222 protein-coding genes and 3 pseudogenes (2 of these 225 running past the window's edge) are annotated in these 230686 nt (G+C 37.1%); 44 read left to right on the top strand and 181 right to left on the bottom strand.

Going from position 1 to position 230686, the window contains the following annotated elements; translation table 11 throughout:
- The 3 genes in view from lpdA to ptb are tightly spaced (at most 18 nt apart) and all read right to left on the bottom strand, a layout consistent with a single transcriptional unit that may run on beyond the window.
- On the bottom strand, positions 1-1336 hold the 5' portion of the coding sequence (gene lpdA, locus IGL80_RS07110; protein WP_010708171.1) for a dihydrolipoyl dehydrogenase. Its footprint begins 74 nt before the window's first position; only the first 1336 of its 1410 coding nucleotides appear in the window; its start codon is at positions 1334-1336; its stop codon lies off the left edge, out of view.
- A gap of 5 nt (positions 1337-1341) precedes the next feature.
- Positions 1342-2424, bottom strand: coding sequence for a butyrate kinase (gene buk / locus IGL80_RS07105; RefSeq protein ID WP_002360224.1), 1083 nt, complete (start codon positions 2422-2424; stop codon positions 1342-1344).
- Between the two features lie 18 nt (positions 2425-2442).
- A complete protein-coding gene (ptb, locus tag IGL80_RS07100) occupies positions 2443-3264 on the bottom strand; it encodes a branched-chain phosphotransacylase (RefSeq protein WP_430598196.1) in 822 nt (273 codons plus the stop codon).
- A 281-nt stretch (positions 3265-3545) separates the two neighbouring features.
- On the opposite strand from ptb, the gene IGL80_RS07095 reads away from it, so the two are divergent.
- A complete protein-coding gene (locus tag IGL80_RS07095) occupies positions 3546-4580 on the top strand; it encodes a YdcF family protein (RefSeq protein ID WP_002404300.1) in 1035 nt (344 codons plus the stop codon).
- Positions 4581-4639: 59 nt separating this feature from the next.
- On the opposite strand, the gene IGL80_RS07090 is transcribed toward IGL80_RS07095, so the two are convergent.
- The gene (locus IGL80_RS07090) at positions 4640-5362 is read right to left on the bottom strand and encodes a TraX family protein (protein WP_002360220.1); all 723 of its coding nucleotides are present in this window, start codon (positions 5360-5362) and stop codon (positions 4640-4642) included.
- 104 nt (positions 5363-5466) lie between these two features.
- Entirely contained in the window at positions 5467-6219 is a 753-nt protein-coding gene (locus IGL80_RS07085; RefSeq protein ID WP_002398752.1) for a DUF7006 family protein, read from the bottom strand.
- A 196-nt stretch (positions 6220-6415) separates the two neighbouring features.
- On the opposite strand from IGL80_RS07085, the gene IGL80_RS07080 reads away from it, so the two are divergent.
- The 4 genes from IGL80_RS07080 to IGL80_RS07065 all read left to right on the top strand — a co-directional run bounded on the left by IGL80_RS07080 (position 6416) and on the right by IGL80_RS07065 (position 9358).
- Positions 6416-7210 carry an SDR family NAD(P)-dependent oxidoreductase gene (locus tag IGL80_RS07080; RefSeq protein ID WP_002360217.1) on the top strand — a complete coding sequence of 265 codons (795 nt, stop codon included), beginning with the start codon at positions 6416-6418 and terminating at the stop codon, positions 7208-7210.
- A 129-nt stretch (positions 7211-7339) separates the two neighbouring features.
- On the top strand, positions 7340-7768 hold the full coding sequence (locus IGL80_RS07075) for a MarR family winged helix-turn-helix transcriptional regulator (RefSeq protein WP_002360215.1): 429 nt from the start codon (positions 7340-7342) through the stop codon (positions 7766-7768).
- Between the two features lie 10 nt (positions 7769-7778).
- Positions 7779-8741 carry a ring-cleaving dioxygenase gene (locus tag IGL80_RS07070; RefSeq protein ID WP_033591911.1) on the top strand — a complete coding sequence of 321 codons (963 nt, stop codon included), beginning with the start codon at positions 7779-7781 and terminating at the stop codon, positions 8739-8741.
- A 14-nt stretch (positions 8742-8755) separates the two neighbouring features.
- Entirely contained in the window at positions 8756-9358 is a 603-nt protein-coding gene (locus IGL80_RS07065; protein ID WP_002360211.1) for an alpha/beta hydrolase, read from the top strand.
- Between the two features lie 79 nt (positions 9359-9437).
- Here the strand turns inward: IGL80_RS07065 and IGL80_RS07060 are convergent, their stop codons facing one another.
- The 14 genes from IGL80_RS07060 to IGL80_RS06995 form a co-directional block, all read right to left on the bottom strand.
- Positions 9438-10406, bottom strand: coding sequence for an NADP-dependent oxidoreductase (locus tag IGL80_RS07060; protein WP_002404298.1), 969 nt, complete (start codon positions 10404-10406; stop codon positions 9438-9440).
- A 90-nt stretch (positions 10407-10496) separates the two neighbouring features.
- Positions 10497-11780: an ABC transporter permease gene (locus IGL80_RS07055; protein ID WP_002357458.1), complete on the bottom strand. Its 1284-nt coding sequence runs from the start codon at positions 11778-11780 to the stop codon at positions 10497-10499.
- The gene (locus IGL80_RS07050; protein WP_002357457.1) at positions 11781-12461 is read right to left on the bottom strand and encodes an ABC transporter ATP-binding protein; all 681 of its coding nucleotides are present in this window, start codon (positions 12459-12461) and stop codon (positions 11781-11783) included.
- Between the two features lie 192 nt (positions 12462-12653).
- On the bottom strand, positions 12654-13385 hold the full coding sequence (locus IGL80_RS07045; protein ID WP_002360209.1) for a hypothetical protein: 732 nt from the start codon (positions 13383-13385) through the stop codon (positions 12654-12656).
- Position 13386: 1 nt separating this feature from the next.
- Positions 13387-14241, bottom strand: coding sequence for an ATP-binding cassette domain-containing protein (locus tag IGL80_RS07040; RefSeq protein WP_002360208.1), 855 nt, complete (start codon positions 14239-14241; stop codon positions 13387-13389).
- A complete protein-coding gene (locus IGL80_RS07035) occupies positions 14238-14606 on the bottom strand; it encodes a GntR family transcriptional regulator (protein WP_002357453.1) in 369 nt (122 codons plus the stop codon). Before IGL80_RS07035 ends, IGL80_RS07040 begins: the two co-directional genes overlap by 4 nt.
- A gap of 148 nt (positions 14607-14754) precedes the next feature.
- Positions 14755-15204, bottom strand: coding sequence for a hypothetical protein (locus tag IGL80_RS07030; protein ID WP_002360207.1), 450 nt, complete (start codon positions 15202-15204; stop codon positions 14755-14757).
- Positions 15205-15318: 114 nt separating this feature from the next.
- On the bottom strand, positions 15319-15873 hold the full coding sequence (lepB, locus tag IGL80_RS07025) for a signal peptidase I (RefSeq protein WP_002382369.1): 555 nt from the start codon (positions 15871-15873) through the stop codon (positions 15319-15321).
- An 18-nt stretch (positions 15874-15891) separates the two neighbouring features.
- Positions 15892-17334: a S41 family peptidase gene (locus IGL80_RS07020; RefSeq protein ID WP_002360205.1), complete on the bottom strand. Its 1443-nt coding sequence runs from the start codon at positions 17332-17334 to the stop codon at positions 15892-15894.
- Positions 17335-17421: 87 nt separating this feature from the next.
- Positions 17422-17640 carry a YozE family protein gene (locus tag IGL80_RS07015; RefSeq protein ID WP_002357449.1) on the bottom strand — a complete coding sequence of 73 codons (219 nt, stop codon included), beginning with the start codon at positions 17638-17640 and terminating at the stop codon, positions 17422-17424.
- Positions 17641-17645: 5 nt separating this feature from the next.
- A complete protein-coding gene (msrA, locus tag IGL80_RS07010) occupies positions 17646-18161 on the bottom strand; it encodes a peptide-methionine (S)-S-oxide reductase MsrA (RefSeq protein WP_002357448.1) in 516 nt (171 codons plus the stop codon).
- Positions 18162-18177: 16 nt separating this feature from the next.
- A complete protein-coding gene (locus tag IGL80_RS07005; RefSeq protein WP_002357446.1) occupies positions 18178-18831 on the bottom strand; it encodes a YpmS family protein in 654 nt (217 codons plus the stop codon).
- A complete protein-coding gene (locus IGL80_RS07000) occupies positions 18824-19723 on the bottom strand; it encodes an SGNH/GDSL hydrolase family protein (protein ID WP_002365717.1) in 900 nt (299 codons plus the stop codon). The genes IGL80_RS07005 and IGL80_RS07000 overlap by 8 nt, the downstream gene beginning before the upstream one ends.
- A 103-nt stretch (positions 19724-19826) precedes the next feature.
- Entirely contained in the window at positions 19827-20669 is an 843-nt protein-coding gene (locus IGL80_RS06995) for a DegV family protein (RefSeq protein WP_002357444.1), read from the bottom strand.
- 131 nt (positions 20670-20800) lie between these two features.
- Between IGL80_RS06995 and trhA the strand changes: the two genes are divergently transcribed.
- Both trhA and IGL80_RS06985 read left to right on the top strand, forming a co-directional pair.
- The gene (trhA, locus tag IGL80_RS06990) at positions 20801-21454 is read left to right on the top strand and encodes a PAQR family membrane homeostasis protein TrhA (RefSeq protein ID WP_002357443.1); all 654 of its coding nucleotides are present in this window, start codon (positions 20801-20803) and stop codon (positions 21452-21454) included.
- 193 nt (positions 21455-21647) lie between these two features.
- Positions 21648-21845 carry a hypothetical protein gene (locus tag IGL80_RS06985; protein WP_002360203.1) on the top strand — a complete coding sequence of 66 codons (198 nt, stop codon included), beginning with the start codon at positions 21648-21650 and terminating at the stop codon, positions 21843-21845.
- A 105-nt stretch (positions 21846-21950) separates the two neighbouring features.
- Here the strand turns inward: IGL80_RS06985 and IGL80_RS06980 are convergent, their stop codons facing one another.
- From IGL80_RS06980 to IGL80_RS06940, 9 genes are all read right to left on the bottom strand, one after another.
- On the bottom strand, positions 21951-22463 hold the full coding sequence (locus IGL80_RS06980) for an adenine phosphoribosyltransferase (RefSeq protein ID WP_002357441.1): 513 nt from the start codon (positions 22461-22463) through the stop codon (positions 21951-21953).
- A gap of 2 nt (positions 22464-22465) precedes the next feature.
- Positions 22466-24778, bottom strand: a complete 2313-nt coding sequence (recJ, locus tag IGL80_RS06975) for a single-stranded-DNA-specific exonuclease RecJ (protein ID WP_002404295.1) — start codon at positions 24776-24778, stop codon at positions 22466-22468.
- A gap of 154 nt (positions 24779-24932) precedes the next feature.
- Positions 24933-25400, bottom strand: a complete 468-nt coding sequence (locus IGL80_RS06970; RefSeq protein WP_002357439.1) for a LapA family protein — start codon at positions 25398-25400, stop codon at positions 24933-24935.
- A 16-nt stretch (positions 25401-25416) separates the two neighbouring features.
- Positions 25417-26205 carry an SDR family NAD(P)-dependent oxidoreductase gene (locus IGL80_RS06965; protein ID WP_002357438.1) on the bottom strand — a complete coding sequence of 263 codons (789 nt, stop codon included), beginning with the start codon at positions 26203-26205 and terminating at the stop codon, positions 25417-25419.
- Positions 26206-27147, bottom strand: a complete 942-nt coding sequence (gene rnz / locus IGL80_RS06960) for a ribonuclease Z (protein WP_002360200.1) — start codon at positions 27145-27147, stop codon at positions 26206-26208.
- Between the two features lie 214 nt (positions 27148-27361).
- Positions 27362-27928: a hypothetical protein gene (locus IGL80_RS06955; protein ID WP_002360199.1), complete on the bottom strand. Its 567-nt coding sequence runs from the start codon at positions 27926-27928 to the stop codon at positions 27362-27364.
- A 120-nt stretch (positions 27929-28048) separates the two neighbouring features.
- A complete protein-coding gene (locus IGL80_RS06950) occupies positions 28049-28294 on the bottom strand; it encodes a KH domain-containing protein (protein ID WP_002357435.1) in 246 nt (81 codons plus the stop codon).
- Positions 28295-28305: 11 nt separating this feature from the next.
- The gene (rpsP, locus tag IGL80_RS06945) at positions 28306-28581 is read right to left on the bottom strand and encodes a 30S ribosomal protein S16 (RefSeq protein ID WP_002357434.1); all 276 of its coding nucleotides are present in this window, start codon (positions 28579-28581) and stop codon (positions 28306-28308) included.
- Between the two features lie 146 nt (positions 28582-28727).
- A complete protein-coding gene (locus tag IGL80_RS06940) occupies positions 28728-29531 on the bottom strand; it encodes a GNAT family N-acetyltransferase (RefSeq protein ID WP_002360197.1) in 804 nt (267 codons plus the stop codon).
- 141 nt (positions 29532-29672) lie between these two features.
- Here IGL80_RS06940 and IGL80_RS06935 point away from each other — a divergent pair, with 141 nt between their 5' ends.
- Positions 29673-30227, top strand: coding sequence for an NADPH-dependent FMN reductase (locus IGL80_RS06935; protein ID WP_002357432.1), 555 nt, complete (start codon positions 29673-29675; stop codon positions 30225-30227).
- A 117-nt stretch (positions 30228-30344) separates the two neighbouring features.
- Positions 30345-31100, top strand: a complete 756-nt coding sequence (locus tag IGL80_RS06930; protein ID WP_173965593.1) for a MerR family transcriptional regulator — start codon at positions 30345-30347, stop codon at positions 31098-31100.
- Positions 31101-31174: 74 nt separating this feature from the next.
- Here the strand turns inward: IGL80_RS06930 and ffh are convergent, their stop codons facing one another.
- The 3 genes from ffh to IGL80_RS06915 all read right to left on the bottom strand — a co-directional run bounded on the left by ffh (position 31175) and on the right by IGL80_RS06915 (position 33484).
- A complete protein-coding gene (gene ffh, locus IGL80_RS06925; protein WP_002360194.1) occupies positions 31175-32593 on the bottom strand; it encodes a signal recognition particle protein in 1419 nt (472 codons plus the stop codon).
- A gap of 4 nt (positions 32594-32597) precedes the next feature.
- Positions 32598-32936 (bottom strand): putative DNA-binding protein, encoded by a 339-nt coding sequence (locus IGL80_RS06920; protein ID WP_002357429.1) that lies wholly within the window; start codon positions 32934-32936, stop codon positions 32598-32600.
- An 83-nt stretch (positions 32937-33019) separates the two neighbouring features.
- Complete coding sequence (locus tag IGL80_RS06915; protein ID WP_002357428.1) at positions 33020-33484, bottom strand: DUF523 domain-containing protein; 465 nt, start codon at positions 33482-33484, stop codon at positions 33020-33022.
- Positions 33485-33646: 162 nt separating this feature from the next.
- Between IGL80_RS06915 and IGL80_RS06910 the strand changes: the two genes are divergently transcribed.
- Entirely contained in the window at positions 33647-34357 is a 711-nt protein-coding gene (locus tag IGL80_RS06910) for a response regulator transcription factor (protein WP_002360193.1), read from the top strand.
- Positions 34354-36129 (top strand): two-component system histidine kinase PnpS, encoded by a 1776-nt coding sequence (gene pnpS / locus IGL80_RS06905; RefSeq protein ID WP_002404293.1) that lies wholly within the window; start codon positions 34354-34356, stop codon positions 36127-36129. Before IGL80_RS06910 ends, pnpS begins: the two co-directional genes overlap by 4 nt.
- Before the next feature lie 42 nt (positions 36130-36171).
- On the opposite strand, the gene IGL80_RS06900 is transcribed toward pnpS, so the two are convergent.
- From IGL80_RS06900 to IGL80_RS06885, 4 genes are all read right to left on the bottom strand, one after another.
- Positions 36172-37062, bottom strand: a complete 891-nt coding sequence (locus IGL80_RS06900; RefSeq protein ID WP_002404292.1) for a phosphate ABC transporter substrate-binding protein PstS family protein — start codon at positions 37060-37062, stop codon at positions 36172-36174.
- A gap of 110 nt (positions 37063-37172) precedes the next feature.
- Positions 37173-38351 carry a pyridoxal phosphate-dependent aminotransferase gene (locus IGL80_RS06895; protein ID WP_002360187.1) on the bottom strand — a complete coding sequence of 393 codons (1179 nt, stop codon included), beginning with the start codon at positions 38349-38351 and terminating at the stop codon, positions 37173-37175.
- A gap of 161 nt (positions 38352-38512) precedes the next feature.
- Positions 38513-41203: an alpha-mannosidase gene (locus tag IGL80_RS06890; RefSeq protein WP_002394489.1), complete on the bottom strand. Its 2691-nt coding sequence runs from the start codon at positions 41201-41203 to the stop codon at positions 38513-38515.
- A gap of 11 nt (positions 41204-41214) precedes the next feature.
- Entirely contained in the window at positions 41215-42504 is a 1290-nt protein-coding gene (locus IGL80_RS06885; RefSeq protein ID WP_002360183.1) for a glycoside hydrolase family 125 protein, read from the bottom strand.
- Positions 42505-42660: 156 nt separating this feature from the next.
- Here IGL80_RS06885 and IGL80_RS06880 point away from each other — a divergent pair, with 156 nt between their 5' ends.
- Positions 42661-43707, top strand: a complete 1047-nt coding sequence (locus tag IGL80_RS06880) for a GntR family transcriptional regulator (RefSeq protein ID WP_002360181.1) — start codon at positions 42661-42663, stop codon at positions 43705-43707.
- 48 nt (positions 43708-43755) lie between these two features.
- Here the strand turns inward: IGL80_RS06880 and IGL80_RS06875 are convergent, their stop codons facing one another.
- The 16 genes from IGL80_RS06875 to IGL80_RS06800 form a co-directional block, all read right to left on the bottom strand.
- Complete coding sequence (locus IGL80_RS06875; protein WP_002360180.1) at positions 43756-44685, bottom strand: LysR family transcriptional regulator; 930 nt, start codon at positions 44683-44685, stop codon at positions 43756-43758.
- Positions 44686-44703: 18 nt separating this feature from the next.
- The gene (locus tag IGL80_RS06870) at positions 44704-45417 is read right to left on the bottom strand and encodes a carbonic anhydrase (protein ID WP_002382382.1); all 714 of its coding nucleotides are present in this window, start codon (positions 45415-45417) and stop codon (positions 44704-44706) included.
- Between the two features lie 182 nt (positions 45418-45599).
- On the bottom strand, positions 45600-46232 hold the full coding sequence (gene pyrE, locus IGL80_RS06865) for an orotate phosphoribosyltransferase (protein ID WP_002360179.1): 633 nt from the start codon (positions 46230-46232) through the stop codon (positions 45600-45602).
- Between the two features lies 1 nt (position 46233).
- Complete coding sequence (gene pyrF / locus IGL80_RS06860; RefSeq protein WP_002357417.1) at positions 46234-46947, bottom strand: orotidine-5'-phosphate decarboxylase; 714 nt, start codon at positions 46945-46947, stop codon at positions 46234-46236.
- Positions 46937-47875: a dihydroorotate dehydrogenase gene (locus IGL80_RS06855; RefSeq protein ID WP_002369312.1), complete on the bottom strand. Its 939-nt coding sequence runs from the start codon at positions 47873-47875 to the stop codon at positions 46937-46939. Before IGL80_RS06855 ends, pyrF begins: the two co-directional genes overlap by 11 nt.
- The gene (locus tag IGL80_RS06850) at positions 47872-48663 is read right to left on the bottom strand and encodes a dihydroorotate dehydrogenase electron transfer subunit (protein ID WP_002365731.1); all 792 of its coding nucleotides are present in this window, start codon (positions 48661-48663) and stop codon (positions 47872-47874) included. The genes IGL80_RS06855 and IGL80_RS06850 overlap by 4 nt, the downstream gene beginning before the upstream one ends.
- A 107-nt stretch (positions 48664-48770) precedes the next feature.
- Positions 48771-51953 carry a carbamoyl-phosphate synthase large subunit gene (gene carB / locus IGL80_RS06845; protein WP_002360176.1) on the bottom strand — a complete coding sequence of 1061 codons (3183 nt, stop codon included), beginning with the start codon at positions 51951-51953 and terminating at the stop codon, positions 48771-48773.
- Positions 51953-53032, bottom strand: coding sequence for a carbamoyl phosphate synthase small subunit (locus IGL80_RS06840; RefSeq protein WP_002360175.1), 1080 nt, complete (start codon positions 53030-53032; stop codon positions 51953-51955). Before IGL80_RS06840 ends, carB begins: the two co-directional genes overlap by 1 nt.
- 2 nt (positions 53033-53034) lie before the next feature.
- A complete protein-coding gene (locus IGL80_RS06835; RefSeq protein ID WP_002357412.1) occupies positions 53035-54318 on the bottom strand; it encodes a dihydroorotase in 1284 nt (427 codons plus the stop codon).
- Positions 54319-54326: 8 nt separating this feature from the next.
- Positions 54327-55253, bottom strand: coding sequence for an aspartate carbamoyltransferase catalytic subunit (locus IGL80_RS06830; RefSeq protein WP_002357411.1), 927 nt, complete (start codon positions 55251-55253; stop codon positions 54327-54329).
- Positions 55254-55266: 13 nt separating this feature from the next.
- Positions 55267-56547: a solute carrier family 23 protein gene (locus tag IGL80_RS06825; protein WP_002357410.1), complete on the bottom strand. Its 1281-nt coding sequence runs from the start codon at positions 56545-56547 to the stop codon at positions 55267-55269.
- Positions 56548-56563: 16 nt separating this feature from the next.
- Positions 56564-57103: a bifunctional pyr operon transcriptional regulator/uracil phosphoribosyltransferase PyrR gene (pyrR, locus tag IGL80_RS06820; protein ID WP_430598547.1), complete on the bottom strand. Its 540-nt coding sequence runs from the start codon at positions 57101-57103 to the stop codon at positions 56564-56566.
- 338 nt (positions 57104-57441) lie between these two features.
- Positions 57442-58347 (bottom strand): RluA family pseudouridine synthase, encoded by a 906-nt coding sequence (locus IGL80_RS06815; protein ID WP_002357408.1) that lies wholly within the window; start codon positions 58345-58347, stop codon positions 57442-57444.
- Positions 58334-58810 (bottom strand): signal peptidase II, encoded by a 477-nt coding sequence (gene lspA / locus IGL80_RS06810; RefSeq protein ID WP_002360174.1) that lies wholly within the window; start codon positions 58808-58810, stop codon positions 58334-58336. Before lspA ends, IGL80_RS06815 begins: the two co-directional genes overlap by 14 nt.
- Before the next feature lie 5 nt (positions 58811-58815).
- Positions 58816-59520 (bottom strand): CBS domain-containing protein, encoded by a 705-nt coding sequence (locus IGL80_RS06805; RefSeq protein ID WP_002360173.1) that lies wholly within the window; start codon positions 59518-59520, stop codon positions 58816-58818.
- A 104-nt stretch (positions 59521-59624) separates the two neighbouring features.
- Positions 59625-61295: a formate--tetrahydrofolate ligase gene (locus IGL80_RS06800; RefSeq protein WP_002360172.1), complete on the bottom strand. Its 1671-nt coding sequence runs from the start codon at positions 61293-61295 to the stop codon at positions 59625-59627.
- 178 nt (positions 61296-61473) lie between these two features.
- Between IGL80_RS06800 and IGL80_RS06795 the strand changes: the two genes are divergently transcribed.
- A complete protein-coding gene (locus IGL80_RS06795) occupies positions 61474-61680 on the top strand; it encodes a cold shock domain-containing protein (RefSeq protein ID WP_002360171.1) in 207 nt (68 codons plus the stop codon).
- A gap of 104 nt (positions 61681-61784) precedes the next feature.
- On the opposite strand, the gene IGL80_RS06790 is transcribed toward IGL80_RS06795, so the two are convergent.
- On the bottom strand, positions 61785-62246 hold the full coding sequence (locus tag IGL80_RS06790) for an EbsA family protein (protein ID WP_002360170.1): 462 nt from the start codon (positions 62244-62246) through the stop codon (positions 61785-61787).
- A 100-nt stretch (positions 62247-62346) separates the two neighbouring features.
- Between IGL80_RS06790 and IGL80_RS06785 the strand changes: the two genes are divergently transcribed.
- Entirely contained in the window at positions 62347-62754 is a 408-nt protein-coding gene (locus tag IGL80_RS06785) for a ribonuclease HI family protein (RefSeq protein WP_002357402.1), read from the top strand.
- A gap of 129 nt (positions 62755-62883) precedes the next feature.
- On the opposite strand, the gene ybaK is transcribed toward IGL80_RS06785, so the two are convergent.
- The 10 genes from ybaK to tyrS form a co-directional block, all read right to left on the bottom strand.
- Positions 62884-63399 carry a Cys-tRNA(Pro) deacylase gene (gene ybaK / locus IGL80_RS06780; protein WP_002404288.1) on the bottom strand — a complete coding sequence of 172 codons (516 nt, stop codon included), beginning with the start codon at positions 63397-63399 and terminating at the stop codon, positions 62884-62886.
- Positions 63396-64157: a type I 3-dehydroquinate dehydratase gene (gene aroD / locus IGL80_RS06775; protein WP_002357400.1), complete on the bottom strand. Its 762-nt coding sequence runs from the start codon at positions 64155-64157 to the stop codon at positions 63396-63398. Before aroD ends, ybaK begins: the two co-directional genes overlap by 4 nt.
- A 155-nt stretch (positions 64158-64312) precedes the next feature.
- Positions 64313-66097: an ABC transporter ATP-binding protein gene (locus tag IGL80_RS06770; protein WP_002360167.1), complete on the bottom strand. Its 1785-nt coding sequence runs from the start codon at positions 66095-66097 to the stop codon at positions 64313-64315.
- Positions 66097-67848 carry an ABC transporter ATP-binding protein gene (locus IGL80_RS06765; RefSeq protein WP_002360165.1) on the bottom strand — a complete coding sequence of 584 codons (1752 nt, stop codon included), beginning with the start codon at positions 67846-67848 and terminating at the stop codon, positions 66097-66099. Before IGL80_RS06765 ends, IGL80_RS06770 begins: the two co-directional genes overlap by 1 nt.
- Positions 67849-68045: 197 nt before the next feature.
- Positions 68046-68264, bottom strand: a complete 219-nt coding sequence (locus IGL80_RS06760) for a YneF family protein (RefSeq protein WP_002357397.1) — start codon at positions 68262-68264, stop codon at positions 68046-68048.
- A 194-nt stretch (positions 68265-68458) separates the two neighbouring features.
- A complete protein-coding gene (locus tag IGL80_RS06755; RefSeq protein ID WP_002357396.1) occupies positions 68459-69352 on the bottom strand; it encodes a deoxyribonuclease IV in 894 nt (297 codons plus the stop codon).
- Positions 69353-69362: 10 nt separating this feature from the next.
- Positions 69363-69830, bottom strand: a complete 468-nt coding sequence (locus IGL80_RS06750) for a DUF1801 domain-containing protein (RefSeq protein WP_002360163.1) — start codon at positions 69828-69830, stop codon at positions 69363-69365.
- Entirely contained in the window at positions 69830-70492 is a 663-nt protein-coding gene (locus IGL80_RS06745; protein WP_002360162.1) for a YdeI/OmpD-associated family protein, read from the bottom strand. Before IGL80_RS06745 ends, IGL80_RS06750 begins: the two co-directional genes overlap by 1 nt.
- Positions 70489-70668, bottom strand: a complete 180-nt coding sequence (locus IGL80_RS06740) for a hypothetical protein (RefSeq protein ID WP_002365741.1) — start codon at positions 70666-70668, stop codon at positions 70489-70491. The genes IGL80_RS06745 and IGL80_RS06740 overlap by 4 nt, the downstream gene beginning before the upstream one ends.
- 4 nt (positions 70669-70672) lie before the next feature.
- Entirely contained in the window at positions 70673-71935 is a 1263-nt protein-coding gene (gene tyrS, locus IGL80_RS06735) for a tyrosine--tRNA ligase (RefSeq protein ID WP_002357324.1), read from the bottom strand.
- A gap of 184 nt (positions 71936-72119) precedes the next feature.
- Between tyrS and IGL80_RS06730 the strand changes: the two genes are divergently transcribed.
- Entirely contained in the window at positions 72120-74534 is a 2415-nt protein-coding gene (locus tag IGL80_RS06730) for a transglycosylase domain-containing protein (protein ID WP_002404287.1), read from the top strand.
- Positions 74535-74638: 104 nt separating this feature from the next.
- Here the strand turns inward: IGL80_RS06730 and ccpA are convergent, their stop codons facing one another.
- The gene (gene ccpA, locus IGL80_RS06725; RefSeq protein WP_002357319.1) at positions 74639-75640 is read right to left on the bottom strand and encodes a catabolite control protein A; all 1002 of its coding nucleotides are present in this window, start codon (positions 75638-75640) and stop codon (positions 74639-74641) included.
- Positions 75641-75854: 214 nt separating this feature from the next.
- On the opposite strand from ccpA, the gene IGL80_RS06720 reads away from it, so the two are divergent.
- Positions 75855-76958: an aminopeptidase P family protein gene (locus IGL80_RS06720; RefSeq protein WP_033599615.1), complete on the top strand. Its 1104-nt coding sequence runs from the start codon at positions 75855-75857 to the stop codon at positions 76956-76958.
- A gap of 120 nt (positions 76959-77078) precedes the next feature.
- On the opposite strand, the gene IGL80_RS06715 is transcribed toward IGL80_RS06720, so the two are convergent.
- From IGL80_RS06715 to hprK, 6 genes are all read right to left on the bottom strand, one after another.
- Entirely contained in the window at positions 77079-77666 is a 588-nt protein-coding gene (locus IGL80_RS06715; protein WP_002381831.1) for a YtxH domain-containing protein, read from the bottom strand.
- A 15-nt stretch (positions 77667-77681) separates the two neighbouring features.
- Positions 77682-78113 carry a DUF948 domain-containing protein gene (locus IGL80_RS06710; protein ID WP_002357316.1) on the bottom strand — a complete coding sequence of 144 codons (432 nt, stop codon included), beginning with the start codon at positions 78111-78113 and terminating at the stop codon, positions 77682-77684.
- Positions 78114-78290: 177 nt separating this feature from the next.
- On the bottom strand, positions 78291-79187 hold the full coding sequence (galU, locus tag IGL80_RS06705; protein ID WP_002360159.1) for a UTP--glucose-1-phosphate uridylyltransferase GalU: 897 nt from the start codon (positions 79185-79187) through the stop codon (positions 78291-78293).
- 11 nt (positions 79188-79198) lie between these two features.
- A complete protein-coding gene (locus IGL80_RS06700; protein ID WP_002360158.1) occupies positions 79199-80221 on the bottom strand; it encodes an NAD(P)H-dependent glycerol-3-phosphate dehydrogenase in 1023 nt (340 codons plus the stop codon).
- A gap of 68 nt (positions 80222-80289) precedes the next feature.
- Complete coding sequence (lgt, locus tag IGL80_RS06695) at positions 80290-81123, bottom strand: prolipoprotein diacylglyceryl transferase (RefSeq protein WP_002381830.1); 834 nt, start codon at positions 81121-81123, stop codon at positions 80290-80292.
- Between the two features lie 17 nt (positions 81124-81140).
- Positions 81141-82076, bottom strand: coding sequence for an HPr(Ser) kinase/phosphatase (hprK, locus tag IGL80_RS06690; protein ID WP_002357309.1), 936 nt, complete (start codon positions 82074-82076; stop codon positions 81141-81143).
- Between the two features lie 209 nt (positions 82077-82285).
- On the opposite strand from hprK, the gene IGL80_RS06685 reads away from it, so the two are divergent.
- On the top strand, positions 82286-83248 hold the full coding sequence (locus IGL80_RS06685) for a GIY-YIG nuclease family protein (protein ID WP_002360156.1): 963 nt from the start codon (positions 82286-82288) through the stop codon (positions 83246-83248).
- 35 nt (positions 83249-83283) lie between these two features.
- Here the strand turns inward: IGL80_RS06685 and IGL80_RS06680 are convergent, their stop codons facing one another.
- The 18 genes from IGL80_RS06680 to IGL80_RS06595 form a co-directional block, all read right to left on the bottom strand.
- Positions 83284-83640, bottom strand: a complete 357-nt coding sequence (locus IGL80_RS06680) for a phage holin family protein (RefSeq protein WP_002357307.1) — start codon at positions 83638-83640, stop codon at positions 83284-83286.
- Complete coding sequence (locus tag IGL80_RS06675) at positions 83640-83963, bottom strand: PspC domain-containing protein (RefSeq protein WP_002357306.1); 324 nt, start codon at positions 83961-83963, stop codon at positions 83640-83642. The genes IGL80_RS06680 and IGL80_RS06675 overlap by 1 nt, the downstream gene beginning before the upstream one ends.
- 74 nt (positions 83964-84037) lie before the next feature.
- Positions 84038-85639 carry a daptomycin-sensing surface protein LiaX gene (gene liaX / locus IGL80_RS06670; protein ID WP_002360155.1) on the bottom strand — a complete coding sequence of 534 codons (1602 nt, stop codon included), beginning with the start codon at positions 85637-85639 and terminating at the stop codon, positions 84038-84040.
- A 208-nt stretch (positions 85640-85847) separates the two neighbouring features.
- On the bottom strand, positions 85848-86525 hold the full coding sequence (gene phoU / locus IGL80_RS06665; RefSeq protein ID WP_002357304.1) for a phosphate signaling complex protein PhoU: 678 nt from the start codon (positions 86523-86525) through the stop codon (positions 85848-85850).
- Between the two features lie 14 nt (positions 86526-86539).
- Entirely contained in the window at positions 86540-87298 is a 759-nt protein-coding gene (gene pstB, locus IGL80_RS06660) for a phosphate ABC transporter ATP-binding protein PstB (RefSeq protein WP_002357303.1), read from the bottom strand.
- A gap of 10 nt (positions 87299-87308) precedes the next feature.
- Positions 87309-88118, bottom strand: coding sequence for a phosphate ABC transporter ATP-binding protein PstB (gene pstB, locus IGL80_RS06655; RefSeq protein WP_002357302.1), 810 nt, complete (start codon positions 88116-88118; stop codon positions 87309-87311).
- 16 nt (positions 88119-88134) lie between these two features.
- Complete coding sequence (gene pstA / locus IGL80_RS06650; protein ID WP_002357300.1) at positions 88135-89019, bottom strand: phosphate ABC transporter permease PstA; 885 nt, start codon at positions 89017-89019, stop codon at positions 88135-88137.
- A complete protein-coding gene (gene pstC, locus IGL80_RS06645; protein WP_002357299.1) occupies positions 89019-89939 on the bottom strand; it encodes a phosphate ABC transporter permease subunit PstC in 921 nt (306 codons plus the stop codon). Before pstC ends, pstA begins: the two co-directional genes overlap by 1 nt.
- Positions 89940-90061: 122 nt before the next feature.
- A complete protein-coding gene (locus tag IGL80_RS06640; RefSeq protein ID WP_002357298.1) occupies positions 90062-90916 on the bottom strand; it encodes a phosphate ABC transporter substrate-binding protein PstS in 855 nt (284 codons plus the stop codon).
- Positions 90917-91091: 175 nt separating this feature from the next.
- Entirely contained in the window at positions 91092-91976 is an 885-nt protein-coding gene (gene ftsX, locus IGL80_RS06635) for a permease-like cell division protein FtsX (protein ID WP_002360154.1), read from the bottom strand.
- Positions 91969-92655: a cell division ATP-binding protein FtsE gene (ftsE, locus tag IGL80_RS06630; protein ID WP_002361935.1), complete on the bottom strand. Its 687-nt coding sequence runs from the start codon at positions 92653-92655 to the stop codon at positions 91969-91971. The genes ftsX and ftsE overlap by 8 nt, the downstream gene beginning before the upstream one ends.
- Before the next feature lie 105 nt (positions 92656-92760).
- A protein-coding gene (prfB, locus tag IGL80_RS06625) for a peptide chain release factor 2 (RefSeq protein WP_111997025.1) occupies positions 92761-93862 on the bottom strand; the annotation gives its coding sequence in 2 pieces (ribosomal slippage) (positions 92761-93789 and positions 93791-93862; 1101 coding nt in all).
- A gap of 76 nt (positions 93863-93938) precedes the next feature.
- On the bottom strand, positions 93939-96476 hold the full coding sequence (secA, locus tag IGL80_RS06620) for a preprotein translocase subunit SecA (RefSeq protein ID WP_002404285.1): 2538 nt from the start codon (positions 96474-96476) through the stop codon (positions 93939-93941).
- Positions 96477-96731: 255 nt separating this feature from the next.
- Complete coding sequence (gene hpf / locus IGL80_RS06615; RefSeq protein ID WP_002357293.1) at positions 96732-97283, bottom strand: ribosome hibernation-promoting factor, HPF/YfiA family; 552 nt, start codon at positions 97281-97283, stop codon at positions 96732-96734.
- 138 nt (positions 97284-97421) lie between these two features.
- Positions 97422-98108 carry a ComF family protein gene (locus IGL80_RS06610; RefSeq protein ID WP_002360152.1) on the bottom strand — a complete coding sequence of 229 codons (687 nt, stop codon included), beginning with the start codon at positions 98106-98108 and terminating at the stop codon, positions 97422-97424.
- Positions 98098-99414, bottom strand: a complete 1317-nt coding sequence (locus IGL80_RS06605; RefSeq protein WP_002404284.1) for a DEAD/DEAH box helicase — start codon at positions 99412-99414, stop codon at positions 98098-98100. Before IGL80_RS06605 ends, IGL80_RS06610 begins: the two co-directional genes overlap by 11 nt.
- A 101-nt stretch (positions 99415-99515) precedes the next feature.
- Positions 99516-99851: a PTS sugar transporter subunit IIB gene (locus IGL80_RS06600; RefSeq protein WP_002360150.1), complete on the bottom strand. Its 336-nt coding sequence runs from the start codon at positions 99849-99851 to the stop codon at positions 99516-99518.
- Between the two features lie 120 nt (positions 99852-99971).
- Positions 99972-100259 (bottom strand): DUF7662 domain-containing protein, encoded by a 288-nt coding sequence (locus IGL80_RS06595; RefSeq protein WP_002357286.1) that lies wholly within the window; start codon positions 100257-100259, stop codon positions 99972-99974.
- Positions 100260-100400: 141 nt separating this feature from the next.
- Between IGL80_RS06595 and IGL80_RS06590 the strand changes: the two genes are divergently transcribed.
- From IGL80_RS06590 to IGL80_RS06575, 4 genes and pseudogenes are all read left to right on the top strand, one after another.
- A complete protein-coding gene (locus IGL80_RS06590) occupies positions 100401-101063 on the top strand; it encodes a YigZ family protein (protein ID WP_002357285.1) in 663 nt (220 codons plus the stop codon).
- Positions 101053-101286 carry a DUF2829 domain-containing protein gene (locus IGL80_RS06585; protein WP_002360149.1) on the top strand — a complete coding sequence of 78 codons (234 nt, stop codon included), beginning with the start codon at positions 101053-101055 and terminating at the stop codon, positions 101284-101286. Before IGL80_RS06590 ends, IGL80_RS06585 begins: the two co-directional genes overlap by 11 nt.
- Before the next feature lie 62 nt (positions 101287-101348).
- Positions 101349-102134, top strand: a complete 786-nt coding sequence (locus tag IGL80_RS06580) for a 3-oxoacyl-ACP reductase (protein ID WP_002404283.1) — start codon at positions 101349-101351, stop codon at positions 102132-102134.
- Between the two features lie 145 nt (positions 102135-102279).
- Positions 102280-102798 (top strand): annotated as a pseudogene (locus IGL80_RS06575) (QueT transporter family protein); the annotation flags it as partial.
- Positions 102799-102840: 42 nt separating this feature from the next.
- Here the strand turns inward: IGL80_RS06575 and IGL80_RS06570 are convergent.
- From IGL80_RS06570 to IGL80_RS06505, 14 genes are all read right to left on the bottom strand, one after another.
- Positions 102841-103575, bottom strand: coding sequence for a TIM44-like domain-containing protein (locus IGL80_RS06570; protein ID WP_002360146.1), 735 nt, complete (start codon positions 103573-103575; stop codon positions 102841-102843).
- 20 nt (positions 103576-103595) lie between these two features.
- Positions 103596-103925 carry a DUF1648 domain-containing protein gene (locus IGL80_RS06565; RefSeq protein WP_002360145.1) on the bottom strand — a complete coding sequence of 110 codons (330 nt, stop codon included), beginning with the start codon at positions 103923-103925 and terminating at the stop codon, positions 103596-103598.
- A gap of 128 nt (positions 103926-104053) precedes the next feature.
- Positions 104054-105301, bottom strand: a complete 1248-nt coding sequence (gene purD / locus IGL80_RS06560) for a phosphoribosylamine--glycine ligase (RefSeq protein ID WP_002360144.1) — start codon at positions 105299-105301, stop codon at positions 104054-104056.
- 18 nt (positions 105302-105319) lie between these two features.
- Positions 105320-106906, bottom strand: a complete 1587-nt coding sequence (gene purH, locus IGL80_RS06555) for a bifunctional phosphoribosylaminoimidazolecarboxamide formyltransferase/IMP cyclohydrolase (protein ID WP_002404280.1) — start codon at positions 106904-106906, stop codon at positions 105320-105322.
- Positions 106858-107430, bottom strand: coding sequence for a phosphoribosylglycinamide formyltransferase (gene purN, locus IGL80_RS06550; protein ID WP_002360141.1), 573 nt, complete (start codon positions 107428-107430; stop codon positions 106858-106860). Before purN ends, purH begins: the two co-directional genes overlap by 49 nt.
- Entirely contained in the window at positions 107427-108458 is a 1032-nt protein-coding gene (gene purM, locus IGL80_RS06545) for a phosphoribosylformylglycinamidine cyclo-ligase (protein WP_002360140.1), read from the bottom strand. Before purM ends, purN begins: the two co-directional genes overlap by 4 nt.
- A gap of 1 nt (position 108459) precedes the next feature.
- Positions 108460-109899, bottom strand: coding sequence for an amidophosphoribosyltransferase (gene purF, locus IGL80_RS06540; RefSeq protein WP_002404279.1), 1440 nt, complete (start codon positions 109897-109899; stop codon positions 108460-108462).
- Positions 109875-112094: a phosphoribosylformylglycinamidine synthase subunit PurL gene (gene purL / locus IGL80_RS06535; RefSeq protein WP_002360137.1), complete on the bottom strand. Its 2220-nt coding sequence runs from the start codon at positions 112092-112094 to the stop codon at positions 109875-109877. Before purL ends, purF begins: the two co-directional genes overlap by 25 nt.
- Positions 112091-112765: a phosphoribosylformylglycinamidine synthase subunit PurQ gene (gene purQ / locus IGL80_RS06530; protein ID WP_002360136.1), complete on the bottom strand. Its 675-nt coding sequence runs from the start codon at positions 112763-112765 to the stop codon at positions 112091-112093. Before purQ ends, purL begins: the two co-directional genes overlap by 4 nt.
- Positions 112766-113017 carry a phosphoribosylformylglycinamidine synthase subunit PurS gene (gene purS, locus IGL80_RS06525; RefSeq protein WP_002357271.1) on the bottom strand — a complete coding sequence of 84 codons (252 nt, stop codon included), beginning with the start codon at positions 113015-113017 and terminating at the stop codon, positions 112766-112768.
- 13 nt (positions 113018-113030) lie between these two features.
- The gene (purC, locus tag IGL80_RS06520; protein WP_002360135.1) at positions 113031-113744 is read right to left on the bottom strand and encodes a phosphoribosylaminoimidazolesuccinocarboxamide synthase; all 714 of its coding nucleotides are present in this window, start codon (positions 113742-113744) and stop codon (positions 113031-113033) included.
- 151 nt (positions 113745-113895) lie between these two features.
- Positions 113896-115020 (bottom strand): 5-(carboxyamino)imidazole ribonucleotide synthase, encoded by a 1125-nt coding sequence (gene purK / locus IGL80_RS06515; RefSeq protein ID WP_002404278.1) that lies wholly within the window; start codon positions 115018-115020, stop codon positions 113896-113898.
- Positions 115013-115501: a 5-(carboxyamino)imidazole ribonucleotide mutase gene (gene purE / locus IGL80_RS06510; RefSeq protein WP_002360132.1), complete on the bottom strand. Its 489-nt coding sequence runs from the start codon at positions 115499-115501 to the stop codon at positions 115013-115015. Before purE ends, purK begins: the two co-directional genes overlap by 8 nt.
- Positions 115502-115673: 172 nt before the next feature.
- Positions 115674-116540 carry an SPFH domain-containing protein gene (locus IGL80_RS06505; RefSeq protein ID WP_002360131.1) on the bottom strand — a complete coding sequence of 289 codons (867 nt, stop codon included), beginning with the start codon at positions 116538-116540 and terminating at the stop codon, positions 115674-115676.
- A gap of 149 nt (positions 116541-116689) precedes the next feature.
- Between IGL80_RS06505 and IGL80_RS06500 the strand changes: the two genes are divergently transcribed.
- Complete coding sequence (locus IGL80_RS06500) at positions 116690-117565, top strand: NAD(P)H-hydrate dehydratase (protein WP_002360130.1); 876 nt, start codon at positions 116690-116692, stop codon at positions 117563-117565.
- A 97-nt stretch (positions 117566-117662) separates the two neighbouring features.
- On the opposite strand, the gene IGL80_RS06495 is transcribed toward IGL80_RS06500, so the two are convergent.
- The 4 genes from IGL80_RS06495 to IGL80_RS06480 form a co-directional block, all read right to left on the bottom strand.
- The gene (locus tag IGL80_RS06495) at positions 117663-119303 is read right to left on the bottom strand and encodes a peptide ABC transporter substrate-binding protein (protein ID WP_002360129.1); all 1641 of its coding nucleotides are present in this window, start codon (positions 119301-119303) and stop codon (positions 117663-117665) included.
- Positions 119304-119365: 62 nt separating this feature from the next.
- Entirely contained in the window at positions 119366-119686 is a 321-nt protein-coding gene (locus IGL80_RS06490; protein WP_002360128.1) for a cupin domain-containing protein, read from the bottom strand.
- 132 nt (positions 119687-119818) lie between these two features.
- Positions 119819-120838, bottom strand: a complete 1020-nt coding sequence (locus tag IGL80_RS06485) for a branched-chain amino acid aminotransferase (protein ID WP_129187245.1) — start codon at positions 120836-120838, stop codon at positions 119819-119821.
- A gap of 190 nt (positions 120839-121028) precedes the next feature.
- Positions 121029-121481 carry a DUF2188 domain-containing protein gene (locus tag IGL80_RS06480; RefSeq protein ID WP_002360125.1) on the bottom strand — a complete coding sequence of 151 codons (453 nt, stop codon included), beginning with the start codon at positions 121479-121481 and terminating at the stop codon, positions 121029-121031.
- 178 nt (positions 121482-121659) lie between these two features.
- On the opposite strand from IGL80_RS06480, the gene IGL80_RS06475 reads away from it, so the two are divergent.
- Positions 121660-122271, top strand: a complete 612-nt coding sequence (locus IGL80_RS06475; RefSeq protein ID WP_002381806.1) for a hypothetical protein — start codon at positions 121660-121662, stop codon at positions 122269-122271.
- Between the two features lie 46 nt (positions 122272-122317).
- Here IGL80_RS06475 and IGL80_RS06470 read toward each other — a convergent pair whose 3' ends face one another.
- The 17 genes from IGL80_RS06470 to IGL80_RS06390 all read right to left on the bottom strand — a co-directional run bounded on the left by IGL80_RS06470 (position 122318) and on the right by IGL80_RS06390 (position 144300).
- The gene (locus tag IGL80_RS06470; protein ID WP_085366395.1) at positions 122318-122962 is read right to left on the bottom strand and encodes a DUF998 domain-containing protein; all 645 of its coding nucleotides are present in this window, start codon (positions 122960-122962) and stop codon (positions 122318-122320) included.
- Positions 122963-123082: 120 nt separating this feature from the next.
- Positions 123083-124237: an AI-2E family transporter gene (locus IGL80_RS06465; RefSeq protein WP_002386882.1), complete on the bottom strand. Its 1155-nt coding sequence runs from the start codon at positions 124235-124237 to the stop codon at positions 123083-123085.
- Positions 124238-124477: 240 nt separating this feature from the next.
- A complete protein-coding gene (locus IGL80_RS06460) occupies positions 124478-128452 on the bottom strand; it encodes an endo-alpha-N-acetylgalactosaminidase family protein (protein ID WP_129187247.1) in 3975 nt (1324 codons plus the stop codon).
- A gap of 149 nt (positions 128453-128601) precedes the next feature.
- Positions 128602-129009 carry a PTS sugar transporter subunit IIA gene (locus IGL80_RS06455; protein WP_002365775.1) on the bottom strand — a complete coding sequence of 136 codons (408 nt, stop codon included), beginning with the start codon at positions 129007-129009 and terminating at the stop codon, positions 128602-128604.
- A 19-nt stretch (positions 129010-129028) separates the two neighbouring features.
- The gene (locus IGL80_RS06450) at positions 129029-129838 is read right to left on the bottom strand and encodes a PTS system mannose/fructose/sorbose family transporter subunit IID (protein WP_002357254.1); all 810 of its coding nucleotides are present in this window, start codon (positions 129836-129838) and stop codon (positions 129029-129031) included.
- Entirely contained in the window at positions 129825-130724 is a 900-nt protein-coding gene (locus tag IGL80_RS06445) for a PTS mannose/fructose/sorbose/N-acetylgalactosamine transporter subunit IIC (RefSeq protein ID WP_002357253.1), read from the bottom strand. Before IGL80_RS06445 ends, IGL80_RS06450 begins: the two co-directional genes overlap by 14 nt.
- Positions 130725-130737: 13 nt before the next feature.
- Positions 130738-131217 (bottom strand): PTS system mannose/fructose/N-acetylgalactosamine-transporter subunit IIB, encoded by a 480-nt coding sequence (locus IGL80_RS06440; RefSeq protein WP_002361968.1) that lies wholly within the window; start codon positions 131215-131217, stop codon positions 130738-130740.
- On the bottom strand, positions 131214-133028 hold the full coding sequence (locus IGL80_RS06435; protein WP_430598173.1) for a glycoside hydrolase family 35 protein: 1815 nt from the start codon (positions 133026-133028) through the stop codon (positions 131214-131216). Before IGL80_RS06435 ends, IGL80_RS06440 begins: the two co-directional genes overlap by 4 nt.
- A gap of 32 nt (positions 133029-133060) precedes the next feature.
- Complete coding sequence (locus IGL80_RS06430) at positions 133061-134002, bottom strand: hexose kinase (RefSeq protein ID WP_085366403.1); 942 nt, start codon at positions 134000-134002, stop codon at positions 133061-133063.
- Positions 134003-134017: 15 nt separating this feature from the next.
- A complete protein-coding gene (lacD, locus tag IGL80_RS06425; RefSeq protein WP_002357245.1) occupies positions 134018-135013 on the bottom strand; it encodes a tagatose-bisphosphate aldolase in 996 nt (331 codons plus the stop codon).
- Between the two features lie 22 nt (positions 135014-135035).
- The gene (agaS, locus tag IGL80_RS06420) at positions 135036-136208 is read right to left on the bottom strand and encodes an SIS domain-containing protein (RefSeq protein ID WP_002357242.1); all 1173 of its coding nucleotides are present in this window, start codon (positions 136206-136208) and stop codon (positions 135036-135038) included.
- 11 nt (positions 136209-136219) lie between these two features.
- Positions 136220-136951, bottom strand: coding sequence for a GntR family transcriptional regulator (locus IGL80_RS06415; RefSeq protein WP_002360115.1), 732 nt, complete (start codon positions 136949-136951; stop codon positions 136220-136222).
- Between the two features lie 384 nt (positions 136952-137335).
- Entirely contained in the window at positions 137336-138238 is a 903-nt protein-coding gene (locus IGL80_RS06410; protein ID WP_002382420.1) for a glycosyltransferase family 8 protein, read from the bottom strand.
- On the bottom strand, positions 138228-139073 hold the full coding sequence (locus IGL80_RS06405) for a glycosyltransferase family 8 protein (protein ID WP_085366405.1): 846 nt from the start codon (positions 139071-139073) through the stop codon (positions 138228-138230). The genes IGL80_RS06410 and IGL80_RS06405 overlap by 11 nt, the downstream gene beginning before the upstream one ends.
- A 500-nt stretch (positions 139074-139573) precedes the next feature.
- Positions 139574-141634, bottom strand: coding sequence for an LTA synthase family protein (locus tag IGL80_RS06400; RefSeq protein WP_085366407.1), 2061 nt, complete (start codon positions 141632-141634; stop codon positions 139574-139576).
- Between the two features lie 41 nt (positions 141635-141675).
- Positions 141676-143064 carry an MFS transporter gene (locus IGL80_RS06395; RefSeq protein ID WP_010707478.1) on the bottom strand — a complete coding sequence of 463 codons (1389 nt, stop codon included), beginning with the start codon at positions 143062-143064 and terminating at the stop codon, positions 141676-141678.
- 381 nt (positions 143065-143445) lie between these two features.
- On the bottom strand, positions 143446-144300 hold the full coding sequence (locus IGL80_RS06390) for a LysR family transcriptional regulator (RefSeq protein ID WP_002357233.1): 855 nt from the start codon (positions 144298-144300) through the stop codon (positions 143446-143448).
- A gap of 391 nt (positions 144301-144691) precedes the next feature.
- Between IGL80_RS06390 and IGL80_RS06385 the strand changes: the two genes are divergently transcribed.
- Positions 144692-145522 carry an MBL fold metallo-hydrolase gene (locus IGL80_RS06385; protein WP_002371935.1) on the top strand — a complete coding sequence of 277 codons (831 nt, stop codon included), beginning with the start codon at positions 144692-144694 and terminating at the stop codon, positions 145520-145522.
- 146 nt (positions 145523-145668) lie between these two features.
- On the opposite strand, the gene sprE is transcribed toward IGL80_RS06385, so the two are convergent.
- The 13 genes from sprE to IGL80_RS06320 form a co-directional block, all read right to left on the bottom strand.
- Positions 145669-146523 (bottom strand): serine proteinase SprE, encoded by an 855-nt coding sequence (gene sprE, locus IGL80_RS06380; RefSeq protein WP_085366409.1) that lies wholly within the window; start codon positions 146521-146523, stop codon positions 145669-145671.
- A gap of 48 nt (positions 146524-146571) precedes the next feature.
- Positions 146572-148104, bottom strand: coding sequence for a M4 family metallopeptidase coccolysin (gelE, locus tag IGL80_RS06375; protein ID WP_085366411.1), 1533 nt, complete (start codon positions 148102-148104; stop codon positions 146572-146574).
- 234 nt (positions 148105-148338) lie between these two features.
- Positions 148339-149682 carry a sensor histidine kinase FsrC gene (fsrC, locus tag IGL80_RS06370; RefSeq protein WP_085366413.1) on the bottom strand — a complete coding sequence of 448 codons (1344 nt, stop codon included), beginning with the start codon at positions 149680-149682 and terminating at the stop codon, positions 148339-148341.
- Complete coding sequence (locus IGL80_RS06365) at positions 149679-150407, bottom strand: accessory gene regulator AgrB (RefSeq protein WP_085366415.1); 729 nt, start codon at positions 150405-150407, stop codon at positions 149679-149681. Before IGL80_RS06365 ends, fsrC begins: the two co-directional genes overlap by 4 nt.
- Positions 150408-150495: 88 nt before the next feature.
- Positions 150496-151227 carry a response regulator FsrA gene (gene fsrA / locus IGL80_RS06360; RefSeq protein WP_078126945.1) on the bottom strand — a complete coding sequence of 244 codons (732 nt, stop codon included), beginning with the start codon at positions 151225-151227 and terminating at the stop codon, positions 150496-150498.
- A gap of 418 nt (positions 151228-151645) precedes the next feature.
- Positions 151646-153613 (bottom strand): amidase domain-containing protein, encoded by a 1968-nt coding sequence (locus IGL80_RS06355; protein WP_085366417.1) that lies wholly within the window; start codon positions 153611-153613, stop codon positions 151646-151648.
- A gap of 81 nt (positions 153614-153694) precedes the next feature.
- Positions 153695-159322, bottom strand: coding sequence for a TIM-barrel domain-containing protein (locus tag IGL80_RS06350; RefSeq protein ID WP_164979391.1), 5628 nt, complete (start codon positions 159320-159322; stop codon positions 153695-153697).
- A 514-nt stretch (positions 159323-159836) separates the two neighbouring features.
- The gene (locus IGL80_RS06345; protein ID WP_002361986.1) at positions 159837-160232 is read right to left on the bottom strand and encodes a hypothetical protein; all 396 of its coding nucleotides are present in this window, start codon (positions 160230-160232) and stop codon (positions 159837-159839) included.
- Between the two features lie 47 nt (positions 160233-160279).
- Positions 160280-161296, bottom strand: a complete 1017-nt coding sequence (gene adhP, locus IGL80_RS06340; RefSeq protein ID WP_002374623.1) for an alcohol dehydrogenase AdhP — start codon at positions 161294-161296, stop codon at positions 160280-160282.
- A gap of 208 nt (positions 161297-161504) precedes the next feature.
- Complete coding sequence (locus tag IGL80_RS06335; protein WP_085366453.1) at positions 161505-162485, bottom strand: DUF916 and DUF3324 domain-containing protein; 981 nt, start codon at positions 162483-162485, stop codon at positions 161505-161507.
- A gap of 98 nt (positions 162486-162583) precedes the next feature.
- Positions 162584-163135, bottom strand: coding sequence for a hypothetical protein (locus IGL80_RS06330; RefSeq protein ID WP_010820888.1), 552 nt, complete (start codon positions 163133-163135; stop codon positions 162584-162586).
- The gene (locus tag IGL80_RS06325; RefSeq protein ID WP_025189861.1) at positions 163128-163487 is read right to left on the bottom strand and encodes a hypothetical protein; all 360 of its coding nucleotides are present in this window, start codon (positions 163485-163487) and stop codon (positions 163128-163130) included. Before IGL80_RS06325 ends, IGL80_RS06330 begins: the two co-directional genes overlap by 8 nt.
- On the bottom strand, positions 163463-166123 hold the full coding sequence (locus IGL80_RS06320) for a bacterial Ig-like domain-containing protein (protein WP_085366421.1): 2661 nt from the start codon (positions 166121-166123) through the stop codon (positions 163463-163465). The genes IGL80_RS06325 and IGL80_RS06320 overlap by 25 nt, the downstream gene beginning before the upstream one ends.
- A 227-nt stretch (positions 166124-166350) precedes the next feature.
- Between IGL80_RS06320 and IGL80_RS06315 the strand changes: the two genes are divergently transcribed.
- Together IGL80_RS06315 and IGL80_RS06310 are read left to right on the top strand one after the other, a co-directional pair.
- Positions 166351-167808 (top strand): helix-turn-helix domain-containing protein, encoded by a 1458-nt coding sequence (locus IGL80_RS06315; protein WP_010710266.1) that lies wholly within the window; start codon positions 166351-166353, stop codon positions 167806-167808.
- A 108-nt stretch (positions 167809-167916) separates the two neighbouring features.
- Positions 167917-169839 (top strand): FUSC family protein, encoded by a 1923-nt coding sequence (locus tag IGL80_RS06310; protein ID WP_085366423.1) that lies wholly within the window; start codon positions 167917-167919, stop codon positions 169837-169839.
- A 184-nt stretch (positions 169840-170023) separates the two neighbouring features.
- Here the strand turns inward: IGL80_RS06310 and larE are convergent, their stop codons facing one another.
- From larE to IGL80_RS06285, 5 genes are all read right to left on the bottom strand, one after another.
- Complete coding sequence (gene larE, locus IGL80_RS06305) at positions 170024-170860, bottom strand: ATP-dependent sacrificial sulfur transferase LarE (protein WP_002374609.1); 837 nt, start codon at positions 170858-170860, stop codon at positions 170024-170026.
- 105 nt (positions 170861-170965) lie between these two features.
- Entirely contained in the window at positions 170966-171679 is a 714-nt protein-coding gene (locus IGL80_RS06300; RefSeq protein WP_002394538.1) for an ABC transporter ATP-binding protein, read from the bottom strand.
- A 1-nt stretch (position 171680) separates the two neighbouring features.
- Positions 171681-172466 (bottom strand): energy-coupling factor transporter transmembrane component T family protein, encoded by a 786-nt coding sequence (locus IGL80_RS06295; protein ID WP_085366425.1) that lies wholly within the window; start codon positions 172464-172466, stop codon positions 171681-171683.
- Positions 172466-173452, bottom strand: coding sequence for a cobalt transporter CbiM (gene cbiM, locus IGL80_RS06290; protein ID WP_085366427.1), 987 nt, complete (start codon positions 173450-173452; stop codon positions 172466-172468). Before cbiM ends, IGL80_RS06295 begins: the two co-directional genes overlap by 1 nt.
- An 18-nt stretch (positions 173453-173470) precedes the next feature.
- Positions 173471-174127 carry a Crp/Fnr family transcriptional regulator gene (locus IGL80_RS06285; RefSeq protein ID WP_002361998.1) on the bottom strand — a complete coding sequence of 219 codons (657 nt, stop codon included), beginning with the start codon at positions 174125-174127 and terminating at the stop codon, positions 173471-173473.
- A 159-nt stretch (positions 174128-174286) separates the two neighbouring features.
- Here IGL80_RS06285 and larA point away from each other — a divergent pair, with 159 nt between their 5' ends.
- Genes larA through larD form a run of 4 tightly spaced genes read left to right on the top strand, consistent with a single transcriptional unit; the run spans position 174287 to position 178338 of the window.
- Entirely contained in the window at positions 174287-175561 is a 1275-nt protein-coding gene (gene larA / locus IGL80_RS06280; protein WP_085366429.1) for a nickel-dependent lactate racemase, read from the top strand.
- Between the two features lie 37 nt (positions 175562-175598).
- A complete protein-coding gene (gene larB, locus IGL80_RS06275; RefSeq protein WP_002362000.1) occupies positions 175599-176342 on the top strand; it encodes a nickel pincer cofactor biosynthesis protein LarB in 744 nt (247 codons plus the stop codon).
- Entirely contained in the window at positions 176339-177613 is a 1275-nt protein-coding gene (gene larC, locus IGL80_RS06270) for a nickel pincer cofactor biosynthesis protein LarC (RefSeq protein WP_085366431.1), read from the top strand. Before larB ends, larC begins: the two co-directional genes overlap by 4 nt.
- Positions 177614-177627: 14 nt before the next feature.
- Positions 177628-178338, top strand: a complete 711-nt coding sequence (gene larD, locus IGL80_RS06265) for a D/L-lactic acid transporter LarD (RefSeq protein WP_085366433.1) — start codon at positions 177628-177630, stop codon at positions 178336-178338.
- Between the two features lie 203 nt (positions 178339-178541).
- On the opposite strand, the pseudogene IGL80_RS06260 reads toward larD, so the two are convergent.
- From IGL80_RS06260 to IGL80_RS06245, 4 genes and pseudogenes are all read right to left on the bottom strand, one after another.
- Positions 178542-179410, bottom strand: a pseudogene (locus tag IGL80_RS06260) (PTS system mannose/fructose/sorbose family transporter subunit IID).
- A complete protein-coding gene (locus tag IGL80_RS06255) occupies positions 179385-180236 on the bottom strand; it encodes a PTS mannose/fructose/sorbose/N-acetylgalactosamine transporter subunit IIC (protein WP_085366435.1) in 852 nt (283 codons plus the stop codon). Before IGL80_RS06255 ends, IGL80_RS06260 begins: the two are co-directional and overlap by 26 nt.
- 33 nt (positions 180237-180269) lie before the next feature.
- Positions 180270-180767: a PTS system mannose/fructose/N-acetylgalactosamine-transporter subunit IIB gene (locus tag IGL80_RS06250; protein ID WP_002357192.1), complete on the bottom strand. Its 498-nt coding sequence runs from the start codon at positions 180765-180767 to the stop codon at positions 180270-180272.
- 14 nt (positions 180768-180781) lie between these two features.
- Positions 180782-181228, bottom strand: coding sequence for a PTS sugar transporter subunit IIA (locus IGL80_RS06245; RefSeq protein ID WP_085366437.1), 447 nt, complete (start codon positions 181226-181228; stop codon positions 180782-180784).
- Positions 181229-181807: 579 nt separating this feature from the next.
- Here IGL80_RS06245 and IGL80_RS06240 point away from each other — a divergent pair.
- Positions 181808-182095: a hypothetical protein gene (locus IGL80_RS06240; protein WP_002397415.1), complete on the top strand. Its 288-nt coding sequence runs from the start codon at positions 181808-181810 to the stop codon at positions 182093-182095.
- 245 nt (positions 182096-182340) lie between these two features.
- On the opposite strand, the gene lacB is transcribed toward IGL80_RS06240, so the two are convergent.
- Positions 182341-182856: a galactose-6-phosphate isomerase subunit LacB gene (gene lacB / locus IGL80_RS06235; RefSeq protein WP_002374591.1), complete on the bottom strand. Its 516-nt coding sequence runs from the start codon at positions 182854-182856 to the stop codon at positions 182341-182343.
- A gap of 25 nt (positions 182857-182881) precedes the next feature.
- On the bottom strand, positions 182882-183310 hold the full coding sequence (gene lacA, locus IGL80_RS06230) for a galactose-6-phosphate isomerase subunit LacA (protein ID WP_002357188.1): 429 nt from the start codon (positions 183308-183310) through the stop codon (positions 182882-182884).
- Positions 183311-183533: 223 nt separating this feature from the next.
- Between lacA and IGL80_RS06225 the strand changes: the two genes are divergently transcribed.
- The 3 genes from IGL80_RS06225 (at position 183534) to IGL80_RS06215 (ending at position 185830) form a co-directional block, all read left to right on the top strand.
- A complete protein-coding gene (locus IGL80_RS06225; protein WP_010820056.1) occupies positions 183534-184028 on the top strand; it encodes a PTS sugar transporter subunit IIA in 495 nt (164 codons plus the stop codon).
- 1 nt (position 184029) lies between these two features.
- Positions 184030-184332 carry a PTS fructose transporter subunit IIB gene (locus tag IGL80_RS06220; RefSeq protein WP_002357185.1) on the top strand — a complete coding sequence of 101 codons (303 nt, stop codon included), beginning with the start codon at positions 184030-184032 and terminating at the stop codon, positions 184330-184332.
- A 94-nt stretch (positions 184333-184426) separates the two neighbouring features.
- On the top strand, positions 184427-185830 hold the full coding sequence (locus IGL80_RS06215) for a PTS galactitol transporter subunit IIC (RefSeq protein WP_002357183.1): 1404 nt from the start codon (positions 184427-184429) through the stop codon (positions 185828-185830).
- Positions 185831-185870: 40 nt separating this feature from the next.
- On the opposite strand, the gene IGL80_RS06210 is transcribed toward IGL80_RS06215, so the two are convergent.
- From IGL80_RS06210 to yqeK, 3 genes and pseudogenes are all read right to left on the bottom strand, one after another.
- Positions 185871-186623 (bottom strand): DeoR/GlpR family DNA-binding transcription regulator, encoded by a 753-nt coding sequence (locus IGL80_RS06210; protein ID WP_002369238.1) that lies wholly within the window; start codon positions 186621-186623, stop codon positions 185871-185873.
- 335 nt (positions 186624-186958) lie between these two features.
- Positions 186959-187951, bottom strand: a pseudogene (locus tag IGL80_RS06205) (DUF4767 domain-containing protein).
- A gap of 111 nt (positions 187952-188062) precedes the next feature.
- Positions 188063-188620, bottom strand: coding sequence for a bis(5'-nucleosyl)-tetraphosphatase (symmetrical) YqeK (gene yqeK / locus IGL80_RS06200; RefSeq protein WP_156194008.1), 558 nt, complete (start codon positions 188618-188620; stop codon positions 188063-188065).
- A gap of 223 nt (positions 188621-188843) precedes the next feature.
- Between yqeK and IGL80_RS06195 the strand changes: the two genes are divergently transcribed.
- The gene (locus tag IGL80_RS06195) at positions 188844-189749 is read left to right on the top strand and encodes a polysaccharide deacetylase family protein (protein WP_002369233.1); all 906 of its coding nucleotides are present in this window, start codon (positions 188844-188846) and stop codon (positions 189747-189749) included.
- A gap of 402 nt (positions 189750-190151) precedes the next feature.
- Here IGL80_RS06195 and IGL80_RS06190 read toward each other — a convergent pair whose 3' ends face one another.
- Genes IGL80_RS06190 through rpmF form a run of 3 tightly spaced genes read right to left on the bottom strand, consistent with a single transcriptional unit; the run spans position 190152 to position 191186 of the window.
- Entirely contained in the window at positions 190152-190556 is a 405-nt protein-coding gene (locus IGL80_RS06190) for a NusG domain II-containing protein (protein WP_002371952.1), read from the bottom strand.
- A 57-nt stretch (positions 190557-190613) separates the two neighbouring features.
- Complete coding sequence (locus IGL80_RS06185) at positions 190614-190991, bottom strand: hypothetical protein (protein WP_002394546.1); 378 nt, start codon at positions 190989-190991, stop codon at positions 190614-190616.
- A 21-nt stretch (positions 190992-191012) separates the two neighbouring features.
- Positions 191013-191186 carry a 50S ribosomal protein L32 gene (gene rpmF, locus IGL80_RS06180; RefSeq protein WP_002371955.1) on the bottom strand — a complete coding sequence of 58 codons (174 nt, stop codon included), beginning with the start codon at positions 191184-191186 and terminating at the stop codon, positions 191013-191015.
- A gap of 617 nt (positions 191187-191803) precedes the next feature.
- On the opposite strand from rpmF, the gene IGL80_RS06175 reads away from it, so the two are divergent.
- Positions 191804-192610 (top strand): MBL fold hydrolase, encoded by an 807-nt coding sequence (locus IGL80_RS06175; protein WP_085366441.1) that lies wholly within the window; start codon positions 191804-191806, stop codon positions 192608-192610.
- Positions 192611-193760: 1150 nt separating this feature from the next.
- Here the strand turns inward: IGL80_RS06175 and IGL80_RS06170 are convergent.
- From IGL80_RS06170 to IGL80_RS06115, 12 genes are all read right to left on the bottom strand, one after another.
- Positions 193761-194291, bottom strand: coding sequence for a C39 family peptidase (locus IGL80_RS06170; protein ID WP_002371960.1), 531 nt, complete (start codon positions 194289-194291; stop codon positions 193761-193763).
- Between the two features lie 171 nt (positions 194292-194462).
- Complete coding sequence (locus IGL80_RS06165; protein ID WP_002391269.1) at positions 194463-195494, bottom strand: M23 family metallopeptidase; 1032 nt, start codon at positions 195492-195494, stop codon at positions 194463-194465.
- A gap of 432 nt (positions 195495-195926) precedes the next feature.
- Positions 195927-196235 (bottom strand): hypothetical protein, encoded by a 309-nt coding sequence (locus IGL80_RS06160; RefSeq protein WP_085366445.1) that lies wholly within the window; start codon positions 196233-196235, stop codon positions 195927-195929.
- A gap of 64 nt (positions 196236-196299) precedes the next feature.
- A complete protein-coding gene (locus tag IGL80_RS06155) occupies positions 196300-196482 on the bottom strand; it encodes a hypothetical protein (protein WP_002371963.1) in 183 nt (60 codons plus the stop codon).
- A gap of 287 nt (positions 196483-196769) precedes the next feature.
- Positions 196770-198266 (bottom strand): C47 family peptidase, encoded by a 1497-nt coding sequence (locus IGL80_RS06150; protein WP_002371964.1) that lies wholly within the window; start codon positions 198264-198266, stop codon positions 196770-196772.
- A 17-nt stretch (positions 198267-198283) separates the two neighbouring features.
- Positions 198284-198922 (bottom strand): C47 family peptidase, encoded by a 639-nt coding sequence (locus IGL80_RS06145; RefSeq protein WP_002371966.1) that lies wholly within the window; start codon positions 198920-198922, stop codon positions 198284-198286.
- Between the two features lie 651 nt (positions 198923-199573).
- A complete protein-coding gene (locus IGL80_RS06140) occupies positions 199574-200266 on the bottom strand; it encodes a hypothetical protein (protein ID WP_002391270.1) in 693 nt (230 codons plus the stop codon).
- Positions 200267-200372: 106 nt separating this feature from the next.
- The gene (locus IGL80_RS06135; protein ID WP_016622362.1) at positions 200373-200540 is read right to left on the bottom strand and encodes a hypothetical protein; all 168 of its coding nucleotides are present in this window, start codon (positions 200538-200540) and stop codon (positions 200373-200375) included.
- Positions 200541-201376: 836 nt separating this feature from the next.
- The gene (gene rplS, locus IGL80_RS06130) at positions 201377-201724 is read right to left on the bottom strand and encodes a 50S ribosomal protein L19 (protein ID WP_002357176.1); all 348 of its coding nucleotides are present in this window, start codon (positions 201722-201724) and stop codon (positions 201377-201379) included.
- 143 nt (positions 201725-201867) lie between these two features.
- Positions 201868-202608, bottom strand: coding sequence for a tRNA (guanosine(37)-N1)-methyltransferase TrmD (gene trmD / locus IGL80_RS06125; protein WP_002381776.1), 741 nt, complete (start codon positions 202606-202608; stop codon positions 201868-201870).
- Complete coding sequence (gene rimM / locus IGL80_RS06120) at positions 202598-203122, bottom strand: ribosome maturation factor RimM (RefSeq protein ID WP_002360070.1); 525 nt, start codon at positions 203120-203122, stop codon at positions 202598-202600. The genes trmD and rimM overlap by 11 nt, the downstream gene beginning before the upstream one ends.
- A gap of 107 nt (positions 203123-203229) precedes the next feature.
- Positions 203230-204591 (bottom strand): Nramp family divalent metal transporter, encoded by a 1362-nt coding sequence (locus tag IGL80_RS06115; RefSeq protein ID WP_002360069.1) that lies wholly within the window; start codon positions 204589-204591, stop codon positions 203230-203232.
- A 196-nt stretch (positions 204592-204787) separates the two neighbouring features.
- Here IGL80_RS06115 and IGL80_RS06110 point away from each other — a divergent pair, with 196 nt between their 5' ends.
- The 3 genes from IGL80_RS06110 to IGL80_RS06100 all read left to right on the top strand — a co-directional run bounded on the left by IGL80_RS06110 (position 204788) and on the right by IGL80_RS06100 (position 207895).
- Positions 204788-205162 carry a VOC family protein gene (locus IGL80_RS06110; protein ID WP_002381774.1) on the top strand — a complete coding sequence of 125 codons (375 nt, stop codon included), beginning with the start codon at positions 204788-204790 and terminating at the stop codon, positions 205160-205162.
- Between the two features lie 230 nt (positions 205163-205392).
- On the top strand, positions 205393-205992 hold the full coding sequence (locus tag IGL80_RS06105; RefSeq protein WP_002357169.1) for a TVP38/TMEM64 family protein: 600 nt from the start codon (positions 205393-205395) through the stop codon (positions 205990-205992).
- A gap of 100 nt (positions 205993-206092) precedes the next feature.
- Positions 206093-207895 carry a glycerophosphoryl diester phosphodiesterase membrane domain-containing protein gene (locus IGL80_RS06100; RefSeq protein WP_002364138.1) on the top strand — a complete coding sequence of 601 codons (1803 nt, stop codon included), beginning with the start codon at positions 206093-206095 and terminating at the stop codon, positions 207893-207895.
- 45 nt (positions 207896-207940) lie between these two features.
- Here the strand turns inward: IGL80_RS06100 and IGL80_RS06095 are convergent, their stop codons facing one another.
- From IGL80_RS06095 to IGL80_RS06075, 5 genes are all read right to left on the bottom strand, one after another.
- Complete coding sequence (locus IGL80_RS06095) at positions 207941-208627, bottom strand: Bax inhibitor-1/YccA family protein (protein WP_002360066.1); 687 nt, start codon at positions 208625-208627, stop codon at positions 207941-207943.
- The gene (locus tag IGL80_RS06090; RefSeq protein WP_002357164.1) at positions 208620-209105 is read right to left on the bottom strand and encodes a MaoC/PaaZ C-terminal domain-containing protein; all 486 of its coding nucleotides are present in this window, start codon (positions 209103-209105) and stop codon (positions 208620-208622) included. Before IGL80_RS06090 ends, IGL80_RS06095 begins: the two co-directional genes overlap by 8 nt.
- A 197-nt stretch (positions 209106-209302) precedes the next feature.
- Positions 209303-210640, bottom strand: a complete 1338-nt coding sequence (gene murC / locus IGL80_RS06085) for a UDP-N-acetylmuramate--L-alanine ligase (protein WP_002360065.1) — start codon at positions 210638-210640, stop codon at positions 209303-209305.
- A gap of 154 nt (positions 210641-210794) precedes the next feature.
- Positions 210795-211748, bottom strand: coding sequence for a hypothetical protein (locus tag IGL80_RS06080; protein WP_002360064.1), 954 nt, complete (start codon positions 211746-211748; stop codon positions 210795-210797).
- A 117-nt stretch (positions 211749-211865) separates the two neighbouring features.
- On the bottom strand, positions 211866-212825 hold the full coding sequence (locus tag IGL80_RS06075; protein WP_002360063.1) for an aromatic acid exporter family protein: 960 nt from the start codon (positions 212823-212825) through the stop codon (positions 211866-211868).
- Positions 212826-212927: 102 nt separating this feature from the next.
- Here IGL80_RS06075 and IGL80_RS06070 point away from each other — a divergent pair, with 102 nt between their 5' ends.
- Positions 212928-213539 (top strand): FUSC family protein, encoded by a 612-nt coding sequence (locus IGL80_RS06070; RefSeq protein ID WP_002365791.1) that lies wholly within the window; start codon positions 212928-212930, stop codon positions 213537-213539.
- 40 nt (positions 213540-213579) lie between these two features.
- Here the strand turns inward: IGL80_RS06070 and IGL80_RS06065 are convergent, their stop codons facing one another.
- Together IGL80_RS06065 and yidD are read right to left on the bottom strand one after the other, a co-directional pair.
- A complete protein-coding gene (locus IGL80_RS06065) occupies positions 213580-214461 on the bottom strand; it encodes an ROK family protein (RefSeq protein WP_002360061.1) in 882 nt (293 codons plus the stop codon).
- Positions 214462-214463: 2 nt separating this feature from the next.
- Positions 214464-214766, bottom strand: coding sequence for a membrane protein insertion efficiency factor YidD (yidD, locus tag IGL80_RS06060; protein ID WP_002357157.1), 303 nt, complete (start codon positions 214764-214766; stop codon positions 214464-214466).
- A gap of 177 nt (positions 214767-214943) precedes the next feature.
- On the opposite strand from yidD, the gene IGL80_RS06055 reads away from it, so the two are divergent.
- Entirely contained in the window at positions 214944-215096 is a 153-nt protein-coding gene (locus IGL80_RS06055) for an SPJ_0845 family protein (RefSeq protein ID WP_002357156.1), read from the top strand.
- A gap of 16 nt (positions 215097-215112) precedes the next feature.
- On the opposite strand, the gene yihA is transcribed toward IGL80_RS06055, so the two are convergent.
- Together yihA and clpX are read right to left on the bottom strand one after the other, a co-directional pair.
- Complete coding sequence (yihA, locus tag IGL80_RS06050) at positions 215113-215694, bottom strand: ribosome biogenesis GTP-binding protein YihA/YsxC (protein ID WP_002357155.1); 582 nt, start codon at positions 215692-215694, stop codon at positions 215113-215115.
- 97 nt (positions 215695-215791) lie between these two features.
- The gene (gene clpX, locus IGL80_RS06045) at positions 215792-217045 is read right to left on the bottom strand and encodes an ATP-dependent Clp protease ATP-binding subunit ClpX (protein WP_002357154.1); all 1254 of its coding nucleotides are present in this window, start codon (positions 217043-217045) and stop codon (positions 215792-215794) included.
- A gap of 191 nt (positions 217046-217236) precedes the next feature.
- On the opposite strand from clpX, the gene IGL80_RS06040 reads away from it, so the two are divergent.
- Positions 217237-218265 (top strand): lactonase family protein, encoded by a 1029-nt coding sequence (locus tag IGL80_RS06040; protein WP_002357153.1) that lies wholly within the window; start codon positions 217237-217239, stop codon positions 218263-218265.
- Between the two features lie 90 nt (positions 218266-218355).
- On the opposite strand, the gene IGL80_RS06035 is transcribed toward IGL80_RS06040, so the two are convergent.
- The 3 genes from IGL80_RS06035 to rihC are packed head-to-tail and all read right to left on the bottom strand — an operon-like array spanning position 218356 to position 221187.
- Positions 218356-218832 (bottom strand): GNAT family N-acetyltransferase, encoded by a 477-nt coding sequence (locus IGL80_RS06035; protein ID WP_002360059.1) that lies wholly within the window; start codon positions 218830-218832, stop codon positions 218356-218358.
- 11 nt (positions 218833-218843) lie between these two features.
- Positions 218844-220217 carry a C4-dicarboxylate transporter DcuC gene (dcuC, locus tag IGL80_RS06030; RefSeq protein WP_002360057.1) on the bottom strand — a complete coding sequence of 458 codons (1374 nt, stop codon included), beginning with the start codon at positions 220215-220217 and terminating at the stop codon, positions 218844-218846.
- A gap of 16 nt (positions 220218-220233) precedes the next feature.
- On the bottom strand, positions 220234-221187 hold the full coding sequence (gene rihC / locus IGL80_RS06025; protein WP_002383111.1) for a ribonucleoside hydrolase RihC: 954 nt from the start codon (positions 221185-221187) through the stop codon (positions 220234-220236).
- 146 nt (positions 221188-221333) lie between these two features.
- On the opposite strand from rihC, the gene IGL80_RS06020 reads away from it, so the two are divergent.
- Together IGL80_RS06020 and IGL80_RS06015 are read left to right on the top strand one after the other, a co-directional pair.
- The gene (locus IGL80_RS06020) at positions 221334-223247 is read left to right on the top strand and encodes a PfkB family carbohydrate kinase (protein ID WP_002404527.1); all 1914 of its coding nucleotides are present in this window, start codon (positions 221334-221336) and stop codon (positions 223245-223247) included.
- Positions 223248-223365: 118 nt separating this feature from the next.
- Entirely contained in the window at positions 223366-224874 is a 1509-nt protein-coding gene (locus IGL80_RS06015) for a helix-turn-helix domain-containing protein (protein WP_002360055.1), read from the top strand.
- A gap of 316 nt (positions 224875-225190) precedes the next feature.
- Here the strand turns inward: IGL80_RS06015 and IGL80_RS06010 are convergent, their stop codons facing one another.
- The 5 genes from IGL80_RS06010 to glpK all read right to left on the bottom strand — a co-directional run.
- Positions 225191-226036 (bottom strand): hypothetical protein, encoded by an 846-nt coding sequence (locus IGL80_RS06010; protein ID WP_002404528.1) that lies wholly within the window; start codon positions 226034-226036, stop codon positions 225191-225193.
- Positions 226029-226556 (bottom strand): 5-bromo-4-chloroindolyl phosphate hydrolysis family protein, encoded by a 528-nt coding sequence (locus IGL80_RS06005; RefSeq protein ID WP_002385845.1) that lies wholly within the window; start codon positions 226554-226556, stop codon positions 226029-226031. The genes IGL80_RS06010 and IGL80_RS06005 overlap by 8 nt, the downstream gene beginning before the upstream one ends.
- A 282-nt stretch (positions 226557-226838) precedes the next feature.
- The gene (locus IGL80_RS06000) at positions 226839-227558 is read right to left on the bottom strand and encodes an MIP/aquaporin family protein (RefSeq protein WP_002360053.1); all 720 of its coding nucleotides are present in this window, start codon (positions 227556-227558) and stop codon (positions 226839-226841) included.
- Positions 227559-227565: 7 nt separating this feature from the next.
- Positions 227566-229395, bottom strand: coding sequence for a type 1 glycerol-3-phosphate oxidase (gene glpO / locus IGL80_RS05995; protein ID WP_002360052.1), 1830 nt, complete (start codon positions 229393-229395; stop codon positions 227566-227568).
- A gap of 20 nt (positions 229396-229415) precedes the next feature.
- Positions 229416-230686: the 3' portion of a glycerol kinase GlpK gene (glpK, locus tag IGL80_RS05990; protein ID WP_002357138.1), read on the bottom strand. 235 nt of this gene lie beyond the right edge of the window; only the last 1271 of its 1506 coding nucleotides appear in the window; the start codon falls outside the window, past its right edge; it ends in the stop codon at positions 229416-229418.

Here is a 230686-nt window from a genome sequence, read left to right as displayed (position 1 = left end):
GGATTGCTTCACCAATTTCAATGGGCGCGGCATCTAAATACATGGCAGTACTTGCTTCGGCAATTAAATCCGTGACATGTGGCCCAATCATAGAAACCCCTAATAAATCATCGGTCTTCTTGTCACGAATTACTTCTATAAAGCCATCTGTTTCTCCATAAACAAGTGATTTACCATTACCATTAAAATTAAAGGTGCCAATCACTACTTCTTTATCTGCTGGTAAAGTTTCTCTAGTATAGCCGACACTTGCTATTTCAGGATTTGTATAAACACCTCGAGGCACGTTTGTATAATTTAAAGGTTCAACTGTCTCGCCTAAAAGATGCTGAACAGCTAACTCTCCTTCTTTCATAGCCACATGTGCTAGTTGGAGTGTATCGATACAATCACCGATCGCATAAATATGTCCTTCTGTGGTTTGATAAAATTCATTTACTTCAATGCCTTTGTCAGTATATTTCACTGAGGTATTCTGTAACCCTAACTTATTGATATTGGGTTGACGCCCAATTGCTACCATGACTTTGTCAACAGCGAGGCTTTCTTGTCCTGCAACTTCTATTTGAACCTTCTGCCCGGTAACTTTCGCTTCTTGGACTTTGCTACCTAATAAAATGTTAATTCCTCGTTGCTCTAAACGTTTCTTTAATTCTTTAGAAATTGTTGCACTCTCATTTATAAGTAACCGATCCAAAAATTCAATGATAGTTACGTTGACACCTAAACTATTTAATAAAGAAGCCCACTCGACACCAATAACGCCACCACCAATAATTGCAATTGATTCTGGTAGCTCTTCTAATTCAAGCATCCCATCAGAAGATAAGATAAATTCTTCATCCAGTGGCAAATTAGGTAACGTTTTAGGACTAGAACCTGTCGCAATAATGACATTTTTAGGAACGATAATTTCTTCTTCCCGTGTTGGATCATTAAACGTAACTGCCACTGCGCCAGAGACTGGTGAAAAAATGGAGGGACCTAAAATCGCACCTTCGCCTGCTAACATTTTGATTTTATTTTTTTTGCATAAGCCTTCAACACCTTTGTGTAACTGCTCAATAATTCCTTCTTTCCGTTGTTGTATTTTAGAAAAATCAATGGACGCTGCCTCTGTTTCAATCCCAAAAGAAGCCGCTTGTTTTAAGGTATCAAAAACCTCTGCGCTTCTTAATAAAGCTTTTGTAGGGATACAGCCTTTGTGCAAACAAGTGCCACCTAATTTGTATTTTTCAACAATTGTGACGTTTAGCCCTTTTTGTGCGGCTCGAATTGCTGCTACATAGCCTCCTGTTCCGCCACCTAAAATCAGTAAATCTGTTTGTTCCGCCATTTTGATCACTCCTGCTCAATTTTTGCTTCACTATAATTTAAAGCTTGTTCTTCCCCTGTTAATACTCGATTGACGCCTTCATATAAAGCAGCCATCTCCATTTCACCTGGGTAAACCTTAATTGGTGCAATCCAAGTGACTTTTTGACTAATTTCTTGAACAACGGTTTGCGAATAGGCTGCGCCCCCTGTTAAAATAATTGCATCAATTGTGCCTTCAAGAACCACGGCCATCTCGCCAATACTTTTTGCGATTTGGTAACACATTCCTTTTAAATAGTAATTTGCTGTTTGATCACCTGCAGCTATTTGTGCTTGGATATGCCGTAAATCTGTTTCACCTAGGTATGATTTAAGGCCGCTATTACCCGCAATTAGCTTTTTCACTTGGCTAATCGTTAACTCCTGTTCAAGTATCCATTGCGCAAATTCAACGAGCGGTAAGGCACCACTGCGTTCTGGCGTATAAGGACCTTCACCATCAAGCCCATTTACCACATCCACCATGCGGCCTTTTTGATGCGCCCCCAAGCTAATGCCCCCACCTAAATGAACAACGATAAAATTGCTTTGCTCATATGTTTTCCCTAAATCCTCAGCGATTTTTCGAGCGACCGCTTTTTGATTTAAGGCGTGACCAACGCTACGCCGGTGAATGCCTTTTAATCCGGAAATCCTGGCTAATGGTTGTAGCTCATCTACAACAACAGGATCGACAATAAAGGCTGGCACGTGATATTTTTCTGCAAACTCATTAGCTAAAATCGCCCCTAAATTTGAAGCATGGGTATTAAAGCGTTCTGTCCGCAAGTCTTCTAGCATTTGTTGATCGACAAGATACGTACCGCCAGGAATAGGCTTAAGCAAACCACCACGCCCTACGACAGCGGCTAATTGTGTGATGTTATGTGTTTCTAAAAATTCCGCGATCATTTGTTTTCGAAATGGTGTTTGACTGACAACATTTTCAAAAGGTGCCAATTCTTGGACGCTATGTCTAAGCGTTTCTTCCGCCAAGCAATCATGATTAGCAAAAAGCGCTAACTTCGTGGAGGTCGATCCAGGATTAATAACCAATACTGTTTCCATTGTTTTCTGCTCCTTTTTTTAAACTTGTCTCATGGCAAATCTTAATGAATGAAATTTGCTTTCTGTCGAATCACTTCTAGATGTTAAAACGACTGGGACTTTTGTGCCAACAATCGTTCCTCCCACCTTTGCGTGCCCAAACAAGGTTAATGATTTGTATAAACAATTTCCAACATCAATAGTTGGGACCACTAAAATATCTGCATCCCCCATGATAGGACCGCTGTAACGTTTATGCGCAACCGCTTCTTCAGAGGTCGCTAAATCAAGCGAAAGTGGCCCAAAAACCGTAGCCTCTTGTTGATCATTAAAATGTGCCGTGACTTCTTTTGCTAAAACAGACGAAGGCATTTTAGGATTGAAATTTTCCGCTGCGCTTAACAAAGCAATTTTCGGATGATGCAGTCCCAATTTTTGGGCGACTTCTTTAGCATTTTCAACAATTTCAATGAGGGTCGCTTGAGTGGGGGCGATATTCATCGCACAATCGGTTAACAAGAAGGTTTTTCCCGCAGGCAGCTCCACCATTGCTACATGGGAAAGAATCGGTTTATTTTTTAATTGATGCTCACTTTTCAACATTTCTTTTAGTAATGTGTGAGTCTGAATAATTCCTTTCAATAAAATTTGTGCTTGACCGGTTGCAACTAGACTGACAGCTTCCTGTGCTACCGCGGCCTCATCTGAGCAATGAACATATTTCCAGAGATTTTCAGTATCAAGATTTTCATTTGCATCAAATACAATAAACTGCAACGGTTGCTCGGCTTCTTTTAGCGCTTTTTTAACTAGCTGTAAAATCTCTGGTTGTGAACCTCCTGCAATTGAAACAGTGATCATTTTCTCACCTCATTTTTCTTCTTTACACTTTAAATCTACCTCAGTATGTAAGCGCATACAAATTGTTAATTTTTATGTCCTTATTAATATTTTTTATAGAGAAGGAAAAGCTTAGTAAATCAAGCTTTTCTTTCTCTAAACAATTGTTATCTAATTTACTTTTCATGAAAAAACTTCTTTTCTAAGAATGAAAGGAAAACTTATGCTTCGGCACAGCTGTTTATTTATGTCAGATTCTAAAGCATGTTATACTTTAGATACTTATTTTTAGGAGGAATTAAATGGCACTACTACTATTCTTTTTGTTTATCGCCCTACTAGGATTTGGTATATTAAAAATTAATAACCGCAGTATCCTCGGCGGTATCACTCTGGCTTCCGGCACCTTATTGTCATTAGTCACCTTACTATTTATCGGACTAGACAAAATTTATTTACATTTTAAGAATGGCGACCTAATTACCTTGGCCATTGCTTATCTATTAATTCCCGCTGTGTTTATCGGCATTTGCCTTTACTTTATTTTTAACTCACGTACGATGCAAACGAAAGAAGGCAAAAGTGTCACGGCTAAATTGTCGGCGGGCTTAGGGTTGAACTTATTAATTGTTTTACCAGCCTTTCTATATTTATTATCAGTTGGCACAGCGCAAATACCTTATGTGCTTTTTCTGTTCTTACTTTTTCTATTGTTAATGGATCTTTTGCTGACCTTTCTATTTGCTGCTTACGTCTTGTATTCATGGATGTACCAAATGATTCCTTTAAAAAAAGCGGTTGATTATATCATTGTTTTAGGTTCGGGAATTCGTAGCGAGGAAGTACCTCCACTTTTGAAGAGTCGGTTAGATAAAGGGATTGAATATTATGAAAAAAATCCCACCGCTAAATTTGTAGTCAGCGGTGGTCAAGGTCCTGACGAACCTGTGGCCGAAGCTTTCGCAATGAAAAAATATTTGCTTTCACAAAATATTCCTGCAGAAGCAATTTTGATGGAGGACCAATCCACAACCACTTATGAAAATATGTTGTTTTCTAAAGCAATAATTCAGGCAGATTGGCAAAAGATGCCGTCTGATTCTAAACAACCCTCTGTAATTTTTTCAACAAATAACTATCATGTCTTACGAGGAGCTATGTATGCCCATCGTGTCGGCTTAAAAGCTGAAGGTGTCGGGGCGCCAACTGCCTTATATTTTTTACCAACTGCTCTAATCCGAGAATACATTGCCTTACTGGTTCATGATAAGCGAATTGTGCTTTTTGTTTTTCTACTTGTCACTCTTCTTTTAGGAATCAGTATCTTACCCATCTAAAAAAACAGCGACTCACATTTTTGTGAGTCGCTGTTTTTATTCTTTTAATATAAAAAGGTTTAATGAACGTAATTGGCTATCAATGCAATCAGCCATAAATGAAGCGGATAGAATCCGTAAAATAAATATTTGAAAAATGGTGCTTTGCTCCCTCTCTCACCATTGTAAAGCGATATAAATGGTAACACAGTGATAAACATAAAATCAGAATTATAAGCTAACATTTCAATTGTCGTTGGCCAATCTCCCAACCATTGAAAACTTGTAACTAAGAAAAAGAGCGCTAATGCACCATATAAACAGTTCCGTAAGACAAGTCTCTTTCTGGCAAGATACGTAATCAACATAAAAGGTAACATCACAACGCCACCTTCAGCAAACATTGCTCCTATTCCTAAAATGGCTAATATACTAATCAATAAAACAATTTTTAAACTGATTTTTGGCATCTCTAGCATCGCTTTTGTCACAATTAACATACTGACACCAAGGGCTAAGGTGAAGAAAATATTGTTGTGAACAGCGACAGCTGGATTATTCACTAAATGATTTAGAAGCGTATTTCCAACAAACATGATTGCTGCCCAAATATACAAACGACCATTGTAACGATAAATATTCCGTGTATAGTTGAACCCTTCTACAGCCATGTAACCAAAAAACACACCGACACAACGAGTAATTACATGAAAAATCAGTGCCCATTCTGGCGGAACAAAATAACTAATATGGTCAAGAACCATTAACCCCATCATCAATAATTTTAAGCGATTTGCGTTCATGAATCGTCTCCTTTATTTTTTCTACAGAAACTATCATATCTTTTTATATAACAGAAAACAACGAACATTCTTGTTAGATTCAACCATTCTTTTTGTCACTTTTGTTAAACTTGGTACCGCAAAGATAAATCTTCAAATAAATAATGCTGGTATTTAAATTGTTCAAAATGAATTTTTCGAATTTCTTGCTTAATGGCTATTAAGCATTCATCGACCGTCATCAATGATTCTTCTTTCAGAAGCGCCTCTTCTATTAATAATTTGCATTGGCAGTCAATCAATAAAAGTTGACTATAGAATGTGTAAAATGTTTCTTTATTTAATTTTTCAATCAAATTTTTAGCTTGATTCTGCAGCTTTTGATAACATTTGGTCAATTTTTGATAATCCATTAAATCAACTAACTGACCTTGTTTTAACATGTTACTAAAGTCTAAATCCCAAAGCATTTCTTTAGTCGGCTGTTGCAATAAATAATACATAGAATGACTACTAATAATTTCAGTGGTCGGTTCTTCAATTGTTTCATAAAAAGTCACAAAATATTCTCGCTCAATCACAGTAATAATTTCTTCTTCTGAAAGCTCACAATCTTCTAAATTTTGATAGAATATCAATAATTTAATCCGCTCATCTATTTTATTCAGCGAAGCGACTAATTCAGGAAAAAGAACCGACTGACAATTCTCTACTAATTCTCTTGCCTTATTTTGTTCATTTTTATAAAAGCTGTATAACTTTTTCCGCTGTTTTAACGAGTTTAATAAGTTATCGGGTATATTCCAGTAATATTGTTTCTTCATAGCATTCCCACTCTTCTTTTTTATGTACAATTTTACAAAATTGGTCTTAGCCAATTTCGTCTCTAGTTATTCTATCAAAAAAGTGACGCTTTTTTACTGACAATAATTACTCGTTTTACGCCCAAAAAGTGAAAATCTAGCTGTTAAGTAATTATTGGGGCTTGTTTCCCGCGGGCCGAAAAAACTTTTTCCTTTTAAAAGTCCAGAAAAAGACCTACACTAGAGATAGACAAACGTTGGAGGGATTTAAATGGATTTACACTTAACGAATAAATTAGCATTAATTACTGGTTCAACCAAAGGAATTGGCAAAGCAATTGCGATTGAAATGGCTCGCGAAGGGACCGATGTCATTATCAATGGGCGTAATGAAGCCGAAGTAATCAAAGTTGTTGAAGAAATACAAACAATGTTTCCAGACACTCATCCTCAAGCAGGAACTGCCGATATTTCCATTGAAAGTCAACGAACTACTTTGCTTGAAAAATTCCCTAAAGTCGACATTTTAGTGAACAATATGGGGATTTTTGAACCAATGGAATACTGGGACATCGATGACGCCACTTGGGAAAAATTTTTTACTGTGAACGTGTTGTCAGGCAATGCATTAGCAAAAGCTTATCTACCTAAAATGCTTGCACAAGATTTTGGTCGCATTATTTTCATCGCTAGCGAAGAAGCGGTGATGCCTTCTGGCGAAATGCCCCAATATAGCATGACAAAAACGATGAATCTTTCCTTAGCTAAAAGTTTATCCAACTTAACTGTCGGCACACATGTCACCGTTAACACGGTTATGCCTGGCTCAACCCTTACCGAAGGTGTAGAAAAAATGTTGGAAGATATGTACGCTGATTCAGACATTCCCAAAGAGGATTGGGAAAAAGATTTCATGAAAAATCATCGTTCTCGTTCACAAATCCAACGGCTCATTCGTCCAGAAGAAATTGGTCGTTTTGTTACCTTTGTGGCCAGCCCGGATTCTTCTTCCTTCTCAGGCGAAGCCTTAAGAATCGATGGCGGCTTAGTTCCAACGATCTTCTAAATTAAACAAAAAAGACAGCCAGCAAAAATTCACATTTTTTTGCTGGCTGTCTTTTTAAGCATATTAATTGATTACTTACCAAAAGTAAGTTATATTTATCTCGAATTCGAAATAAAAAGAGGTGAAACAATGAACCAACAGCAAGAAGCTTTAAAAGCCTATATCGGTTTATTAAGAACCAGCCATCGACTAGAGCAACTTGCCAAGCAAGATGTTACTTGTTATGACTTAAACATTACAGAATTTTCAGTGTTAGAGCTGTTACTCCATAAAGGTCCTCAGACCATCCAAAAAATCAAGGAGAAAATTTTAATCGCTAGCAGTAGCACCACTTATGTTATTGACCAATTACATAAAAAAGGCTATGTAACGCGCACTCCCAGTGAAAAAGACCGACGCATTACTTACGTCGAATTAACAGAAGCTGGAAAAACATTAATTAAAGAAATTTTCCCGACGCATGCAAAGCGAATTGCAGAAGCATTTGAACAACTCTCTTCCGAAGAATTAACACTTCTTCAAAAAACTTTACGAAAAATAACAAATGAAACGAAATGAGGAAATAATGATGAAAAAAGAAGATCAATTATTAGGAATCCACCACGTTACAGCTATGACAAGTGATGCAGAAAAAAACTATCACTTCTTTACAGATGTTTTAGGGATGCGTTTAGTCAAAAAAACAGTGAATCAAGATGATATCTATACTTACCATACCTATTTTGCTGATGATTTGGGTACACCAGGTACAACCATGACCTTTTTCGATTTTCCCAATAACCCTAAAGGATTAAAAGGAACCAATACAATTTCAAGAACAGGGTTCCGGGTTCCTTCAGATGCAGCTTTGACTTATTATGAAAATCGCTTCAATGAATTTGCTGTCAAACACACAGGTATTTCTGAAGAATTCGGGAAAAAAGTCCTTCGCTTTTGGGATTTTGATGATCAAGCGTATCAATTAATCTCTGATGAATTAAATCAGGGCGTTGCAGCGGGCACCCCTTGGAAAAAAGGACCTGTTCCAACAGAATTTGCGATTTATGGCTTAGGACCTGTCGAAATAGCTATTTCCTATTTTCATGAATTCAAAGAAGTCTTTGAAGAAATTCTAGGCTTTCACCTAGTGGCACAAGAAGGCAATCGCTATTTACTAGAAGTTGGCCAAGGTGGCAATGGTGCCCAAGTCGTTTTGGTAGACGATGATACTAGCTCACAAGCGCAACAAGGATATGGTGAAGTACATCACGTTGCATTCCGCCTAGCGGATCGTAAATCACTTGGGACTTGGCAAGCGCTCTTTGATCATTTAGGCTTACAAAACTCTGGCTATGTCGATCGTTATTACTTTGAATCATTGTATGTTCGCATTGGACATATTTTAGTCGAATTAGCCACCGATGAACCAGGGTTTATGGGGGATGAACCTTACGAAACATTAGGAGAAAAGTTATCTCTTGCGCCATTTTTAGAAAACCGTCGTGAGTATATTGAGAGTGTTATCAAGCCTTTCAATACAAAACGAGCCTAAGGAGGAAAAAAAACATGCATTCAATTTTAAAAAAAGGACATCCTGAAGCACCTGTCTTTGTGCTACTTCACGGTACAGGTGGTGATGAAACATCTCTCCTACCAATTGCCCAAGAACTAAATAAACAAGCTACTGTGCTAAGTATTCGTGGTGATGTTTCAGAAAATGGAATGAATCGTTATTTTAAGCGCCTAGCGGAAGGTCATTATGACTTAGAAGATCTAGAAAAACGCGGCGAGGCGCTTCATAAGTTTATTCAACAAGCCGCTAACGAGCATCAATTTTCATTGGATAAAATTATTTTTATTGGCTATTCAAATGGGGCCAATATCGTTATTCAATTATTGCTTACTCATCCCGATAGTTACCATCAAGCTGTCCTCTATCATCCCATGTTTCCTGTTGAATTGACCAATCAACCAGACTTGACCGACACTTCTGTTTTATTATCTCTAGGAGAGCATGACCCGATTGTTCCACTTCCTGAAAGTATGCGTGTGATTCAATTATTTCAGAATCATGGAGCAACCGTACAAGAGGTTTGGACACAAAGTCATCAATTAACTTATCAAGAAATTAAGGAAACACAAACTTGGTTGGCACATCTGTCCTCTTAACAAAAAAGTGGGTCCTAAGTCGAAATGACTTAGGACCCACTTTTTCTATTTTAAGATAACTCACTGTCTGAGCTTCTTTTTATTCTGCCATTTGAACAACTATTTTACCAACTGCATGGTGCGTTTCACTGAGTGCATGTGCATCATAAATCCCTTGTCTAGAAAAAGGGAAAACTTCACCAATAATTGATTTCACTTTTCCAGCTGCCATCAAATCAGCAATTTTTTGTAATTGTTCTCCATTTGGTTGAAGCCAAATACTTTCAGCAGAAACATTTTTTTCGGCTGCCAATTGTTTATCTTCAATGCCCACAATTGAAACAAGACGACCTGTGTTTGGTTTTAAGACGGCAAAACTATTTTTTTGAACCTCACCACCCATTGTATCAAAGACCAAATCAACATCAGCTAATACCTCTGCAAAATTCGTTGTATGATAATCAATCACTTCATCTGCACCAATTTTTTTCAGTAAGGCATGATTTTTGGCGCTAGCGGTCGTGATGACATGTGCGCCCGCTTCTTTTGCTAGTTGAATCGCATAAGTACCGACCCCACCTGCACCAGCATGAATTAAAACAGTTTCTCCTTCTTTAAGGTGACCATGATCAAACAATGCTTGCCAAGCGGTTAAACCAGCCAACGGAACGGCAGCCGCTTCTTCAAAGCTAATTGTTTCAGGGATTTTTGCTAATAAATGATCATCCACAATCGTTACTTCTGCATAGGTACCAAAACGAGTAGTTTCAGGACGAGCAAAAACTTTATCGCCAACTTGCCAATCCGTTACTTGACTCCCCACCTCTGTAATCACACCAGCGACATCCCAACCAAGAATAATCGGAAAGGACCAATCAAACATCTGTTTTAAATATCCTTCACGCAATTTCCAATCAATCGGATTAATTGATGTCACGTATTCTTTTACCAACACTTGATGTTCCGATAATTCTGGCAGTGTTACTTCTGCTTCTTCAAGTACCTCTTTACTTCCGTACTGATTAATCACAACAGCTTTCATAAACCAACTTCCTCTCATTTGTTTCATTTTTCACACTTTTAGTATACGCCTATTGCCTTCTTTTTATATAAGAATATGCTTTAGTTAAATTGAGAGAAAGTAGCTGTTTTTAGTCTATTATTCATAACGTAAAGATTCAATTGGATCTAATTTTGCTGCTCTTCGAGCTGGTAAAGTTCCTGCTAAAAAAGCAATAAACATAATAACTAAGATAATCGTTAGTGAAGATGGCAATGAAAATTGAATTAATTTAAATCCTGTTAAAGCCTTTAAAAAAGAATCCGTTGCCAAACGATTAACTAAATTTCCAACCCCAACAGCTCCTAAAATGCCTAATATTGAGCCAAAAAAGCCAATTAAAGCCGCCTCAACACTAAAAATTGTAAAGACTTTCCCATTGCTAAGTCCCATGGCTTTCATTAAACCAATTTCTCGCGTTCTTTCTTGGACAGACATATACAGCGTGTTAATAATGCCAAAGCTTGCAGCTAACAAGGCAATTGCACCAAACATGGTTAAGACACCAGTGATTGCATTGATTATATTACGAATCATGCCAATTTCATCTTCGACAGTAGTCGCTAAATAGCCAGCTTTGTCTAAATCTTTTTTGATGTCCTTAATCTGCTCTGGCGTGCTGTCTTTTTTAACTTCAGCAATAATCATCGCGTATTGATTTTTTAAATGTTCTGGAAGATCTGCTTGATTGATTGAGACAACTTTATCAATCAATGCTTTATTCATCAGCGAGAGCCCATTTTGAATGACACTGGCATTTCTAACGCCAACAATTTTTGCTTCAATAACTTGCTCTTGTCCTTTCAAGGAACTTGAGATACCTAATTGAACTGTTTCCCCCACGGCAGCTTTACTAGATGTATAGCCGAGCGCTTTTACATATTCTGGTGACAAATTAATTTCGAAGTCCTGGCTCGTTTGCGAAACTTTACGGCCAGCCGCTAAATCAATGGTCATCTCATCTAGCGCAGAAGTTGCTGAAAATACATATTTATGCTTATCTGCTCCTTTTATATAATCGATAGCAACGGATTTCATTGGTTCCACTGATGTAACATCCGAGATTTTTTTAATCTTCTCAATATCTTTTTCAGCAAGCATACTTTGTTGTTGAATCGTACTGGTTTTTTTCTCTGGATTATATTTACTTGGTTCTGTTCCGTTACCAACATTCATCTCCATTTTTGGCTGAATAAATAACTGATTTGCACCACCGACACTGCCGACTTGTTTGTCAATATAATCATTTACACCAATATTGACTCCTGTAGTTAAAGCTATGGTAAATGCTCCAATAAAGATTGCAATAATGGTCAATACGGTTCGACCTTTATTACGCATTAAATTGGTACTAGCTGATTTTAAAATATCTCTAAATTTCATTTACTCATCTCCTCCTACAATCAAGCCGTCTCGAACATGAACTTGCCGATCACAACGTGCTGCTAAGTCTGGATCATGTGTCACAATAATTAAGGTAATTCCTTTATTTTTATTTAAATCAAATAACAATTCTTCAATTTTCTTCCCAGTGGCAGAATCTAAATTCCCTGTAGGTTCATCTGCAAAAATAATTTGCGGATTATTAACTAAAGCACGCGCTATACATACCCGTTGTTTTTGGCCACCAGATAAATTATTCGCTTTATTTTGAACTTTATCTTCCAAACCGACTGCTTTTAACGCATCTAAAGCCATCTTTTTCCTCTTGCTACCGGAAATCCCACCAATTTTTAATGGTAAAAGAACATTATTTAAAACTGTATCCTTGGCATTCATAAAGAATTGTTGAAAAACAAAACCAAATTCTTCATTTCTCGTTTTATTCAGCACTTTCTTTCTAATACTAGTAACATTTTTACCATTTAAATAAATATCTCCTGAAGTTGGTTGATCTAACAATGCCAAAATGTGCATAAATGTTGATTTCCCAGAGCCACTTTTACCAATTATGGCCACAGATTCACCTTTTTCAACTTTTAAATCAACACCTTTTAACGCATCAAATTTTGTTTCGTTCTTTCCATAACTTTTTTTGATATTTTTTGCTTCAATTACCGCCATGTTACCCCTCCATTTTTCATTCTTTGTCGTTTACTTATTTACAAAGTTTTTTACTCTTTTCATACTCCTTTCTTCTCTTTCTATTTTGACGGAAGCCCTTTCCTTTGTCATGGTAATTCCGATGTATCTCTCAATTAAAACAATAAGAACATGTTCCAAATTCACCTCATTGAACATGTTCTTATTAATTAGTTATGCATTTACGCGTTTAATTTCACGATGTTTATTCAATAAATAGGCCAAACCAAGATTAATGCCAACAAAGCAACTGATTGTCAGAAGAAGTGGTAGGACAGTAAAACCAGTGGATTGATAACCAACCATTGCTTGCAAGACATGGAGCATTCTCAGGCGCATTGGTGCCCCCCCTAATTGTGCAATCGTGCCCAGTAAAATAGGAATCATTAATAACAGCAATAAAACAATGAGTTTTTTTACGCCATCTATCCGATCATTAAAGACACCTGCTAACAAGCCAAGTGAGCCGCTAAGCATTAGTAAGATAAAAAAGAGCAACCACGACATGAAAAAGTTTCCTTGCGCATAGACATCAATTAATTTCATTGATAATTGAAAATGAGAAATGAAATTGCCGCTAAATACTTTAATCAGTACAAGTACAGCCAAGGATCCAACCAAAGATAAAATAGCATTACTTACAAAATTCACCAAAAAAATTGTCCAGCGGGAAAGCCCGTTTTGAATAAACAGTTTAAAATCTGTGTTCATTCCCAAAAATGATAGTATCCCCATAAAAACCAGACAAGGAATTACTGCATCAGAGCTGACAGTATTCACGTCGTTAGAAAAGAGCAACCCAATAAGAGGAAAAAGAATGCCGAACAAAGCATAAAAGCCAAAATAAATTGCTAAGGAACGGACTTGATAAATAACACGATACCGCAAAGCTGTTTTAAATTTCATTTTACTTTTCCTTCTTTCTATTGGTTAATTGCACAAAATATGTTTGTAAATTTAGCGGCGCAATTTGAACCTCTGCTTTTTCAGTCGGCAAGTCGCCGTACACGTAAGCCGTAACTGCCCCACCTAAAGTGTCCATGCCTAAGATTTCCAATGACTGAGTATAGCGCTCTACTTGTTCTTTCGGCCCAGAAACAATGCGACCGTTTTTCAAAATTGTTTCAATAGATTCTGCGCGAATCAATTTTCCTTGATCAATGATGATAATATCTTCTAATAAATTCGCAATTTCTTCAATCAAATGGGTGGAAATCACAAACGTACGGGGACGTTCTTGGTATGTCTCAATTAAATAAGTATAAAATAATTCCCGATGATTGGCGTCTAAACCTAAGACTGGCTCATCTAAAAAAATATACTCACAGGGGACGGATAGCGCCACTATTAGTTTAGCAATACTCCGATAACCAGTTGATAATTTTTTGAATGTCTTTTTACCATCTAAACCAAAATCGCTTAACATTTGTTCGGCTAAAGACCAGTCAAAGGATCCATAAAAACCTTCAGTCGTTTTAAAAATATCTTTAATTTTTAACTGAGGAGGAAATAAATTATCTTCACTCATTAAGTAAATATGATTCAAAGCAGTCTCATTATCGGTCACTGTTTCTCCCGCCAATTGAACGGAACCTGAAGTGGCAAAACTTCGATTATTAATGATATTTAATAACGTACTTTTACCAGCCCCGTTTCTGCCTAAGAGCCCATAAATCGTTTCTTTTTCAAAAGTAATTGAAATATTATCTAGTGCTTTTTTTTGATGATATTTTTTACTTACTGATTCCACCCGCAAACTCATGCGTCATACCCTCTTTCAATTAGTTGTTTTAATTGTTCAGCTGTAATTCCTAATTTTTTAGCTTCTGCGACAACTTCTAAGACTTCTTTATTTAAAAATTCTTCTTTCCGTGCACTTCTTACTCTCTCTTGAGCGCCTGGTAAAACAAACATGCCAATCCCCCGTTTCTTTTCAATCAACTGTCGTTCTACTAATAAATTCATTCCTTTTAAAACGGTGGCTGGATTGATTTGATAACTTTTTGATATTTCTGTGGTTGAGGGAATTTGTTCGCCTTCTAAGTAAGCGCCATTAAAAATTCCTTCGGCAATCTGATCGGCTACTTGCTGAAATAAAGGCTTTTCCCCCGAAAAATTAAATTCCATTTTTACACCTCGCTTAAATAGTTAACTACTTATGTAACTAACTATATATCCTAGAAATTCTTTTGTCAATAAAAAAACCATTGTTTCCAAAGAAATTTTTCTTTGGAAACAATGGTGATACTTTTGAGTTTATTGAATGATTTCGTTCTTATAGGGTTCCATTGTATAACAATTCATCGGTTGTTTCGTTGACAATTTTTAAGCGATTTTGTTTTTTTATCAAAATACTTTTATAGGTCGTTCCTGTAGCCTTTTCTTCCATCACAAGAATGCGTTTATACTCATTATCAGTGACTTTCTTAATCGTTGTTTGATTTAAGGACGGAATTTTTTCTTTTAGCGTTTTTTCTTCCGCCAGACCTTTTAAGATTTCTGATTCTGTAGTGGAACTTGTGGGTTTATTAGAATCGCTTGATACACCTTCGTTATTAGACGCACTTTCAGATGACTTGCGACTTGATTCAGTTACTTTAGGCTGTGATGATTCACTGGTATTGGTTGAATTCATTTGAGTTTGGGTTTGATTCCCACATGCACCAATTAGCAACCCAACGCCTAAGATAGAACTTGCTAAAATTGTTTTTCTAATCATTTGCATGACCTCCTACATCTATCATTACTTTAACCTTAACATTTTTCAGCTAAGAGAACAATTTTTCAGATTAGAAAAGACCACTAGTCGTTATTTAAATAAACGAACTAGTGGTCTTACTTATTTAGGAATGATCTTCATATGAGTGAGTGGGTAATAAACAAATTGTGCTTTCCCTAAGATTTGATCTGCATGTATTGCACCAAAAGAACGGCTGTCTTTGGACATACGGCGATTATCACCAAGCACAAAATAGCTATCTTTAGGTAATTTTTCTTGCATTAACAATTCTTTTGAATCAAAATTCGTAGTATAAGGCATCGTTTCATGATCTTTTTTTCTGTTTTTAGTTAAATACGGTTCAGCGATTGGCTGATTATTGACATATAATTGATCGTTTTCGTAACGCACAGCTTCTCCTGGTAAACCAATCACACGTTTAATCAGAATCGATCCTGTGTCTGTTTTAAAGACCACCACATCAAACCGTTTAATGGCGGAGAATTTTTCCATCACAATCATATCTCCTTGATTCAAGGTTTTTTGCATAGAATGGCCATCCACCCGAACAGGAATCAGGAAAAATCCTCTTAAAATAAAAACGGCTACGATTGCTGGTACTAAAATTTTCAGAAAGTACATTAAATACCCAACATAATCACGTTTCTTCTTCAACTTCGTGCCACCTTTTTTCTAGTTTTTTTGAATTTCTTTGACTGCTGTATCGTAGGCAGCGTCATTTTCAAGAATTAATTTACCTAAAGTGGCTTCAATTTTTGTGGCTGTTTCATTGTCGATTTCTCCAGTTACAGGCAAGCCATTTTTCTGTTGAAGATCGCTAACCGCTGCTTTTGTTTCTGCGGTGTAGTTTGCATTGTTTTCATCAATAGGATACGCTAATACAGCTAAAATAGCATTTAAGTTCTGAATATCTTCAGATTGATCTCCTTCTTTTAGCGTTTTATCGCGAGGAATCAATTTTAAATAGGCATACTCGGGGTAATCAGCTTTGATGGTTGGTTCAATTCCTTTTTCGTTGATCCATTCACCTTTTGGTGTTAACCATTTTAAAACAGTCAATTTTATTTCGGTTTGGTCATTTAAATCTTTCACCGTTTGGACCGTTCCTTTGCCAAATGTTTTCGTTCCAATTAGTGGGACATTCGCAGATTCATGCAGTGCTGCAGCAAAAATTTCGGATGCACTGGCACTATTGCCATCAATGATAACTGCAACAGGTTCTTTTACTTTAAAGCCGCCGTCTAATTCTTTGGAAGCAACTTCTTTCATCGTACGTCCTTTTTTGTCTTCAAATTGAACAATTGTTTCGCCATTTTTTAAAAACATACTGGCCATTCGCTCTGCTTGATCTAGCAGTCCACCAGGATTTTGGCGTACATCAATTACAAAGGATTTAGCTCCTTTTTTACGTAAATTCGTGATTGTTTCTTTCAATTCTTGATATGTTTTTTTACCAAAGGACGTAATTTTAATCGAGCCAATTTGTGCATCTTTTTTGTCTAACTCACCTGTCACTGTTTTAACGGGAATTTTCCCACGTTTGATTGAGATATTTTTAGTTTCTCCCTCTCTTTGGATTGTCAATTCAACGGAAGTTCCTTTTTTACCTCGGACTTTTGAGACGACTTCTGCTAGTTTCATCCCTTTTGTAGCTGTACCATCAACTTTTTCAATAATATCGCCTTCTTTGATTCCCGCTTTTTCAGCTGGGGAATCTGCTACAGGGGCCTCTGCTACAACTGGTTCGCCATCTTTCATTGTCATAGTGGCACCAATTCCTTCAAAATTGCCAGATAAGCTTTCATTTAAATCATTGGCAGCAGATTCATTTAGATAAGTTGAGTATGGGTCTCCAATGGCTTCAGACATGCCTTTTAAGGCGCCTTCAACTAATTCATTTTTATCTACTTCACCTACATAATTGGTACTAATTTCATTATATAAATCCTGCACTTTGCTTAAATCAGCATTGGTAATTGCCCCTTCTTGACTCATCTTTTTAACACGATGATCAAAATAAATATAACTACTTCCTCCAGCTAAAAATGCGACACAGAGGAGCGAAATAATATATTGATAAAAAGGAACAGTTCGTTTGTTCTTCATAGATTTCATCTCATTTCTAACAAATTCGTCACTACTTTTGTTTACTATAACATGAATGAAAAAAGAGGAAAAGCTTTGTTTGCTTTTCCTCTGGATTTATTTATTGTTTTCAAGGTACTTTTCCCATAACTCATCAAAGATGTCCATGTTGCTTAAATAGTCAGCATTCATTTCTAAATAAGAAGAAAGTTCATGATAATCCTCGGTTTGTTTTGGAAACTGAATATCTTTGGCCGCTTCATTGGCAAAATCAGTTTCAGGATCTTTAGCCGGACCTTTTAATGTCATTAAGTAATGGTAAAAGCTTCGTCTCATGTAAATTAATCACTCCATTTTTCTTCGATAAATTCACTTCTACGTTGATGGGACAATCCATAACGCAAAGCGTCTTTTTTATAAAAGTCTTGATGGTATTCTTCAGCAGGATAAAATGGTGCTGCTGGTTCGATGGTGGTAACAATTGGTTCTGTAAAACGACCACTATTAGCTAGACGTTCTTTACTTTTCTCAGCAATTTCTTTTTGTTCTTGGGAACGATAAAAAATAACTGGCCGATAATTATCGCCGCGGTCTTGAAACTGACCGAAAGCATCAGTAGGATCTGTTTGTTGCCAATAAATATCCACTAATTGTTCGTAAGAAATAATCGCTGGATCAAAAGTGATTTCTACTGCTTCCGTATGGCCTGTTGTGTGTGTTAGAACCTGTTCATATGTTGGATTAGGCACGTGCCCACCTGTATAACCCGAAACAACTGAGATAATCCCTGGTTGTGTATCAAAAGGCTGCACCATACACCAGAAACAGCCGCCTGCAAAAATTGCTTTTTCTTCCATCTCTAACACTCCTTTTTTATTTCTCTTTTGGCAAGTATATATTCATCCGAATGTCATCGTCAACTAAATTAATCTTTTCTGCTCGAACAAATAGACCATTTTGCATTCTAAACTGATCTAAACGTAATAAAACAGTTTGATCATCTGGATTGATTTCAACCCATTTAGGTAGTTTGTAAGAACGTTTAGCAAATTTCAATACTTCTTTAATTGGCAAGCCTAACGTTCCTATAGATAAACTTTTTGCTTTTAATTGTACATTACCATTCGCCATCACGTAAGGATCAAAATATAAGTAAAAAGGAATGTCATGCCCTAACACCTGAAATGTTCCATTTAATAAAGCATCATTTTCTAAATAAAATTTATATTTAATCTCCGAGCCTTTTTGAAAGTCGGCTAAATAAAAGTCAATCAGTTTGTTCACTTGTTGTTTTTTTGACTGAATGGTGACGACTGGCTCGCCTTCTTTTTCAACAATTGCTGGTATTTTCTTTAAATCTGGTTCGCGAACTTGTGTTGCTCGAAATGTCACGAAAGCTACACTACCAATGACTAAACCCACTAGAACAAGAAAAGCGATTTTCCAGGGATTTCGTTTAAGATTGGTTGGTTGTGTCTTTTTAATTGATTTACTTGTTTTTGGCTTTTCTTCATTCATTTTATTCACTACCTTCTGATTTGGTTATCCATTCTTTCTCTGTCTTGACCATTTCATCCCGGACAGCTCCGGCCATAATTTGGTAGCCAAGATTATTCGGATGGAAGCGATCTTCTTCATATAACAAATTGTTTAAATCCTCTTTGCTAGCACTACTTCCTGTAGTTTCTGAGTCACCACCAGTTACGCCAACTTCATCGCCACGACCTTTATAGAGTAAATCATTGATAGGAATGAAATAGGCTCGTTTTTGCTCTTGAACCATTTCTTCGGTTGCTTGATTCCAGTTATCAACGATTTCTTGCATTTCTGTAATTTCGGAAAAGTTTAAGTAGAAGGGATTGTAAATTCCTAAGACATAAATAGGGGCCTTCTCGTTGTACTCTCGGATTTCTTCAAGTAGTCGTCTTACTCGGCGTTGATAGGCTTTTTGTGGACGATTGAACGAGCTGACTTTCAAGTCGAAAATATTACTACTAATTACTTTCATTAAGTCATTTCCGCCAACCGTTAGCGTAATCACGTCCGCAGAGGCAAGGCCTTTTTGAATTTCAGGTTTTTCTTTGATTCGTTTTAAAATTTGATCACTACGATCCCCATTTTTCCCAAAATTGTCTGTTTGAACACCGTTCAAGTTGTAGTGTTCTTTTAAATCATCTGCCACAATAGGAACAAAACCTCCACTATTCGTCAAATCGCCAATTCCTTCAGTTAAAGAATCACCGATTGCTGTATAATGAATGACTTCTTTTTGATTTTTTTGAGCAGTTGTGGCCACTTTCTCTTGCTTTAATAGTGGCTTTGCTTTGGGGATGGCCACACTTAACAATGTAAAAACACCTAGCGCAATGAGGATAGGTGTTAAGACGGTCAGCAAAATATGCTGTGTTTGTTTTTTCATCTTCGTCACTTCCTTTTAAATAAACCAACAAGAAATTTTCCTTTTCTTGTTAGAAAGAGGTTGCGTCTACTCATTTAAGAGTGAGACCCAACCTCGTTATTTCTTAGTCTGTATAGTACATAATAGCAAAGGCATTTTTTCCTGTATGTGTTGCAATGACTGGATTCGTATGTAATACGGGAATATCCATGTCTTTAAAGATTGCTTGTAATCCTTCTTTGAATCCATTTGCTAGTTCTAGCCCATCCGCATGAGAAATGCCAATTTGTCGAACATTTGGAATCTTACTTAATTCTGATTTCAATTCGTCAAACCATTTATTAAACGTTTTAACGCCGCGGCCTTTCGCTACAGGAATCAATTCCGTATTTTCAAAGTCCATGACAACTTTCATATTAAAAATGTTTGATAATAATCCTGTTGTACGGCTGATTCGTCCACCTTTAACCAAATTATCCAATGTTGAAATGCCGATGTATAATTTGGTATTTTGTTTGACGCGTTCAATTTCAGCTAAAATTTCTGGAACACCCGCTCCCGCTTGTGCCAATTTTGCTGCTTGAATGACTTGGAAAGACAAACCTTGGTCTGTAAAATCGCTATCAATCACCGTTACTTTACTTGATGATAAATTGCTAGCTTGACGGGCCGCTTCAACCGTTCCACTTAAGCCTTTTGTCATGTGAATCGAAATTACTTCACTGCCATCTTCACCTAAGCGATCATATAATTCTACAAATTCACCAATTGGTGGTTGACTCGTTTTGGGTAAGGCCTTCGCATTAGCCATCATGTCCATAAATTTTTCGCCTGGCAAATGATCATCATCTGGATAAACAACGCCATCAACCATAATTGATAAAGGCATCATATGGATATTTAATTCATCTCTAAGACTTTTTTCCATCGTACATGAAGAATCCGTTACGATTTTAACGTTTGTCATAAATTTATCACTCTTTCTTTAAAAGGAACCTGTTTTCATGGTAGAATACCATTAAACGGTTAATTATCTAGTTATAGTATAACAGACACTGCCGAATTTTTCATCAAATTAAAATAAAGGAAGTGAATTTATTGGAAAAAACGCATTTCTCAAAAAAATACCTAATCGTGAACGAAGTCTTGAATGCAGTTACACATGGCATAGGCGCAGGTTTAAGTATTGCTGGCTTAGTCATTTTACTTGTTAAAGGAGCTCGTTTAGGCTCACCGATTCACGTGGTATCTTATGCTATTTATGGCTCCATGTTGATTCTACTTTTTTTATCTTCAACGTTATTTCATAGTTTAATTTTTACAAGAGCCAAAAAGGTCTTTCAGGTCTTCGATCATAGTTCTATTTTCTTATTGATTGCTGGCAGCTATACGCCGTTTTGCTTAATTAGTATTGGCGGTTGGTTAGGTTGGACCTTATTTAGTTTAGTCTGGTTAATCGCCATCGTCGGTATTGTCTATAAATCCCTCACGTTGCATAAACAAGAAACAGTGAAAAACATTTCAACGATTATTTATATTGTTTTAGGTTGGCTCTGTATCATCGCTGCTCGTCCGTTATATGAATCTCTTGGGTTTACAGGAACAGCGTTATTGGTCGCAGGGGGTGTGTCTTACACATTAGGTGCAGCCTTCTATTCATTGAAAAATGTGCGGTTTATGCATGTGGTTTGGCATTTGTTCGTCATGCTTGCAGCGATCCTCATGTATTTTTCTGTTCTCTTTTATACGTAATCACAGCACAATAAGAACACGATGCTCAAAGCATCGTGTTCTTTTATTGCCCTAAATCTCTTTATTATAAAGGATTATTCTTCTTTTCGAATTATTTTAACATAAATTAGTAGAAAAGACTTTACAAAACGAACATACATTCGTATAATAACAATACGAACACTCGTTCGAATCAAATGAAGAGGTGATACACATGGAAGCAATTCGTCGTGTTGGATTTTTATTTTTTGTATTGGTTATAGGTATTTTTTTGGGAACATTAGGATTACGTCTTGCTTTTATGATCGTGACGCCGTTATTTATTCTTTGGTTTATGTCATGGGATGAGAAGCGTTATACACGTACACGTAAACAACAGCAAGCAAGATACGTTTATCGTAAGTTCCCTTAATAAATAATAAAACGGTGTGTTCCCCCCAAGCTACGCTCCGTTTTTATAAATATGTCAAAGAAAGAGCGAAGGATTAAATCCTTCGCTCTTTCTAATTAAATTAGATTAGTATTCCATTAAGGTAACAATATCGTAGCCATCAATTTTATCGCGGCCATGTAAATCCATTAATTCAATTAGGAACGCACAACCAACCACAATACCACCTAATTGTTCGACTAATTCGATGGTTGCTTTAATTGTACCACCAGTTGCTAACAAGTCATCACAAATCAAAACACGTTGGCCTGGTGTGATGGCATCTTTGTGCAACGTTAATGTATCTGAACCATATTCTAAGTCATAAGTCACTTCGATGGTTTCACGAGGAAGTTTTCCTTTTTTACGAACCGGAGCAAAGCCAACCCCTAGTTCATAAGCCACTGGACAGCCGACAATAAAGCCACGAGCTTCCGGTCCTACAACCATATCAATTCTTTTTTCTTTCGCGTAATCCACGATTTGTTTCGTTGCTTCACGATAGGCATCCCCATTAGCCATTAATGGAGAAATGTCACGGAACACGATCCCTTTCTCAGGATAATCTGGAATGCTTGCAATGTAATCTCTTAAATCCATTTTTATTTGTCCTCCTCATTCCACAGCCATTGTTGTATTGTTTGACAATCACTGTAAAGTAGAAATTCTTCTGTTTTTATTTTTTTCAATCGTTGTTGGTACACTTGACTTTCAGTCAATGGTCGATTGTCGGGTTTCTCAATACTGTTTAAAACACCGCTTTCTATTGTAACAAATCCTAAGTCAAAAAACACCTGTATCATGAAAATTAATAATTTTTCTTGGATATTTAAGTAATTTGCCACCTTCGATAGCTGGGAACGTAGATTTACTTCTTTTTGCTGCAAAATAAATTTATACAATGTTGCAAATTGTTCACGTGAAGCCATACCGTTTAAATAAGCTTCTTCTGGTGAAATAAACATCATGTATATACGTTGTATCTCAGTCGCTTCAACAATTTCTTTAACCGTGATTGCTTCCACAGGACAGTCGACAAAAACCAGTTGTTCGATTTGATTTTGAGAAACAGCTTCCACCAATTCTTCTTGGTTTGCCCAAACAATAATATTAGCGGTTGGATCTGAAATGAATTTTTGATTTTTTTCATCAAACAAAAGATAAGCTGTTGCTTCTGAAGGAATTGGTTTCGTTTGATTATTTTTGCCACGAAAATCAAATAATTGTCTTCCCAATACAGCAAAATCAGTCACCATTAATTGTGGTTTCTTACGACCATTCCATTCATTGATGGAAAGTTGGCCTGCCACATCGGCGGTTCCTTGTGCTAGTTCATCCGCTTGAGGCCCCATTTGAAAAGCAATTGCATCCAATTGTGCCCCTTCTTGATTCATTTGAAATTTCAGATGTGCATTATCTGCACCAATTTGCCGAATTTGCGTAGGCGTGATTTCCTTAAATACAAAAGTTGGAACAGTATTATCGGTCCCAAAAGGCGCCAAAATACGCAATTGATCAATAAAAGTAGTCGTGGCCTGCGAAACCGCTAAGCTCTCACTAATGAGCAACTCTTGTCCATTAGCCATATCAATTTGATTTTTTTCAATAAAGTGTGCCAAATGTTCTTGAACAAAAGGAATATTTTCAACAGGTAAAGTCATTCCCGCTGCCATATGATGCCCACCAAAATGAGTGAATTGCTCACGCACTTCGTTCAACGCCTCATAGAGATTCAATGCGCTAATGCTACGTCCAGAGCCTTTAGCGGTCGTACCAGATTCATCTATTGCTAAAATAATGGTTGGTTTCCCCGTTTCTTGCATAATGCGGCCCGCGACAATCCCTAAGACGCCTTCATGCCAGCCTTGTTTCGCTAAAATATGGACCGGCGCATTCGGGTCGATTAAATCCAGGGCTTCTTTGGCAATCGTCGTTACAATGTCTTTTCGTTCATTGTTTTGTTGATCAATATATTTAGCGATTTCCAGCGCTTGCTCTTCATCAAATGTAGTCATTAATTCAACACCTGGTGCGGCTTCCCCTAATCGACCTAACGCATTTAAACGAGGTCCGATGGTAAAGCCAATTGATTCTTCTGAAACAGCTTCCTTTTTCACACCCGCTTCTTGTAGTAAAACGTCTAAACCAATTCGATCACCAGTTTGAATCATTTGAAGGCCCATTTTGACAAACGTTCTATTTTCATCGGTTAATGAAACCAAGTCAGCAATTGTCCCAATTGCTACCAAATCTAATAACTCAATTGGCAATTCACCAAGTAACGCAGTAGCGACTTTGAAAGCCACGCCAACACCAGCTAAATCTCCAAAAGGATAGTCTCCTTGCGGATGTCTAGGGTGGACAATCGCATAGGCTTCTGGTAATTGTTCAGGCAATTCATGATGGTCAGTAACGATTACATCTACCCCTTGAGCCATAGCGTAGTTAATTGCTTCATGTCCAGCTACACCATTATCAACGGTTACAATTAATTGGACTCCTTGTTCAATTTGTTCAGCAAATACGTCTTTATTAGGCCCATATCCATGAACAAAACGATTCGGTAGAAAGTACTGAACCATGCCACCGACTAATTCGATTGCTTCTTTCATAACCGTGGTACTAGTGATGCCATCTGCATCATAATCCCCATAGACAAGGATTTGTTCACCCGCTTCGACGGCTTGCTGGATGCGGGCTACCGCTTTCTCCATATCATGCATTAAGAACGGATCATAAATATCTTCGATAGTCGGATGTAGAAACTTACGTAATGCTTCTTCTGTCCGGATATTGCGGTGCCATAAAAGTTGGCCAATTAATGGATTAATTTGTTCTTTTTTTAATTGTTCTATAAATTCTACAGGTAATTCTGTCTTTGTCTGTAACTGCCATTGATAGTTTGATTTTTTCACGACGTCACTCCTAACCAAGTAATTATAGCAAAATTTTTCCAAAAACTAAAGAAAGCATTTTTTTAAATCTGAGAAAAAAACTGTGATATCTGTTAGATAAATAGCAGATATCACAGTTTTATTTTAAAAGAAACTTAGTGATAAAGTCTCTTCCTTATTTTTGTTCCTCTTCATTCACACGAGGTTTCACATAACGATCAATACGACTACCTGACACAGGCGTTGCGTCTACTTCTGTGTTTGATGTTTGTTCGTTGACCACTGGTTCTGCGACTTGTGGTGCTGCCGCTTGTTTGGCTTGCAAATCAGCCAATTGATTATCAAAAGAACGTTGAACTTTTTCCGTTTCTTCTTTGACTAATTTATCCATATCATTTTTATAAATATCCAACTCTTTTTGTACAGCTTTTAATTCCTTACGTTGGTTCCAAATAGTGGTTGTGGAGGTTAGTAACCCAACTAGTGCGCCAATAATTGCAGAACCTAAAATAATTAAGATTAACGGTCCACTAATTTTAGTAAAACCAAAGTTTACTGGAACAGCTTGATTATTTAAAACAGCAAAAATAACAACAATTAAGACCAACACAAGGCCCAAAATAACACGCCATTGATTTTTCATGACTTGATCGACTCCTTTATTTTTTATTTAAAATATTTCCCGCTATGAAATCTCCTAAATGTGGAAACAATGTATAAAAGCGGGCAGCCGCTTCCATGACAAATGGACGATTAATCTCACGTCGAGAAGTCCCCATACTCCCAACCACTTCTTTCGCTAATTTCGTAGGGTCCAAAACAATTTTATCCACCGCAGCTAGATATGTGCCTGTCGGGTCCGCTTTATCAAAGAATTCTGTTTGGATTGGTCCTGGATTGACAGTCGTTACTGCTACACCCAACGGTTTCAATTCTAAACGTAAAGCATTTGAAAAACCTAACACAGCAAATTTCGTTGCAGAATAAACGGTTGATTTAGCTGTAGCCATCTTCCCAGCCATTGAAGCAACGTTGATAATATGTCCTTGCCCAGCTTCAATCATTTTAATAGCTACTTTTTGAGTAAACGTCATCATTCCTAGAACGTTGACATCAAACATTTGGCGTGCAACAGCCAAGTCAATTTCAACAAAATTTTCAAACAAGCCAAAACCAGCATTGTTGACTAAAACATCTATAGGACCAACTTCTGCTGAAATAGCTTCAACCACACGTTCAACACTTTCTGGATCGGCAATATCTAATTGATAAGAAAATGCTTCTCGTCCGCTTAAAACAGCACACTGCTCGCGAACTTTACCAATCAAATTAATTCTGCGGGCGCAGACAACGACGACCGCCCCTTGTTTAGCTGCTTCATAACAAATTTGTTCACCTAAACCAGCTGAACCTCCAGTTACGACAACGACTTTATTTGTTAAATCCATCTAAGCTCCTCCTTCATTGGCAAATGGAATCTCAATGATATCCATATCTTTTACGATTTTTGTATTGGGGAAAATTTCTTGGGCTTCTTCTTGAAGCTGATAGGCCTCTTTGGTTAAATAACGGGCACTAATATGCGTTAAGATAAGTTGTTTTACTTGCGCTTCTTTTGCAACTTCAGCTGCTTGTTGACTGGTTGAGTGGAAGTAGGCTTTTGCCATTTTTGCTTCGTGTTTATTAAACGTACTTTCATGGACTAAAACATCCGCTCGTCGTGCTAAGGTTACGCTATTTTTGGTTTTGCGAGTGTCTCCTAAAATCGTCACGATTCGTCCAGGTTTACGCTCTCCCACAAACGCTTGTCCATTAATTTCCTGTCCATCAAAAACAATCGTTTCACCACGTTTGAGTTTGCCATACAACGGCCCAGAAGGAATCCCTAAAGCTTGAAGTTTCTCTACTTGTAATTCTCCTTCATGCGCTGCTTCCTCAATTCGATAGCCAAAGCTCGTGATGCCATGGTCCAAGATATTACAGCGAACAGTGAATTGTTTATCTTTAAAAATAACGTCATTTTCTTTCGTTAATTCAATAAATTTCAGTGGATAGGACAACCGCGATTGCGAGACCCGTAAAGAAGTCTTGACAAAGTCAGCAATCCCAACTGGTCCATAGATTTCTAAAGGTTCTGTCCCGCCCTGAAAAGAACGACTACTTAACAAACCAGGTAAACCAAAAATATGATCCCCATGTAAATGTGTAATAAAAATCTTTTCAATTTTTCTTGGGCGAATACTACTTTTTAAAATTTGCAATTGAGTCCCTTCACCACAATCGAAGAGCCAAACTGCATTTCGTTCATCTAATAATTTCAACGCAATCCCTGTTACATTGCGATGTTTTGCTGGTACACCAGCGCCTGTTCCTAAAAATTGTATTTCCATCTGCTACCATACTTTCTTTTAAACTTCCTTTTTATTTTAGAAGAAGTTTGCTCCTTTAGCAAATAATAATTTATCTATTTTCTCAAAGTTTTCTTCTTAGTTTACCGCATTTTACGATAAAATAACAAAAAATTAGCAAACTACCATAAAAAACCGTGATTTCTTAGTATTTTAAAAGACTGTTTCCCTTTATTCAGAAAACAGTCTTTGCTCCTTATTCTTCTTTCGATGTCGCTTCTTTGTGTTGTTCTTTTTTTGCTTGCCACGATTGTTTCGCTTCATTTGCAACTTCGTTCGCATCGTTAATTTCTTGTTGGACTTCCTCTAAATCAAGCCGCGTGATTTCGCCACCTAAGTCAAACATAACCAATTGGTTGAGCGGACGATTGTCTTCTTCTTCTGCAATTAATAATAATCCCGTTTGTCCTTCATCAATCTTTTGAATCACATGTTCAAAAACCGTTTGTGCTTCTTGAATTTCTTTGGCATCTTTGCTTGCACCATACATACTTCCAGCAAACCAGCCAAAAAGAATGCCCAGAGGACCACCTAATATGCCTACTAGCATCCCAATCATGCTATCTTTTGATGTATGATTGTTGCCTGTAAAATCGATAAAATCATTGATTTTAAATTGATGCTGGCCATCATTAACATGCGTAACAACCGCCATTTGCTCACCTTTAAGCTGTCTTTCTGCCTGCATCTTTTTTATTTCGGAAAATGCTTGGTACGATTTACTTTCAATATCAAAGTTCATAATGATAATTCGTTTTGTCATACAAATCGCTCCTTTATTCTGGATACATCTATTTTAGCAAGAAAGGCTTGTCTCTAGCAATGAAAACTTTTTGGTTATGTATAAAAAAAGAAGATAGCTAGGCTACCTCCTTGTTAATGCTTATTTACCATCAAGAATATTTAAACGGACCTTTTTCGGACCATCGATACGTACACTATAAACAATTGTCCGAATTGCTTTTGCAACACGCCCTTGTTTACCAATGATACGTCCAATATCTTCTTTGGCCACAGTCAAATTATACTCGAGGAAATCAGTTGATTCCTCAATTTCTAATGAGACTGCTTCAGGTTGACTGACTAACGGACGGACAATAGTTAAAATTAACTCTTTCACATCTGCCATATTCAATCACCTTATTTCTTAACGTTTTTAGCTTCATGATGTTTTTTCATAACGCCTTCTTTTGAAAGGATGTTACGAACTGTATCAGAAGGTTGCGCACCTTTAGATAACCAATCTAAAACTAAATCTTCTTTTAAAACTACTTCTGCAGGGTCTTTCAAAGGGTTGTAAGTACCTACAGTTTCGATGAAACGTCCATCACGAGGAGAACGAGAATCAGCTACTACAATACGGTAAAAAGGACTCTTTTTAGAACCCATACGTTTTAAACGAATTTTAACTGCCATTATTAAATACACCTCCATTAACTTAATCACAAGAGTTAGTTTAACAGATTAACAACAACCTGTAAAGAGTTTTTTCTTGACACCTTTACTTTTTTTCAATTTTTTTAGCCAATTTGCAGGAAAACAAACGAAATAATGAAGAATTTTTACAAAATTTGATAATAGTTGTACTGGTTTCTCACTTGAAAGCCTTCTGTTTGATAGAGATGAAGCGCTGCTTGATTTTCTGTTTCAACTTCTAAAAAAATAGTCGCTGAAGCTGAATTTTCTAAAATCATTCGGAGCGCAGACTGTAACACTTGACGGCCAAGACCGCGACCTCGTTGCGTTTTTGTCACAACAAAGCCATAAATCCCCCATTCGTTTTCAAAATGATCCAAACGTAGCGTGGCTAAAAGTTGATTGTTTTCTTTATAAATAAGTGTTCGTTGAAGGTCCTCCGGCAAAGGCGTACCTTCTAGTAACCTAGCCAAGGAATGCAAATCAGCCACTTGTGGTCGGAGAAGTGTCAGCTTCGCCAATTCCTGTGAGTAAGTTTCTCTTTGAAAAACCAGATACTGTTCTGAAAAAGCTGGCACAATTCCTTGTCTATTAAAATAATTCAGGCCAACAGATTGCTTGTCGTCCATCACGAGAAAGACTTCTTTCATTCCCCACAAAGCTGCTTGCTTTTCGAGTTCTTGAACAAGTTCTTCAAAAAATGGCCCTACATTTGGCGCAACAATCGTCGCTTCCAAGGTTTCCCCATCAAAACAATACCCTACGATATACGCTTGTATGGTTTGTTCCTTCCTGTATAAACCATAATAAGTATAAGCTGATTCCTCAGGAAATGTTTGTTCCAATTTATAAAAAGTTCCTTGTTTAATCATTTCCTTGTTTTTTAATTCAGTCAATGTTTGTTTCTCCAACTGTGTTAACTGTCGGCGCCAATTTATTTTTTTATTCAAGCAGTTGCTCCTTTACTCATCCTTTTACTAGCTATTATACGTGAAGTTACGAAGTTCAACAATGTACAAGGATAAAACGTTTGCGCTTTTTTTGAAAAAGTACTATCATAAAGTAAGTAAAAGAAAAATGGAGGGATTTACATGACAAAAAAAATTGGTATTTTTGTAGGGAGTTTAAGAAAAGATTCATTTAACAAATTGGTAGCAAAAACAATGGCGGACTTATTTCCAGCTGATTTCGAACCTGTTTTTATTAACATTGGTGATTTAGAATTATACAATCAAGATTTGGATGATGAAGGAACCCCCACCGAAGCTTGGACAACATTCCGTGAAGAAGTCAAACAAGTAGATGGTGTGATGTTTGTAACACCAGAATATAACCGTTCAGTACCAGCTGTTTTAAAAAATGCATTGGATGTCGGTTCACGTCCGTATGGCGAAAGCGTTTGGGATAAAAAACCAGGACTTGTGGTGAGTGTTTCACCAGGTGCAATTAGCGGATTTGGTGCGAACCATCATTTAAGACAATCATTAGTCTTCTTAAATGTTCCAACTTTACAACAACCTGAAGCCTATATTGGCGGTATTACGAACTTAATTGGTGAAGATGGTAAAATTATTGATGGCACTGTTGGCTTCTTACAATCAATTGTAGATGCTTACGTGGATTTCTTTAATCGCTTAACTGCCTAATTGAATCAATCGAGAAAAAGTGAGGCAACTTTTTAAAGGTTGTCTCACTTTTTTTATTTTTTTGCTTGACCCTCTCGTTACGTAAAGGTTTATGATAGATTTTGTCAGGAGGAATGAATGATGGAATATACAATTAAAAAAATGGCTTCACTATCTGGCGTCAGTGCACGGACGTTACGATATTATGATGAAATTGGTCTTCTTCAACCAGCCAGAATTAATTCTTCTGGTTATCGAATTTACGGGCAAGCCGAGGTGAATCGTTTGCAACAAATTCTTTTTTACCGTGAATTGGATCTGAAACTAGATGAAATTAAAGAAATTTTGGAGCAACCTGACTTTAATGTTGAACAGGCTTTATACGAGCATCAACAAAAACTATTGGAAAAGCGCAATGAAATTGATCGTCTTTTAGCCTCTGTTCAACAAACCTTACACCATTACAAAGGAGAGATAAACATGTCAGATCAGCAAAAATTCGAAGCATTCAAACAACAAAAAGTTCAAGAAAACGAAGAAAAATATGGTAAAGAGATTCGGGAAAAATATGGCAACGAAACGATTGAACAAGCCAAAAAAAAATATTTAAACTTGACGGAAAAAGACATGCAAGCAATGCAGAACGTGGAAAAAGATTTATTTTCTAAGTTAGCCATGTATCAAAAATCACCCAAGTTGACTAGCCAACTTGCGCAAGAAATTTTCCAATTACACAAAGATTGGTTAATGTACTCTTGGTCAAGCTATTCGCCAGAAGCACATAAAGGGTTAGGGCTTATGTATGTTGGTGATGAACGATTTACGTCATATTATGAACAACACGGCGCTGGTTTTGCCGAATCGTTAAACGCAATTATCCAAAACTACGCTTAAACAGAAAGTGCGCCATCAGTCGAAGAGACTGATGGCGCACTTTCTGTTTCTTACGATAATTAACTAAAGCCTGTTTATCTTTTTTTCTTTTTCTTCTTTTTGTTTTTCTTCATCATACGATTCATAGCCATTTTACCTAGCTTGCCTTTAACGCCGCCACCTAACATTTGATCCATACCAGGAATGTTCATATCCCCTTTGGACATTTGTTGCATCATTTTTTTGGATTCTTTAAATTGTTTAATCATACGATTGACTTCAACCACACTATTTCCTGAACCAGCTGCAATTCTGCGGCGGCGACTAGGATTTAATAGATCAGGATTTTCACGTTCTGCAGGGGTCATTGATAAGACCATCGCCCGTTTCCGTGCCACATCTTTTGGATCGACTTTGACATTTTCAATACCAGGCATGTTACTCATTCCAGGGATCATTTTTAATAAGTCCTCAATCGGTCCCATGCCCATAACTTGATCCAATTGCTCAATAAAATCGTTAAAGTCAAAACTGTTTTCTTTCATTTTTTGAGCAAGTTCTTCTGCTTTTTTCTCATCGTAATCTTGTTGCGCTTTTTCAATTAGCGTCAACATGTCCCCCATACCTAGGATACGACTCGACATACGATCGGGATGGAAAATTTCTAAATCGGTTAATTTTTCACCAGAACCGACAAATTTAATCGGAGCGCCCGTTACTGCCCGAATTGACAGCGCAGCCCCCCCACGAGTATCGCCGTCCATTTTGGTAATAACAACCCCAGTAATTCCAAGCTGTTCATTAAAACTATCTGCAACGTTGACAGCATCTTGCCCCGTCATCGCATCAACAACTAACAGAATTTCATTGGGATTAGCCAACTCTTTAATTTGTTTCAATTCGTCCATTAAAGCTTCGTCAATGTGTAAACGGCCGGCCGTATCAATTAAGACATAATCATTTTTCTTTTCTTTTGCTAATGCTAACCCTTGACGAACAATTTCCACTGGATTAGCATCTGTTCCCATATCAAAAACGGGAACTTCTAATTGTTGACCTAAAACCTTCAACTGATCAATCGCTGCTGGACGATAAACGTCACCAGCGATTAAAAGCGGACGAGCGTTTTCAGTTTTCATTAAGTGTTTTGCTAATTTACCAGTAAAAGTTGTTTTACCAGCCCCTTGTAACCCTGTCATCATAATCACTGTCGGGATTTTTGGAGATTTATTCAGTTCAACCGTTTCTGAACCTAACGTTTTCGTTAATTCTTCATCAACAATTTTTACAATTTGTTGGGCTGGTGATAAGCTTTCTAATACTTCGACTCCTACTGCCCGTTCTCTGACGCGTTTTGTGAAATCTTTGACCACTTGTAAATTAACGTCGGCTTCTAATAAAGCCAAACGGATTTCTCGCATCATTTCTTTTACGTCGGCTTCGGAAACTTTTCCCTTACGACGGATTTTACTCATTGCCTGTTGTAGGCGGTTTGTTAAACTCTCAAAAGCCATAGTTTCATTCCTCTATTTCTTGAATTTGTTCAATATATTTTTTGATTTCACTATCTTTGGGATAAGTTTCTTGAACATACTGCTGTAGTTGTTCAAGATATTCTTTCCGTACAACATAGTTTGAATAAAGATGTAACTTTTTTTCGTATTCTTCTAAAATTTTTTCGGTTCGTTTAATGTTATCATAAACCGCTTGGCGACTAACCTCATATTCTTCCGCAATTTCTCCTAAAGAAAAGTCATCAGCATAGTAAAGCTCCATATAATTCATCTGCTTTTCCGTTAATAATGTCGAATAAAATTCAAATAACGCATTCATGCGGTTTGTTTTTTCCATTTCCATGAGCCGTGCTCCCATCTTCAATCCCTTATAGGTTACCGATTTCATAGGGAATAGTCAATCTTTTTTTACTAAGTTTTTACCTTTTAAAAAGAAATGTCCGCAAGTTGCCATGTTTCTTCAGAATAAACGGTCATTCCTTGTTGAATAAAATAAGCAGTTGCGACTCCAACTCCAGCTTTTTTAATGCCAGAAAATTGTCCATCATAAATCAGCTGGCTGCCACAGCTGGGACTTTTTTCTTTCAAAATCAAGGTTGTAATTTGTTGAGTTTTTAATTTTTGATACGCGCGTTGTGCCCCTGCTTTAAATGCCTCAGTCACATCTTCCCCGTTATCCGTATATACATAAGCAGTATTCGCCCAAACATCAAAGCCATCCCCGCCAATGATTTCTGCTGGCGGACGTGGAATAGGCAACTCTCCTAAAACTTCGGGACAAATCATTATTGCTTTTCCATTAGTTACAAGTTGTTTTAACGCTTCTTGTTCTTGAGATTTTCCATCGTAACGGCAACAAATCCCACCTAAGCAACTACTAATACCAATCATTCGCTTCTCCTCATTTCATTTCTCTATTATACCATGAGTTGACTTTTCTCAAAAGTAGCATTCTCGCTTACTTTAAAGTACGTTCTTCCTCTAAAAATATGTTAAACTAACAATAGTGAAATATACACTTATTTTCAGAAATTTCTTGAAGGAGTTATGTAAATGAAAAAAGTTCTTGTCGTCGATGATGAACCATCGATTTTAACTTTGTTAACCTTTAATTTGGAAAAAGAAGGCTATCAGGTGACTACTTCCGAAGATGGTAAAAACGGCTTCGAATTAGCTTTGTCTAATCAATATGATTTTATAATTTTAGATGTAATGCTTCCTGGTATGGATGGCTTAGAAATTACCAAAGCACTTCGTCGAGAAAAAATTGACACGCCTATTTTGATTTTAACTGCCAAAGATGAACAAGTAGATAAAATCATCGGCTTAGAAATTGGGGCAGATGATTATTTAACAAAACCTTTTAGTCCCAGAGAAGTCCTAGCACGCATGAAAGCTATTTTTCGTCGTTTAAAACCTACCACGACCGAACCGCTTCAAGAGGACACACCTAAAGCTCCGCTTGTGATTGGCGAGATTCGTGTGGATGAACAAAATTATGAAGTCTTTGTGCGCAATCAGCCCATTGAACTAACACCGAAAGAATTTGAATTACTCGTTTACTTTATGAAACGCAAAGATCGGGTCATTAATCGGGAAACCTTGTTGGAACGAATTTGGCAATATGACTTCGCTGGACAAAGTCGCATCGTCGATGTCCACATTAGTCATTTACGTGATAAAATCGAGCCTGATCCCAAACGGCCCGTTTACTTAGTAACTGTCCGTGGCTTTGGCTACCGTTTTCAGGAGCCAAAACGATGAAAAAGAGACTGCGGATTGAATATTTTTTAGTTGCGGCAGTCATGCTTTTATTATTTGTCGGAAGTATTGCAGCGACCAATTTTTTCTTTCAAAAAGAAATGGTTGCTCAGCAAGAAACCTATTTAAGAAGAAAAAATACCCTTTTAACAGACCAGTTGCCCCCTTCCGTTTTCGAAAAAGGGCAACTGACAAACCAACAACAACTCCTTGTCACCCATGCGTTAGATGATGCAGAAGAACGGGTAACTTTGTTGCAAAAAAATGGTACCGTCTTTTTTGACAGCAGCCAAAATGAACCGCTAGAGTCGCACAAAAAACGACCTGAAATCGCTGCGGTTCTATCAGGAGCTACCTATGGTTCAGCTTTACGAAAGAGTAAAACGTTAAATAAAGAACTTCTGTACGTTGCCACGCCTGTTTTAAAATCAGGAGAAATCGTTGGTATTATTCGGATTTCGGAACAAACCGCGCTATTTTCTAAAAATATCCAATCTTTTCGTCGCTATATTATCTTTACATTTGGCATCTTGTTCCTACTAATTACCTTGTTTATCTTTTTATTGTTACGGCAAAAAAATCAACCGCTAGTGACTGTCTTACCGATTCTGAAACGAATGCTTAAACATCCAGATGAAAATCGATCCATTATCCAGCAATCTTCTGAATGGAATGAACTTTACGAAACTATTAACTTACTGAGTCAACAAGTAAGTCAAACGTATAAAGCGTATACGTCTGCGGATGAGCAATTTCACGAACTTTTAGATGAGTTGATGATTGGTGTCTTTATCATTGATACGCAAGGACGGCTTCGTCTGTTGAACCCTAAAATGCAGGAAATGTTAGGACTCTCTGCTAAAAATATGCAAAGCAATTATCTTGAAGTGATTCAAGACGCCGATTTGATTCATTTAATCCATCAAGTCGTCGCTGAAAAAAACAGCTTACATCAAGAAATCACTGTGACACAGGGACCAACACCTTTACGCTTAGATCTTTCTCTTCGTTACTTGGATGATCAAAGTGCCAATGATTATCAAGTGTTAGGAATTGCCTATGATTTAACGCGCGTTCGCCAACTAGAAAAAATGCAAAAAGATTTTGTATCAAACGTGTCTCATGAATTAAAAACGCCTGTCACTTCTCTTTTGGGCTTTACCGAGACACTCATAGATGGCGCCAAAGAAGATCCGAAAGTCCTTGATCAATTTTTGCACATCATGCAAAAAGATGCCCAGCGTCTGCAACAATTAATTCAAGAAATTTTAGAACTTTCTCGGGGTGGCGCAACAATTCCTTATGCAGAACAAGAAATTACTTTAGAAAAATTTATTACAGAAATTCTCGGTTCTTATCAGCAACAATTGGCAGCAAAACAGCTGAAAACAGTCGTTCATGGTCTGCCAGAGAGCCAGTTTTTCACCAAATACGAATTGTTTTATCCAATCGTGAAGAATCTAATTGAAAATGCCATTCAGTATTCCCAAGAAAATGGTCAGATTACTATTTCTTATGCTATTGAAAATCAGCAATTACGTTTATCTGTTCAAGATACTGGCATTGGCATTAGTCAAAAAGACCAAGAACGGATCTTTGAACGGTTCTATCGTGTCGATAAAGCACGTAGCCGTCATTCTGGTGGCACCGGTCTAGGTCTAGCTATTGTCCAAAATTACACAGAATTATTAGGCGGTAAAATCGCCATTGATAGTCACTTAGGCTTAGGGACCACTTTTACAATCACCTTGCCTTTAACAAAAAAAGAAGCCTAAAAAAAACTCAGCCAATCCTGTTTATTGGCTGAGTTTTTTTGTTTATTTTTCAGTTACTTTTCCATTTACATCACGTTCTACTTGCATATCTGTGATGGCTAAATAGCCTAAGTCTTTGACAATTGTTTTTTGAACATCATCGGTGACCATATAGTCTAAGAAGGCTTTTACATCTTTATTAGGCTCCCCTTTTGTATACATATGTTCATAAGACCAGATTTTCCATGAATTGTCTTTCACGTGTTCTTCTTTTGGTTCAACACCATCAATGCTTAAGGCAACGGTGGAATCATCCATATAAGAAAAAGCTAAATAGCTGATTGCTCCTGATGTTTGTTCAACAATTTTACGAACTGTTCCCGAAGAATCTTGTTCTTGTGATTGAACTGGTTTAGCTCCATCTAAGCCCCATTTTTCAAATGTTGCTCGGGTGCCACTTCCGTTTGCGCGGTTTATTACGACGATTTCTTGATCTTTGCCGCCCACTTCTTTCCAGTTTTTGACTTTGCCAGTAAAGACATCAATCAATTGTTGCTTCGTTAAATTCTTCACGCCGACTTCTTTGTTGACCACTGGTCCCATACCGACCACGGCCACCCGATGATCGACTAATTTAGAGGCATCCACGCCATCTTTCTCTTCGGCAAACACATCGGAATTTCCAATGGTCACTGCGCCATCTGCAACTTGCGAAAGTCCTGTTCCGCTGCCGCCACCTTGGACAGAAACTGTATAATTAGGATGTTCTTGTGTAAATTGATCTTTCGCAGCATCTACTAACGGTTGTAAAGCGGTGGAACCAACAGCGACAATTTTAACTGGTTTGTTACTATCCGCTTCGCTGGATTTTTCAGTTGTGCCTCCTTGAGCTCCGCACCCAGTTAATAATAACCCTAGACTCAGCATAGTTGCTGCAATTACACGTTTTTTCATCTTTGCACTTCCTTTTCAATTAGTTACAAGTTTAGTCTACCAAGACTCTGTTAATTCTGTTTCAATTAAATGTAAATAAAAGGTAAAGGTGTGTAAAGAATCTATAAAGGCTAGTGCGTTACGCGTTGTGTCGCCATGTAATGTGCGATTCGTTCCATGGCCGTTGTTAATTTATCCATATCGGACGCATAACTAATTCGGACGTATCCTTCTGCTTCTGGACCAAAAGAAATACCTGGAATCAACGCTACTGCTTCTTTTTGCGCTAAATCAATACAAAATTTCATAGAATCTTGTTCATAACCAGTAGGAATCTTAGCAAAAATATAAAAGGCGCCATTTGGACGCGCAACCTCAAACCCCAATTGAGTCATCTGTTCATAAACAAAATCGCGCCGTTTCCGATACTCTTCTTTCATAATTTCAGCATCATGCATTCCTTCGATTAAGGCACGAACAGCCGCTTTTTGAGACACTGTTGCAGACGCAGTAACTAAATACTGATGAACTTTAATGATCTCCGCTGTTAAAATCGCTGGTGCAAAAATAAAGCCAATCCGCCAGCCTGTCATGGCATGTGATTTCGACAAACCGTTAATTAAAATCGTTTGGTCACGTAACATTTCAGCAATCGAAACATGACTCTCATCATAAGTTAACTCACTATAAATTTCATCACTAATCACAAAAATGTCGTATTTTTTTAGAACATCAGCAATTGCTTGCAACTCTTGGCGGTTATAGGTGACACCAGTTGGGTTGCTAGGATAATTTAAAATAATTGCTTTGACTTGTTCCCCATGCTCGGCCATTGCCGCTTCAATCATTTCAGGGGTCAAGACAAAATCGTTGTCTCGTGTATCCAAATATACCGGTTCCGCCCCCGCCAATGTAATAATTGGTTCATACCCTGGGTAAATAGGTGCTGGCAATAGCACTTTGTCGCCTTGTTCTAAAATTGCTAATAACGAAGCTGAAATCGCTTCTGTTGCTCCAACTGTTACTAAAATTTCTGTCGCAGGCTGGTAAGTCAAATGGTACTTTTCTTTCATAAAATAAGCGGCTGCTTCACGGACATCTAATAAACCAGACATCCCTGTATAATGAGAAAAATTCGCATCAATTGCTTCTTTGGCTGCTTTTTTGACATGCTCAGGTGTGTTAAAATCCGGCTCTCCTAGTGTTAATTTTAAAATACCTTCAATTCCTGAGACTTGTTCGTCAAATTGACGAATTAAAGAAACAGCAATTTTATTTACTTGACGATTAAAACGATTGGTTAAATCCATTTAGCTTCACTCCTTCAGTTGACGTTATAGTAGCACAAATTGACCGTAAAATGAATGATTTTCTCATTGTTTCGCTAGATTTTTATTATAAATATCTCAAAAAAACGACAGAGAAGAAAATAGGAGAACTTTGTCCTTTTCAACAAAGTTCTCCTATTTATTTATTTTTCGAAACGCCATGTCCGAATTTCAAACGGACGTAATGGTGCATCAACTTCTATCGCTGGTGTCAACGGTTCTTCTAATACATTTGTTAAACAAGTCGCTGGTTGTGTCTCTTTGTGAAGTTCACAAGGAATATTTTGCGCTGTTAGATTAAAGCCACGAACGACTAAATGATTTGTTTGCTCTTGACGTTTAACGGCTGTCCAACCAATTGGTCCTTCTGCCGTTGTCAAATAGACATGGTTCGGTGCTAGTTTACCTTCATGACGCGTAGTAGTAGCTGCAGTAAAAGGAATTTGTGCACTATAGGCTTGTTGATACGTAGCAAAGCGTTCTTCTGGTTTTCCATGCAATGACAAACCATATTTAAAGGTATATTCTCCTTGACATTGTGCTTCTGGTGTCGCAAAATAGCCCCAATCACCTAGTTCGCCAACACAACGAATTAATGTGACCGCAATGGTTCCATCTGCCAATACTTCATACTCATTTAAGCCTTCATTGAAGATAGTCACGCCTTTATTTTGGTCATGAACATTCACAAACGCTTGTTGGTGCTGCGGGTTTGTTGGATTTTCCCATGCGTCGCTTACTTGATTTGGTCGTGTCACGACTTCATAAATACTATCCGCTTCGTGTGTTTCTGTGACCATGCCAGTTGGGAAAAGCACGCGTAAACGATGATCTTTGATTTGATTATTAATGGTTGTTTCAAAGAATAATTGGTTACTTTCTTTGATCATTGTAACCACTGTCGTTATTTCGAACGGGCGAAGCGTCGTTGAACGTTGTGCTTGGCGTTCTCTAAACTCACGAACAGCCTTTTGTTCTTCTTCTAATCGTTCATCTGCTGAAACTGGTAACATGACGGTTTGTTTAATTTGATAACTTGCTTTTACAGGGGAATTTTCTTTATTCGTAATTTCAGCCGTTACATTTTCAGTTGTAATTCCTTGGTCTTCGGTCGGTTTGAAAAAGATATATTCATTCCCAATGTCGCCAGTATCTTCAAATGTTAACAATTTTGAAAATGTTTCTCCTGTTTTTTTGTCAGCAATGGTTAAGCTACCATTGTTTTCAATTTTCACTTGAATAAATTCGTTTTCCATTTCATTTGTTGCTGGTTGAGCCAAAAGACTTCCTTCAAAAGCTTTCGTTTCTCCTTGAATCAATGCAAAGCTATCCCAAGAGAATGGCGCCATTTCTTTGACAGATAATTCGACCGTTAAGTATTTAGCCATGTACGGTTGACGGAAAGCATCTTTAGGTAAATCGTAACCAAAACGAACATCTTCTTTGACAATACGGCTTGCAACGGCTTTTCCAGTTGGATCAATCACTTGATAATCTGGGGTGGCTTTTTGTTTTAATTCATGATAAAGATCTTCAGGTTTTCCTGTATAAAATGGCAATCGTTCAATCTCCACTTCCACAGTGACAACCTCCGTTTTCTGATAGCCACTAGTATTAAATAAAACAAACGGGTGCGCTTTTTCTGGGAAAACACTTGTATCAATTGCTTCTGTTAATTGTCGTGTTGCTTCATCTGCTAAGAAATGCCCGACATCATTGGCATTTTCAAAGCGAGTCATCATGCCTCGGTGAACCTCGTCGACAGAACAGCCACAAATACTATCGTGCGGATGGTTTTGAAGCAATGTTTTCCAAGCATAATCAAATTGGTCATGTGGGTAGTCGCCAGTTACTTCGTAAGCCATCGCTGCTAAAGGTTCTGCGATATTTTCTAATTGGCGTTGGACTTTTGTGTTCCACTGTTTTAAATAGACGCGAGCAGAAGAAGTATTGGCTAATGTGTACCAGCCGTCCGTTTCTTGACTCGTTAATTCGCCTGTTACTGTTCCTAAATCTTCTGGTAACTCCTCTTGAACAGCTTTCAAATAGTCATCGAAATTGGAATGAATAAATTCATATTCTGGGAATAGTTCATTGGCTAAAGCGATGGCCTTAGTAATATCTCTTTGTACCGGTTGGTGGTCGACCCCATTCATCATCAATAAATGGTTTGTGGAAGCGTAACGTTCCACATCAGCCAATTTTTGTTTCCAAAAAGCGATTGCCGCTTCTTTTTCTGAAGGAATTTCGTTCCCGTTACTATACCAGTTTGCAAAAAGCAAGCCGAAAATTTTCGTTTGATCAGGACCTTCCCACCACATTTCAGAATATTGTGAGCTATAGTCGCTTTCTAAGACTTGGTTATCAAAGCCAATCGGTTTCACCCCGCGTCCAAAGGCAGCCGCAGGCAGATTTGCTAATTGCATCATTTGAGGCGTTTGACCCATATTCCCAAATGTATCCGGGAAGTAACCTAATTGAACTGGTGCTCCCCATTTTTGACTTTCTAAATGCCCAATCAGCATGTTTCGAACATTGGATTCAGAGCTAATTAAAAAGTCATCTTGTAAAATATAAAATGGTCCGATTTTTAGTTTGCCTGCTTGGACAGCTTTTTTTACGGCTTCTTTTTTCTCTGGGCGAACTTGTAAATAGTCGTCTAAGATAATCGTTTGTCCATCTAAATGGAAACTGTTAAACTCTGGATCATTTTCAATTAAATCTAATACATTATCCACTAATTCAATTAAGCGCATATGATGTTCTTCATAAGGAAGATACCATTCACGATCCCAATGACTATGGGAAACAATATAGACTTTTTTCTTTGTCATCACTTTTCCTCCTATTTTTCCACTCGGATGTCAAAATAATCCATAACTAATTCACAAAACATCATATTAGCCCATGAAAACCATTCTCTTGTATAATTTTCAGGATTATCTACGTCAAAACCTTCATGCATCAAATGAGTCCCCGCATCTGTGGCAACTAATAAATCTAAAATTCGTTCTTTTTCAGCTTTATCTTTGGTTGTCATTCCTTCCATTGCTAAAGCAATCGGCCACACGTAATTTTCTGGTGTATGCGAGCTACCAATCCCTTTCGCGTATTTGCCTTCATAGAAGTAAGGATTTTCTTTACTTAATAAGGTTTGACGGGTTGTTAAATATTGTTTATCCTCTGTTGAACAATAACCCAGATAAGGGGCTGCTACTAAATTGGGAACATTACTGTCATCCATCACGCTTGCATTGCCTAAGCCATCCACTTCATACGCATAAATCGTTTCGTTATTTTGATTTTTTGTTCGTCCAAATGTTTGGATGCCTTCTTCAATCTCTTCTTGTAATTTTTTAGCAATCGCCACAATCGTAGCATCTTCTAAAACATCAGAGAAAATTTCTTGAATATAGCCTAAAATTACGACTGCAAACATATTAGAAGGAACTAAGTAACCATATTGGCAGGCATCATCACTAGGACGGAAGCCTGACCATGTCATCCCTGTTTTGCCGACTGGCGTTCCTTTCCCTGCTTCAACCAACGTATCTTCTTGACGCCACGTATCTCGTTCAAATAAATAAGGTGACTGTGCGTGATCTTGTTCTGTTGTAAAAACGTTGAGAATTTTTTTGACGCCTTCCACAAAATCTGAATTAAATTGTTCGGTCATCCCAGTATTTTTATAAAGTAAATAGGCTAATTGGACCGGGTAACATAATGAATCAATTTCATATTTCCGTTCCCAAATCCAGCCATTCATTTCGGTCTTATCAGTTTGATGGCCTGCATGATTATCTGTTTCATTAAACGCATTGGCATAAGGATCAATGCAAATATAACGAAACTGGCGTTTAACCAAACCAGCAATCATTTGAGCAAGGTCTTCGTCTTCTTTCGCAATCACTAAATAGGGACGAACTTGCGCTGTTGAGTCTCTTAACCACATTGCTGGAATATCGCCTGTTAATAAAAAGGTAGTACCATCTTCTTGACGTTTCACTGTTGTTAGTAAAGTATTGGCAAAGGCCGCCTGAAAGTTTTTTGCCCAATCTTGATGTGCTTCACCGCATTTTTCTGTAATTGTCTCCATAAATGTTGCTACGGATTTTGGAACTTCTGTATAAACCATTCTCGTCACCTCTTAAATTTGATATATCATTTCACAATTGAATTATAGCGTTTACATTTCAATTTGTCTAGTGATTTCAATCATTTTTTTCATTTTAAAACCAATTAATTTATGGTAAACTATAAATAAGATATATCTTATTGTGAGGTGAAATGAATGAAGCAACCATTATATCAACAAATTATTGATTATTTACAAAATGAAATTGATTCAGGGCGATTGCCTGTTGGAGCGCAAGTGCCTACCGAAAAAGAATTATCGGCTCAGTTTAACGTCAGTAGAATTACGTCCAAACGAGCGCTAACTGAGTTGGAAACGCAAGGCGTAATCCAACGTCACCAAGGAAAAGGAAGTTTTGTTCAAGCACCAAAGCATCCTCTTCATACCTCTTTAAATAAAGTTCTTTTTTTATTGCCTTTTGCAGACGATTTATCAGTAGGAAATTTCTATAGCGGTTTGGCCCCTACTATTCAAGCAGCTGGTTTAGAAGTCTTTATGACCTCGCCTAATTTTTTGAGAGAGAAAAATGCTGCGGACATTGTGAATGAGTTTGCCGGGCTTGTCTATTATGCTGCTACTAGTAATGACTACCTCGACTTATTGTTTGAGTTGGCTTTGATGAATTTTCCAGTCGTTGTCTTGGATAAAAAGATCCATGATTTACCTTTTGCAACCATTCAATCAGACAACTTTGCTGGTGGTAAAACAGCAACCGAACGCTTAATTGGCTTAGGACATACGAAAATTGGATATATCCTTTCAGGAAGTCCGGCCCTACAATCCGTTCGGCAACGTTATTTAGGTTATCTCCAAGCTTTAAAAGAAGCCAATCTGGCGTTCCATACAGCAATCACGGAAACCAATCTCTTAGATGAACACAACTTTAAACAGTATTTTGAGGCGCACCAACTCACAGCCGTGGTCTGCGATAATGACTTCAGCGCGTTACATTGTTTACGAAACTGTAAAAACCTAGGTATTCATGTGCCTGAAGAATTATCGATTATTGGTTTTGACGATATTCAAGCAGCAGCATTTGTCGAACCGCCATTAACAACCATGGCGCAAGACTTTAAAGAAATGGGAAAACTAGCTGGTGAAGTGTTATTACAAACGATGCAACAAGACATTCAAATCATAGAAGACATTCAAGTACCTGTCACATTAATTGAAAGAGAAACCATTTCTACTGTTTCAAAATGAGCCAAAAAAGAAGGAACTATCAGTCAACTCACTGATAGTTCCTTCTTTTTATTCCTTAGTGCTAAATGTTTTGGTATCTACCTCTTTTTTAAACAACGCTTTTAATTCTTTGATAAAGTAGCGACCAATTGGACTGATTTCCCGATTTTTGGGAAAGAGTAAACAAATACGATTTTCCAAAGCTGGCGCCAATGGCACTAACCGAATTTCTTTCTTCGTAAAACCCGTTACGACACCTGAACCAGAAGCATAAGCATTGGTTTCTACCAACAAATTCATTAAAGTTCCACGATCCGTAGTATGAATGACCGATTCCTGCTCAGGAATTTCAACTAAATCTTCAGAAAAATAGGAAAAATTGCTTCCTTCTTGATTAAAGCGAACTTGTGGATAGGGAACTAATTCCTCTAAATGAATTTCTTTTTGCTTGGCTAAAGGATGATGATTTCCTAAAAAAATGTGTGTATTAAAAGTACTAATTACCTCGTAGGCTAGATTAGCTTGTTCTAAATACCGTTCAATACTGACACTATTTTGTTCATTTAAATAAATAATCCCCAACTCACTGTGAAATCCTTTGACGTCTTCAATTACTTTTAAGGTTGTGGTTTCAAAGACACGAAAATCTTTATATTGATCCCCATACTTTTTAAGAACTTTGGCAATTACCTCACCTAAAAAATCGTAATGTTGCGAAGAGATGGAGAATCGTTCGCTGGTCACTGTCTCGCGATAGCGATTTTCCAATAACTCCATTTGAAATAAGACTTTCTCTGCTTGTTCTAAAAAAACCATTCCTTCTTCCGTTAAAAAAGCTCCCTTATTAGTACGTAAAAAGAGGGAAATCCCTAGTTCTTCTTCTAGTTCCCGAATACTATTTGACAAGCTAGGTTGTGTAATAAATAGTTTTTTGGCTGCTTCCCGAAAACTCCCATTGTTAGCTATGGCAGCAACATACTTCATTTGTTGAATATTCAACACTTTTTCCTCCACACACTAATCATTTGAAAAATAAATCTTACGCCCATTCAACGGCTGAAGGGGCCGATTGTTAAAGGCCAACATACCTTCCTTGATCTTATTTAAAAAGGCTTGATCCATTTTTTGAATGGTATCAAATACAAACCATTTCACTGGACCCTTAGTTGGCGGTGTTGTTAACGAGCCTACATAATGGTAGTGTAGACGTTCCTCTGGTAAAAAGATTGACGGATTAAACCATTGTTGGTGCGTGCCGTTTTCCCAGTCCATCGGATGATTCGCTTCTGAAAAACGATTTTCTTCCTCTGTGATGGTAAACAGGCAACCGACAACTAAATTTTCGCCAGCATCATTCATATGAACCAAATGGAATTCTAGCGGATACTGCTTTCCCGACAGCAAATGTTCGCTAGGCATATGAAAATGGATATCGGTTAAATGATACGCAACATTTTCAAACATTACGTAACTTTCCGTATTTGGTGGTACAAAATGAAACGTATTTTTGAATTCTTTTTCAGTGAATTCTTCTTTTTTATAATGAAACGTAATCTGAGAATTTACTGTCTCAGCACTTTCTTTTTCTAAAGCAATTGGCGATTGATAAGCAAACTTAGCACCTTCTGCAAACCAGTCACATAGCGTATGCCAATGTTCTGGTCCATCGTTGCCTGTATAGCTCCATTCAACGTCCATATTTTTTATTTTTTTCATACACTCTTCCTTCATTTCCACATAGTAATCAGGTAAAACTCATGTTAAAACTCTATCCTAACATCTTTTCTACGTCAAACAAAAGAACTTAGATCATTACGCTCCTCGGCAAATGACCTAAGTTCTCCTACCGTTAAATCTGGTTACTGAAAATGATACTAAAAATCAGACGACAAGAACCATCTTTAGTTCAACGGTTATTTGCCCCAGTTTTCAGGATCTTTTTTCCATTCTTGTAATAAGGTAACATCTTTTTCTTCGATATAATTTGCTTCTAATGCAGCATCAATTAAAGTTGAATAATTGGTTAACGTTAGTAACGTCATCTGTTTATCTGCAAAATTTGCCGTTCCTTTGGGTAACTCATAAGTGAAGATTGCCGCAACGCCTAAAACCGTTGCTCCTTCACGTTCCGCCGCTTCTGCCGCTTCTAACACGCTACCGCCTGTTGAAATTAAATCTTCGATAACTACCATTTTTTGTCCTTCAGAAATTCGGCCTTCAATTTGATTCCCTTTGCCGTGGTCTTTGGCTTTACTGCGGATATAAACCATTGGTAATCCTAAAATATCGGCTACCCATGCCGCATGTGGAATCCCTGCGGTAGCTGTCCCAGCAATCACTTCGACTTCTGGGAAAGTCTCTTTAATTTTTGCCGCTAAGCCTTCTGCAATTTCTTTACGCACAGCAGGATAACTCATCGTGATACGGTTATCACAATAAATCGGGCTTTTTATGCCACTAGCCCAAGTAAAAGGCTCATTAGGGTTTAAAAATACCGCTTCAATCTCTAATAAATCTTTGGCAATCTTTTTTGCTACTTTTGTCATGTTACTTTCCGCTCCAGTCTTTTTTGATTTCTTGATAGGCTTCATAAGGATTTTCTGCTTGGGTAATAGGTCGGCCAACAACGATATATGTGGACCCGATTTCGCGAGCATGTTGCGGCGTAACGACCCGTTGTTGGTCACCTACTGCACTTCCTGCTGGACGAATACCAGGTGTTAAGCAAATAAACGTCTGCTTGGTTGCTTCTTGAATACCACGTGCTTCTAATGCTGAACAAACCACGCCATCCAGACCCGCTTTTTCCGCACATTTAGCATAATGAATGACACTTGTCTCTAAAGGAACGTTGATTAATTGATCGTGGTGCATCTCTTCTTCACTAGTAGAAGTCAACTGGGTTACAGCAATTAACTCAGGAACCTTAGCGCCTGGCTGAGTCCCTTTGATTAGACCTTCCTTAGCTGCTTGCATCATTCGAACGCCCCCTGCTGCATGGACATTGGTAATAGCAACGCCTAATTTTGCTAAATTTGTCATCGCTTTTTCCACAGTATTCGGAATATCATGTAATTTTAAATCCAAGAAAACATCGTGTCCTTGTTCTTTAAGCCAGCGAACAATCGCTGGTCCTTCTGCGTAAAAAAGTTCCATCCCCACTTTAACAAACAAGGCTTCTTCCTTAGGAAATTTTTCTAAAAAAACAGCCACTTCTTTTTGCGTGGGAAAATCTAACGCAATAATTGGTCTATCGTGCATTTTGCTGCCCCTCTCTCACTTCTTTAATTAATTGTTCCAACGATTCAATACCTAACTCTTCCATTCGCTTAGGTAATCCGTCAATCAACTTCGGACAAATATATGGATCTGTAAAGTTGGCCGTACCAACACCGACAGCGCTAGCACCTGCCATGAACATTTCCAAGACATCGTCCACTGTTTGAACACCGCCCATTCCAATAATTGGCAACTGAGAAACACTGGCGACTTGTCGGATTAAGCGAATAGCAACAGGTTTAATGGCTGGGCCAGATAGTCCACCAGTTTGATTGGCTAAAATAGGTTTTCTCGTTTTTAAATCAATGCGCATCCCGAGCAATGTATTAATCATAGAAAAACCGTCTGCGCCCCCTGCTTCAATTGCTTGGGCGATCGGCACAATGTCCGTTACGTTTGGTGATAGTTTAACATAAATCGGAACAGAGGCGACTTTTTTGACTGCTTGTGTTAATTGAAAAGCAACCTCTGGATCTGTACCAAAAGCTATGCCGCCATGTTTCACATTAGGACAGGAAATATTCAATTCAATTGCTTTGACGTTAGGCGCTTGCCCAATTTTTGCGCAAACAGCCACATAGTCCTCTTCGCAAGCACCTGCAACATTTGCGATAATCGGTAAGTTAGGGTATTTTTCTAATTTCGGTAATTTTTCTTGCATAACCACTTCTAAACCTGGATTCTGCAATCCAATGGCATTTAGCATACCACTGGGTGTTTCAGCTACACGTGGTGTGGGATTTCCATATCGTGCTTGGGGCGTTGTCGCCTTAATCATAATTGAACCTAATTGATCAAGGTCATAATAGTTAGCATATTCTTCCCCGAACCCAAAGCAACCACTGGCGGGAATAATTGGATTTTTTAATGTTAAACCTGGAATTGAAACAGCTAAAGGATTTTTCATCATAAGATAACCTCACTTGCTTTAAAAATCGGACCTTCATCACAGACCTTGACACTTTTTGCTCCAGTAGTGTCTCCTTTTTTATGGCAAACGCAGGCATAGCAAGCCCCAATTCCACAGGCCATCCGTTCTTCTAAAGAAAGGTAAACGTGTGGATGTGTTGGAAATAAAGAATCAATTGCTTTTAACATACCATTCGCACCACAAGCATACACTGCATCAGGGATCCGTCCTTTTGCTAACGCTTCTGACAATAAACGGCCCACGTTGCCATGAGCGCCAAACGAGCCGTCATCTGTGGCAAAATGTGTTTCTCCTAATGCCATAAATTCTTGTTGGTAATAAGCAACCTCTTTTGATGCATAACCAAGAAAATGAATCACTTTCACGCCTTTTTCATTGAGTTGTTTTGATAATTCATACAATGGGGGAATCCCGATTCCTCCGCCAACGATAAAAGCAGTTTGACCAGCTGCTACGGTAGTTATATCAAAGCCGTTTCCTAAAGGACCTAAAATATCTAATTGTTCACCAGCCTTCATGGTGGCAAACACTTCCGTTCCAGCGCCTTCGACTCGATAAATCAAACGACAGGTTTCATTCGAATGATCAATTTGGTTGATGCTAATCGGTCGCCGCAAAAGTAAATCTGCACGCGGAACCTTGATATGCACAAACTGTCCAGGTCGTGTCATCTCTTTCACTAACTCGCCTTGTAAGTCTAACTGATAAATCCGTGGCGCTAACTGTTTTTGAGCTACAATGGTCATCATTTCTTGCTTTCTCTGCATCAGTATCCTTCACTCCTTTATTCTCTGATTCCCCTATAAATGATTTTCTATTTCTTCGTAAAAGAATCTGGAACAGTCCTCCTCAGACGATTGTTCCAGATTTTTGCTTAAATGGCTTCTGTCGTAAAGGCTCTTGATTCTAAAACTTTTAAAATCGCATTTGCTGTGTCAAGTGAGGTAAACAATGGAATCCCATGTTCGACTGCTTCCCGACGGATTGAAAACCCATCTTGGTTGGCACTGGAACGATTTTTATCCATAGTATTGATTACCACTTGTGCATTCCCATTACGAATGACATCCAGCACGGTTTCCCCTTCAGGATTAGAAATTTTCGTCACTTTCTTAACAGGCAACTGATGCTTCGCTAAAAAGTCAGCGGTTCCTTCCGTTGCGACTAAACTATAGCCAATTGCTGAAAAACGCTTAGCAATTTCTAACGCCTCTTCTTTTGTTTCATCAGCAATGGTGAAAAGTACAGCCCCATAACTTGGCAAATGCAAGCCAGATGCTTCAAAGGCTTTATACAAGGCTTTTTCTAAATAATAATCACTACCCATAACTTCCCCAGTTGATTTCATTTCAGGCCCTAAGTACGTATCTACTTTTTGTAGTTTCGTAAAGGAGAACACAGGGGCTTTCACATGAACTTGTTTACTTTCAGGATATAATCCATCTTGATATCCTAGGTCAGTCAGTTTCTCACCAAGAATCGCTTTTGTAGCAACTTGAGCCATCGGAATCCCTGTGATTTTACTTAAGAAAGGAACTGTTCGACTCGCACGAGGATTCACTTCAATCACATAAACACGATTTTCATGAATAACAAATTGAATATTCATCATACCTACACAGTTTAAACCAAGTGCCAGTTTTTTTGTATAATCGGCAATTGTTGCTTGAATTTCTTGAGAAAGATACTGCGGTGGATAAACCGCCATTGAATCACCAGAATGCACGCCAGCTCGTTCAATATGTTCCATAATCCCTGGAATTAGTACTGTTTCACCATCACAAATGGCATCAACTTCACATTCTTGTCCCAATAAATAGCTATCAACTAAGACAGGATGTTCTGGAGAAGCTTTGACTGCATGTCGCATATAATCTTCCAAATCCTTTTGATTTTCGACAATTTCCATTGCACGACCACCTAAAACATAACTTGGACGCACTAAAACGGGATAGCCGATACGATCAGCAATCACGACTGCTTCTTCTGCACTTGTGGCCGTATCTCCTGGTGGTTGAGGAATCGCTAACTCTTGCAAAGCCTGTTCAAATAAATCACGATTTTCCGCACGATCTAAATCTTCAATCGTTGTTCCAAGAATTTTAACGCCTTGTTTTGTGAGCGGCTCAGCTAAATTAATCGCTGTTTGTCCACCAAATTGGACGATCACGCCAATCGGATTTTCTAAATCAATCACATTCATGACATCTTCTAAAGTTAATGGCTCAAAGTATAATTTATCAGAAACAGAGAAATCTGTTGAAACTGTTTCAGGATTACTATTCATAATAATTGCTTCATAACCAGCCGCTTGGATTGCTTTGACAGAATGAACGGTTGCATAATCAAACTCGACCCCTTGACCAATGCGAATGGGACCAGAACCTAATACTAGTACAGAAGGCTTTTTCGAAACATTGCTTTCGTTTTCCACTTCATACGTGCTATAAAAATAAGGCGTATGTGATTCAAACTCTGCAGCACACGTATCCACCATTTTATAGACGGGCACAATTTGATTGGCTCTGCGGAAGTCAGCGATGGCTTGTTCTGTTTGTCCCCAAAGTGCTGCGATTTTCCGATCAGAAAAGCCATTTTGTTTGGCTTCTTTCAAGACAGCTACGTTGTTCACGTGACTTTCAAGGGTCGTTTCAATTTCGATAATGTGTAAAAGTTTATCCAAGAAGAATAAATCAATTTTCGTTAAACTTTGTAATTCTTCGATGCTATATCCTCTGCGAATGGCTTCTGATAAGTAGAACAATCGATCATCTTGCGCATGGACCATTTTCTTCGTTAATTCTAAATCACTGACATGAGTTAGTTCTGCTAACTCGTTGTGATAAGCACCAATTTCTAAAGAACGAACTGCTTTTAATAAGGATTCTTCAATATTGCGGCCAATTGCCATGACTTCCCCGGTTGCTTTCATTTGCGTTCCTAGTTCTCGAGCACCTTTTTCAAATTTATCAAAAGGCCAACGAGGAATTTTGGAAACAACATAGTCCAAAGCCGGTTCAAATTCGGCATAAGTGGTTCCAGTAACTGGATTTTTCATTTCATCTAATGTTAAACCAACAGCAATTTTTGCGGCTAACTTCGCAATTGGATACCCTGTGGCTTTACTAGCAAGTGCAGATGAGCGAGAAACACGAGGATTCACTTCAATCACATAATAATTAAAGCTATGCGGGTCCAAAGCTAATTGAACATTACAGCCACCTTCAATTTTTAATGCACGAATAATTTTCAAGGACGCATCTCGTAACATTTGGTATTCATAATCTGATAAAGTTTGACTCGGAGCAAAAACAATCGAATCCCCAGTGTGAATGCCGACAGGATCAAAGTTTTCCATGTTACAAACCACAATCGCATTATCAGCCGAATCACGCATTACTTCATATTCAATTTCTTTAAAACCAGCAATACTTTTTTCAATTAAACATTGTGTAACTGGTGATAATTTCAGACCGTTTTCGGCAATCTGACGGAGTTCTTCTTCCGTATCGCACATGCCGCCGCCTGTTCCACCTAAGGTAAATGCGGGACGAACGATAATTGGATAGCCAATTTGTTTGGCAAAAGCCACGGCTTGTTCCACCGTATTGACAATTTCACTTTCTGGAATCGGTTGTTCTAATTCTTCCATCAATTGTTTAAATAAATCACGGTCTTCCGCTTGGTCAATCGCACTGAGCTTTGTTCCTAGCAATTCTACATTTAGCTCATCTAAAATTCCTGATCCCGATAATTCCATCGCCATATTTAATCCAGTTTGACCACCTAATGTTGGTAGAAGAGCATCAGGACGTTCTTTCCGCAAAATTCTTGAAACAAATTCTAAAGTAATCGGTTCAATATAAACATGATCCGCGATTTCTTTATCGGTCATGATGGTCGCTGGATTTGAGTTTACTAAGACAACTTCATACCCTTCTTCTTTTAGCGCTAAACAGGCTTGTGTGCCTGCATAGTCAAATTCTGCTGCTTGTCCAATAATGATTGGTCCTGAACCAATCACCATGATTTTCTTGATGTCCGTTCGTTTTGGCATTAGTTTTGCTCCTTCCATGCATCCATTAATTCCATAAATTCGTCAAATAAATGAAGACCATCGTGCGGTCCTGGAGCCGCATCTGGGTGATATTGCACAGTAAAAGCTGGATAATCTCGATGACGCACGCCTTCAACCGTTCCATCATTGACTTCCACGTGGGTCACAAGTAATTTTTCTGGATCAATTGTTGCTTCATCTACGGCATATCCGTGGTTTTGTGAAGTGAAATCAATGCGTCCTGTTGCAATTTCTCGTACAGGATGATTCAAACCGCGATGTCCAAACTTCATCTTATACGTATCCGCACCATTTGCTAATGAAAATAACTGATGACCTAAGCAGATGCCGAAAATTGGAACTTTTCCTTGGATTGCTTGAATCATTTCAATAGCTTCAGGCACATCTTTGGGATCTCCAGGCCCATTTGTCAACATGACACCATCGGGACTTAATTCTAAAATCTCTTCGGCCGTTGTATTATAAGGCAACACGGTTAAGTTGCATTGCCGTTTTGATAATTCTCGCAAAATACTATGTTTCAACCCAAAATCAACGACGACCACATTACGCCCAATACCTGGACTCGGATAAGGCTTAGTGGTGGAGACTTGTGCCACTTGATTTTTCGGCATGACTGTCGCTTTTAATTGATCAAATGCATGCGGCAAATCATCCACGGCATCAATGATGCTCCCTTTCATTGTTCCAGCTGATCGTAACTTACGAGTCAGCGCACGCGTATCAATTCCTGAAATTCCCGGAATCCCTTTGCGCTTTAAAAATTCATCCAAGGTCATTTGTTGACGCCAATTTGAAGCAACCCGCGCATGCTCTTTAACAATGACACCTTTACAGGTTGGTGCAATGGATTCATAATCATCTCGGTTGACCCCGTAATTTCCAACTAATGGATACGTAAAAGTAATCATTTGTCCATTAAAACTTTGGTCAGTAATTGCTTCTTGGTAACCTGTCATGCCAGTAGTAAAAACAACTTCTCCTACTACATTGCCTTCTGCACCAAACGCTTTTCCTTCAAATACTGTTCCGTCTTCTAAAATCAATAACCTTTTCAAACCTACTGCGCCTCCTCCGACCAAGCTAATGCTCCGTCAACAAATGTCATAAGTGTCTTTCCTTTGACTGTCCACCCTGTAAATGGTGTATTGACAGCCATTGATTCAAATGCTTCTGCATCAATTGGTGCAGCTGTTGCTAAGTCAAAAACTGCAATATCTGCTGGTGCACCAATTGTTAGTGTTCCTGCGTTTAATCCAAAAATTTCTGCCGGTTTCACTGCCATCCAATCAATCACTTGTTCTAATGTGAAAATGCCTGTTTCGACAAAGTTCGTATAAATCAATTGGAAGGCCGTTTCACTACCGACAATGCCAAAAGGTGCGTTTAAAAATGATTGTTGTTTTTCTTCTAAACCATGGGGCGCATGGTCGGTAGCAATACAGTCAATCGTGCCATCTAACAAGCCGTCAATCAATGCTTGTCGATCTGCTAAACCACGTAATGGCGGGTTCATTTTCCAAAACCCTTCGTCACCAGGAATATCCTCATCGACTAAAATTAAATGGTGTGGCGAAACTTCGGCTGTTACGTGAATCCCTGCTTTTTTAGCATCTCGAATAACGCGCACGCTTTCTTCTGTTGAAACATGACAAACATGATAATGAACGCCTGTTTCTTTTGCTAAAGTAATATCCCGAGCAATTTGTGAAGCTTCCGTTGCACTTAAAATCCCTGGTAGGCCTAATTTCTTAGAAACTTCTCCTTCATGCATCACACCACCAAATAATAAAGATTCATCTTCCGTGTGCGCAACAAGCGCCATATTTAATGCAGCCGCTTCTTTCATGGCTAAGTACATCGTTCCTGCCGTCTGGACACCAACACCATCATTCGTAAATGCAAAGGCGCCCGCTTCTTTTAAGGCCTTCTGATTGGTTAAAACTTCACTCCGTAGCTCTTCTGTAATGGGGGCATATTGTAAAACTTTCACGACTGCATCTTTTTGAATTAAGTCGTAAACCTCACTTAATTTTTCAGCCGTATCTGGTACTGGATTCAAATTGGGCATTGCGCAAACCGTAGTAAAACCACCGCGAGCAGCAGCTTTACTACCCGTTTTAATCGTTTCTTTATACGTAAAGCCTGGTTCTCTAAAGTGAACATGCACATCCACCAAGCCTGGCGTGATTAGTTGCCCGTTCGCATCAAACACTTGCTCAAAATCTGCTTCGTCAAACGATTCCCCGATTGCGTGAATCACACCATTTTCTAGCCAAAGTGCTGCCTCAATCAATTGATTCTCTTTTTTGATGATTTTTCCATTCTTAATTAACGTCTTCATTTCTCCACCTAGGCCTTTCCATGTAAAATTGCTTCCAAAATTGCCATGCGCATAAAGACTCCGTTACTCATTTGCGCGACGATTCTTGATTGCAGACTTTCCACTAATTCATCTGCCAGTTCAACATCCCGATTGACTGGCGCTGGATGCATAATAATTGCGTGTTTCTGTAAACGAGTTGCCCGTTCGTTGGTTAAACCATATTCCAAATGATAGCCTTCTTTTGAAAAACTTTCCTTACCATCATGACGTTCGTGCTGCACGCGAAGTAACATCATCACATCGACTTTTTCAACAATTTCATCTAGCGGCACATATTGTCCATAGACATCAAACTGATGATCATACCACTCTTCTGGACCTGAAAAATAAATTTCAGCGCCTAAACGGTTTAATAACTGCATATTTGATTTAGCAACGCGAGAATGTGTAATATCTCCCACAATCGCCACTTTCAAGCCTTCAAATCCACCAAATTCTTCATAAATGGTCATCAGATCCAATAAACATTGTGTAGGGTGTTGTCCACTCCCGTCCCCACCGTTAATAATAGAACATTGAATCGTTTTACTTTGAATCAATTCATCGTAATAATTTTCTTTACCATGACGAATGACTGCTACATCTACACCAATTGCCGACATCGTTAGTACTGTATCGTATAACGTTTCTCCTTTTTGAACAGAACTTCTACTTGCTTCAAACTCAATCACTTCTAAGCCTAATTTTTTCTCAGCTACCTCAAAACTTTTATGTGTTCGAGTACTATTTTCAAAAAACAAGTTTGTTGCAAAATATTGACGTTCTTCTGGGTGCCATTTTGCCCCCTGTTTAAATTCTCCTGCGCGACGGATTAACCCCATGACTTCACGGTCGGTTAAAGCCTCAGCAGTTAAAAGATGTTTTAAACTAATTCGTTCAGATGTAATAATCATTCGTCCAGTCCTCCTACTGTTCTTCGCTACGTGCGTTTTCCGGTAAAATTAAATTCAAAACAATTCCTAAGACGGTTGCTAATGCCATTGAAGACAATTCAAAGGTTCCTACTTTGAAGACTAAGCCACCAATGCCGATGACTAAAATTACTGAAGCAATCAATAAATTCTTTTTCTTATCAAAATTAATCTTATTATCGATTAAGATTTTCAAACCACTTGCGGCAATCACACCGAACAAGACGAAACTAATTCCTGAAATAACTGGTCCTGGGATACTTAGAATCAAGGCACTTAATTTTCCAACAAAGCCTAAAGCTACAGCGAACACCGCGGCTCCACCAATCACGAAGACACTGTGTACTCTTGTAATTGCCAGCACGCCGATATTTTCACCATAACTTGTAACTGGTGGTCCACCAACAAAACCTGCTACAATTTGCGCTAAGCCATCTCCCATTAAAGTTTTAGATAAGCCTGGGTCTTGGAAAAAGTTGCGCTTGGTTAACTTATTCAAAACCATTAAATGACCAATATGTTCTGTCATTGTTACAAAAGCAATTGGTGCCATTGTTGTAATGGCATTTAAATACAATTTCGGTTCATATTGAACAAAAGGTACTTCAAAATTCGGTAAAGCAAACCACGCGGCTTCTTTAATAGGGGTTAAGTCAATAATTCCGAAAGCTAAAGCGACCAGGTACCCACTAACAATTCCCAAAAGAATTGGAATTAATCCTAGGAAGCCTTTGAAAAACATGTTGTAAAAAATGGTTAAGCCTAAAGTAATCAAGGCTACGGCAATATATTTAAAATCATAAACGTTGTTGTTATACATTGCGTTATTTGCGGCGTTAGCAGCCAAGCCTAAACCGATAACCATCACGACAGGTCCTACAACGATAGGCGGTAAAATTTTATCCAACCAGTCGGAACCAATTTTTTTAATGATTAATGAAACGATTAGGTATACCAAGCCGGTTGTCATAGCACCTTGGGCAATGGCTGGATAACCATCACTCTTCATTAACATCTGCATCGCTGCAATAAAAGCAAAGCTACTGCCAAGATAGGCGGGGATTTTTCCTTTTGTAGTAATCAGATAGACCATTGTTCCTAATCCTGAACTGACTAACGCAATCCCTGGGTCAATTCCCACTAAGATTGGTACTAAAACCGTTGCACCAAACATCGTAAATAAATGTTGTAAACTTAGGCCAACCCAGTGAAAAGCTTGTGGTCTGTCTTTAATATCTAAGACTGCATCCTCATTTCGAAATTCTTTTTCTGACAACGTTGTTCACTCCTTTTTATTCGTTTCCTTTACTGATCATAATACGATCTGCACCGTCGCGCTCTTCCATTTCCACAATAATTTCCTCAGTTTTTGATGTTGGCATATTTTTTCCTACATAATCGGCACGAATCGGTAGTTCCCGATGTCCACGATCTACTAAGACTGCTAAAGAGATTTTTCTCGGACGACCTAAATCCATAACAGCGTCCATCGCAGCACGAATGGTCCGGCCAGTGTACAAGACATCATCCACTAAAATAACTTCTTTACCTTCAATTGAGACTGGTACGTCAGAAGAATGTAATTCAGGTTCCTCCATATCTTTCACATCATCACGATACAAAGTAATATCTAATTCACCAACTGGCACGTCAATATCTTCTAATTGTTTTAAGCGTTCGGCTAGACGTTGTGCAATGTATATCCCACGCGTTTTAATTCCTACTAAAACAATGTCTTGAATTCCTTTGTTTCTTTCAATAATTTCATACGAGATTCGAGTAAGCGCTCGTTTCATTGTGACTGCGTCAACAACTTCTTTCTTTGGCATAATAATTTCCTCCTCATTTCTTTTTTATTTACGTCCTCGCTGTCTTGGGGTCAGCGATTCTTCCTTCAATTGAGCAGCTGAAAAATAAGTGGATTTTTATTGAAATTGTCCTGTTATTTTTTCCAACAAAAAATCCTCCTACCCGTATGAGGATAGGAGGATGTTGGTTACAGTTTAAAAAGGTACAAGGGTACCATGTAGCCCACACAACTTACTAACTAAGCGCACCTAGTGTTCTTTTGCATGATTCCTTCTTAGCCTCACGGGACTAAACTTAAAGGTTACAGTTATTTAGTTATTTTTCTTCTTAAAAAAGAGTTTACCTCTTCTTCAGAAAAAAATCAATGATTATTTCTTAATTGGTGTAAAGTTTTTTCAAAAACTTCTGGTAAAGGTGCTTCAAAGACTAATTGTTCACCTGTAGTAGGATGTGTAAAGCCTAATAACTTCGCATGTAAAAATTGTCCATTGCCAGGCAATGTTTTTTTCGGTCCATATAATGGATCTCCAGCTAATGGATAACCGATATATTTCATGTGAACACGGATTTGATGTGTCCGGCCTGTTTCTAGTTGTAATTCAACTAAGGTAAATGCATCAAAACGCTCTAAAACAGTAAAATGCGTGACTGCTTCTTTACCGCCTTCAATGACCGCTTGCATTTTACGGTCAACCTTGGAACGACCAATAGGCGCATTTATTTCTCCCTTATCGTGAGGAATAACACCGTGGACCAAGGCAACGTATTTACGTAACGATGTTTTTTCTTTTAGCTGTTTCGCTAATGATTCATGGGCTTGATCATTTTTAGCCACCATCAATAGCCCCGAAGTATCTTTATCAATTCGATGAACAATTCCCGGTCGCACCACATCATTAATCGCCGATAAGTGATCCGCATGATGAAGTAACGCGTTCACTAATGTACCCTTGGGATGCCCTGCCGAAGGATGAACGACCATGCCTTGAGGTTTGTTGACAACAATCACATCATTGTCTTCATAAACAATGGTCAATGGAATATCCTCTGCTACCATATCTAGAACTTCTGGTTCAGGAATTGTTACAACAATTTCATCGCCTGCTGTAACTTTGTAATTTGCGCGGACCGTTTCACCGTTAACTGTTACGTGTTTTTCTTTTAACCATTGTTGAATTTGCGAGCGGGAATGATTGGGTAAATGTTCACTTAATACTTTGTCAATCCGGCCTTTTTCTGTTTGAATCGTTACGTTAATTTGTTCCATTTTTGCCTTCCTTTGCTGCTTTTTCATCTAAAATCAAATAAATAAATATACAAATAACGCCGACCACTAACGTACTATCTGCAACATTAAAAATAGGAAAATTCATAAAATCCGTTTGGAGCATGTCCACCACGTAGCCTAAACGTACACGATCAATAAAATTCCCAATGGCACCTGCTAAGACAAAAGATAAACCTACAGAATACCAGATACTTTTTTTATAATTCTTAATTAATAAATAAATAATCACGACACTAACAATTACTGTGATGACATAAAAGAATATCATCTTTCCTTCTAATAAGCTCCAAGCGGCTCCGGTATTTCTTAAATGGGTCAGCGACAAAAATCCAGGAATGAATTCTTTTGTTTCACCCAAAGAAATGTTTTGGACCGTCAAATATTTGCTCCATTGGTCAAGCCCTACTAATAAGGCACTGATTAAAAAATATACTACTAACAATCGCGTCATTCCTTTTCTCTATGAATACTTGCTAAATCTCTTGGTCGAACAATGCCTACTAACTCACCATTAGGATGGCCACTTTTACTAATAAGCACAGCTTCTAAGCGTGGCTGCTCCCGAAACATTTGTTCAACTTCAAAAACGGTTGCTTCAATTGAAACAAATTGATAGTTGCTGCGTTTATAATTTGATGCCAACAATTCTCGCACCGTTCGGTTGGCAATGTGAACTTCGCCTTTGGTGCTCTCAATGGCAAACCATACACCAATCCCTCGAACCGTGATTAATCCTTTAAATACACCTTTTTCATAAATCGGAAATTGAGAATATTGTTTTTTTGCAATAATCGTTAATAACGTTTCTAAAGAAGTGGTGATTTCAAAAGCTGTAACACGTTTCGCAAATTTAGGCACTACTTTTTCTGGTTTTGTTAAAGCTTGTTCAATCGTTTCAATTCGTTGAACTGCCCATTCGTTTGGCTCTGCAATTACAAAATCATCAGCAATTCGCTCATGAACGATGGCATTTCTTAACTGAGCCATTTGAAGCAAATCCTCTTCAAATTGAGCAATCTGTCCTTTTTCTTTTCGGGAAAGACGTCTTGTCATTTCACTGAATCCCATATTGACAGGATTGTTCAGTCTCTCTCTCATCCACTTTTCAATGCGATTAAAGTGTGCTAAAAATGTATCTGCTCGTTCCCCCATAGTCGTTGCTCCTTATAATAAACTACGCAATAAATTTCCGTCATTATTTTTTATTGAGCTACTTTCAAGTATATACTAAAAATAGGTCTCAGGAAAGAGCGGCTTTAAAAGAGACCGCTCGCTTGACCCGTTTCGTCCACATCCATATTTAACGCAGCAGGAACCTTCGGCAAGCCAGGCATCGTTAAAATGTCACCCGTTAACGCCACGATAAACCCTGCACCGATTTTTGGAACTAGCTCACGAATCGTAATCGTAAATCCTTCTGGCCGTCCTAATTTTTGAGGATCGTCAGAAAGTGAATACTGTGTCTTCGCCATGCAAATTGGTAATTGATCCCAACCATTTTTTGTAAAATCTGCGATTTGTTTTTGCGCTTTCGGAGAAAAAATCGCCTGTTCCCCGCCGTAAATCGTTTGTACAATGGCTTGAATTTTTTCTTCAATAGTTTGGCGAGGATTATATAAAGGTTGAAACTGTTTTGTATTGGCTTCAATCTCTGCTACTACTGTTTTCGCTAGATTCGTGCCACCTGCGCCACCTTGCGCCCAAACACTTGTTAACTCGACTGGCACGCCTAACGCTTGGCAGGCTTCTTTCAATAGTTGAATTTCTTTTTCTGTATCCTGTGTAAACTCATTAATTGCAACAACTACTGGTACATCATAACGTTGCATGTTTTGAATATGTTTTTCTAAGTTGGCAAAGCCTTTTTGTAACGCTGGTAAATTTTCTTCTGCTAACTGATCTTTCGCCAAACCGCCATGCATTTTCAACGCGCGAATCGTTGCCACAATCACAACGGCATCGGGTGCTTTTCCTAAAGAAGGTACTTTAATATCTAAAAATTTTTCACCACCTAAGTCGCCACCAAAACCTGCTTCTGTTACGACATAATCCCCTAGATGCAAAGCCGTTTTTGTCGCTAAAATACTGTTACATCCATGAGCGATATTGGCAAAAGGACCACCGTGAACAAAAGCTGGAGTTCCTTCAATCGTTTGAACTAAATTAGGTTTTAAGGCGTCTTTTAATAATAAAGTCAGGGCACCTGCCACGTTTAAATCTTTAACCGTCACCGGCTCTTTTTGGTCATTATAGGCGACAATAATCCGACTTAAGCGTTCTTTTAAGTCCGTTAAATTTTGCGCTAAACAAAGAATCGCCATAATTTCGCTTGCCACAGTAATATCGAAACCGTCTTCTCTTGGTACACCTTGGAAAGGACCGCCTAAACCAACAACGACCTGTCTAAGCGCACGATCATTTAGATCCACTGCCCGTTTCCAAATCACCCGTCGAGAATCAATCTTTAATTCATTTCCTTGCTGTAAATGATTATCTAGTAACGCAGCTAAGGCATTATTGGCTGTCGTAATCGCATGCATATCACCAGTAAAATGCAAATTGATTTCTTCCATTGGTAATACTTGTGCGTAACCGCCACCTGTTGCGCCACCTTTAATCCCCATCACAGGACCTAATGATGGTTCTCTTAGGGCAATAACTGTTTTTTTATTGATTTGATTTAATGCATCTCCTAAACCAATGGTCACGGTTGACTTTCCTTCTCCTGCTGGCGTTGGATTAATCGACGTAACGAGGATTAATTTACCTTCTGATTTCGCTTCTAAGGATTGAAGCGTTGGAAAATCTATTTTCGCTTTGTATTTCCCATAAAGTTCTAGCGAATCTTCTGAAAGACCGATTGTTTCGGCAATCTCTTGAATAGGTTTTAATGTTGCTGCTTGTGCAATGTTAATATCTGTCTTCATAACGGACCCCTTTTCAATTCTTTATCGTCTTTGTGACACATTGTTTCTTTTAAATTATAGCTTGTATTGAATAGAATGGCTAGAATAACCTTTTTTAAACAACCCAACCATTGACGTTTGGTAGCCTTTTCTCGTATAATGAAAGTGTCTTTACAAATCTAAAAGGAGCGTGAATTGGATGCAAAAAGGAATTGTCAAATGGTTCGATAACAGAAAAGGTTATGGTTTTATCGTTTACAACGAAGAAGATGAGATTTTTGTCCACTTCACTGCTATAGAAGGTGACGGATTCAAATCACTTGATGAGAATCAATTTGTAGAGTTCGAGATAATGGAAGGCAATCGTGGGCTACAAGCAGCACATGTCAAAAAAATAGATAACTAAAAAAGCTGAACCAACAACGCTTTGCTCCAAAAAGTAAGTAAACGTAGCGTTTGTTTCAGCTGATTATTTTAAGATTTTGAGAGTGGGTCACCAGTCGTTTCGACTTATGACTCACTCTTGTTTTTTTCTTCTTTTTTATGAAGGCCCAAAGAATGATCTTCTGCTACCTTCAATTCAGGCTTTTTTACCTTAAGTGCCTCAAGAAATAACGGAATCGTTTTCTTTTTCATTAAAAAGACTTTTGAGCCTTCCTTAAATTCTGAGGAAAAAATTTCGATGCTTTTTTCATTGTAGGTTACTTTTTCTATCTGAGAAAGCGGAAGTGCTTTTTGGCGAAACCATAAAACATCTCTGACAATTAAAGATGTTTCTGTCATGTTAAAAGACCGCGCAATTCCTAGATACGCAAACACAAAAAATGGAACCATCACCAGATTACTGATCAAGTAAGGACCATTATTTTCCAATGCTAAAATTAAACTAATAAATAATATACAAAATGTGCAAGACCAGTAAATAATTGTTGATGCTAATTCTGGCTGCCAATAGAATTTCTGTTTTTTCATAAAGTGCCCTCACTACTTCTGGATCAACGCCGCTAAATTTAAATATGTTATAATAGTAACATACTTTTTTTAAGAACAAAAAGAAATTAGGAGTAATTTTATGTTAAGAATTTATGTAGATGCTGCAACAAAAGGCAATCCAGGTGAATCTGGCGGCGGTATCGTTTACCTCACCGACCAATCGCGGCAACAATTGCATGTGCCTTTAGGCATTGTTAGTAATCACGAAGCCGAATTTAAAGTGCTGATTGAAGCTTTAAAACAAGCGATTGCCAATGAAGACAATCAACAAACCGTTCTTCTCCACTCAGATAGTAAAATTGTTGTCCAAACAATTGAAAAAAACTATGCTAAAAATGAAAAGTACCAGCCTTATTTAGCAGAATATCAACAACTAGAAAAGAATTTCCCTTTGCTCTTAATCAAATGGCTACCTGAAAGTCAAAACAAAGCGGCCGATATGCTCGCACGGCAAGCATTACAAAAATTTTATCCCAATAAAAAGTAGCACTGTCTGCTTAATGCTTTTCCTTTATTAATTTGATAATTAAACACGTGGAGCAAAAATCCCAAGTGATTTTTGCTCCACGTTTAAAAACAGATAAACGGTTCTGTCTCGACTTCTTCTTATAGCCACTTATTCTTTTGTCGTTATTTCCGCAAATTGCCCATTGGTTAGCGAAAGGATTGCTTCAGGAGCTAATTCAATTTGCATGCCACGTTTGCCTGCAGAAACAATAATTGCAGAATATTGTTGAGCTTCTTCAGCCAAATAGGTGGGAAATTGTTTTTTCATCCCAATTGGTGAACAGCCCCCACGAATATAGCCTGTGGTTGCTTCTAAATCTTTTAAGTGAAGCATTTCTACCTTTTTGTTGCCACTAGCTTTCGCTAATTTTTTCAAATCTAATTCTTGATTACCAGGAATGACAGCCACGACTGGACCTGTTTTATTACCTACTGTAACCAAGGTTTTAAAAATTCGTCCTTTATCAATATCTAAACTTTCAGCGACACTTTCTGCACTTAAATGATCTTCACTCCAAGCGAATTCATATTCTTTATATGGTACTTTATGTTGTTCCACCATGCGCATCGCATTCGTTTTTTGTTGTGTTTTTTTCTTTGCCACTTTTTTCACCTTCTGAATCACTTGTTTTGTTCGAATGTCTTTAAATAATTTCTTAATACTTGTACGGATAGTTGGCCCGGTGCGGACGCTTGCTGGGCTGAGCCAAAAGTTAGTGCCGACCCGAACAGTTGACCTGTTACGCGACTAATCATCCCTAACTGTCCCATTGACATAGTAACGATTGGGACGGATGCATAATGGGTGTACATTTCATTGGTTGCTGAAAGTAACGTAAGTACATCTGTCGCATCTTGTGGCATCACAGCTATTTTACAAATATCCGCCTGACGCATTTGCATTTGGCGTAACCGCGCGACAATCTCCTCTTGCGACGGTGTTTTCTGAAAGTCGTGATTACAGAGAACAATTTTAATCCCCGCCTTTTTAGCTTCGTGAATTAACGTATCTGCCGCCAGTGGATTCGCAAATAATTCAATATCCAATAAATCCAACGCACCCTTTTTCACTAATTCATGATACAAAGCAAAATAATTTTCCTCGGAAAAAGCCATTTCGCCGCCTTCTTTTTGTGTACGAAAAGTTAACAATAACGGTTTTTGCCCCAACCGTTCCATTACTTGTTGTGAAAGATTACATACATCGGAAAAATCAGCGACATTTTCATAATAGTCTAAACGCCATTCCACCAAATCACAATCTAGTGTTTGGCTCGCCGTTGCTTCGGCCAAAATATCCTCGGCTGTTGGAGCAACAATGGGCACCACAATTTTGGGATTCCCTTCACCTATTCGCACATTTTTGACTATAACTGGCTTCACAGTTCCACCTAACTTCCTCGTTTGTTTTTCTCTCTTCATATCATACCATTTCTATTCTTTTTTGCAATTTAAAGAGCTACAAAGACAGCTAGAATTAGGAATTTCCTAACACTAAATGCCTTTGTTTAGGTTATTTAACTCTTTCTATTGTTACGTTAAACTTCCGTACTTTGTAACTGATACATATCCGCATAAAGGCCACCTTCTGCCAGTAACGTTTCGTGCGTTCCTCGTTCTACAATCTGCCCTTTGTCTAAAACTAAAATCAAGTTTGCGTCACGAATCGTCGAAAGGCGATGCGCAATCGCAATTGTCGTTCTCCCTTGACGCATTTTGGCTAATCCTTCTTGAATCAATCCTTCTGTTTCTGTATCAATATTAGCGGTTGCTTCATCTAAAACTAAAATTTTGGGATCAGTCACAATCGTTCGTGCAAACGAAATTAATTGACGTTGTCCGCTAGAATAACTAGCTCCTCGTTCAATGACTTTCGCATGATAGGTATTGGGTAACGTGTGGATAAATTTATCCGCCTGAACAAATTCCGCAGCCTGTTTAATTTGTTCATCTGTGATAGTTGGATTCAGTAAACGGATATTTCCAGCAATATCTCCATAAAACATGAAAGCGTCCTGTAATACTAAGCCCATCTTTTCCCGTAATTCTGTCATGGGAAAATCACGAATGTCACGATCATCAATTAAAATCTGCCCTTCATAAAATTCATAGAAACGCATGAGTACATTAATAATTGAACTTTTACCACTTCCTGTATGACCGACTAAAGCGACGGTTTCCCCGGGATTTGCGACAAAGCTAATATTTTTCAATACTTCGTTTTTGCCGTCATAAGAAAAAGTAACATTGCGAAATTCAATTTTCCCGCGGATAATTTCCCCATTCGCACCTACTGATTGTTGCGGCGTTAATTCTTCCGTATCCATAATTTTTAAAATACGGCTACCTGCGACAATCCCATCTGTAAAGATACTTAGGAAGTCCATCATTTGTGTCATCGGATTAAAAAAAGCTTGGACATACGTTACAAAAGCATAAATCATCCCCGCTTCAACAGGTGAATGTAAAGCATCGATGCCAAACATAGTTAAGGCCAATGCAATCGCCAACGTATACAACAAATTAATGATGGGACTTAATAATAACGAATTCATACGAATCATTGCTACTCGTGTTTTTAAATAGTCATCATTGGTTTCTTCAAATTCTTTTTCCAAACGCTTTTCTTGGCGAAATTGTTGAATGATTTGCATACCAGAGATGTATTCATTTAGTTTGGTGTTTAATTGACTTAATTTTTCCCGCATACTGCGATATAATTTTGAACTAAATTTTTGGTAATACCAAATCACAACTAATAAAATCGGCAAGAAAATTAGACAATAAAATGAGATTTCTGGACTGAGTTGAAACATTGCAAAAAATGACGAGATTACGGCAAAAATTCCTGTAATCACCATTAGGAATACATACCAGAATTCAAACAATGTTTCTGTGTCATTTGTAACACGAGACACCGTCGAACCCGCTGGTGTTTGATCAAAATAACGCATACCTAAAGTGTGTAATTTTTCAAATAATTTCACTCGTATATATTGATACGTTTTTAAAGAAGCCATCGAATACAAATACCATTGGAAAAACCAAACAATACTTTTGACAATGACACCAAAAAAATAAATAGCAGCAAAAGTTAGAATCACTTGCATTGTAGCAGTTTTAGGCGTTAAATAATTATCCATAAAAACTTGAATGACTCTAGGCAAAAGAATATTGATAATTGATAAGCCAAACGCAAAGAGAATAGCTGTGTAAAACATGCGTCGAAATGGTTTGGCAAAACGAAACAAATGCTGAACAATCGTTAATTGTTCTTTCAGCGGTAACTCTCTGGACCATTCGGATTGATACTTTTCTTCCATTAACTCTCACTCCCTTCAATTTTCGCTTCTAATTGCTGTTTTTCCCACATCCGCTGATACCAACCCTTCTGAGCCAGTAACTCCTGATGTGTCCCCCGTTCAATAATTTTCCCTTCATCCAACACTAAGATTTCTTTGGCATGCATGACACTACTTAAACGATGCGCTGTAATGATAGTGGTTTTTTCTTGGCGCGTTTCTTTTAGATTTGATAAAATCGCCTCTTCAGTCTTCGCATCGACTGCAGATAAGGCATCGTCTAAAATTAACAATTCTGGTTCAACAATCAAGGCCCGTGCAATAGAAATCCGTTGTTTTTGTCCTCCAGAAAGCGAAACGCCACGTTCCCCAACCATTGTGTCATAGCCTTCAGGGAATGCTTTAATTTCTTGGTTAATAAATGCTAATGCTGCCGCTTGTTCAACTGCTGCTTGTTCCAAGTGTGGTTTAGCAAAACGAATGTTATCTCGTACCGTCATGGAAAAGAGAAAATGGTCCTGTGGCACGTACCCCATTGCACTCATCAATGCATCTAGTGTGTAATTTTTAATGTTATGTTTTCCAAAGGAAATCGTTCCTTGGTATTGGTCATATTCACGCATCAGCAACTTCAAAATAGTGGTTTTACCAGCGCCTGTTTTGCCAACAATCCCCAAGGTTTCTCCTTCTTGCAACGAAAATTGGATATTTTCCAATGCCACCGTCTCTTCTTTTGGATAAGAAAAAGAATCAATCTTCATTGAAATTGTCCCTTGCGCCATTGTTTTGATGGCATCTTTTCGTTCGATAATATGCGTTTTTTCATGTAATAATTCGTTCACACGATCGTAACTAGCATTCCCACGTTCTAACACATTAAATAAGCGCCCAATCGCAAACATTGGCCAAACTAGCATCCCAATATAGGCAATGAAAGAGACCAACTGACCTAAACTAATCGTTCCTTCCATGATGAAACGACCACCAATAATAATTGTCAAAACATAAGAAACACCAATAATCAGCGTAATAAAAGGATCAAACAGTGCATCTAAAAAGTTCGTTCGTTTATTTTTGACGATAGCATCATCAATTTTCTCTGTAAAATCAGCAAGATCTTCTTTTTCTTGCCCAAATGTTTTAATGACTTTAATTCCAGTGATACTTTCTTGTGTTTTATCATTAATCGCTGAAAAAGCAGCTTGTGAATCTCGAAAGGCATCATGCAACTTAGAACCTAGAACTCGTGAAGTGACGGCTAATAAAGGCAGCGGTAATAAAGCAATTAATGTTAAGCGCCAATCGACAAATAGAACCATTGCGATAATCGTTGTTCCTCCCGTAATCACAGAGTCGGCAAACGTTAAAATCCCAGCTCCAGCCACATTTTGGATGGCATTTAAATCATTGGTTGCATGCGCCATCAAGTCACCTGTCCGATATTTCTGATAAAAGATGCTATCCATTTTTGTGAAATGATGAAATAATTGAGTCCGTAGCTCTTTTTCCAAACGAGCCGCACTCCCCCAAATATGCATCCGCCAAATATAGCGAAAAAGATATTGGGCAAGCCCAGCACCAATCAAGAGTGCAACCCACACGATAATTTTCGTTAAGCGAATTTCTTTGTTAACGATTTCATCTACAACGACGCCAATAACTTTGGGCGGGACTAATTGAACAAGAGCGACCATCATTAATGAGAAAACCCCAATAATATAACTTTTTTTCTCTTGCTTAAAAAACCAGCCTAATTTTTTGAATATGGACATTCAGTTGTCCCTCCTTTTACTTTGTTGTTCTACGAAGACTACTTTCGAGCTAGAAGGTTTCTTCGTTATTGTTGTTTTTGATTAAACGTTTCGCTCTTTTCCTCCTAGATTATCCTATTCTCCCGCAAAACAACAAAAAAACGGACTGAAAATCAGCCCGTTTTTACACTTATTCATGATTACCTGAATAACCTTTACTATTTTCCTTGGTTTTTCATTTGTTGCATCATTTGTCTAACCTTTTTCTCTGACGGTTTTTGACCCATTGATGCCATCATCATGCGTAACATATCCTCATTAACGGGAGGATTTTTTTTGAAATAATCTTGCATATATTTGCGTGCAAGGAAAAAGCCCCCTGCAGCGCCTACTAATAAAGCGATTACTGCGATTAATACTACCCAACCTGTTGCCATTGAAACTCTCTCCTCTCCGTATAGTTTTGCTCTCAATGAATTATTTTACTAGAAATAGCAAAAAAAGAAAAGTTCTTTTTGCGGGATTTCTCTTAAATAATGAAAAAAGTCTGATTTTTTTTGCAAAATAGTGATTAAAAGTCAAAAATATACGCTCTTAAATGTCAATAGGACCTTTAAGAGCGATTGTTGCTTTAGTTTTGTCCTTGAATTTTTTCTAATAATTCTGGATCAAATGTTTGATTTTTTAACATCGCAATTTCAAAGCCGTAAGGGGCCTTTTTATTTTTTTTGTCTTCTCCGACATAAGGTGTTTCTAAAATTTTTGGTAAAGCAGTTAATTTTTCATGGTGAACCACACCGTTTAAAGCTTCAAAACCAATAGTGCCAAAGCCAATATTGGCATGACGATCTTTATGTGAGCCCATAGGATTTTTAGAATCATTCACATGAATAACTTTTAAACGATCCAATCCGATAATTTTATCAAATTCAACTAATACGCCATCAAAATCATCTTTTACATTATAACCTGCATCATTAATGTGGCAAGTATCCAGAGTGACAGAAAGTTTATCATTTAGCGTAACTCCGTCAATAATCGCAGCTAGTTCATCAAACGTACGGCCGATTTCGGTTCCTTTACCAGCCATTGTTTCTAAAGCGATTTGAGGGATTTGCTCTTTCCACAAGACTTCGTTTAGACCTTTAACAATTTGTTTGATGCCGGCTTCTGGACCTGCGCCAACATGCGCACCTGGGTGTAACGTGATTTGCGTTGCTCCCAACGCTTGTGCTCGCTCAATTTCTTGACGCAAAAAGTCTACGGCAAAACCGAAATTTTCCGTTTTGATTGTATTGCCTAAATTAATAATATACGGGGCATGAACGACGATATTACTTAAATTGTGTTCTTTCATAAAAGCTTGCCCAGCTTCAATATTCATTTCTTCAATCGGTTTCCGGCGCGTGTTTTGTGGCGCACCTGTATAAATCATAAAGGTTGTTGAGCCATAACTAGCCGCTTCCTCGGCAGAGCCTAATAGCATTTTCTTGCCACTCATACTAACGTGTGATCCTAATAACATGTGGTTCCTCCTAATAATTCTTCTTTTTCTTTTGGTAGTGTTGATACTGTTGCAGCCATTCTTCTAGCGTGATTTTTGTTACTAATTCGCCAATTAGTTCATAAGGTATTCGCTTAGGATTAGTGAAGCGAAGACAACTTTTCCCCATGTTTAGCTTTGTTGACACTTGTTCCTGATAGGCTTCTTGAAACCAACTTCGGACGGCTTCATTTCCCATTAATCCCATGTGATATAAAGCTACTTGCCTTTTAGTAGCGCCTAAGCTGATAAATGGTAACGGTTCATCACCACGGTTAAGATAGCCTTCTGGAAATACTGAAAGCGGCACAACAAAGGTTGGCATGCCATATTGCATTGTTAATTCAAATCCTGCTGGCAAATTTTGCGAAACGGCGTCTAATACTTGCTGATAAGCAATTCGCCATTTTGGTTCGACTGTTTCGATGTATGCTGTAACTGTTTCAATTGACTGCGCCATTATTTCTTCCTTTGCTGATAAAGAGCTTTGGTTTTATAGCCTTCTTTTAAAATGGCTAACATTTCAGTTTGCCGCTTTTTCCGTGTCTCCGCTCGCTTCGCACTAAATACATACCGCGCCCACTCTTTTTGATAACCAGGCGTTAATGCAGCGAATGTCGCTACAGCAGCTGGTTCTGTTTGTACCAACGCTTCAATTTCCGGTAAATATTGAACATAATCCCCAACAGCAGAACTGGTCTGATTCTTCGCTGGCTTTTTAAGAACATTCTTCATGCCGACAACCGTAAAAGTCTCATCTAAACTAACCATGCGATTAAATTTTAAGGTTGAGCCTTTAATATACCCATCTGCCTCGTTTACTTGTAATGTTGGAAAAATTTCATCTCGGTGGACAAAAGTTGGATACATTTTATTGCCTTTTTTCGGATAAGCCACATATAACAACCCATTTTCTACTAAATGTTGACCTTCAATCACCATTGAAACAATCTCTTGAAATTCCGCCATCGTTTTCACAAATGCAAAAATCAGCTCAACTGGTTCTGAGGGTAATTGCTGCGCGGCTGAAGCAAATTCAGATAGATACTCTCCCTGTGGTCTATTTAAAATAACTAGTTGCTGATACTTCGTTAAGTTTAACTTTTCGACAATTGATTTCATAACCTACTCCTTATAGCGACTGCACTTTTTATTCTAGCATAGCACAAGTTATCTGTAATTGAATATGCCCAATAGTAAAAAAGAGTTTTTTGTAACAGAATTAATCCCAATTTATCTTTTTTAAAAGCGAAAGCTTGGAACCTGTTGTCTAAACGACCTTCGTCCCAAGCTTTCATTTTTTTAGTATTTTAACAAGAAATATTTTTTCTTACCGCGACGAATCACAGTAAATTGTCCTTCGATTTTATCAGTTTCTGTCAATTCAGCTGCTAAATCTTGTCTACGTTCTCCATTGACGTAAATCGCTCCATTTTGAACATCTTCACGGGCTTGACGTTTGGATGGTTCTATTTTTGAGGTAACTAATAAGTCAACTAAACTTAATTGATCCTCTGGTTGCACCTCATACGTTGGTACATCTTTAAAGCCTTGTTTAATTTCTTCTGCTGTTAAGCTTTGGATATCTCCGCTGAATAAAGCTTCTGAAATTTTAACCGCTTGATGATAGGCTGCTTCACCGTGGACTAAAGTAGTCACTTCTTTGGCTAACGCTTTTTGCGCAGCACGTTGACCTGGGTTCGCTGTAAATTCTTCTTCAATTGTTGCAATTTCATCCAATGTTAAGAAAGTAAAGTATTTCAAGAATTTCACGACATCACGATCATCTGTGTTAATCCAGAATTGATAAAATTCATATGGCGAAGTTTTTTCCGCATCTAGCCAAACTGCGTTTCCTTCTGTTTTACCAAATTTGGTACCATCTGCTTTTGTAATTAAAGGCATGGTTAAGCCGAATCCTTGAACTTCTTGTTCTCGGCGTAATAATTCAATCCCTGAAGTAATGTTCCCCCATTGATCACTGCCGCCTAATTGCAATAAACAGCCTTCTGTTTCGTACAATTTCAAGAAATCATACGCTTGTAATAATTGATACGCAAATTCAGTATAAGAAATTCCTGTTTCGATTCGGCGTTTCACGCTTTCTTTACTCATCATATAGTTAATTGTAAAGTTTTTTCCAACATCACGTAAGAAATCAATTAACGAAAGCTCTCCAAGCCAATCATAGTTATTTGCTAGAATCGCTGGATTTTTTTCATCTTCAAAATCGATAAAACGTGACAACTGGCCCTTAATACTTTCAGACCAAGCTTTCACTGTATCAAGTGTGTTTAAACTACGCTCTGCATCTTTGAATGATGGATCACCAATCATGCCTGTTCCGCCACCAACTAAAGCAATGGGCACATGACCATTTTGTTGGAAACGACGTAACATAAGAATTGGCAGTAGATGCCCGATGTGTAAACTGTCTGCCGTTGGATCAAAGCCGATATATAATTTAACAGATTCTTCATTTAATTGTTTTTGTAAGGCTTCTTCATCTGTGACTTGGTAGACCAACCCACGGGCTTTTAATTCTTCAAAAAAAGCTGAATTCATGATTTTCCTCCTATAGTAAAACATAATAATAGATCAAATTCCCCTATTCATAGTAACCGATTCTGTCACACTTGAAAAGTCAAAAAATGAGATTTCCCTATTTTCTCTTAAGTTTTTTCAACAAAAAATGGCAATTGGTGTAGAAACTATTCATAGAAGCTTTTTTTTGCTATAATAACACAGAATGTATCATTTTATTGAGGTGAAGCTTTTGAAAAATAATTCAAGTAACAATAAGCAAAAACCAACGACCTCTTCTGGCGGCAATGTCTTTTTACTTATTTTAAATGTCATTATTCGCGTTTTTCAGTCATTAGTGGTTTTTGGGGTTATTCTGATTGTCTTAGGTGGCTCTCTTGGCTTAGGTATTGGAATGGGCTATTTTGCTTTTCTAGTTGAAGATACACAGCCCCCAACGAAGGAAGAATTGCAAAAAGAAATCAGTGATATTACCGAAGTGTCAAAAATGACTTACGCAGATGGTACTCCGATTGCTAACATCAAATCAGATTTAATTCGGACACGAATTAATGGCGATCAAATGTCTCCATTGCTAAAAAAAGCCATTATTTCAACAGAAGATGAATATTTTGAAGAACATCATGGGGTGGTACCAAAAGCGCTAGTTCGAGCGTTGATTTCTGATGCGACAGGTATCGGCGGTTCTTCTGGTGGTTCAACATTGACTCAGCAATTGGTCAAGCAACAGATTTTAAGTGACGAAACGACTTTTAAACGGAAAGCCAACGAAATTTTATTAGCTTTACGTATTGAAAAATACTTTTCTAAGGACGAAATCGTGACAACTTATCTAAATGTCTCCCCTTTTGGTCGTAATAACAAAGGTGAAAATATTGCAGGCGTGGAAGAAGCAGCCAAAGGACTCTTTGGTAAAAGTGCCAAGGACTTGAATCTTCCTCAAGCGGCCTTTATCGCAGGTCTTCCCCAAAGTCCTATTGTTTACACGCCCTATACTAACACTGGTGCCTTGAAAGACGATTTGTCTTTAGGAATGAAGAGAAAAGATTTTGTTCTTTTCAGTATGTACCGAGAAAAAGCTATTTCGCAAAAGGAATATGAAGAAGCCAAAGCTTACGACTTGAAAAAAGACTTTTTACCAACTGAACAGGCCAATGTCAATACAGAAGGCTATCTATACTACACGGTGTTAGATAAAGCAGTTGAGATTGTCATGGATTTAGATATGAAAAAAGCTAAAGTTAATCGTGATGATTTAGATCAAGTTGGTTTAGATCAATATGAAGAACAAGCACGTCGCGAAATCCAGTCGCAAGGCTATACAATCCAATCGACCATTGATCAGAATATTTACAACACGATGCAAACCGCTGTCGCAAATTATGGTTATTTGCTTGATGATGGCACTGCAGATGTCAATGGGAATACAATGATTGAAACTGGCAATATTTTAATGGATAACGCTACTGGTCGTATCCTTGGTTTTATCGGCGGTAGAAACTTCGATATTAATCAAAACAACCATGCCTTTAATGCCGATCGTCAAGTTGGTTCTACGATTAAACCAATTTCTGTCTATGGCCCTGCGATTGATCAAGGACTCATTGGTTCTGAAAGTCGTCTGGCCAACTACCCAACGACTTATGCTGATGGTACAGAATTTGTTAATTCCACAAATGTGGATTTAAATCAATTCGTGACTGTTCGGAATGCCTTGAATTGGTCTTTCAATATCCCTGTCGTTCATGTTAATAATGAGCTAAGGAAAAAAATGGGTGATGATAATTTCTCTTACAATCACTACTTAAGTAAAATGAACTATCCAGCTTCAGATGCTTGGGCTTACGAATCTGCGCCATTGGGTTCAGTAGAAACAAATGTTGTAACACAAACAAACGGCTTCCAAGCGCTTGCTAACAAAGGTAAATATCAAAAAGCCTACATGATTGAAAAAATCACAGACAATAGCGGACATGTGGTCTACGAACACAAAGATGAAGGAACGCAAGTTTATTCACCGGCGACCGCTTCTATTATGAATGACTTGTTGCGCTCAGTGGTGGATTCTGCGAATACGACAAAATTCAAACCAACATTAGCTGGCTTGAATCCTCATTTAGCCAGTGCTGATTGGGTCGGAAAAACTGGGACAACTAATGACTATAAAGATTCATGGCTAATTGTCTCTACCCCGACTGTGACACTAAGTTCTTGGTCAGGACATGATCTACCAGCGCCAATGACGACGACCAGCGGCGACAATAACGGGAATTATATGGCGAACTTAGCTAACGCGCTGTACTATGCGAATCCAGAATTGTTTGGCATTGGTCAAAAATTTGAATTAGACCCAAGTGTCATTAAATCAAAAGTTTCTGAATTTACTGGTGAAAAACCTGGCTCAATTACCTATAATGGTGCCAAGTTCAATACACCTGGCAAAACAACGACTTCATACTATGCCAAAGATGGTGCACCACAAAGTACCTATAAATTTGGGATCGGTGGAACAGACAGCAATTACGCTTCTTACTGGGGAAATCTTGCTCCACGAGCCACTACAAATAATAACAACAACAATAACAATAAAAACAACGATAATAAAAAGAATAATAATTAACTCGCTAAAATGAGCCAGAAAACGTATTTTTCTGGCTCATTTTTAAGTATCAAAAAAAGGCTAAACTAAGAGTTACCGCTCTTTGTTTAGCCGTTTAATTCAATTTATTTTGTTGAACCTTTTTGATCAATTCCATAAGGTAAAACAACTGTTTTTTCTTCAATTTCTTCTTTGTTCATTAGTTTTGTTAATAAGCGCATTGACACGGCACCGATATCATATAAAGGTTGTGTAATACTTGATAGACGTGGACGAGAGACTTCTGTAAGCAATGAGTTATTGCTTGTAATGATTTCAAATTCTTCTGGAACTTTCACACCAGCATCTAGCATCCCATCTAATAAACCAATCGCTAGCTCATCATCTGTAACAAAGGCAGCAGTTGCCCCACTATTACGGACACGCTCAGCCAAATTAATCCCTGCTTTAAATTTATATTCAGATTCAAAAACTAAGCCTTCATTATAAGACAAGCCATTTTCCGCTAAAGCTTCTTTGTAGCCTTTCATTCGGTTTTGACCATTAATTGGATCGATTAATGCACCACTAACAAAAGCAATTTTTTTGTTCCCATTTTTCGCTAAAGTCGCTGTTGCATCTTTCGTTGCTTCTGTGTAATCAATATTAACGCTACCAACTTGTTCGTCTGGATCAATGGAACCTGCTAAGACAACAGGTGTTTTTGAACGTGAAAATTCACCACGAATATCATCTGTAATGCGATGACCCATAAAGATAATCCCATCTACTTGCTTGGCAAGTAAATTGTTTAATACAGTAACTTCTTTTTGATCGTCTCCATCTGAATTAGCTAAAATGATATTGTATTTATACATTGTAGCCACGTCGTCAATGCCACGTGCTAATGAAGCAAAAAATGCATTACTAACATCTGGAATAATGACACCCACTGTTGTCGTTTTTTTACTTGCTAAACCACGTGCGACTGCGTTAGGACGGTAATCTAAGCGATCAATCACTTCTAAGACTTTTTTACGCGTTGCTGGTTTTACATTGGGATTACCATTGACAACACGAGAAACAGTAGCCATAGATACATTTGCCTCTCTAGCAACATCATAAATTGTAATTGTTTGTTTTTCCATGTTTCTTCTCCTATAAATATGAATTTGTTCTCATTTTCTGAAAACACTGTTTACATTTCTTTCCTAGCCTAGAATATCAAAATTCTTCTATTTTTGCAACCGTTTTATCGTTTTTTCATGAAAATTTACTTTCCATTTCAAAAGGAACTTTTTGTCATTTCATGTTATGATAGTACTGTGATTCACTTCAGAATAAAAGAAAGAAGGATGTTTTATGAATCAAGAAAAAATTGCCGATTTAAAAAATTGGATGCACCAAGAAAAGATTGACTTCACTTATATTAGTGATCCTGGTCATATCGCTTACTTTTCCGGTTACGAAAGCGAACCTCATGAGCGCGTGTTAGCTTTGTTTATCGCTGCGGACGATCAATCATTTTTATTTACACCTGCATTGGAAGTCGAAGATGCCGAAAAGAGTAGTTGGACTTATCCCGTTTATGGTTATTTAGATAGCGAAAATCCTTGGGAAAAAATTGCGGCTTTATTAAATAAACGAACACAAGGCACACCACGCTTTGCTTTAGAAAAACAAGCTCTTTCTTTAGCTCGTTTCGATCAATTGAAAACCTATTTCCCAACTAGCGATTTTTCGCATGATGTTACGCCTTTAATTGAAAAACTTCAATTAATTAAAACAGAACCTGAAATTCAACGTTTACTAGAAGCTGGTAGTTGGGCGGATGTCGCTTTTGAGATTGGCTTCAAAGCAATTCAAGCAGGCGTTGCGGAACAAGAAATTGTTGCAGAAATCGAGTATCAATTAAAACGTCAAGGTATTCGCTCGATGAGTTTTGATACGTTAGTCTTAACAGGAAAAAACGGAGCTAGTCCTCACGGGGTACCTGGCGAAACAAAAATTGAGCCCCATGACTTAGTGTTATTTGATTTAGGTGTCGTTCATAATGGCTATTGTAGTGATGCCACACGAACAGTCAGCTACTTGGAACCTTCTGATTTTCAAAAAGAAATTTATGGAATTGTTTTAGAAGCACAATTAGCAGCAACTGAAGCGGTGAAACCTGGTGTTACAGCAGGCGAATTAGATGATATTGCTCGAGGTGTAATCACAAAAGCTGGTTATGGTGAATACTTTAACCATCGCTTAGGCCATGGCATTGGAACCACTGTCCATGAATACCCATCGCTGGTTCATGGCAATGATTTAGTCATTGAAGAAGGTATGTGTTTCTCTATTGAGCCCGGTATTTACATTCCTGGAAAAGTAGGCGTTCGTATTGAAGATTGTTTACACGTAACCAAAACAGGCTCCGAACCATTCACTAAGACAACCAAAGAATTGCAAATTATTGAATAGCATAAAAATAAAATGAGGCCATCAGTCAACCGGACTGATGGCCTCATTTCTAAATTTTAAGGTAAGCCGCTGAACAAAAGCAACACGATCCGTTGCTAACTTTCATAAGCTAAACGCTTGTTACCCTTTAAATTCTTTTTTTACGTCTTTCGCTGCATCTTTAACATCTTCTTTTGCTTCTGCAGCTTTTTCAGGAACATCTTTGGTGGTTTCTTTTGCTTCATCGACACCAGCAGAAACAGTTTCTTTGGCCGCTGCCGCAGAATCTTTAACGTCAATATAGATATCTTCTGCTGCATCTTCGGCAATTTCACCTAAATCTTCTGCGTGATCTTGAGCATCGTCAGCTGCTTTTTTAAATTGATCAGATAAATCACCTGTTTGTTTTTTAAAGTTATCAAGCATGTCGCCAGAAACACCTTGTGCTTTATCCAATGAATCTTTTGTTTTTTCTTTGACAGAACCTGCCAAATCAGAGGCTTGATCTGATAAAACGCCGGCTTTTTGTTTTGCGATTTCTGTTAATTCTGTTCCTTTTTGAACAGCATAATCTGTGTAATCTTGCGCTTTGTTTTTTAAATCATCTGTTTGATTTGATAAATCATCACGTAATTCTTTACCTGATTTTGGTGCAAGTAATAATGCGGCAACGGCTGCTGCTGTTCCACCAATTACTGCTCCTAAGAAAAATCCGCCTTTTTTAGCCATAAAAATCTCCTCCAATTAGTTATTTGTTTTTTTATTTTTTGAACGCATTGCTCTAAAAGCAGAACCGCCTACTTTACTCACTAAACCAGCTTTCGCTGTGCCTTTCCCTACGGTTCCTACCTTTGTAATCAAATGTTTACTTGAGGTGTTCAATTCAGAGACACTTTCGCTTAAATCAGCAACGGCCGTAAACAACGGATCAATCGTTGCCACTTTTTGATTCACATCTGTCAATAGTTCATTACTTTTAACAAGCAAGCCTTCCACTTGGCGACTCAATACATTCACATCGCTAGTCACGACTTTGATTGTTGTATTTGTTTCATCAATTGTATCTTCAATTTTTGAAACAACTTGAGAGACTTTATATAACACAAGTACTAAAAAGATGACTAAAACAACAAATGCTACCGCTGCAATTAAGGCAGCAATTTCCCCACCTGACATATCATTACTCCCCTCTGAAATTTTATTTATAATCTTAGGATAACACCAACTTATATTTTTCACAACTCATAAAGCTAAGAATGACAATTTATTTTATAAAATTCTCATGCCCTTTTCTTTAAGAAAAAAAGCGTAAAATTTCCTTCTAACGAATTGAAATTTTACGCTTATTTTTATTTATTTTTCTTTTGGTTGCTCTTTTTTCGCTAATTGAGCACCTAAATTAATAATGTATTCTCGTAAATTATCTTTTACTTCTGGATGAGTCAAACCATATTCAATGCTTGTTTTCATAAACCCAAATTTATCGCCAACGTCGTAACGTTCTCCTTTAAACTCACGAGCAAAAACGCGTTGTGTTTTATTTAAAGTGTCAATCGCATCTGTTAACTGAATTTCGTTACCAGCGCCTGGTTTTTGATTTTCAAGTACATCAAAAATTTCAGGGGTTAATAAATAACGGCCGATAATCGCTAAATCACTTGGTGCTTCCTCGGGTTTTGGTTTTTCAACAAAGTTCTCGACATTGTATAGTCCTTTTTCGATTTCTTTTTCTGGGTTGATAATACCATATTTTGAAGTATCTTCATGGGGTACTTTCATTACCGCAATTGTCGAAGCATGTGTTTCTTCGTAATCATCCATTAATTGTTTCGTTAATGGCACTTTATCTTCCATTAAATCGTCGCCTAACATCACGACAAAAGGTTCATTGCCAACAAATGCTTTCGCTTGTAAAACAGCGTGTCCTAAGCCTTTCGGATGGGATTGACGAATAAAATGTAAATTAACATCCGTTGTTTCTTCGACTAATTTCAATAAATCGGTTTTATTTTTTTCTTTTAAATTATTTTCTAGTTCAACATTTGAATCAAAATGATCTTCAATCGGACGTTTGGCTTTGCCTGTCACAATTAAAATATCTTCGATTCCTGAAGCTAGTGCTTCTTCTACGATAAATTGAATCGTTGGTTTATCAACAATCGGTAACATTTCTTTTGCCATCGCTTTGGTAGCCGGCAAGAAACGTGTTCCTAACCCAGCTGCTGGAATAACTGCCTTTTTAACTTTCATCTTTTTTCCTCCTAAAAATCAAGTGTAAATTCGTTTTCGGTTTTGCCATCGCGCAACATGATTTCTTTTGCTGCTTGTTGTACATCTTCGTCATTGTACAAGACATTGTAGATTGTTTCTGTGATTGGCATTTCAACTTCTAGTTGTTGTGCCAATTCATAGGCTGCTTTAGTTGTTGAAACACCTTCCACAATCATACCCATGTTTTCTAAGACTTCATCTAACTTATGGCCTTTTCCTAATAAATTACCCGCACGCCAATTTCGAGAATGGACACTTGTACAAGTAACAATTAAATCCCCAACACCACTTAAACCAATAAATGTTAATGGGTTTGCTCCCATCGCAACCCCTAAACGACTAATTTCTGCTAAACCACGAGTCATAATTGCCGCTTTGGCATCATCACCAAAGCCTAAGCCATGAATCGCTCCGGCGCCCAAAGCAATAATATTTTTTAAGGCCGCCCCTGTTTCTACACCAATCACATCATCATTCGTATAAATTCTAAAGTAATCATTCATAAACAACTCTTGCACATACACAGCGTCTGCTAAATTTTCGCTTGCTGCTGTAATGGTTGTAATGTCATGAACAGCGACTTCTTCTGCATGGCTTGGACCAGATAAAACCACAATCCCTTGCCGTTTTTCTGCTGGAATCTCTTCCGCTATCACTTCTGAAATCCGCTTATGTGTACCTTGTTCGAGCCCTTTACTTGCATGAATAATAATTGGTTTTGTTTTTAAATGTTGGGCCACTTCTTGTGCTACTGAACGAATGGCTTTAGTTGGTACCACAAACAGTACCGCATCAACATCTACTAAAGCAGTGGCTAAATCAGTGGTTGCCTGAATTGAAGTAGGTAAGATTAATTCTGGTAAATAATGTTTGTTGGTGTGTTTTGTATTTATTTCATCGATTTGCTCTGGTTTATTTCCCCAAATACAGACCTCGTGTCCATTTTCGGCTAATACTTGAGCTAAAGCTGTCCCCCAGGAACCTGGACCTAAAACAGCGACTTTTTGTTTCATCGGTGAAACTCTCCTTTCGCTAAACAACGTTACTTCTTTAGTTTACCATATTCTTCAATCAAGTTGGATTAAGAAGTTGTTATTTTTTTCTTTTGTTTCTCCCGATTGTAAAATTTCAAATTGGGATTTCTTCTGCGAACGATCACAATAACAATTGCTGCCACGAACATCACTAAAGACAACAATTGTGAGACACGAATGTTACTAAACGCATACAAACTGTCCATCCGTAAGCCTTCGATGAAGAAACGGCCGAAAGAATACCATATTATATAACCTAAAAAGACTTCGCCTTCTTTTAAAAAGTGTGGCTTTTTGCGTAATAACACTAAAACGATAAAGCCTAAAACATTCCAGACAGATTCATATAAAAATGTTGGTTGATGATACGTTCCGTTGATATTCATGTTATCAATGATAAACGTTGGTAAATGGAGATTTTCTAAAAATTGTCTGGTGGTCGCTGGCCCATAGGCTTCATGATTCATAAAGTTGCCCCAGCGACCAATTGCTTGCGCTAAAATCACACTTGGTGCGGCAATATCTAAAAAAGTCCATGTAGAAATGAAACGATGACGCGTAAAGAAAAACAGCGCCAGTCCCCCACCAATAAGACCACCATAAATCGCTAAGCCACCATTTCGAGTAAAGAAAATTTCAATCGGATTGTCTACATAATCTTGCCATTGAAAAGCGACGTAATACAAGCGCGCGCCAACAATTGCTGCAGGTAATCCCCAGAGCATAAAGTCAAAGACATCATCTTCTTTTAAACCAACACGAACGGCTTCACGACTACTTAGCCAAACAGCTAAAGCAATCCCTGAAACAATAATAATTGCATACCAATAGACGGGAATACCGAAAAGGCGAAATGCAATTGAATTTACTTGAGCTAACATCATCACATCTTCTCCTTCTATTCTCCTGAATTTTCTTCAATCAAACGGGTTAAGCGCTCTTCGAACGTTTTTGTTGCATCATAGCCCATTGTTTTCGCGCGGAAGTTCATTGCTGCTACTTCAATGATAATGGCCACATTTCGGCCGGTCTTAACAGGAATACGAATCTGAGGGACATCAACGTTAGCTATTTCAACCATTGCATCATCACTACCAAGACGATCATATTTCTTGTCTTTTTCCCATGCCTCTAAATAAACGACCAATTGAACTTGCATAAAGCCACGGACCGCACTAGCTCCAAACAGGTTCATGACGTCAATAATTCCGATACCACGAATTTCAATTAAATGCTGCAAAATTTTTGGTGGTTCTCCAACCACGGTTAATTCATCTTGCTGATAAACATCGACGCGATCGTCTGCGATTAGCCGATGTCCACGTTTAATAAGCTCTAAAGCTGTTTCACTTTTACCAATACCGCTATCTCCTTGAATCAAAACACCAAGTCCATAAACATCAACTAAAACTCCGTGGACACTTGTCCGAACAGCTAAACGGCCATCTAAATAACTGGATAGTTCCCCTAGTAAACGGGAAGTTGAAATCGGTGAACGTAATACAGAAACGCCATTTTCTTTTGCTGCTGTAATTAATTCTTCGGGGATTTCTAGTCCTCTGGATACTATAAAGGCTGGAGTATCTTTCGCACATAAACGGCGCATCACTAATAAACGCTCTTCAGGCATCATTCGTTCCGCAAAGGTAATTTCTTTGCTCCCAAATAATTGTAAACGGTCATGGGAATAATAATTAAAATACCCAGTTAATTCTAAACCTGGCCGGGAAATTTCACCAGTTTTAATTGTTCTATTTAAGCTTTCTTCATCTCCGTATACTACTTCTAAAGAAAGATTTTCTACCAGTTGATAAATCTTTACCACTTCTGTCATATCGAATGTCAGTCCTTTCTGCTACTTGTTATATTTTATCATTTAAAAATACAAGTTTCTAGCTATTCACTAGATAATTCCTAGAATTATCATATTTCAAAAAAATGAAACTATTTTTCAGTGAAATTACCTATGCTATTTCTGTTACTTGACTATTTCAGAAAACTTTGTATACTTGAAGCCGATCCTTTTAAGAAAAGAGGAAACTTATGAAAGAATATTTAAAGGAAAAAGCCCATCAACTACCGTTAACACCGGGTGTTTATTTAATGAAAGACGCAACCGACACAATTATTTATGTGGGCAAAGCCAAAAAATTGAAAAATCGCGTGTCGAGCTATTTTATTAATAGTAATCAACATTCTCGAAAGACGATGCGCTTAGTCAAACAAATTATAGACTTCGATGTTCTCCATACTGACACAGAATTGGATGCGCTCCTCCTAGAATGTCAACTGATTCAACAGTATCGACCGCGTTACAATCGCCAAATGAATGCTTATGAACAATATTCTTATGTATCGGTAGCCGTTAATGAGCGGCAATTAGAGATTAAACTCTTAAATATTCCCACTAAAAAGAACTGTTTTGGTCCTTATTCGATTCGTCGAAAATTAAACCGTTTAAAAATAATTTTGGATAGTATCTACGATCTCGTCCCAACCAACTATTGGCATCAAACCTTTCAAAAAGAGAGTGCCATTCCGACCGAACTATTTCAACAAGAATTGTTCGACTTTTTCCATAATCAAGGACGAGAACCAATCAAACGAATTGCTCAACAAATGCAAGAAGCTGCTGAAAAACAAGCCTTCGAAAAAGCGGCAAAACTCAAAGAAGATTGGCTCTTTCTGACGCGCTTTGCAAACCAAAATCAACGAATTAGTCAAGCTAACCAACGAGATTGGCAACTGATGTGGTTACCTTTTCAGAAAAAAATCAAATACTATTTAATTTACCAAGGCTTGGTGGTAGCAACACGTGTTGTAACTAAACAAACGTTTCAAAAATATTCATCGCTTGAACTAGCAAAAAAAATCATGCCCAAAAAACCACCGAAAACAATTGAGCATTACTCGAAGCAACAAGTTGATTTTTTAAACATTTTATATGGCTATATCAGCCGCCATCCAGAATGTCACCTAGAAAATTTAACCATCGAAAAAGCCTGAAGAACGCATTTTATGCTACGTTCTTCAGGCTTTTTTTATTCATATTTAGATAAATTGTGATCCGTAACGATCGTATTGACAATTGACATAATTACAGCCATTAGCACCGCTGCCCAAAAACTTGAGAAGCCAAAGTTCATTTCCCCCACAAAAAACGAGGTCATTTGTAAAATCGCTGCATTGACAACAAAGCTAAATAGACCAAACGTTAATAAAGTAAATGGGAGCGACAAGATTGTTAAGACTGGTTTCACCAACATATTTAGGATTGAGAGAACAAAGGCGGCAATAATTGCAGGCATTATGCCTCTCACATGAATCATGCCAGGAAAAACAACTGATAAAGAAATGAATGTCAGTGTATTAACAACCAATCGCTGAAAATATGTCATTAAAAGTCACTCCATTCGTCATCATCAATTTTTTCCGCTTCTTTACGTTGCTTTTTATTGGCAGCATAAGGATTTTCATTGCGAACATTTCTATTATAAGGATTTTGATGGCCGTAGCCGCGATCGCTTCCTGTTCTTCCAGAAGGGATCAAGACTGCTAAGGCAATGTATAAGAGAATGCCTGGAAATCCTGCTGAGAAAAAGCTGAGCAAGACATAAACGACACGAATAATTGTTGGGTCAATTCCTAGCCAATCAGCAATCCCAGCTAAGCTTCCTGTTAAAACCACGTTATTCGGAGATTTTGTTAGTTTTCTTTTCATATGTTTTCACCTCGTCTACTAAATTTTACACTAGAAAGGCTGATTCGTCAGCCCATCTAGCTTAAAATTATTAATTATTTATCCGTATCTTTTAGGAAAATACTTCCCGTTGTTGTAGAAGCATTAATTTGAGCCATTGATTCTTCCAGTACACGTCTAAAATGTAATTGTTGATTGCCGCGATCTTTCTTTTCACGAACAACTTCAATATCTGTTAAACGGCTGTTAATACTACCTAAATTAGTTTTCACTTGCCCTTCAACGCCTAAGTCATTTGGCAAGGCCAACTTGATATTCCCATTTGCAGAGCTTGCTTCAACACGGCGAAGCGTTTTTTCTTTAGCTGTAATGCGGATATCTCCATTAATCAGAGAAACACTTAGACTTTCTGGTGCCGCGGAAATAGACACATCACCATTGACTGTTTCAATAATGTTATCTAAAATCGTTCCTTCTAGGACTTTAATTTCACCATTCACGCCTTCAATTTCTAACATAGTTGCATCAATTTTTTTAAACGTAATCGTCCCATTCGTTGATTTTGTGTAAACATCTTTCGCTGTTAACTCTTCTACTAAGACATTTCCGTTTAATAATTTAACAGATACATGATCGTAAGTGCGTTTTGGTAAATAGAACGTTAAATCTGCTTTCACCCGTTTGTTTGGCACTTGGAAAGAAATCGTTTCATCATCCACATCAATGTCACTTCGTTCTAAGAAAGCTTCCATTGGTGAATCTCCTGCCATTTTACCATATAATTTGATTTTTGCTTCGACTTTCACATCTTCTTGATCCCAAGTTTTGAAAACCACGGTACCATTTGCTACCTTGACATCAATTAAACTTGCTTGTGGATTTGGATAGTTAAACTCATGTTCAAACTTAGTTGTTGCCACACCAGGAACTTTCATTTTAATGTCTTTCCATTCCACATTATCATTCATGGTGTCACTGAAAGAATTAAATGTTTTTTTCAAGAATTCTCCCACTTGGCCGCCAACTTCGGCAACTTTGCCGCCGACTTGGTTAAAGGTATCTGTGGCTTGATCTTTCCACTCTTCAGAGAATTGAGAAGAAACTTTTTCTTTTGTATCATTCCATTGACCTTTCCATTGTTCTTTGCGAATGTTTTTTAGTTCTTCTTCCAGTGCTGTTTTTTCAGTACTTTGAGTCGCTAATTTTTCTTCTAATTGTGCAAGTAAAACGTGCAAGTCTTTTCGTTGAACTTGTTCATCTTCTGTCAATGCATCTAATTCTTCTTTTGTATCTAATGTTCCAATTTCTTCTGCGACTTCTTTAATTTCTTCTTTGATGCCGGCAATTTCTGCGTTGACTTCGTCCAATTCAGCCGAAGCACGATTGGCTTTTGTTGCTAACTCATCAAGAATTCTTTCTAAGTTTTCACGATCTTTTTCTGCACTGTCCTGTGTATTTTCTTCAAACGAATCAACAGTAGGTCCTTCTGATTCGCCTTTTTCTAATGCATCCATTAAATCTGCGACTTGATCTTCTTTATTTGTTGTTCCAATATTTTGTGTATCAACTTTTTCAGCAGCTTTTTCGATTTGTTTTTCATCTTTTTCAGTTGCCATATTTTCTAATAAAATTAACGCTTCTTCTGACGTTAGAATACCTTTTTTCACTAATTCTAATACGCGTTCTCTTTCTTTCATGGATATTGCCTCCTTAGCAAATTTTTCACTCAATAGTGTTTTCCTTACATGCATTATTATGCCTTGTTTTTGATCATTTGTCATAGGACTTAAGAACGATTTCTTCTCATTAGTAAGGACTAGTTTTATGAAATCAGTTCATTTTACGCTAAAAAAACTAGGAATTGGTCTAAAAAAGGCCGTCTCCTAGTTTTTTTATTTGTTTTTCTTAAAATTGTTCGTCACGATTACTATTCAATTCGGTAATTTTACCAGTTGCCAAGTAAACAATCCACTCACAAATATTTGTGACATAGTCGCCAATTCTTTCCAAGTATTGTGCCACATGTAGATAATCAGTTCCGCTAATGACCGTTTCTGGATTAGCTTTCATTGCTTCTACGGCATGTTTGTAAATACTATCGAAATATTCATTAGTACGATCATCCATTTGTGCAATCATTCGTGCATCTTTTTGATCCGTTTTAACATAGGCGATTAAAACATTATCCACCATTTTTTTCACATAATCAGACATATCTGAAATTTCTTTTTCGATTTCAGGAATACGTGTTTCTCCTTTTAAGCGAATCGTTGATTTAGCAATCGAAACGGCATGGTCCGCCATTCTTTCTAAATCCGAACTAGCTTTCATAACAGTGATAATCATACGTAAGTCTGTTGTCACTGGTTGTTGTAACGCAATCATTTCAAAACTCTTTTTCTCAAGTTTGACTTCCATATCATTGATTTCAATATCGCGATCAATCACTTCTTGAGCTAATTTTTTATCATGATTAATATATGCCTTCACGGATTTATGGACGGCACTACTAACCATCATACCCATTTCATAAAATTGATTGTGCAGATTCAATAGTTCTTCTTCAAATTGTGTCCGTAACATTCTTTTTCCCCCTTTTAACCAAATTTACCAGAAATGTAATCTTCTGTTTGTTTTTCTTTTGGATTTAAAAATACTTTTTTCGTGTCATTAAATTCAATTAAATCACCTTGTAAAAAGAAGGCCGTTTTATCAGAAATCCGTGATGCTTGTGACATATTATGTGTCACCATAATCATGGTATATTTCTCTTTTAATGTTAACAGCATGTTTTCAATTTTACCACTAGAAACTGGGTCCAAGGCGCTAGTTGGTTCATCTAATAAAATAATATCTGGTTCCACAGCTAAAACACGAGCGATACAAACCCGCTGTTGTTGTCCACCAGAAAGTGAAAGTGCACTTTTGTGAAGTTTATCTTTGACATCCTCCCAAACGGCAGCAGCTTTCAAACTGGTTTCAACTGCTTCATCTAAGACTTGCTTGTCTTTGACTCCTTTTAGGCGCAAGCCATAAATCACATTTTCATAAACTGAAAATGGAAATGGATTAGGTTGTTGGAAAACCATCCCAATTTCTTTACGTAATTCAACGTTATCTGTTTTCGGTCCATAAATATCTTTTCCTTTATAGACGACACTTCCAGTAATAGTTACGTCTGGGATTAAATCATTCATACGATTCAAGCAACGTAAATACGTTGACTTCCCGCAACCAGAAGGACCAATCATGGCAGTTAATTCTCCTTGATTAAAAGTTAAATCAATGCCTTTCAATGCTTCTTTTTTCCCGTAATATAAATGTAAATCTTTTGATGAAATAATTTCTTTGCCCATCTTGCTCCTCCTAACCAAAATGTCCTGAAACGTAGTCTTCCGTTGCTTGAATTTTTGGTCGTGTAAAGATTTTTCTTGTATGGTCGTATTCAATGACTTTACCCATATAGAAGAAAGCTGTATAGTCACTAATCCGCGCCGCTTGTTGCATGTTATGTGTCACAATGATGATCGTGTAATCATCTTTTAAATTCACTAACGTTTCTTCAACCGTTCCTGTTGAAATCGGATCTAACGCGCTTGCCGGTTCATCTAACAACAGAATATCTGGTTTCATCGCAATTGCCCGAGCGATACACAAACGTTGTTGTTGCCCACCAGACAGAGCTAAGGCGCTTTTGTTTAAGTTATCTTTCACTTGATCCCAAAGTGCGGCTTGCTTCAAACTTGTTTCAACGATTTCATCTAATTTTTTCTTATCCTTTTCACCATGCTGTTTCAATGCGAATGTGATATTTTCATAGATAGATTTACTAAATGGATTGGGCCGCTGAAAAACCATGCCAATGCGTTTTCTCATTTCGTAGACGTCAACTTCTTTCGTATTGACATCGACATCTTTATACATGATTTTTCCAGTAACACGTGAATTGGCAATGCCATCGTTCATACGATTTAGCGAACGTAAATACGTGGATTTACCGCAACCAGAAGGTCCAATTAAGGCGGTTATTTTGTTCTTTTCAAATTGCAAATCAACACCTTTGATAGCCTCATTGTCCCCGTAAAAGACATGTAAGTCTTCCGTGTGTAACGCAATCGGGTCTTTTTGGCTATCTAGTTGAAGTAAATGGGTATCATTTAAATTGTATTCTTTCATGCTAATTCCCCTAACATTAAGCTGATGTCATTCTCTTATAAAGACGGTTGCCGATAAAACGAGCGCCGAAATTGAAAAGTAAAACTACTAAAATTAACACAGCGGAGGCACCTGCTGAGACCGCAGCGCCATCTGGCATCGTTCCTTCGGTATTAATTTTCCAAATATGCACAGCCAACGTTTCCGCTTGACGGAAAATGCTAATTGGACTTGAAACGCTCAATGGATTCCAATTACTGAAATCTAAGGCAGGTGCGCTTTGTCCTGCTGTATAAATTAACGCAGCGGCTTCACCGAAAATCCGACCAGAACTCAAAATAACACCTGTCAAAATTCCTGGTAACGCTTCTGGCAAAATAACTTTTTTAACTGTTTCCCAACGTGAAAGACCTAAGGCTAACCCCGCTTCACGCTGTGTATAATGAATAGCTTTCAAAGATTCCTCAACATTTCTAGTCAATAATGGTAAGTTAAAAAATGTTAATGCTAACGCACCTGATAAGATTGAAAAGCCATATCCGATTTGTACAACGAAAATCAAGAAGCCGAACAGCCCGACAACAACGGAAGGCAATGAACTTAAAATTTCAATCGAGGTACGAATTAAATCAGTTAACCAATTCTTTTTCGCATATTCCGATAAGTAAATTCCAGCACCCAATGAAATTGGAATACTAATAATCATTGTAATCAATAGTAAATATAGTGAGTTAAACAGCTGAATACCAATCCCACCACCAACTTGATAGGCTCTGGATGGTTGTGTTAAAAATTCCCACGAAATATGTGGAATTCCTCTAGCTAAAATGTAAATCAGTAAGGCCGCCAAAATTAAAACAATGACGCCAGATACGGCATATAAGATACCTGTTGCGATTTTATCTGCTTTTTTTGCATTCATTATTTTAAGGCTCCTCTCTTACCGATAATTCGGATAACAATGTTGAATAGTAAAGACATCAACAATAGAATCAAGGCTAAAGACCAAAGAACGTTGTTTTCAACTGTTCCCATAATTGTATTCCCAATCCCCATTGTCAAAATACTTGTTAGTGTCGAAGCTGGTGTTGTCAAACTAGTTGGCATCACAGCTGCATTTCCGATTACCATTTGGATTGCTAAGGCTTCACCAAACGCACGAGCCATACCAAAGACAACCGCAGTTAAAATACCAGGCACAGCTGCCCGCAAGACAACTTTATAAATCGTTTGCCAACGCGTAGCACCAAGCGCCAACGACGCTTCACGATAATGTCTAGGCACGGCTTTTAATGCATCTACGGTCATCGTAGTGACCGTTGGTAAAATCATGACAAATAGCACAAACGTACCAGCTAAAATACCGAAGCCAGTTCCGCCAAAGATTGAACGGACAAAAGGAACAATGACAGATAAACCAATAAATCCATAAACAACAGAGGGAATCCCTACAAGTAATTCAATAACTGGTTGTAAAAATTTCGCTCCTTTTTTTGGTGAAATTTCTGTCATAAAAACAGCCGCTCCAATCGCAAATGGCGTCGCAACAATCGCTGACAAAAACGTTACAATAAAGGAACCCGCAATCATTGGTAAAGCCCCAACCATGGGTTTACCGTCTGCGCCGATATCACTTGGGTTCCAGTTTGTTCCAAATAAGAAATCAAACACGTTAATCTTATCTTTAAAGAATGTAGCAAGTCCTTTACTTGCAACAAAATAGAAAATTGAAACAACCACTGCTACAATTAAGGCAATACATAGGAAACTAATAAATTTCCCTCGTTGCTCCATCTTGGCTCTTTTCGATTTTGTTAATAATTTTTTCTGTACATCTTCCAAGAATATTTCCTCCTCAAACAATCCAACTTTTGCAGATAAAAATAGTGTACCTTTTTTACATCAATTTGTTTTTAATAACATGTAAATTTTATGTTAAGTTTGTAAATTTTGTGTTAAGAGAATTATTTAATGACATTTCCTTGCCAATCCCGTTCAATTTCCATTTTCGAAACAGGAATATACCCTAATTGACCAATTACACGTTCTTGGATATCATCTGACAACATAAAGTCTAAAAACTCTTTGGTTAAATCACTTGGATTTTTACGGGTGTACATGTGTTCATAAGACCAAATAATCCATTTATTGTTCATTACATTTTCATCTGTTGGCTGAACACCATCAATACTTAACGTAGCTACTTCATCAGTAACATATGAAAATGCGGTATAACTAATCGCTCCTGGTGTATCAGAAACAATGGAACGAACCATGCCGCTGGAATCTTGTTCTTGCGCACGAATGGCTGTTTTATCTCCCAAGACCCATTTTTCAAAAGTCGCACGCGTACCACTACCGGCCGCTCTGTTCAAAATAACAATTTTTTGGTCTTTCCCGCCAAGTTCTTTCCAGTTTGTTACTTCACCTAAAAAGATTTTCTTTAAATTTTCCATTGAGATATCTTTGACACCGACATTTTTGTTAACGATTGGTGTAATCCCAACGACAGCAACTTTATGATCAATTAGGTCTTCCGCTTTGATGCCCTTTTTCTCTTCTGCAAATAAATCAGAATTACCAATGTCTACCGCGCCAGATTGGACTTGACTCAGACCTGTTCCGCTTCCGCCACCTTGGACATTAATAAATCTTCCCGGATTTTGGCTTTGATATTCCTCACTCGCTGTCTCTACTAATGGTTGTAAAGCTGATGAGCCTACCGCTGTGATGGATTCACCACGATCAATCCATTTTGCACATCCTGTCAAAGTAAGTATACTTGCCAAACCAATAAATAATAGCAATCTTTTTTTCATCGATTCATTATTCCTCCAATTAATTTCAATCTATTCTATTTTACCATTATATGTAGGACTTGAAAATTATAAGTTATCAATTTGTTGGTACAACTGAGAAAACTCTTAAATTAAATAACAAGTATTTTAAAACTAAAACAAAAAAAGCTCTCCAAAATGGAGAGCTTTTTTTCGTTTAAATTTTCAAGAAACGACGCATTGAAATAACTGAACCTAGTGATCCAATAATCATTCCTGTTGCAATCATTAATAGATTGACTTTCCAGATAAAATCTTCTGGACGAATTAATGAATAATTCGAACGCAATAACTGCGGGTTGAACATGTTATAAACTTGATGGTAGCCTAACGTCATAATAATGACTGGCACGATTGCGCCAATCAACCCAATCCAGGCGCCTTCTAAGAAGAACGGCCAGCGAATGAAACTGTTTTTCGCTCCTACAAGACGCATAATTTGGATTTCTTTTTGACGAGATAAAATCGTAATCCGAATGGTATTGGAAATTAAGAACACTGCAACGAATAAAAGTAATGCAGCAGCTGCTAAGCCCCAAGTTCGAACGGTTTGAGCGATTTTAAAGATTTTGTCTGAGTTTACACCACCGTAATCGGCTTTAAAAACACTTGGGAATTTAGCTGCTTGTTTCGCAATATCTTTCGTGTCTTCTGGTGTTTTCGCACGAACATAATACACATCGTATAATGGGTTACTGTCGCCTTCGAAAAGATTCCAGGCATCCCCCATTTGTTCTTGGATTTTTTTCAATTGTTGATCTTTGTTTGAATAAGAAATATCTTCAACATTGTCTAATCCTTTAAGTTGTTTTTCTAATGTTTTCATTTCATTTTGTTTTGTACCAATATCGACAAAAACTGACACTGTCACGTTTTTTTCGACATCATCAGCAAGTTTCGTTGCATTAAAAATAACGCCCATAAAAATACCAACTAAAACTAATGTAATTGTAACCGCACTTGCTGAGGCAACAGTCATCCAACCGTTCCGTTTTAAACTTTTGATACTTTCAAATAAATGAGAAAAGAATGTTCTAATCATCGTAACCGTATTCTCCTTCCACTTGGTCACGGATAATGCGACCATTTTCAATGGCAATAACACGGTGACGAATCGTATTTACAATTGTACTATTATGCGTTGCCATCACGACTGTTGTTCCTTGTGCGTTAATCCGGTCCAACAATTTCATGATTTCCCATGAATTCTCTGGATCTAAGTTCCCAGTTGGTTCATCGGCAATTAAAACTTTCGGTGTATTTACGATTGCTCGTGCAATGGATACCCGTTGCTGTTCCCCACCAGAAAGTTCGCTTGGAAAAACACGTACCTTATGTTTTAGACCGACTAAATCTAAAACTTCCATCACGCGTTTTTTGATTTCGCGAGGACGTCGTCCGATAACTTGCATCGCATAGGCCACGTTCTCATACACAGTTTTCTTTGGTAATAGTTTATAGTCTTGGAAAACGATGCCGATTTCACGACGTAAATAAGGAACTTCTTTATTTTTTATTTTCATTAAATCATGACCTGCAACTGTCAAATTACCTTTTGTTGCTTTTTCTTCACGATACATTAATCTAATAAAGGTTGATTTCCCTGCACCTGAGGGACCAACCACATAGACGAACTCGCCTTGGTCAATCTCTACTGAAATATTCCGAATCGCTGTTGTACCATTCGAATATTTCTTCATTACATCTTTCATTTCAATCATGGCGTTCTCTCCATCTCTTTTTTCTTCAATCCTACTCATTATAACATGTCAATATTGCAAACTTCTTGCATTAAGTTACATTTTTATTTCAATTTAATGAAGAGCTTAACTTAAGCGCTGTTTTAAGTAGGCATCAATGAAACCATCAAGGTCTCCATCCATCACAGCTTGTACATTGCCGGTTTCGTAATTTGTCCGATGGTCTTTGACCATTGAATACGGATGGAACACGTAAGAACGGATTTGTGAGCCCCAACCAATTTCCATTTGTTCACCACGTAAACTTGCTGCTTCTTGGGCTTTCTTTTCCATTTCCAATTGATATAATTTGGCTTTTAACATACTCATTGCTTGCTCACGGTTTTTTAATTGAGAACGCTGTGCTTGGCTTGCGACAACGGTGCCTGTTGGAATATGTGTGATTCGAACAGCCGATTCTGTTTTATTAATATGTTGACCACCGGCACCACTTGCTCGATAGGTATCAATTTTTAAGTCATCTGGATTGATCGCAATCTCTATTGTATCGTCTAATTCAGGCATTACATCAACTGAACAAAACGAAGTATGACGGCGTTTGGCGGAATCAAAGGGCGAAATCCGCACAAGACGATGGACACCTTTTTCAGATTTTAGGTAACCATAAGCATTGTAACCTTTGATTAATAAGGTGACACTTTTAATCCCTGCTTCATCTCCAGCTTGGTAATCCAACGTTTCAACTTGGAAACCGTGACTTTCTGCCCAACGTGTGTACATTCGTAAAAGCATACTTCCCCAATCTTGTGATTCAGTACCACCGGCACCAGGGTGTAATTCAATTAGGGCGTTATTATGATCATATGGCTCATTTAGTAGTAAGGATAGCTCATACGTTGTTAAACGTTCTTGCAAGAGATGAATTCTTTCTTCCAATTCTTCTTGAATCTCTGCATCATATTCTTCTTGTTGTAATTCAAACATCACCGTTAATTCGTCAAGTTCCTCAGAGAGCTGATGAAATTGTTGATATTTTTCTTTCAAACTATTGGTTTCGTTAATTAGCTTTTGAGCCGTTTCTGTGTTGTCCCAAAAACCAGGTTCTCCCATCCGATTTTCCGCCTCGGCAATGTCTTCTTCTAACTGGTCTAAGTCAAAGAGACCTCCTGAAGCTAGTAATTTTTTGTGTCATTTCGTCTAATAATGTACGAATTTCTGGGTTTTCCAAAATGATTCCTTCTTTCTCTTTATGGTAAAAAGAGCAAAGGCGGGACAAATTGCCCCACCCTGCGTTTTTTCTTTAATTAAGCGTTTCTTCCATGACAATTTTTGAATTTTTTGCCACTTCCGCATGGGCATAAATCATTACGGCCCACTTTTTTATCTACACGCACAGGTTGACGCTTCGCACTTGTGTTGCTTTGTGCAGCTGCATCTTGTTCTGTTTCTGGATGTTCCGCTTGTCCTTGAGCTACTTGCTCACGTTGGACATTTTGGCGAATTTCCGATTTCATGAATAAACGTGTTACTTCATATTCGATTGAACCCACCATATTGTTATACATAGAATAACCTTCTGTTTGATATTCTACTAATGGGTTGTTTTGACCGTACGCACGTAAGCCGACAGATTGGCGTAATTGATCCATTGCATCAATGTGATCTGTCCATTTAGTATCGACAACACGCAAGATGACTACTTTTTCAAATTCTAGCAATTGTTCTTGGCCATTCAATTGTTGAGATTTTTCTTCAAATACTTCTTGCGCACGTGCCACTAAGTAGTCTTTGATTTCTTCAGCTGATTTATTTTCTAAATCTTCTTTAGAAATCGTATCTTCATGGACAAGTGTTGAGGCTGCAAAATCGACAATCCCATCTAAATTCCATTCTTCTTTTTCTAATTGTGTATGGCTATCCACCACTCGGCCAATCGTCCGTTTTACCATGCCCATCAATACATCAGACAAGTCATTTTCTTCCATAATTACTTCTTGTCGTTGCGCATAAATAACTTCACGTTGCTCGCGCATCACGTCATCGTATTGTAAGACATTTTTACGTGTGTCATAGTTATTTCCTTCCACACGTTTTTGAGCAGACTCTACTTGGCGAGTAAACATTTTACTTTGAATAACTGCATCTTCTTCTTGCACATTCATTCGTTCTAAGAATGTTTTAATTCGTTCTGAACCAAAGCGTTTCATTAAGTCATCTTCTAAAGATAAATAAAATTGTGAAACCCCTGGATCCCCTTGACGTCCTGCACGTCCACGCAACTGATTATCAATACGACGTGACTCATGACGTTCTGTCCCGATAACCGCTAGACCACCTAGTTCAAGTACACCTAAACCAAGTTTAATATCCGTTCCACGACCAGCCATATTTGTTGCAATTGTAACTGCGCCTTTTTGACCGGCATTCATAATGATTTCGGCTTCTTTAAAGTGATTTTTCGCATTTAATACTTCATGAGGAATTTTAGCTGCGTTTAATTTATCAGAAAGTAATTCTGACGTTTCTACCGCAACAGTCCCCACCAACACTGGTTGTCCTTTGTGGTAACGTTCTTTAATATCTTCCACCACTGCATTAAATTTACTTTCTAAGGTTGGATAAAGTAAATCTGGACGATCGTCACGGATAATTGGACGATTGGTTGGAATTTGAATGACTTGAATATTGTAAATTTCACGGAATTCTTCTTCTTCTGTTTTAGCAGTACCAGTCATCCCGGCTAGTTTTTTGTACATCCGGAAGTAGTTTTGGAACGTAATCGTCGCCATTGTTTTTGTTTCATCTTCAATTTCGACGCCTTCTTTTGCTTCAATCGCTTGATGCAAGCCATCAGAATAACGACGACCATCCATGATACGACCAGTAAATTGGTCAACAATTAAGACTTTATTGTCTTGAACCACGTAATCAATGTCTAATAACATGATATAGTTTGCCCGTAACGCTTGATCTAAATGGTGCGTTAATGCTGTATTTTCAATATCGTACAGGTTATCCAATCCGAAAGTTTGTTCAGCTTTTTCAATCCCTGCTTCTGTTAAACCAATTGTTTTAGACTGAATATCAATTTTGTAATCTTCGTCTTCTTTTAAGCGTTTGACAAAATTATCGGCACGCGTATAGAGTGCTGTCGATTTTTCAGCTTGTCCAGAAATAATTAATGGGGTTCTTGCTTCATCAATTAAGATTGAATCCACTTCATCGACAATTGCATAGTTTAATGGACGTTGAACCATTTGGCTGCGATAAACAACCATGTTATCACGCAAATAGTCAAATCCTAATTCGTTATTTGTACTATAAGTGATATCACAGTTATACGCTTCACGTTTTTCATCAGAAGATTTAGAGTTAATGTTTAAGCCAACGCTTAAGCCTAAGAAATTATATAATTCTCCCATTTCGTTAGAGTCACGGGTTGCTAAGTATTCATTAACTGTAACAACGTGTACTCCTTCGCCAGATAGTGCATTCAAGTATACAGGCATTGTGGCAGTCAAGGTTTTCCCTTCACCTGTTCTCATTTCAGGAATGTTCCCGTCATGAAGCACAATCCCACCCATTAATTGGACACGGTATGGGAATAAACCTAGTACACGTTTAGCAGCTTCACGGACAACCGCAAACGCTTCTGGTAATAGTTCGTCTAAGGTTTCCCCTTTTTGATAACGGGCTTTAAATTCATCTGTTTTTTCACGTAATTGTTCATCGCTTAGTTGTTCCATTGCACTTGCATGTGCATCAATTTTATCGGCGATTTTTTCTAATCGTCTTAATTCTTTTTTATCGTTTTCGATCATTTTTTTCAAAAAATTTGCCATTGGTATCTGTGTTCCTTTCAATTACCTCTTTTTATTTTTGTATCCTTTTTGTACAAGAAGCACAATCTATCCGTTTTATTTTATCATTACTTGACGAGAAAGAAAACCATTTCTCTCTATTTTGCAGACATTTTCCTTTAAAAGAGGAACTTTTAAAGTTATTTTATGTATTTCTTTATTTTTTCTTTACTCCGTGCTTTAAAGATGTTTAAAGAGCTGAAATGCACGAAGGCATTTCAGCTCTTATTTTAAGCTTTAGTCTGTTTCAATCAAGCCATATTTGCCATCTTTACGACGGTAAACAATGCTTGTTCCATTTGTTTCAGCATCTTCAAAAATGAAAAAGTTGTGTCCTAACATGTTCATTTGTAAAACAGCTTCTTCACTGTCCATCGGTTTTAATGATAGACGTTTTGTACGAACGATGTCTAATTCTGAAGGTGTTTCTTCTGTTTCTTCACCAACTAAGAAGACAGCGGCTTTTGTATTGTTACGTCCTGTTTCACGAGATTTTCTGTTGATTTTTGTTTTAAATTTACGAATTTGTCGTTCTAATTTATCGACAACCAAATCAATACTTGCGTATAAATCAGGTGACGTTTCTTCAGCTCGTAAAACTAGATAAGGAAGAGGAATAGTAACCTCGACTTTGGCTGTTTTTTCAGTGTACACTTTCAAATTCACGTGAACCGTTGCTTCAGGTGAATCGCTGAAATATCTTTCTAATTTACCGACTTTTTTCTCAACATAGTCTCGAATCGCTTCGGTTACCTCGATATTTTCTCCACGTACATTATATCTAAACATAACAATTACCCCTTTCATCTACCAGTAAAGAAAAGATTAAAGGACCACTCTTTAATTCCCTTCTTCTTAATTTCATTATATCGAATAATCTGGGTTTTGCCAACAAAATAGTCATCAAATTTATGAATTCTTTTCTTTTTACCGCGCGAGAGTAAACGTATTCAAACTTTTAGGATAACAGTCATTGATAACAGCAGCTGCGTGGAAAAGAGTTCGTCCAGTGGTATAGATGTCATCCACCAAAATAACAGAACAATTTTTTAATTTTTTTTGGTTTTCTTTTTGGATGGCAAATGGTTGTTGCAACCGCATCCTTTCCTTTCTAGTTTTCTTAGATTGCGGAACATTTTCCTCTTTTCTAATTAAAAAAGGGCTGTACGGAACATCAGCCGCTTCTAGTAAGCCAATTACTTGGTTGAAGCCTCGTTCTTGCATTCGTTTTTCGGATAAGGGCACCGGAATAATATAGTCCGCAGATTGTTGCTGAAAGTAAAAGTTGATTTCCTCGTTAAAACACATTCTTAAGCGATAGTCTCCTTGAAATTTATAGCGTTCCATCCACTCTTGCATTCCTTCATCATAATGAAACAACGCTGCATTATGAAAAGAATACTCTGGATAAAGCAGCTGCCACCTTTGACAATCAAAACAATAGCGCTCTTGGCTGACGCGACTACAGCCAAAACAAGTGCCTGTCATTGGCAGTTTCTGGAACTTTGCTTGGCAGTGCTGGCAAAGTGAAGGCCTCGCCCATTTTTTAAAACGTAAGAGCATTTTTAATGTTATCTCCAAACGAATGGGGCTTGCGCAATTTTTACAATCCATCTAACATCCCTCGTTTGCTAGCCAAGCGATTCATTTGCTTTATTTGCCGAATTGCCTCTTTCATGTCTCTTGTTTCCCCATCATGTAAAAATAAAACTTCGCCGTAATTGAATTCTTGTCTTCGATCGACTCGGCCCGCAATTTGGACAAGTGTTGAAGAAGTGAAGACTCGATGATTGGCACCATAAACAATAACTGAGACTGCATCAAAAGTCACACCACGTTCTAAAATGGTTGTAGTGATCAAAATATCCGTTTTCTGCTGACGCATTGCTTGAACTTTTTCTAGGCGAAGCTCATCACTACCATAAACGGCGACAACTTCTTTGTCGGAAAATCGCTCAGCTATTAATGTATGCAATTGGTGAATTAATGAAATGCTTGGGCAAAATAGTAAAACTGAATTACGCACCAATAAACGTTTCAAATGATGTGCAATGATTTTAATATTTTTGCTAAAAATACGTTGCCACGACTGAACCCAAAATCGGCGTGGCACAGGTAATGGCCTACGATGATATCTTGCTGGCAAAATACTGGCCGCTAATTTCTTTTGCTGTAAAAGCTTCCGCAATTCTTTCGTAGGCGTTGCTGTTAAGTACACCAAACTACTTCTTTTTTTTCGTGCGTTACGCACTCCATAATAAAGATGCTCGTTATTAACAAAAGGAAAAGAGTCGACTTCATCAACGATAAGTAAATCAAATGCTTGATGGAATTTCAATAATTGATGGGTGGTGCAAATCACTAGTTTCGTATAACGATACGGTTCTTGACTGTTTCCATGAAGTAAAGCAATTGCTTCATGAGGAAAAACCGCTTGGATTCTGGGAAACAGTTCTAAGCAAACATCGACACGCGGCGAAGCCAGCGCAATCCGCCCCCCTTCTTGTAAGGTTTGGTGCAAAACAGCAAATAACATTTCTGTTTTACCTGCACCTGTAACTGCCCACACTAAGCGATTCTCTCTTATTTTTGCTGTCTCACAAAGTTCAACTGAGATCGCTTGCTGTCCTTTTGTTAATTGTCCAGACCACTCAAAAAAGACAGTTCTTGAGCTATTGGGCCTTTCTGGTAAATGACAAAATTTTTGACAAGAAGTCACACGGCCTAATTGAATGCACGCATGACAGTAGTATACATTTGTCGCCAGTCTGTTTTCTTTTTTGGATACGACTTCCCCGCACCGCTGACATTGAATTGTTAGGGGTGAACGCTCTAACATTGTTGGTAAATAAACCAGTTTTGTCTGTATTGAACGTTCTGTTTCTTCAATAATTATTTTACGTCCATGCAAGTCTTCCATGTTAACCACCTCAATTATAAAATACGCATTTCTCTAGCTTTTTTGCGAAAAAAAAGACAAGTTGCTTTTTCGAAAATTCTCGAAAAAAACAACTTGTTTTTTCATTCTTTTTTATCTGCTTGTGCTAACAAACCCAAGGCTTGTTCCAGCACTTTTTCCCCGTTCATTAAGCCGTAATCAGACATGCTAATGACATCTGTTGGGATACCTTTTGGTGATAGACGCTTTTCAAAATCACTCTTCATATAACGAACTTGTGGACCTAACAATAACACATCGACTGGATTATTTTCTAAATTTGTTTCTGCTTCCGATGCAGAAGCCGCAAATATATGGGCATCTAAGCCTTGATTAAATGCTGCTTTTTGCATTTTTGTAACAAGTAAACTAGTACTCATTCCTGCGGAGCAAACTAACATAATTGTTTTTTTTGACATTTTAACAGCCCCTTTTACCATTGCCTTTTTCAATTTTCAACATTATCTATTAAAAATATTATAGTGTAAAGTTAATTTTTGTCAATCATTCTTGTTTTTTAAAGCGGATACAATCTTGGTTTAAACGTACCATGCTGACTTCAGCAATTTATTAAATACCACATATTCTTTTTCCAAATTCACTTGAACTACTTGGTAACTCGCATTCAACCAACCATAAGCGCCCTTTTCTGGATGCTTATAATCGTTCGCCCACCAATCGACATCTGTCTTAGCAGTTTTTGGTAAACCAGAATGAGGGAATAACAATTCATCAAACTGGGTAAAGGTCAAGGTAACTTGGGAACCGCCATTCGTTTTCAAATAATGAGTAATTGTATCATATTTTTTCTGTCGTGTATGTACCATTTTCCAGCGCCTCCCTTTTCTCTATCATACCTTATTATAACGTTTTTTTCCAAAAATCTCACAAAAAAGATGAGAGAAAAAGTTGCTATTCAGTTGATTCTTTTTTATACTGACTTTATTACGAGAGAAAAGGATGCCCATATGTTAGAAAGCTATATTACAGTCAAACAAGATGGTTTCAGCGAGATTGAAATCAAGAAATCGCGGTTTATCTGTTCTGTAAAGCGCGTAACATCAGAAGAAGAAGCAAAAGCCTTTATCGCCGCAATAAAAAAAGAACATTGGAAAGCCAATCATAATTGTAGTGCTTTTGTGATCGGCGAAAAAAATGACATTCAGCGGAGCAGCGATGACGGCGAACCTAGTGGCACTGCTGGTGTTCCAATGCTGGAAGTCTTAAAGAAAAAAGAGTTAATCAACGTAGTGGCTGTTGTCACTCGTTATTTTGGCGGAATAAAATTAGGCACTGGTGGTTTAATCCGAGCATATAGTCATGCTCTTTCCCACACTTTAGATGAAATTGGTTTAGTCATTGGCAAATTGCAACAAGAGCTATTGATTACGATCGCTTATCCTTTATTAGGAAAAGCCCAAGCCTTTTTAGAACATAGTCCCTACACGCTTAAAGAAACTATTTACACAGAGTCTATTCAGTTAATTTGTTTAGTAGATGAACAAGCAACAGAAACATTTATAGCTGAAATGACGGATCTACTTAACGGCCAGTTGACAATTGAAAAAGGCGCAACAAGCTATCACGAACTACCATTTAACGAAAAAGGAGCACAAGCAAATGACATTTGAAGAAGTATTGCCACAGATTAAAGCAGGAAAAAAAACCGTACGTAAAGGCTGGAGCGGTTTTGAACTTTTTATTGAATTACGTGATGAAATTGGCACCTCCGAAGGTGAATTTTTACAAGTTACCCCGTATTTTTTAATCAAAACTTCTGATGAAGGCTACAGCATGTTTTCACCAACACCTTGTGATGTCTTAGCAGAAGATTGGGTGATTGTTGAAGCATAATTACACACATAAGGTCTGGCAGATTACGGCGATTGCTCGTTCTTCCAGACCTTAATTTTTAAATGTTTAAAGGAGTTTTTCTTATGCCAAAAGAATTTGAAACAAAACGGGTGCTTGTAACCGGTGCAGCTTCAGGGATTGGCCAAGCACAAGCAATTGCCTTTGCTGAGCAAGGTGCTGAGGTTATTGGCATCGACCTAGACGAAACGGGGTTAAAACAGACAGCCGCACTGGTTAATCCAGATTCTACTAAGCCATTTACTTATTTTGTCGGTGATGTGTCTTCTCCCTCATTTGTGCAAGCCACGATGAATCAAATTGTGAAAGACAACGGCCAAATTGATATTTTATTAAATACGGCAGGTATTTTAGATGATTATCGTCCTTCTCTAGAAACTTCGGAAGCTTTATGGGATCAAATTTTAGCAACCAATTTAAAAAGTGTCTTTTTAGTGACCAATGCTCTATTACCTTATTTCCTCCAACAAAAAAAAGGAGTAATCGTTAACATGGCATCTATCGCTGGCTTAGTAGCTGGGGGCGGCGGCGCAGCGTACACTGCCTCTAAACACGCAATCATCGGGTATACAAAACAACTTTCCTACGATTATGCCAAATTAGGCATTCGAGCAAATGCGATTGCGCCAGGTGCCATCCAAACACCCATGAACGCAGCTGATTTTGCAGGAGAAGGTGAAATGGCTACTTGGGTAGCAAGTGAAACACCTGCGGGCCGTTGGGCACAGCCACAAGAGGTAGCAAAACTTTCATTATTTCTAGCTAGTGATGACGCTGATTATATCCATGGCACAGTTATGACCATTGATGGTGGTTGGACCATGAAATAAAAAGACTTTACAGAGTGTCTGTTCTTCAGTAACATGTAACACAGTGAGGCAACTCACACCATAACACTTCAGTTGGCTTTACTGCCCTTCCTTTGGTTATGGTTATCACTAAAACACGTCGTTGTTTTATAAAGGAGAATCTCAAATGAATCATTCATCAAATCCACAAACCAGTACGTGGTCAGCTACGGCTTTGGCTAAAATGGCGCTGGTTACCGCTTTGTATGTCGTTGTCACTGTACTTCTCGCTCCGCTTAGTTTTGGTCCGATACAGCTTCGTCTTGCCGAATTATTTAATTATTTAGGCGTTTTTAACAAGCGATATATCTGGTCCATTACGTTAGGGGTTGCGATTGCCAACACCGCTTCGCCTCTTGGTATCATCGATATAGTCATCGGTAGCGCTGGGACGTGCGCAGTCTTATGGATTGCCTATTTTGCGACAAAAAATCAGCAAAATTTATTGATTAAACTAATGCTGACGGCCATTCTTTTTGCTTTGTCCATGTTCACTGTCGCCGGACCTTTAACGTTCTTTTATCAGTTACCTTTTTGGTACACATGGTTGACCGTTGGACTTGGTGAACTTCTTTCAATGACAGTCGGCGGTATCCTGATTTACGTATTAAATAAAAAAATACAGCTTGTAAAACGCATCGAAGAAAAAAAAAGCGCTTGGGATTTAAACCCCAAGCGCTTTTTAGCACTATCCTTTAGGTTGAATGAAGTCTGCTTGCCATTTTCCAAGGGATGGATTGTAATCAAAATACCAAAGTTGTGAAAAATATTGTTTTTGATGCTTGTATCCTGATAAAACACGACCGCTTTGAGTATCTTCCTCGTAGTCAATACAAGAAAAATGAAGCATCAGTGAAAAACTGGTTTCACTAATAGGATGATAATTCGAAGCTGGCGCTACTTTCACTTTTTTTACATGATTTCTGATGCCCGCTTGTTGATTTGCTTGTAATACTGCAAAATGTTTTTGATAAAGTTTTTCTGTATAGTTATCTTTGACTACAGACAAGTTTTCTTGATCCCACGCTTGTTGTATTTCTAAAAACGTTTGTTGTATTTCTTTTAAGAGTGCCTTTTTTTCTTTTGATGTTCCAGGTAATGCTGCCCACATTTCTTGAAAAGCACCTTCATCGACTGGTTGATTTCTGCGGCGTCTTTGCCAAATCATCGCGCCCCCAAAAAGAACAAAAAACACTGTTGAAATTAAGCCTTCCAGTGGCGTTGTGTTGCTGGTCCCAGTCTCGTTATGATGAACATAACTTCTTGATCCATCACCGCTTGGCGAAAAACCATTCGAGGGATTACCTCCGCTAGGACTTTCTACACGTCCACCGCCATAGCCACCAGCTACAGCCGCCGCTTGATTAGGCCATAAACAAAAGGCCATGACACAGCCCACAAAAACCAAAATTAGCTTTCTCATTTTCTCACCTTTCGCCCCCTTCAAACCAACAAATGAATAAATAGACGCAGAATACTAAACAAAGCGCCAAGATTAACAATGATTAAGAACACCTTCAGCCATCCACCGTATGGTTGTACTGATTGATAACTTCGTTGATAAATACTCAAGCCAAACAGGACCGCTGGCCACATAAATATACTATATCTTGGGCCAAACGAATTACCCTCGCCCCAAAAATTCACATGAATGGGCACATGAGCTGGTAAATCAGGATAAACCACCGCACTTAATAACAGTAAACTGACTGCCAAGACACTTGTAACAATAAATAACCCCTGACTAACTTTTTCAATCTGCTTCTCTCTCATTATCTTAGCTTTCTCCTCTAGTTTAATGATGGATATACTTTCAGTTTATGCCTCCCTATCTGAATTTGCAATAAAAAAAAGACAAGGAAACATTCGATTAAATGTCCTTGCCTCTGTTTTTGAAAATCCTAAATCAAGCCTTTCACACCTATATCTTTTCGGTAGTACATTCCAGGAAATGAGTAATTATCCAATGTTTGATAAACTTTTTTGCGGGCTTCTTCAAGAGTCGAAGCAGTTGCTTCTGCTAAAAAGATTCGTCCGCCAGCCGAAACCAGAGCCTGTTCTGAACGAGTTACCCCTGCATAATAGATGGTTTCACCAGACATTTCGGGCAATGGTAGATTTGTCTTGTATTGATTAGGATAGCCTTCTGCAGCTACAACAACACCAACACTCGCTAACTCATTCCATGCAATCGTTGGTTGCTCTTTCACCAGCAATGAAGAAATTATTTCTGAAAGGGGACTCTCTAAACGCGCCAACACAACTTGTGTTTCTGGATCCCCAAATCGAGCATTAAATTCAATAACCTTGGGGCCAGTTGCTGTTTGGATTAAACCAGCATATAAAATCCCTTGAAACGGACGTTTTTCAGCCACCATTCCTTTAGCAGTCGGTTTCAGGACTTGGCTAATGGCTTGCTGAACCGCTTCTTCTGGAATCTGAGGCACTGGTGTGTAAGCACCCATCCCCCCTGTATTCGGACCAGCATCCCCATCGAAAATCCGCTTATGATCTTGAGCAATCACCATCGGATATACCTTCTCATTAGAAACAAAAGCCATTAAGGAAAATTCTTCTCCTTGCAAAAATTCTTCGATTACGACCGTTTGACCGCTTGCTCCAAATTGTTGGTCCTCCATCATCGCAACTAGCGCCCGTTTTGCGGCTGCTTTTGTTTCGGCAACTACTACTCCTTTTCCAGCTGCCAAACCATCTGCCTTAATAACAATTGGTACTCCTTGCTGTTCAATATATTCTAAGGCAGGTGCCAAACGTCGAAAGACCCGATATTCTGCCGTTGGAATCTGGTATTTTTGCATAAAATCTTTCGCAAAACTTTTTGAACCTTCAATTATTGCAGCTGCTTTTGTCGGGCCAAAAATCAGTAATCCCGCTGCTTGAAAGGCATCTACAATTCCTTCAATTAATGGCGTTTCCGGTCCGACGAATGTCCAATCAATCTGATTATTCTTCGCAAATTGAATTAGTTCCGTTTGCTGCTCTTCACCGATAGGTACAGTCCGAATATTATCACCACTCATACCAGGATTACCTGGTGCACAATAAACAGTCTTGACTTTGTCTTCTTGCTGTAATTTTTTGGCGATTGCATGTTCACGACCACCACGCCCAATCACTAATATATTCATCGGTTTCTCCTTTAAAAATTAATGTTTGAAATGACGAGTCCCAGTAAAAATCATCGCAATACCATAATGATTCGCTAGATCAATTGATGCTTGGTCTTTAATGCTCCCGCCTGGCTGAATAATTGCTTGAATGCCATGTTGTGCAGCATATTCCACGCTATCTGCCATGGGGAAAAAGGCATCACTTGCTAAGACGGTCCCTTGTAATTTTCCAGCTGCTTGGGCTTGATCAACTGCAATTTTTACTGAACCAATTCGATTCATTTGACCAGCGCCAATCCCCACCGTTTGGCTTTCATTGGCTAAAACAATAGCGTTTGATTTTACATGCTTGACTGCTTTCCAAGCAAAGTTCAATGCGTCTCTTTCAGCTGGTGTGGGTTGGCGCTCTGTAACAACTTGCCATGCTTGGTCATTTTCAACAACTGTATCTTGTTCTTGAATTAATAACCCACCCATAACAGAAACTAATTCCACCGCTTTTTTTTCTTGAGCATGAAAATCTAACGTTAACAAACGAAGATTCTTTTTCTGAGATAACAGTGCCAAAGCTTCTTCCTCAAAACTAGGCGCAATAATTATCTCTAAAAAGATTTGATGCATTTCAGCCGCAGTCGCTTGGTCCACTGGACGATTCAAAACAACAATGCCACCAAAAATTGAAACTGGATCTGCTTCAAATGCCTGACGATAGGCTGCCAAAATCGTTTTTCCTGTTCCAATTCCACATGGGTTCATATGTTTAACAGCGACGACCGTAGGTTCTGTAAACTCGCTAGCAATCCGGAGTGCTGCATCAGCATCTCGAATATTGTTATATGACAGTTCTTTGCCATGAAGTTGTCGAGCGGAAGCAATGGATAATGATACAGGTACAACGGATTGATAAAAGGTGGCTTGTTGATGGCTATTTTCGCCATAACGCAATGTTTGCTTACGTTCATAAGTAAGCGTCTGTTTCTCTGGTTCAGTTTCACCCACTTGCGTCGTTAAATAGTCAGCGATAAGCGCGTCATAAGCAGCGGTATGACGAAAGACTTTTGCTGTTAATCTTTTTCTAGTGGCTAACTGGCTAGTTCCAGTGCTGCTAATTTCACTTAATACCTGTTCATAATCACTAGGATCAACCACTGCTGTTACGTCTTGATAATTTTTTGCCGCTGAACGTAACATGCTAGGACCGCCAATATCAATCATTTCAATCGCTTCTGCTTCAGAGATCGCTGGTTTTAAAATTGTTTCTTTAAATGGATAAAGATTCACTACTACAAGGTCAATAAATTGAATGCCTTGTTCAGTCAGTGCTTTTTGATGCGCTTGGTTTCCCCTTTTTGCCAAAAGTCCGCCATGGATATTCGGATGTAACGTTTTGACACGGCCATCTAACATTTCTGGAAAGCCAGTGATGTCGTCAATAGCAAGTGTCGGTACCCCCGCTTCTTCTAAGACACTCCTTGTACCCCCAGTGGAGATAATTTCAAAACCATTTACAACTAAGCCTGCTGCAAATGTTGTCACTCCTGTTTTGTCTGAAACGCTAATCAATGCTCTTTTGGTCATTTCATTGTCTCCTTTACAATTTGTGAAATTATTTTTGGGTACCATTCGTGCTCAAGAGCATGAATTTTCTCTGCTAATGTGTCCAATGTATCTTCAGTATCAATCTTGGTTGTTGTTTGAAAAATAATCGGTCCTGTATCAACCCCAGAGTCAACATAATGGATAGTGATTCCTGTTATTTTCACTCCATAATGAAATGCCTCTTCAATTCCGTGAAGACCTGGAAAACTAGGTAACAGAGAAGGATGAATATTGACGATTCTCTTTGGATAAGCCTCCAGTAAAGTCTTGCCGATAATTCTCAAATAACCAGCTAACACGATTAAATCGATCTGATGCTCTTTTAAATGTTTCAATACTTGTTCTTCATACTGCCCACGAGATGGAAAATCAGATGGCGAAAAGCAAACAACGGGAATCTTGCGTTTTTGGGCACGGGTCAATACATAGGCTTCAGGCTGGTCACAAAAGACTAAGCTCAACTGCCCTGCGATTTTTTTCTGGGAAAAAGCTGCAGCAATCGCCTCAAAATTGCTACCATTGCCAGATGCAAAAACAGCTATCTTCATAAGGCTTCCTTAAAAATAACGGCTTTCGTTTTCCTAGGTACCAAACGACCAATTTCAAAAGCTTCTGGCAAAAGCTCCTGAACTTTTTCAACATGCTCTGGACTCACCGCTAAAATCATCCCTAAGCCCATATTGAAAATTTCATACATTTCTTCAGGTGGAATTTCACCGTATTTTTGAATCAATTTAAAAATTGGTAGCACTGGCCAACTATTTAATTGAATCTCTGCAGCTAATGCGGAAGAAAACATTCTTGGTAGATTTTCTAAAAACCCGCCACCAGTAATATGCGCAGCCCCATGCACGAGTCCTGCTTTTAACAATGGCAATAATTCCTTCACATAAATTTTTGTTGGTGTTAATAATTCTTCCCCTAACGTTTTGGGTGCCAATTCTGGAAGCTTGTCCGTTGTTTTAAACGAATGTTTCTTAAAAAAAACATTTCTTACTAAAGAGTAACCATTAGAATGAAGACCACTTGAAGGAAGACCAATCAAGAAATCGCCTTCTTTTACGTTACTTGGAGTCAAGAGTTGACTTTTCTCAGCAATACCCACGGCAAAACCAGCCACGTCATAAGCATCTGCTTCATACATATCAGGCATTTCAGCTGTTTCGCCCCCAATTAAGGCTGCATTCGCCTCACAACAGCCAGCCGCAACACCCGCAACAATTGCTTCAACTTTAGCTGGATTAACGGTCCCTAACGCTAAATAATCTAAAAAATATAACGGTTCGGCGCCTTGTGCGACGACATCATTGACACACATTGCTACACAATCAATTCCGATTGTCTCGTGTTTCTGTTCTTCAATTGCCAAGAGTAACTTTGTGCCTACGCCATCCGTTCCTGATACCAAAACTGGTTCTTTAAGCTTGTAACTACTTAAATCAAAACAACCACCAAAACCACCAAGCATGCCCAACGTCCCCGTCCGTTGTGTTTTTTGGCTATGCTTTTGAATTCGTTCTACTACTTCGTATCCCGCCTCAACATTTACACCAGCTTTTGAATAGGCATTTTCCATGTCAATTCCTCCTAGTTTCTTTTTTCAAGGATGCTTGATATTGTTCTTCATAATCATACAAAGGCGTTGGATAGTCTCCATTAAAGTAAGCCATACACAGCCCAGAATAAGGAGCATCATAATTTAATTGAATCCCATCAATCAGGCCTGCTTCACTCAAAAAAGCCAGCGAATCTGCGCCAATCTGCTCTTTGATCTCTTCAATTGAATAGTTTGCCGCAATTAGTTCGTCCCGCGTCTGTATATCAATGCCATAAAAACACGGATATTTTAATGGTGGTGAAGCAATTCTGACATGAACTTCTTGCGCTTCTGCTTCTTTTAATAAATGAATAATGCGCCGAATAGTGGTCCCGCGAACAATCGAATCATCTACTAAAACGACTTTTTTTCCTTTGACCACGCCACGAACTGCCGATAGTTTCATACGGACACCTTGTTCTCTTAATTCTTGTGTCGGCTGGATGAATGTTCGAGCGACATATTGATTTTTTACTAAACCTAGTTCGTAAGGTATCTGTGCTTCTTCTGCATAGCCGCTAGCTGCAGACAATGACGAGTTCGGTACCCCAATTACCATATCAGCTGCGACTGGACTTTCGATTGCCAAGTTCATCCCCATTCTTTTACGAGCTGTATGCACATTAACTCCAGCAATATTTGAATCTGGTCGTGCAAAATAAATATATTCCATTGCGCAAATCGCCGGTTGGACTTCCGTAGTGAAAACCTCTATTTTCAAGCCTTCATCAGAAATGATGACTACTTCACCAGGCGCCACATCTTGAATAAAGCGAGCCCCAACTGTTTCTAATGCACACGTTTCGGATGCCACAACGTACGCCCCATTGTTCATTTGTCCGATGGAGAGAGGGCGAAAGCCGTTGGGATCCAGTGCAGCAATCATCATCGTTTCTGTTAATAAAAGATAAGCAAAGCCACCCTTAACCAAATTCAAGCTCTCTTTTAGTTTATCGAGAAACGAGGCAGCAGTGCTTTTTCGAATCAAGTGCATTAAAATTTCAGTGTCTGAATTGGAATGAAAAATAGCTCCTTCTCTTTCTAGTTGTTTTCGTAAACGCTTGGCATTTGTTAAATTGCCATTGTGTGCTAACCCAATTTGACTATCATAAAATTTAAATAAAAATGGCTGAATATTATCCACGCTACCCGTACCAGCGGTTGCATAGCGTACATGACCAATAGCCGCCGTTCCTTCTAACGCATTCAGTTGTTCTTGCTTTTGGAATACTTCTGCTAATAAACCTAAATCACGGTGGCCATCTAATTTCCCAGAATTGTTCGCCACAATTCCCGCGCCTTCTTGGCCTCGATGCTGTAAGCTGTGTAAACCAAAATAGGTCACTTGTGCCGCATCAGGATGACCCCAAATACCAAAAATACCACACTCTTCATTTAAGCTTTTTGCTTCATAAGACATGGAATCGCATCCTCCCATAAGGCTTTGGCTTCTTTTGTTGAACAATCGATCACATCATCTAACGCATGAATGACCAAACCAGTTTCAGTCACTTTCCCAATATGTTGAGCTTTTCTTCCGATAAGTGTTTCAAATGCTTCTTGATGCTGGGGACTAACTGAAAGAATAAAACGGGATTGCGTCTCCGCAAATAGATATTCTTTTGTTAATGGCAGTGTCACCTGTAACCCCAGTTCGTTAGCAAAAGCCGACTCGGCTAAAGCAACGGCAACGCCGCCTTCAGCGCAATCATGCGCGCTAGCAACTAGGCCTGCTTGAATTGCTTTTAAAACTAATTCTTGGTTTGCTTTTTCCTCTTTTAAATCAAATGAGCGTAATTGCCCTTCAATTCGACCCAGTTGCATTTTTTGAATTTCTGAGCCGTTAAAATCTGCGTGGGTTTCACCAATGAGATAAATTAAGTCATCAACTTGTTTAAACGCTTGTGTGGTAATTTGTGAAACATCTTCAATCACTCCCACCATGCCGATCATTGGCGTTGGATAAATGGCTTGACCATCTGTTTCATTGTAAAGAGAGACGTTCCCTGAAATCACGGGTGTTCCTAGCTGACGGCAAGCTGCGGCGATTCCATCCGCCGACGTCCATAATTCCCAAAAACTTTCTGGTTTATCAGGGGAACCATAATTCAAGCAATCAGTGATAGCCAAAGGTTGTGCTCCACTTGCTACAATATTACGGGCTGCTTCTGCAACCGCAATTTGCCCACCAATTTCAGGATTTAAATACAAATAACGGCTATTACAATCTGTCGTCATCGCTAAGGCTTTATTGGTGCCCCGCACTCTTAAAACAGCTGCATCACTTCCTGGTTGCACCACTGTATTCGTTTGTACTTGACTATCATAGGTTTCGTAAACTGATTTTTTTGATGCAATCGTTGGCTGTTGCAATAGGCGTTTTAATAATTCCGTGCTATTCGTAATTTCTGGAATGAAGGGCGCTAATTTTTTAAAAGCACGCATCCGCTCTGGTTCTTGATAGGCTTTCTGGTAGACAGGGGCTTCTTCTGCCAAAGCATCTACTGGTACATCTGCGACTATTTTGCCACCGTGAAAGACACGATACTGTCCATCATCTGTTACGGATCCAATCGCTACCGCTTCTAAGTCATACGTTTGAAACAATTCACAAACTTGCTGTTCTGCTCCTTTTTCCACACAGATTAACATCCGTTCTTGGGACTCAGACAAGAGCATTTCATAGGGGCTCATCAGCGTCTCTCTCTGCGGAACTTTATCCAGCTCTAGAATCAAGCCTGAACCTGCTTTTGATGCCATTTCAGCACTTGAAGAAACCAAGCCAGCCGCCCCCATATCTTGGATGCCGATTAAAATATCTTGATGATTTTTGATTAAATCAAGACAAGCTTCCAATAATAATTTTTCCATAAACGGATCACCTACTTGTACCGCAGATCGTTGCTGTTCTTCACCTTCACTAAATTCTTCTGAAGCAAAGGTCGCACCATGAATTCCATCACGTCCTGTTTTCGCACCTACGTAAAGAATGCTATTTCCGACGCCTTTTGCTTGGCCTTTTTGAATCTCATCATGACGAATCAATCCCACACACATAGCATTGACAAGTGGGTTTCCTTGATAACATGGCTCAAAAGCAATTTCGCCGCCAACGGTTGGAATACCAATACAATTTCCATAACCGCTAATCCCCGCCACAACTTCTTGAAACAAATAACGTGTTCGTGCATCCGTCAGTTCGCCAAATCTTAACGAATCCAGTAAAGCAATCGGCCGCGCCCCCATACTGAAAATATCGCGAATAATTCCACCAACGCCTGTAGCTGCTCCTTCGTAAGGTTCTACTGCAGAAGGATGATTATGGCTCTCTGCTTTAAAAACAACAGCTAATCCGTCACCAATATCGACAATCCCAGCTCCTTCACCAGGGCCTTGAAGCACTTGTGGCCCTTCCGTCGGAAACTTTTTTAAAACGGGCTTGGAATTTTTGTAAGAGCAATGTTCACTCCACATCACGGAGAATAAGCCAGTTTCTGTATAATTAGGTTCTCTTTGCAAAATGGTCTCAATCTGATGATATTCTTCATCTGTTAGTCCCCATTCTGCATACAACCGTGTCTCCTTGATTTCTTTTGGTGTTGGTTCATTCATCATTGGCTTAATTCCTTTCCAAAGTTTTTAATGATTGAAGCAAAAAAGCTGCGTCCATCTGTTGAACCTAACAATTCTTCTATCGCTCGTTCCGGATGAGGCATCATTCCTAGAACATTGCCCTGTTCATTACAAATACCAGCAATATTCTCAAGACTACCGTTCACCTTTTCTTGATACGTAAAAACAATTTGGTTCTTTTCTTTCAGCTCTTTCAACGTTTTTTCATCACAATAGTAATTCCCTTCGCCATGCGCTACTGGTAAATGTATCGAAACATTTTCAGGATACTCGCTTGTAAACTTTGTGTGCGTATTCACTTTCAATGGGACACTTTTACAAATAAAACGAAGCGAATCATTTCTTAGCAACGTGCCAGGAAGTAAGCCAATTTCTGTTAAAATTTGAAAGCCATTACAAGTACCAAAAACCATTTTGCCTTCTGTAGCAAAGCGAATCACCTCATTGATAATTGGCGAAAACCGAGCAATTGCACCACAACGTAAGTAATCGCCATAAGAAAAACCACCAGGCAACAATACGCCATCAAATTTTGCTAAAGAAGTGGCATCGTGTCGGACAAATTCTGCATCGACGCCCATCACCTCTTTGACAGCCCACAATAAGTCTGCATCACAATTAGATCCTGGAAAAACAATCACTGCCAATTTCATTTAAATTTCCTCCAAAGATAAAATTTCAAAACGATAGGATTCCATATTTACATTGGCTAATAGTTGATCACAAATTTGTTCAATTTTCTCTTCAATTGCTTCTGTCTGCTGGACGTGCATTTCAAAATACTTACCGACACGGATTTCGGCTACTTCTGTAAAACCAAGCCGATGGACTGCTTCCTTAACCGCTTCACCTTGGGGATCCAAAATTGATTCTTTATACGTAACATAGACTTTGACAAAATACATACGCGCTTCCTCCTCAATTAGCTGTTAGTAAACGTTGTAAAACTTCTTCATATACAGGAACTATTTCTCCTAATTCACGGCGATAAACATCTTTATCCAGATGTTCGTTTGTGTTTAAATCCCATAGACGACAGGTGTCTGGAGAAATTTCATCTGCCAGTAACAATTGATTGGCCTTCGTCCGACCAATCTCGATTTTAAAATCGATCAAACAAATATTGAGGCGTTGAAAGAGTTGACTGAGCGCCTGATTAATTTGTAAAGTCAATGCTTTAATCTCCACAATTTCAGCAGGAGTGGCTACTTTTAGAAATTGAATATGGTCTTCGTTAATAAAAGGATCATCCAGACGATCTTCTTTGTAATAAAATTCAATAATGGGCGTCACTAATTTAGTGCCCTCTTCAATCGCTAAACGCTTCGAAAAACTTCCTGCCGCATAATTACGTACGACAACTTCCAAAGGAATCATTTCTACGGCCTGAATTAATTGTTCGTGTTCAGATACTTTTTTGATAAAATGATTGGGAATCTTCTGTTGCTGTAAATATTCAAAAATAAGACTAGTGATTTGATTATTTAAAGCGCCTTTTCCAAGAACTTTGTCTTTTCTTTGACCGTTTAAAGCTGTTGCTTGATCAAGATATTCCACAAAAAGAACCGCAGCATTTTCTGTTTGATACAACTTCTTCGCTTTTCCTGTATACACAAGTGCTTTCTTTTCCATTCTTTCCCTCTTCTCGTTAGCTTCATGAACCCTATTCTTTCTAAGTCAGCTGATTTACATCAGACAAAGACTTACATTAGTTACAAAAAAACAATAATCGTTCGTGTTTGTCGAATGTAAAAATAAAAAACTTGCTTGGAGCAAGCATTTATTAAGTTACGTTCCAAATACCAACAGTCTCAATTTCCTTTAACGTTTCTGATAAGCAAGGTGTTGTAATGGTGACGTGGCCCATTTTTCTGCCAACTTTTGATTCGGCTTTTCCATAGTAATGGACTTGCCAAGTGGGTTTTGACGTGCATAACTTGTAGCTTTTTTCTAAGTGTTCGCCTAAGAGATTCACCATAACTACTGGTTGAAGTAACTGGGGTAACCCAATGCCCCAATTGCTAATCCCTCGAATATGCGCATCAAATTGACTAAATGAGCAAGCTTCAATAGAGTAATGACCTGAGTTATGAGGCCGTGGCGCTAATTCATTGACGTACAACTCTTCTGAATCTGTTAAAAACAGTTCGATAGCTAAAACCCCAGATAAATTTAATTCCTCAGCAATGTGTTGCGCCAATTCCGCTGCTTTTTGTTGCACATTCTCAGAAATTCGAGCTGGCACAATTGATTCATGCAAGATATTCTTTCGATGAATGTTTTCAGATACAGGAAAGCTTTGGTAACCATGCTTATTCCCTGCAACGATGATTGAAAGTTCTTTAGTGAAAGGCACCCACTTTTCTAATTCACAAGTGGTGTTAGCTAATAATTTAGTCGCTTGGGAGAAATCTTCTTCGCATTTTAAGACGACCTGTCCTTTTCCATCGTATCCACCTTGAATAATTTTTAAGACACATGGAAAACCAATCTTTTCTGTTGCTTGTGGCAGCTCTTTCTGACTTTTCACTTCCGCAAAAGAAGCAATCTTACAGCCAATCGATTGAAGAAACGTTTTTTCAAGCAATCGATTTTGAGTAATTTTTACCAATTCTGTTCCTTGTGGCAGCTTTTCTAGTGGAATGGCCTTTTCTAGGGAGGCCACTTCAATATTTTCAAATTCATAGGTGATCACATCGCATAACTCTGCTAGTTCAGTTAAAGCAGATATCTGATCAAAGGCTGCCACAATTTGACGGTCAGCTACTTGACCAGCTGGACTATTGAGCGTTGGGTCCAACACAATCATTTGGAAACCCATTTTTTTACCACTCATGACTAGCATTCGCCCTAACTGTCCCCCACCTATAATGCCAATAGTTGCTCCGACTTTTAAAGGTTTATTCAAGTTGTTCCCCACTTTCCATAACCGCTTTTTCCAATGATTGTCGTCTTGCTTGGATTCTTTCTGCTAACTGTAAATCATCAATACTTAGTATTTCTGCAGCTAATAACCCAGCATTGGTAGCACCTGCTGAGCCAATCGCAGTTGTTGCTACAGGAACTCCCCCTGGCATCTGCACAATAGACAACAGTGAATCAATACCGTTTAATGTTCGTGTTTTAACTGGAACACCAATGACAGGTAAGGTTGTCTTTGCAGCTACCATCCCTGGTAAATGGGCCGCTCCACCAGCGCCAGCGATAATAACCTTCAATCCTTTTGTTCGTGATTCCTCTGCAAAACGAAACATCAAATCAGGGGTCCTATGTGCTGATATCACTCGTTTTTCATAAGGAATTCCCAACTCTTCCAACACAAGACAAGCAGCTTTCATCGTTGCCCAGTCTGAGGTACTTCCCATAATCACAGCGACTAATGGTTTCATGAATGTAATAACTCCTTCCGCCTTTTTTCACTGTTATTCTAACAATGAGAAAAAGAGATGTCAAAGAAAAACCGAAATATTATAGATTAAAATTATATAATGTTCGTGTTTACCAAAAAAGAGTCATCGGAAAGATGACTCTTTTTTTGATATTTTTAGCGTTGCTTCCTCTTTAAGAAGAAACGTCGCCTGTATTAATAACTGGTTGTGTGCCCTTATCAGTAATGATTGAGACTAGTAAATTATTAATAAGTTGTACTTTTCGTTCATCGGTAAAATTAATTTCTTGCCCTTCTTCAATCTGTTCTAAGGCCATTTGTGTCATGCTTACCGCACCTTCAACAATTGTTTGTCGAGCCGCTAAGATTGCTTTTGCTTGCTGTCTTTGCAACATGGAGCTAGCAATTTCAGTTGCATAAGCTAAATGATTCAACCGTGTTTCGATAACCTCTACACCAGCCACTGCTAAGCGTTCTTGCAATTCTTTGGTTAACTCCTCGGAAATTTGTTCGGTATTTCCTCGCAGAGTTACATCATTATCTGAAAAAGTGTCATAAGGATATTGTGTTGCTACATGCCGGATTGCCGTTTCACTTTGAATTTCCACAAAGTCTTGATAATAATCGACATTAAATAACGCCTTAGCTGTATCGACTACCCGAAAAACGATGACCGCAGAGATTTCGATTGGATTCCCGTCAGAGTCATTGACTTTTAATAGAGAACTATTGAAATTTCGTACTTTCAAAGAAATGTTCATTTTTTGCGTAAATGGAATGGTAATAAACAACCCATTTTCTTTAATCGTGCCTAAGTAGCGACCAAAGAATAAAATAGCTTTCGCCTGATTGGGACTAACAATGGTTAAGGAACTTAAAAATAAAATAGCCCCAACTAACAAAATAATACCTAAAACAACAAGAACTCCATTGGTATGACTCGCTCCATAAATAAATAAACCAATTCCCGCAATTAAAATAACTAATAAGCTCGCAATTCCTGCGTAGCCACTCATATAAAATGTTTTTTTCTCTTCCATCTGTTTCACTCTCCTAACTCATTTATCTGGTCCTTATTATACACCTCATTGCCTTCAATAGAGTAACTTTTAACATTAAATAAACTGATTTTTTCGGGGCTCTTGTAGTATACTGAGAACAAAGAAATCCCAAGAAAAGGAGTGATAGAATGCGCTATTTAAGCAAGGACATTTTAGAGGAAGTCATCACTCAACGCCCCTCCGACTCTTATAAAAGCAATTTTGGGCGTGTCGTATTAATCGGAGGAAACCGTCAATATGGCGGAGCCATCATCATGAGTACCGAAGCGTGTATCAATAGTGGCGCTGGTCTCACCACTGTGATTACTGATGTTAAAAATCATGGGCCTTTACATGCAAGATGCCCAGAAGCGATGGTCGTGGGCTTTGAAGAAACAGCCCTTCTGACGGACGTCGTAGAGCAAGCGGAGGTTATTTTAATTGGTCCAGGTTTAGGCTTAGATGCTACTGCACAACAAATGTTGACGATGGTACTCGCCCAACATCAAAAACAACAATGGTTAATTATCGATGGCTCAGCAATTACCCTGTTTAGCCAAGGCAATTTTTCCCTTACCTATCCTGAAAAAGTTGTTTTCACACCTCATCAAATGGAATGGCAACGTTTGAGTCACTTACCTATTGAGCAACAAACACTGGCAAATAACCAGCGCCAACAAGCAAAATTAGGCAGTACGATTGTTTTAAAAAGTCATCGCACAACAATTTTCCACGCAGGAGAACCTTTTCAAAATACAGGCGGCAACCCTGGGATGGCTACTGGCGGAACTGGGGATACCTTGGCTGGCATCATTGCTGGTTTTTTAGCTCAGTTTAAGCCGACAATTGAAACCATTGCTGGCGCCGTCTACTTACACAGTCTCATTGGAGATGATTTGGCCAAAACTGACTATGTTGTTTTACCAACGAAGATTAGTCAAGCCTTGCCGACATATATGAAAAAATATGCCCAGCCCCACACTGCACCTGATTCTGAACTATTAGAACAGAAGCGTTCGAGATAAAACCCGAAAAGGCTAAATGGTGACAAATTTTGGGTTAAAAAGCAGGATTTAAGCCTGGGCCGAAAATCAAAAGCGATTTTCAGCCCAGGCTCTCTTTTTATTTTTCCTTATAAACATTTTTTAACGTTAATGGAGCGCCAAAGGTATGAAAATTCAAGCCTTTGACTTTATCATTTTGCAGGACTGTTTGTTCATTTTGGCTAAGTGGAATCATGCCAGCAGTCGTTTCAATCACTTCTTTTTCAGCTGCAATCAGTGTCGCCCATCTTTTTTCTGGCTCTAAGGCATAGGTTGTGGCTGCTTCATCTAATAATTTGTCATAGACAGGGTTCTGATAATTGCGATCATTGCCCTTGTATAAAGTCATCAGGGTAGAAATAGGATCTTGATAGTCTGGTGTCCAGTAAATTAAGAATAAATCATAATCACTTTCTCGCCCAAAGTTCAATGCAGCTTCGGTCGGCAATGCGGTTAGCTCTATTGTCAAACCAGGAAACAGTTCTTGTAGCGAGCCTTGCAAACTTTCACCAATTTTTTTGTAAGAACCATCATCTGTTACCATCAATTCAACGTTAACCTTTTCTCCTAATTCTGCTTGTGCTTTTTTCCAATAACTTTGCGCTTTTTCTTTGTTATAAACCATTAAATCACCTGCTTCTTGACGAAAATCGAGGCCCGTTGTGGGATTCGCCACAAAGCCTTCCGTGATTGCACCATGTAGCGCTTTAGAACCATCTGCAATAATATTATTGACTAGATTTTCTTTATCTATTCCTAAAGCCAATGCTTTACGCAGGTTTTCGTTTGCAAGCGGCGTTGCTTGCCCTTTCCGTTTTTGATTTAAGCGCAAATAGTTCATTGTCGCTGTTGGGTACGAATGATACAACGTATTATTTTTATTCTGTTGCGCCAATTCACCACTTAGTGTAGCCACATCTAATTGTCCATCTTCAAAAAGATTCAATGCGGTAGATGTTTCTTTGATAACCGTATAATTGATAATGTCTGAGCGCACGTTCTGGTGATCCCAATAGCGATTATTTTTTGCTAGTTGCCAGTCCATCTTTGTTTGCTGCCAATCTTTTACCACGAACGGACCATTATAGACGACTTTATCACTAGCAGTTCCATAGTCCGCACCAAATTGTTCGACTACTTTTTGATTTTGCGGGAAAAATGTAGGAAAAGCTAACAAGGACGTAAAGTAGGGTTTTGGCTCTTTGAGCGTCACTTTTAATGTATAATCATCCACAGCTGTGACACCAAGTTCATTGGGTGCTAATTTCCCAGCTGAGATTTCTGCACCATTTTGAATTGTTTCAACGATGAGGAAGCTATAAACAAAGCCATTTTTAGGATCAATCATTTTTTTCCAAGCATATTCAAAATCATGCGCTGTGACAGGATCATCGTTACTCCAAACCGCTTCTTTTCTCAAAGAAATCGTGTAGGTTTTTCCATCTTCTGAAATCGTCGGCAATGCTTTTGCTACGGCTGGTACCAATTGGTCTTGTTCATCTAAACTATATAACCCTTCAAACGCTGCTGTTTGGACAATAGCATCTGGAAAATCCAATAATACAGAGGTGTTGAGCGTTGTTAATTCTGAAGGTGACATCAGTTGAACGGCTTCTTTGGTATTTTTCTGTTTCTTTTTATTTTCATTTTTATTGGTACACCCAGCTAAAAATCCTACCAATAAAATACAAACCATTGTGATTTTTAAATACTTTTTCATCTTCTTTCTCCTATAACTCTTCATTTTTTTATGCTCTTACTTACAGAAAGACAGCTCCCCTTTTATTTTGTCCTTTCCACAAGCATCCAGACAACGACCGCTGGCTCCAACCCATCATTATAATTAATGTGCCCCTCACCAGCTTCAATTAATTGGGCTTGTCCAGCTTTTCCGACTAAGTCTTGACCATCTTCTAAAATCGTATGTGCTTCGCCAGAAATCACATAAGAATATTCATCCTGTTCATGGCGAGCATATCCAGCTAAAGGCCGTTTTTCACCAGGCTGTAATGTAATAATGCCCATTTGAACTTGTGTATTTGGTTGGTTTTCTTTATCAAAAAAAATCGTCATTTCGTCTGATTCTGCTGATTTAATAAGCAATAGCTTTCCCTCCTTTTTTAAATCTTGTATCTTCCATTATTCCTTTAAATAGAATCAAAGTCAATCTTTCTATAGAAAATTCTGAATATTCTATAAAAAAAAGAGAGCATGAATTCTCTCTTTTTTGTCTCTTTAAACTTTTACAATCCAGCCTTCTGGCGCTTCTTTGTCACCAAACTGTATGCCAACCAATTCATCATATAGTTGCTTAGTCACTGGTCCAACTTCTGTTTCACTATAAAATACATGGAAATCTGTGCCGTTTTGAATCCCACCAATAGGAGAAATAATCGCCGCTGTGCCACAAGCACCCGCTTCGGAGAAGTCCGCTAATTGATCAATGTAAACGTCTCCTTCAAGCGCCGTCATCCCTAAACGTTCTTTTGCTAGCGTCAATAATGAATATTTAGTAATACTTGGTAAAATAGACGCTGATTTCGGCGTAATAAAAGTACCCTCTTTGGTTATGCCAAAGAAATTGGCTGCACCAACTTCTTCAATTTTCGTATGCGTATACGGATCTAAATAAATGCAATCACTAAATTCTTTCTCATGTGCTTCTGCACCTGGTAAAAGACTAGCTGCATAATTGCCCCCCACTTTAGCGGCCCCGGTTCCTCGACCCGCTGCTCGATCATATTCAGAAACGATAAAGTTGGTTGGTGCTAAACCATTTTTAAAATACGAACCAACCGGCACGCAAAAAATAGAAAAAATGTATTCTTTGGCAGGTGCTACGCCAATATTATCGCCGACACCAATCATATAAGGGCGAAGATACAACGTACCGCCCGTTCCATATGGCGGTAAATAAGCAAGGTTGGCTTTCACCACTTCTTGGCATGCAGAAACAAAGGTTTCTACTGGTACTTGTGGCATCAGTAACCGTGCACAACTTTTTTGTAACCGTTTGGCATTTTTATCTGGACGAAACAAATTGACAGAACCATCTGCACATTGATACGCTTTTAATCCTTCAAAACATTGTTGGCCATAATGTAAAGCAGGCGAACCTTCACTAATCGTTAACTGATTGTTATCTGTTAGCGTGCCTTCTTCCCACTTGCCATCTCGCCAATAACTAATATAACGAAAGGGCGTTTTAATGTAAGAAAATCCTAAATTATTCCAATCAAGATTGGCTTTTTCCATTGTCGTAGCACCTCAATTATTTTGATTTTTTATCTTAATTAGTGTAATTGTACCCACCAAAAACTAGAAAAGCAAGCCTTATTCTCATTCTTAACTTTTGTTATTTTTTCTTACTTGTCCATTTCTCCCTCGCCAAAAAACCTTGATAGCCGTTTCTTCAATTGCAACGGAATATCAAGGTTTCGAAAAATTATTCAGTATACTCTTTGGTTTCTTGTAACTTACCATCTTGCTTATAGATTTTCAGCTTTGTTTGCTTATTCCGAGCAATTTCTTGAGCTCGTTCAACCGCCTCTTGTTTGTGGGTAAATGTATTACTTGCTTTTTCAGCGCTGTCTGAAATCACCAACCATTGGTCGTCTTTATATTTAACGTTGACAGCCGCCGTTAATAATTTTCCCGCATGTTTATCCTGTTTATGCGAATCTTGTTTCGTAGGATTTGCTTCTTGTTCGAAGGCCTTTTTGTCTGCTGCACTTGCCTCTTGATACCATTTCTCCGCCTGACTAATCGCAATTGGAATGGCGCGATCATCAGGGTAGCCATCCGCAAGCAACGCATTGCCAATATCTATCGCTTTTTTCCGAATCAAAGGTGCTAAATTTTTCATTGATGTAGGATAATCATTCATATTCCAAGGCATCAAAATCTCCTCCTAAAATTCTGTCTATTACTAGCTTACTACAGAAAAGGAACATTTGAAAAAGAAATGATTACTTTGAATATTTCCTGAACCTTCTTGAGAGAATAAGCCTAATTTCCCATTAGCCAAACTTCTCAATCTTTGAGTGTATGATTACTCATTTCCCTTTGAATCAGTTATGATAAAGGAAGAAATAAATAAATTTTTTGGAGGGATTTTCATGAAAATGTCTAAAGTACTCACCACTGTTTTGACGGCAACTGCTGCTCTTGTGTTGCTTAGTGCTTGTTCATCTGATAAAAAAACAGATAGTAGTTCTAGTAGCAAAGAAACAGCTAATTCAAGTACAGAAGTAGTCTCTGGTGCTTCAATTAGTGCCAAGCCTGAAGAGCTCGAAATGGCGTTAAGTGATAAAGGAAATTGGATTGTCGCAGCTACTGACAATGTCACTTTTGATAACGAGGTAACAGTTGCTGGTACTTTCCATGATAAGGGGAAAGATTCCAACGATGTCTATCGTAAATTAGCGCTTTATTCTCAAGATGATAATAAAAAAGTAACTGCTGAATATGAAATCACGGTTCCTAAGCTAATCGTTTCTTCTGAAAATTTCAACATCGTTCATGGGACTGTCAAAGGTGATATTGAGGTGAAAGCAAATGGCTTTACCTTAAATGGGACCAAAGTTAATGGCAATATTACTTTTGATAAACAAGAATATAAAGATTCTGCTGACTTAGAAAAAGATGGTGCCACTGTTACTGGTGAAGTCACAGTAGCCAATAATTAAGTTATTACCAGACAATTTTAACTAGTAAAAAACCAATGACAAATGTTCAATCAAATTTGTCATTGGTTTTAGTTTGTAAACACAGTGCCAGCATTGGTAGATAATTACAAAATGAACTCACTCTTTGCCATAAGCCTAAATAATTAAATGGTTTTACCTGTTGTAGCTGTGGAATCCTTGCTAAGCCATATAAGCCGGCTGCAAGCATACATAAAATAAACAAAAAACCAAAAAGTTTTTTATTTTTTTGCGAACCGTCTTTACTATAGATAATGGTTAAGACGCCTGATAACAACAAAAAGCCTGTATAACCGACTGCTGATCCTCCGTTATGAAGCGCGGTAGCAACTGTGCCAGCGCTTGAAGTGTCTACGCTGAAGAGCCCACTGAAAATACAATCAAATAAACCATAAGCGCCAATCATTGCCACTACTAACCAAGCACCTTTTTTCGTTTTTCTGGAAAAAATAGCATATATCCTAGGTAAACTTGCTAACATCAACATTCCCGCAATGATAGTTAAATGATTAAAGGTTTCCCTAACTGGACTATTCACATCACCTAATAAGCTAATTACTTCTGTCAATTGATTGTAACCTTGATCTTTGAATCCGACATAATAAGGTGTAAAAAAATCAAGTAAGACCCCTAAAACTAAAAAATAGCCGCCATATTTTTTTAAAAACTGCATTTATTCACCTCAATTTTGATTTTCTATTTACTTTAAGTATAGCATACCAAAAATTCCAAATAATGAAACTTTCTTTTCCACTAAAAAACTTTTCGTCAACGCGAGACGAAAAGTTTTACTTTAGGATTCAATAGAATCTACAATCTTATCATTTTCTTTTGATTCATTTAGCCACTCCGAGACAATAATTTTAATGATTGCAGCAACAGGAACTGCTAAAAACATCCCTAAGACGCCGAAGTACGCTCCCCCAATCGTGATTGAAACAATAATTAAAATCGGATTGACATTTAGGGCATCTCCCATAATTCGAGGACCAATAATATTGCCGTCAATTTGTTGTAAAATTAATAAAACTAGTAACACCGTAATTGCTTGAGTAACACCACCTGTGAAAAGCGTAATCACACCAGCAACAATTGACGCAAAAATCGAACCAAAATAAGGAATCATATTACAAATACCTAATAAAATCCCCAAAGTCACAGCAAATTTCACATTCAAAATACTTAACAAAATCGTTGATGAAACGCCAATTATACAAGCATCAAGAAATTGGCAACTGATAAATTTATAGAAAATTTTATTCGTTGTATTTAACCAGGTTTGTGTTTGCTTGTACACTTTTTCAGACAGCAATTTGTGGGCAGCCTTTTCAACAAATGTCAAAATAGATTGCTTAAATACCAGCGCATAGATTGAGATAATCAACGTTAAAAATGCATTTAAAAAGAATGAGGAAACATTTTTAGTCAACGTTCCTAATGAAAATAACGCTTGTGTCCATTGATTTAAAAAACGTTCTGGCGACAAATCTTTAAGGACACTATTTAAATATTTTTCAATCGCGGCTGTTTTTAAAATCCCTTTATCTTCTAAACTCATCACAAACTGAACCATGTGATCATAAAAAGTGGGTAAAGAGTTTGCTAAATCTACTAAATTACTAATGAGTAGCGGAACGATATAGTTTAATGTCAAGACAAAAATAAACAAAATAATCAGGTACAAAAGGAGTACGCTCAAGCCGTGTTTCGCTTTTTTTACGACTGGTAAAGGAACTCTTTCTAGTAATCCCTCGATTTTTTTCTGACTTCCACTCAATAAATAAGCAATCACGAACCCAGTAATGAATGGGGATAAGATGCCTAACAAACCCGAAACACTATGGACAAAGTGCTGATAATTCGTGATTAATAAATAGCCAACAATCAGCGCCATTACAAATAAAAAGCGGACAACCCAGTAATTCCAATCAACATTGTATTTCTTCAATCACTTCACCTCTAAATAAATTATGCCTATCATTGTAATTGTAAACGATTTGTGGCAAAAGGCAAGTTTGTCCATTCGTTCTTGATGAAATACACAAAGAAGCCTGACACTTTAAAAAATGTGTCTGTTTATTCTGCAGTATAAAAATGAGGCACTAGACCTTGCTTCTTTTCATAAAAGAAGCAACTTGGGCTACAAGTACGTTTAACTTGTAGCCCAAGTTGCTTAGATAGACTAAATTTATTTTTTCGATTCCACTGTGACCGTAAAGTTATCCATAATGAAATCTTTATCGGCACCTGTTGTAAAAATACCAAACGTAGTGTTTCCTGAAGCATCCCCAATTATTTCTGCTTCATAATGCTTGGTTTGACCATCTGCTGCTGTCGAAGTCAACTCACCGACTGGCTTAAAGTCATTGTTATTTTTCAACTCCCCATTAATGGTCCCAGCAGTAAAGACATTTTCACCATCAGTTTGATAATCAAATTGGACCGTATATTTCTTGTTCGGTTCAAATTTAATATTTTGCGGAATTGTTTGAAGCATCAAACCTGCTCCTTGTTTATGGGCTTTCAAGGACCAGTTGCCTTCTAATACATCTGAAACAAGGTTTCCATTCCAACCATATTGTGTGTAAGGTTCATTTCTTTCTGATAAATGAATCCGTGGATCTTCTACACCACCAGCTGAGCCTTTAACAAACGGATATAACCCAACTGCTTGTGTGTCTTCAAAATCTTGCTTAATAACTGTTTGTTTGTCTGGGTTCATGATATCCGTTTGACGCTCAACAATTCGTAAATCATCAAATTTTGTAACGGAATTGCCTTTATCAACCGCTAATGTTACCGAGCCTTTTTTGGCATTATCTGGGATTTCAAAATCAATTCGCATATTTTGCATATACTGCGGATTTTTCCTGCTTGTATGGTTAATATCTGCCTGAATGTAGTTTTGGGCAACCGAATTATTCACTGTCCGCGTATATTTTTTACCACCAATTTTAACAGTTACTGTGGCTTTACGATCATGTGTTTCTGTGTTTAGATACAAACTATATTTTCCTGGTTTAGGAAGATTGATGTCTTGTTTGATTTCGGTTCTTTCTTTTTCTGAACTAAAGACATAATCACCGTTAGCATCTTTTTTAACTTCACCATCACCTCGGAAAACTTTCCAGTTATTTTTTAAGGTATTGGCTTCATTAAATCCAGGATCTTTAAATGGTGTTCCTGTTCCAAATGTCATCGGTTCAATACTGTCAGGTTCAGCAATGACATACGGTGTATTAGCCTCGGCTTGGATGGTCACTTGGTTATTTGTAGTGGCAATTGCGCCTTTGTCAATACGCCCTTGATCTGTTAATTCATATAAATGTAAATTCGTTTTTCCTTGCATTTTCTTATCCAATGACCAAGTGCTGGTACCGCCTTTTGGATTCCAGTGATATAGTTTGTCTTGACCATTGACATTCCAAGGCAGTAGATACGCATCACCTTTTAGAACTTCTGTCTCATTTAACGTAATGCTTCTTGGCGAATTAGCATCTGCTTGAGTAACGGTCACTTTTTCAGCACCGTTCGCTAATTTAATCGTACCATAGATTTGACCATCTGCTGCTGTTGTAGTTTCCCAGTTTGTAATTTGGTAATGTTGTAAGAACTTAGTTGGGACATTAATGGCAAAAGTTTTTTGGCGATAGGTATTAAAATTGGTTTTACCCACCCAACCTTCATAGGCTTCAAATTCAGCTCCACCTAACAAAGGGTTGTCGGAAATAATCCAAGTGTCTTTTTGATGATTCCGAATAAAACGAACGATTGTACTGTTAAAGCCTTTCGTTGTTGTACCGCCGTAATCTTTTTCTGCAGACCAATGGTTCCAAACCGAGTCATACTCTAAAGCATTCGGAAATTCATTGGTTGTAAACCAACCGAGTGAATTAATTTCTTTACTTAGTTGACGACTTGCCCAACCTGATTCGCCTTGGTTGCCCCAAACATCAACATAAATATAATCTAGATTCGGTGCTTTTTGTTTTAATTCTTTAAAGCGCTCATAGCGACGACCACTCAATGCATCGGGTCTTTGTTTAATAAAATAAGACGGATCTAACCAATCCCAGCCACGCTTCGTTGGATCAACTAATTCCTCATTAAATCCTTTTGCTTCTGGGTAAGACTCGGTGTCATTAATATGCACACCGAAAACGGCATTTAATTTATGGCCTTCATCAATTAATTGATTCAACGCTTGTTCCCCACCAGGTCGCTGACCAATAGCACCGTAATCTGGATGCGCAGAATCATGTCCTTCATTTTGATACCCTTTTAGTAAATTCATTTGTCCTAATCCATCTGTTAAATTGTAAATGCGTTTTGATTCGTCTAACGTCACTAAGAATGGGTTCGTCGCCTGACTAGCAAAGTTAAAAGGAATCCGTTGGTTGACTAATTCAGGGACTTTTTCCGCGCCCATTGGGTTATTCATAATTGAACGGAACCCAATTGCCGCATCTTGCCAATCCACCCGATTGTCGTCGTTGCTATCTTTTGAGAATTTAACTTTCACTTCTGGTGTTTCTCCAGTTGTGTAATCTTCCGGTGCATCAAATGGTCGATAGGTCCATGCCCCACTTGACAAGGTTGTTACAAAACCAGTCGCCGCTTCTTTTGTTTGTTTATGGATTCGATTGTTGTCACTACCATCGACAGAGCCGTCTCCATAGGCGTTCGTCCAAAAACTTGCAGCATAATTCGCCGTATTTAAGAAACCATACATATATTTTTTCGTTTCTTCTTGGCTTGTTGTAGTTAAATCTTGGATAGTATCACCATTTTTATTTCCGTTATTTGCATTTGTCCCAGTATTCATCACAACGCCAGCAAAAGTCGCCCCTTCATCTGTACTATTGACAGAAATCAAGCCTTGATTTGGAATTGAAATTGTGTGTATTTTGGTTCCTTCTTCACGAATATCTGAGAGTTTCATAGCTAATTCTTGGCCTTCGGAAACAGTCAATGTCGTTGTGAAACGCAGGCCAATTTCTGGGACAGCTACGTTATAAACGGCTTGATTTGCTTCACTCTTTTGTTTTTCAGCAGTTGCTTTATATGCTTTGCCATCAATCATTACTTGGTCAATTTTCTCGTATTGGCCATTAAAAATCACTTGATTACTCTGAGGGTCTTCGTAGCGAATAATTCGTGGAAATTGTGGATCAACCACGGCTGTTAAATCTGCGGAAGAGATTTTGTCGCCTTTTTCAGCTTCATTGTCTTTAGCAACAACAATGCTGGCTTTTGCTTTGATGTTTGTATTTTCCAAAGTACCGTCGACTTCAAAAGTTCCTGGTTCTTTGTATGCAGCAGGATCGATTTCATCCCAACGGACTGCTTCATTGGCTTCTTTACCAGTATTATAGGTCACTTTTACTTGTTTCGGTAATTTTGGTGCGACACCAATTTTTGTAAAAACTTTGACTGGCGCAATTTGGGTCACTTCTGGCACAATTTCAGGAATGCTATCTACGGGGCCATTTTTAAAATAGTCATAATTGACAATTTTTTTGTCGTACCACAAACGGACACCCACATGTCCGGCTTCTGTTGGAATTTTGTCTCCGTTGGCCAAAACAGGTTCTCCTTCGTAAATCAACGTGGTGTTAAGCCAGATAGTAATTTTTTCACCAACATAACGTACTTTCAACAAATAATTCGTATCTTCATTTAACGTTGGCCCAGAAATTGAATCATTCCACGAATTAGGGCTTTCAACTAACCATTTGCCATTCGCGTTATAGCCTACAAAAACCCAGCTATCTTTGGTATTACCACGAATAATCACACCCGTTCGACCGCTTCCAGCAGTGTATTTAAACTTTGTTTCTACTTCACCATCAGCTAATTTAGGGGAATCTAAATTTAAAGATACGGCATTATTACCTGCTGCTGCATCTCGTGAAATCGCCAATGACTCTCCTGCTAATTCTCGATTTGTTTTACCAATCACATCTTGCCACTCACCAATTTTCCCTCCTGGAAAATCAGATTGCCACAATTTTTCTTCTGTTGCGGTAGGTTCCACCATTGATGAGCTTGTTTCAGTGCTGCTGTTTGTTGTTTCTTCTGCAGACGTACTTAATGGTACTAAAATCGTTGCGCTTGCCAATAGTGTCAATGTACTAAATCGTTTTATTTTTCCATGTTTCATCTGATAAATCAGCCCCCTAACATTTTTGAACACGCTTTCATTATTAACAATTAAAGGGGCGTTCCAAAAATAAATTCTTTTATTTTTGGAACGTCCATCTCTAAATCATTCTCTTAAAAACTTTAATTACTTACGACAACAAGTCAGAATTATTCATCCTCATCATCTACTGCAACATTTAGCAGCAATTCGTTGACTTTCACAATACTTTCTGCTGATTCCTTAACATAGTCACCTTCAATCGCTAATAAATTTGCATTTACATAGCTGATAACCATCGGTAAATTCATCCCAGTATATAAGTCAAACGAAGCACCTTGCATAATTTTTTTGGATAAAATATTACAAGGTGTCCCCCCTAATAGATCAGCAAAGACAACAAAATCTTCTAACGATTCCGTAATCGCTTCAAATTTTTCTAAAAAGTCAGCTTCACCTTCTTCTGGTAATAAAGCAACAGTGGAAATTGTTTCTTGCGGTCCCATAATCATCTCCGCACTTTTTTTCAATTCCTCGCAAAAACGGCCATGACTTACTAAAACTAAATGTTCACTCATCGATTTTCTCCTGTCTTACTTATTTTGAAATAACACCTAACGCAGACAATGCGACACAGACAATTAATACGATAAAAATGGCTTTAGTAGACGTCATATTCTTTTTACCTAGCATCCAATAAACGCCACCAACAATTCCTGCAGGAAGTAGACGTGGTAAAATCATATCCAAGTTATTTTGCATGTTAAGTGTTACATCCCCAATACTTGGTGCCCATGATAGTTTGACATTAACCATCGTTGCCACTAAAGCGCCAACCATGAAGACCCCTAGTAAAGTTGCAGCATCTGTTAAGGCAGTTAAGCGGTGTTGCATAGTTGTTACCAAAGAAATTCCTTCGCGATACGCAAATTCCAATTGTTTCCAACGGAAGACCATCACGGCAATTTGAGCAACAATCCAGATAAAGATACCAGTTGGGTTGCCATTAATCGCCATGTTGGCAGCTAGCGCCCCAAAAATAGTTGGAATTAAAGCTGCGAAAATTGAATCCCCAATTGCTGCAAACGGTCCCATTAAACCAGTTTTCAAACCTGAAACTGTTTGTTTTCCAGCAATGCCTTCTTTTTCCTCAATGGCCAAATCGATCCCTGTAATAATTGTATTAAAGAAGTTTGAAGTATTGAAAAATTGCGTGTGTGTTTTCATTACTTCTTTTAATTCAGGCGTATCATCCCCATAAATTTTACGCAATTGTGGCAAAATCGTATACAAGTAACCTGATCCTTGCATTCTTTCGTAGTTCCAACCTAATTGGAAAGTAAACAAGCTTCTGCGATTAATTTGTTTAAAATCTTCTTTCGTCAATTTATAATTAGATTTCGTCATCTTCAATCTCTCCTTCGTCTGAATCATTCGCTGCATGTTCTTTTTTGGCTGCTGGCCCACTCGGAATCATTTGACCATTTTTGTAGCTAATTGCGGCTAAAGCGAAACCAATTAAAGCAACTGCTAACATTGGTAGTGCGTTAAATACACCACTGAAGTCTTTCACAACGCTCGCAACAGATGTTCCTAAAAGTTGCATGTTTGTAAAGATTGTTCCTAGTAAAGCAGTTACAGTGAAACCAAGAATTAAATAAGGGAAATGTTTTTTCACTGGTAAGTAACGTAGTAAAATTGCAAAACCGACCGCTGGTAAGACCGCCCCAGCAACAGACAAGCCATCACCTAACCATTTCAAATCGCCATTTAGGACAGATACAACTTTTTGTACTAAACCACCACCAAAAGCAAGTGCTAAGAAGACTGGAATCATTCGAGAAAGAGACCAAGGTAAGGCACCCATTAAGAAGTTACGTTCAATTCCTTTGTAGTTCATATCTTCGACCATTTTATCAATCCGATGTGCAAAGTAGGTATTCGCAAAACGAGCCAAAATGTCTAATTGAATCATTAAACTAGCAACTGGTACTGCAATAGCAGCGATTGCTTGTTCAGGGTTCATTCCTAAAGACACAGAAAATGCTGTGGCAAGAATCGTGCCTGAGTTAGCATCAATTTTGGAGGCACCCCCGAAAGTCCCAACTCCTAATACAGTTAATTGCATACTTCCACCAATAATAAGTCCTGCTTTAATATCCCCCATCACTAATCCTGCAAAAAGACCTGCAAACACTGGCGCACTTAATGAAGAATAAATTTGTAATTCATCTAAAATTTGGTATCCTGCGTATAATGTTAATAATAAGATCTGCCACCATAAGATATTCATTTTTTGTTCCCTCCTATTTTGTTATCAAACTCATAAAGTCTTCCGCTTTGTCACTTGGCACCATTTGAGCAATCAGATGGACACCTTTAGCATTTAACTCTTTAAAAACCTCAATATCTTGATCGACCACATTGATTGACTTAGTAATAGACCGTGTTTCGTTTGTTTGTGACATGTTCCCAACATTGATTTCTTTAATCGGCACCCCAAGTTCTACTAGTTTTAATAAACGATCTGGTTTCCGTACCACAATTAGTAAACGTTGTGAGTCGTATTTTCCTGCTAAAATATTTTGAGCAGCTTTTTCAACTGGTAACACGCTTAGTTTCACGCCAGCTGGTGTTGCTAATTTTAAGCCACTTTTTTCAATGGCATTCCCTGCAACCTCATCATCAACGACCATAATTCTGGAAATATTCAATTTTGTCGCCCATAAATTTGCCACTTGTCCATGAATCAAACGTCCATCAATTCTTACGCCAATAATACTCATTGTAATCCCTCTTTCATTTCTTTATATAGTGGTTCTTTTACTAACTGAATTTCTGGTTGGTACGTTCCTTCCGTTTCAAAAATGACGATCTCATTTTGCCCTTCTTTTAATAATCCTTTGGGAATATATAAGGAAAGCGTCGGACCAACATTCCAGAAACGACCAAGATTGGTTTGGTTAACAAAAACAATTCCTTTGCCGAATTTAGAAACATCAATAAATGTATCTTTCACTTCTGCTAACTCCATATGATACTGGTAAAAGCTTGGTTGATCAGGTTGCCATTCTCTTGAATAGTCTACCTGTTCACAGCTTGTCATAGGTAAACAATATTGTTGCCATTGCGTCATAAAATGTAAATCTGCCATGACACCCGTTCGAATCCCTTTTTTCTGAGTATCTGCAAATAGTTTATGCCCGTAATTGACACGACCCATATTTTCCATTAAAACATCGATTTGATTATTCTCTTGCGGCAGTGTAACGTAAATATCTTCGCCAATTTCCGTTTGATATTGCGTTGCTTGATGTACCTGATTGACAAATAATTGCAGACGATCACGACCGTCAATCACTCTTAGCTTTTCTTCTGCAGCATCTTTTTCAATGCTTGTTCGGTAAAGAAGATAGCCGGTATTTTGTCCTAATTGTTCCATGGTTTGCGGATAAACGCTGACCACTGGCTGACTAATCGTTTCTAAAGTCGCAAACAAACTCACTTTGTTGGTTAAAGGAATTGCTGTTTGCGCAAAAGATTCTTTTACTAATGGTTCAGCTTGTGGTAACGCAGGGTACTCTTCGTGAAGCATTTTTTGTAACGCAAAATACTTTTCGGTTGGGTTCCCTTGTTCATCAAGTGGCGCATCATAATCATAGGAAGTGATTTGTGGTAAATCAATGGTTCCTCGTGCGGAGCAGCCATTCATAAACCCAAAATTGGTGCCGCCATGAAACATATATAAGTTGATACTGCCTAATGCTAATGCTTCTCTAACTGATTCAGCCAATTCTTGCGGATCTCGTTTAATAATTGGCTCTTTCCAACGATTAAACCAGCCATCCCAAAATTCCATACACATTAACGGCCATTTTTTACCATGTTCTTCAAAAAAGGCTTGCATCATACCGAAATTTTCTTTGGCTTTTGAGCCAAAATTCCCAGTTACTAAAATATCATCTTCAATCATGCTGCCTGCCCGCAATGTTGCGCGCCATGGCCCGTCAGAAGTAAAAAATGGTGCTGTCACGCCACGTGCAATCATCAAATCGCGAATCGCCCGTAAATACGCTTTTTCTTCGCCAAATGAACCATATTCGTTTTCGATTTGAATCATTAAAATATTGCCACCGTTAGCAAGTTGATGCGGAACAATTTTTTCCATTAAAACATCATAATATTCCACAACATGCTTCAGATAGGTTGGATTATTCGAACGCATCCGTCCTGGTTCATTTAATAGCCAGGCTGGAAAACCGCCAAACTCCCATTCTGCACAAATATAAGGAGACGGCCGCACAATCGCATATAGTCCAAGTTCTTGTGCTAATTTTAAAAAGCGCTCCAAATCTAATATTCCCTCAAAATGAAATGTTCCTTTTTGCGGTTCATGTAAATTCCATGGTACATATGTCTCAACTGTATTGAAGCCTAAAGCTTTCAAGTTATAAAGTGAATGATACCAATCTGAGGGATCTACACGAAAATAATGAATGGCGCCTGATAAAATTTTAAATGGTTGACCATTTAAAAGAAACTCCTCTTTAATTTCAAATCTGTCCACATTGCCACCCTTTCTAGTAAACGCTTTCAATTACTGGATAATTGCTAAATAAAGAAAGCTCTTTATTTAGCAATTTCGACTACTTGGATGTTCATAAGATGTTTCTTCACGTTCTCTACGTCTACATGCCCAGTCGTTCTTTCTTGGGCATTAGCCATTCCAGCCGCCATGCCCCATTTTAGCAGTTCGGCCGCTGGGGCATCCTTGGCTAGTCCATATGCAAGACCAGCAATGGTTGCATCTCCTGAACCAACAGGATTTTTAGCTTGAATCGTTGGAATTTTTACACGATAGAATTGATCTTGATGTTTGACAATTGCACCATCTTTTCCTAAAGATACGACAATCCATTCAATTCCAGCAAACATTGGTTTTGTTAAAGCTGTTTGCACAGCTGCTAATGGATTTTCTGAAAAATCTTGCTCTAGTAATCCTTCTAGTTCCTCTAAGTTAGGTTTAATTAAATACGGTTTCCATGGTCCTTGAAGAACTTGCCTTAAACTATCACCAGAAGTATCTAGTAGTACTTTAACCTCTTGTGCGTGAGCTTTTTGAACTAATTCTTGATAAAAATTTGTTGGTAATCCTTTCGCTAAACTGCCAGAAATTGTGACAATTTCTGCTTGCTTAATTAATTGATTGAAATTTTCAAGGAAGTTACTGATTTCTTCTGGGGAAACAGTTGGTCCAGCTTCTAAAATTTCAGTTTGATTCCCCTCGTGCAAAATCGCAATCGAATCACGTGTTTCTTCTTTGATTGACGTAAATGCTTGGGGGATGTTTGCTTTCTTTAACTCATTTGCAATAAACGCCCCATGAAAACCACCAAGAACGCCGGTAGCGATAACATCTCCACCTAAATCATGAATAACGCGAGTGACATTTAGTCCTTTGCCACCAGGGGTTTTGGTCACCTGACTGGTCCGATTAACGGTATCAAGCTTTAGATGATCTAATAGGTAGGAGATGTCAATTGACGGATTCATTGTTACTGTTACTATCACAGCTATGCCTCCCAATTACCCTTCGTTTACTTGAACTTTCGCATGCCAAGAGCTGGCGGTTGCTGCGATGACTTCATTTAAACTTTCAATGTTTTCTCGGCCTTCTGTTTTTAACCAATCACAAGCCGCAGTTTCTCCTGCTTCAACGAAAGGTTTCACGCCATTTTTCCACGTAGCACGGCCACATAAAACACCATTAAATGTTGAACCAGCTTCTTTAGCGAAACGTAGTGTTTCTTGGAATAGCTCTGTTGAGACACCGGCACTTAAAAAGATGAATGGTAAATCAGTGGCTTGACTTTGTTCTAAGAAATAATTCGCCGCTTCCTCTTTTGTATACGCTGTTTCAGCCGGCGCAAAACCTTCTACAAAATTCATATTAACTGGAACTTCCACTTTCAATACATCTACTTTATATTGGGGTTTAGAAAATTCTTTCATCATTTCATTCACTTTATGCGGTTTAACTTTTGCATATTCTAAAGAAGTCGCATCTGCTATTTGTGCATCATAAGAAACTAATTCTAAGTAAAATGGTAGGTCTTCTTCTGCACATTCACTTCCTAAGCGTTCAATGAATACATGTTTTTGATGATTGATTTCTGGATCCTCATCCACATCATAGTATAGTAAAAATTTAATCGCATCTGCGCCTTCTTCTTTCAAGCGTAAAACAGACCAATCTGCTAGTAAATCAGGCAATCGTCCCGGAGTTGTTGCATCATAGCCCGTTTTTTCATAAGCGAGTAACAATCCAGCCTCGGTATCGCGTGCTTTTGCAGCAGGCAATCCATATTCTGGATCCAATAAAATGGCGGACGCATAAGGTGTCAATTCTTTCGAGACTAATTCTTTAAACGTTTCAATTTGTGCATCGGTTGGCTCTACATCTAGTGCTTTGATCATTTTTTTCAAGGCACCTCGTTGATCAATGGCTAATGCGCTAATGATTCCTTCTTGGGTTGACAAACGATCCATTGCCGCTTTTTTTCCAGCTGTTAACGTAAGCATAGTTCCTCCTCCAAATGTTGTATTATTTATAGTCATAAATCGTTACGCCTTTAACCACACGATTCACTGTACCTGTCGGTGAAGGGGTATCCGGTTTATTTCCAACTTTAATAGATGTTAAAAGTGCGACTGTTTGGGCTACCATGATATCTGCTAATGCTAAATAGCCATCAGGTAATAGAGCAGTTTCTGCGGAATATTCAATAGTTGAACCTGAGAAATTACGTTTGCCAGGTTGAGCAATCGCAAAAACACCCGCCGCAATTTCGTCACCGTGAACTTCTTCTAAGATATCCAAGTCATAATCTCTTGTGTATGGTGTATTATTAACAAAACCAAACATTATTGTTTTTTCATTAATAAATGATTTTGGTCCATGACGGAAGCCCATAGAAGAGTCAAAAATTGTGGCAACTTTGCCGGCTGTTAGTTCTAAAATTTTCAATTGCGCTTCTCTTGTCAAACCAGCTAAACTTCCAGAACCAACATAAACAATGCGTTCAAAATCAAGGTTAACAATTTCATTTAATTCTTCTTCACGGGATAGCACTTCTTCACCTAATTTAATTAGAGCGGTTACATAATCTTGTTTTTGCTCAAAGGCTGTTTGATCAAAGAGTAGTAATGTACCCAAGGTCATGCAAGAAAAGCTACCAGTCATCGCAAAACCACCATCATTGGAACGTGTTGGCATTAAGAATAAAAAGCTGTTTTCTTCTTTTTGGCTTATTTGTGCCAGTTGTCCTTCTTCGGCACAAGTAATCGCTAAATGATGAATTGTTTCAACCACTTGATTAGCTACTTCAACTGCCGCTAAACTTTCAGGACTATTTCCACTTCTTGCAAACGAAACTAACAATGTTGGTTCGTCTTTAATCAAATAATCTTCTGGTTTGGCCACAATATCCGTTGTCCCAATACTTTCGAATGAAAAGGCTTGTGTGTCGCCGTGTGCTCGGAGATAAGGTACAACCGTATCACCGACATATTGCGAAGTCCCTGCTCCTGTAAAAATTACTCTTGTGCGTTTTCCTTGCGCTTTGGCCTGGACTTCTTTTAAAAAGTTTTCCAAAGCTGTTTGATTTTCATGATAAAGTGTCACGGTTTCTTGCCAAAGCTCAGGTTGCTGACGAATTTCACGTGTAGTGATTTCCGCTCCTAGTTGTTCTAGTTCTTCTTTTTCTGCTGTAAACATACTTAACTCTCCTAACTATTCCGAATATGGCGTATCTGATAATGAAATTGATCTGCTCGCGCCACACTCAACGTAAATTCAATAATTTCATTTTTCATGTTATATGTCTGGCGTGCTAAATGAAGGACTGGCGCTCCTTCCGGAATCATCAATAATTTGGCATCTTCTTTTGACGCAATGCTAGCGTATAATTCTTCATCAGCTAAACGAACGGTTTGCTTAAAATCTTCCGAAAATAGATCATATAATGGTTTGCTACGTAGTAATTGATCCGTGAGTGATAAGAAAAATTTCACAGGCAAGTATGTGTCTTCAACCATTAATGGCTCGTTATCAGCAATCCGCAACCGACTTAATTTAAAAACTGCCTCTCCTAACGAAAGATTCAAATGCTGACAAATAAATTTATCCGCTTCCAATTTTTCGAAGGATAATATACGGGTATGTGGTTTTCGACCCAGCCCTTTCATTTGTTCTGTAAAACTATATGCGCCAGCTAAATCAGCGGCCTCTTTTTTTATATCTGAAACAAATGTTCCTTTGCCATGACGACGATAGATGGAACCTCTATTTTCTAGTTCTTGTAGCGCTAACCGGACCGTCGTCCGACTCACTCCATATTGTGCAGTCAATTCACGTTCAGAGGGCAACTTGTCATGAGGAATCATGCATGTTTCGATTCGTTCCTGCAGCAAATCAACAAGTTGATGATACAAAGCTTTGTTTTTAAAGGCATTTTCCATAACTTTCTCCTTTACCCTAACTGGTTATAACCACAAACCAATAGTACGGTGGTTTTTTTTATTTTGTCAATAAAAAGTATTAATAAATATCTTCATACCGCTATAACCTTGAAATGATAACGTTTACATTTTTTTATTTTTCTTTATTGTAATATTTTTTTCCTCAAGAAATCATTTTTTATAAAAAACCACCCTTAAATATGATACCAGTTGCTGGCTTTATTTTAAATAGACAAAAAAGAGTATGAGACAAAAATCACTTTAGATTTTTGTCTCATACTCAAAATCTGAAAAACAGTTCTATCCCGACTTCTTCCTTTCTATTGTTTGGTTCTGGCAACAACTAACAAGTAACTGATTTTACGAAATCCATGACAATATTCATTATTGAGCATATTCAATCCTTCTGCTAATTTTCGTATAAGATAAATATTGATTGAATGTGTTGACGCAACGAAAGGCCGTCCTATTCGCATATTGATCATAATAACGCTTGGTATACCACTGAAATTCTTTCGTCCAAGGTTTGACATGGCCAGTAAAGTGGATAATGGATGGCGCTCTTCTCGTTTCTTCATATTGTTTTTCTCCATAAATAGTTGGATGTTTTTTCGCTTTTGACAGAATATAACCTTGGGCGTTCCACTTAGGATGCAACAGGGTCCAACGGTCGTGTAAAACCGCATTCAATGCATCTTGATCATGGAAACGTAATTTATCTGGATTTTCTTCAATAAATCTTAAGACTTTAGTGGTTACATCTAAATTCAACCATTTTTTAACATCGATTAGCAACAAGCCTGAGTTAAAATAACACATAGATTCTGCAGGAATCGCCATTTTTTCCAAACGTTGATGGAACCCTGCATCTTCCACAGCGGCGATGATATTTTCACCTAAATCAACTGTCCATAATTTTGCGACATCATCTAAGGCAATCATGTCACAATCCATATACAACAGCCGTTCGATCTGGCTTCCTCTAAACAGCTCTGGAATAGCAATCCTGTAGTAAGCTGTTTTGGGAATTCGTTCACTGGTTACAACATTTTTGAAAAAATGGGGGTTGATTTTTAAAAATGTTAACTCTGCATTGATTTGGGTATGTTTAATCGTAAAATACAGTAGTTGCTTGCTTTCAAAATTGATATTGTCATCAATTACATAAAAATGAACAGCTGCCGCTGAAGGACTATTTTCTAAAATTGAAACAAACATAGCAGCAAGATGCGGTACAAAGTTGGTATTGCAACATGAGACAATCGCTAATTCTTTTCTATTTTCCATTTCTTGCACCTACTTTCTTTAACTTGTTTAGATAAAGAGCTGTATAAGGATGATTTTCTAACGTATTCCAGGGTTTATCGTGTCCAGTAAAATGAATAATCGCTGGCTCTTGATTTCCCGCTGTATATAATTTTTGATAGGCTTCATTAGGCGCTTCATGACGATTAAAAACTAAAGACGTCTGCATATTCCATCTTGGTTCTAGAGCTAGCCAATCTTCATAAAGAACAGCGTTTAAAGCATCTTGATCATGATAAACTATGCGGTCCCCATTTTCTTCTAGATACTGAATTGTTTTTTGCGTGATTGCTTTCTCGTTCCATCGGTCAATATCAATCATCATAACTCCTGAATTAAAATAATAATCGGAGGAATGGATGCCCAAACGTTTCAAGGCATATGCTTGACCAGGATCAATAACCGCACCAATCGTTTGGTTCACTAATGGCGTATCATACAACTGGACAATATCATCTAAAACAAGCGTATCTGCATCTAAATAAAGAACCTTTTTATAGCTATATTTTTGTAAAAGTGACGGTAAAGAAATGCGTAAGTATGCGGTCGTTGTAATATGATCACTCACTAAAAAATTTTGATAGACTTCTTTGTCTGCTGTTAGAAATTCAACAGTTGCATTTTGTGAGTTACTACTAACCGTTTCTCGGAGTGCTTTTTTGCTAGATAGCGACAGCCCATCATCAATCACATAAAAATGAACAGGTCTCTCCGCATGACAATTTTCTAAAACAGTTGTCATCATTACATTCAAATAAGGAGCATAATTTTCGTCTGAAGCTGTCACAATTGGCACAATCTTCTGATTTTTTTTCATCAAAACCACTCTCCTCTTTTATTTTTATAGCTAAGTTCCTATTCAGAATAGGCCCTGAAAAACTTATCTGCAAATCATATGCTCATTATTTTATAATATAATTATAATAAAAATATATTTTATGGCTATAAAATAATTTTGTTTTCCGTTAACAACTATTAAAAAAACAACATTTCTCTTACTTTATCCTCAAAAATACTATTTATTTAATACTTGTTTTACTAATTTTTTTATCTAAAAATTCGCCTGTTGTATTTTCTGTTGATGGTAATTTTAAAATGTACAGCGAAACTTAATATAAATTCTAAACTGACTTCTTACTCAATAAAAGAGCGAAAAAGCCTGGGACAAAAATCACTTTGGATTTTTGTTCCAGGCTCAAAACCTGATAAATGGCGAGAACAGAACCAATTCCTTCGAAAATAAACGGTTCTGTCCTGACCTCCTTCACTTCATATATGATTCTCTTTCCCTTCCAAAAATTATCCTTCTTAAATGATCTACGGCGTAGTCGGATAATTTTGGACTGTCGTTTGATTGCCATTTTGACTAAACAAGCTGGTTGATTGTGCATTTTTTTGTTTTTCTACTTCTAATACTTTGTTTTTTTCAAAAGCCACATCATAGTTGTAGTCCTTTGGTTGCACTTCTTGGAATCCTTGTGGTTTATAAAAACGTAAAAGGTTTTCCTGATTTAATTTGTCAGATAAACTTAACGATTTTTTCACCCAATCGTTATCTTTCGTGACTTCTGCTTTTAAATCTGCTGGAACTTGGTCTAATTTTTTTCCTTGATTATTGTAGATTTCCCCACCTAGATAAGAAAATTGAGGCGTTACAAAATCGCCATTTCTAAAAGGAACCACTTGTTTATATTGAGGAGATAAAAGGTCCGTGCCAAAATGGATATAATTTTTATCATCGACACCTAAAAGATGGTACAGTGTCGGTAAAACGTCAATTTCCCCACCATATTCGTGCATGATTTTCCCTTGCGTATAGCCTGGCATGTAAAACATCAAAGGTACTCTTTGCAATTGCGCATTGTCATAGTTTGTCCACGTTTTTGGATCGCGGTTGAAGGCTTTACATAAGTCCTTGTTGTTTGCATCTGAAATACCGAAGTGGTCACCATAAATAACAAAAATAGAATGATTGTATAAACTTGTTGTTTGCAAGTAATGGAAAAATTGTTCTAGCGATTGATCCAAATAGTGCGCTGTTCGAACATAATCATCCACAATCGAATTGCCTGTGTTCAATTTAGGAAACGGGAAGTTTTGGTCATCCGTGTAATAAGGGGTATGATTGGTCACAGTTAAAAACTTCGCATAGAATGGCTGCTGTAAATGTTCAAGCTCACTAGCTGATTCACGCAACAATTGTTTATCTAAAATACCGTAACCTAGCATTTTGTCATCTTTTGAAAAATATGACCGATCAAAAAAGTATTGATATCCTAAGTTTTTATACACATGGTCTCGATTCCAAAAACTCCCCACATTTCCATGGAAAACAGCGGTTGTATAGCCTTTTTGTCCTAAAACTGCGGGAGCCGCTTCGAAAGTATTGTCTGATCCTAATTGTGTAAAAAGAGAGCCTTGCGGTAACCCGAATGTTCCTGTTTCCAACATGTTCTCCGCATCACTCGTTTTTCCTTGCCCTACTTCATGAAAGAAATTATCAAAACTGATTGTCGCTTTGTTTTGATAGAGCTGATTTAAAAACGGTGTAACCTCTTGGCCTTGGACTTTCATATTAATCAAAAATTGTTGAAAACTTTCTAAATGAATCACAAATACATTTTTTCCTTTGGCAATCCCGGCATACTGCGGATTAAGCGGTAAATTGTTTTGCTTGGTAAATTTCATGATTTCAGGTAATTCGTTTGAACTAGCTTCTGCTCTTACCTCATTTGACATGGCTGTTTTGACACCATCGATGGCTGTGAATGCATCCAAGCCAAGATATTTTACAATATAATTACGATCAAAAATTCTTTGAAGCAATTGAGGACGATCGGTTTCGCTTAAAAATAAGTTAACCGAAAAGAGCAAGACACTTAAACAACTAATTGAGATCGCCAATCTTCTGTTGATAGGTTTGGTCACAAAGACTTGATGATTCCGTCGCTGTTTAAAAGAGTAAAATACCAAAACGAGCAGCACTAAAGTATCTAGCCAATAAAAGACATCGTGGACTCTCATTAAAGCAAGTAAATCACCAGAAATCCCTTCTGAAACTTTTGAAAAGCCAAAAACAGATTGGATGGTAATAAAGTCAGTGAATTCACGATAAAAAATAATATTCAAATATAAAATTAATGTATTTAAAACATTTAAAAGAGTTAAGCTAATCATAAATGTTTTATGCTTTTTAAAATACAAACTAAAACCAAATAATAACAGCGTAGTAGCAACTGGATTGAACCATAAAATTTCTCGCTGGAGACTGCCCTTAACGCCCAATGAGAAATCTAGGTAATACGCCAGAATCGTTTTTGCCCAAAAGAGTAAAACAAAAAATAAAAAGAGTCCTAATCGGTTATTTATTTTTTTCATCTAAGTTTGTCTTCCTTTCCCTTCAAAAAAATCTTGATTTGTTAAAAATAAAACCTAACTCTGCGCAATGACTTTTTCGCTAGCGGAGAATTGGATAAATAACTTAAAAAGATAATCGCAATGGCGCAACATCCAAATAAAAGCCATACGTTTGTAAAAGGTGTTCGAGTAAGCGAACTAGTAATAGGCTTTGTAATTAAAAGACTTGGTAGCGCAACCCCTAAAGAATTGCCAATTTGCTTACATGTCACCGCAATGGCTGCTGCCGTTCCTGACTGAGAAAGTGGCATTCCTTCAATCGCTGTAATGGTAATCGGCGAATTTAACATCCCAAACCCAATGCCTAAAAAGATATAAATAACAAATAAAATAATCATAGGCGTTGTTTTAGTTACAAATAATTGTAAAAAGCTAACAGCCAACATTGAAATACCACAAAGCATAATAGGACGTTTCGTCCCTATTCTCCCTACCATTTCGCCGGCTCTCGGGGCAACAAGAAAACTAACAAAAGCCAAAGGAATGGTTGATAAGCCAGCTTCCAACGGGCTGAAGCCTCTCATCTCTTGCAAATATAGCGTGTTTAAAAATAAATAGCCGTTATATATGATAAAGCCAAAAATAGCTAAAAAAGAAGCCGATGTAAATGGAATAGATAAAAAGAAACGCGGGTTGATTAACGGATTGTCAATGTTATATTCATAAATAAAGAAAATGACAATGGCTAAACAGCCGATTATCCCAGTACTTAAAATATCTGGCGCGAAAAGCCCTTTTCTAGGTAGTCCGATAATGGAATAGATAGAACTAAATAGAAAAAGAATCATCAATGCTTGACCAACAAAATCATTTTTCACCGTCTTCTCTACTTTTGACTCAGGTACAAACTTTTGTGTAAGGATGATTGCCGCAGCAATGATCGGTACATTTACAAAAAAGACATACCGCCAGCTAAAATAAGAAACAATCAGTCCGCCAATAATCGGGCCCATGCCTAAGGAAATCCCTGTAACAGAGCCCCACAAGCCAATTGCTTTCGCACGTTCTAACTTTTCGGTAAATACCTGTGTAATAATAGACATTGCTACCGGATTTAACATAGAACCACCAATCCCTTGCAACATGCGAAACGCGATCAATTGCCCTGGGGTTTGCGAAATCCCACATAGGAAAGACGCTAAACCAAAACAGGCTAAGCCCAATTGAAGGACTCGTTTACGGCCAATTCGATCTGCTGTAGACCCAGACAACAATAATAAGGATGCTACCATTAAAGTGTAGCCATCTGTTACCCACTGTAATGTAGACAGATTCGTGTGAAAATCACTTTGAATGGATGGTAACGCCACATTGACAACCGTAACATCCATGGTCACTACAAACAAACTCATGCAACAAGTATACAAAATAACTTTTTTTCTATCGATCATAAAAACAGTCCTTTCTAGCAACTACATAAAACAGAAAAAGCAACAATGACACTTAAACTTCTAACGACACAGTTATCGCAAGTACTCACGTATCAACAGTTCTTTATATTCCTTGCCATTTAGTTATTTTATACTTAAAAAAGTAAATCTTTAGATAGCCAAACTATACACCAGAACCCCTTTAAATTGAACCGTAATAGATACGATTTATCGATTCTTAAGTTATTAAATAATTGAACATTCCGTTCAGAAATATCGAACAGTCCCATAATTGAGCATCTCTTTTAAACAATGAACAACAAAAATAGCCTTATCCGCAGCAGAAGTAAATCTAAGCGAATAAAGCTATTTTGGGTAACTATTCCAAAGTAATTTTAATGGCTAAGTCTCTAGCAACTTTTGTAAAGTTGCCTTGATTTGACCAGGTTGGACAAAAACCGAACTGGAAACATTTCGGTATAAATAAAATTTTTGTTTTCGTTCAATCGGTAAAAAGAAGAGTTTAGAATCAATTTCCTGCAGTTGTTCTTTCCGAAGAGAGATCACCGCATAAACTCCTTTACTTTTTTCAATGAGACGAGTAAGCATCAACGTATCGTAGCAACAAACAAGCGGACTTGTTAATTGCAACATTTCTAGCACACTCTTGGTAGCTTCTAAATGATCTAAGTGATGCGGCAAAAATAGAAATGGATAGTTGGTCAAACAGGTGAAGCCTTCTTCCTCAATTTCTTGTTTAATTTCTCTTGAAACACAAAGATACATTTTTAGTTCAATTAATTGTTCTTTCTTTAAAACTGGACTATTCACATCTGCAGAAGTAATCACAAAATCCAACTCATGATTCTCCAATTTATTCAATAACTCAAACGATGAACCATGGTAACATTCCCAAAAACGATTCAGTTGGTCCTCATTTTCTGTCACTTTATACATCAAGGACGTATTTCCAAAACCTAAACGCATCACTGGATTCTCAATCATTTCATGCAAATTAAGTTTCATTTTCTTAGCCTCGTTTAAAATGATATATACAGATTGGACGATTTTATCACCATAGGAATTTAACGTCAAAGAATTCCCGTTACGGTCAAAAAGTAAATGGCCCAATTCACTTTCCAAATCTTTTAATGACGCACTTAAGGTTGATTTACTAACATGGAGTTCAGAGGCTGCTTTGGAAATACTATTATATTTTGCAATGGTATAAAAATATTCTAATTTTTCAATAGTCATCTTTTGTCATCCCTTTTATTCAAATTCATTTGCCCACGCAACCTGTTCAAAACACGCCTCACTCTTTATCAATAGCGTAGTTATTTTTGCTCTAATAAGCTATGTCCATCTTGTTATTTTTCTATAACTAATAGCAGATGGATATGAAAGTGCCTTTGGTAAAACTTTTTTTCGGAAATAGTACGAGCATTCGCAGTAAATTCGGCTTATCAAAAAAGGCGTCTAGCTTTTTCTATTTTACGCAAATTTACTTAAGAAATTCCATTTCAATTCTTCTCTAAAAAAGGTAAGATGGACACAACAAATGTTTCAGTTTCCATGCCCATTTACTTTAAGGTTCAGCGTTATCTACTAAGTATGAAGAATGTCAAAGAAAGGTTAGGTACTCCCAATGAAAATCAACTATTTAGGTACGGGTGCAGCAGAACGGATTCCAGGAATTTTTTGTAATTGTAAATTATGTAAATACGCTCGAGAGAAAAAAGGACGAGAAATTCGTACACAAACTCAATTAATTATTGATGATATCCTGCTGATTGATTTTCCAGGGGATTCTTATTTACACTTGTTGCAGTATGACTTGTGTTTTGCAGACTTTAACTCTTTACTAATCTCTCATTGGCATTCCGATCATTTTTACGGCGAGGATTTGGCTTATCGAATGTCTGGTTATGCATTAGATATTCCCAATCGTTTAACTGTTTACGGAAATGAAGCAGTTAAGACGTTTTATCAGCGCGCCTTTGATTTAGAAGGTCGTCAAGACGATACCCGATTACATTATCAGGTTATTCAGCCCTACAAATGTTTTACTATTGCGAACTATACGATTTATCCCCTTCCTGCACAACATGGAAATTTCAGTGAAGATTGTTTTATTTTCGTTATAGACGATGGTAAAGATGCTTTTTTATCCACCCATGATACAGGTTACTTTACGTCAGAAATGTTTGAATATCTTGAAAAGAGCCACTTACTTCTTAGTATTGTTTCTTTAGATTGTACTAGTCAAACAAACGAAACTGGCAATAGTCATATGAATTGGGAAGAAAATTTAAAATTAATTGCAGAATTAAAAGAAAGAAAACTCGTCACAGATAAAACGATTTACGTTGCCAACCATTTTTCTCACAATGGCGGCTTGTCTTATGCGGAGATGGCGGCTTTATCTCAAAAGCATGAAATCATTACGAGTTATGATGGTTTAGAAATACTAACTTAATCGGATTATTTGCCTTCTTTTCAGCACTATTATATGCTTTTAACCGATAATTACAAGGTACTTATATCGTAACTTACACTATCTTAAAAAACAAAAATACTCGAAATTTCCCGTGATTCTGGAAATTCCGAGTATTTTATGGTTCTTTACGCTGCTGGCACAGCGGATAAACGTTTATTTTCTTCTTCATTCACTCGATTGACAATAAAGTTATAATTCACTTCATTTAGTTTTTGACCATGATTTCCTGTTTGCTTAATGCCACCATTGGAATGAACACCAACTACTTCAAACCGAGCATTATAGATTGGTGAACCAGATTGACCACCTGTTGTATCGATATCATAAAATAGTAATGGATTTTCTAAGTCTGTAAAGTTAGATGTAAACAAATCATTTTCATGAGACCATTGCGTGTGGTTTTTCTCACCTGGATAGCCTGATATTGTGACATGGGTATCTGAAGATTCAAACTTTTTCAAAACAAATGGCGTTAAAATTTCTCCCAACTCTGGGCCATCTGGACGATCGTTTTGTTTGCCGACAGTCACTACCGCAATATCCGCATTCGGGGAAAAAGCTACATCAATCACTTTGAATTTGCCAAATGGTGTCGCACTGCCATCTCGACCTGGATAAAACCAAGCATCATCTTTGGCATTCGGATTTAATACTTTGGCATTCTTAAAACTTTCAGCCACATGATTATTGGTGACAATTGTATTAGTTCCAACAACAAAGCCTGTTCCTAAAGAAATATAGCCTGGTTTACTGGCAGGGGAAATGATTCTTCCGATTGACGCAAAAGGCGCTTCGGTTGTATCTGCCACTTCTTGTCTTCTGTCTTCAGGGTCCAGTAACGATCTTTTTTGTCGTGAATGACTTTCGGCAGGAACGATATACTCTTCTGCATTTGCAGACAAGCTAAAACCGGCGATCAAAGTTACTAAAATCAGAAACAAAAAACCAGCACTAATTTTTCGTATGGAGAACTTTTTCATAAGATTATGCCACTCCTTATCCATTTTTATTTAATTGGGGAATTTTTTTCATTCATTGACCAGAACAGATTCACTTGGTTGGTTTACTTGAATATCCTCTTTAGCTCCGATTCCAGCAGAGTTAAAGGCTGCTGACACCACTGAAGCTGCTTCATCGCCATATTGAACTTTTGCAGCAGCAAGCATCGCATCACGAGCATCACTGAATTGTGCTTTAGGTGTTAAGTAATTTACTAACGAGCTGTAGAAAATAGTCTGTGCTTTTTCAATGCCTAAGTTCTGGATAATAGTGTAACCAATCCGATTAATAATTCCACTATTATAATGAACACCGCCTTGATCATAATAAGGCGTTCCTTTATACCGTGCTCGATCGTCGTATTGAGCCATGGTTTCTGGTTGTCCGTGTTTACTTGGGGTTTGTAAATTTCGAATACCTGTTTTTCGGTCAACACTCTGAGTATCCGCACCAATTTCTGGATTAGATGCACCCGAAATAATATAACCCATCAAATCAGAATAAGATTCATTCAAGGCACCTGATTGTCCTAAATATTCTAAACCGGCAGTATGTTCCGTCACACCATGTGTCATTTCATGACCAACTACATCTAAAGAGGAAGCATACGTTTTTCCTGTTGGTGTACTTGTTTCACCATAACGCATTGCTTTTCCATCCCAAAAAGCATTGTCATAAGCATCTGGATGTTGTTCATCAACAACTGACAAGATGGGCATCCCTCGATCATCAATACTGTGTCGTTGGAAATGATCTTCATAATATGTTTTCACAAATTTTCCATGCGTATAGGCGTCAACAGCATTCTGATTTAATGCTGCTAGTGATGGTGCTTGAATAATAGAATAATTATTTTTGCCATCAACTACTGCATGGTAAACCCCTGTGTTATCCGTTCCGTGTAAAGCAATTCCCGTATTGCTTTTTTCAACTGGTACATTAAACGCTACTTGAAAAGAGTTTTTTAACGTTACTTCGCTACCGACATGTTCCGTTAAATCTTGTTTTTCCATAATTGTTCCATCTGTAGCGTTCACTTTATAAACCAATGATACGGGGTCACCAGTTGGTGAAGAAGTTACTCTGACTTTATAAAATAATTGCCCTTCATTATTTACACGTTTGTCAATAGCTAAAAAGACAAGATCTTTAGTTTCTGGATTATCAGAAGCAACAATTTTTTTAACTCCTTCTTCACCGATTGCATCAACCGATTGAATTTTCACAACTTGATCAACTGGATTTCCTGTAACACTTGTTACTGCACCGTTTTTATCTAAATGAATAATCACATTATCTGAATCAACAGTAACGCCTTCCGTTTGCTTTTCTAACTTAAGATGCTTCATCCCCCACGCGTCTTCTTTTCGATCTACAACCGTATATTGTTCAGCAGCTGCCTCAGAAATTGCCTCCTTTTCCAACTTCAATAAAACTGTTGAAACTTCACTTTCTGAATAAACTTGTTCTTCTGCGGCTACAAAAAGTGAAGAAAATAGACATGAACTTCCAACAAAGATGCCTGTACCTAAAATGTATAAAATTTTATTTCCCTTCATCAAACAATTAACTCCTTCCCCAGTTTCCTTTTATTTCTTTTCCCAACAAAAGTATTGCTTTATCCTCCCTAATTTTTCCCGTTAAACGACCGCCCCTTTCCCTGCGTAAATATTTGTTGCTATTTTCATTATAGACAACTACCTAACCGGCACTATCTAAATTCCTTAATCAGCCGACATTTTTCCCTGTATTGCCCCTCATAACTCAATACCATAGCAAAAAAGTTGTTAACAAATTCATTCGTTAACAACTTTTTTACTATTATGATTTTTTTCAATAATTAAATGTTGAGTAACCGATCCTTCATTGAAGGACGTTTGCAAATCAAATTGATCTGAAAAATCAACAATTTCTTTTACATATAACAATCCCCAACCGTGCTCTTCTGGGTTACTTTTAGAACTAAATTTGGTTTTCTTCATAACCCTAAAATCAAATTCGGCTTGGACACTATTTGTTATCACAAACTCTTGTGTTTCATTTTTATTGAAAATTGAGATAGCGAACATTTTCAATTCTGATTTTGTACTGTTTTCAATCGCGTTATCTAATAGAATAGCTAACAAACGAATCACAACCACTAAGTCGATTGATGTATCAAGAATAAATACTTCTGGCACATCAACAATCACTTTTAGTTTTGCTTGCTTTGCGGTATTAATTTTCATACTTATGAGTGCCTTAAGTTCCATATTTTTCAAACGATTTAACTTCATAAGTTCAAATTCTTCATTATCAATAATTTTTTTGGTTGGTGCAATCGTTTCTTCATAAATTCTTTTGATTTCCAGAATATCTTCGTATGAAATAGCAATTTGTAAACTATACAATAAATTTTTATAATCATGACGAAACATCGCTAGCTCTTCGTTAATGGATTCTATTTTTTCAGTATAAATCGTTAAATTATTCAATAATTGAGTGTTGATACGTTGTTCTTCCAAATAAGCTTCAATGACTAAGCCAATCAGAATTAAAAATAAACCTACACTTATTAATAACTCCAATTTAGAACTATTTACCGTGACAAATCCTCGCATAAAGTCAGGTGAAATCTCTGGCGAAATCAAAAACACAAAAAGTAACAACAGAATCAACAATAAAAGTAAACAACCAAAAAAAATTCGGCTATTTTCTAACACACGATTTAATCTTAAAAAAACACTATTGGGAATTTTTAAAGCAATCCAGATATTTATAAGCAACAGAATAACATTTGAGGCAATCCATAATAATTTATTTTGATAAATCTGTTGAAAAAAAACACTTAAAATCGTTTGCTCCGTGTAATTGATAAACGAAACCATAAGCAATGTAAAAACGGATAAAAATACCGCTTTAAAAATTGAGAACCTCTTTTTGTGAATGAGTAAAAATCCTGTAAAAACAACGACTGTCAGCGCATAAATCAACCAAGAGTAGCCCAACATTAATGCCGCAAACGAACAAAGATTAATGACAATAAGCAATGAAAGTAACGGTATTTTACATTCAATCTTGATCAATGTTACTCGTAAAAAGACAAAAACGATAAAGCTAGATGCCAGCAAAACGTTAGTAGCTAATAACGACAAAATCATTTTTCAATATTCTTTTTAGGTTTTTCAGTTTGTCCCATCCATTGTCCAAATATATTGGGCGAATTTTGATTTAATCTAGGCTTAGTTCCCACACCATCACTGACTTTTGCAACTCTTTTTTCAATAACATTTTTAATTATTTTTTTACCAAATTTCATAAAAACACTTCCTTCAATTAAATTTTTTGTTACAGGGAGTATCATCAGACCTTGGATGACGAGACCGTAGAGTATTACTGAAGCAATCTTTTCTTTGACAAACAGACTACATAAAATAAGTAAACACACCCTTATAAGGCTTTGCTTTTTGAGCACGTTTAAATCAGATGGCTGAACAGGTTCAATTGCTGTTCCTTGTGGCGCATACCAATAAAATAATACGACTAAGAGGCAAATCAATAGAATTTTATAAATAAACGGTAAGCTCACAGAAGAATTTTTCAATACAAATGGTATGGCGACATAGATAACAATGCTTTCTAGACGACAGAGCCATTTAGTTTTTGCATGCCAGCCACCTGCGACAGGCCGTAAAAAAATCAGTACGACGTATACAATAAAGGTTTCGCTTAACGTCCCAAATAAAACTGATAAAATCAGAATCATCAGAAAATTAAATAAGCCAGAAAAATAAACGGTTAGATAATACTTTGTCCATTGTGTTTTTCCTGATTGATCTTCCTGATCCATATCCATAATATTTTTTAGAATCCAATTGATTAGCATATCGCCCTCCTCTTCAAGTATTGCACTAAATTATAACGAATATAGCGACTAATAGATAGATAATTCCTTAATTAGTCATTATCCCTCCCTAAGTAAGAAATAGTGCCTTGACCTGAGTATAATATCTTCTTGAGACTGGTACTTCCGTTCCGTCTCTCATAGTTAAAAGATGCGTTTTATAATTTAATTTTGACGCATATTTTTTATTGATGATGATTGATTGATGAACTCTAATCAAATCTGGATGCAGTTGTTCAATTTTTGATAACGTTCCATAAAATTCTCTTTTAAAATTTTTACCAACCATTGATACACGATGATCGTATTCCGTTTGAAAGAAATAAATATCATTAATATCCATTTTTATAGAAGACGCTTTTAAGTTAATGATAATATATTCACTTTTTGTCTTTATATTTTCTTTTTGTTGAATATATGCATCGACACATGTTTCGACCTCTTTTTGGAAATCTAGAAAATCCACGTTCTTTTGAATAAATTGAAGAGCTGAAACCATATATTTGTAGGAAGTTAAAACTAATTCTGTGTGAGTAGAAATAAATACAATCAGACTTTCACTGTCTGTTTTTCTGATTTCTTTAGCAACCTCAAATCCTGCCTGGATATGATTGTTCATTTGAATATCTAGGAAAAAGATATTTAGTTGGGCGTCCTGGTGTGCCACTTGTAATAATTCATCTGAACGTGAAAATAAATGGATTGTTTCATTATAAATATTTCTTGAATGTAGGATATTTGTTAACAATGCTTCTAACGCTTTTGCTTGAATAATTTGGTCTTCTAATATATAAATAGCCATTTGTTCACTCATCCCTTTCTCAAGAAGATATAAAATTACACAACAAAAGACAAATGATTATAATGTTCAATCAATTTATACACCAATAAAAGAGATAAAAAATTGATTGTCTGTTAGTATATTCACATAAATTTAGTATAGCGATTTCAGTAGTTTACTGCAAACAAAAACATAAAATAACAAAGCATCAAGAAAGAGTACTTTGGACTATTCATCTTTTTCTAACGAATCATGAGGACGATTGTCTCTTCGTTGATGAAAAACAAAGAATCAACCGCCAAACTGTTCTTGTCATTTTATACATGACAAAATCAATTCATTGGTCGATTCTGGTTATTTTAATTTGTTAGTTCACACATGGATCATTGTGCTAACTTTTTACTTAAACATCCACATTTCTTCCTGTTGAATGAGTCGCTTAAGCGCCAATGTAGGTCACGCCACTACTATAAGCAATTGCATTAGGTAAGACACGATACGAAATCGTTTGATCATTGATGACATTGCTTTCAGAAATAATGATTCCATCAGAAGTGACCGCTTCAACAAAAGCAACATGTCCATATTGATTATCTGCGTCAGCAACTCCTGGTTGGAAACTAATCGCACGACCAGCTTTAGGCAATGAACTAACTTGATAGCCTAATGCACGTCCTTTTCTTCCCCAGTCACTGCCATTTCCCATAAATTCATCCACAGAAGTGCCCAACTGTTTGAAACGATTATAGACATACCACGTACATTGGCCCACGGGATAGCTACCACTCCGATTATAATTGATCCCATCATAGACTGGAAAATGCATTTGTTGCTGTTCCGCTTCCGACAGCTCATTTTTAGATTGGATAATCAAACCGTCTGCTGTTTTTGGTAAATCAAATTGCGTTAAGTTATAAACCGCAATTAACGAATTTAATTTATTATCGTATTGCTTGTCTGTTGCATATTTACCTGTTAAAAAACGCGTTGCTTGAAGGTAGTTTTTGGCTTCCGAACGCCACGCTGGTTTATAAAAATCTTGATTTCCGTCAATCCCTTGTCGGAGTAATTGAACATAATCTTGCAATGAGTCATTATAGCCACCGTAATCGCGAAACCCAGCGGAAATTGTATAAAGTTGGCCCCTCTGATCAGCCTCTTTTGTTGAAAAGCTAACACTATTTCCTTGGAACGAACCTTTCACGCCAAAGAGATTATAATAAGGTTCTTTGGCTAGTTGACTTTCGCCAGAGCCACTTTCTAAAATAGCCTGAGCTATCATCACTGATGCAAAAACATCGTATTTTTCGCCAAGTTCTCTGGCTGTCTCACCAATTTTTTTAATAAACGCTGTGGTTTGTTCTGACTTCTGCATTTCAAATGACGCACCATATGTTGCTAAAACTTCTTTGCCATACTCCGTTAATGTGAACTCCTTAAAAGGATTAGTCACTACCAAGCGTTTTTCCTCTTTTGAGTCTGGTTGTTGTTTGGCAGTATAGATATTCTCTAACTGACCAATTACTTCTGGTTCCTCTTTAGAATCCGCTTCCGCTGCGGCAATTAAATATTTTCCTTGGCCAAGATAAACACCATTTTGAAGCGTTTTTCCTTCAGCTGTTTGCCAAAAAATCAGATCACCAGGTTCTGCCTCCTCTATAGAACGAACTTTACCAAATGTCATTTGTTCTTGCGGTGTACTGCCAATGTCTATTTTAAATAATTGTTGGTAAATTTTTTGGGCAAGGAAACTACTGGTCAATGCTTGCTCCGTCAAATTAAATTCTTTTTTTGTTTTCCCAACGTGTCTTAATGCTTCAGCCACCACGACTGCCCGTTTCTTTTCGCCAAAAGACGACAACAGTGGAAGTTCGTAGCCTTTTAAATTTGAAGAAGCTATTTCATCTACTTTGAGGGACGGATTTAACGATACAGCCTGATTTTCTTCAACAACGTTATTGGTGGCTTCAGGAACTTGAATAGGTTCTTCAGGTTCTTGCTTGGTCACAGGAACTTGTGGTGGTTGCGATTGTTCAACAGGCTGCGTGATTTCTGATGATACCGTTGGCTCTGTAGGTTCTTTTTTTGTTTCAGAACTAGTATTTGTGGTTGTCGTTTCTGTCGTTGACTGACTCGTTGATTCGGTAGTCGTATCGGTAAAACTACTTGATTCAGATGACGAACTACTAGTGGTCGTTGTCGATGTAGTAACAGTTGTTTCGGTTGTTTCGGTTGTTTCAATTACTTTTTCTTCCGAAGTAATTGTCGTTTCCGAGGACAGAGCTGTTTGTAGCGAGCTACTTGGTAATTCTGCAGCCAACGTAACAACTGGAGCGACTTCCAAACTCAGAAGAACGAGAATACTTGTTAAAACAAGTAGTTGATTCTTGATTTTCTTTCTTTTCATTCGTAAAAATCCTCTCCTATTACATACTCGCGCATTTGCACACTGTTTTTGTACAAATGCGCCTTGTAAGTTAATGATACGCTAATTTTGGTCTTTTTTATTTTTGAAGAATAATTTTCCTAAACCAATACTTACTATCAATAGAAAACCACTAATTGACCAGATTGGCGAAACAACTTCATTTGCTTTTGGCAAAGTACCAGAAGTGGTGGTTTTCGTTGTCGTTCCACCTGCTGCTGTGCCCTTTCCTGGACTGGTTACGCCACCAGTCCCGCTAACCGTGCCATGATTTCCATTGTTGCCTGTAGAGTTGCTACTGATTGGCTCTTCTGCCATTGCTTCAATGGCTTGTGCTAAAATACTTAAACATTTGTCCACAGCTTCTTGCGTCGCATTTGGGTCCTCAACAAGTGCTTTTGCTTGTTTAATTGCTTCAGCTAAAGCTTCTTGCGATGCTTTTGTAAATTGTTTTCCTGCTTTAGGTTTCAAGGTTTCTGCTTTTTGAAGCAGTTCTCTCAACTTTGTTTTATCCGCTTGAAGGACTTGTTCCTCTAAACTATCCAAAGCAGTTTTTACATTTTTTTCAGCAGTATCAATTTGTTCTTGCCGAGCATTTTTATCAGCTAAAATCCCTTCCGCTTGGTCAATTGCTTCAGTTAAGCGCGCTTTAGACTCGCTGGTAAATTCTTTTCCGGCAGATGGTTTGATTGCTTTTGCTTTGGCTATCATTGCCTCTAAGGCTTTTTTATCTGTAACTAACGCTTCTTCTTGTAACCCATCGATGGCACTAGTTAATTCAGCAACCGCTTCATCAATCATTTTTTGATTAGCTGCTGGGTTTTCCAATGTGTTTTTAGCTGCTAAAAGCGCTTTTTGTAAATCTTGTAACGAGGAGGCAGTAAATTGGTGCCCTTCACTTGGAGTGACTTGCTGCGCTCGTTTGACAACTTCTTGTAATTGGTCTTTATTTACAAGGGGTACTTCTTTTAATTGAGCCATTGCAGTTTCCAATGCGTTTAGAGCCTCTGAGACTTCTTCTTTTGTCGCCGTTTCTTTCGCTACGATTGCTTCAGCCGCTTGAATTGCTTCTTGCAATTGTTTTTCTGTTTCTTTTGTAAATTGGTATCCTTCTTCCGGCTTTCTTCCTCGGGCTTGAGCGATTTGCTCTTTTAAGGTTTCCTTATCAACGGCGACGGGTTGTTCTTTTAATTGTGCAATTGCTTCACGCAATGTTTTAGTCGCTTGGTCTATTTCTTCTTGAGTAACTTTTTCTTGAGCAAATACTTTTTGAGCTGCTGCTAATGACTCTTCGAGAACTTTTTTAGTTTCTTCGGTGAAGTCTTGCCCATCACTTGGTTTTTTCGCCAGCCCCTCTTGAATTGCTTTTTCTAAATCAGCTTTATTCGCTACATCAGGCATTTTTTCCAACTGACTTGCAGCCTTTTCTAGGTTTTCCACAGCAGCAGAAACGTCTGTCTGTGTGGCTTGTTCATTGGCTAGAACAGCTACTGCCTCATCTAAGACTGGTTTAAAAATTGCCCAAGTTTCAGGCGTATATTCTTTTTCGACACGTGCTTGATTTAGCGTAATTAGCGCTTGTAATAACTCTTTATCTACTAGCTCTGTGGGCTTCACTGTTACAGAAAAATCTGAAAGTGTGGCTTGTTGGAATCCTTGGCCTACTAATAAGCCTTGACTCATATCAAATTGTAATGGCTGCTCAACAGTTGTCGCATGTTTTACGCGAGTTGTTTCTTTTACTTTAACTTTAAAGGTAACTAAGTCCATTGAACCATTTAACAATTGTTTATTTCCTTGATTACTAAGAACTAAATATAGATTCTCCACATCATTTGAATGTTTCCGATATTTAGAATAATTTTCCATTTGTTGTGTATTATTCGTGGTTGCAGGCTGACCGACAAGTTCAAATTTGCTAGAATCAAAGGACATTTTGGTGCTTAACGCATTAATGTTTTTTAAGTCTTGACCTTTAAGTGTAAAGGTTAATGTATCGCCAGAAAGATAGGTATCCTTGCCATTTTCATTAACCACAGCAAGGGATAAACCGCCCGCAATTTCTTCGACATCAGGTATCTCAATCCCGCCATCTAATTGTCGTAAAACATAACTGATATCATAAGCATCAATTACCCCATTTTTATTTAAATCACCTTTTTCAACATAGCCATTAAAGTCACTGTCCACAGATTCTAAGCCTGTATAGTTTCGATAACTCATTGCATCATTTTCATCAATCGTTCCATCGTTAGTAATGTCTCCATGTAAGATTCCTTCTGTTCCTGGTTGTTTGTAAAAGAGCATCTCACGACCAGAGCCAAAATTACCCACCGATTTTAATACCTTCATTTCAACAAAACGATACGCTTGGTCCTTCGTTTCAATGGTTTTTGTCAAAGCATCTTGCTTCCAGTTAATAGGTTCTGAAAACTCTGTCCAATTAGCTCCATCTTTCGACGTCCGATACTGGAGCTGCAAAATATTTCCGTTGCCGGCATTGTCTCTTGGCAAGTATTCAATTTTATCCATTTGATACTCCGCACCAAGATCAAATTTTAAAGTCAAGAAATTTCCATCACTTGGATTAGCGATGCCGGTTGACCAGTTCGTATGCCAACCTGTACTCAAATCTTTATCTGTTAATTTCTTCAATTCTGCGCCTGGTTGTTCTGGTAAATTACTTGTTGCTTTGACTTGATTAATTGTTTCTTTATAGGGATCATCTTGTGTTTTTCCTTTAATCGGTTCACTCCATTCAGAGACCCCGTTTTTTCCAACAGCTCGAACTCGAAAAGTATGTTCGCTTAGGAAGGAAAATCCATCAAATGTTGCTGTATTCGTTTGAATATTTCCGAAAACAGTCCCGTCACGCTCTACTTCATAACTTGTTGCCTCAGTTACTTGATCCCATTGAAGAGTCAAAGAAGATGGCGTTGTTTTTTCTTCATTGATTGCGACATTTGCCGGAATAGTTAACTGGTCATCGACCGTTGTATTTCCTCCGTCAACCGTTCCTTTATTAATGAAACCTTTGACAGTTATTTGAACATCTTTGGCGGTCACAGATTGTTTCGCTAGTTTTACTGATAACGCTGATTGGTTCAGTTTTTCTCCTGAAGCTTCAGAAAGATACTGATTCACTTGGAATTCTTTATCAAAATAATATAGATTTGTGCCAGCTAAAAATTCTTCTTTATTAGCTGCTTGTTTCAAGGTTACTTCTGTCCCCCCCACCATTGCTGTTACGCTTTCGGGCGCTTCTGAAGCTAACAAATCAAGCGTGGTGCTTCGTTCATCAACAAAGTCTTTATAACTTCCTTTTGTCGGTTCGATAGTAACGGTCAGATCCCCTTTTTCGTTTGATTTAGGGCCTTGACTATTTATTTTAGTCGTAGCTGATTGCCCAGCTTCATAACTAGTTGAAATTCCGTCATCTTCATACATATTAAAAGAAGTGGCGCCATTTGGATAAATCAAGAAAGATCGTTGATCCCGTTGGATTTCCTTTGGATTGTTGTTTGGATTCGTCATTGGGATAATACTGCCATCTTTGACGAAAACGGGCACCTTCCACAGCGGTGTTTTTACTCCATTTAAGACACGGCCACCTTGATATTTTTCGCCTGTAAATAAGTCAACCCAGACTTGTTTTTCATCTGGTAAGTAGATTCCATCACGGATTGAATTTCCTGCCTCATCTTGATTGCTATTATAAATTGGGGCAACGAGTAAATTGGGTCCCCACATATATTGGTATTGAGAATCTTTTGTATATGCTGTTCCTTCATTAGGAAATTCTAAAGCCATGGCCCGTACCATTGGTAGTCCATCAACTGATTCCTTGGCAATACTGTAGTTATAAGGCATCATCATTGATTTTAATTTTAGATACGCTCGGTTCAAATCTGTGGCTTCTTGATCAAAAGCAAATGGCGTTTTCGGATTGGAGCCCCAGCCGTCCATATTTAGCTGCACTGGTGTAAAAGTTTTCCATTGGAAATCACGTATGTTGACCTCTTTATTTTTTCCACCAAAAATTCCATCCATATCTGAACCGACATTTGGTTGTCCAGACAACGAAGTCCCGATATATGTTGGGATATGGAAGCGAATATATTCCCATTGACCACCCGTTTGATCGCCTGTCCAAATACCAGCGTGCCGTTGGGTTCCGGCCCAACCATCTAATGAAACAATCATCGGACGAACTGCGCCGTCTGTTTCTTTTACAAAAACATTCGCGGCATCTTCTACACCATTTAAGCCAAAGGAATACCCATACCCGACCCACGCCACGTCAGTTTTGAGAGCTTTAACACCAGCGACACTAACTTCTTTCGCAATATCCCGTTCTCCTTTTTTAGGATTTTTAGGATCCGCTGGATGGAGATTAGATTGAGTCCACAGCCCCACTTCAACACCATTGGCTTGAGCATACTCTGTAAATTCTTTTAAGTTTTGTACATCGCCGTCCAATGAATCTGTTTGGCCATAGCCAGCACCGTAGCCGTCATTTGGCAAGAACCACCCTAACGGCATATCGTTTTTCTTATATCGATCAATAACTGCGCGTGCAGAAAATTGATAATTCTCTTTTTCTCCATTTAAAGATTCTAGCGTGCCATTTAAGTTTCCTAGATCGCCTGGTTGGTATTCTTTGTAAAAATTACCATCTTCAAACTTAACTGCTCCCGCGGTTCCTTCTGCTACTTTTACCCAATAGTCCCGATTATACGCGTTTAAATGCGCTTCATAGAACCCGTATTCTGGCATCAAAGCTGGTTTCCCGGTTAATTCATAGTAATCTTTTAAAATACCTGCTGAGGAATCATTAAAGAAATAAAAAGCATCAAAATCTGTTCCTTCGTGCGTTGTTGTGGTTGTTTGTGGATCATGACTTCCAAAATCATAGTTGCCAGGTTTCCATGTATTTCGAACAACGCCATACCCTGCAGTTGACCAATAAAATGGGTTAGGCGATGCTACTCCGCCATCTACCCAATTGTTCGTATTGACAATCTGGATAGCTGTTCCTTTATGCGTAAATCGACCATTTTGAGTTCCTCCGCCAAAATAATTTTCTTGACTACTTTGTTTTAACGTTTGTGTAGCTTTATCATTTTTAAAGGATAGCGGAGCGGTTTCTTCTAAAATAACTTGATTCTTTTTCTTGTCTAGAACCTTCATTAAAGCGCTTTCTTTTTCGAATATAATTTTTAAACCATTATTTTCTAGAATAAATTGGTTTCCTGAATCTGTGATGTTCGTTTGCTCAAAGGCTTGTGTGCCATAGTCGGCCATTGTTTTAGCCGTAATTTTCGCAACATGCTTTGGATCATTTGGCGTTGGATATTCTTCAAATTTACCAGTTGGATCTAGATGATAGCGAAAAAGATGGTCGTTTAAAATACTAATTTGTGCTTTTTTTCCAGAAGCATACGTAATGACAAAGTTTTTCTCCGCTTTTTCAATCGACACAATTGCTCCGACTGACGTTGCTGAATCAGCTACGTCTTCTTTTGCTGTTTGCTCTTGCGCATCAACCACTTGAGAATCCATCGTAACAAACGAATGGAACGCCAATACAGACGAACTCACTAATAAAAATGTCAACCAGTGCTTTTTACCGTAAATTTTTTTACCCTGATACTCTTTGTTCATTTTTTCCTCCTTAAAATTGCTCCCCATAGAATAGTTCCGACACAATTACTCGCAAAATCCAAAACCCAACAAAGTTTTATCCAGATGAAAAGTCATAAAAAGTCATAACGATTTTCTTAGTTTACTGAGACTGTTAGAAAGTCAGTTTCAGTAACCCCTTCATAAACACATCCTTTCAATAAATTATTAAATGAAAACAATCTATTTTCATCTTATATAAAAATTTTAGTACAGAATCACAATTTCCCGATGAATGCGTTTTCATTTGTTGACTACCAATTTTTCACTTTTTTAATAACATAATTATCGTATGATGGTTTTTTTGTGTTTGTCAACGGTTAATTATAGCAGCCACCATTAACAAGTATTAACCCTTGATAAACCTGTTAATTCACTTATAATGATGATTTTATTGCAAAAATATCTACATCAGAAAAAGAAAGACTTTTTTCAAAAATCTAATACCTGTTGCTCAAATCTAGTCTATTTAAAAATAATCAACACCCTCCTGCTCAGCAAGAGGGTGTTGATTACTCGTTTTTTAGTGATTGATTTGACTTGCTGGTGTGAAAAGCAAACTAATGATGATGCCAACTATCAGTACCGCTAGCAATATAAAAATTAACTTTCCAAACCGGTGATAGGGATTGATCGAAAGCCCAATCCCATAAACTTTCGGAACCCACAAAGGAGGCGTTGGATTATCTTTTTGATCTTTATAGGCTATCTTTAAAATCTGCCACGCAAAATACAACAATGGTAAAACCATAATTACCCCAACTATACCTAGCCATTTTGCTAATAAGTCACTAGTATGCAAAAGACTGATTGTCAGAATTGGTACAAACAAAAGAATAAAGCTAATTGTGGCTCCCACTTGTGCTTGTTTAAGCAGTCGTCTCTCACGGAGAGTAAGATTCGCAAACATTCCATCCATCCTTTCATGGTTTTCAGATTAAATCAACGAATCACTAAAAAACTAAATTAACTGCGAAAATCAATGACCATGCGCCCGCGAATTTTTCCTTGTTCCATTTCTTCAAAAATAGCATTAATTTCTTCTGGTTGGCGTGTTTGACAAACAGGAACAACTTTTCCTTCTGCACCGAATTGGAAAGCTTCGCTTAAATCTTGACGGGTTCCAACTAACGATCCGACTACGTGAATGCCATCAAGAACAAGACGTGGAATAGATAAATCCATTGTCTCAACAGGTAATCCAACGGCGACAACCGTTCCTCCCGCACGGACTGCATCGACTGCGCCATTAAATGCTGATTTAGCTACCGCAGTGACTACTGCTGCATGGACACCACCAATTTCTTTTTGAAGTTGTGCAGCAAAATCAGGATCTTTAACTGGATTAATTAAAAGATCAGCACCCATTTCTTTCGCAAAAGTTAACTGATTATCATTCACATCAACAGCTACTACTTTTGCATTAAAGACATGCTTGGCATATTGTAAAGCTAGATTACCTAGCCCACCTAATCCTGAAATCATTAGCCATTGACCTGGACGAATCCCAGATTCTTTTATCGCTTTGTAGGTTGTTACCCCTGCACAAGTAATAGAGGAAGCTGGCTCTGAGGCTAAATTTTCTGGCACTTTCACTGCATAACCGTCTGTGACGATGCATTCTTCGGCCATGGCACCATCAACTGTATATCCAGCATTTTTTACTGAACGACAAAGCGTTTCTCGACCAGAAGTACAATATTCACAATGCCCGCAGCCTTCATAAAACCATGCAACAGATGCACGATCACCAATTTTTAAACTAGTAACGTCTTTTCCAACCTCCGTAACAATCCCAATTCCTTCATGTCCTAAGGTACAACCGCTAACATCGCCAAAATCTGCATTCTTAACGTGTAAATCCGTATGACAGACACCACAGACTTCCATTTTCAACCGCGCTTCATTATCTTTCAATGGACGCGATTCTTTTTCAACAATTTTTGTTGTTTTTCCTTTTGCTGCGACAATTGCTTTATACATGGTTCTTTCCTCCTTGTTTCTATTGTGAATCATTGAACAATAATAGTATAATACTACTTTCCAAAATAAGGAACACCAATGACTTGCGTAAATTAACGCTAATTTGACAGTTTATCCTTGCTAGACAGTTATTCTTCCCTTATGTCATAGATAATTCATACTGGCATGATTTTTTCTGCATAATTGTCAACTATTTTAAAGGCAGGTTTTACAACCTCATTTTTCCCTTCTTTTTTCCCAAGATATAGCAGACGGTACCTAAAATAACTAGAATTAAAAAGGCCATGAGGTACTTAAGCCAGTGAAGGTTTTTGACTTTATGATCAACAGAACGCTTATTATACTGATCAGCTTGCTTTTTGTTTATCGTGAAATCTTTTGAGAACGTCCAGCTCCCCTCATGGTTTTTCAACTTAATGGTATAGGTATAGTTTCCAGGTTTAAACGAATCTTTCAGTAAAATAGGCAGATCAAACCTTGTGTTTGGTGCAAAACTAAGATTATTTTTCTTTTCGTGAATGATCGTTTTGTTTGTTCCTTTTTCTTTAACAAAAAAATCTCCTTCGACTTTTGACAATAACTTCCGCTGTGGATTTTTTATTTCCATCGAAACAGTATTGTGGCGGTTAATTTGCCCAATTTTAACAGAACCACTTTCCAATTTTGCAGGTATGGTCTCTGCTGTTTCATTCACCCGAATAGCAATCGTATGCATATAAACATTTTGAATCCCACCCTTGCTTTGGTCCCCAGCTATCTCTACAGGTCGAATCGTCACTCCACCTAATAAAATTCCTGAGAATAACTTTTCTGGCATCGTTATTTGAAAATCAATCGTTTGTGATTGTTTACCAGGAACACTAATGTCCTTCCTATTGGGACTAATCAAATCACTAAGTACCAAACTCATCGATGGATCTTTTTCAAAGCTACTTTTTGTATAGTCAACTATCCCATTACTATTTGTTGTTGCTGTATTTACCTGAACTTTAAATTTTTGAGGGTTCGGCGTAGTATTGGTTATCGTTAATTTGAATGTATCTTTTTGTTTCGGAGTTAATGTCATATCAAAAAAATTACTGGTTTTGTTATTTTGAGTTGCTCCGAAAACGGGTGTGACTGTATATGCATTCGCATTGTCAATTGTTGCTGAACTATTGGTATTAGACGGCTCTGCCCAGGCACGCATCGCTCCACCTAAACAGAGAATAGTCAATATAAAAAGTATCTTTAAAATTCTTTTCAATTTATCTGCCTCGTTTTCTTACATCGTTTTATGTTAAATTCTTAGGCGGGTGCTCCATCGATGGCATTCCAGACGATGGTCCCAGAGTAGGTATTTGCAGCAATACTTTTAGGTATATTTAACGTTGCATTTAAATCGGCTGTCGTGACAGTGTCTGATAAACGGATATCACTTTTATCTAGCGAAATAATGGTTGAAGCATCTGTGGTTAAATCAACGCCCGTAAAGGTACCTTTTTCAGAAGATCCGTCAGGTTTTTTAGTGTCTAAATGAAGTGTCATTCCGTCTAAGCCAGTGACACCTTTTCCTTTATCTTCTAAATTCGCTGTCAGATACCAACCTGTATTCGTTGTCCCACGATTATCATTAATGATAAGTTGCGACTTGCTTTGATCTGGTTGCGTATGATCTTGGCCGTCTTTTGTCACCGTCCCAAAGTTAATTTGTGCTAATGGTGTAATGGTTAATCCGCCACCCAAAATCGACACATTCGCTGTGGTATTGGTATTATCAGCCGCATTCACAGTTTGTTGTCCAATTAAAAAAATCCCCGTTCCTAAAGTGACAGTTAAACCAATTATTTTTTTATTCATTATTTTTCCTCTTTTCTTTATAAAGTCCGACGATTAATGTACTTCCGAGTACCACGATTCCTAAAATCGTCTCTTGAGACGTAATCTCGTTTGTTTTTGGTAAAAAATTAGGTTGTCCTCGTGAAGTTGGCATATCGTTAGTCTGCGGTATAAGCTCATTGGGATGTGGAACAATATCCTCACTCTCTTTCACTATTACCATGACTTTTGTGCCAGCTTGTGCGTCAGCTGTCTTGTCTTCAGCTTGTGCTTGAATTGGCAAACCGAGAATAAAGGCAACAAACAATAAATCATAGATAAACCATTTCACAGCTATTCCCTCTTCCCTTACGGTGTTGCTTCTAAGTTCCAAATTAACTGAGCTTCATATTTATCAGCAGGTGTGACTTTTGAAATAGTTAATGTGGGCAATAATTGTAATTTCGTCAAAACTTTTTTATTTTTGATAGATTGGTTACTTACATCAGCTACTAATTGTTGCTCATCGTTAACCATAATATTTTGCTCAGTTGTTACATAATCGACTGACTTTGGATTTAGCGTGAGATCAAGCCCTGCGTCTTTCCACGCTTGTGTTTTCTGATCATTTAAATTATAGGCTACTTCAAGCTGCCAGCCAGTTGTCCGATTAGGATCCCCCGTATCTTCAATGTTCATCTCACAATTTTTTAATGTCTGTGTTTGATCTTGGCCATTAAATTTTACGTTCTCAAAAGGCATTAGTTGTTCAGATAAGTGATAAAAGTCTAGACGATTAGAGTAATAGTAGGTCCAATCAACAGTAATACTTTTACTAAAACCTACTATTTTAGAGATATCATAAGTAATTCTATAGATGCCTGCTACTTCATCGTTTACCTGCTTAGGCGTATAGCGAATCGTTATCTTACTATAAGGAATGGACTGTCCATCATTATCTGTTGCACTATCAAAAAGACGTTTTGGATCGAAGGGCGTCCCCACAGAAAAGCTGCCGTTATGTGCACCAATATGAGCTGAAGAGGGAATGACTTCTAGTGCAGTCTGCGCCTCTAATCCTAGGTAGTTATAATCAATTTCATATTTACCAACCACTTTTGTATCTACCGCATCTACTGGGACCTTTTGCTCTCCGTCCAGTTTATATATGGTGACACTTACGTCTCGAAAATCACCTTTTTTACCATCTGGTGTTTGTAAGCTAGTCACTTCACTTTCTGGTTGCCATTGAGTATATTGATAAATCGTATCTTGAGATTTAACTTTAATTTGCGCTTGATCAATGTGCACAGCTAAACTTTTCTCATTTGAGTAGCTTTTAGATGTATCATCAACATCAAGAATTCTAAATGTTAATGTGTAATCTCCTGAAGTTGGTAAAGCATCTGCTAAACAGTTAAAACTAACGCAATCATCTGTGACTGGTAAATTTTTTAAATCTTGCTCCCCAATTTTATGAAAATCAGTTTGGACAGCACCTGAAATTTTTTCTTCAATCTGAACTTTTCTAGTTGTCGGAGCCTTAACGGTTAGTTCTACTGGTATCTTTTGTTGCGGGTGAAATGTTGTTTGACCTTTAACAAAAGCTGCCTTTTCTAAACTTGGCACTTGGTATGGATCTGTTGTGACGCGCATATATGTTTTATCTGTGGGCTCTGAAGAATCCGTTCCTGGCGGATTGACTAACGGCAGCCCACAACCATCTTTGCCACTAAACAAATAAGTTGTTAACCCGTTTTGCTGTTGTGAAGAGACATTCACATTGGCCTTAGGATCAACTGTGTGAGTATGAAAATTAACTACGCGCGCAAACCGTTGAGCAACATACCCATCTGTCCAATTAAGCGGATTGTCTTGTCTTTGGTTCATCGTAAACTTTGGTGATAAAAAATCCCCTGGTAACATCGTTTTGCTTTCAGGTATTTCAGGATATTTAGAGGCATCTTGGGTATTGTAATTGGATAATGGATTGTCTTTATCGCCGCTGTCCCATGGCGAGATATAAGAAGACCAAGTAGCCACTTTTCCAGTGATTCCAGTGATAATTTGATGATTCAAATTATTTGGATCTTGCTTTGCTGCTGCCGCTAAACTTGTCGCACGTAACCACATGTCCGGACTAAGCAATATCCAATTATGATTAACCGTATTCGTTGTATCTGATTCGTAAGTTCGACCAAAAAAATCTGCCGACAACGAAAATTGATCACTTTCAGTGCCATCCGACAAAACATTTGATACTGGTAAGCGATGTTTCGTTAAATTTTTATTGAGGGAATAATCCTTTGAATCGCCATCCTTCATTAAAGTAGCTACATCTAAATCAAAATGAAGTTCAAATTTTATGGCCGATTTGTCAGGTTCATGTCGCCAAATTTCATAAAGTTTAGTAAAAGAAAAATTAATAGTGTCCCCCCGTTCACAAAACATCACCTGATGCTCAGTATCAATTCCGCTATAATCTTGATCAGGATCACCCCATCCCAGTGAACCATCTTCTGAAGAACCGTTAAACGTCCGCATTCCTTTTGTGTTAACAATTGGTATTTGTGTGTTTTTTTGTCCACTAATTGAATAAAAATTTTCTGGATTATCCGCAAAAGCCTTGTCATAAGCCGCTTTAAAATTATCTGCACTTATATTTTCTGGCAAATGAAACATCAGTCCATATTGCATTCCTACAGTACCAAAAGAAAGAAACTTCAATGCTTCTGTATGAGAAGTGTCCACTGTTCCGTATAATTTTACGTGTAATTTCCCTCCAAATGATCCATCAGGACCACCACCACCGTCATGGCTTATCTCCATTCCATAAGGTAAATCAGTTCTCAAATCAATGGCTATCCCTCCCGCTTGATAGAGCGAAGCTGCCTCGCATTCTTGAAAATGCACGCTCAAAAAACAAGAAATCGATACCAATAGTAGACAAGAGTAAAAGAAATAAGCAATGCTTTTTTTTCTTTTGTAGGTTGGCATTTTCATTTTTAATTGTTCGTTGATTTTTTTCATTGCTTACTCACCTTGACCTTTTTTGGAATTAGAAACTAAATAATAATTATTCTAACTACTGCTAGCTTATCAACATTGAAATTGCTTTGCCACACACAATTAATGTATAAGGCTGTACATTAATTGTGATGGCCGCTTCTTATTGCGCTTGTGTTAACATATCAATACAAAAATTTAAAGAAAGTAGACTACAATGAACCTAAATTTTACTTTTGGAGGTCCATAACATGTTTCCATCCTACCTAACGAATGAGCTAGAAATTTTATTTTACATAGTGAAGCGAGCTCATACGTCATTAAATGAAATTTCTTCCAATTTAAAAATTTCAAAAAGAACGGTCAAGGAAAATCTGATAAAAATAAATCAAGAATTCGAGGATACTTATCAAATCCAACATTTTATTGTCTCTAACAATAATGGCATTGTTTGTGTAAATCCAGCGTACCGAAAAAGCGCGGTCGAATACGCCTACACGTTAAAACTCAATCTTTTAAAAAACAATGTACAATTTAATTATTGCGTACAATTGGTCACACATTCTTCCATTGATAAAAACGAATTAATTAAAGTTTTATATATTTCTGAACATTATCTGGTAAAAATCACGAAACAACTGAATAACTTTTTTAAAATTTTTGATATAGTAATCGTTAGTATTAAGGGTATTTATCAATTAACTGGCAATGAATTATCGATTCGAGTGTTTTCTTTCATTTTCCTACAAGATTCCTTTCAAGAATTGGCTTGGCCTTTTTCTAAAATAAGTCTTGAAGAAATAAAAAAAAGTCTACCCGATGAACTTCTTGAACGATCCTATAAAAATGTCCGAATGAAGAAAAGAGCGTTTTATATTTTATATGCGATATTTAAAACTAGAACAAGTGCACAAAACTTCTTAAAGATGCCGCACTCTAAAAACCTGCATTCTTTTTTTATTCTGATCAATCAATACAGTCATGTGACTTTATTTTTTCTTGAACACTCTTTCGCTGACATTCAATGCGAAACAAGAAAAACTGAAATTTTATACTTTAATTTTTTATCTCGCATTTTTATCCCTTATATCTTTTCGGAAAAGCAAACGAAACAAATAGAAAAATTATTTATAGAATCTAACCATCCTTATTGTGTCTTATCAAAAAAATTATTTAAGCAAGTAGCCTACTTACTGACAAATCAGCATGATTATCAATACGTTTACTATCTTTCTATTTTTAATGCTTGGTACTTTTTAACGGAGGGCAATTATTATACTTTTTTAACACTGTATTTACCGCAGCCAGAAATTTGTACTCCGTCAGATGTGGCATACTTTAATCGAATAAAACGAACGGTGGCAAAATTAGTTCACCAAGAAACGCATTTAGAGTTACTCAGTCAACTGCTTTACACATTGTCTGTGTCCGAAAAAAAAGTACAAGTGAGAATCTATTTACAAATTATCAAAGATTTTTATGCAAGTTATTTTATTAAAACACGGTTATCCTCCTTATATAATACAAACGCAATCTCTATTACCGAAGACTTCACAAATGCGGATATCATCATCACAGATTCCTTCGAAAAAGCTACTTCTAATCAAGATATTTTCTACTTAGATTCCATTGAAAATGAAGAAAGTTGGCATGAGCTTACAGAATTTATTCAACAAAAATATATGGCTAAACTTAATGTTGGCTTATAATTGTGAGTTTTCTTAAAAAGAGCAAATTTGAAAAAAAATTTTAGAGGTGTATACTAGCAGAGGAATAATTTTTTAGCTTCTAATAAATTTTTAAAGAAGGAATGTTTTGTGAAATTATCTATCAAAAATTTTTTTGAGGTCTTCTTAGAATCGTCTTGGGCGTATAGTCGCCCTATACTAACTTTTGATACAAGACAGAACTGGTTTGCCCTTGTTCTTAGTATCATTATTGCAAATGCTGTTGGTGCTGTTCTAACAATAGTCTTTCCTTTCGCTTTTGTTTTAGTAAATGTTGGTAGCTTTTTGGGCACTGTAATTTGTGTCTTGCCACGACATGGCTCTCCACAAAGAAGTGCCATAGATGGTATTTTAATGATTTTTCTTGGTGCCAGTCTGGGGATACTTTTACAGTCGTCAAGTATATTCATTATTTTATTATTCGTCCTTGGTTTGTATTTTTCAGGGATTGTGAGAAACTTTAGTATTGGTCTGTATATTCGATGTCTCTTTGGGACCATTTCTTTACTAGCTGGTGCGCAATTAAAAGGCAATTTGTCTATTGGTCAAACTTTTGAAGGTCTGGGTGCAATAATTTTAGGTATGTCCATCCTTTGTTTGTTCTATTGTCTTTATTCTAAGCCGCAAAATAATGAAGCACGAAAATTAGTAGCCGATTTATATGAACAATTATATTTATTAGCACAAGGAAAACCCGCACGCTATGTCCATTCCAGAATAAAAGTACGCGAATCTGTTGAAACAATGCCCTGGGTCAATCATCAAAAAACACCATGGATTTATCCCTTGGTTTCACAAGCAGATGCAATTGCAGGCTCGTTAGATTCAACCAATGCAGCTGAAAATCTTCCTGCTTTAAAAGCAATTCTACTCTTTTTAAAAGGAGAACAATTAACCCTGCCTCTTCAAGAATTTGCTTCAGCAAACACCGAAATAAAATCAGCAATCCTTCTGATACAAAACGAACAATCCTTTAAAAAAATCTCATTTAAATCTTTCTTACCCACAAAAGAAGGACTTGCAGAAGCCACAGAGATCCTTCATTCTTACAAAGGCAGCTCTGCTAGATTCGCAATTCGTTTAGCTTTAACAGGTTTAGTGTGTCATTTTTGTTCGCTTATACTTAATTACATGTACCCTTTGCCTTTAGCTAATCACGAATTCTGGGTAGTTATTTCTGGTTGTTTGATGGTTATGCCAGGTTATCATGGTACACTCGGCAAAATCACTTCAAGAACTATTGGTTCTATTTTAGGTGGTTGTTTAGGCATCTTTTTGTCTCAATTAATTGCTAACTTAACAAACCTAAATCCTTTATGGCCAATGCTATTGTCTTGTTTGCTAGTTATATTGTATGAAACCGTCCGTAAATTAAGTCAAGCATTTCTAATGCTAAGTGTGACCACTTGGTTAACTTTCACATTAGGTGGTAGTTCTGCAGGCTATACAAGAGTTTTTGATGTAATTATTGGTGCGCTGATTGCTTTTGTTATGTTTTTTATTTTCCCAACATGGCATAGTCAAGTATTACGTAAAAATATCAATAGTTGGTCAAAAACGATCAGCTCTATTTTGCTAGCGTTAATCAATGAAGAGACCACGTTACCAAGTGATGCTTGGGTACTAGCTTATCGAGTACAACGTAGAGTAAACTATTCTATTCAAGAAATTGTTCTTGAATCTCCTATTTATAGTAACGATGCCTCTGCTGAAAGCTTAATGCAACAAAAACAACTAAATGATCAACTGTTGGAAATGCAAACTGCTATGGAAGAGCTTCTTTTAGAACTTATGAAAACACAACACTACTTAAAAAAATTAACGCCAGTTAGGCCGGACACACTAAACACTGAGTTATTTAACTATTCACAGCAAATACTTTCACTCACGAATCCCAAAAATAATCGACTAATCAACCAGTCCAAACAATCCATTTATTTTCCTCAAATTGAACAATCACTGGTAATCTTAAAAAATTCTACAGCTAATTTCTTTTTAGCAAATATCAAATGATTAAATAGACAAAAAGCCTAGGAAAAATCCAAAGGGAATTTTTCCTAGGCTTAAAAGTTAATAAACTACTGGCAGAGTAATCAATGAAAACAACCGACCTAATCGAGCAGAAAACTTGGTTTTTGTAACGGAATACCCCTGTCCTGACTCCGTTACACCGACTCAATTTTATAAACTTATCTGTCTAACATTCACAAAAAACTTTTTTTTCAGTTTCTGTGAGGATATCATTCATTCGGCCAGATTTAAATCCTTCTAAGTCAAAAGTTACATAATTAAATCCTTGTTTTTTAAGATAATCTGCAATTTTTTCTCTGTTTTCTAATAACAGAGAAAGTTTGTCTTCTGGAATTTCAATCCGTGCTAAATCATGATGTGCTCTGACACGGACAATTGGAAAACCTATTTCCCGTAAATATTTTTCACTAGCAAATACTTGATCAATAGCTGAGCGTGTTAACTTAATGCCATAAGGAATTCTTGAAGCAATGCTACATGAGGCAACTTTACTCCAATTGGAAATACCTGCGTCTTTAGCAAGTTGACGTATTTCAATTTTATATAATTTAGCTTGTTGTAGCGGACTGATGACCCCTTCTTGATCTCTTGCTCTTAATCCAGGACGAAAGTCAGTATTATCATCCATAATCATCCCATCGGCCAGAACATCAAATCCCTCTTTCTGAATAGCCGAACGAATAGTTTTATATAATAATTTTTTACTGTAGAACCAACTATTAGGGTTATTTGCAACAATTCTATCATCCGCTAATTCGCTCATTTCAAGGCCTAACACATTTGCTCCCAACCCATTAGCTAAATCAACCGCTTTATCAAACTCATCATCAGAAAATAATTCTGAATTTACAACAACCGCAAGTACATTTTCAGCACCTAAAGTGTCCAAAGCTTTTTTTAGCAAGTAAGAGCTATCAATTCCACCTGAATATGCAACAGCCAACTTATCCATTTTTTGTAACTCGCGAACTAAATTTTGTTCTTTCGTTTTCATGACAGACATTTAAACCATCTCCTATTGATTTTCTTTTACATAATTAATTATAGACATCTCCACATTAGAAAAAATCACGATTCATAGTATCAATTATTGTCAATATTTGTACACTTAATACCGTTTTAAATGTTGTAACAAGTTAGCATTGGCTTCTATCTCTTCCTTTGAGTACCTTGTGACAACCGAATCAAACAATAAAATGGAATCAGCTTCCTCGCAAATACTCAAATAGTCATGGGTGGAAAGGATAATTGTTTTACCAAGTTGATGCAGATTTTTTATTATCTTTTTAAATAATTTTTCCGATTCTTTTGTCAACCCAGCAAACGGCTCATCTAATAAATACACGTCTGGATTCATTACTAACAGACTAGCAAAAGCCACTTTTTTCTTTTCTCCTCCCGATAATTGATAAGGCACTTGATTGCTTAAATGGGTAATTTTTAATAAATTCAAACAATCATTAATTCTTTTTGCTGTTTCATGCTCGGATAGTTGGAGCTGTCTAGGGCCAAATGCCAATTCGTCATAAACTGTTGCATTAAATAATTGTGTGTCCGTCTCTTGAAATAATATACCCAAATGAGCATAATACTTCTTTTTATGAATAGGGTCTTTTTTCCAGGCCGTTAATGATTGTTCCATAAAATAAATCGTTCCCTCGGAAGGTTTTAAAAAACCTGCGAGCAAATTTAAAAAAGTGGATTTGCCACTGCCGTTATCTCCCATCAAAACCAGATATTCTCCTCTGGCTATTTCCAAATTACAAGGCGAAAAAACAGGCTTCGTTTGATAGCGATAAACCAAATGATTTACTCGATACATATTAGTTCCTCCCTAAATAAAGCAACCCCCCGAAAAATAAAAGATAGGCAATACTAACCAAAAAATCTTTCGTTTTTAATGGTTGCTTTACTCGATAATATTGACCAGTATATCCTCTTGCTTCCATCACCATGTTCAACTTTTTCCCATACGTAAAAGATTTTAAAGAAATAAGACTGATTAAATTACTACCCGTACTCAACTGGATATTCCCACCAACTGCTCTAGCTTCTACAGCGGCAAGCAGTTGGATTAAGAGATTTCCAAAGAAAAAGATATATTTAATCGTAATATCTAATTGTAAAAGTATTATATTCGGAAAATGAAAGATTTTTAATGCTGCTATAAATTGATTCATGTTGGTTGTTTCCATATATTGACTAATCACTATGGCTAAAAAAAACAAATGAACAATAAATAATAAACTAAATTGACCTAAAAAAAAGATCGGTAAATAGATAATCAGCGGCATCAAAATGAGGATACTAGCTTTTTTGACAATGTTTCGTAGAATAGTTGGTTTTTCAACTAAAAGTAACATGCCTAGGTAGATGCCTAAGAGCCACAAAACAAGAACTTTTTGTGTTGTGCTGATTAAAACAATTAGTAAAAAAGTACTGATCAGTTGAATTGCTGGGTGTATATCACTGAGAATAGTCTTATTGCGTTTCCCACTCACCTGAAATTTATTTAATAAAAAAAGGATTCCTTTTCGATTTTTAAGCATAAAGGTTTCTTTTTTATTAGGTTCAAAGGACGTGGAAGATTCTTTCATCCATTCAGGCATCAACTTTGCCTTCTTCCATTAAATAAACGAAAAATGAGTAAAAAAACGATTATGGCTGTTACGCCACTTAAAATATACCCAAGTGCTAATGGCAGTCCTGGAATAAAGTAATCACTGAAAAGTGCATGAAATGAAAAACCATTCACCATACCTTTTGGTTGTACCGCAGGCAAATGATTCTGTTTTAAATTCTTAACTAATTCAGATAAATCCCATTCACCCCAAGCGGTGGCATGATCAATCAAACCTAATGGACATAAAATTACCATGACCAATAACAGTCTCTTTAATCGCAACAACGGAGTCCTTTTCTTCTTTTCTTCGATAAAAATTGCATCTTTTGACACACTTTTTACAAAATTATAGACACACACGGTGAAGAGACCTTCAACAATTCCTATTACTAACAGATGGACACTCATCATTGCTGGTATAGTTATAGAAAGACCATATGGGTTATAAAGTGGCGTACCATTCGCTTCATGGAATAGTAAGGGTTGGATACCTAATAATACAGAAGTAGAAAGTGCCGCAACATTTACACCAAGATACCCAGCTAAGAAAAGACCCATTGTTTCAAATTTTTTTATACGCGTAACTAGCTTATAAACTCCATATCCCACGAATGGCATCACAAACGCCATAGAAAAGGCGTTTGCACCAAAAGCTAATATACCACCATCACCAAATAAACAAGCCTGTAATAGTAAAGCCACCGAAACAGACAGCGTCGCGGCCCAAGGTCCCATCAATAATGCGATGAGAACAGCCCCAACAGCGTGCGCAGTTGTTCCACCAGGTACTGGCAAATTAAACATCATTATTAAAAATGACAAGGAGGAGGAAATCCCTAACATGGTCCCTGTATCTTTTTTTAATTTAATTTGAACGTCAACTTTTTTTACCGCGCGGTACCAGACAGGTACCATAATCGCGCCCATCACTGCGCAAGTTTGTGGGCTTAAATAATTTTCTGGAATATGCATGTTCGTCAGACTCCTATCTTATCGATCAATATAATCAGCTAAATAACTTTGATCGTAAATCACAATTTTTTGTTTTTTGATATCGATGACTTTTTCCTCTTTTAAATCATGGATAATTCGGTTTACGCTATTTCTCGTTGAAATCCCGCAAAACCCCGCAATATCCTCATTAGTTACTTGAAAATCAATTAATATTCCTTCCTCTGTCTGTACACCAAACAAATCAATTAATTGGTAAATAAAAGTACAAACAGCCCCTTTCTTACCATTCATTGTCATATTCTGTAAGGAACTAATACTCTCCGATAATTTTGCTCGGTAGTAATCCCGTACATAATCTTGAAGAACAGCATCTTCTCTAACATATTCCCAAAATACAGTCCTTGGTATCCGATAAAAGCTAGCCTCTTCCGACTCAATGCGGATATTAAAAGGAGCAGATGTATAATTTGATACTTCATCACGTAACAATGAAATAATGTCAGGAGACACAATATACGACAGATTAAATTCTCGTCCATCCTTTAAAATAATACTCGTCTTAACGACCCCTTTCTTTAATACATAGGTGTACGCTTCCTCCAATCCATGATAAGCGAGATAAGTATGGCGTTTTTTTTTGATAATCGGCGTCTTCTTTCTATCTAAGAAAGCTGTAAGATAATCTGACTCCATAATTGTCACTCCTTTGACTAAGTTTCTGTTTGATTCGTTAACTATTATAAACACTCTCACCAACCTTTTGTTAGCAAATGTTACCCACAATAAGGACTGTGTGATTTCTAAATTTCATTATACTTAGTCTCGTAAAATATTACTTAGGAGATGATTGCTATGGTAGAAATTAACCTACCTTATGACAAGAAAATGATTACTGCAAGAATTCCCGATAAAAATTTTATTGGGCTTCTCGAATCAAAAGCTGAACATTTTTCAAATCCATATACTGAGAAAGAAACAGTCGAAAAATCGCTGGACAATCCTATTGGAAGCCTTCCATTAGAAGAATTAGCTAAGGGTAAAAAAGACATTGTCCTCATTAGTTCCGATCACACACGTCCCGTTCCTTCACATATTATCACCCCAATTATTTTGCGTAGAATTCGTTCAGTGAACAAAACAGCTAGAATCCGGATTTTAGTTGCTACAGGCTTTCATCGCCCTTCTACACGAGAAGAACTGATTAGTAAATATGGTAAAGAGATCGTAGAGAATGAAGAAATCGTTATGCATATCTCTACTGATGATTCCTCAATGGTCAAAATCGGTCAACTACCTTCAGGGGGCGATTGTATCATTAATCGCATTGCAGCAGAAGCAGATTTACTGCTGGCCGAAGGGTTTATTGAATCACACTTTTTTGCAGGATTTTCTGGTGGACGTAAATCTGTTTTACCTGGAATTGCTTCTTATAAAACCATCATGGCTAACCATTCTGGAGAATTTATTGATTCCTCCAACTCACGGACAGGAAATTTAACGGATAATCCGATTCATAATGACATGGTCTACGCTGCCGCTAAAGCGAATCTAGCTTTTATTGTTAATGTCGTTTTAGATGGTGACAAAAAAATTATTGGTTCCTTTGCAGGCGATATGGTTGAAGCGCATAAAGTTGGTTGTAACTTTGTAAAAGAAATTGCCCGTGTCAAAAAAATACCTTGCGACATTGCGGTTTCAACGAATGGCGGATTTCCACTTGATCAAAACATTTATCAAGCAGTTAAAGGGATGACCGCTGCAGAAGCAACCAATAAAGACGGCGGTGTCATTATTATGGTCGCTGGATGTCGTGATGGTCACGGTGGTGAAGGTTTTTATGAAAATATTGCCAATGTTAAAAATCCAAACGAATTTTTAAAAGCAGCCATCCATACACCACGATTAGAAACCGTGCCAGATCAATGGACTTCGCAAATTTTAGCGCGAATTTTAGTTCATCATCATATAATTTTTGTTTCAGATCTTGTTGATCCTGAGCTTATCACTTCGATGCATATGGAAATAGCAAAAACGTTTGATGAAGCGTTAGAGCGAGCATTTGAAAGAGAAGGTCTAAATGCAAAAGTGACTGTGATTCGAGATGGCTTGTCTGTCATTGTAGAATAATGATCCTTGAGAAATCAGGAATAAGGAGCGTTGTATTATGCAACCGAAAGAAATTTTAGGAGCTTTTAAAGAAGGAAAATTATCTTTAGAAGAAGCAACAAACAAATTAAATGGCTTTTGCGAATTAGACTTTGCAAAAATTGATACGCAGCGTAAAGAAAGAACTGGTTATCCAGAAGTCGTTTATGGGGAAGGGAAAACAATTGAGCAACTCATCAAAATTATCAATAGCTTAAGAAAAGAAAACAATACAATTTTAGTTACTCGCGTTTCACAACAAAAAGCCCAGCCTTTAGAGTCGAACTTTCCTCATGGAACCTACTATGAACTTGCACGTTGTTTCGTTATCAACCAAATGGAGACTACAACAAAAAACTATATTGCGATAGTTACTGCTGGAACGTCAGACATGTCCGTTGCTGAAGAAGCAGCAATCACTGCAGAAACTTTCGGGAATCAAATAAAACGTATCTATGATGTAGGCGTTTCTGGCATTCATCGTTTGTTCGCTCACCTAGATGAGATTCAACAGGCTTCGGCGGTTATTGTGATTGCAGGCATGGAAGGCGCACTGGTGTCCGTCCTAGGCGGACTAGTTAGCGTGCCAGTGATTGCCGTCCCTACTAGCATAGGCTACGGCAGCAATTTCCAAGGACTGACTGCTCTTTTAGGAATGCTAAATAGTTGTTCCTCTGGCGTTAGTGTAGTCAACATAGATAACGGGTTTGGTGCCGCTTATAATGCAAGTATGATTAATCAAATAAAGGAGTCTTCACTATGAAAAGCTTATTTTTAGAACCATTTTCTGGTCTTAGTGGTGATATGTTAAATGGATTGTTGCTTGACTTAGGCGGGGATTTAAACAAACTGTTAATCGAATTAAAAAAACTTCCCATCGATGGGTTCACCATTCAAGCCCAACGAATTGCTAAAAGTTGTATTTACGGAACAGATTTCGATGTTCTCCTACAACATGGAAAAAAGGATTACGGTATAAAACACAGTCTCTCTCCTCACCACGAAAATGAACATCATGAAACGAAAGAACATGAACATCATCATAGCCATTCTAGAAATTTAAAAGATATTTATACATTAATTGAAAAAAGCGACTTGTCCAATTTTGTAAAAAAACATAGTAAAAATGTTTTCTATGACATTGCAAAAGCTGAAGCTGCTGTTCATCAACAAACAATTGACACTATTCATTTTCATGAAGTCGGAGCAATTGATTCAATTGTTGACATCGTTGGCTTTTTTATCCTATGGGAACAGTTAGAGATTGAACAAGTCTATTCAACGCCAATTACAGATGGAAGTGGCACTATCACAATTGCCCATGGAGTCATGCCAATACCAGTTCCCGCGGTGATGGAATTACGTAAAGAAACAAATTTAATCATTCAACAAGACTTTGAGATAAAAACTGAACTTGTCACACCGACTGGCTTAGCTATTTTTAAAGAACTTAGTCCTCTATTTGTCGCACCAGAACAACGATTAATTGAAAAAATAGGTTACGGATTTGGCAAACGAGAAACCGGCAAATTCAATGCCCTCAGAGGATCAATCTTTACTGAAACACATAGTAAAAAAAAGAGGACAGAACACCATGACCAAGTCTTAAAAATTGAAACAAATATAGACAATCAAACACCTGAACAGTTAGGTTACGTAATGGATCTATTATTGGAGCATGGTGCTCTAGATGTTTTTTTCACGCCCATTCATATGAAAAAAAACCGAAGTGCCATTCTATTAACGGTTTTAACAACAACAGAGGAAAAAGAATATTTTACAGAACTACTCTTTAAACATACTTCTACAATTGGTATGCGTTTTCAAACAATGGAACGTAGTGTGATGGACCGTTCTTTCAAAATCTTGGAAACACCTTTTGGTAAGGTCCATATTAAAAAAAATCATTATCATGGCCTATTGAAAGAGTCTATTGAATACCAAGATTGTGAACGAATTGCTAAACAATATAATTTTACAATCGAGGAAGTCTATCGCCTCGTCCAAACATTAAATAACAAAACTATTGATTAAAGGAGCTTTATCTTATGTTTCATCATATCTTATCAGAATTTATGGGAACTGCATTAATGATCGTATTTGGGGTAGGTGTTCACTGCGACGATGTCCTAAAACGAACAAAATACGCTGGTTCTGGTCACATGTTTGCAATCACTACTTGGGCTTTTGGAATCTCTGTTGTTCTGTTCGTCTTTGGCGGAGTCTGTATTAATCCAGCAATGGCCCTCGCTCAAGCTATTTTAGGAATGATTCCATGGTCTTACTTCATTCCCTATGTCATCGCTGAAATGTTAGGCGGCATTTGTGGCGCCGTCATTGTTTATATTATGTATGCTGATCATTTCAAGCTATCCGCCGATAGTATCGATCCAATCGCTATTCGTAATATTTTTTCTACAAATCCGAACCAACGAAATTTACCAAGAAACTATTTTGTTGAAACTTTTGCAACATTCATTTTTTTAACATCTATTTTAGCGATTGCACATTCCTACGAAACACAACTACCCATTGCTGTTGGCTTGCTTATTTGGGCAATCGGCATGGGGCTAGGTGGTACTACAGGATTCGCAATGAATCAGGCACGTGATTTAGGTCCTCGTATCGCCTATCAACTTTTACCAATCAAAAATAAAACCAATAATGATTGGCAATATGGGTTGATTGTTCCCGGAACTGCACCGTTTTTAGGAGCCATTTTTGCGACACTTTTCGTAAAATTTTTCCTAAAATTCTAATAAACCAACTAAATTTCTAAAACAAAAAAATATATAAAATAGAAGCTAGTCTCTAAATTTCTTCTATTTTATATATTTTTATTTTAATCACAAGATTTTTTCTGTGTCTTAGAGAGTAAGAATTTAATTTATTAGCTTTTTCGTCATCGATTTTCTGCAAAAGCCAGTTTGCTCTAACAGTTAGAGTCCTTTTTGGTGATTGTTCAGTAAGTTAATCCTGGATTGAAAACACCTAATAAAACGCCAACGAGAGAAATAACAACTAAAATAAGCATCGTCCAAATAGCGGAAACATGTTTTTTTGACATTAACCACCAACAAAACAAGGTAACAAGTATCGTTAATAATCCTGGATAAATACTGTCAATTTTATCTTGCAGTTTAAGGAAAACTTTTCCGTCAGCACCTATTAATTTAAAAGAAGTAGTCACGTTTACCCAAGATGCAAGGACCCCACCGACAACCATACTACCAATAACTCCGATAGCAACTCTAACGGCGGCTCCTTCTTTCCTAACTAAGAAACTTACTGCTTTATCACCAAAATGATAGCCTCTAAAATACAAAAAGCGTTGGCCAAAATAGGAAATTAACGTCCAAACAATAATATAAAATATGGCACCAATTGGCGAACCGCCCGTGGACATTCTAAGGAAATTCCTAACAAGATAGGAATCAAGGTACCATCAACTAATGAATCACCAATCCCTGCAATTGGCCCCATTAATCCTGCCCTCATATCATTAATGGTTTCTCCATCAATTTCATTCTTACTTGCTCTAGCCTCTTCCATACTAGCAGTCACACCAACAATGACCGTCCCAAGCATTGGATTTGTGTTAAAAAAAGCTGTATATGCTTGAATGGCTTTCACTTGGTCTTCATGTTTTGGATAAAGTTTTTTGATAATAGGAAGCATTGAAGAAAGATAGCCGAAGGTTTGCATATGCTGTTGTGAAAAACAAGTTAACGCTCCCCAAAACCATAAATGAAAAGAATGCTTTAACGTTTTTTGGTCTAATTTATTTGCTTTCAACTCTTCCATCTCATATGTCCTCCTCTTCGTCATCATTCGTTAGACTTCCTGTTGAATCAACCAGTTTAGTATTGTTTTTAATCAAAGCAATTTTATAAAAAATTACAGCAAAAAGAAGCGCAATAATCGTTATCGAGACTAAATTAAGTTTTAATAAAGCAGCTAATGTGAACCCTACAAAAAAAGGTACAAAATCAATGTTCTTATTAACAATTTGACGTAACAAAATTGCAATTCCCACACACGGAAGCATGCCACCTACAGTAAAAAGCGTTTTCATTGCAAGACCATCCATAGGTAATGCATCTCTCATTGCTGTAACAGCCGTAGCCCCAAAATAGGTTAAAATCACGGTTGGCAAAAAGGAAAAAAGTAGATGAGAAATCCACGGCCAACCAAAATTAATGGCATATAAATGATCAAGCTTGCCTTTTTTTATATCTTTCCAACCAAACGATTGCCAAACTAAATTTAACGCGGCAACAGAATAAAATAATACCGTTCCGATCGTTCCAACTAATGTGCCGACCGATTTAGCCAGGTCGGCTGCAGAGCCGCCAAGTGGATCTAACCCTTTGGTCGAAATCGCCACCATCGCCAAAGGAATCCCGATATATGAAATTGCCCGCACATCAGCAGACACTGTGCCTCCAGGTGTGACCAAAGCAATGTAAACTAATTGCATTGCTACGCCACAAGCGATTCCTAATTTTAAATCTCCTAAAATAATGCCACAAACTAATCCGCCGACTAAAGGACGCCCAATCGTATAATTTCCCACCGCTTGTCCAGCCATACAAGAATTTGAACACAGACAAGCAAATAGGCCTAAAATAGCCGCTTGTATCCAGTTGATTGTCATAATACTACTCTCCTCTTTTCAAAACTTCTAGAATCAGTAACCAAATTTAGCTTTAAAATGCGCCCAAGAACCAATTCGTTGATCAGGTAACAAGGCAAAATCCACTTTGTAACCAGCCTTTTCAATTTCTTCAAAAGCCGCTGCTTCTTCTGCTGTAAAGGATTGGTTATCCCCTAATTTAATTGTCCCTTCGCGGTCATTTCCCGGTCCAACATTAATCATTTTTACTTCACTTGGAACAAAATGCCAATCCACCAAAATTTTTTTCATATCCAAAGGGCTCTTTGTAATCAAAAAGTATTTTGACTTAGACGCTAATACTTTATCCTTTACATCAAAAAAATGCGCCATTGTCCAAATAAAGGTTTTTTTATCTTGTGCAGCTGCTTTATATGCTTCCTTTAAAATGGGGTTACTTGCTGCTTTGTCATTCACAGCTATAATGCCATCACATGGCATTTCTTTAGTCCAACGTAAAGTAATTAAGCCATGAATCATTCGATCATCGATTCGAACAAAAGAAATTGACATGTTCATCTTCTCCTTTAGATATCCTCTTCAGTTATATCGTTTTCAGTTACATCGTCTTCAGTTACAGTTAACTCTCTAATGCCATGACAAGCATCTGCTACTATCATTTTTTTCAAATCAGATAATTCACTAGTTTCTTTCAATAGAAGCGCATTTAAAGCCATTGGAAAATTCACTCCTCCAACAATCAGAGAATTTTCTAGCATTTTTTGCTTATCTAATACTTTACAAATAGTAGCAATTGGACTCCCGCCTACAATATCAGCCAAAACGATTAGCCTCGTTTCCTGCGGTAATTTTTCAACTTCACAAAGAAACCGCTTACCAAAATTATCGGTAGATTCACCAGGTTGTAAGCCAAACACTCTGACTGTCTCTATCTCCTCGCCAGCAAACATCCCTAATGAATTTTTTAACCCTCTAGCAAAATCGCCATGACTGACCAGAACTAAATAAGTCATTTTCTCTCTCCTTTCTTAACATTTCCACTTCAAAATTTTTTAAATCACCTCTTTTTAAGAGTCCATAATACAGCTTTTATAAAATGAGAATACTTGCTTCGTTCGCCTCACACTCCTTTGATAGCATGAATGTTTAACAACAGTACCTTTCTAAAATTAAAGTCATTCACTAAAAAGTTCTAATGAATTTGGCTGTTGTAGCTTGATGACAAGGAACAATGACTTTCTTTATCCATAAAAACATTTAGTTGATTACGCTTAAAAAAATAAATAATATAGCAATTCCCAAAAAAGTTGCTTTTGTATAGTCCCTTTTCTAAATTTATTGATTCATTTTTTCAACTATTAGGTTAGCAAAGTCCCAACACACATTCCACCCACAATAGGTGTACATAGTTGTACATTATTCGGAGTTAATCAACTCATTTAAGCTATGGTAAAATAACTATATATCACTCCAATTTTCTAATTATATAGGTCATTCCAGGTCATGCTCTTTTGGATATAACAAAATGAAATTATATCGAATCTATGGTTTTATGCTCTTAATAAATTAAAAAGTAAAGTAGGGATATTTATATGTCAGCAAAAGAAAAAACGATGAAATATGGATTGGTAGGCCTCTTTTTAGGGATATTGTTATTAGCTCATCTAGATTTATTAGCTGAAAATCTTAGTTATCTTCTCTTAGGATTATTACTTTTACTTGCTGCATATCTAATCTTGGTAAAAAAATTTTATTTTTTCTCAAACTTGATTCCTAAAAATACTACTGATATACATCTAAGTAAAAAATATGGTACGGCTTCTGGCATCGGCAGTTTAGTTATCGGGATTATTTTAATAATTCTGGGACTATTTTTATAGAAAAATAATTACTAAAATAAAACAAGCAGCGAAACCATAAAAAGTACACGAGAAAAGAACTCGTGTACTTTTTATGGTTACCTGTATAGCCTTCAATTTGTTCCTTTGTTACTTCTTTTTCTTAATAATGCTCTTTACAGTGCTACGTTAAAACAGCAATAAAAATTAATGAAGGGGAATTTAACTCAAATACCAATGATTATTATTTAAAACCACTTTCTTAAGTAACCTTCATTGATTAAATACTAATCGTGATAGACTCCTCGTTGCCATTTATCTAAAAATTCATCGAAAAAGTGCGCATCTTGTTGTTCTGGATGTTGTTTTTCAACTTGATTAATTTTTTCAATTAGTTGTTCGTTGTCTTCTGTTGGATGATAGTGTGCTTCAATAAAGGCCGCAGCGATATCACAGATCAAGAATTCTCCTGTTATTTTCCCACCGAAACCAATAACATTTGCGTTTAATTCCTCTTTCGCATACAACGCTGTGGTCATATCGCGAACTAAAGCAGAACGGATACCCGGCACTTTGTTAACCGCATTGTTAATTCCAACGCCTGTTCCGCAAATACATATACCCAAATCAGCCTGATTGCTCATTACGGCTTCTCCCACTTTTTTTCCGAAAATAGGATAGTGGGTTCGAGTAAAATCATACGTGCCTACATCTAAAATTTCATATCCCTTTGCTTTCAAAAAATCAGAAACTGCTATTTTGGTATCTGTCACAATATGATCACAACCAATGGCAATTTTCATAAAAACGCTTCCTTTCTATTATTTGTTAAGCCATTTTATTTAACATATCTACACGTATTTGATGACGCCCGCCTGCATAATGACCTGTTAAGAATTCTTTTATTATGTTTTTGGCAAGTTCCGTTCCGACAATTTTTGCGCCCACCGTGATCATCCGAGCATTGTTGTGTTCTCGCGCCATATATGCAGAACGCTCATCTGACAACTCGGCTACAATCATTCCTTTAATTTTAGCAGCAGTCATAAAACTACCTGCACCATAACCATCAAAAACGATTCCTAAACTTTCAGTATCCTTTAAAACTTCATGAGCAACAGCAAGCGTTGCTTCTATAAAGTCTTCCGAAGCACTTTCACTTTTATCGATTACCTCAACTTTTTCTTGCAATAAGTATTGTTTCATTTCTGCTTTTAATTTTATTCCATCTAAATCTGAACCAAGTATGACACGCATTTTGTTTTCCTCCTTACCTCGTGTATCTACTATTAAAATTCTGTCCCTTTCTTTAAACTCAAATCCCCTTCTCGAAAACATAATAAAACAATATCGAACTTTATTCAACATTTATTTTCTTTTTTTGTTTATTATTGTTTAATATTGTGTTGACATCTTTTTGAAAGCGTTTTATATTATACTTGTAAATAAATAATAATATATTAAAGAAACGGGGGGTTCTATGGTTATTAAAACATCGATTTTTTCATTAGATACTACCTATATTTCAAACAAAAAAACACAAGAAGAAGTTTTTGAAGAAGTTTATTTAGACTTGTTAAAAAAGAAATTAGTTAGACCTGATTTTCTAACTAATTTATTGGAACGAGAACATAACTATCCGACTGGTTTAAGTTTAACACCGATTGATCCTGCACTACCGAATATCGCCATTCCGCATACCGAAAGTACCTTTGTACGGACGACAAGAATTATCCCGATTAAATTGAATCAACCCTTATCATTTCATAACATGATTATCCCAAATGAAACGCTCTCTGTTTCCTTTCTTTTCATGATTTTAAATGAAAACGGTATTGAACAAACGGGTCTTTTAGCAACTATCATGGATTTTATTAACACGACAGACCGTTCATCACTATTGGCTTTTTTTCAATGTGAAGATAAAGAAGAAGTTTATCGTTTTTTACAAAAAAATTTTAAAGGAGAGATTTAACATGATCAAAATTTTAGCTGCATGTGGTGCTGGGGTAAACTCTAGCCATCAAATCAAATCTGCATTAGAAACAGAATTATCTAAAAGAGGCTACCAAGTTTCTTGCGATGCCGTAATGATTAAAGATATCAATCAAGAGATGCTATCCCATTATGATATTTTCGCCCAAATCGCTAAAACAGATTTGGGTTTCCCAATCACGATTCCTGTAGTTGATGCAGGCGCAATTCTTTATCGAATTCCAGCAATGGCTGAACCTGTTTATCAACAAATGGAAAGTATCATTCACTCTTTAAACAAATGATTTCCTTTTCAGACTAATTACTTACGCTTCACTGTCAACAATAACAAAACTAAGATAAAAATTTTGTTATCTTAGCTTATGAAGGAGAAAATAAATGAATACGATTATTGACCTAGCAAATACAATTTTTAAACCTTTAATTGATTTAGGTGCTGCTCCTTTAATGACTATTGTTTTAACACTGATTGCCCTTTGTTTTAAGGTAAAACCCACTCGCGCATTAGAAGGTGGTCTTAAACTAGGGATTGCTTTAACTGGTATCAGTGCTATTATAGGAATTTTAACTACTGCTTTCTCAGATGCAATGGCCTCTTTCGTAGAACGTACAGGAATTTCTTTAAATATTACTGATGTTGGTTGGGCACCTTTAGCCACCATCACTTGGGGATCTCCTTACACGCTTTACTTTCTTTTAATTATGGTGATTGTCAATGTCATTATGTTAATTCTAAATAAAACAAACACATTAGATGTGGATATTTTCGACATTTGGCATCTATCGATTGTTGGTTTATTTGCTATTTTTTGTGGCGCAAACTTAATAATTGCAACAATCTTAGTTATTTTCATAGGTGTTTTAAAAATTATCAATTCTGACTTAATGAAACCAACGTTTAACGATTTACTTAACGCCCCAGATACCAATCCTATGACTACCACGCATATGAACTATATGATGAACCCAATCATTATGGTTTTTGATAAAATTTTTGATAAGCTTTTCCCTTGGTTAGATAAATACGATTTTGACGCTGCCAAATTGAATAGTAAAATTGGCTTTTGGGGATCAAAATTTGCCATCGGGATTTACTTAGGGATTTTTGTGGGTCTTTTAGCTGGCCAAACACCCACGCAAATTTTTTCTCTATCCTTTACGGCTGCAGTCTGTTTGGAACTATTCTCTTTAATTGGAACTTGGTTTATCGCTGCAGTTGAGCCTTTATCACAAGGTATCACTGATTTTGCTTCGAATAAATTAAAAGGGCGTACACTTAATATTGGTTTAGATTGGCCTTTCTTAGCTGGTCGTGCTGAAATCTGGGCAGCAGCTAACGTATTGGCTCCAATTATGCTATTAGAAGCCATTGTCCTACCTGGCAATAAACTTTTACCACTTGGCGGAATTATTGCAATGGGTGTAACCCCTGCTCTACTAGTAGTTACAAGAGGTAAACTCATCCGAATGATTATCATTGGAGCAATCGAATTACCTTTGTTCTTATGGTCTGGTACCCTAATTGCACCGTTCGTTACCGAAACCGCAAAAAAAGTTGGCGCTTTCCCAGCGGGTCTAAATAATAATACTTTAATTTCACATACTACCATGGAAGGGCCAATGGAAAAATTCTTAGGATACTTAGTCGGCAATGCATCACAAGGTCAACTCGAATTTATTTTATACGCATGTCTGGCGCTAGTCGCCTATCTACTGATTTTCATTTGGTATGCAAAACAAATGAAGAAGCGAAATATTATTTATGCTCAAAAAGCTCAATAAGGGAAACTAAAAAGAAGAGGTGCATCTGCACCTCTTCTTTTTAGTAAATCACCCTGACAACTTTTTCCAATACTTTAGATGTGTCAAATTTATCTTTATTTGTAACTACCGCTGTCACTTCTTCTAATTGATAAAAAGAATAAAAATCCTGTTTCTCTACTTTAGAAGTATCCATTAACAAATATTTTTCTATTGAGTTATCTAATGCAATTGCTTGTGTTTGTCCTTCTTCAATAGTCGCTGTCATAATTTTATTATCTTTTAACGCATTGCAACTAAAAAATGCTTTATGAAAATGCATTTCTTCTAATGCTTTATTAGCGATTTCACCAAAAAAAGATTTAGTTAAAAGTCGCATTTCTCCACCAACCAAATAAATGGTCAACGCATTCTTTTTTTTACTTAACGTTTCAAACACAGGCAAACAGTTTGTTACTACTCTTAAATGTTTAAATTCCATTGCCTCGGCCAAAAGTTCAATAGTTGTTCCTGGTCCTAGGAAGATAGTTTCCTCTTCGTGAATTAAACTTAATGCTTTTTGGACAATTTCTTTTTTTTCAACACTATTAATAATTTGTTTATCAGCATGAGACAATTCATGTGGACGATATGTATTTAAACTGCTAGCTCCTCCATGTACTCGTTTTAAACGCCCCGCTGCTTCTAATTCTGTCAAATCTCTACGAACAGTCATATCAGAAACATTTAATCGTTCCATAATTTCAGTAACTTTGATTGCCCCTTTTTGATCTACTAGAGAGACTATCGCATTTAATCTTTCTTCTTTTAGCATTTTCATCGCTCCATTGTTAGTATATCTTTTATTCTACGATAAAATACTTACTATGAATACTAAAACATTTCTCCATTTATTTTAACATGAACGACGATTTGTAAAAAATTGACGATTTAGTCTATCTTTATATAAACAGATATCACTTCAACGATTGATTCAGATCTATTTGAGCCTAGTCAAATAGAGATCTAGCATAAAAACTTCCCAGAAAAACATCCCCTACTCTGAGCACCTCTATCCAAAAAAATAGCACATAGGCAAAGGCAGGCTGCTTATAAAAAGGTAAGCAACCCGCCTTTGCCTATGTTTAAGTAAACGATGTATTTCCCCTATTACTGATTCAAAGTCCTTAAAACTTTATAATCACTGTTTTGCACGAGTAAAACGCTACTTGGGTTATCGGGATAAGAAGCATTGCCATCAAACGATACAACAACAGTATTCGTACCAACTTTCGTGAATTGTGTATATGAGCCCCCAGCACCGCCCACGTTGGCAAAATGTAATGTCAAAGTGTCGCCTTTTGTTTCTACCTCGCGCCAATTTGCCCGCTGATAGTTATATCAGTCAATTTGAGTTGAAAATTCGTTTGCCGTGTTTTTATACATTCCTTCATAAAAATCAATCGCTTCCTCTTTTGAAGACCACGGATTGACTGAAATATTTGGGATTTGTTCTTTAGTAATTGACGGGGCACCTACAATTTTTTCAAAGCCAGCCCTCAACTCTGCGTTATCTGTTGCTCCAAAATATAGATAGCCATAAGGATCTCCTTGATTTTGCATCGTCACTAAAACTAAGGGCTGATTGTTAACGATGGTGAATAAATACAAATGCTTTTGCATTTCTGGTTGCGTTTCTGCATCAGAGTAAACAGCAACTAACGCATATCCATCCTTCACTTGTCCATTTTCAGACCATTCTAAATAAATGGGATGCTGACCAATCGCTGGCTGCATAGTAACATTTCCTACTAGACCATCAGGCGCTTGGACGCCATTAAAATTGATTGAATTTCCTGGTGTATATTCTTTATACGTTTGGTTCATCCGTTGCCCCCAATCAGCCATAAATTGTTGTAACTGTGCTTTTTTTTGCACAGACCACAACTGATTTTCAGTTTTAGTAGAAGCAGAAGAATTACTTTGAGTCGTACTAGATTTTGACTCCGTGCTCATTTGACTTGCTTGGCTGTTGTTAACGGTAGCAGGTGCTTTCATTTCTGATGTTGCTGTCGGCTTGCTTGCAGTGCTGTCACCATTTTTGTTGGAAGAACATCCTGATAAAATACTCAATAAAAGACCTATCAAGATTATTTTTTTCATTGGGAATCCCTTCTTTCTGACAAGAATACTGTACTACTTTTCCCCTTTTCTCACCAGCAAAACTCGACTAAAAACGGTTATGTTTATTTGTTATTTAATTATCAAATTAAGTTAATTGTAAGCATCCCATAACCAAGGATGCACAACTTTAATATCGTGTTTCAAAATATAATCAATATAGAAATATGCGGCATTTTCTAAAGAACAATTTAAAGCTTGTAATAAACCATCTAAGTATGGTGGTTTACCTTCTTGATCCCACTTTATTTTATCAGCGACAAACAAAACTAAATCTATGTCCGAATAGTTTTTCTTCAATGTTGTATGGCATTCAATAGCTGATAAAATTTCATTGTCTTCAATACCAAAATCCATTTTCGCAATAGACTTAGAAATTTTTTGATGAATTATCATTGGAAAGGCCATTTCTGCTTCGTTTAATTCAATCCCATATTTTTGTGCGACACTAATTCTCTGATTATTTGGATAAATCGCAGAGATATCGTGTAAATATCCTGCAATACTTACTTTTTCTGGACTAGTTAAATATTTTTCACCAAGTTGATAGGCATACTCTCCAACTTCCATACAATGATAATACGTCTTCTCACAGTTTTTACTCACTAAATATTGTTTAATTTCATTTTTCAACACCTGTTGATGATCCATTTCCACAGCCCTTTCTCATTCCGATTACTCTTCTAGATAAATAAAGTATACTCCTTTCATCCTCTAGCAACCTTTTATTTTTTATTAAATAAACAACTAACTAAATTGAAAAAATTGAAACTTTTTGGTCCTCAAATTCGTCTATAACTAATAGGACGTTCAATTTTGTATAACGTGGAGGTGTATTTTTTGACTTTTTCATTAACCAAAGAGGAGTGAAAGTATGCGACATAAGAAAAGGAAATTCAAAATAAACGGGTATGTATTATTTAGTGCGTTAATCCTCATTGTTCTTGTTTTCATTCAAACGTTCCTATTAACTCAACCCAAGATAACAAGTAAAAATGATGATACTACGCAGACATCGACTAAAAATTCAACTGCAAAAAAAGATTCCCCGACCAAGTTAGAAAAGGAATCAACACACATGACTATTTCATCAAAAAAATATGCTTACTCAGCAGACAAAATCAGAAAATATATAACTGGAGAAGAACCTTACAAAGGTGAAAAATTAGTATTCTTAACCTTTGATGATGGCGTTAATAATCAAATAACCCCACAAGTCCTAGATACATTAAAAAAGTATAACGTCCACGCAACTTTTTTTCTTGTAGGAAATACCCTAACTTCCGAAAATCAAAAGATAGTGAAACGCGAAGTTGCAGAAGGACATTCAATAGGCTTTCATAGTTCAACTCATGATTATGCAACGTTATATCCAAACGGGATTGTCAACACTAAAGAAATACAAGCTGAAATAGCAACCATGGAGAACTCTCTTAAAAAAATATTGGGCGAAACATTTCAAACAACTCTCTGGCGATACCCAGGAGGTCATATGTCATGGGGAGGTACAGAAAAATCTGATGAATTATTCAAACAACTTGGCATCCATTGGATTGACTGGAATGCGATGGTTGGGGATGCGGAGCCGTTAGACAGACAGCCTACTACAGTCGCAGAAATGCTCGCTTTCCATCAACATTCACTTGAGGTTTATCCGGATTATAATATTAGAGTAGTCTTAATGCATGATTCAGTAGATAAGGAATTAACAAAACAAGCATTGCCACAATTAATAGAGTTTTATCAAGCAAACGGTTATCAATTTGGTGTCTTATATTAGAGCAACTCGGAGCACTAAAGGAAGTATTTCTGGTCTTAGCCAATGTTGATTTTCTGCTTATAATGGCGAGCCTTATGGAAGCATCATTAATGCGTTTACGAATCTTGGCGTTAGTTGATAGTTAAGTTGTTTTAGAAATATATTCATTCGAAGTTATTTTTTTGTCTTGGCGTAACTAAAACATACTCCTCACGGAAAGGCCTGATAAATTTTTATTTAGTTATCAAAGGACGTAAGTAGGAAAATTAGGAGTTATTTTCTGTTTCATATCTATAACAACTTCTTCACTATACGCTTTATAAATTCTGAATAATAATTTTACTCACTTGATTTTCTTCTTTAATTACTTTTTTAAAATAAATCCAACAAATCCTTTTTTAGCATACATGCTAAAAAAGGATTTTAGTAAATATAATAATCCTTAGAATATTGTTGAACAATTTCTAAAATGAATCTGTGAGGAATACAGATACTAGTTTGCCCTGGTTCTGATATCCATCCTGTTTTCACCGCAATTTGATCTGGACTATTATCTTTTTTTACACGAACGTGCCCATTTTTAACTTCTATAGTATTATATTGCCCTTTTGATGGATAATATGTTTTGATAAATTCTTTTGAATCATCTAAATTTATACGCTCAATCTCTTTCCCATCTATCTTGACCACAGCATATTTAGTGTCGTCAAAACTTTTGGAGTTAAATGGCTTATTATGAAAAAAAATAAAATATGGAGAAAAAGAGATAGCTATTAAAAAGATAATAACTATTATGTCTCCTTTTTTCATCAGACCCTTTCTATACATTTTTATTAAGAATTAGTGAACTGTTTTTCCATTTGTTTCTGAACATCTTGTCTTTACTCACCTTTCTTCAAGAAATTGTTGAATTTGAATCCGTACATCATAGTCACAATCTTTGTCATTCAGTAATAATATTAATTCTTCTTTTAAACAAACAGGAACTTCCCAAAAACCATCTATTTTCCGGAAATAATCAGGGTCATAATTTTTAAAAAATGGGTACAATTTTAAAAATTCTTCAAAAGATAAATCATATTCTTCATAAAAGTCTTTAACTAATCCTTTTTTAAGAGCCTCTTCTGTTGGAGTGCCATTTTCATTAATAATATTCTTCATAACCATTATTCTGTATAATTCAGACTTATCATATCTTTCTTGTTCATAATCTTGATAAAATTTAAAGCTCTGTTCCACAAGTGGCGGATAAATAATATTCATTTTCTTCAATACTATTACCTCCTATTTTTTATCCATCACTTTTTTTCCACCATAATAGCCTTTTAAAGATACATGATGACTTTTACGATAATCACCAAGATTCTCATCAAACGAAATTTCAGGTTTTATTAATTTTCCATGTGTTCGACGCAATCTTTTTTTTGATTTCGATGTTCTTCTCGCTGGTACAGCCATATTTATTACCTCCTAAATTATAAACGTTTCTAAAATACTTTCCTAATTTGTAATCAGATTTGAATATTTAAAACATACTATTGATACACTAATAAACCGTAACACGCAATTGTGCATTACAGATAAAAAATACAAATCGTAATGATTACGTTTTAACAACGATATCTTATCAACCTTTTTTTAATTTGTCAATATCTTTATTTACATATTCTTATATATAAATAAATCACCTTCCCAACTTGAGTACTTACTTATATTTACCAAATGCTAATGGATTCAATCTGTAAGCATTTGCTTTCTTGATAATTGTTAACTAAATAAATTTGTACAACAAAAAATTCAATATATGCTGATGTGTGTACTTCACTAATAACAATTTTTATTTCATGCCTTTTTTGCTTGACCAAAACAGTAAAATTAAATATAATTCAAATGTAACTTAATCAGTTACATTAATATCAGGAAAAAGAAAGAGGTTTTTTATGAAAAAAATAGGATTGCTTTTATTCTCTATTGGACTTACTTCTTTGTTATTATCTTCTTGCTCAAATTATAATATGAGAAAAGATAATAACAGTAGCATAAGCACTAAGACTTCTAATTAGGAGGAAAATATAATGTACAAAAAAATACAAGGTATCGATGCTACTTATTTAATAATGAATCCTGATCCCGTGTTTGGCTCTACTGCAACAATTATCGAAAAAAACGGTAAGGGACTTTTAGTAGATACGCAATTTTCAAAAAAGGACGCAGATAAAATTGTCCAACTTGTAAAGTCAAACAATATTGATATTGAAACAATTTATATTTCATATAGTGATCCTGATTATTACTTTGGAACAAATCAAATAAAAAAATCTTTTCCTAAAGCAAATGTAGTAGCCACAGCTTCTACGATTTCACGGATTAAAGACACTTATAAATCAAAATTATCCGTATGGGCAGATACATTAAAGGAGAACGCACCAGACAAAATTATTATTCCAAATGAAATAAAGGAATCAATTAATTTAGAAGACGTAGAGTTTGAAATCTTTGGTAATGATATAAAAAAACAAACACTTTATAATAAAAACGATCAACTATTGGTAGGCGGTATTTTAGTTTCTACTGGTAGCCACTTATTTATGGCTGACACTAAATCTATTGACAGTCAATTACAATGGATAAATGATTTAAGTGAATTAGAATCCTTATCACTAAGAACAGTTATTCCTGGTCATTTTGAAGCTGGAAACCAATTTATGCCCCAAAATATTAAATTTACGAAAGAGTATATTGAAAAATTTATTACAGCTGAGAAAGAGAGCAAAGTAAGCAGTGAAATTATCACTAAAATGAAAAACTATTATCCAAAATTACCAGAAGGAAACCTTGAAATGAGTGCTAAAGTTGTAATCGGTGAAATGGATTGGGAATAACACTTTTAAAGTCACTAAGAATAGAGGGCAAGTTCATCGACGGATGAATTTGTCCTCTATTCTTAGTATATTTTACTTGTTTAGTATCTACTTTATTTGGCACGTTAGTTTGAGAAACTTAAACAGTATAATTCACTCTTTTATTACTTATCTCTGCTTTTATGTAAGACTTAGCTTCAAATGGTTGTGGAACTTTACCTGAAACTTCCCAATTTATTTTCTGATGTTCTCCATTTTACTTTACAAAGTCGGCAGAATACTTATACGAATAACTACCCTATACCTCATTTCCAAGTGCATCTTTTTGTTACAACTTCTGCAGGAGTTAGTACATAGGTGGTGACGATTTTGTACGTACTATTATAATATTTGTAACCGAAGTATTGTATAAGTTTAGCCTTTTTTGTTCTTTTTCATACTTATACTAATTGTCCATTCAATTTAGCTTTAACAAGAACTATCACTACTCCGATAATTATTAATAGCCAGCCAATAATTGCTAAAGGTTTATTCGTGGTACGGTAAGGATAACCCCAATTCCCCCCCCCAAACAAATCTTGTTGTCATCATTAAAAGAATCAAGCCAATCGCTGCAATAATACTGCCAATAAGTATTACATAATCCATTTTGGTTCCTCCTCAATTTCTCTTGCTTGAAAATATATTTTACAAAGTACATTTATATAGAAATCTAACTTTTATCTACAAATGAATATAAAAATGCATTGAACTAAAAAACTAAGCTAAGGTAACTGTTTATAGAGACTAAGCTTTATATAAATTTAGAAATAATACCTAAAAATAAAAAAATATTTTTGCTGTTTGTTCTTTTGTTTTTGTCTTTTTAAATCTCTTAATTGTTTTAATGACATCTAATATAATAGTTTAAAGCAGAGCCTATAAGTATTAATAACTTGCCTTCAATTGTTTTAACCATTAAACTAATTTCACTATATTAAAAACTGGAGAGATTTTTTTGTTTTACTTTCCTCCTTTGTTTTTTTGTTATGTTTTATAAACACTAAATATACTCATATAAGAAAATACAACAACAGAGTGTACAGAAAGGAAAACTTTTCTGTACACTCTCGTATGACTTTAATTTTAAAGGTGCTTTCATTTATTCCCATATAGTACTGAAAAATAGGACTTAACGAATTACAACTGCAAAATTCCTCTCATTATATATACTTTCAAAGGTATTTTTATTGATCCAATATTTACCGGAAATCGGATCAGATACGTGAACCGTTCCATTTTTTAAATCGTAGCCATCTAATGTCACTGCATGATTATTATTTACCGCTTTACCAAAATCCCATATTCCCCATCGTGCCGGTTGAAATTTTATCGTCACCCAAGCAACAATTGGATTATTATTTTTCACTTCCTCTAGTAATTCATCTAAAGAATGACCTGACATATCTTGTACATCTCCATATACTTTTCCCCATTTTACTAAAGGCACAGGATAGATAGCAGAGTAAGTCCATGAGTTTTCAACAAAAGGACTACCTACAAATCCATCATAAGGATTTCCATTAGGAGAGATAGGAATTGTTTTTAAAAATTTGATTAAGTCCCAATCAGGAATTTTTCCTTTATACTGTAAGCCTTGTAATAGTGAAGCCCCCTCACACCCACTAGGCGCTCCTAAGGCATACTGATCATAATTTTTCACTCCAAGTAAGTTGTAATCTTCAGAAGCAAAAGCATTGGTACCAACTATAAAGAATAAGCCAAGTAAAGGTAGAATAAACGATTTTTTTAGTATAGTAACTGTATTTCTATTTATACTCGTTCACCTCTTTAAAATTTATTAAATGCATAATCCTACTGTCATTTTCTAAATTTAAAATGGATTTGACTGTGAAATACCTATTTGCAAGCGATCCAACGGTTCTCCAAAGATTCCTGCATAACTGTCTAGTCCAGGAATAGAACCATTATCTGCACTTACTTTTAACCAGCCTGATCGTTTCGTAGTTTGTGAACGATAGTAAGCCTGTGATAATTTTTCTCCCTTAGGAGTTATATAGTTTAGCTGAACACCATCAATTGCTTGTCCAGGCATACCTGCCGCTCCATTTACTGTATCGCTCTTATCCCCTTTACTTACCCAAGGCAACCATCCGCTTTGAGCCGTGTGAACACGATATTTCATTTGCCCTTTATCTACCTTTATATAAAGCATATCATGTTGACGATTAGGGTAACCTGCGAAACCATCATTGGTATTGTTAAAGTTGGTTACTTCTGGTAACCATGAACCTCCGAGGACCCGCAATCCGTAACGAACATTTGTTGTGAAATTTTTTGGTCCTGGATTTGGAGGCGTAGGCGTAGATCCTCCTTGAAGTATAGGAATTGGGTTAAACCAAGTGCCATCATCTTTATTCCAAGAAGAATGAGCAGAACGCCATTCTTTTTTTGTCATTCCTAAATGTAAATGACTAGAAGTAAACTTTCCTATCAGCTGTCCTTTTTTAACAGTTTGTCCAGTGCTAACTTTAATATCTCCAACATTTCGGCTAAATTCTTGATAAATCACATTTGTGTTTCCCGCTTGTAGTACAATAAATGCACCTAATGAGCCTCCACCTACAGGATCCCAACCAGCATATAAAATTTTACCATCATGCACAGCATACACACTGCCATTTCCATAAATAGCAGAACCAAAGTCAAACCCATCATGGAAATAAGTACCTCCTCGGTTAAATGCAGTGTTCCCGAATTGTTGTCCTTCTTCATATCTTCCCGCATATGGTTTGCCCAGTGGCCACGACCACTCATTAGAAGCTGCGTTGACAGAATAAGAAGAAAACGCCAAAGAAACAACGATAGATAATACCCCTAGAATAGAAAGTAAAATATTTTTCATAGAAACCCCTCCTAATTAATATTTATTACAAGACTAACGTACTGCGACACACGATTTACAGAGTATCCCCCAATGTTATTGGATTTTAGTCAATTGATCTGATTTTATAGTTAGGCACCAACTTAATGATTCTTTTAAACAAAAAATTTGATTTAACAGTATTTTTAACTAGTACAACAGGTACTTCTAGAACTAATTCATCTAATGCTTCATGAGATAGATTAATAACAACCAGAACCTTAATTGTGATTTATTTTTTTATTTTACTAACATAAAGTCCTATTACAAAAATAATGGTTCCTACAACAGAAATCGCAAAAGAATTTAATAGTACTTTTTGAAAGGCTTCTCCTTTAATTAAAAACCAAATACAAGAGCTTAGTAATATTACAAAGAACGAATATAACACTAAAACCACATCTTTATTTTTCATTAAAACCACATACACCTTCCAAAACTCCAAATTAGTGACGCTGCTGCTGCCGCAGGCAAAAGACCTTTAAAAGCATACTTTGCTACCAACTTAGCTACTTCTGCGGCTGCTTTTCTTTGTAGAAGACCTACAATACCACCACTAAGTAGACCTTGTATAGCAGAAACTCCTAAAGTATCTTGGATGGCTGTGATAGCACATTGCTTGGCATCTGCACGTTTAAATCGCGTTTGTTGAATATCTTCTTTTACTTGATTTTCAAGTTTAGTTAACTCAGCCGCATGACCATATTTAGCAATATAAAACATTGAAATTTAAAGATTCGACGTTACCTAAATCATCATAGATTACTGCATTATCAAAAATGGAATTTCAATCGTTTTCAAATTCTCTAGAGAATTTTTCTTGTTCAACAGTATTCAATGGCTGTCTTTCTAAATTTTCATTCGTAGCAGCATAAACACTTGCACCAGCACTAGCAAATATACTCAATGCCATAAGTAACGTCATTGCCAAACAGAAGAACTTTGATTTTTTAGAAAAAGTAATTTCCATGTTTAAGTCCCTACTTTCTTTTTTTGTTGGTTACAATTATAGCGATATTAAAGATAGTTTGCTATCAAAATCCCTATTTAACGTTTATCCCATCTTAAAAGAACGCAAACTTCTTAGAATTGTGTTTTCTTTTGTTCTTCGCCAGTTCCTTTTAAACATTAAACTGAATTAAATATATAATAGAGACAGTTACTTAGGGGAGAACCATTACTAAAATTTTTCTTACTGATTTTTATTATCTAAAAACACACTCTTTTGAAATTGAGAATTACTTCTGACATGCATGACTACCGAATGTCTTGTTCTAATACCCATTTGTTAATTCCTGAAAGAAAATAGGCTAATTTTGAATTAGAGCGTCTAAAAGGTTTCACTTTTAGAGCGGTATATTGTTTATTTCTTACATTAGTTGGAATTGCTTCTCCAGTTTGATATTGACTAGCTTTTGATAATAAAGTTACTTTTTTATTAAGCAGTGGCGTAGGAAACTCTTTTACATCCTGCTCTAATACCCACTTATTTATCCCCTCTAAATAATAAGCTACCTTAGAACTCGATTGTGAAATGCTTTTTACATCCTTGATAATGTACTCTTTATTTCTTAAATCAGTAGGAATTTTTTCTCCAGTTTGATAGTAAGTAGCTCTTGATAATAAAGTAGCAATTTTACCTTTCATTGCATAATTTATTGGTTCTTTTCTAAAATTAATACCAGAATACTTCCATGAATAAACATTATCATTTAATTTCCAGTTACTCATATCTTTTTGATTAGTTAACATCACTTTTTGCCACCAAGGATTCCAAAAGTAGTAATAAGAATCTAACGTATTATTTTTGGCTATAATATAACCGATGACAGTAACTCCATGTGATTTTGCAGGATTATAATTCTGAGTAACGTTGTCTAAATGAACATACACTGGAGCCTTTTTATCAATTTGTGTTTGAACTTCCGCTGGTGTCAATCGACTATTTTTTATATCCAAAGTATAACCATATTCCTTTTGCATAGTTTGAACGGTATGTGCAAAAGGTTTACTTGTAATATACTTCCCATCTACTAATTCTGCTTCTGAGGCAGTACGAAAAGCTTTTTTGATGAGCGTTTTTGCATTGGTTATGGCTTTCCCTTCAATCGAATTAATCATTGTAGATAACGTATAAAATGCACACCATGGTTCTAATCCTTGCGTTTCTGTAATCATCCAATTAGGGATAATATTTCGATTATACTCTGGAACCGTATCATCAGGTACAGAACGTTTCTTTCTATTAAAGTTGTCTACCGATTGCTTAATATCAACTGCTTGTTCACGAGTTGGTTCTTCTGCAGACAGAAGTTGGTGGCTCTCGCTATCAAGGTTCAAAGAAAAGCTGGTACCTTCTGCTGTAGGTGTTAGTCTATTTAACAGCTCAACAAACTGACTAGAAATCGTTAGCGATGGCGTATTGTTCATTAAAGAAACTTCTAATAAATCATGAATAAGCCCAGATTCTTTATCGATAATAGGAAAATAGGCTGTTTGAGTATCTGTTTCATTAGTTAAAGTAAATGGCTGCCCCAAATAAAAATCATCTGTACTTAAAGGTTCTGTATTTTCCACTACAGACAAGTTCTCAAAATAAAATTGCCAATCTTGCTGTGCATACATCCTCAATTCTGAAGGTACTTCTTTTGTTTGAATGAACAGTGGAGTATTATCACCATCCATTGCTGAAGCATTAATTCCAAACAAAAGGCTTGTTAAAAACAAGCCTATCCCTAAAATGTATTTTTTCACGGTCCTTTCAACCTCTCTTACTTAAGAATAATCATACCTATAAAGGTATAATCTTTTTGCGGTGTATTATTCACTGAAAAATCCGTAACAGTTAACTTATTTTTATTCGTCAACGTAGTCAGGCTAGAAGGATAGATATAGTTCGACATCCAGATACTTGTACTCATAAATGGTTCTTTAATATTTTCACCATCTGGAGCAACGTATACGTATCCATGCGCTACAGCTAATAAATAAGGTTCCATCCAATCGGTTTTGTTTGGTTTATAACATAGTAATACTGGATGATCTTTATCAAGCTCACTCTTCACTTGGTTGAAATTAAGTTCATTCTTCGTTGCATCAAGCCATTCCATATTTACCCCAATAGAAGTGGCATAGCGAATGCAATCTTTAATAGACACAGAAGCATTATTAAATTCTTTGTCTGTCTTTTTTGGATATACAAATTTTAGTATCGTTTTTGCTGTAATATCTTTTCTATTTGTTTTAAAGTTCAACACTTTAGCAAAAGAATGCTCTATTCCTTGTAAATCATAATGTTGATCATTCGTTTCGAAATTAGCCAAACTCTTCATTTCAGGAGCAGCGTTTACCACATAACCTGATCCCACAAAAAGGATTACTAGTAAAATGGTAGAGATAACTTTCTTCATTTAATTCACCTAACAATTCATTTTAAATTTTGAAATACCAACATAAGAAAGTACAACTAGTAAAAATCCAGCCAACACAACTAAAATAGAGGACATATTTATACGCCAATTTCCACTAATGTTATAAGAATTCAGCAGCCCATAGGTTCCTAGTACGACACTTACTAAACCTAATAGAAAAATTATCCCAAAAAAAGTGTACACTAACATTCTTAATTTTCTTGAAGAACTACTTGTTTCTCTTGTTTTAAATAAAGTGTATATAATCAAAAACGCAAGAATAATAGAAATTAGTTGAACCATCAATATGTCTCCTTCTTACTAATTAAGTCTAGTATCATACATCTTCATGGAAAATATTTTTTTTATCCATATAACCTTTGTAAGAGATTGCAAATAAAAATATGGATATCAAGATAATTTTAAAATTTTTAAACTCGTCAAAAACAAAGTAAGCATAAAGAAAAGATATACCACCTAAAAAAATACAAGCAATAGAAATATTAAACGAAAATTTAACAAATAAGTAGAATTTATTCTTTATTTTTTCATTCAAAATCCCTATAGTAGCGATAAAAACTGAGACTATAAAGATTATTAGGATTAACCCTATTACAAGGTACATCTTTTTCAATCCTTTCGTAAACTCTATTAAGTTAATTCAATGTAGCCATTATTGGGTATTTTGTCAATAGAATCTAATAATTTTGCAGCCTGCTTTCCAGGACTTAGAATCGCACTAATAATTAATCCAACTGCTTTATCTTGTAAATAGTTTTTCGCGCCTTTTATTCCTAGCTTCTCGCTTTCTTTAATAATTACTGGAATCATTTCTTTCTTTACAAATTTCTTTGCACCTTCTTGACCCAATGCTTTAACCATTGCAGACACTGACCCAAAACCTCCGATAATTAATACAACATTAAGCGCAGTATCTAAAACTGTTCCTAAGACGTCAACAGAAATCAAACCATGTCCAGCATTTCTAGGTTGTATTATAAAACCTTGCATAGCGTTTGATAGATATTGTTTATATTGCTCTCTAGACATCCCATTTGTACTTCCATTTTGTAAAGCAATATCATATTGTAGATCTAAAACTTTGTTATATAATTCTAATTGAACAGGAGTCATATTTTCTTTATTGAATTCGGTTTCAAATAGAGAAACTCCTTTGTATTGATTGGCTAGCGCCTCCATCCGTTGCTCTAACTCTTTTGTTGTAGAATTTACTTGTACATAGTTACTCTCTTCATTTGCGTATACTGTAGCCCCTGTTGTTAATATCGGTGATAATCCTAATAACATTGCAACCCCAGTAGTAATACATATTCTCTTTTTCAATATTATACCTCCTATTAGTAGTTTTCTTCTACTAAAAAAGTATATATTCATCAACTATTTACCGTCACTCAAATTCCTTAAATACACTATATTTCTCCCTATATCGTTAATAATCTGGGAACTTTCCTTTTTTTTTGCATTCACTTGTATCTTCTTGAATCATCTTATTCTTTATAATTGAATCAATAGCTGTTTTTCTCGGAAAGCCACACAAGACTTCTTCTAACGCAAGTTCCATTTTCGCTTTTTTTGATTCTTTCTTTTTTACTTTCATGGTACAGTTTCTTTAATTGATTTTTTTCGATTCTATGTCAAGAATTCGAACAAAAAAACGTGAAACGGAACCATTCTTTTTCAAAACTAAATCTTTCGCTTTTAATGAAGCAGTTTGTGAACGTATTTGTTCTTTCTCGATAAATGAACGTGCGATGTCAATAAGCTCTTCATCTGAATGGTGATTCCATTGATAATGTTGATTTTCTTTCCTATCAATTTTTCTTAATAAGTTATTCCAAGAGCCATATCTTTGAATAATAAACCAGACACTGGGAACTTCTTTGGGAAACTCGTTTAATTTTTCTTGATATTGACTACATGTTTTTATGCTATTTTCTTCGATAAATTGACTAATTTTAAGAAGTAATTAAAGCTCGTTCATATTTTCCAGAATGCCCCTTCTATCTACTTTTTCATAATGTACCTCTAAATAACTATTTGGAACAGTGTGACACAATCCCTTTTTCGTAAAAGGTAATTGTTTTGGTATTTTCTCAAAAGCCCGCTCTTTTTTGCAAGCCTTGGCTCAAAACTGCAAAATTCGGTCAACATTTTGATATTTTTCGGATGACTTCTGCCGTCAATTTTTCTCTGCTATTTGACACTCTTTTGACCACCTTAATCATCAAATTGAGAAAAGCTAGGACAATTTGAGGAAATTTTTGAATCATTGTCCAAAATTTTGATCTTGAGAAAAGCAAAAAGTCCTTGTTAGACAAGGACTTTTCACACTTATGCGACTTCAAAAAAAGTCAATGTTGATTTTCTGCTTAATTACACACAAAAACACCCTCTTGCTCAGCAAGAGGGTGTTCGTTTGTCGAATAGTAAAGATTAACGACGGATTTCTTTGATACGAGCTGCTTTTCCGTGTAATGCGCGTAAGTAGTAAAGTTTTGCACGACGTACTTTACCGTAGCGAACCACTTCAATTTGAGCAACACGTGGTGTGTGTAATGGGAATGTACGTTCCACACCAACACCATTTGAAACTTTACGTACTGTGTAAGTTTCGCTGATTCCAGCACCACGGCGTTTAATTACAACACCTTCGAATAACTGGATACGTTCACGAGTACCTTCGACTACTTTCGCATGAACGCGAACAGTGTCACCAGGGCGGAACGCAGGAATATCCGTACGTAATTGTTCTTGTGTTAATTCTTGAATTAATGGATTCATTTTATCCTTCTCCTTATTCCCAAATATTCTTATGGTCACTTCTGCCACAGCGGAATATTGTAATAGTTAGAGCGCATTGCACTCACCAAATTAGTTTACCACAGACAAAATAAGCTGTAAAGAGAATTTTCTTGAAAGTTCCCTTATTTTTGCTCTTCTTGTTTAATTTCCTCTAATAACTTCAACATTTCAGGCGTCATTTCTACTGATTCCAACATGTCAGGTCGACGCAAAAAGGTCCGTCGTAATGATTCTTTTAGTTGCCATTCTGCAATTAATTTATGGTTACCATTCGTTAGCACGGCAGGGACTTCCATATCGTTGAAAATAGCAGGTCTGGTATATTGTGGATGCTCTAATAGGCCAGTGGAATGTGAATCCGTTTGTGCAGAAAGATTGTTACCTAAGACATCAGGTAATAAACGGACTGTCGCATCAATCATGACCATTGCGCCTAATTCGCCCCCTGTTAAAACGTAATCCCCCAATGAAACTTCATCTGTAACCATCGTGCGAATTCGCTCATCATAGCCTTCATAATGTCCACAAATAAAAACTAAATGTTCTTCTTGTGAAAATTCCTCGGCCATTTTCTGATTAAACGGTTTTCCTGCTGGATCTAATAAGATGACCCGTTTTGGTTGCTGGTTTGTCTCTTCTTCAATTGCCTTTAGGTTATCATAGATCGGTTGTACTTTTAAAAGCATCCCCGCGCCACCGCCATACGGATAATCATCGACCGTTTGGTGTTTGTTATCTGAAAAATCGCGAAAATTAGAGACATTCAATTCTAATAACTGCTTTTCCCGAGCTTTCCCAATAATTGATTCCCCCATTGGTCCTTCAAACATTCTAGGAAAAAGAGTTAATACATCAATTCTCATCGTCAATCAATCCTTCTGGAATGTCCACATCAATCCGTTGATTTTCGACGTCGACTTTTGTAACAACGCCTTCAATATACGGTAAAAGTAAATCTTTTTTCTTTGGTCGTTGGACGACCCACACATCATTCGCACCAGGAGATAAAATTTCTTTAATTTTTCCCAGTTCACTACCGGTTTCATCATAAACAGTGGCACCAATGATTTGGTGATAATAAAATTCGTCCTCTGCCAATTCAGCGAGATTGTCTTTTGCAACCTTTAAAATACCGTCACGATATTTTTCAACATCGTTGATATTTGGATGTCCTTCAAAGCTTAAAATGTCAAAATTCTTATGCTTGCGGTGGGACTTCACGACCAATTCAATTGGTGCTTTTTTCTCTTGAAATAGCAGTAACGTTGCCCCTTTTTGATAACGTTCTTCTGGAAAATCCGTTTTCGAAATGACCCGAACTTCTCCTTTGATTCCTTGTGTGTTCACAATTTTTCCTACATTTAAATAATCTGTCACGTGAAAGCCTCTCTTCCTTGTATTTCATCTTTCCTATTCTACCATTTCTTACGCGCAAATTCTATGAAAAAACAAAGGCCAACTTTTCTAGTCAGCCTTTGTTTTTATTAATTCGTTAAACCAGTTAATGTGCCATAAATTAAAAATAAATTCAATAACGTCAAGGCAATAGCAATAATCCAAGCTAAAAATTTCACCCACGCTGGATTCGCAAATTGGCCCATTAATTTTTTATCACTTGTATACATCGTTAAAGGAATAATCGACACTGGCAAAGCAATACTTAGGAAAACTTGCGTATAAAGCAACAAGTCTTCAACAGCCGTTTCGCTACCGCCATAAATAATGACACAGATAATGACTGGCACAATTGCTAACAAACGAGTTAACACTCGTCGTGCCCACAACGGCATTTTTAAATGGATGAAGCCTTCCATTACAATTTGTCCTGACAGCGTACCTGTAATCGTTGAATTTTGACCCGAAGCCAGTAAAGCAATTGCAAAAAGAATACTTAACACTGGGCTAGCAATATTACCAACAATATCTGGATTTTTCAGAGCATCAAATAAATCAACAAATTTACCTAATTCACTGTTGGTTCCATAAAATAATGCTCCTCCTAAAATTAACAACAAACAATTTACGACAAAAGCGACAGTTAATTGAATATTTGAATCCCAAGTAGTGAAACGAATTGCTTTGGCTTTCTCAGCATCATCGTTACGATCAAATTTCCGAGCTTGCGCAATGGAAGAATGCAAATATAAGTTATGAGGCATGACTGTCGCTCCAACGATTCCCAAGGCTAAAAATAACATGGATTTATCTGTCGCTATTTTTGTGTCTGGAATAAAACCTCGTAATACTTCACCAACATTTGGATCTGCTAATGCCACTTCATAAGCAAAAACAAAAAAGATAACTGCAATTAAACAAGAAACAATTGCTTCGATTTTGCGAAAGCCTAACTTTGTCAGTAGCAACAGTAATAAAACATCAAACGTTGTTATCAACACACCAATTAATAATGGAAAACCAAATAATAATTGCAAAGCAACGGCACCACCAATTACCTCAGCGATATCTGTTGCCATTATGGCTAACTCCGTCACCACCCACAAGGCAACGCCCGTTCGTTTACTTGTATGCTCTCTAGTCGCTTGGGCTAAATCCATTCCTGTCACGATTCCTAAGCGCGCAGCCATACTTTGTAGTAACATGGCAACTAAACTAGAAAGTAAAATCACACTAAGTAACGTGTACTTATATTCCGCTCCGCCAGCAATTGACGTAATCCAATTTCCTGGATCCATATAACCAACAGCCACTAAAGCGCCAGGTCCGCTATAGGCTAGCAAAGTTCGCCAAAAGCTAGCGTTTTTAGGTACCTCGACGGTATTATTTATCTCTTCTAAACTAGGTCCATTTGCATAATTAAGCATTTTTTCCGTTTTCTTTTCTTTCATCCAACATCCCTCAATCTATCTTGTTCACACATTTCACTTTTAGGTACACCTAAAACTAGTTAACATAATTATAGTCTTCTTATTCTTCGTTGTAAACTGTTACATTCTAATTTTTTAAGCACTTTCGCTATAAATCGTTTGGTTTTTACCAAAAAATCCCTTACACTTATTTTATCATAGATCGGAGGTTATGAGGATGAAGTTAGATATGGTCGGTATTATCGTCAACGATATGACACAAGCACTCTCTTTTTACCAAACGCTAGGTTTTAACGTGCTGGGAGAAGCTTCGCCCGATTACACAGAATTACAAAACAATGGCGTCAGGATTTCTTTAAATTCACTACAAATGATTACTGGTGTCTATGGGTTTGCGCCTAGCCAACAAGGCGATAAAATTGAACTTGCTTTTCTTTGTGAAACGGCCGCAGAAGTTGATAACACCGTGAAAAAAATGAGCCAAGCTGGTTACATTGTTTTTAAAGAACCTTGGAATGCACCTTGGGGCCAACGATACGCAATCATTAAAGACGTGGATGCAAATTTAATTTCACTCTTTGCCCCTCTATAATATTACTAAAAGATGCGCCACTTTCGTTTCTTTTACTCTCTTTCGAAAGATCAGTGCAGAATGGGTCTTAAGTAGGATGTCTTTTCTGTCTCTTTTTTTGTATAATAAACTTATCAAATGATGTGTATCTTACAACTTTGTTCGTTTGCAGAAAGAACAAACGATGTTTTTTATTGATAAAAAGTTATATACTAAAAGTACGATGAGTATAACTAAAGGAGATGAGAAATGTGAGTGTTACCCTATCTAGAAAAATTGTTAATATTATTTCCATTTTGGGCATTGTTGCAACCATAATTGCAACCATCTATTTTATCCGATTAGGTGTCTTCAAGGACATCAATGCACTAAGAGGACTAGTAGGGCAATCTGTCATTCTCGGTCCGATTATTTTCATGTTAATTCAGATTATTCAAGTGGTTATTCCGATTATTCCTGGTGGTGTTAGCTGTGCTGCAGGGGTCTTGATTTTCGGGCCAACAATGGGCTTCGTCTATAATTACGTTGGTATTGCACTTGGCTCTATTATCATTTTCTTATTAGGTCGTAATTATGGGAAACCATTCATTATGAGCCTTGTCAGTGATAAAACATATAACAAGTATATCGGTTGGTTAGACAATGAAAAACGTTTTGAACGATTGTTTGCTTTAGCAATTTTCTTCCCGATTGCACCGGATGATGCGCTTTGTTTAATGGCCGGTTTAACAAAAATGTCTGTGAAAAAATTTACTCTGATTATTTTATTAGCAAAACCTGCTTCTATCTATTTATATAGTCTTGCGTTAATTTATGGCGGTACATTTTTAACTAGCTTACTGGGAATGTAAAATAAATAAAAAAGCGAACGGACTAAATCAAAACTCTGCCTGTGTCAGTTTGATTTAGTCCTTTTATTATGGAATTTTGGTAGAAACTGGGGGACTTTTGATGTTTAGTTATTTTAAAAATAGTATTGTGAATACGCTAGATTTTCTTAAAGGGACAACGGCGTATTTTCGCGATGTGCTCTTGATGCACGGATTTATGTTATTCGTTCTATTGCCTTTATTGACAAGTTTGTCCAAATTGGTACTCAAAGAAGGTGGGATTGATTATATTTCCTACGATAACTTAGGGGCAATTGCTACGCAACATCCCTATGTCCTTTTGACTTTTCTACTAATTGGGCTGTTAATTTTACTGGCGCTCTTTTTTGAATTTACCTTTTTATTGCTTAGTGTCTATTTTATTAAGAAAAAGCAACCAATTACTCTAACGCAATTATTGCACGGCACCTTGCTTCAGATCAAAAAAGTTCGAGGAATTACCTTTCTGTTTTTCCTGGCATATTTCTTTTTGATTTTACCATTAAGTGGGTTAACCTTCCGCTCTTATTTATTAACAAGAGTTAAGATTCCAGCCTTTATCTTAGATTTTATTTTTGCAAATCGCGTCATTATTATTATTGGTTTCGTATTGTTAGAACTGATTATCTTATATTTAGCGATTCGACTTGCTTTTGCCCTTCCAGAGTTGATTTTACGTGATGTTGGTTTTCGTGAGTCTTTAAAACGTAGTTGGCAAATTACAAAGCGGCGCTTTTTCCAGATTTTAGGGCAATTTATTATCATTGGAGGAACTGTTTTAGGGATTTTTACGGCTGGCTATTTCTTGATATTTTTAGGTCAAACCGCAGTCGAAACGTTTAAACCTGAGTGGTCTTTACCTAGCGCTGTCATCGCTATGACACTCCTTCAGGTTATGATGCTCTTAAACTTGGTGTTGTCTAGTGTTGCTATTTTTTACATTATTGTTGATGATATGGAAGATGAAGGGATTTTGCCTGACACGCCAGAATGGTTCACCCCGAAATCAGAGGTTCGGGTAGAATGGACCACCTTCAGAGTCGTTCTTTTTTGTTTGATTGCAATCATCTTCGGAATTGGTGTAGGCACCTATAATACGAATTACCTAAGTCATACACCTGACCGAAAACCGGTTACCATCTCCCATCGTGGTGTCAATGGTAACAATGGCGTTCAAAACACCTTGGACTCTTTAATCGAGACCAATAAGGCAAAACCTGATTATGTTGAAATGGATATTCAAGAAACCAAAGACCATCAATTTATTGTCATGCACGATTTTAATTTACGGGCGTTAACGGGTGTTAATAAACGACCAAATCAATTAACACTTAAAGAATTAACGAACATGAATGTCACAGAAAATGGTCAAACTGCTAAAATGGTTTCTTTCGATGATTATTTAGCCAAAGCCAATCAATTAAAACAACGTTTATTAATTGAAATCAAAACCACGCCTCAAGATAGCCCTGATTTAGTACAGCGCTTTGTCAAACAATACCGTGAAAATATTTTAGAAAACGGCCATATCCTTCATACCTTAACCTATGATACGGCGATGGCCTTAAAGAAAGAAGAACCACGCTTTTATGTAGGCTACGTTATTCCTTTCAACATTGTGGGACCGCCTAAAATGCCAGTTGACTTTTTTACTATGGAATACAGTACAATGAATCGTAACTTTGTAAATGCCGCTCATCATGATGGGAAAAAGGTTTATGCTTGGACAGCAAATGATGAAGATGTTATGACACGAATGATTTTTTATGGCGTTGATGGCATCATTACCGATCAGCTCAGTCTACTGAATGAAACAATGAAAACTGATTTAGAAAATCCAACATACTCCGATAAACTGTTGAATTTCGCTATTGGAATGGGTTAAAAAAAGAGCCAATCTGCTGAGCAGATTGGCTCTTTTACGTTCATGTTAGTTGTTTTTACCAAAAATTCTTAAGAAAGCTAAGAATAAGTTGATGAAGTCAAGGTATAATTGTAATGCGAAGAAAACGGCCATCCCAGTACCTGCTTGATCACCTGTTTGCGCATAGACTTGGCGTATACGTTGGTTATCATAAGCAGTAATCCCTGAGAAAATTAGGACCATTAAAATGGAAATAAAGAATTCTACAGCATTACTGTGTAAAAGGAACATATTTAGCAACATCGCAATGATAATTCCGATTAAGGCACTATAAGCGGCATGACCAACTGCTGATAGGTCTTTCTTCGTAAAGACACCTACTAATGACATCGCGCCAAAGGTAGCTGCTGCACTTAAAAATGCGCCGGCCACTGTTCCACCAGTATACATTAATAACGTCACGGATAAAGTGACACCATTTAATAATGCATACGCAACAAATCCTGCAATCGCAATGGTTGGATTCTTCTGTGCTTTTGCGCCTAGATATAAAACTAAGCCAATTTCAACAAGCCAAATCATCCAAAAAGCTAAGCTTGATTTGAATAAAGTAGCTAGAACAGGTAAAAAGACAGTCGTCATTGCATAAGCCATGATTGCGCTAATACCAATTCCTAACGCTAAAAATCCGTAAATTTTGGCATAAAATTTATTCAAACCTGTGCCAGTTTGGATATACTCTTGATTATTCATAAGTTAAAGTCCCTTCTTTCTCTGTTAGTTCATCAATCGTCACTTGGGGTGGTTGAACCATCACCACTGCATCTAACACGCGATTTTCTTGCTCATTAACAGCCTCAACTGAAATGGTAATCACATCTTTCATTTTGTCGACTTTGATTACTTCTAATTGGAAAGTCAATGTTTCGTAATGAAAAACGGGTTCCACAAAGTTCACAGAGAAATTCACAACATGTGAACCTGGTCCTGGTAAATGTTTTGAAATCGCACTAGTGATAATTCCCATCAGCATAATTGATGGTACGATTGGTTTTTCATATTCTGTTTTTTGGGCATAATCATGTTGGATATATAAAGGATTCGCATCATTGGTCAAGCCCAAGTAAAGTAATAAGTCCTTGTCTTCAATTGACTCTGTCAAGGACAACGAATCTCCCTCTTCGATATCTTCGATGGTTTTGCCTAATTTTCTCGGTTTTCCGATATTCAAATTAGTACACCTCCGTTATTGATAAGATAATTGTACCAAAATGTACTTAAAAGGCAAGCTAAAAAGTAGTCCTTAAAGGATGTTTAAACAAAACCAACTTATCTGCCATGCTAGATTTTAAAAACAAACAACGGAACAGGAGCAGCTTCTTATTTTTTGAAGCCAGATACCCCTGTCCCGATTTTGTTTATGTTCTCTTATAAAACGTTTCTAGTTGTGTTACTTAGTAATGTTTCGTAGGCTTGTTCAAATTTCTGAACGTCGCCAGCACCCATAAAGACCACCACTGCATTTTCAAAATCTAGTAAAGGCGACACATTATCTTCGGTAATTACTTGTCCACCTTTTTGAATTTTTTCGCCTAAATCTTCAATGCGTACCTCGCCTTGTGTTTCACGCGCAGAGCCAAAAATATTACATAAGAATACTTCATCTGCCAAATCCAGTGCTTCAGCAAATTCATCCATTAAGGCAATTGTTCGTGTAAATGTATGTGGCTGGAAGACAGCAATAATTTCTTTGTCAGGATATTTTTGGCGGGCGCCATCAATCGTTGCTTTAATTTCAGCTGGATGGTGCGCATAATCATCAACAATAATCATGTCACTGACTTTTTTCTCGCTAAAACGACGTTTTACACCTTTAAAACTTAGCATTTCTTCTGCGACTTTTTGCATATCAAGTTTTTCAAAATAAGCCACAGCAATCACACCTAGCGCATTCATGATATTGTGATGGCCAAATGCTGGTAAGACAAAATGACCTACAAAATCAGCCTTGTGATAAACATCAAAAGATGAGCCTTCCGTTGTTCGTTGAATATTTCGGGCTTGGATATCATCCTCTTCGCTGACGCCATAATAATAAACTGGCACTTCTGATTCTAACTGGCGAAGATACTTATCATCACCATAAGCAAAAATTCCTTTTTTGACTTGATGAGCCATTGTTTGGAACGCTGAAAAAACGTCCTCAATGCTCTTATAGTAATCTGGATGATCAAAATCGATATTCGTCATAATCGCATAATCTGGTGAATAAGCCAAGAAATGACGGCGATATTCACACGCTTCAAATGCAAAGAAATCAGCATCTGGTTCGCCGTGGCCAGTGCCATCCCCTATTAAATAACTAGTTGGATTGATACCACTTAATACATGTGCTAGCAAACCAGTCGTACTTGTTTTCCCATGTGACCCTGTTACAGCAATGCTTGTGTACGGTTCGATAAAACGAGCAATGAAATCGTGGTAACGAATTACTTCTGCGCCTAATTCGATGGCGCGGGCGATTTCCTCATGGGTATCTGGAAAAGCATTTCCAGCAATAACAATCATGTCTTTATCAATATTATCTGCATTAAATGGTAAAATAGGGACACCTGATTTTTCAAGATCCCGTTGTGTAAAGAAATACTCTTCTACGTCTGATCCTTGAACGTTGTAGCCTTTTTGGTGTAAGACCAACGCTAATGAGCTCATGCCAGAACCTTTAATTCCGACAAAATGGTATAATTTGTTCTCTTGATTTCCCATTATAATCCTCTTCTCTGTCACTATATAAAACATACCTTTTTTAAAAAAATTTCAATCATACGAGATTCATTATCGTATAAAACAAAAAAATAATCAACTATTAAAACAGAATAAAAAACTTACATGTTTCAAATCCACATGCAAGTTTCATCTCTTAACTAAAATATTTACTGTTTTCTAATACAGAACTTGAATCTTCTAGCATCCCACTTAATGGTTTATCCAAGATGCCCTTTTTCTTCTCTTCTGTCACAGGTGCTTCCGGCTCCACTTGAGCATTCGCTTTAGCTAATTTTTTCCCATAAGCAGTTTGACTTTTAGCATTTTTCTTTGCGGCATTCAAACGGGAACGCGAACGTAAATCCAACGCATCTTCGCCAAAACGTTCTAAGTCTGGTTTGATTTGTTGATATTGTCGTCTAGTTAAAGGAATCTCAGGTTCTGAGGTTGGAATATTAAACTTCCGCACCGTTGGATCTTCTTCCGTATCTTTCACTTGAAAAGCCGTTGGTTCATCATCAAGAATGACATATGAACGCCGATCTTTTTTCATTGCTTTTAGCAACTCTTCTTCAGTAAAACTAGGTTCCTGTTCCTCAGGAATCACAGAAGCCGGGATATATTTAGGAACAAAATAAGAAGGTGTCGTTTTCTGCACTAATGGTGATGCGGCAGGTCTACTTGGTTTCGCTACGACTTCTTTTTTTTTATACGTTTGTGTCCAGCCATTTCCTTTTGGCGTCCCAAAAAGGCTATTATTTTTTTTCGTTGCTTGTTTATTTTTCGTTGCTTTACTAGCATGTTTTGTGTAGTCTGGCAAATTAGAACGATGACGTGCTAATTGCTCTTGTTGTGCTGCCGTTAATTGTTGTGTTTGTTTATTTGTAGTTGATTGATTCGTTGTTGGTTGTTGGACGGATGGTGTGCTTTGTCTAGTATCTTCGGCAGATGTTGCAGTTCTTCTGCTACCAGACATTGCTTTACCAATCAGATCATCTTGAAATAAGTTACGTTCATTATCTGTTGGTAATTTTACGCCCTGTTCATCATCATACGCTGGAAAACGGAAATGTTTTCTCTTCACTTGAGCATTATCCATTGCGGTCATTCCTTTTATTTTTCTTTCTCATTAGTTTAACACATTCTCAATGAATACTAAAGAACTTGCCTGAATTTTTAAGAGAACAAAAAAAGAAACCTCCGTTTAAAAAGGTTTCTTTTTTGTTTATTTATCTAGTTGTAATTTGGCAAAGTCCGCTTTGACTTGAATGAATGACTGAAACAATTGTAAAAACTGAAAGAGTCGCGCCCGATTTTCAAATTCACTTCTTGTTTGCGGCAATGGTTTTGTGCGATAGGTTTCATAAACGGTCTTAATTCGATTCATAATTTCTTGTCCATCATTATTCTCTGCAAATGTTTCTGCCGTATATTCCAATAATTGTTGAATATAGCGAACTTGTTGCGCATCAACAGTAATATCTTCTAATAATTCCAACATGTTTTTTAGAATATTACTTTGCATTTTTCTCATCGCAAAGTACTCTAAATAGTACGTATTGGTAGACAGCAATTGATTCTCGGCATGATTTTTGGCCCACGTCTCGCCTGTGCGAATAAAGGTTTTTAAATCTGCACAATGCATGACCAAATTTCGCTCTCCTGCAGCGTTGTTTAAATGTAGCGCCATTTCCCTTAAAATTTTACGAAACATTGTTTCAATGACTTCTTGGTCTTCTCTTAAACGTTTTTCTGTATCAGGCATATAAGAATTAGCTAATAACGCTAGTCCCACACCAATACTCATTAATAAAAATTCATTTCCAATAATCGCCCAAGAAAGATTTTTTTCGACTAAATAATGAGTTACCAAAACGGAACTCACAACAATCCCATCAGATAATTGAAAATACACAGCTGCTGGAATAAATAATAACAAAAAAATACCAAAAGCAATCGCTGTAAAACCTAAAAAAGTAAAACAAATATACGCTAAAATAGTTGCTAAAGCTAAGGATAACAAACGATAAATTCCTGTCATGACAGATGTTTTTTTCGTGCTAGTAACACTTAAAACCGAAATAATCCCTGCCGAAGGGGCATAAAGTAATCCCAGTTTTTCCGCAATAATCATTGCTAATGCAGCGCTAATGGCTGTCTTGACTGTTCGTAAACCAATTTTCATGCATACTCCCCTTAAAAAATAATAATTCTTCACTTTTCTCTAGTAATTTTACCTCTATTTCGGTTATCATTAAAGAGAAAAGTTATTTAGGAGCGAATATTTATGATAGTGGGTCGATTTCGTTTAGGCATGCGAACGTTAAAAACAGCAATTGCTGTCATGCTGTGTATTCTTTTATTTCAATTTTTCCATCGTGGCTCACCTATGATTGCCTGTTTAGCAGCTGTTTTTTCATTAAGACAAGATTTAAATACTAGTTTGTCTTTTGGAAAATCGCGCATTATTGGAAACACATTGGGTGGCTTTTTAGCTTTGCTTTATGTATTAGCACAAGATTATTTTCCTAATCAACACTTAGTAGAATTACTGCTACTACCACTTTTAGTCATTATCGTCATCGTTGTTTCTGATGGGATTAATAACAATGCTGGAATCATTTCTGCAACTGCGACACTTTTAATGATTTCTTTAAGTATTCCGCAAAGCGATTCCTTTCAATATGCAATGGAACGTGTGTTGGATACATTCATTGGGACCTTTATAGCGATTGGTTTAAACGTCTTTTTACAACCTAAGCCAGCAGAAGAAGCCCATGAAATTTCTGAAGATTTAGCTGAATTAGAAAAGAAAGAAAAAGAACTAGAAGCTTTACGCCAACAAGTTCAAGCGCGGATTGCTGCAGAAGAAAACACTGACGACAAGGCAAATAAATAAAGAAACAGCCGATTGAAGAGAATAACAATCGGCTGTTTCTTTATAGTTCCCAATTCGTTTTTGCTTGAAAGTTGGCGGCTGCACCAATCAAGTTGGCATCATTTTGATAATGGCAGGTCACGATTTCTGGAACAAAATCTTTTAATTCAAAGGTCTGTAAATGCGTTAGCATCCGGCGATTAATCTCTGCTAATAAGCCTTCTTTAGCAGAAACACCGCCTCCAAGTACAATCATTTCAGGATCATAAGAAAACTGTAAGCCGAATAATCCTTGTGTTAAATAATCATAAAAATTATTGACTTCTTCGCGAGCAATCTCATCTCCTCGTTGTGCCAATTCAAAAACTTCTTCTCCTGTCACCGCCTGTTTTTCGACTCCAATTCGTTCACAATAGCGCTGAGCCATTTTGACAGCTGTGCCAATTTCACTGAATGTTTGGCCATTACTTAAAAAGTTCAGTCCAAACTCGCCTCCATATAAATGAGCGCCTTTGTACAATTCACCATTGCGAAAAATCGCTCCGCCAATTCCTGTCCCAATAACGACAAAAAGCACTTCTTTTTTCCCTTTCGCCGCGCCTTCATATATCTCAGCTAAACCAGCACAATTCGCATCATTTTCGATAGTCACTGGTAAGCCAAACAACGCTTCTAATTCTTCATAAATGTTAAAATGATGAATATATGGAATGGCGGAAATCCCTAAAATCTGTTGACTTTTTTCGTCAACTACTCCAGGTGAACTAAAAGCAACACCACTAATCGACTCATTTCTTTTGTCTGCATAAACCGAATATAAATGCGCTTTCATTTCTTCCCAAGAGCCAGGTGTTGGAAAGCTCCCTTGATTTGTTAATTCTTTGCCTGTCCAAACGCCGTATTTCACGGAAGAACCGCCAAGATCAAATGCTAAAATTGCCATATTTATCCATCCTTTTCTACTTCTGTTTTCTTATTTCTTCGATACGTATACGGTCCATGATAGGTCTCATCAGGATTTTTCGTCAAGCGAAATTTCAACGGAACATAGTCAATGCCGCCTTTAACAAAAGGATGACATCGTAAAATCCGTGCTACCCCCATCGTTGTTCCTTTGACACTTCCATGTGTATGAATTGCATCAATCATATATTGTGAACACGTTGGGTAATAGCGACAACGTGCAGGCAATCCTGGAGAAATAAATCGTTGATAAAAACGAACACCGCCGATTAACGGATTTTTCATAAAGTGCCTTCTTTCTAACTAATTCTTACTAAAGAATAGCTTGTTTTTTCATGTTTGGCAAGTCCTAGTTACGAGAAATTACACTAGACCCAACTATGACGAATTCTTACATTTCTGTTGCTATCCAAATGAAAAAAAACGTGCTACACTATAAAAAAAGGAATGGAGGCTTAGTAAATGGGATTAAAATTTGAACGTTCCAATGACTTAGATAAACTCTTCGATTCTTTCGCCGTTGATCCATTAAAGAAAGAAGTACCTCTTGAAGAACTGGCAAAACAACGACAAGAAGTAAAAAAAGAAGAAGCAAAAAAACAAGCAAAAGAGTAATTTTGCTTGTTTTTTTCTATAGAAATTTTTCAATTGCTGTCCAAGCTGCTTCTTTTCCTTCTTTTGTTTCAGAAGAGAAAATAATAAAGTCATCTTGTTTATCAAAATTCAAGGCTTTTTTGATGACACTCTCGTGTTTGTTCCATTTGCCCCGCGGAATTTTGTCTGCCTTAGTTGCCACAATAATAACTGGCAAATCATAGTATTTCAAAAATTCATACATTTGGATATCATCTTGGGTCGGCGGATGACGTAAATCAATTAAAGAAACGACTGCACGTAATTGCTCACGTTGCGTGATATACGTTTCAATCATTTTTCCCCACTTCGCACGTTCTGTTTTAGAAACTTTGGCATAACCATAGCCAGGAACATCCACAAAGTGTAAGGCATCCTCAATTAAATAAAAGTTTAGCGTTTGCGTTTTACCAGGTTTACCTGAAGTTCTTGCTAAATTTTTACGATTAATCAAGGTATTAATAAAAGATGATTTCCCAACGTTCGAGCGTCCAGCTAAAGCAATCTCCGGTAACTGAGATTCAGGATATTGTTTAGGGGATACCGCACTAATCACGATTTCTGCATTATGTACGTTCATTGTTTTCCTCCGTTCTTCTGTTCAGTCTTTCATTCAAAAGCTTAACAAAAACAGCTCTTTCGGAGATCCGCCGAAAGAGCTGTTTTCAGCTTCAATCTTATACAGCTTCTTTATCTTTTTTGTTATAAATAATTGTTGGTTTACCGGTACCTTCAGCGGCCATTTTAGTAATGATAACTTTTTCAATGCTTTCATCTGAAGGAACATCAAACATTACGTCCATCATAATTTCTTCAATGATTGAACGAAGTCCCCGTGCGCCAGTATTACGTTCAATGGCTTTGGCTGCGATGGCTTTTAATGCTTCTGGTTCAAATTCTAATTTAGTGTCATCAAGAGACAATAATTTTTGATATTGTTTCACCAAGGCATTCTTCGGTTCTGTTAAAATTCGAACCAAATCATCATTCGTTAATTTATCAAGCGCAGCCATTACAGGTAAGCGTCCAATAAATTCTGGAATTAAACCAAATTTCAATAAATCTTCTGGAATAATATGTTGCATGATGCTTTCTTCTTCATTTAAAGCAGAATTAGTTTTACCAAAACCAATAGTTTTTTCGCCTAAGCGGTTTTTAACAATGGTTTCAATTCCATCAAATGCTCCACCAACGATGAAGAGAACATTCGTTGTGTCAATTTGGATAAATTCTTGATGTGGATGTTTGCGGCCCCCTTGTGGTGGTACACTTGCAACTGTTCCTTCAAGAATTTTTAGTAAGGCTTGTTGAACACCCTCACCTGAAACATCTCGAGTAATCGAAACATTTTCACTCTTACGGGCAATTTTATCAATCTCATCAATATAGATAATGCCCTTTTCCGCACGTTCAACATTATAGTCAGCAGATTGTAGTAATTTTAAAAGGATATTTTCAACATCTTCCCCTACATAACCTGCTTCTGTTAAACTGGTCGCATCAGCGATTGCAAAAGGTACATTTAATGTTTTTGCTAACGTTTGAGCCAAGAAAGTTTTACCTGAACCTGTTGGTCCAATTAAACAAATGTTACTTTTTTGCAATTCAACGTCATCTTGAGTTGCAGCTGTTTCTGATTGATTCACACGTTTATAGTGATTGTAAACAGCAACAGAAAGTGTGCGTTTTGCACGTTCTTGTCCAATAACATATTCATTTAAAACATTTAAAATTTCTTGGGGTTTTGGCACATCCGTTAATTCTCGGACTGCTTCATCATAAAATTCTTCATCAATAATCTCTTTACATAGATCAATACATTCATTACAAATATAGACACCCGGACCAGCAACAATTTTTTTTACTTCTTCTTGTGTTTTCCCACAAAATGAACAACGAACGGTCCCGTTATTATCCGTATTGTCGTACATGTTCGTCACCCCTCTAAAAATCAAAAAATGACTGTCATCACAGTCTCTCATCATAATAGCACAAACCACTTTAAAATGCGAACATCTCAGATAGAAAGTTTTATTGTTCTTAGACTTCTTATGGTATACTACATTATATAAAAGCACTTTCATAAAAAGTGATTGTGTTGAAACAAATTGGAGGAATTGTGATGTTAGAACAAATTTTACTAGGTACCTATACTCGAAGAGCCAGCCAAGGCATTTATAAAATTGCATTAGATACGACACAAGGTCGTTTAACAGAAGCGACACTTTTGTTAGAAGAAACGAGTCCTACCTATCTTGCTCTGAGTCAAAAGGGCGAACTTTTTAGCGTCACTAGTGTTGACGGTGAAGGTGGCACTGCCGCTTATCAACCAGAAATGGACCATTTTAACTTATTGAATAAAGTAACTGAGGAAGGTGCGCCGCCATGTTATGTAGCTGTTGACGAAAACCGACAACTTGTCTATGCAGCAAATTATCACCAAGGTATCGTTCACGTGTATCGTATCTTAGAAGATGGTTCTTTGGAAGATGCTGACAAAGTGATTCATACAGAGCCAACTGGTCCTCATGAAAACCAAAACAATGCCCATGTTCATTACACAGATTTGACGCCTGATCAACGCTTAGTCGTCTGTGATCTAGGAACCGATCGTGTGTATACGTATAATGTTAGCTTAGATGGAAAGCTTTCTGAAATCGCTCAATTCGTGACTGAGCCAGGGACTGGTCCACGTCATTTAGTGTTCCATCCAACAAAATCATTGGCTTATTTATTTGGTGAATTAGATAGCACTGTTTCAGTTCTTTCATATGATGAAACAGATGGTTCTTTCACTGAATTACAAAAAGTTTCTACTTTACCTGCTGATTATGATGCGTTTAATGGTGGTGCTGCGATTCGTATTTCTTCTGATGGCCGTTTCCTTTATGCTTCAAACCGTGGCCATAACTCAATTGCTGTCTATGCTGTTTCAGAAAATGGCGAAGCGATTGAACGAATTCAATTAATTTCAACAGAAGGCGATATTCCGAGAGATTTTGATTTAGATCCTTCTGAAGATTTCATCGTTGTCGCTAATCAAGACTCTGATAACTTAACACTTTATCGTCGGAACCAAGAAACAGGCTTATTAGAAATGATTCAAAAAGATGTTGCTGTTCCCGAATGTGTTTGTGTTTTATTTGTATAATTAAGTTGACTATTTCCTTGGAAAATAACAGGAGTCAGATGCTAATTAATGTTTGCATCTGACTCCTGTTTTCTTATTTTAAACGATGGATTAGTTCTCCAATTCTTTAACGTATAAATAAAAAGAGCCAAAGTCTAAGCGATTCATTTGTAAAGATTCATGAATTTTTGTGAACCCTTTACTTTCGAAAAATCGAATCATTCTATGGTTTGTATGATTAGTTTGAGCATACATTTTACGTCTTCCTTCCCAGACTGCTCGTTTCTCCAATTCATGGAACAACAAACTGCCATAACCCTTGGCAATATAATTAGGCGAAGTTGCAAAGCGCTTTAACCAAACAAAGTCTTGTTCCTGCTCCATACATAACGTTGCCATTGAAAAAATCATTTCTTCGTGCACTAGCAAATATAATCGTTTTTTTGTAATGTCTTCTTGGATATCTCCTTGAGAAGGATAGTCCTTTGTCCACTGTGTAATGCCCACAACATCCATATATGCCTTTACTTCTGTTAAAAATTGAAGAATCATCGGTAACTCTTTCTCATCAGCCACTCTAATTTTCATTGTTTATTCTCTTAATAAGGTAACAATAGAATCGATAAGACAATCACACTAATAATGCCAATGATGGTCGGTACACTCGTCCGTTTTAAAATTCTGATGGGACTAACTCCTACTGTTGATGCGACAATCATGACAACTGCTGCTACAGGAGAAATCGTTCTAGTTAAATTCGCAATCATCTGCATTGGCAAGGAAATTAAAATACCATCAATCCCAGCTTTTTCAGCAATCCCAGGAATTAGTTCGATAACCGCATAAAACATTGCCAGTCCACCACCGCTTAAAATTCCAAAAAGGGTCGTTGCACCGCTGAAAATTAAGGTCGTAACGATTCCTGCTGAACTTGACGCTTCGACAGATGCCATAATACTATCAATAATTCCTAACGTTTGAATCGCAGACGTGAACAATGAACCGCCTACGACAAGCATCACAACTTGACTAAACCCTTGCCCCATTCCTTTAAACATCTCGACAGCTGTATCTTGAACTTTTTTAAAAGATTTCAAGCGAAGCGTCTCAACCAATACAGCAATGAAGAAAGAAATAAATGTAAGAACAAAAATATCCATCGTTATTCCTTTAATAAACATTCCTGCGATTCCCACTCCAACAATTAATAATAGCGGTAATATTGGCAATATTGCATAAAATTTAGGAACATCAAATTCTTTTTGTTTGCTTAAGCCCTCTTCATTTAATGAAACATAGGCAGCCTCACCTTCTTTTTTATCGCAGTATTTTTGCCAGAAGTACTGTGCAACCGCAATGATTAATAACGATGGCAGCGAAATTTTGGCATTCCATACAACATAATTTAACACATCATAACCAAGAGTATTTGCGGCGATTACGTTATCCGCGCCTAAAGGTGTTGGCATGATAGTTGCCGTCATTGCAATCACACCTGCAGCAGTTAATGATGAAATCCCCATGCTGGCTAGCATCGGATATAATATAGACATTAAAATAATCGCTAAGCTTGATGCACTAGGAACTACTAGTGACATTAAATTTCCAATTAAAAAGACCACAGGGACAAATAACGATTTACGTTTAATCTTCATTAATGGTTTCACCAAAAAGTTGACAGCCATCTGATTGGCCCCGATTGCATTCATATAGCCTGAATAACCAAAAAGAATCATAATTACAATTCCTGCTGAACTCACTTGTGCAATAATTGTATCTTTAAACTTCAAGAAAATATCAAATAATCCAAAACCGGTTCCTTCCCCTGCAGGATAAATGGGATGTCCTAGCATCCATGCACATGCAAGTAGAACAAGCGCACCAATAATTAAACTGAGTGCGGGATGATAATTTTTTACAATCAAATAGGCTACAACAACTAAAACGACCAACACCAATAAACTTTCAATCATACTTATCCTCCTTCAGTTAATTAACCGCTTTCATTTTTTCGACAACCCATTTTTGAAAAGCTTCAACATTTACATCTATACAGGCAACGGCATTCGTGTTTTTATGATACTTCATTTTTAAATCCGCAACAGTAGCTCCCGCAGCTGGACCTTCCAAAGCAACTTCAATGAACGTTTCAGTTGTCTCAAATAATTCTGGTGAAGTTAAATAGGCAATCGCACAGACATCATGCATTTTCAAACCTGTAGTTAGACTGCCGCCTCTATAATGACGGAAAAGACCATAAAACATTTCCCCAACTCTACCAAGCGCTCTGATGGCTGTTACTTCATGATTCGTTAACACAGCTTGACTTGTAACATCTAATCCTACCATTGTTAGCGGGACACCTGATTGGAAAACAATTTGTGCAGCGTGTGGATCGACATACGTATTAAATTCGGCACTTGTATTTGTATTTCCCCTTGCTAATGAGCCACCCATCATGACGATTTCTGCAATATTTTCTTTGACTTCTGGATAGAGGGTCAGTAACAAAGCAATATTCGTTAATGCAGCAATTGGAACAATGGTCAAAGGAACATCACTAGACAGAATTTCTTTTCGCATAGCTTCCACTGCATGAATATCTAAACACGTAGAGATAGGTTGCGGAAACTCAAAGCCATCCATACCAGTCTCCCCATGAATCTCAGCAGAATCTTCCAATTGAATAAGTAACGGACAATTACACCCCTTGGCTACAGGAACCTTTTTCCCAAAAAAATCGACAAGTTTCAAGGCATTATTTGTTGTTTTTTCTACATCTACATTCCCTGCAACCGTCGTTATTAAGCGAACTTCTAGGTTAGGATGATTCAGTGCAATCGCTAAAGCTACAGCATCATCAATTCCTGGGTCCGTATCAATAATGATCGGTCTTTTCTTTGTATCCATTTTTCTTCCTCCATTCACATTTAGGAAAAACATTTCCGGAAACGTTTTCTTAATTTGAGATTAACAGCGCTTTCATTAAAAGTCAAGCAGAATTTCTAAATAATAAATAATTAGGCTTTTTCTTGACTTTCTGCTTTTAGAATGCTTACTATAAAAAAGAGTTCAGTGAAAGGACGAAAATGATGAATATTAAAGATATTGCAAAATTAGCTGGCGTTTCCGCTTCAACTGTATCCAAAATTATAAATAATAAAGATCAAACTATTAGTAAAGAAACCCGTGAGCGTGTCTTAAAAATCGTTCGAGATTACAACTACACACCTTACTCAGCAAATCTCGTCACAAATAGTACTACAAAAACCTTCGTGTTATTATTAAATAGCCATGAAACTTTTGAGGCTTGGGTTACGAGCTTTATTGATAAAGCTCAAGAAAATGGCTATAGCTGCTTGATTTTAAATAGTCACGGTAATTTAGAACAAGAACTGAAAAATATTACCTCGCCAACTTTAAAACAAGCCAGTGGCATTATTTGGGACCCAATCAATGAAAACAGTAAACAATACGCGAAATTTATAGAAGAATTAACGATTCCTTACTATTTCGTCAATCACTCAACTAACGAATTGCCTTCTCTAGCGAGGCTTTATGAAGAAGCTAGTTATGTTTTAACCCGAGAATTATTACAGAATAACCATAAAAAAATTAGTTATTTCGTCACTAACCAAAAATATAAAGAAGCAATTATTGCAGGCTATAAAAAAGCCTTATTTGATGTCAATTTACCCTTTAGTAAAGAAAATATTTTAACTACTATCCCTGCTGATTTCAGTAATCAGCTTATCACAGATGGGATTACGGGTATCCTTACTGATGACTATACCCAGGCTGTTTTTTTGGAACAGCTTTTAAAGCAGAGCGGTTTGCGAACCCCCGATAATTACTCTTTACTCGCAATTAAGCGAAAAATTGATCGTTCATTTTTACCTGATCATATTTCTTCCGTCTTATTAGATACAGAGACGTTTGGTAGCCAGTTAGCCTTATTATTGCTTAACAAACGCAAAGAAAAAACAGCCTTGATTAATGACGCTGAAAAATTGGTGCTAGATCACAAAAATACATTAGGCATGTCTAGTGTTAATCCACATAGCAAAATGATTGTAGTAGGTAGTTTAAACGTTGATAATTATCTGTATTCAACAAATTTACCACATAACGGCAAAACAAATTTTTTGTCTAGCTATGCTAAATTCCCCGGCGGAAAAGGATTAAATCAAGCTGTTGGCTTAACCAAACTGGGGCATCAGGCCACCTTAATTGGTTGTTTAGGCTCAGACACAGATGCGAATTACTTATATAAAGAATTAGAAAAATACCACGTTACGACAGATGGTGTCACACGTATTCAAGATGCTGAGACTGGTCAAGCTTATATTTATGTTGAGACAAGCGGCGACTCCATGATTTCAATCTTACCTGGTGCAAACATAGCGCTTACACCTAAAAAAATCGCACAGCAAAAACACCTATTTATGGATGCCAGTTTTTGTCTCATTCAAACAGAAATTCCTTTGTCTGCTGTAGAGAAAGCTTGTGAAATTGCCCAACATTCAGGCGTACCGATTATTTTAAAACCAGCTGCTATTCATCATATTCCAGTGAATATACTAGAAAAGGTTGATTTTTTCATTCCCAATGAAGATGAATTATTGGAACTTCAACCAGATACTGGTACATTAGAAGAGAAAGCGGCGTACTTCTTAGAAATGGGCGTAAAAAATGTCATTGTTACTTTAGGAAAAAAAGGCGTGTTATTAAAAACACCCCAAGTGTGCCACTATTTCCCTGCAACAGAAAATATAGCTGTGGATAGCACTGGTGCCAGTGACAGCTTTATCAGCGCGCTCGCCTCCTATCTTTCGAAAGGTTATCCGACTGAAGCAGCCATTCAAATAGCAATTCAGGCTGCAGGATTTTCAGTTTCTAAAGAAGGGGTGATTGATTCTTTAGTTGATCACGTCACTTTGGAAAATTATTTGATAAAAAAAGAACCCGCTCTTTTTGCTCATCGTAACACCTGTGTCGACTGACACAGGTGTTTTCCTGCTGAATATCTTGTTATTTTCTCATAAACCAATGAGAATTGTTCTTTTTTATTACAATTTATTAGGCGAACTATTATAATAAAAGAGAAGTTATAACTAAGGAGTGAGTCTCATCAAAACACAAGATGCCATAAAAACATTTTTACTTTCAAAGAAAACACAAAAAAAATTGGCTGTCTTTTTATACTTAGCAAAACAAACAAACCTTGATTTATCTAGTGTTGCCCGAAAATTCGATCTTTCTACTAAAAATTTATCAATTTATCTTCGTGAAATTCAAGAAGACTTAGCAACCCTTCCTGAAAATACCTTAGAGATTCAGATTCATCACGGAAAAATTTCATTACATACGACTTCCAATGATTTTCTTTCCCACTATTTTTTATTATTTAATTATTACTGTGTCCATTCTACTGACTTCATTCTTTTTCAAGCAATTATCAAAAAAGAAAACAATTCTGTCTGGAAAGTGAGTCAAGAAACTAATTTTAGCTCATCTTACATTTACAAACGGTTAAATAACATTAATAAACTATTTGGTTTGTATGGAATTTCCGTCCATTTTTCCCCCTCCGCGAGTAAAGTGATTACAGGTTCTGAATTTCAAGTCCTATATGCTTTTCTTGATGTCTACTGGACCATCTTTTTAAATACCTTAGCCTTACCACGTTATACCTCTACTTATTTTGAAGATATACTGACGCAACATATTAAACCAGAAATTCTTGAACGCTTGGAACACGCTTCTCTACTAAAATTAAATTTACTTTTACACATCGCAAAATATCGCTTTCCATATACTTGTGAAGATGATCTCCAAAAAGAATTTGAAGAACATCCTTATTTAAGGCTTTTCTCAGACTCAAAACAAACTATTTTTTGTTCCCAATCAAATTTTTCAGAAGATCAACAGCGGGTTGTAGATATCATTGCACCCATTGCCATTGATAATTTTGATTCAGCAAAACGAGCCAAAGATTTACTGGCTGCTCTAAATGAAATTTCTTGCCCAGAATATTTCTACGTTGATTCTTTATTAACCAATTTTTGCGAAGTTTTTCAAATTCCAAAAATGCGTGAATTTGATCGTCATTACTTCTTACTTATTTTATTTAAAAATATTATCTATAACCAATTATTTATTTCACAGCAACCAAATACCGCAATTCTAGATTTTTTAGTCAATAAAAATAGTACTTATCAAAAAGATTTACAGAAAGAAATTTATGCTTTTTATCAAAATTTTTCAGCGCATTCCCCTTATCAGCTAAGATTTAAGGATCAGGAGAACCCAATTTGGACATGTGAATTGTTGTTACGAATTTATAAGCACTATAGTCCCCGCAAAAAAATTAAAATTGGTGTTGCATATTCTCGCGATTTTTACATTGCTAGCTTTATTATGATGAAAATCAAGCAAGCATTTAGTGAGGATATTATTTTTGAACGAACCGATTTTTCTAGTTGTGATATTGTGATTACTGACTATCCCTTATTTGATTTACCAAAAGAAATTGACCGAATTTACATTTTAGAAGAAGAATTAACCCGAGAAGATTGGGAACTAATTTTCAGTAAAATAAGTATCGTCATTTTTGATTTGCAATATTAAAACAAACACCACAAGCGCTAACTTGTCTCACCAACCATAATGAAAACAAGCGACCTACAAACCACTTCTGCCAGTTTTAGTCTGGCAGAAAATAGTTTGTAGGTCGCTTGTATATTGCTGTTCTTTTCTACGTTACCTTCAAAGACAATCTAGTAAGTGGGTACACGTCGTACTTCAGTCCTTAAAGTGCTACGCTTCCACCGCTGATCAGTTTATAAGCCTGAGACAAAAATCCAAAGTGTTTTTTGTCTCAGGCTCTTACATTTTTTCAACAAAGATGTTACTAGGCGCTACTTGAAGCTGAAAACTATTTTCTCTATCGAGATTCCTCATCAGTAGACTCAAATTTAAAACTTTTTTCTATAAAAGCGACTTCTTTTGCGTATGTTTTTACAAAAGAAGAATAGTCTTTGGGATCTTTGACCTTTTCCAATTGGTCAACAGAGACTTCTAATTCAAATCCTGTCCCATCTTTAAAGAGATAATATTTTGAGATGTCTGTATATCCTTGATTCCGTTTTAAAATATAGCCGGTTTGTACATCAGCAATTTTATCAATTGGGTATGCTTTGATAAACTCTTTACTTGTATCTAAATAATCAGAAAGACTGTTGACAAGATTGCCAGAAAGGTACATACCTGCCGATGTATAATAGTCTCTTTTTTCATAAAAACTGATATTGCCTAGATATTTTGTATCTGGATACTCCTCTGTAGAAGGTAAAATTAAAAAGTTCTTTCCGCCACTGGTTTCAATATCGGCATCGCCGATAATTTCTATTTGATAGCCTTGATTAAATAAAAGTTTATTTTCTTCTATTGTGACTTTTAGTGGTTTTTCTAAATCAACAGGTCCAGTTGTGGTAAGTCCAGCTTCTTTTAAAGGATAAACATCTTCTGATGAAGCGGAGTAATCCCAATAATCATCTTTCTCCGCAAGATCAATATATACTATAAAGCCAATTGCTACAGCAATGCCTATCCAAATAATTTTTTTGTTCTTTTTTTGTTTTTTCTTTTTTTTCGTCTGTGGTTTTACCACTTTTTTATTTGGGTTAGGAAGTTGCTTTATTGTGTCTGTTCTTGTGACAGGAAAAAACGACCATTTTGGCTTTTGAAAAAGCGCATCATATGTATCATAAAAATTCTTTTGTTTAGCCATTTTTTCTCTCCACTAATTTTTTTGATAAGGCAATTTCCTCAGATGCTTCGGAGACTAATCTTTCATAATCATCTGTGATACTTTCCGACAACACTCGTATGGTACTTAAGATACCATTGGTTGCAAGTGTTATTTCTTCTGTTGACAATTTATCTTCTTTAATGCTTAAAAACCGTTCTGATGCTCGTAAAATCTCTGGTACCTTATGATATAAAAAATCACTAAAATGAGTAATTGCTTCAGGATACTTCACTAAGTGTTTAAAGATGCCCTTAGCGGAAGCAACACCCAGTTCTACTTGTTCAATTTTTTTTAAATTTCGTGACTTATTCGTTAGTTCGTTTAAATAAATAATTTGTTTTTTTAATTCGTCCATAATTCTTTGGTACATCTCTAGGTCACTGTCCGTTAGATGGTGCGTCGTTTGATATTTTTTTAGATTTTTTTTATAACGGAAATACGTACGACCATTTCTATAAATAACCCAACCAATGTACCCAGTCCCCACTAACAAAACCATTATCCCATTCAAATCATGTACTCCTTTTTAAATTAGTATATATTACTGAACACATTGTCCAGCTTAAAATTGACAAATAAGTATGAAATGTTACTCCCCCAATTACTTGTGCACTTTTATTGTATCATATAGGAAAATTGTTCTGTTCCGCATTTAGACAAATTGTCTAAATGTCTAAGGAAATCTTTTTTGGTTTATATGTAGCAAAAAACACTTGCAAGAATTGATTACTTCTCACAAGCGTTTTTTATTGTCTAAAACAACTATTTACATTTCATTTTATTAAATAGTGAATAAATAAATTACTGCAGCTAATGAAGCACCTAAGATAGGTCCCACAATTGGCACCCAAGAATAAGCCCAATCAGAATCACCTTTTGTTTTCACAGGAATAATTTGGTGCGCTAAACGAGGTCCTAAATCACGTGCAGGGTTAATTGCATAACCTGTAGGTCCGCCTAATGATAGACCTAGTCCTAAGACCAAAATCCCAACAAGCATTGGGTTAATGCCAACCGCTAAGTCGTTTTGAGAAAAGGCTAGTAAACCAAAAACCAAGACAAATGTGCCGATAATTTCTGTTAAAACATTGGCTGGATAGTTACGGACAGCTGGACCAGTGGCGAAGGTTCCTAAAATAGCACCTTTGTCTTCTGTAATGTTCCAATGGGGTAAATAAGCTAACCAGACAACTAAACCACCAATAAAACCGCCTAGGACTTGAGCTACGATATAAGGTAAAACCATGCCCCATTCAAAGTTTCCAGTAATTGCCATCGCAACTGTTACAGCAGGATTTAAATGCGCTGGACTCATATACCCAGACATGTAAACAGCTAATGTAACAGCAGCGCCCCAACCTAAAGCAATAACGACCCAACCAGAAGCAAAGGCTTTGCTTTTCTTCAAGTTAACTGCGGCACAGACGCCATCCCCTAGTAAAACTAAAATCATCGTTCCGAAAAATTCACCGAATAATTGTGTCATCATCGAAGTTCCCATTTTTTCTTCACCCTACTTTCAAATTTTTTAAATCTGATTCTTCAATTACTTTTTCTAATGTTTCAATGTGTCGTGCTCTTTCTTCCGCTGTCCACTGATAATGCCGCGCCATTTCTTCAATGACTCCCGCTTTCACTTGGTCCAAACGATCACGCATAAACAATAAGTGGTTGGTCCGTCGCAATAAAAAGTCGACGGGTGTTAAAGCCATTTCTTCTTCCATCGCATAGTTTAAAGAGACAGTTTCTGTTAAGGTTAAACCAGGAATTACTTTGGCATCATCAATCATTTCAAAAACAGTTGGTACGTTGGAGCCATATAAATGAGCTAAGTATAATGCATCCTTTTCACTTAACCCTTTAGACACGCCATGTTTTGCCAACGCTTCTAATTCTTCGTCTACCGTTGCAGGGTTCAATTTCCCGCCTGAAACTGGATAGTTTTTAGAATCAATTAAGGTGAATTCTTTCTGGTATTCTTCTGCTAAGATGGTTTGAATCATTTTCATCGCACCTTCTGCCATTTTACGATAATCTGTTAATTTCCCACCAGCCAAAGTGAGCAAGCCATCCGCTGATCTTTCCAATGAGCTGCCTCGAGAGACAGCTGAAGGATTGACTTTATTTTCCACCAAACTGTCTTCCAGATGGTTTAGAACTTCTTCAATTTCTCGTTTATCTGTTTGATTTTTTTGGTATCTGTCAACGACATCAATGACTTCATCAATACTTCTATCTGAAAGTTTGCCATTGTTTCCGCCGTTATAATCTGAGCCACCGTTAGCAGAAATTAAAGGTCGTAAGCCAGCCCAGCTGGCTTCGATATCATCAATTGTTAATTGCACCTCTGGATAACGATTATTGACTACTTCCAATAGGTAATCCACATCACTTTGTTCTACTGTTGGATGTTGAAAGTCTCCATGGTAATCTGTATCCGTCGTCCCAAAATATGTTTTTTCTTCTCTTGGAACAACGAAGACCATGCGGCCATCTTGTTTACCTGTATCAAAATACGTTGGTTGAGGAACATTTAAACGGCTTTTGTCGACAACTAAATGAACCCCTTTGGTTGGACGCATTTGTGGTGTAAATGAATCATTTTTGTCTAAGCCTCTTAATTTATCTGACCAAGGACCAGTAGTATTAATCACAACATCTGCGTGAATCTCAAACTTTTCGTCAGTTAGTAGGTCCTTTGCTTGAATGCCAGTAATTTTACCTTCATCATTGTATAAAAAGCCCACCGCTTGAACCCGACTCACAGCATGTGCCCCGTCAGCTACTGCTTGTTTAATATTTTCAATAACTAAACGAGCATCATTATTTCGGTAATCTAAATAAACACCGCCACCTTGTAGACCTTCACTTTTTAGTTGTGGCTCACGTGCCAAAACCTCGTCTTTTGTCAACAGATAGTTGGCGTACTTGGTACCTGTTACATCAGCTAACTGATCATATAAATCCATTGCTATTTTGACAGAAAATAGATTAAATGTTGCATTTGGCTCATCATAAATCGGCAATAACATGGGATCCGCTTTAGGGATGTGTGGCGCAATGGATTGAACGACGGCTCGTTCTTTCACTGTATCTGCCACCACCTCCACGTCAAACGTTTTCAAATAGCGGATACCACCATGAACTAATTTGGTTGATCGTGAAGAGGTGCCCTCTGCGAAATCCTGCATTTCAATTAACCCTGTCTTCATTTTAGCGGCACTGGCTTGCAGGGCAACGCCTGCGCCAGTAATGCCACCACCAATAATTAAGACATCTAAGTGTTGTGTTTTTAAAGCGTCGATTGATTGTCGGCGTGTTTCTATTGAGAAAGTCATAGAAAATTCCCCTTTTCCATTTACTTATTTTTACGTTTGAATTGTTGGGTAGCTGCTACTGCTTGTTGCCAACCTTCATATAAATCTTCTCGTTCTTCTTCCGCCATAATTGGTTCAAATTGTTGTCCTTCTTCTTGGAATGCTTTGATTTCTTCTAAGTCTTTCCAGAAGCCAACCGCTAAGCCCGCCAAGAAAGCTGCGCCTAAGGCCGTTGTTTCTAAGTTATGGGCTCTTTGAACAGCAGTGTTTAAAATATCTGCTTGGAATTGCATCAAGAAATCATTGTTTGCTGCTCCACCGTCTACTTTTAAGACGGGAATATCTATGCCTGTATCTTCTTTCATCGTGTCAATAATGTCACGAACTTGATACGCAACTGCTTGAAGTGTCGCTTTGACAAAATCTTCTCTCGTGGTACCACGTGTCAATCCAAAGACAGCCCCACGCGCTTGTGAATCCCAATATGGTGCGCCCAAACCAGTGAATGCCGGAACCACATAAACTTCATTGTGTCCTGTTGACGCTTTGGCTACTGCTTCAGATTCAGCAGCCGTTTGCAACATTTTTAAGCCATCTCGTAACCATTGAATCGCTGAACCAGCCACGAAGATACTTCCTTCCAAGGCATAATATACTTTGCCGTTAATGCCATAGCCAATAGTGGTAAGCAGATTATTTTTAGAAAGTTGAGGTTCTTCGCCAGTGTTCATGACAATAAATGAGCCTGTTCCATAGGTATTTTTAACCATCCCAGGTTCAAAGGCCATTTGACCAAATAAAGCGGCTTGTTGGTCACCAGCCATCCCAGCGATAGGTACTTCACTTCCGTAAAAATGGTAATTTTTTGTTAGTCCATACACTTCAGAGTTCGAAACCACTTTCGGTAACATCACTCGTGGGATATTTAAAAGATCCAAAATTTCTTGATCCCAATCTAAATCATGGATATTAAACAACATCGTCCGACTTGCATTTGAATAATCAGTGACATGAGTATCTCCCGTTAATTTCCAAACGAGCCAAGTGTCAATTGTCCCAAACATCAATTCTCCATTTTCTGCACGTTCTTGCGCACCTTCTACGTGATCTAAGATCCAACGAACCTTCGTTGCTGAGAAATAAGCATCAATGATTAACCCAGTTTTTTCATGAATCATTTCGCTGTAGCCATCTTCTTTTAGTTGATCAGCAATAGGTGTCGTTTGGCGTGATTGCCAAACAATTGCGTTATAAATGGGTAACCCAGTTGCTTTGTCCCAAACAACGGTTGTTTCCCGTTGGTTTGTAATCC

This window comes from Enterococcus sp. DIV2467a, from assembly GCF_050532945.1.
GTDB lineage: Bacteria > Bacillota > Bacilli > Lactobacillales > Enterococcaceae > Enterococcus > Enterococcus faecalis.
This window is presented reverse-complemented; position numbering and strand designations above follow the sequence as displayed.

Coding starts and splice junctions, on each gene's coding strand:
- IGL80_RS06320 (WP_085366421.1), bottom strand. CDS start 166,123: ATGAAAAAAATCAACGAACAATTAAAAATGAAAATGCCAACCTACAAA.
- IGL80_RS06020 (WP_002404527.1), top strand. CDS start 221,334: ATGATGAATATTAAAGATATTGCAAAATTAGCTGGCGTTTCCGCTTCA.
- pyrF (WP_002357417.1), bottom strand. CDS start 46,947: ATGCACGATAGACCAATTATTGCGTTAGATTTTCCCACGCAAAAAGAA.
- tyrS (WP_002357324.1), bottom strand. CDS start 71,935: ATGAATTCAGCTTTTTTTGAAGAATTAAAAGCCCGTGGGTTGGTCTAC.
- IGL80_RS06710 (WP_002357316.1), bottom strand. CDS start 78,113: ATGTCAGGTGGGGAAATTGCTGCCTTAATTGCAGCGGTAGCATTTGTT.
- IGL80_RS06365 (WP_085366415.1), bottom strand. CDS start 150,407: ATGCTAATCAATTGGATTCTAAAAAATATTATGGATATGGATCAGGAA.
- pstA (WP_002357300.1), bottom strand. CDS start 89,019: ATGAATGCAAAAAAAGCAGATAAAATCGCAACAGGTATCTTATATGCC.
- IGL80_RS06175 (WP_085366441.1), top strand. CDS start 191,804: ATGTACAAAAAAATACAAGGTATCGATGCTACTTATTTAATAATGAAT.
- IGL80_RS06965 (WP_002357438.1), bottom strand. CDS start 26,205: ATGGATTTAACAAATAAAGTCGTTGTCGTAACTGGAGGTTCAGCTGGT.
- IGL80_RS07040 (WP_002360208.1), bottom strand. CDS start 14,241: ATGAGTTTGCGGGTGGAATCAGTAAGTAAAAAATATCATCAAAAAAAA.
- yqeK (WP_156194008.1), bottom strand. CDS start 188,620: ATGGATCATCAACAGGTGTTGAAAAATGAAATTAAACAATATTTAGTG.
- IGL80_RS07080 (WP_002360217.1), top strand. CDS start 6,416: ATGGATTTACACTTAACGAATAAATTAGCATTAATTACTGGTTCAACC.
- clpX (WP_002357154.1), bottom strand. CDS start 217,045: ATGTACGACAATACGGATAATAACGGGACCGTTCGTTGTTCATTTTGT.
- glpO (WP_002360052.1), bottom strand. CDS start 229,395: ATGACTTTCTCAATAGAAACACGCCGACAATCAATCGACGCTTTAAAA.
- IGL80_RS06220 (WP_002357185.1), top strand. CDS start 184,030: ATGATCAAAATTTTAGCTGCATGTGGTGCTGGGGTAAACTCTAGCCAT.
- purS (WP_002357271.1), bottom strand. CDS start 113,017: ATGTATTTTGTCAAAGTCTATGTTACGTATAAAGAATCAATTTTGGAT.
- IGL80_RS06980 (WP_002357441.1), bottom strand. CDS start 22,463: ATGGATTTAAGAGATTACATTGCAAGCATTCCAGATTATCCTGAGAAA.
- IGL80_RS06765 (WP_002360165.1), bottom strand. CDS start 67,848: ATGTCCATATTCAAAAAATTAGGCTGGTTTTTTAAGCAAGAGAAAAAA.
- IGL80_RS06870 (WP_002382382.1), bottom strand. CDS start 45,417: ATGAAGGAAGAGTGTATGAAAAAAATAAAAAATATGGACGTTGAATGG.
- IGL80_RS06040 (WP_002357153.1), top strand. CDS start 217,237: ATGTTAGAACAAATTTTACTAGGTACCTATACTCGAAGAGCCAGCCAA.
- IGL80_RS06155 (WP_002371963.1), bottom strand. CDS start 196,482: ATGGAAATTACTTTTTCTAAAAAATCAAAGTTCTTCTGTTTGGCAATG.
- IGL80_RS06585 (WP_002360149.1), top strand. CDS start 101,053: ATGACATTTGAAGAAGTATTGCCACAGATTAAAGCAGGAAAAAAAACC.
- IGL80_RS06250 (WP_002357192.1), bottom strand. CDS start 180,767: ATGTCAATTTCTTTTGTTCGAATCGATGATCGAATGATTCATGGCTTA.
- yihA (WP_002357155.1), bottom strand. CDS start 215,694: ATGAACGTACATAATGCAGAAATCGTGATTAGTGCGGTATCCCCTAAA.
- IGL80_RS06000 (WP_002360053.1), bottom strand. CDS start 227,558: ATGGGAACTTCGATGATGACACAATTATTCGGTGAATTTTTCGGAACG.
- IGL80_RS06680 (WP_002357307.1), bottom strand. CDS start 83,640: ATGACATATTTTCAGCGATTGGTTGTTAATACACTGACATTCATTTCT.
- IGL80_RS06065 (WP_002360061.1), bottom strand. CDS start 214,461: ATGGCAATTTTAGCATTTGATCTTGGCGGTTCTTCCGTGAAATACGGC.
- IGL80_RS06035 (WP_002360059.1), bottom strand. CDS start 218,832: ATGAAAATTAGAGTGGCTGATGAGAAAGAGTTACCGATGATTCTTCAA.
- lacD (WP_002357245.1), bottom strand. CDS start 135,013: ATGCTTACGTTAACAGCTGGAAAAAAAGCGGCAATGGATCGTTTGTCA.
- IGL80_RS06885 (WP_002360183.1), bottom strand. CDS start 42,504: ATGGTTTATACAGAAGTTCCAAAATCCGTAGCAACATTTATGGAGACA.
- IGL80_RS06455 (WP_002365775.1), bottom strand. CDS start 129,009: ATGAGTGAACATTTAGTTTTAGTAAGTCATGGCCGTTTTTGCGAGGAA.
- IGL80_RS06460 (WP_129187247.1), bottom strand. CDS start 128,452: ATGAAACATGGAAAAATAAAACGATTTAGTACATTGACACTATTGGCA.
- IGL80_RS06145 (WP_002371966.1), bottom strand. CDS start 198,922: ATGAAGAAAGTTATCTCTACCATTTTACTAGTAATCCTTTTTGTGGGA.
- IGL80_RS06350 (WP_164979391.1), bottom strand. CDS start 159,322: ATGGGGAGCAATTTTAAGGAGGAAAAAATGAACAAAGAGTATCAGGGT.
- IGL80_RS06110 (WP_002381774.1), top strand. CDS start 204,788: ATGAAGTTAGATATGGTCGGTATTATCGTCAACGATATGACACAAGCA.
- IGL80_RS06470 (WP_085366395.1), bottom strand. CDS start 122,962: ATGCAGTTTTTAAAAAAATATGGCGGCTATTTTTTAGTTTTAGGGGTC.
- IGL80_RS06225 (WP_010820056.1), top strand. CDS start 183,534: ATGGTTATTAAAACATCGATTTTTTCATTAGATACTACCTATATTTCA.
- larE (WP_002374609.1), bottom strand. CDS start 170,860: ATGTCTGTCATGAAAACGAAAGAACAAAATTTAGTTCGCGAGTTACAA.
- purN (WP_002360141.1), bottom strand. CDS start 107,430: ATGAAGATAGCTGTTTTTGCATCTGGCAATGGTAGCAATTTTGAGGCG.
- purD (WP_002360144.1), bottom strand. CDS start 105,301: ATGAATATATTAGTGATTGGGCGTGGTGGTCGTGAACATGCAATCGCC.
- IGL80_RS06895 (WP_002360187.1), bottom strand. CDS start 38,351: ATGGATTTAACCAATCGTTTTAATCGTCAAGTAAATAAAATTGCTGTT.
- cbiM (WP_085366427.1), bottom strand. CDS start 173,452: ATGCATATTCCAGAAAATTATTTAAGCCCACAAACTTGCGCAGTGATG.
- hpf (WP_002357293.1), bottom strand. CDS start 97,283: ATGTTTAGATATAATGTACGTGGAGAAAATATCGAGGTAACCGAAGCG.
- IGL80_RS06385 (WP_002371935.1), top strand. CDS start 144,692: ATGAAAATCAACTATTTAGGTACGGGTGCAGCAGAACGGATTCCAGGA.
- IGL80_RS06760 (WP_002357397.1), bottom strand. CDS start 68,264: ATGGCAACAGGTTGGGTAGTATTAATCGCAGTAATCGCTTTATTAGTA.
- IGL80_RS06715 (WP_002381831.1), bottom strand. CDS start 77,666: ATGGCTAAAAAAGGCGGATTTTTCTTAGGAGCAGTAATTGGTGGAACA.
- larA (WP_085366429.1), top strand. CDS start 174,287: ATGGTAGAAATTAACCTACCTTATGACAAGAAAATGATTACTGCAAGA.
- rnz (WP_002360200.1), bottom strand. CDS start 27,147: ATGGAAATACAATTTTTAGGAACAGGCGCTGGTGTACCAGCAAAACAT.
- ftsE (WP_002361935.1), bottom strand. CDS start 92,655: ATGATTGAAATGAAAGATGTAATGAAGAAATATTCGAATGGTACAACA.
- rplS (WP_002357176.1), bottom strand. CDS start 201,724: ATGAATCCATTAATTCAAGAATTAACACAAGAACAATTACGTACGGAT.
- rpsP (WP_002357434.1), bottom strand. CDS start 28,581: ATGGCAGTTAAAATTCGTTTAAAACGTATGGGTTCTAAAAAGAGTCCT.
- IGL80_RS07055 (WP_002357458.1), bottom strand. CDS start 11,780: ATGAAATTTAGAGATATTTTAAAATCAGCTAGTACCAATTTAATGCGT.
- IGL80_RS07095 (WP_002404300.1), top strand. CDS start 3,546: ATGGCACTACTACTATTCTTTTTGTTTATCGCCCTACTAGGATTTGGT.
- IGL80_RS06920 (WP_002357429.1), bottom strand. CDS start 32,936: ATGGAAATGGAAAAAACAAACCGCATGAATGCGTTATTTGAATTTTAT.
- larD (WP_085366433.1), top strand. CDS start 177,628: ATGTTTCATCATATCTTATCAGAATTTATGGGAACTGCATTAATGATC.
- IGL80_RS06785 (WP_002357402.1), top strand. CDS start 62,347: ATGTTAAGAATTTATGTAGATGCTGCAACAAAAGGCAATCCAGGTGAA.
- IGL80_RS06910 (WP_002360193.1), top strand. CDS start 33,647: ATGAAAAAAGTTCTTGTCGTCGATGATGAACCATCGATTTTAACTTTG.
- hprK (WP_002357309.1), bottom strand. CDS start 82,076: ATGACAGAAGTGGTAAAGATTTATCAACTGGTAGAAAATCTTTCTTTA.
- IGL80_RS06995 (WP_002357444.1), bottom strand. CDS start 20,669: ATGACAAACGTTAAAATCGTAACGGATTCTTCATGTACGATGGAAAAA.
- secA (WP_002404285.1), bottom strand. CDS start 96,476: ATGGCAAATTTTTTGAAAAAAATGATCGAAAACGATAAAAAAGAATTA.
- IGL80_RS06700 (WP_002360158.1), bottom strand. CDS start 80,221: ATGAAACAAAAAGTCGCTGTTTTAGGTCCAGGTTCCTGGGGGACAGCT.
- agaS (WP_002357242.1), bottom strand. CDS start 136,208: ATGTTTACAGCAGAAAAAGAAGAACTAGAACAACTAGGAGCGGAAATC.
- lacB (WP_002374591.1), bottom strand. CDS start 182,856: ATGAAAATTGCCATTGGTTGTGATCATATTGTGACAGATACCAAAATA.
- IGL80_RS06675 (WP_002357306.1), bottom strand. CDS start 83,963: ATGAAAAGAAAACTAACAAAATCTCCGAATAACGTGGTTTTAACAGGA.
- IGL80_RS07020 (WP_002360205.1), bottom strand. CDS start 17,334: ATGAAATCTATGAAGAACAAACGAACTGTTCCTTTTTATCAATATATT.
- IGL80_RS06010 (WP_002404528.1), bottom strand. CDS start 226,036: ATGGCTAAACAAAAGAATTTTTATGATACATATGATGCGCTTTTTCAA.
- IGL80_RS06495 (WP_002360129.1), bottom strand. CDS start 119,303: ATGAAAAAGTATTTAAAAATCACAATGGTTTGTATTTTATTGGTAGGA.
- IGL80_RS06400 (WP_085366407.1), bottom strand. CDS start 141,634: ATGAAAAAAATAAATAACCGATTAGGACTCTTTTTATTTTTTGTTTTA.
- IGL80_RS06815 (WP_002357408.1), bottom strand. CDS start 58,347: ATGGAACAAATTAACGTAACGATTCAAACAGAAAAAGGCCGGATTGAC.
- IGL80_RS06755 (WP_002357396.1), bottom strand. CDS start 69,352: ATGTTATTAGGATCACACGTTAGTATGAGTGGCAAGAAAATGCTATTA.
- IGL80_RS06315 (WP_010710266.1), top strand. CDS start 166,351: ATGTTTCCATCCTACCTAACGAATGAGCTAGAAATTTTATTTTACATA.
- IGL80_RS06405 (WP_085366405.1), bottom strand. CDS start 139,073: ATGAAAAAAAATCAGAAGATTGTGCCAATTGTGACAGCTTCAGACGAA.
- msrA (WP_002357448.1), bottom strand. CDS start 18,161: ATGGAAGAAAAAGCAATTTTTGCAGGCGGCTGTTTCTGGTGTATGGTG.
- lgt (WP_002381830.1), bottom strand. CDS start 81,123: ATGTTAGCTCAAGTAAATTCAATTGCATTTCGCCTTTTCGGTATTCCC.
- IGL80_RS06890 (WP_002394489.1), bottom strand. CDS start 41,203: ATGACAAAGAAAAAAGTCTATATTGTTTCCCATAGTCATTGGGATCGT.
- IGL80_RS06345 (WP_002361986.1), bottom strand. CDS start 160,232: ATGGATGGAATGTTTGCGAATCTTACTCTCCGTGAGAGACGACTGCTT.
- phoU (WP_002357304.1), bottom strand. CDS start 86,525: ATGTTACGGACACAATTTGAAGAAGAACTATTGAATCTGCACAATCAA.
- IGL80_RS06330 (WP_010820888.1), bottom strand. CDS start 163,135: ATGAATAAAAAAATAATTGGTTTAACTGTCACTTTAGGAACGGGGATT.
- IGL80_RS06080 (WP_002360064.1), bottom strand. CDS start 211,748: ATGACCGCAATGGATAATGCTCAAGTGAAGAGAAAACATTTCCGTTTT.
- IGL80_RS06195 (WP_002369233.1), top strand. CDS start 188,844: ATGCGACATAAGAAAAGGAAATTCAAAATAAACGGGTATGTATTATTT.
- rihC (WP_002383111.1), bottom strand. CDS start 221,187: ATGTTTTTCCTAAATGTGAATGGAGGAAGAAAAATGGATACAAAGAAA.
- IGL80_RS06750 (WP_002360163.1), bottom strand. CDS start 69,830: ATGGCGCAGTCAATTGAAACAGTTACAGCATACATCGAAACAGTCGAA.
- IGL80_RS06255 (WP_085366435.1), bottom strand. CDS start 180,236: ATGACAATCAACTGGATACAAGCGGCTATTTTAGGCCTATTTGCTTGT.
- IGL80_RS07045 (WP_002360209.1), bottom strand. CDS start 13,385: ATGAAATTTAAAACAGCTTTGCGGTATCGTGTTATTTATCAAGTCCGT.
- IGL80_RS06595 (WP_002357286.1), bottom strand. CDS start 100,259: ATGGTACATACACGACAGAAAAAATATGATACAATTACTCATTATTTG.
- IGL80_RS06210 (WP_002369238.1), bottom strand. CDS start 186,623: ATGCTAAAAGAAGAAAGATTAAATGCGATAGTCTCTCTAGTAGATCAA.
- IGL80_RS06005 (WP_002385845.1), bottom strand. CDS start 226,556: ATGGTTTTGTTAGTGGGGACTGGGTACATTGGTTGGGTTATTTATAGA.
- IGL80_RS06970 (WP_002357439.1), bottom strand. CDS start 25,400: ATGAAAAATCAATGGCGTGTTATTTTGGGCCTTGTGTTGGTCTTAATT.
- IGL80_RS07050 (WP_002357457.1), bottom strand. CDS start 12,461: ATGGCGGTAATTGAAGCAAAAAATATCAAAAAAAGTTATGGAAAGAAC.
- IGL80_RS06770 (WP_002360167.1), bottom strand. CDS start 66,097: ATGGAAGAAAAGTATCAATCCGAATGGTCCAGAGAGTTACCGCTGAAA.
- IGL80_RS06835 (WP_002357412.1), bottom strand. CDS start 54,318: ATGAAGACGTTAATTAAGAATGGAAAAATCATCAAAAAAGAGAATCAA.
- ptb (WP_430598196.1), bottom strand. CDS start 3,264: ATGATCACTGTTTCAATTGCAGGAGGTTCACAACCAGAGATTTTACAG.
- IGL80_RS06450 (WP_002357254.1), bottom strand. CDS start 129,838: ATGACGAAATCTAATTATAAATTGACGAAAGAAGATTTTAAACAAATT.
- larB (WP_002362000.1), top strand. CDS start 175,599: ATGCAACCGAAAGAAATTTTAGGAGCTTTTAAAGAAGGAAAATTATCT.
- IGL80_RS07060 (WP_002404298.1), bottom strand. CDS start 10,406: ATGAAACAAATGAGAGGAAGTTGGTTTATGAAAGCTGTTGTGATTAAT.
- pstB (WP_002357302.1), bottom strand. CDS start 88,118: ATGAAAGAATACAATTTAAATGATACCCATTTACTTCAACTAGATAGC.
- murC (WP_002360065.1), bottom strand. CDS start 210,640: ATGGGAAATCAAGAGAACAAATTATACCATTTTGTCGGAATTAAAGGT.
- IGL80_RS06185 (WP_002394546.1), bottom strand. CDS start 190,991: ATGAATATTATTTATCCGCCACTTGTGGAACAGAGCTTTAAATTTTAT.
- IGL80_RS06300 (WP_002394538.1), bottom strand. CDS start 171,679: ATGTATCGAGTAAATCATTTGGTTTATCGCTATCAAACGAAGCCTGTT.
- IGL80_RS06095 (WP_002360066.1), bottom strand. CDS start 208,627: ATGAATAATCAAGAGTATATCCAAACTGGCACAGGTTTGAATAAATTT.
- purC (WP_002360135.1), bottom strand. CDS start 113,744: ATGGAAAAGAAAGCACTTGTGTATACAGGAAAAGCGAAGAAGTTGTAT.
- lacA (WP_002357188.1), bottom strand. CDS start 183,310: ATGCGTGTCATACTTGGTTCAGATTTAGATGGAATAAAATTAAAAGCA.
- IGL80_RS07000 (WP_002365717.1), bottom strand. CDS start 19,723: ATGAAAAAACAAACACAGCATATTTTGCTGACCGTCTTAACACCTATC.
- IGL80_RS06740 (WP_002365741.1), bottom strand. CDS start 70,668: ATGAAAGCTTGGGACGAAGGTCGTTTAGACAACAGGTTCCAAGCTTTC.
- IGL80_RS06135 (WP_016622362.1), bottom strand. CDS start 200,540: ATGAAAGTAAAAAAGAAAGAATCAAAAAAAGCGAAAATGGAACTTGCG.
- IGL80_RS06240 (WP_002397415.1), top strand. CDS start 181,808: ATGTCAGCAAAAGAAAAAACGATGAAATATGGATTGGTAGGCCTCTTT.
- purM (WP_002360140.1), bottom strand. CDS start 108,458: ATGGAAAATGCCTATTCAAAAGCTGGTGTAAATGTTGAGGCGGGATAC.
- IGL80_RS06985 (WP_002360203.1), top strand. CDS start 21,648: ATGGAAGCAATTCGTCGTGTTGGATTTTTATTTTTTGTATTGGTTATA.
- purF (WP_002404279.1), bottom strand. CDS start 109,899: ATGTCTTATGAAGCAAAAAGCTTAAATGAAGAGTGTGGTATTTTTGGT.
- galU (WP_002360159.1), bottom strand. CDS start 79,187: ATGAAAGTTAAAAAGGCAGTTATTCCAGCAGCTGGGTTAGGAACACGT.
- liaX (WP_002360155.1), bottom strand. CDS start 85,639: ATGAAAGAAAGAGAACGCGTATTAGAATTAGTGAAAAAAGGTATTCTA.
- trmD (WP_002381776.1), bottom strand. CDS start 202,608: ATGAGAATTGATGTATTAACTCTTTTTCCTAGAATGTTTGAAGGACCA.
- ccpA (WP_002357319.1), bottom strand. CDS start 75,640: ATGGAAAAACAAACAATTACAATTTATGATGTTGCTAGAGAGGCAAAT.
- fsrA (WP_078126945.1), bottom strand. CDS start 151,227: ATGGCTATTTATATATTAGAAGACCAAATTATTCAAGCAAAAGCGTTA.
- IGL80_RS07015 (WP_002357449.1), bottom strand. CDS start 17,640: ATGAGACGAAGCTTTTACCATTACTTAATGACATTAAAAGGTCCGGCT.
- IGL80_RS06505 (WP_002360131.1), bottom strand. CDS start 116,540: ATGGAAGAGAAAAAAACATTTTATATGAGTGGCTACGCAGGAATTGCG.
- IGL80_RS06335 (WP_085366453.1), bottom strand. CDS start 162,485: ATGCGTGCCTGGGCAGAGCCGTCTAATACCAATAGTTCAGCAACAATT.
- IGL80_RS06075 (WP_002360063.1), bottom strand. CDS start 212,825: ATGAAAATTGGTTTACGAACAGTCAAGACAGCCATTAGCGCTGCATTA.
- IGL80_RS06390 (WP_002357233.1), bottom strand. CDS start 144,300: ATGACTATTGAAAAATTAGAATATTTTTATACCATTGCAAAATATAAT.
- IGL80_RS06900 (WP_002404292.1), bottom strand. CDS start 37,062: ATGAAAAAACGTGTAATTGCAGCAACTATGCTGAGTCTAGGGTTATTA.
- IGL80_RS07070 (WP_033591911.1), top strand. CDS start 7,779: ATGAAAAAAGAAGATCAATTATTAGGAATCCACCACGTTACAGCTATG.
- yidD (WP_002357157.1), bottom strand. CDS start 214,766: ATGAAAAATCCGTTAATCGGCGGTGTTCGTTTTTATCAACGATTTATT.
- IGL80_RS06355 (WP_085366417.1), bottom strand. CDS start 153,613: ATGAAAAGAAAGAAAATCAAGAATCAACTACTTGTTTTAACAAGTATT.
- IGL80_RS06565 (WP_002360145.1), bottom strand. CDS start 103,925: ATGAGAGAGAAGCAGATTGAAAAAGTTAGTCAGGGGTTATTTATTGTT.
- IGL80_RS06115 (WP_002360069.1), bottom strand. CDS start 204,591: ATGAAAGAAAAGAAAACGGAAAAAATGCTTAATTATGCAAATGGACCT.
- IGL80_RS06930 (WP_173965593.1), top strand. CDS start 30,345: ATGATGGAATATACAATTAAAAAAATGGCTTCACTATCTGGCGTCAGT.
- IGL80_RS06955 (WP_002360199.1), bottom strand. CDS start 27,928: ATGACAAAACGAATTATCATTATGAACTTTGATATTGAAAGTAAATCG.
- IGL80_RS06215 (WP_002357183.1), top strand. CDS start 184,427: ATGAATACGATTATTGACCTAGCAAATACAATTTTTAAACCTTTAATT.
- IGL80_RS06590 (WP_002357285.1), top strand. CDS start 100,401: ATGTTAGAAAGCTATATTACAGTCAAACAAGATGGTTTCAGCGAGATT.
- IGL80_RS06295 (WP_085366425.1), bottom strand. CDS start 172,466: ATGCCTGAATGGATGAAAGAATCTTCCACGTCCTTTGAACCTAATAAA.
- IGL80_RS06795 (WP_002360171.1), top strand. CDS start 61,474: ATGCAAAAAGGAATTGTCAAATGGTTCGATAACAGAAAAGGTTATGGT.
- IGL80_RS06605 (WP_002404284.1), bottom strand. CDS start 99,414: ATGGAAGACTTGCATGGACGTAAAATAATTATTGAAGAAACAGAACGT.
- IGL80_RS06935 (WP_002357432.1), top strand. CDS start 29,673: ATGACAAAAAAAATTGGTATTTTTGTAGGGAGTTTAAGAAAAGATTCA.
- IGL80_RS06165 (WP_002391269.1), bottom strand. CDS start 195,494: ATGAAAAATATTTTACTTTCTATTCTAGGGGTATTATCTATCGTTGTT.
- IGL80_RS06950 (WP_002357435.1), bottom strand. CDS start 28,294: ATGGCAGATGTGAAAGAGTTAATTTTAACTATTGTCCGTCCGTTAGTC.
- IGL80_RS06055 (WP_002357156.1), top strand. CDS start 214,944: ATGGGATTAAAATTTGAACGTTCCAATGACTTAGATAAACTCTTCGAT.
- buk (WP_002360224.1), bottom strand. CDS start 2,424: ATGGAAACAGTATTGGTTATTAATCCTGGATCGACCTCCACGAAGTTA.
- adhP (WP_002374623.1), bottom strand. CDS start 161,296: ATGTATAAAGCAATTGTCGCAGCAAAAGGAAAAACAACAAAAATTGTT.
- IGL80_RS06190 (WP_002371952.1), bottom strand. CDS start 190,556: ATGTATAGAAAGGGTCTGATGAAAAAAGGAGACATAATAGTTATTATC.
- IGL80_RS06790 (WP_002360170.1), bottom strand. CDS start 62,246: ATGAAAAAACAGAAATTCTATTGGCAGCCAGAATTAGCATCAACAATT.
- IGL80_RS07075 (WP_002360215.1), top strand. CDS start 7,340: ATGAACCAACAGCAAGAAGCTTTAAAAGCCTATATCGGTTTATTAAGA.
- IGL80_RS06485 (WP_129187245.1), bottom strand. CDS start 120,838: ATGGAAAAAGCCAATCTTGATTGGAATAATTTAGGATTTTCTTACATT.
- purE (WP_002360132.1), bottom strand. CDS start 115,501: ATGAAACCATTAGTCGCTGTGATTATGGGAAGTACCTCAGACTGGGCA.
- IGL80_RS06445 (WP_002357253.1), bottom strand. CDS start 130,724: ATGAATATCTTATGGTGGCAGATCTTATTATTAACATTATACGCAGGA.
- IGL80_RS06415 (WP_002360115.1), bottom strand. CDS start 136,951: ATGGAAAATGCCTTTAAAAACAAAGCTTTGTATCATCAACTTGTTGAT.
- IGL80_RS06640 (WP_002357298.1), bottom strand. CDS start 90,916: ATGAAAAAAAGATTGCTATTATTTATTGGTTTGGCAAGTATACTTACT.
- IGL80_RS06395 (WP_010707478.1), bottom strand. CDS start 143,064: ATGATCGATAGAAAAAAAGTTATTTTGTATACTTGTTGCATGAGTTTG.
- IGL80_RS06070 (WP_002365791.1), top strand. CDS start 212,928: ATGATAGTGGGTCGATTTCGTTTAGGCATGCGAACGTTAAAAACAGCA.
- purH (WP_002404280.1), bottom strand. CDS start 106,906: ATGGTACCCAAAAATAATTTCACAAATTGTAAAGGAGACAATGAAATG.
- sprE (WP_085366409.1), bottom strand. CDS start 146,523: ATGAAAAAGTTCTCCATACGAAAAATTAGTGCTGGTTTTTTGTTTCTG.
- IGL80_RS07065 (WP_002360211.1), top strand. CDS start 8,756: ATGCATTCAATTTTAAAAAAAGGACATCCTGAAGCACCTGTCTTTGTG.
- IGL80_RS06245 (WP_085366437.1), bottom strand. CDS start 181,228: ATGACTTATTTAGTTCTGGTCAGTCATGGCGATTTTGCTAGAGGGTTA.
- IGL80_RS06800 (WP_002360172.1), bottom strand. CDS start 61,295: ATGAAGACAGATATTAACATTGCACAAGCAGCAACATTAAAACCTATT.
- ffh (WP_002360194.1), bottom strand. CDS start 32,593: ATGGCTTTTGAGAGTTTAACAAACCGCCTACAACAGGCAATGAGTAAA.
- IGL80_RS06600 (WP_002360150.1), bottom strand. CDS start 99,851: ATGTCAAAAAAAACAATTATGTTAGTTTGCTCCGCAGGAATGAGTACT.
- pnpS (WP_002404293.1), top strand. CDS start 34,354: ATGAAAAAGAGACTGCGGATTGAATATTTTTTAGTTGCGGCAGTCATG.
- IGL80_RS06855 (WP_002369312.1), bottom strand. CDS start 47,875: ATGATGAAAAATCCTTTAGCTGTTTCAATTCCAGGTTTAACATTAAAA.
- IGL80_RS06745 (WP_002360162.1), bottom strand. CDS start 70,492: ATGAAATCAATTGTCGAAAAGTTAAACTTAACGAAGTATCAGCAACTA.
- larC (WP_085366431.1), top strand. CDS start 176,339: ATGAAAAGCTTATTTTTAGAACCATTTTCTGGTCTTAGTGGTGATATG.
- IGL80_RS07030 (WP_002360207.1), bottom strand. CDS start 15,204: ATGCAAATGATTAGAAAAACAATTTTAGCAAGTTCTATCTTAGGCGTT.
- IGL80_RS06730 (WP_002404287.1), top strand. CDS start 72,120: ATGTATCATTTTATTGAGGTGAAGCTTTTGAAAAATAATTCAAGTAAC.
- IGL80_RS06805 (WP_002360173.1), bottom strand. CDS start 59,520: ATGGGGGAACGAGCAGATACATTTTTAGCACACTTTAATCGCATTGAA.
- ftsX (WP_002360154.1), bottom strand. CDS start 91,976: ATGATTAGAACATTCTTTTCTCATTTATTTGAAAGTATCAAAAGTTTA.
- IGL80_RS06685 (WP_002360156.1), top strand. CDS start 82,286: ATGAAAGAATATTTAAAGGAAAAAGCCCATCAACTACCGTTAACACCG.
- IGL80_RS06285 (WP_002361998.1), bottom strand. CDS start 174,127: ATGGAGTCAGATTATCTTACAGCTTTCTTAGATAGAAAGAAGACGCCG.
- IGL80_RS06480 (WP_002360125.1), bottom strand. CDS start 121,481: ATGCCTTGGAATATGAATGATTATCCTACATCAATGAAAAATTTAGCA.
- IGL80_RS06720 (WP_033599615.1), top strand. CDS start 75,855: ATGAATCAAGAAAAAATTGCCGATTTAAAAAATTGGATGCACCAAGAA.
- carB (WP_002360176.1), bottom strand. CDS start 51,953: ATGCCAAAACGAACGGACATCAAGAAAATCATGGTGATTGGTTCAGGA.
- IGL80_RS06160 (WP_085366445.1), bottom strand. CDS start 196,235: ATGTTTTATATTGCTAAATATGGTCATGCGGCTGAGTTAACTAAACTT.
- IGL80_RS06570 (WP_002360146.1), bottom strand. CDS start 103,575: ATGAGAAAGCTAATTTTGGTTTTTGTGGGCTGTGTCATGGCCTTTTGT.
- IGL80_RS06410 (WP_002382420.1), bottom strand. CDS start 138,238: ATGGAAAATAGAAAAGAATTAGCGATTGTCTCATGTTGCAATACCAAC.
- IGL80_RS06580 (WP_002404283.1), top strand. CDS start 101,349: ATGTTTAAAGGAGTTTTTCTTATGCCAAAAGAATTTGAAACAAAACGG.
- IGL80_RS06500 (WP_002360130.1), top strand. CDS start 116,690: ATGCGCTATTTAAGCAAGGACATTTTAGAGGAAGTCATCACTCAACGC.
- IGL80_RS06100 (WP_002364138.1), top strand. CDS start 206,093: ATGTTTAGTTATTTTAAAAATAGTATTGTGAATACGCTAGATTTTCTT.
- IGL80_RS07090 (WP_002360220.1), bottom strand. CDS start 5,362: ATGAACGCAAATCGCTTAAAATTATTGATGATGGGGTTAATGGTTCTT.
- pstB (WP_002357303.1), bottom strand. CDS start 87,298: ATGGGCAAAGAAATTATTTCATCAAAAGATTTACATTTATATTACGGG.
- IGL80_RS06610 (WP_002360152.1), bottom strand. CDS start 98,108: ATGGATTGTAAAAATTGCGCAAGCCCCATTCGTTTGGAGATAACATTA.
- rpmF (WP_002371955.1), bottom strand. CDS start 191,186: ATGGCTGTACCAGCGAGAAGAACATCGAAATCAAAAAAAAGATTGCGT.
- IGL80_RS06475 (WP_002381806.1), top strand. CDS start 121,660: ATGATAAAGGAAGAAATAAATAAATTTTTTGGAGGGATTTTCATGAAA.
- IGL80_RS07035 (WP_002357453.1), bottom strand. CDS start 14,606: ATGGAATTTAATTTTTCGGGGGAAAAGCCTTTATTTCAGCAAGTAGCC.
- IGL80_RS06880 (WP_002360181.1), top strand. CDS start 42,661: ATGAAGCAACCATTATATCAACAAATTATTGATTATTTACAAAATGAA.
- purQ (WP_002360136.1), bottom strand. CDS start 112,765: ATGAAATTGGCAGTGATTGTTTTTCCAGGATCTAATTGTGATGCAGAC.
- IGL80_RS06830 (WP_002357411.1), bottom strand. CDS start 55,253: ATGATTATTACATCTGAACGAATTAGTTTAAAACATCTTTTAACTGCT.
- fsrC (WP_085366413.1), bottom strand. CDS start 149,682: ATGATTTTGTCGTTATTAGCTACTAACGTTTTGCTGGCATCTAGCTTT.
- purL (WP_002360137.1), bottom strand. CDS start 112,094: ATGATGAATGAACCAACACCAAAAGAAATCAAGGAGACACGGTTGTAT.
- dcuC (WP_002360057.1), bottom strand. CDS start 220,217: ATGATTGAAAGTTTATTGGTGTTGGTCGTTTTAGTTGTTGTAGCCTAT.
- IGL80_RS06440 (WP_002361968.1), bottom strand. CDS start 131,217: ATGAGTATTATTGGCGTAAGAATTGATGGACGTTTGATTCATGGACAA.
- IGL80_RS06850 (WP_002365731.1), bottom strand. CDS start 48,663: ATGCAGAGAAAGCAAGAAATGATGACCATTGTAGCTCAAAAACAGTTA.
- pyrE (WP_002360179.1), bottom strand. CDS start 46,232: ATGACAAAAGTAGCAAAAAAGATTGCCAAAGATTTATTAGAGATTGAA.
- IGL80_RS06915 (WP_002357428.1), bottom strand. CDS start 33,484: ATGATTGGTATTAGTAGTTGCTTAGGTGGGATTTGTTGCCGTTACGAT.